Source organism: Mycobacterium sp. AZCC_0083, from assembly GCF_014202335.1.
In the GTDB taxonomy this organism is placed as follows: Bacteria; Actinomycetota; Actinomycetes; order Mycobacteriales; family Mycobacteriaceae; genus Mycobacterium.
The window spans coordinates 225,744-446,842 of record NZ_JACHGP010000002.1 but is presented as its reverse complement, the minus strand read 5'-3'; the positions used below and the strand labels follow the sequence as shown (position 1 = coordinate 446,842).

Sequence of the window (221,099 nt, the reverse complement as noted above, 5' to 3'; positions counted from 1 at the left end):
CGACTTCGCCGCGGCGCCGCCCGGTGTTCCGGATGCCCCCGCGGACGACTGGCCACAGCCCTACGCGCCTCCGCTGACACCGAACCTCGAAGACATGGGTTACTACGACCCGACGTGGGGGCAGCTCTACGGCTATGACCCAACCAACTGGTACAACTACGATCTCAGCGGCTACAACCAGTACGGCTACGACTTCCTAGGCTTCGACCGGTGGGGGTATGACCGATCGGGCTACGACCGGTGGGGCTACGACCACCGGGGCTACAACTGGGCTGGCTATAACTGGGCCGGCTATGACCGCAACGGCTGGGACCGCGACGGCCGTAACGACTTTGGCCAACGCCGTGACCAACCCGGTGATCCACGCGATCAGGACTGGTACAACGGCCACCACCCGTACGAGCAGTACTACCGGTGGAAGTTTCAGAACGACGACCCCGTGTACCACCGCACGCAGTGGAACCAGGCCCACGGATTCAACCCGAACCTCTACCAAAACTGGAACATGAACCGGGATTGGCACGATCCGCGCAATCGCGACTGGGCGCCGCTGTCCACCGCATCGACCGCCCAGTCAGTCAACCACGACAACACCCACCTCTCGGCCCCGGTGGTAAACCTGAACGCTTCACTGGCACAGTTCATCTCCAATGACAATGCGGCAAACTCGGGGCCCTCGGTGAAGGACCTCGCGGACAAATCCGCCCGCGACTTCACTAGGGAACTCGCTCCGCGCGTCACCATGCCCGCCGGATCGCAGCCACTGTCGGCACCTGGGCAGCGACCCGCCACGCAGACGACAGACCACCAAAGGCCTTTTACACCACCAGCTTTGACGGCACCCGCGCCCGCAACGCCGCCGTCAAAGGTGTCACCCGGATTTACCGCACCGAAACTTTCGCCGGTGCCCGTCTACACACCGCCGAAAGTCGACCAACTACAGGGAAAGCCTAAGCCCGCACCGGGCAACATGGCGCCAGGAAGTGGCCCCGATCCTTCGGCGCGACGCGGTGAGATCCCGCCGAAGGCTGATTCGCCGAATCCCGCCGTGCCGCCGCCAGCCGAACCGGCACCAGCGACTCGACCCTCCCCTTCGGTGCCTCGTGCGCCCGAGGACTCGACGCCTCGCCAGGACAATCCAGTTCCGCAGGTGACGAATCCTGAGCCGCAAGACCGCACGCCGAAACCGGCGCAGCAAGAGCCACCGCAGCAGCGGAGCGCGGACAAATCACCCGTGCAAGTCGCTCCGGCTCCCATAGCCCAGGCTCCCGCCCCCGCGATCGAGCCGCCCGCTCCCCAGGCTCCCGCTCCCGGGGCGGCGGCCCGGCAAGCGCCTGTCCACCAAGCACCTGCTCCGCGGGCGCCAGAGGTGGTGCGGGAGCAGCCAGCCCGACAGGCACCGCCAGCACACGAGGCACCGCCTCCTGCCCCGCGACCCGCGCCAGCCCCGCCTCCTGCTCCTGCGCAGCACTCTGCACCAGCGCCAAGAGCGCCCAACTGTCCAATTCCGCTGTGTGGATGAGCTTTCGACGCGGATTTGGCAGGTCGCCGAGTTGTCGGGCATCGGCACGCCGACACCGACCCGGGCTTGCGGTACAAGCGTGTCGTTTCTCCACAAACGAGACGTCGCTAACGCTCCGTGGCAGCGTGCCTACGTGCTTCGTTGACTAACGTGCAGCAATCGAATATGGGGTGCCACCAGTAAGTTTGATCGGCCATGCCTTGCTGCCCAATGATTTTCGACTGCGTCACTCCACGTTCGTGCGCAGTTCCCAGGGCTGCATGCCGAGGAGGCCAGCAAGGTACCCCTGCATGTCGACACCGGCAGGCAGCGGGCGCCACCATATGGTCACCTCGGCGATCTTGCCGTCAGCGTCCAGCAGGATGTAGTCCATCCCGTTGACAACGGTGTCTTCGATCTGCAGCCGGAAGTACGCGGCGTGGTGTGTCCCGCCGCTGAGGACTTCCTTGTAGGTGAGGTCGGCCGCCACCGTGCCGACGGTCCGTATGGCTTCGAGGACTGCCTCGCGGCCGCTGAGTGGCTCATCGCTGAGCGGGCCGTACATCACCACGTCCTCGGCGAGGATTCCGGAAAGAGCGTCTTTGTCTGCGCCGCCGTGCATGCAGTCGACGAAGAATTCCACGGTGTCGCGGTGCAGGGCGAAGGTGGTCATGGTTACTCCTAATATCGTTGTTTGCTTGGGCATTCAGATCACTGTGGTGCCGCCGTCGACAACCAACTCCATGCCATTGACATAGCTCGAGTCGTCCGAGGCGAGGAACAAGGCGGCCGAGGCGATCTCCTCGGGGCGGCCCGACTCTCGGCGCGGGATCACGGACTCGAACTGCGCCTTCTGCTCCTCGGTCATCACCTGTTCCAGGGCCGGCGTGGCGACCTGCCCAGGGGTCAGCACGTTCACCCGGATCTTCATGTCCCTCAACTCCGACACCCACACCCGTGCGTAGGCGGGCAGCACGGCCTTGCTTCCCGCGTACACACTCCAATTGGGATAGCCCCGCAGCGAAGCGTTTGACCCGGTCATGAAGATCGAGCCGCCATCGTTGAACAGCGGCAGCGCCTTCTGGACCGTGAACAGCGTCCCGCGCGCGTTCAACATGAAGGCGGCATCGAAGTCCTCCTCGGTGATCTCGCCGAGCCGGCCTTGTGCGCCCGTCCCGGCGCTTGCCCACAACACGTCGATCGAGCCCTTTCCTGTTTGACCGTGTCGAACAAACGGTCCAGATCGTCGAGGTCGGCCGAATCGCCCTGTACGCCGGTCACATTTCGGCCGATCAGCTTCACGGCTTCATCCACGGCTTGCTGCCGTCGGCCCGAGATGAAGACGTGAGCGCCTTCGTCAACGAACAACTTGGCACCGGCCAGTGCCATACCACTTGTCGCGCCGGTGATCACCGCGACTTTGTTATCTAGTTTTCCCACGATCACTCCCATTGAATTGATGGTTGATGTTTCCGATTCGCGTGCCGGATCCGGCGTCGAACTCAGCCGACGTTGACGCCAAGGGAGAAGTTGAAGTCCCCCACGCCATGGCGGGCCACGCCTCACTCCCCGTTCGTGCGTAATTCCCAGGGCGGTATGCCGATTGCCTCCGCGAGGTTGCGCTGCAGCGCAACGCCGGCCGGCAGCGTGCGGTAGAAGATGCTCACTTCGGCGATCTTGCCGTCGGCGTCGAGCAGGACGAAGAAGATGCCGTTGACCGCGGCGTCTCCGACTTGCAGCCGGAAGTGTGCGGCGTGGTGGGTCTCGCCGCTGAGGACCTCCATGTAGGTGTCGTCGGAGGACAGTTTGTTGACTTTCTTGATGGTCTGCACGGCGGCGTCGCGGCCGACGACTGGGTCATCGCCGAACGGGCCGTATAGCCGCACGTCCTCGGCGAGCAAACCGGTGAGGACGTCGTTGTCGACGCCGCCGTGGATGCAGTCGACGAAGGACTCCAAGGTGTCGCGGTGCGGGGCGAACGTGGTCATGGTTGCTCCTCGTAGTGTGGGGAATTCGGTTGGTGCGCCTAGGCCGTCAGTTGGCGGAGAAGTAGTGTCCGTTGTCCAAATCGGCGAACAGGCCGGGCTCAGCGGGTTCCCAGCCCAGGGCCTCGCGGGTAATGAGGCTGGACGCTGGGAGGTCCATCGTGACCAGATTCGTGAACATGCCGAAATATCCCGGCAGCATCAATGCATCCACGGGAACGCTCACCGCGGGCAGGCCCAGACGGCTTCCAATGGCCTCGGCGATCTCGCGGAACGGGACGCCCCCATCCTGAACCGCGTGCCAATATCTACCAGCCGGACCCTTCTCCAACGCCAGGCGGAACACGGTGGCGACATCGCGGATGTGTACGGCGTCCCATAGGTTTTCGCCGTCTCCGGGGTAGCCGGCGAAGCCCTTCTCCTTCGCGAGCGCGATCAGCCCGGGGAGGAAGCCAGCGTTATCGGTCGTGCCGTGCGCGACGAGCGGAAGCCGCACGATCGAAGACCGCACTCCCCGCTCGGCGAGGCCAATTACAGCCCGTTCCACGACGTTGCGAGCCCGCAGGGTGCCCTTGTGCTCCTCCCCGCTGGGGAGCGCCGGGTCTTCCTCGGTGGCCGGCCGGCCCAGGTTTCCAGGCGAGCCGACACTGCCCGCTGCGACCAGCGGCTTTCCGGTCCCTTCCAGTGCCTCGCCGTAGGCAAGCATGATCGGCAGCTCCGCGGCGGCCACGGCGTCCAGCCCGCCGGACGGAAGCAGATCTTGCCGGTGCGCGACGTGGATGACGCCGTCGGAGTCCGCGGCCGCCTCCCTGAGCCCGTCGAGATCCTCGAGGCTGCCGCGACGCACCGTCGCGCCCAGCGCGGACAGGGTCGCCGCGGCCGTGTCCGACCGGGCCAGACCGGTGACCTGGTGCCCGGCGGCGATGAGCTCGGGGATGATGTACGAACCGGCATGGCCGGTTCCGCCAGTGACGAAAACGTGCATGTGACTGTCCTTATGAGGGAATTGGGGGTGTGCTCAGCCGGAAACGGTGGCGCCGAGTGCGAAGTCGTAGTTCCCCACCCCGTTGCGAGCGAGGCCCATCACCACCAGGCCCGCGCCTTCCAGCCAGTGCGCCATGGTCAAGCCGCCGACGTCCAGCGGGCGCAGATTGAGGCTCTCGACGAACTCCGCGACGCCCGCCTTGGCGCGCGCGTCGTCGCCGCCGATGAAGACGTCGAGCGGCCGGCCCTGGGCCAGGGCGACACCGAAGATGGTGTTGGATGCCTTCACCACGCTGGCGCTGGCCGGCGCGACCTTGTCGACTTCCTGCGCGATCGAAGTGTCCTCGGGGATGGCCAGCCCGTCGGCCGCGGAATTGAAGGGGTTGCTGATGTCGACGATGACCTTGCCCGCCAGGGCATCTCCGTACTGGGCGATGACCGGAACGACATTGGCGTACAGCAGGGCCACGATGACGATGTCCCCGGCAGGGACGGCGCCGAACTCTCCTGTCGTGGCGCTGCCGCCGAGAGTTTTGGCAAGGTCGGCGGCCTTGGACTGATCGCGGCCGATGACCTCGACGGTGTTGCCGCCCGCTACGGCCAGCGTGCCGATGGCGCGGGCCATGTTCCCGGTGCCGATGATGCTGATGCTGCTCATGAGGTATCCCCGTCCTGGTTGACGATCTGAAAAGGTTGACTTCTCAACCATACGCAATTTCGGTGACGCGTCAACCAATGAGGGTTAGCATGGGGGCTGATGGAACCGAACTGGCTGAACGCTCGTGAAGACCGCGCCTGGCGGGCCTTCATCCACGCGCATGATCAGGTCGAGGCTCGCCTGAACCGACGCCTGCAGGAATCGGGTCTGTCCGGGGCGGACTACGAGGTTCTGGCGGTGCTCTCGGCTCTCGATGGAGACCGCATGCCGGCCCACGCCCTATGCATCGCACTGGGCTGGGAGAAGAGTCGTCTCTCCCACCAGGTGCGGCGTATGCAGAAGGACGGGCTGATCAGCCGCGAGCCCAACCCCGACGACGCCCGCAGCACCATGGTCTGTCTGCTGCCGGCTGGCCGCGCCTCCATCGAGAAGGCGGCGCCCAGGCACGTGGAGGACGTCCGCCGGAACTTCATTGACCTGTTCACCCCGGCTGAGCTCGACATGCTCGCCGCCCTCAACGAACGAGTCCTGCACCGCCTGGCCACGAACCACGACTCCCCCGCCGAAGGCGAGCCGTCATAACCTTCACTGGCCGTGAGCATTTCGCCCCACTCAGACTGCGGTACCAGTGGAATTCGTCAGCGCACATAGCCGGTATTGCTTGGTAGCGGAGGTCGATGTGGACGTATCATGTTGCCACATAACGAGATTCGTCTTAGCGTCCGGGACGGAAGCCGGTCCGGCGCAACAACCGAGCTCCCATGCTTCTGCTTCGCGTCACTATCGGCAGGGGCCACGGCGGAATCGAGTACGGAGGTTGACCTGTAAATCACTGCATGTTGCATCGGATGAATTACTGCTCGCGCTCGGGCCGGCCACCGCTCCTACGATCATTTCGCCTGTCTCCCAGGCCTTCCGCTCTCAAAACCTCTGAGCGAGTCGGGACCACTCAGTGGTTGTCCTCGGAAGGTGGAAAGTAGTAGCTGATGCGCGGCACTTCGCGGGTTTCGCTGGAGAAGTAGGGGGGTGCCGAGGGCCGGTGCGGCCTCCTTGTAGCAGTCGATGCGGATCTCGCCGGAGATCCAGTCGATTTCGTCCGCCGCGTCTTCGAGAACGGGGACGACCCAGTCGGCAAGCGTGCCGGTGACGAGGGCCTTGTTCGGCACCTTGTTGAGCGGGTAAGGGCCGAGCGGTTTCCAGCCGGGATTCCGGTCTTCGTTGCACATGGTCTGGTACCAGTACGACTGCCAGTACGGGGCTCATCCGAGTAATCGCTTCTTTCGGCTCTGCTCAAGTCTTGGCGATCAGCCTAGCGACGGCATTTGGTCGGCATCAAACAGTTTTGCAGGCCGCGCGAACGTCGACCTTTCGTTGACAAAGCTGCTCACGTCCACCCAGAACTCGCCGCTCGGGGCAGCCCGGCTGACAACCCGGGCCGCCGACTCACCGGTTCCACGCGAGGCCCTATGCCTCCCCGCAACCAGAAGGCCGTCGGGATGCCGAGGATGGCCGAGTAGCACGCGCCGCGTCCCGATCAAACAAGGATCTGCTCAGACGCGGTTCCGGGCGGGCGAGAATCGTTCCAGTTCGGCGGGCGGACCCTCCGGCGACGGCGGTGGCAGTTCGACTGGCACGCCGTCCATCACCCTGGTCACCGTCGAGTTGGCCCTGTCCCAGTTCAGGGTCCCGTGCTGAAAGTTCTGAACGATCCACTGAGGTTCCTGAATTTCCCCGCTGGTCGGCAGTCCGAGCGCGCCGTACTCGTAGCCAAGGGTGGCCCAGGCGTCGTAGATGCCGCCGGTTACCGGTTGCGCACCGCACGCGGGTGACCAGTAGATCGCCCCCCTGTCGAAGGTGACGTATCGGGCGTCACCGGACCCGGACGCCTCTGGCGACGTCGGCGCGCCGAGTGGACCGCTCATACCACCCATGGCCTGCCAGCGCGCGTAGATCGCTCCGCCTCGTAGTGAGTCGGCGAGATCCTGGGCGTTGCGTGGTTTGTTGAACCGAGCGGCGATGTGCCGTATCTGGTCGAGAGAGGCGTAGCCGAAGGAGCCAGGACAGGCGGTGTCGCCCACGTCGCGATGGCCGAAAATGGTTGCCAGGATGGGTGTATCGCCGCGTGGGTAACGTGTGTACGGACCGCCTGCCGATGTCAGCGCCACGGTGCCGAGCGGTGGGACGGTGTCCATTGCAAGTCGCCATCCGAGCAGTTGGCCCACCGCCTGAAGTTGCACTGTTGTCGGTGGGGCTTCGTCGAAGTTTCCGATCATGGCCACCGCCCAGGTGTTGGCGTTGAACCCGCCGGTGTGGCTGCCCTCGACGGGGCGGGTGATGCCGCCGAATCGTCCTTCGAACACCTGCCCGTACCGGTCGACCAGGGAGTTGTAGGCGATGTCGCCCCAGCCCAGGTCCGTCGTGTGATAGCTGTAGATGCCGCGGACGATGCCCGCCGAGTCGCCCGCCGCATACTCGTTGGGGGTTGCCGTGTGGTGCACTATCCCCGCCCGGATGCCGTTGTCGAACAACGGAGTCCCGCGTCTCATCGCTTCATCGGCACCCCACTGGGCGCGCGTGATGATGCTCGGCGCCGGCCCGAGCCCGCTAGCCGAGGTGGTGAACGGTTCGGCCGCTGTGGGAGCAGGGTCGATCGATGCAGCAACGTTGCTGAGGACTGCGCCAAGGGACGCAGCGGCGAGATACTTAAGGACGCCACGACGGGATGGGTTCAGCGCCGACCCGCACGCGCACCGATCCGACACCGCGACAACATAACTCGCAGTGCGGTGGGCGCCTTGCAGACCCGCCGGTCATTGGACACCATCCAGCAAGAAACGACCTTGCCAACTGCGGCTGGCTGGCCGAGTATGGCCGGCGAGACAACCGGAAACTCCTGACGGCCCATGCGAAAGTGCTGGTATGACAACCTTCGTCATCGATGCACAGTGGCCATTGACCTTGCCGTTGGCGGAGCGACCATTCCGGCCGACTCTCACGTTGCTGCACTCGCAGGCGCTCGCCCCCACTCCCCTTCGCCCTGGGTTCGAGTCCATTGCCCGTTACGGTGACCGCGATTCCGTAAGCGCTGAAGATCCTGCGGTCCTAGTGTGAAACCGTGGACTGGGAGTTTGACGCCGAGGTGTTCCAGTGGCGGGGCCCCGCACCGTACTACTTCGTCGCCACACCGGCGCACGTTGATGACTTCTTGCGCGCCCACCACGGCGAGTTGACATACGGCTGGGGAGTCATCCCAGCGCAGGTGCGCATCGGCAACACCGAAGTCACGACATCACTGATCCCCAAAGCACCGACCCCTGATCACCTTCTAAATAGTGACCCTCATAGATGCGAATGCGGTCAAGGTCTAATTGACGGATAGGCAGCCGGTGGATCCTCGACGGTCGTGACACCTTCTGGTGATGGACCGTCACCGCAGGCTGGCGTGCGGTTCCGGCGGAGCGCCTAAGGTATCGCGGTAGGAAACCGGGACGCTGCCGTCCAAATCGGTGACGCCCAGATGTGCGCCCAGTTCCGCGCCGATCAGCGTGCGCCCGGAAAGCGTCATCAGCTCGGGTGACCTGTCGGCCGGACCGGATTTCACCCGTCCCTGCGGGTCGTTCGACCTGCCGGTGTCAAAAGCGACTGCCAGCCACCACTTCGCCGTGCTCCGCGCCACCGGACTGCTGGAGCAGGTCGACCGGGGCCCCGCGCCGGTTCAACAGGTTGCGGCGCGAGGAGTTCGACGCGCGTTTTCCCGGCCTGCTCGCGCTGGTGCTGGCCGAGCCACGGGCCTGACGTGTCGCACAAAATGACGACCAACACAAACAGCACTTCACGCTGCCCATCAGAAGTCCGCACAAACGACGCATCCGCCAGTACTGCCCTCGTCATCTGTTCCGGACACTCAGTGCCTTGGCAACTGCCGATAGATTCAGGCGCTGCGTCGGGCTCACTGGCCCAAAGGTTTTCGCGTTGATGTCGGCGAGTGCAGGTCTGTTGCTGTTGCTCCATCAGATGAATCAATCAGTGCCCGAACGAATGTGACGTTTAGGTGGTGTCCATCGCCGAGCGGGGCCAACAGTGCCGCCCCCCAGCATGCTGGAGATACTGTCAAGACCTGTGGATGAGCGTTTCAGGCGGCCTCCTCGGTGGTTGGCGGGTCGTCGAGTTTCCCGGGTAGCAGTTCGCCGAACTGCTGGCGGATGTCGAACAGGCCGCCGTGCAACAGCAGTAACGGGGTGCCGCTCGAGTCGTGTACCTCGTAGTGCGTCCACACGCCACCTGGCTGTGCATGTCCGATCAGTCGTGTTTGGCCTCGTAGCGCAGCAGGACCGTGCCGCCCGGGAAGGTGCGGTTCTCCAACAGTCGCAGCGAGATCCACGACGGCAGTGTCGGGAAGAACGGTGTGCCGCCGCCCACGGCGGTGGGCGTAACCACGATCCGGTACTCATCCACCAGTCCGGCCTGCACGATCGGTGCGGCCAGCGTCGCGCCGGCCACCTCCAGCCTGCCGTCGGTTTCGGCTTTCAGCTTCGTTACCACCTCGACTGGGTCGCCGCGTTCCAGGCGGGAGTTCCAGTCGACGGACTCCAGGGTGCGCGAGAACACGACCTTGGGCATGTCGCGCCAGATGTGGGCGAAGTCGACGATCAGTGGGGTGGCGTCCGGGGTCTTGTCGGCGGTCGGCCAGTACGCGGACATCAGTTCGTAGAGCCGCCGCCCGTAGAACGATAGGGCGGTCTCCCGTTCGAAGTCGTTCCAGTACTGGTGCAGTTCTTCGCTCGGATCGGAAAAGTCGATGTTGCCTTGCGCGTCGGCGATGTACCCGTCCACCGACACGTTGAAGCCATAGATGAGTTTGCCCATGCAGATCAGACTGCACCGGAGGGCAAAACTCATCGCGACGGCACACGAGATGCTGTCAAATCCTTGTGGACGGGCGACCAGGTGCGGCGCGTTCATAGCGCGCCAGCGTGCCTCGAGGTAGGGCTGTTCAATACCGAATTCGAGCGGTCCAGCCCGCCCCCTCGACACGCGGCCGAAACAAGCCATGGCTACGTTTGAATCAGGAACGCGTCGAGAGGAGCCGGTCATGAGCACGCCATTACGTGCCACCTACCGCACGATGGCGGAGGGCACCGCGGAAGACTATGGCCTCATCGTTCGCGCTGAGGAGGCAAATAACGCTGGACTGGTGCCCCGCGTCCTCGAACTGGTGGAAGCTCTCGCTGATGGGCAGCAGGCATATCCGGTCAGTCGGCTGGAGCACTCACTGCAGTCGGCAACTCGGGCCTTCGACGACCAACGATCGGTCGAGTACGTCGTCGCGGCACTCCTGCATGACATCGGTGACACGTACGCGCCACATGCGCATGGAGCGTTTGCGGCAGCAGTCATCGCGCCTTACGTGTCGGAACGAGTGGCCTGGATCGTCAAGGTTCACCCCGAATTCCAGCAGTACTACTACGCACCTCACATGGGTGGCGTGCGGGACGCCCGTGAAAAGTATCGCGGCCACCAGTGGTTCGACGATTGCGTGGAGTTCTGCGAGAAGTACGACCAGAACTGTTTCGATACGCAATTCGAGCACCGTCCGCTTGAGTTCTTCCGCCCCATGGTCGAGCAGATCTTCGCCCGCGAACCGTGGACCGTCACGCACTGACCGGAAAGTGATCATCAATCCCGACAGAACGTGCCATCGGGGAACGTCGGCGCGGGCCGGTAATCGCCGCTCCCCCACCGGGGGACGGACGAGCACCACGCAACGACGGACTGTCCATGCCAAGGTACTGGTGTGACAACATTCGTCATCGATGCCCGGGTGGCCATCGACCTCGCCGCTAACGGTGCGACCATTCCATCGGAGCATAGCCTGGCGGCTCCCACGCTGCTGCGCTCGCAGGCGCTCGCCCTCGTGTACGAATCGGTGCACCGCGGCGAGATCGATGAACGGACCGGCCGGAAGGTTCTCGACGATATCCGTGGACTGCGGATCCGGCTCCTCGGTGACCGATCACTGCAGGACCACGCATGGCGAATAGCCGCCGAGCTGAACTGGCCGGACACGTACCAGGCCGAGTACATCGCACTGACCCAGCTGCAGGCGGACGCGCTGGCGACCGCGGACAGGAAACTCGCCGCCGCGGCGCGCGCATTCGTCGAAACTGTGTCCCCCGCAGACATCCTGCGGCCGTAGAGTCGGTTCGAGTTGGGTCGCGAAATGGATTGGTACCCCGGGACACTTGGCGCCTGCGCATCCAACAGATTTTGAGACAACTAAACCGAGGGCAACCGTTCACGCACTCGCGTGGCGATATCCTCCTGCCCCGGCGCAGACTGAGCTGGCACCGGGCTGGCCGCTAGAGTCGCCCTCCCCTGCCGGCGACCGTTCGATACGCCCGGGCGGGAATACGGCGGCGTTCTGAAATGCCGGATGCGGTATGGAATCGTGTGGCGACGTCAGCGCGCCCGGGGTCGCTGGTAACGGTGACCGTGCTCATCGCGCTGCTCTGGGAAGATTGGCTCGGTTGAGGTCGTTGACCTCACTGAGGTGTTGGTGCATGGCGTGTCCTGCCGCCTCGGCGTCGGCCGCCGCGATCGCGTCGAGGATCAGCCGGTGGCCACGGTAGGACACTTCGCGTGCGTGTTGGGTGGCATGTGACAACAGGCGCGTTGTCGTCGTCCAGGAGGTGGCCATGGTATTGATGGCGCTCATCAACGGGTTCTGCGCCGTGTGAGCCACCAGGGTGTGGAACTCGACATCGCGACTTAGGGAATCCTTGGGAGACATTGCGTGACAGCTGAAATCCAACGAGTCTGTCAGGGCGATCAAATTCGCTCGTGTCGCTCGTTGGGCGGCGTACTCGGCGATCCGCGGCTCGATCGTGTCACGCAGCTCGGCGATGTCGCGTAGCTGATGTTGTTCATCGGACAGTGCCGTATACAACGCGGTGACATGGGTTGGCCGCGGCGCCACGATGGTTCCCCGACCCGGGCGGCGCTCGATGAGATGTTTGGCCTCTAGTTCGTGCATCGCCTCGCGCAGGGAGGTCCGCGACACTCCCATGCTGTCGGCCAGATCCCGCTCGGAGGGCAGTCGGTCTCCGGGTTCGATTTCTCCAGTGGCGATTAGGCGTTCGATGCGGGCGGCGATCTCGGCCGACACGCTACGGGTCAGAACGGGCCGGGTGAACTTCGCCGACATCGTTACGGGTGGCATCGAGCGCTCCTAGCTGTGCAGTCAGTGGTCCTCGAGTGCGCACGAGCGCGGTCCGTGCCGCTGCCCTCCAGGCCGGCCCTTGCGGCGGGGCGCAGACGCCGTCGTTGGTTGATCACACTTGGATGAATGGTCCGACCGGAACAGAAATTAGCAGGAGTGGGTCGAGATGTGCAAGGTATTCGGGCCGGATCAGAGATTGAACTCTGCGAAGTATTCTTTGCAACAACAGGTTTCACTCATTGACGTCTGATCTGGCAGACGAATTTGAGGCGATGCTGCCGACCGCACGAGCGGAATTGTTTACTTGGCCGCAACATTCGGTGACCTGCTCGGCACATCCGTGCGGTTATCTTGGGCTTGTTCGGAGGCGGGGAGCATCGCTTCGATTCTGTCGAAGACTCCTCCCACACTCCCCGGTTGCTGATCCATCTGGATCGGCGCAGACGAGGAGAGAATCACATGAACTCACTAACGAATGAAATTCAGCTGCCGTTTGGCCTCATGCATCAAATGTGGGCTGTCCGTGGGCAATCGGATGCTTCTTTGTTGCGGCAAACTGCCGAGGACATCGTGCTTGCCGACGAGTTGGGGTATGACTCGGTGTGGATCGCCGAACATCACTACGTCCGCGACGGAGAGTTCTATTCGAGGCTCCCGGACTCTGAGGTGTTCATTGCATCTTTGATCGCGCGAACCAAGCGGATTCGGCTGGCCACTGGGATCAAGCTCATGGTGCTGGACCGCGCTGAGCGCATTGCCGAGAAGCTGATGCTGCTGCATCTCCTGTCGGACGGCCGCGTCATCTACGGTTTGGGTCAGGGCGGCCCCGAAGAGCTTGGGATTCGGAGCCTTTCCGTTGAGGAGAAGCGTCAACAGTTCCGCGCGGGACTCGAAGAACTCGCGGGGTATTTGCGTGGCACTCAGGTGGACGGACGACTGCAGCTGACCCCGACGGTTCCACTGGCGCCGGAACAGTATTTGTGGGCTGCTGTCCGTGATAGCGAGTCGATCGCTCACGCAGCTCGAGAGGGCGCCAATATCATTGTGGGCGAAGCAGAAATCGCCATACGCCAAGCGCCGATCATCGAGCAGTACCGCCGCGCCGGGGGCACTGGGGAGGCTCGGGGCGCACGGTTGGTGTGCATCGCCGAGACCATCGAAGAAGCCATGGCCGACGTGCGCGAGCCAGCAGAACGACTGCACGCGCAGTTCGCAAAGTTGAAGTACATGCAGGAAGCAGCTGCGTTGGGGCTGTACGACGGCGATCTCGATGGGGCCAACGCCGAGCAAATCCTACGGAACCTCGAGTACGCCGTGGGCACCCCGGAAAAGGTGACCGCCGAACTGCGCGATTACATCGAGACAACGGGGGTCTGTGCCCTCAACATCATGGTGCACGCGCCAGGTCTGTCTCAGACAGCCGCCCAGCGATCCCTGCGCATGTTCATGGCCGAGGTAGCCCCGAGTTTGCTTCCCGCACTGGAGAAGAACGCCCCGTAATCATGGCGTGAGGAGACACGCCCCGTCTCCGAACCTGTGAATGACCCCGAGCCGGCGCCGTCTCACCCATCGACTGACCACTGCTCCGATAGGAATGTGACCTTGATTGATCGACGACAATTCCTGCACCGTTCCGGGCTCGGCCTCCTGGGTGCGGGAGCGGTGGCGGTCGGCGGATCCTCCCTGCTGGCCGCGTGCAGTTCCGCATCGCAAAACAACGCCGGCTCGCTCACAGCGTTGACGCTGCAAGCCGCATGGATCGCCGATGCCGAATTCTCGGGCTACTTCATCGCTGACACCAAAGGCTATTACCGCCAGCACCAGATCAACATCACGATCACCCCCGGTGGCCCCAACGTGACGCCCGAGCAGGTTATCGCCGCTGGCCGTGCGCAGGTGGGCCTGAGCAGCGCTGACACCATCACCGCGGCGAAGAACAACGGTGCGCCGCTGGTGATCATCGGCACCCAGTACCAAAAGAACCCGCTGGGCATTCTGTCCCTGAAGAAGAGCAACATCAACACCCCGAAGGATCTGGTCGGCAAAACCCTCGGGGTGCCGCCCGGCTCGACGGATCAGATCACCGCGTTTCTCACCGTCAACCACATCGACCCCAAGAGCGTCAACACCGTCAGTTACGGCTCTGATCCGACCCCGGTCGCCAACGGCTCTGTCGACGCGGCGGTCGCCTTCGTCACTACAGATCCCTTTCTGCTGCAGGAGAAAGGATTTGAAACCAGCACGTTCCTGCTGGCCGATTACAACTACAACATCTACAACGACTGTGTCTTCGTCACCCAAGACACCCTGAAGAACCAGCGCCCTAACTTGGTCAACTTCCTGCGGGCCTCGATCCTGGGCTGGCAAGACAACCTCGCCGATCCCCACTATGTGGTCCCGCTGATCACCGACAACTACGGCAAGTCGCTGGGGCTGAGTGCAGACAGTCAGAAGTTCCAGAACCTTGCCCAGATCCCCCTCATGCAGAGCCCGGCCACCCACGCCCACGGACTGTTCTGGATGGATGACGCCGGCATCCAAGTCAACATGGACACCCTGACCGCCGGCCACTTCTCGCCCGACAAATCGATCTTCGACGTGTCGGTTCTCCAGGAGGTTTACAACGGTGCCAACCGCCTCTGAACGCCCCCACACCAAGGGGATCACCTTCACGGAGGTCACGCGCCGCTTCACCGTACCCGCAGGCGAAGACGTCCTGGCGGTCGACGATTTCACCTTCGACGTTCCCCTCGGCGGCTTCGTCGCGCTACTCGGGCCCTCCGGCTGCGGAAAATCCACCCTGCTGCGCATGGTCGCCGACCTCGACCACCCCACCTCCGGAACGATCCTGGTCGACGGCGAGTCGCCGCGCCAAGCCCGCCTGGACCGCCACGTCGGCGTGGCGTTCCAGGACTCCGCCCTGTTGCCGTGGCGTTCGGTGGTGGACAACATCGGCTTACCGCTGGAGATCGCCCGCCAGCGCGACCGCTCCCACGTGACCGATCTGGTCAAGCTGGTCGGGCTCAGCGGGTTTGAGAAAGCCAAGCCGGCCCAACTGTCCGGGGGCATGCGTCAGCGGGTCGCGATCGCCCGCGCGCTGGCCAGCTCCCCGTCGGTGTTGCTGCTCGACGAACCGTTCGGCGCTCTCGACGAAATCACTCGCGGACGCCTCAATGGCGAGTTGCTGCGGATCTGGTCAGAACTGCGCCCCACCACACTGCTGGTTACTCACTCGATCTCCGAGGCGGTGTTCCTGGCCGACACCATTGTAGTGCTGTCACCCCGACCCGGCCGGGTGACCAAGGTGATCGACGTCGATTTGCCGCGACCCCGACCGGCCGACGTGTTGCGCTCGCCGGCGTTTCATCACCTCTGCGACATCGCCCTCTCCAGTCTGTCGGCGAGCGAGCACCCCCTGACCGAGGTGAGCTCATCATGAGTGTTGCCCTACAGCAGAAGCCGGTGGCCGCACAGAAGGCACCGGCATCACGGCTGCCGAGTCCACGGACGCGTGAAACCCTGCTAATACTGGTGACCGGTGCGGCGTTGCTGGGCCTGTGGCAGCTGTCAGCCCACTACCAGGTGGCGGGAGCGGGCACGCTCCCCAGCCCGTGGGGTGTGCTGAACCAACTCGTGGCCGACGGCGACATGTACGTTGCCAACATCACCGCGACCCTGTCCGAAGCGGTTCCTGGCTTCGTGCTCGGCTCCCTGACGGCCGTCATCGTCGGTGTCCTCTTCGCCGAATTTAGTTGGCTTGAAAGACTTTTCAGCGGGTCGTGTGTTGCGCTGCTGTGTGCTCCGATGATCGCCCTTGCCCCCATCTTCTACGTCATCTTCACGCCCTACATGGAGAAGATGTTGCTGGCAACCATCGCTGCGTTCTTCCCCGTGCTCGTCGCGACGATGGCTGGCCTGAAATCCGCCGACCCGATGATGATGGATGTCGTGCGTTCATGCGGCGGCCGGACACTGACCGTCATTGCGAAGGTCAAGATCCGCAGCGCCGTCCCCAGCATCGCCTCCGGTGTTCAGATCGCGTTCCCGTCTGCGATACTCGGCGCCATCCTGGGTGAATTCGCCGGCGGCGAAGACGGTTTGGGTGTCTTCATGATGAACTCACTGGCCCAATTCAATCCAGAGCGAACGTGGGGCGCCGGTATCGTCGCCACGATTCTCGGAACCGTGGGATTTGCGCTGTTCGGTGTCATTCAGCGCCGCCTTGCCGCCGGGCAAGCGATCGCATTGAGCAGTGCGCCGCTGTTCAACGACGCCACCGGGCTTGCACGCCGGACCACTCGGCTATTGCTGTGGATGGCGTCAGTGGCCATCCTGATCGGCGGCTGGTGGGCAAGTCTGAAACTCCTCGGCGTGAACAGCTACTTCGGCAAAACACCCGCCGATGTCTTCCGCTTCCTCGTCTTCGACGACGGCAAGGACGGTCAGGCGCGTGCCGAACTGTGGCATGCCCTCGGTCAAACACTGCCCGCCGCAGTGATCGGTGCAGCATTCGGCCTAGCGGTGGCCTACATTGCGGCCGTCGGGTTTCTGCGCAGCCGCACGTTGGCCCGCCTGATCATGCCGCTGGCGATGGTGTTGCAATCGGTTCCCCTGCAGGCGATGACGCCGTTAATCGTGGTGATCCTGGGCCGCGGCATGTTCGCCTCGGTCGTCGTCGCCGTGCTGGTGTGCTTCTTTCCCTCCGTGGTACTGATCACCTTCGGCCTGCGGGATGTGCCACGGTCTGCAGTTGATGTATTTCACAGCATGAACGCCAACGAACTCACCCAAATCGCGAAATTACGGACCCCGGCCGCATTGCCCAAGATCTTCGGTGCGGCGCGGATCGGGCTGCCTGGCGCGTTGATGGGCGTGCTGGTCGCCGAATACCTGGCGACCGGCCAGGGCGTCGGCTTCATGCTGTCCTATTCGGCTGCACAGTCGAAATACACCGGCCTATGGGCCGCCACGGTGATCATCACAGTCATCTCAGTGGCGATGTATACCGGCGTGGCGCGCGCAGAACGGTGGGCCGAGCGCAGATACGGAGGTCACCGATGAGTGGGCCACCCTGGCTGCGCCCGGTGAATCTGGCCCAGGCGTGCGCTGCGATGCGGCAGGGCTACACACCGGTCGGTGGCGGGGTGGCGCTAGCCTCAGCATCGTTTCCCGTCACCATCGGCTCACACGCGTTGGACTTGTCCGGCCTCGGGGTGAACCGTCGGGAGGGTTCCGTCTGTGGGGCGCAGCTCACGTTGGAGGATGCGCTGCAGGACAACGTATTTCGCCAGCAGTGGCCGGCTTTGTGGGAAGCGATCACCGCGACCGGCACACCCGAGGTACGGCGACTCGCCACTTTCGGAGGGACCGTTGGGGCAGCGCTACCGACCAGCGATCTGCTTACCGCACTGTGTGCACACGACGCCGAGCTGGAATGCGCAGACCCCACCGGGTCCCGCCGCCGGATGTCACTACTGGCCTATCTGGCGGATCCACCGGTAGCCCTGGTCCTTGGAATCGACCTTGGCCCTCCCCGCCGGGGGTGCTTCCGCCGATTCGCCGGGCGCGCCGGATTTGCTCCCGCGGTCGCGTCGGTCGCCGCGGTCGGCCATGAGGACGGGATACACCTGTGGGCCGGTGCGGTCGCGGCGATCCCGCTGCGTCTGGGTCACGCTGATCTTCCAGACGAGTCGGCACTACGTCACGACGAGCAGTACTCCGCATGGTTTCGACGGCGCATCCTGGCCAGCCTCCGCGACGAGGCACTAGCGGCACTTCCGGCACCACAAGCACTCACCAACTAACCGAGGAGGTTCCATGTCCACCGCCCCTATCTTGCGACATGTCGACGAGCTCAACGCCTTCCAACTGCGTGACGGCGCAACGAACAAGATGATCGCCCTACTGCTGCCCGGACAAGACGGATCCAAGGCATCGATCAACATGGAGATCTTCGAGGTGGGCGGCAGCCAGAACCCCAACAGTCACTGCGACTCGGCTGAAGTGTTCTACTTCCTGCGCGGCACCGGCATCGCCCACTGCGACGAACACACCGTCGAGGTGCGCGCCGGCGATTTCTTGATCCTGCCGGCCGGCTCGGTGCATTCGATCGTCAACACCGGTGACGAGAAGATGTACGCCCTGGCCACACTGTTGGCTGACGACGGAAGCCACGACGGCTCAACGCGTCCCGCGTTGGCGCTCGACGCCGAGGACGTGAGAGTGATCAGCGGCACGGCCGTCGAGCGAGCTCTATGAGCATGACGTCGGCCGCCACCGTTGAGCACCGCCTCGCGGCGGCGGGAATGATGCTGCCCGAAGTTGCGCCACCAGTCTCCAACTACATCCCCGGCTGCCGTTTCCATGATCTGGTGTTCTGCGCGGGCGTGACATCGGAGGGTGCCACTGGAACCGTCGGCGTCGATGCCACCGTCGAGGATGCGCGCGGCGCGGCACGAGTGGCCGCCCTACGGGCGCTGGCCTACCTGCAGCAGCAGATCGGATCACTCGATCAGGTGCACGGCGTCATGAGACTGACCGGATACGTATCCTGCGGACCCGGCGTCACCGACACACCGCACGTCATTGACGCGGCCTCCGACGTCCTCACCACCGCATTCGGCGAGCGCGGACGCCACGCCCGTTCTGCAGTCGGTGTGAGCAGCCTCCCGGGCGGCGCTCTCGTCGAGGTCGAACTGATCGTCGCGCTGGAAAGCGTTGCCGGCGATGAGCGCTGATGCCGTCCCAGCGACACAGTCGGTGCAGCTGACCGTCAACGGACAGCCCCATACCGTCGAGGTCCGTTACGTCGACGATATGTTGGTCGATTTTCTGCGCGACGAGCTCGGGCTCGTCGACGTCAAGATCGGCTGCCGTGAAGGCGCCTGCGGTGCGTGCGCGGTGCTGGTCGACGGCGTTGCGGTCACTAGTTGTCTGGTCTATCTTGCGCGTGCGGACGGAACCGAAATCGCCACCGCGTCACATCTGCTTGAACAGCCACTGGGCGAACGCATCGGCGCCGCATTCGTCGAGAATCGCGCCATGCAATGCGGCTACTGCACACCCGGAATGGTGGTGTGCGCCTACGGCTATCTGGCCGTACTGCCCTCCGCCGACACGTCGGATCGGGCCGCGCTTGCCGACGCCTTCCGCGGCCACCTGTGCCGATGCACCGGGTACACCCGAATACTTGACGCAGTATCTGAAGTTGCGCAGAACAGCCACCGTGATGCCACGGATTGACGCCTGGCCCAAGGTCAAGGGCCAAGCACACTTTGTGGCCGACGCGGTGCCGCGCCCCTGCTTGTTCGGTGCCTTGCTCGTCACCACGTCCGCGCACTGCCAGGTGTCCGTCGACAAGCAATTCCTCGCAGCCCAACCCGGCATCATTGCTGTCGTCGACCACACCGATGTCACCGAAACACGGTTTTCGACCAACCCGCACGGGGGCCCAGCCGACACCCACATCTTCACCAGCACCGGGCAGCATCCCGGTGACATCGTGGGAGCCATCGCGGCGGCCGACCGCGGAGCCCTCAAACGGGCCCTTTCCCTCAATGGGGCCATCGTCGAACAACCACTGCCCGCTGCGCTGAGCCTCGGCGACGGTCTGCAGGCACAGCTCATCGCCAACGAGCAGTACCCCTTCAACGTGATCAGCGACCAGCGGATTGGGGATCCCCTCGCAAAGGTAACCGCCGCGCTCGACACCGCCCCGATGCACCACGAATCATTCGTCAGCTTCGACGCGGCCCCACACGGGTTCATGGAACCGATCGCCGCCGCCGCCCGATGGGCCCAGGACCGTTGGGAGGTCTGGTCGCCAACCCAGTGCCCGGCCCTGGTCCGCGCCCGCTTGGATCACCTGTTCGCCACCCGCTGCCAGCTGATGCCGGTGTACCTCGGCGGCGGCTTCGGCGGCAAGGAAGAGATCAGCATCGAACCGGCCGCCATCGTGCTCTCGCGGGCTTGCGGCGGCCAGACAGTGCTCATCGAAACCACTCGCCAGCAGATGACCACCGCCTACCGCGCCCGCCACGGCGGCTACATCCGCCTAAACACCGGCTTCGATGACGCCGGTGCGTTCCTCGCCCGCGACATCGACGTCGTCCTCGAAGCCGGCCCCTACAACGGACATAGCTCCGATGTGGCAAGTAACGCCGCCGACACCGCCGCCCGCCTGTACAGTGCCCCAGTCGTTGCTGCCCGGCACCGAGCGATCACGACGAATCGTATGCCAGGCGGCGGCTTTCGCGGGTACGGAGGCATCCAAGCCGCCTACGCCGTGGAAACCCACATCGACGAGATCGCGGAATCACTAGGGCTCGATCCCGTCACCATGCGACTACGCAATGTGCCCCGAGACGGAGACCGTGATCCCGTGAACGGTGCACTCATGCACGGAATGCGCGGAGCGGAATGCCTGCAGTTGCTCCAGGAACGGTGGTTGCAGTCGGGCCCGGCCGCGGCCCGACGCTCTCTGGCGGAAGGGCGATTCAAGACCGGCCGCGGCGTGGCGATGGTGATGGCCGGCAGCGCCGCAGCCGGAACCGGACATCCCGACCGCGCCGAGGTCGCATGCCAGCTCAACCCCGAAACCGGCACGGTCACGATCCAAACCAGCGTCGCCGAAGCCGGCCAAGGAACCTACCCCCTACTCGCGCTGACAGTCTCGCGGGAATTGGCATTGGATCAGTCACGCATCGCCATCGAAAGCGACGCCTCGGAACAAGGTCCCCATGACCCCGGCATGTTCGGCAGCCGCGGCGCCAACGTCACCGGCTCGGCCGCCATGATCGCTGCAATACTGCTGCGGGTCGCGATGATCAAAGAAGCCGCGCTGCTCCTTGCGGTAGACCCCGAGCAGGTCGAGATCGTGCCGGACTGGACCGCGCTTCGCGTTCGCGACGGTCAAGACACCGTGAAGATATCGGAGCTGCCGCCGCTGCGCGTCGTCGGCGCACACGAGACATCCGATCCTGGCCTGGCCTACGGTGTCCAGTGCGCCGACGTCACCGTCGACACACACACCGGAGCAGTCACCGTCGACCGGATCATCGCTATTCACGACATCGGTGTCGTCCAGGATTACGACGGGGCTAAGGCACAAATCGAAGGGGCCGCTGTCCAAGGAATTGGCGCAGCACTAAGCGAACGCGCCACCTTCCGCGGGGACGGATCTGTCGTCGAACGCGGATTCCTCACCCACCTCATCCCTACCTGCGTGGCCATTCCACCCGTGGACGTTGCGTTTCTCGACGCGCCCCCGATGGCCGGTGCGACCGGAGCCAAGGGCCTCGGGGAAGCCGCCATCATCGGAATCCCCGCAGCCATCGGCAACGCTATCGGCGCGGCGATCGGAAGACGACCCCGTGCCCTACCGATCACCCCTGAACGGCTAAGCCGTGCCATCGAAGCCAGCAGCACTCAGCACCATCGAGCCCCCGATCGGCTAGCTGCCCCGCACGTTACCGCCACCGAATCCCGCATCAGCACAACACGCTAGAGGACCGCCCATATGACGAGCACCAAACACGAACTCCACAACGAACTTCGTTGATTCGGCACACTTTCGGTCAGTGCTGGGTAGCTACTGCTCAGGCATCACCGTCGTGACCGCCCACACCGATGATCAGCTGATCGGTATGGCATGCCAGTCTTCAGCGTCTCCCCCGACCCGCCGCTCGAGTACACGATCGGAACTGTCGGGGCGCCGCAGCCGGGAATTACGGTGCGTCGGCGTGCATTCCGTCGATTCTCTGCCGGAGGTACGACGAGAAGTACCCGCGGTACCTGAGCTGCAGGTCGCGTCGCCGCCAGTCGTGCCCGTCGACGATCCGTCGGCAGGAAGCGGTGTTGCAGTGGCAGGGCATTTGTCCGTCGTAGTCGTCGAACAGCCCATAGTCCGTCGTGAGTTCTTCGCCGGCGGTCACGTCGCGCATCGCGACGAGGACGATGTTGCCAGCGAAGCCGACGTTGGGTTCGCAGGAGTGGTTGATGAAAAGCATCACCGGTTCGTACTCCTCCGGCGATACCGCCACGAGGTGCAGCCCGTCCGCGATTTGAATCTCCGAATTCGGTAGCGGGTCCGGCAATTCGAGCAGTTGCTTCGTAGTCACGATGTGGCCGCCCTTGACGGCAACGAGCTCACCAGCGCTGATTTGTTCGGTGGCGAAGAGTCCACGCCCCGCTATGCGGCTGCTGATGCCCTTGCGCGCTTTCGGGCTGATCCACGAAGAAACCACGTCCCCACGTTAACCCGCACCGCGCTGCCAGCACTGTTTACGTGCGACCGGCAAGCACCTGTTCGCGCAGGATGTCAGCGTGCCCGCAGTGGTGAGCCAGCTCGCGCAGGACTTGCAAATAGACCCAATGCAAGGTGCGTGGCCCGGCCCGATGACCGGTCACGACGTCATTCAGCGACATGTCGGCGACCGCCGCGCGAGCCGTCGCGCAGGCGTCACGGTGAGCCGCGATGACCGAGGCAACGGTGTCGTCGTCGCCGAGCCGAAAGGACTCGTCCACGCTCTGCACCAGTCCGAGTTCCCGACGGGAAGCGCCGCCGACGCACTCCTCAAACCACACCCGCTGCATCCACGTGACGTGCTTGAGCAGCCCGAGCAACGTCGTGGCGGACGGGACGAGCCTGCGGCGGGCCTGCTCCTCGGTGAGGCCGTCAAGGGTTAGCTCGACGGCGCTCCGGTACTCCTCGACGAACGCATCGAGCTGTGTGCGTTCATCGTCAAGCGGCACATCGAACGAACCCACCACAATCTCCCATCACGCCGCAGGCCTCCGCGCCACCGCGGCTCGAGGGGCGACAGCCCGGTAAACCTTCACGCCGTATCGTACTGCGCTGCAGGGCTTTCTAATCCGCGGCTTATCTCACCGGGCGACCTCGCAGCGGGCTCTAACCGAATAGCCCTGAGTACGCGTTGAGCGCCGGTTGCCCACCGAGATGGGCGTACAGGACGTTGGAGTCCTTGGCGAGGGTGCCATCGCGCACCATGTCGATGAGGCCCGCCATCGATTTTCCCTCGTAGACGGGGTCGATGATCATGGCTTCGAGGCTGCCCGAGAGTCTGATCGCATCGAGGGTGGACTGCACCGGAATCCCGTACAGATCGCCCGCCCATCCTTCGAGGACGATGATCTCGTCGTCGCGCAGGTCGCGTCCCAAACCGATCAGCTGGGCGGTGTGGCGGGCGATCCGCGCGACCTGGGCCCGTGTTTTGTCGATCGTCGCCGACGCGTCGATGCCGAGCACGGTGCGCGGTCGGTCCTGGCCCGCGAATCCGGCGATCATCCCGGCGTGGGTGGATCCCGTCACGGTGCACACCACGATCGTGTCGAAGAACAGGCCGAGTTCGGCCTCTTGCTGCTGCACTTCGTAGGCCCAGTTCGCGAATCCCAAACCGCCGAGCGGATGTTCGGAGGCACCGGCGGGGATCGGGTACGGTTTGCCGCCTGCGTCACGCACCTCGCGCAGTGCGTCCTCCCACGAGGAGCGGATCCCGATGTCGAATCCCGCGGGGTCCAACCGAACGTCGGCGCCCATGATGCGGGACAGCAGGATGTTGCCCACCTTGTCGTTCACCGCGTCCGGCCAGTCGACCCACTTCTCCTGGACCAAGCGGGCCTTGAGGCCCAGCTTGGCCGCCACGGCCGCGACCTGGCGGGTGTGGTTGCTCTGATACCCGCCGATCGAGACCAATGTGTCGGCCCCCTGAGCCAGGACGTCCGGAACGATGTACTCCAACTTGCGGGTCTTGTTTCCCCCGTACGCCAGCCCGGAATTGCAATCCTCCCGCTTGGCCCACAGACGTGCGCCGCCCAGATGCGCGGTCAGGCGTTCGAGCGGGTGGATCGGGCTCGGCCCGAACGTCAGCGGGTAGCGGTCGAAATCCTCAATGGGCATCCGTGATACTCCTCTGGCGTCTGTACGTCGATGCAATACGCAATATATCGCAGCTCAGTGCTTCTGACCATCGACCTCCCGGTGCTGTTCACGGCGCTACGTCCGGTGATCGTCACTTGACAGTCCGGACCACAGTGAGCGCAAGATATTGCATGCCCGTGCCACGGAAGGCCGCAGCACCCAAGCGACAGCTCCTGCGCGACGACGCCTTCACCGCAATCCGGACGGCGATCGTCGACGGCACCCTCGAGCCAGAGGAACGACTCGTGGACGCGGAACTCAGCGAATGGCTCGGTGTGAGCCGAACGCCGATTCGCGAGGCGCTCGCCAGGCTAGACGCGGCGGGTCTGGTGCAGACCCGGCCGGGTCGCTACACGATCGTCAGCCCGCTGGACGCGCAGAGCATGCGCGATGCCCAGGCAGTCGCCGCGGCAATGCACGAACTTGCCGTGCGCGAGGCGGTGCCCATGATGGGGCCCGAACACCTCGCGGCAATGCGGGATGCCAATGAACGGTTCGCTTCTGCGCTCCGCGCCAACGACGTCGCCATGGCCATCGAGTCCGACGACGAGTTTCACGGCGTGGCCGTCGACGTCTGCGCCAACAAGGCCGTCCGGTCGGTGCTCGATCAGTACACGCCTCTGCTCAGGCGCATGGAGCGCGCACGGTTCTCGTCGTTGAGCGGCCGTTCGTCGGTCGCGCAGCATGCGAAGATCATCGATCTCGCCGAGCACGGCGATGCGGATGCCGCCGCCCGTGAAGCCCGTCTCAATTGGCTTACGCTGCAGTGGTACTCGGCCTCGCAAAACGTTGTGGCATCACCCTAGACCACGGTGGCCTAGCGTTGTGAATAACCCACATGAACGGAGTCGTTCAATGACAGAGGACGCAGCGGAGCGAAGAACCTTCCCCGACATCAGTTCGCGCGCGTGGGAGCATCCCGCGGACCGGACTGCGCTGACAGCGCTACGCAGGCTCAAGGGATTCGATCAGATCCTCAAGGTGCTGTCGGGCATGCTGCGGGAACGCCAGCATCGGCTGCTGTACCTGGCGAGTTCTGCACGCGTGGGGTCGCGCCAGTTCGCTGATCTCGACGCGTTGCTCGACGAGTGTGTTTCGGTGCTCGATGCGCCGGTCAAGCCAGAGTTGTTCGTCGTGCAGTCGCCGATCGTCAACGCGTATGCGATCGGGATGGAGCAGCCGTTTATCGTGCTCACCTCCGGCATGTATGACTTGATGAGCGTCGACGAGATGCGCTTCGTCATCGGCCACGAACTCGGCCACGCCCTCAGCGGCCACGCCGTGTATCGGACCATGCTGATGCACCTCATGCGGCTGGCGTCGACGTTCGGCTTCGTTCCTGTCGGTGGCTGGGCGTTGCGGGCCATCGTCGCCGCACTCATGGAGTGGCAGCGAAAGTCGGAGCTGTCCGGCGACCGCGCAGGCTTGTTGTGCGGGCAGGACTTCGATGCCGCCATCCGGGTGCAACTGAAGCTCGCCGGCGGCGGCCGACTCGACAAGATGGACTCGCAGGCCTTCCTCGCGCAGGCCGCCGAATACGACCGCAGCGGCGACATGCGCGACGGAGTGCTCAAGCTGCTCAATCTCGAGCTCGAGACCCATCCGTTCTCCGTGCTGCGGGCTGCCGCACTGACGAAATGGGTCGATACCGGCGGCTACGGCGCCATCCTCGCCGGGGAATACCCCGTCCGGTCGGATGACGAAAAGCATTCCTGGACTGGCGATGTCGCCGCCGCCGCACGCGAGTACCGCGATGGTTTCGACCAATCCGATGATCCGCTGATTCGCGGTCTGCGGGATGGGGTTTCGGGTGTCGTCGACGGAGTGGGCCGAGCCGCGACGAATGCCGCAGACTCGTTGGGGCGCAAGATCTCGGAGTGGCGCGGTAACAGCAGTCCCGAAGACTGACCCCCCAGCTCCCTATTTGGCAGGTGTTCTACGTGGCTTGGGCGGCGAGACGAGACCGTCGGCAGTTCGCCGTGCCGAGTCGATCACCTCACCCTGGGTAGTGGCGTCGGACATGGCGCGTGAGATCGAGATTGTCCCCACCATCAGCGCGACAATGCTCCATGCCCGGCGCCGCCGATCGGGTCGTGGGCCGTCAAGCAGGTCTTCGATCTGACTGGCCAGCGCAGCGATCTTGCGCTCGTAGGCCTCTCGCGTGGCGGTCCCCGCCCGCGCTACGTCTGCGTTCAGGGCGGGCATTACGCAACCGCCACCTGGGTCCGTCACGTGGGCAGCACTGATGTAGTCGTCGAGAAACTCGTTGAGCTTCACTCGACGTTCGGCTTTGGTGCCCGACTCGGTCTCGGAGAGGAACGGCTCGCCGACCGCAGCATCGACGATCGCCTCGAGCATCGCCTCCTTGTTCGCGAAGTTGGAGTAGAACGCGCCGGAGGTCACGTCCGCCGCTGCGGCGAGTCCGTCCACCCCTATTCCGTTGAAGCCGTCAACCTTCATCGCACGCATTCCGGCGCGTACGAGGGCGGCGCGTGCCTTGGCCTTCTGATCGGGTGGATATCTCATGTCATCCCCGCTGCACATTTCTCAGGATCGGAGTACGCATGCCCATATAGCATAGATATCGCTATCGTATACCAATCCTGTGCACCGGCTGCGAATCTCGGCAATCGCGCCGACCGTACAATCGGCTGCTGATTGGCTGGGAACAGCTTGGGAAGGGAGTCGGAAATCGGGACACGTGGGCGTCCGCAAGACTGACGCAGTAGCCACTGAACTGCGGGGGCACTACTCGCTCCCGGGTGACTCGAAGATGTGAAACATGCTGTTCAAAAGCCACTTTCGTGCGATTCTACTTTGCGGATGTGCCGCGCCAGGCACTTCCCTGGATGCCTCGCCCTGACGGGCGCCGTGCTGATACTGACTCGCGCGCAAGTTTTTATTGCGCCCGCCGGACGACCTTGACCCCGCCCCATCTATCAAATACGTTCGTTACATCACGGTCGTGATTCCATAGAAGTGTTCCGTCGGTAGCAGTCAACTGCCCGGCCGAACGCCGTCGCTACGACGACATCGAAGTCGTCGTACTCAGATCAACGCGGGCGAACCAGGAACTGGCCCAACGAGTTCCGCGTCGACCGGTCAGTGAATACAGGAGCATTGTCAAATGGATTCAAGCACTAAAAGTTTCGCTGACTTCGAATCGTCTTCCGGGCGCACGCCGGAGTTCGATTTCATCGTCTGCGGGTCGGGTTCGTCGGGATCTGTGGTCGCGGGCCGGCTTGCGGAGCACCCCGAGGTCCGCGTGCTGTTGTTGGAGGCCGGCGGAGATGACGAGATACCGCAGGTACGGACAGCTGGTCAATGGCCACTGAACCTGGGGACGGAGCGGGACTGGAACTTCCACGCCGCTCCCGACAACGCCGTGAATGGCCGTGCGGTGCCAATGTCGATGGGGAAGGTCCTTGGCGGCGGGTCAAGCATCAACACGATGATCTGGGCTTGGGGGCACCGCAGCGACTGGGACTACTTTGCCGCTGAGTCCGGCGACCCAGCGTGGGGTTATGACTCGATCCTCGACGTCTACCGCCGCATCGAGGACTGGCACGGCACCCCCGACCCCCGCTACCGGGGAACCGGTGGGCCAGTATTCGTCCAGACGGCGCCCGATCCTCACCCGATCGCCTACGCCGTGGTTGACGGCGCAAAATCATTGGGAATACCCACCTTTGACAGCCACAACGGCGAGATGATGGAGGGTCCCGGCGGTGCGGCGATCATCGACCTGCGCATACGCGACGGCTTCCGCCAGTCCGCCTACCGCTCATATGTCCATCCGCACCGCACGCAGCCCAATCTGACCGTGTTCCCAAATGCGTTGGTCATCAGGCTGGTGATGAACGACTCCACGGTTACCGGTGTGGAGTTCATCCATGGCGGCAAGGTCTACCGAGCAGGAGCAGCCAACGAGGTGGTGCTTTCCCTTGGCGCATTCAACACGCCCAAACTCCTCATGCAATCCGGCATCGGCGACAACGCCCACCTTCAACGTCACGGCATACCAGTCGTTCAGCATCTACCGGGCGTGGGCCAAAACTTCCAGGACCACGTCGGATTCGACTGCCTCTGGGAATGCAAAGAGCCGATCACACCACGCAACAACGGCGTGGAAGCCACTTACTTCTGGCGAAGCGATCCGGGGCTGGACTCCCCTGATCTGCAGACGTGCCAGGCCCAGTTTCCCAAGTCGTCCAGCGCTGAGAACACCAAGCGGTTCGACCCGCCCGAAGCGAGCTGGAATCTGTTCCCCGGTCTCGTGCAGGCCAAGAGCCGCGGGGAGATTCTATTGACCGGACCGAGCCCTCACGACGCGCTCGACATCCGCGCAAGGTTCCTGTCTCATCCGGATGACCTCAAAGCGGCGGTCGCTGCGGTTGAACTGGCAAGGGAAGTCGGCAACTCGGCTGAGTTGAACCCTTTCACCAAGCGCGAAGTGATGCCCGGCCCGCTCAAAGGTGCTGAGTTGGAACGGTTCATCCGCGATGCGGCGTCAACCTACTGGCACCAAAGTGGCACCGCCAAGATGGGCAACGACGCGATGGCCGTCGTCGACGGCAATCTCAAAGTGCACGGAGTCAACCGGCTGCGGGTTGCCGACGCGTCCATCATGCCGCGGATCACTACGGGAAACACACAGGCCCCGTGCGTCGTCATCGGCGAACGCGCCGCTGACATCCTGCGCGCCGACCACAACCTGCCCGTGGCGCCGAGCCTCGCAGGCGGTGAGCGTGGATAGCGCGTTCGCGCCAGTGGGCGTGCACGGTCAGACTGCCTGCGGTGCCACCCAGAACGTGCGCAGGTTGGTGAACTCCCGGACCCCCGCAGCGCCAAGTTCACGACCGTAGCCGCTGCGCTTGATGCCGCCGAAAGGCACTCGGGGATCGGAAGATACGAACGAGTTGACGAAGAGCGCACCCGATCGGATACGGCGGCCCACCGCCAGGGCATGGTCGGTGTCGCGACTCCAGACGCTGGCCGCCAACCCGTACTCGGTGTCGTTGGCGATCGCGACGGCCTCGTCGTCGTCGCTCACGATGATCAACGCCGCCACGGGACCGAAGGTCTCCTCCGCCACCACCGGCATGGCTGCCGTCACGTCAGTCAAGACGGTGGGCGCGAAGAAGTGTTCGTGGCCGGATTCATCTGGGTCGCAGTCGGTGTGGTGATTCTCGAGGTCGTCACGCATGGCTTCACCCGCAAGCCCCCGGTCATGTAGTTCAAGGACGCCGACACGGCTCAGATCGACTGAGCGGCGAGAGGTTCAGCTGGGCTCGTCGATCTGTTCGCGGAGGATGTCCCCGTGACCGGCGTGCCTGGCGAACTCTTGGATCATGAGGAGCAGGGTCCAGCGCATGCTGACCACTCCCTGGCGGGGATTGTCCTTGGTGTCGTCGAGGTCGAAGCGGGATGCGATCTCGCGTGATCGTTGGCTCGCGCGCTCGAACTCGGCGATGACGTCTAGTAGCGACTCGTCGTCGGTGACGGCGAAGGTGCCCTCGTCGCGGCGGGAGTAGCCATCGCATTCGGATTCGTCGAGTCCCGCCCAGAACCGTTGGAACCAAATCCGTTCCGCGCCCGCGGCATGCTTGATCAACGAGATCGGCGTCGTCAGCGACGCGACGAGTCGTCGGCGGGCGTCGGCATCGGAGAGGCCGCGGACGGTCTCGATGAGCGCTTCGCGGTTGAGGTCGAGCATGGCCTCGATGACCTCTCGCTCGGTTCCGTTGGTAATCATGGGCTTTCGCTTCTTTCTGTGGTGTGGTTGATGGCTGTGCGGTGTTCGATCTCGGGGCAGGACGAAACGTCCGGCGTCAGGGAACGACCGGGAAGAATGAGGCATTGGATCCGCTGGCCGCGCGGATAGCGCACGGACCGTGAACGGCGGGCCGGCGTCAACACCGCGGCCCAGACCTGTCGGGAATCGGCCCCAAGTGTATCGCAGGGTGTCAATCCGGCTGCACGTGGGCGCCGTGGATGAATCCCGCCGCCCGGAAGCGTCTAAGAGGAGGACAGCCCATCCCCCATGTCTTCGAGTACGGCGCTCAGAAGGAGAAAAATCATGAGCTTGGACAACATTTCACACCTCGGTAGCGAGGGGCTCGACGAATTGGTCCCGTCGCGCTACGCGCTGCAGGTCGGCGACATCGAGGTGCTGGTGATCAGCGACGGGGTGCTACCCATCACGGCGCCGACGATGGCCACCAACGCCGATTCGACCGACCTGGCGGCCTGGCTCAAGGACATGTTCCTGCCGCCGGACGTGCTCGACTGGCCCTTGAACGTGGCCGTGGCGCGTAGCGGCGACCAGACCGTACTCATCGATTCTGGTCTGGGGCTGGAGTTCCCGGGCTTCCCGCGGGCCGGGCAGTTGGCCATGCGCCTGGAGGCGGCGGGCATTGCTCCATCATCCGTGACCGACGTGGTGCTCACCCATTTGCACATGGACCACGTCGGCGGGCTGCTCACCGACGGTCTGAGGGACCGGTTGCGTCCGGACCTGCGGGTCCACCTGGCAGCCGCCGAAGCCGAGTTCTGGCAGTCGCCCGATTTCTCTCGCACCGTCATGCCGGCGCCGATACCGGAAGTGCTTCGCTCGACGGCCTCGCGGTTCTTGAGCGAGTACGACAGCCTGCTGCGGCCGTTCGATACCGAGTACGAGGTGGCGCCCGGCGTACTCGTCTCTCGCACCGGCGGTCATACCCCCGGACACAGCATCGTCCGCCTGGCGTCAGGCGGCGACCGGCTGACGTTCGCCGGCGACGCCGTGTTCCAGGTCGGGTTCGATAATCCAGAGTGGTACAACGGATTCGAACACGACCCGGAGGAGGCGGCCCGTGTCCGCGTGCGCCTCTTGCAAGAGCTAGCCGCGACGGGCGAGGCTCTGGTGGCCACCCACCTGCCGTTCCCGTCCCTCTGCCGGGTAGCCGCCGCCGGCGATACCTTCCGGTGCGTACCCGCCGTCTGGGATTACTAGACGAACCTCGCGGTCGAAACCCTCTACCCCGCCGCCATGCTCGCCTGTCCGTAGATGCGGTCGCGGCGGCGGGGGAATGGGCTCGCCGAGTCGCACGTGCACGAGCTGGCGCGTGAACGCGAACCCTCGCCGCTCGAGCATCGATGCCGCAGCGGCGTTCTGGCCCGAGCCATCGCCGTCGGTATCCCACGAGCCTCGCCGTGGAACAGTCGCACCGTGTCGTCGTCGACGAATCCCATCTTTCGATAGAGCGCGGCGCCGGTGTCCATCGCGTCGAGCAGCGATGTCCGGCCGCCTCGCGCATCGATCAGTGCCAGCAGCCTGGCCATGATCGCGTGCCCGATCCCGCGTCGCTGAATGTCCTGCAGTACACCGACGAGGCCGATGTAGGCGAACGTGCCGTAGTCGATCGCGCCGCCCAACCCGACGGGCTCGCCGTCATCGAGCGCTAGCAGCCACGTCGTCGGATCGAGCGAGCGGTAGCGGCGTAGACGCCCTAGGCTCGCCGTCGACGGCCCGTCTACTGCCACTGGTGGCCACGCGCCGTCAACATTCGTTGACGTGAGCACCACCGCCACCACAGTGAGGGGTGCCGGAGCAGGGTGGGCAGGATCGCGAGCGGATCGAAGTATGTGACGCGTTCGATCGCTTTGCCCTCATGGAGCACTACCCGGTTAACGTTGCGCCATTCGATGACGTCGCCTCGGACACGAGTGTGGAGGCGGAACTCGATGAACACCAGGTTCCCGTCTCCGCACCACTGGTCGACTTCACCGCGCAAGTCTGGAAGGCAGCACAAGAAACGGCGGAATTCGGCTTGTGCCGCCTGGATCCCGATCATGGGAGCAGCCAGCGGCTGCGTGAGGACGACTTCTGGGGCCAGGAGTTCCGGCAGTCGTTGCGGTGACGGGTTGTTCCAGAAGTCCACGAATTTGGCGACGAACTCTGCGGGGTCGGACGGTGCGTTCACGCCGTCAACGATGGGCGTTGACGCGCTGCCATTCCGAGGCGTCGCACTGCCAACAGCTGCCAGAAGACGGCGATGAGCTTGGTGCTGAGTTGAGGAGAGACGGACTCAGCGTTCGACGGCGCACGCCGAACTCGACTGGTCTTCGCAGAGTGTCTAACCGCCGCCGGTGTTGATGTTCGACGACAGCGTGATGAAGGACCCGTTCTTCCACACGCCCCAACGCCCACCCCACATCGAGGTCCACACGACGGGTTCGCCATCCCAGAAGTCGGCCGTCTTCGGCGGTGCATTGGGAGGCGGTACTTCGCCCAAGGCGGGCGCCGGCGGCGGAGGCGGCTCAGCGATCGCCGGAGCGGCGCCAAGGACGGCCGCAGTGAGCCCGCCCGCGACTGCCAGGGCAGACAGCGTGGTCTTGATCAAGGTCATGAGTATGACTCCAGCGTTGAGACGGCATCCGACTACTTAGTAGACATAACCATGTTACGTGATGGGCGTGCGTTCCGGACGCGCAGTGCCGTACTCCCCCATGTCGACCGTTCCGATGACCTCAATGCGTCAGATGTGAACATTGAGGGGTGACCCGTCGTGGAAGGCAATACCGAATGCCGTAGGCCTGTGCGGCAAGAAGAGGGATTGCAATCGAGCTGTTGGCCGACGACCCGCTCGGCAGCACGCGCGAGGGGACCGATGCCGGCTACGGGCCATACGAGCGCGCCTTCGAAGACATTTCCGCCGATCCCCGCCAGCTCCTCGTCGTCGCTGTCGACGAGGAGGAGATCGTGGGGACGCTGCAGCTGACCGTGATACCCGGGTTGTCCCGGCGCGGTGCACGCCGGGCGCAGATCGAAGGCGTCCGTGTCTCGCGGCGTTATCGCAGCCGCGGTCTCGGTGCGGCAATGATCCAGTGGGCAATCGCCGAATCGGCGGCCCGCCAATGCGCCCTCGTGCAGCTGACCTCCGACAAGTCCCGGGTCGACGCCCACCGCTTCTACGAACGGTTGGGGTTCGCCGCTACCCACGAGGGCTTCAAGATGAGCCTTTGAACGGTCAGGCCACAATTGCCGGACGGCGCTGACCCGCGCCGGTGGCCTGTTCGATGCCGTGCGCGACGGCCAGTGCGCGCAGGTCATCGCGTGGTGGGGCGACCACTTGAACGCCGATCGGCAGTCCATTGCGGGAGAATCCGACCGGTACCGCGGTCGCCGGACATTCGGTGACCGACACGAAGTACGCGGCCCTCATCCACGTCAGGTAGTTCTCCATCGGCACGCCGGCGATGCTGTCCGGGTACTCGAGGTCGGCGTCGAACGGCAGCGCCTGGCATGCCGGTAGCACCAGGGCGTCGTAATCGCCGAAGAACGCAAGGGCACGGTTGTAGATGGCGCCGCGCAACGCGTCGGCGCGGGCCACGTCGGACCCGGTCAACGCGCGCCCGTGCGCGACATTGAATTGAATTGCCTGCTTGACCAACTCCGGCGATTGGTCGACCAGTTGGCCGAAGACCTGTGCGTAGTTGAGTGCCCGGAGCGTGGTGAAGGCCTCGTCTGCGCCGGTGAAGTCCAGGCTGGCGCGGGTCACCGTGGCGCCGAGGTTGGTGAGCGTCGCGATCTGTGCCTCGACCATAGCCGCTACTTCGGGATCGACGACGACCGTGCCGCCCAGGTCGGGCGATACCGCGATCCGCAGGCCGTCGAGCCGGTTGGAAAACGCAGGAGCGAAGGTCGATCCAGGTTCGGGCAACGACACCACCGGTCGCGGATCGGGGCCAGCCTGAACCGACATGAGCAGTGCGGTGTCGGCCACCGTCCGCCCCATCGGCCCCTGAACCGGGACTGTGAACCACGGGTCCTGGGTCGGCCAGGTGGGAACCCGACCTGGTGAGGGCCGGTGGCCAACGACGTTGCAGAACGACGCGGGATTGCGCAGCGAGCCGCCCATGTCGCTGCCGTCGGCCAGCGACACCATCCCGCAGGCCAGCGCCGCGGCGGAGCCGCCGCTGGAGCCACCCGCCGACCGGTCGAGCGCATACGGATTGCGGGTCAGGCCAAAGACCGCGTTGAACGTGTGGGACCCGGCCCCGAACTCTGGAGTGTTCGTCTTGCCGACGATCACCGCACCCGCTGCTCGCATCCTGGCCACTATCAATTCGTCCGCGTCAGGAACGAAGTCGGCCAGCGCGGGTGAACCGTAGGTGGTGCGCATCCCAGCGGTTGCATGCAGGTCCTTCACCCCAAGGGTGAGGCCGTGCAACGGTCCCAGCAGCCGCCCGGCGGCGAACGCCTCGTCGGCGGCGTTCGCGGCCTGCTCGGCAGCCTCGACGTCGAGCGTGACGATGGCGTTCACCTGGCCGTTCGTCTCCTCGATCCGGGCAAGTGACGCCGCGAGCAGCTCCCGCGCCGACAGTTCGCCGCGTTGGATCAACGCCGATTGCTCGGTTGCAGACAGATCGCACAGGCTGGTCATGGTCGCATCGTATCCGGGCGTGTGCCGGGTCTCGTCGTGTTCGGAATCTGCTGCGCGCGAAGGGCCGTCAGTCCGCAGCCGTGTCGGTGGCCCGGCCGAGATGCCGGGGAAAGAACCGGGTGTCGATCCGGCCATCCGTTGGCACCGCGTGATGCCCGCCAGGGAACGCGAGCAGCACCTTGTCCGCCGAAGTGAAGGCGTCGAACAACTCGAAGCCGAATTCGCGTGGAATCTCCTTGTCGTCCAACGGCAGCAGGTACTCGATCGGGATGGTTATGCGTTTCGCTGCCTCGAGCAGCGCGTCGTGTGCGGACGCCCAACCGAAGACCGCGGCGGTGATCCGCGGCTCGCTCGCTGTCAGCGGTATCCCGATCGCACTGGCCAGCGACATGCCGGAGTAGCCGATCGGCGCGTGTGCGCCGATCTCGGGCAGGGTGAGCAAGGCGTCGATGGTCGCCCGCCATTCCGGGACGGCGCGTTCGGCTACGGATGCGCTGTAGTCGGCGAGGATCCGGCCGAACTCGCTACTGCCTGCCTCCCTGGCCTGGCGGAAGTCGGCGATCAAGCGTTGGTCCTGCGCGTTTCGCGGCCGGTCGCCGTGTCCAGGTGCGTCGATGGTGGCGACGTGGAATCCGTGTGTGGTCACCGAGGATTGGGCTCGCGCTACGTGTGGCGGGGCTTTCTTGTCCATGCCGCCGGGGTGACCCGCCAGGATCAGGGGTGCGCCGTTGGCGCCGCATTCCGGTGACCACAGCACACCCGTGACGTCGTCCAGGGTGAAGGTGCGTTCGATGACGCCGTTCGATGACGCCGTTCGATGATGTCGTGGAGGTGAAGTACATGGTGTTGCCTTTCGGGATGGCCTTGTTCAGGCGCTCCCGGCGACACCTACGTCAATCGCCCGACCGTGAACACGAGTGGGAGCACCCACATGGTTACTGCCTTCATGGGTCTCACCTCCTCGCGTGATGTCACGGTCTCGCGCACGCTATCAATGTGGGCCGAATGCCGTCCAACCAATTTCCGGCGATCAGCTGAGATGCAGCGTGACTCCGGCGTCATCGAAGACGTCCAGCACCGCATCGAAGAACGTGCGCTGCCCGCGCTGGTCGTCCTTCAGATGGCGCCGCGACACATCGCTGTGCTGCCATTCGAACTCGTAGGGCCGATCCTCTGGGGTGCCGAATCCGCCCCGAAGGCAGTCGGCCAAGGCGTCGAGATTCTTTCCGAAGTACCCTCCTGGACCGTTGACGGAGCGCCCGATTTCTCGATAGAAGTCCTTGACCGACTTGATCTTTCGTCCGTCGATGCGGAAGGTGACAGGTTCGTCTGAGCCCGTCATCATTGCCTTCCCGCGTCAGGTATCAGACAGAAGGAGTCATAGTGGTCGGCGGTGTAGAAGTACTGGCGCGGTTTGGTCAACGGCGCTCCACCGGTGATGATGCGCTTCGTCGACCGGTTTTTGGCACCCGGGGTGACCACGGTGTACTCGTGGTAGTAGCCCCTGGTCTGGTCGGGCAGGTGACCCTCGCGGTTACCAAACACCACACCGTCGTTGCGAGGAAAGGGAAATGGGCCACCCGCGTGAATGACTCGCACGGTGTCGACCGCTTCCGGCGGCAGGGTGGTCAGTGAGCACGTCGGCGTGCCAGCCACCGGTGCTGCAGGGTCGGATGAATCGGCTGTGGTCGTCCGCAACAGAGCCCATCCGGCGGCGAGGACGATGAGGGCAACGACTACGACGAGCGCGTACCTGCTTCGTCCCATCGATGCTCCTCGCTAGCGGGCTGCTGTCGACTACATCATCGCAGGCCTATGCCGATCGCCCGTCTGCCACGACCTGGTGCGGGAACCGCAATCCAAGTCGCTCCCGCAACGTCGACGCTCGGTGGTCGCGATGGAACAGCCCTCGTTCCCGCAGGATCGGGACGACGAGGGTGGCGAAGTTCTCCAGGTCGACGGGAGTCTCGGCTGGCATGATGGTGAATCCGTCGGCCGTACCCGCTCGGTACCACGACTCGAGGTCGTCAGCGACTTGTTCGGCTGAACCCACGAGCAGTCGATGCCCCGAGCCTCCGGCCCCACTGATGATGAGTTCCCTTGGAGTGCGCGGACTCTCCGCGATCTGAGCTCTCGTCGACCCACTGAACCCCGCCGAAAAGACCTCCGCAGGGATCGCATCGGGAAGGTCCGACAGAGCGATCGGATCGTCCGGTCCGAACGCGCCTTCTGGAAGGCCGAGGTTCGCCAGCAACTCGGTGGTCAGGCGCGCGATCGGCAGCGTCGCATAGAGATGCTCTGCGCGCGCACGGGCCTCGGCCTCCGCCGCGGAGACCAGCACCACGACGCCCAGTGACACCTTGACGCCGTCCGGTTGCCGGCCGGCGGCAGCGGCCCGTTGCCGAATGTCGATGCGGAAGGCCGCCGCTTTCGCCTTGGTCTGAGCGACGGTGAACACGACGTCCGCGAAGTCCCCGGCCAGCCTGAGACCGCCCTCGGAACCGCCGGCCTGGACCAGCACCGGACGTCCCTGCGGGCCGGGTGCTACTGGAAGCGGACCGGCGACGGAGAAGAACTCTCCCTCGTGATTGATGGCGTGCACCTTCGAGGCGTCCGCGTAACGGCCGGATTCCTTGTCCGCGACGAGCCATCCCGGTTCCCAGCTGTCCCACAATCGCGTGACCACGTCGAGGAACTCCCAGGCCCGCCGGTACCGGGTCTCCTTGTCAGGGTGCTCGGGCAGGCCGAAATTCGCTGCGGCGGCGGAGGTCCCGGTGGTCACGATGTTTACTGCGGCGCGGCCCTTGGTGACGTGATCGAGTGTCTGAAATCGTCGGGCCAGGTTGTACGGCGAGTTGTACGTCGTCGAACTGGTGATCACCACTGCGATGTTGTCCGTCTTCGCCGCCAGATGGCCGAGCAGCATTAGCGGATCCAATCCAGTCCCCGGTGCTTCCCCGATCGCGTTACCCAACGCCGGCCCGTCCCCCAGGAACACCGCGTCGATCGCGGCCTCGTCGGCGATCCTCGCGAGTCTGGTGAAGTGGTCGATGTCGACGTAGGCGAGCGGATCGGCGTGCGGCAGCCGCCAGGCGTGGCGGAAGTGTCCCGGCGTCATGAGGGAGACGATCAGGTGAAGGCCGCTCATCGGTTCGATGGCCGCCAGCCGAGACGCGGGGCCAAGTCACGCGCACTGTCCTCGAGTAGCCGGAGGTGTTCGTCGTGGTCGGGTACCCCGGGCACGAAGCTGACGAGCAGGTCGGTGACATTCCGCAGTGCGGGGTCGGCGGTGAGTTTGTCGGCCAGCCTTGCGCTGGGTCCGACCAAGGCGTGATCGGTGGCCAGGTACTGCTCGACGGTGTCGGTGCGCCTGGGGTCGCCATGGGTGCTCCAGCTCTGCCAGCGCCGCACCCCCGGCGTAACGAGCCGGACCGCTTCAGCGTGATCCGGGTGGGGGTACACCGCCCGCGAGACCTGCACTCGCGGTGACGTCAACGCATCCGTCCAGGCGCCGCGGTAAGTGGAGATCGATTCGGCCTGTCGGATCTGCGCCTTCTCGACAGTGCCTCCCTGCCACGCGGTTGCCCGCGAGAGTTGCAGCCCGTCACCGGCTCTCGCCACCCGCTCGGCGGCCTGGCGGGACTGGGCCGGGTCGGCAGAGATCGCTTGCCAGAGACGGCGGCGAACCCCGGCGCCCGGTGGATGCAGCACCTCCCCCACGCCGTTGAGTGGGCGGCCGTCGAGAACGTGGTGCAGCCGGTCGACGGAGTCGTCGAAGATCCGGTGCCTATCCTTCAGATCCCTCCCGAACGCCTCCCACGCGCCGGGGAACGGACCCGAGCCCACGCCCAACTCCAGGCGTCCGCCGCTGATCTCGTCGACCGTCGCCGCATCCTCGGCGACCTTGAGCGGATCCTCGAGCGGCAGCACCAGAACGCCGGTGCCCAACCGGATCCTCGTTGTGTGCTGAGCAATTGACGCCAACACCACCAGCGGAGCGGACACGTGTTCGTTGCCCTGGCGGAAATGGCGATGGATCACCCAACCGGAGTCGTACCCGAGAGCCTCCGCAGCGACGAACAGGTCGACGGCTTCGCGGTACGCCTGAGCGGGCGGCAAGTCCCGATCCAGATGAAGCAGGAAGCCCAGCCTGAACGGGCGCCCGTCCTCGACGCCCGCGCCGATCCGATCAGTGGCGACGCTGGTCATGTCAGAGGTTCAGCCCGGTTCCGTGCACACCGTGCTCGTCGATCAGTGCCAGCTCCTCGTCGGTGAACGGCGGGAACTCGAGCGCCTTTACGTTGTGATCGAGCTGCCATGTCGAGCTCGCGCCCACCAGCGCGGACGTGACTCTGGGATTTCGCAACACCCACTGGAGAGCGAGCTGGGCCAGTGACTGCCCCCGCGATTCGGCGACCTTGTTGAGCTCGGACGTCCGCTGCCGGTAGGTGTCGGTGATGGCGTCGGGCTTGAGGAAGGTGCTGTTGACGGCGCGGGCATCGTCCGGGATGGAGTCCAGGTACTTGTTGGTCAACAAGCCCTGCGCGAGCGGCGAATACACGACGAGCCCGAAGCCATCTTCGGCTGCCAGCTCGGCTAGACCGTTCTGATCGATGCTTCGATCGAAGATCGAGTAGCGCGGCTGGTGCACTAGCAGCGGGACGCCGGCATCGGCCAGGAGCACGGCGGCAGCGTGTGCTCGATCTGGCTGGTAGTTCGAGATGCCGACGTAGAGCGCCTTGCCCTGCTCGACGGCCGAGACCAGCGCACCGACGGTCTCCTCGAGCGGCGTCGAGAGGTCAGGTTTGTGGCTGTAGAAGATGTCGACGTACTCGGTGCCGAGGTCCCGCAGACTGTGCTCGAGCGATGTCAACAACGACTTGCGGGATCCGCCCGTGAGGTAGGGGCTGGGCCCGATGGGACCGCCGGCCTTGGTGGACAGGATGATCTCGTCGCGGTAGGGCGCCAAATCCTTCGAGAACACCCGCCCGAAGTTCTGCTGCGCGGCACGATGCGGTGGGCCGTAACGGTCTGCATTGTCGAAGTGGGTGATACCGAGATCGAAAGCGTGCAAGATGATCTCGCGCTGCGTGTCGAACGGATAGTCGGTGCCGAACTTCTGCCACAATCCGAACGAGAAGGCAGGCAGGTCCAGACCCGACCTTCCAGACCGCCGATATGGAATGTTTTCGTATCGACCGTCGGCCGCGGCGTAGGTGGTCTCGACGGTTCCAAAGGACATGATGGTGTGGCGCCTTTCCGTATGTGTGCGAGTGGTTAGCGGCCGCGGCGCAGCGCAGCGGGCTGCAGCGACGGGGTGTCGCGGCCGGTGTCGCGATCATGGAATTGAGTTCCTGGATCGACGATCTCGTCGATGCGATCGAGGATCTCGTCGGTCAACTGCACGGTCGACGCCTTGAGATAGCCCTCGAGATGTTCCTGTGTGCGCGGTCCGATGATCACGCTGCTGATCGCTGGGTGATTGAGCGCGAACGCGATCGACAAATCGACGAGGGTCAATCCGTTGTCGTCGGCGAGTGCGGCCAGCGCGTCCGCCGCAGCCAGCTTTCGCTGATTTCGCTCGGCGGTGACGTCGAAACGACCCGGAATCAGCTCCGCGCGTGCTGATTCCGGCTGGGTGGCACCGAGCCGATACTTGCCTGACAACCACCCGGCCGCCAGCGGGCCATAGGACAGGACTCCCACACCGTATTGCCGAACGACTGGGAAGACCTCACGCTCGGCGCCCCGAACGAGCAGCGAATACGGCAGTTGTTCGGTGTGCGGGGCGATCAGGCCGTACTTCTCGGCGAGCCAGTGGGCCTCGACCTGGAGGTACGCCGGGAACACCGACGTTCCGTAGTACCGGATCTTGCCTTGGCGGATCAGATCGTTGAGCGTCTGCAGCGTTTCGAGCAGGCTGGTGTGAGGATCGGGTCGATGCGCTTGATAGAGGTCGAGGGCATCGGTGTCGAGCCGACGCAAGCTGTCCTCGACCGCCCGGGTGATCCATCGCCGCGAGTTCCCCGCCGAACGTCGGTCCGTCCCGATCTGACCATGGAACTTGGTCGCCAAGAAGACCTCGTCGCGACGTCTCTTGATGGCCTTGGCGATGATCTCCTCGGAGACGCCTTGGGCGTAAACGTCCGCGGTGTCGACGGAGGTGATGCCGGCATCGAGGGCAGCGCCGATGATCCGCACGCTCTCGGCCTCGTCCTGCCAACGCCCGAAGTTCATGGTGCCCAGCGTCAGTGGAGTGACCCGCACTCCCGTGCGACCGAGCACGCGGTCGGTTTCGATCGTCATCAAAGTCCCTTCTGGAGATGTGTTGGTGCCCCGAAGCTCTCAGAAGAGGCCGGTGGTGGGCGGTTCTTCGCCGGTGAGGTGATAGGCGCCGGCGACGGCGAGTTTCCATTGGCGTGGATTGTGGTTGGCCGCAGTCCTGGCGTTGCGCCAGTGACGGTCGAAGCCAAGATCGCGGTCAGTGATCGACCCGCCCCCGACGTCGAAGAGCAGTTCGGCTGCACGCAGAGCCGACTCGATGGCAGTCACTCCTGCCTGTGCGACGATCACCGCGGACTCGGCACCGACTCGGCGCGCCTCATCGCCACGGAGGCTTCGTTGGTCCTGCAGCGCGTCGGCGGCAAGCAGCACAACGGCTCTCGCGGTCTGGGCGCGAGCCGCGATCTCGCCGACGGTCTCGCGGATGTAGGGGTCCTCGACGCTGCGCGAGGCGGAGCTGTGCTTGATCGGACGCCCCTTCTCTCGGGCGAAGCGCACCGCGTCGTCCAGTGCCCGCGCGGCGATCCCCGCCTGTACCGCCGCGAGATACAGCTGCGCGAAGGAGCCGCGGAACGGGTTGTCTGGCGTGGACTCCCCCGCGATCGTCACCTCGTGCTCGTGGACCCGCACTTCGGTGAGTTCGGTGGAGCCGCTTTGGGTGAGACGCTGCCCGACGGCATCGAAGTCGTCGATCCGCTCCACGCCTGCACGTTCGACGGGCACGGTGAAGTGCACGATGGCGCCGTCGTCGGTGGTGGCTTGCGTCGAGAAGTAGGACGCGTACAGGCCGCCGGTCGAGTAGTACTTGCGGCCGTTGACCACATACCCGCCGTCGACGCGGCGGGCCGTGGTGGACACGCCGCCGCTGGCACCACCGTTGCGCTCGTTGACGGTTCCCGCGAACAATGCACGGTTGCGCAGTCGTTCCAGGTTGACTGTTCGCAAGGGCACATCCGCCCATCCTGCGATCTGGTGAGCCACCAGGAATGTGGGACGAAGTGCCTGAGCGACATTCGAGTCCGCGCGGGCGATTGCGATGACCAGATCGACGACGTCGCGAACGCTGCCGCCCGCGCCACCCTCGTTCCGCGCGATGCCAGTCAGACCGATACCGTGGGCCGCCAGCTCGTGAACGTCATCGTAGGCGTAGTCGCGGGTGTCCTCCCGCGATCGTGCGGTGGCGCCGATTCGTTCCAGCGCTGGACGGATTGCCGCTCGGATGTCACCGACGGTGAGCTCGACTTCTGGCACATCTCCCGTCGCTTCGCTCGCCTCTATGTCCGGCGAGGTCTGCACCACGGTCACGCGTGGACCCTTTCTGGGCCGGGGACTGCGAGTTCGGTACGCAATGTGCCGCGTCGACCTCGTGACGCCTGCGGCGCGAGATCGCGTATGGCACTGAGGATTTCGGATGCACCGCCATCCACGGCGAGGACGATCCCATCGACACCGTGCGCGGCGCTCCACCCGTCGAGACCCGGAACCGCTCGGGTGTCGTTGACGCGGGTCAGCAGTGCGACCTCGTCGCGACGGCGGCCCGCGAACTGGAGTGCTGCCGCCAGTTCCGCAGCGGCGTTGTCGATCTCGCCGTGGGCGACGATCACGGCATCGGCGATGGTGGCGACTCGCGACCACCCGGCCTTGGCCGGTTCGGTCGCGATCAGAACGGGACGGCCTTGCACCGACGACGGTCCGTCCAGTGGTCCGGCGACGCGATAGAAGCGGCCATCGAAGTCGATGGGGCGGATCAAGGCATCGTCGGCGACGAGCGCCTTCTCCTGGTCCCCGAGGAGGGCGGCCGACGGGAACGACTCCCACAGCTGGGTGAGGATGCGCGCGTACTCGATCCATCGATCGGCCGGGTCGGTCGCGTCGCGGTCGGGCGCTGCGGCGTCACTCACCTCGTCACCGACGCCCGCGAGCAGGATGACACCCGCTCGGCCGCCAGTCGCACGATCGAGCGACAGAATGCGGCGCGCCAGGTTGTAGGGCGCGTTGAGGGTTGTCGGAGCGTCGATCACCCACCCGATGTCGGCGTACTTGCCTGCTAAGTAGGCGGCGACCACGGAGGGATCGATCGTCTGGCGCTCGCCGACATGATCGACGAGTCGGATGGCGGTGACGCCCACGTCCTGGGCAACGGCGACGATCGCATCGGCATCGGCAAGGGAAACGTGCGACGGCGCATCCCCGACCGCGATTTCGACGACGACCTTCGCGGCGTCTCCACTCATTTGGCGCTCACGAGGGAAGACTCATCCACTGCCCGTGCCTCGGGCAGGCCGATGCCGAGGTGATCGCGCAGTGTGGTGCCGTCGTAGTCCGTTCTGAACAGACCCCTCCGGCGTAGCTCCGGGACGAGGTGATCGGCGAAGTCGTCGAAGCCCGACGGTAAGACGTCCGGCATGACGTTGAACCCGTCGGCCGCACCGAATCGGAACCACCGCTCGATGTCGTCGGCAACCTGTTCCGGCGTGCCGACGACGATGCGATGTCCCCCGCCGCCGGACAGCTTCTTCAGAAGTTGACGAAGTGTCGGCCGCTCGCGGTCGATGATGTCGCGAACCACCCGATTGAAGGTCTGTGACCCTCCGGCTTCGGCGGGGTCACGCAGCAGATCGGCCGGGATCGGCTCGTCGTCGGCCAGACCGTCGAGGGAGAAGCCGAGTTGCCCGGACAGCCGGTCGCGCGCGTACGCGTCGGGAAGCAGATCGTCGAGGAGTTCGCGTCGTTGCCTCGCTTCGGCCTCGGTGCTGCCGAGCACCGTCGACAATCCGGGCAATACCACGATCTCATCCGGGTTGCGGCCGAAGTCAGCTGCGCCGCTGCGTAGTTCGCTGCGGAATGCCCGCGCCTTCTCGATGTCCTGGTCGGCGGAGAAGATGACCTCCCCCAGCCGTGCCGCGAGTCGTTTGCCGTCGTTCGACCCGCCCGCTTGAACGATGACCGGACGACCCTGCGGGGAACGGAGTTCGGTGCGCCGTTCCCACGTCGCAACCACCTGCGCGACGAAGCTGGCCGCGCGGCGGTACCGCAATCCGTGGTCGGGTTCGTCAGTGCGTCCGAAGTTGCGGGCTGCGACCGGTCCTGCGGTCGTGACCACGTTCCAGCCGAATCGTCCACCGCTGACATAGTCGAGATCGCCGAGGCGACGGGCGATCTCGACTGGATCGTTGTAGGACGACGAGAGGGTGCCGATCAAACCGATGCGTTCGGTCTGTGCAGCTATGCGCGCCAGCACCGTGGTGGGCTCGAGGTTGTTGCCGGTCCGATGACGGATGCTGGGGTCGAGTGACGGCCCGTCGGCGAGGAACACCGCGTCGAGCTTCGCCGCCTCGGCCTTCCTCGCGATCGCGGTGTAGTGCTCGACGCCGTAGCTCGCCAGAGCGTCGGTGCCGGGATATCGCCACGATCCACCGAAGACCCCGGCATTGAGAATGTTTACGTTGAGATGCAGTCGACCGGTCACGATGCTGCCTCCTCCTTGTCTCGCCCGGCGTAGTAACCGGACACCGGACGGTTTCCATTGACGAGGAAGTCGCCAATCACCCTGGGTTTGTATATGACTGGGTTATGGGACGCCAACGTCCTGGCGTTCCGCCAGTGCCGGTCGAGGCGCACGCCGGCGCGCACCGTCGACGACCCTGCCGCGTCGAACGCCGCCGTGGCGGCATCGAGGACTGCCTCGATGAGGGCGACCTGCGCGGTCGAAGTCTCGACGTAGGCGTCCGCAAAGGACTCCTCGTCTCCCGCTGAGTGTGCCGCTTGCAATCGGTGTGCGGCCCGGTCGAGCAACGTCTCGGCGGTCAGCCTGCGCGCGTGAAGCCTTCCGACGACGGCTAGGACGTCTGGGTCGGCCGTGGCGCTTTGGGAGAGCGCGTGCCGCGACGTGCGGGTGCGGGCACGGACGATGTCGACGGTTTCGGCGACGATGCTGCGTGCGATACCCGTCAGGTTCGCCAAGTGCACGATCTGCACGAACGAGTCGAGACCGCGCAGGGAGTCGACGTCTCGGCCCACGTCGCCGTGCGGCTCGACGGGTACATCGGTGAGAATGGTTGTTCCACTGCCAGTTTGACGCTGCCCAATCCCATCCCAGTCGTCGACGTGGTTGACGCCGTCATGTCGCGCCGGGATCACCACGAACCGACGGCGTCCCTCGTCGTCGAGCGCCGAGGCGCGGATGTAATCGGCGAATCGCGAACCGGTCGAATAGAACTTGGTTCCCGAAACGACTCGGCGTCCCTGGCCGTCGGTTCGCACGCGGGTGGTGATGGGACCCCAGTCGTCGTTCGATTCGAGTCCTGCGACGACGGAGGAAGGTTCGGATTGCGTGTTGCCAAACACTGCTCCGGCGGCAATCTTGTCCGACCAGTGTCGCCGGGCCTTAGGATCGTGCTCCCGTCGGAGGATCTCGGTGGTGGTGAAGTGCCCCCGCCAGATCTGGGGAATGTTGGAATCGGCCTGTCCCGCCTCGGCCAAGAGCGCAAACAGCGTCGGAAGGTCGACATCGAAGCCGCCGAATTCGCGTGCCAGGCGCAGACGCCCGAAACCCGCGTCCGCGAGGTCCTGCACCAGTGCGTAGGGGTGTTCGTGCGTCCCATCCCGCTCGCTGGCCCCCTTGGCCAATTCGCCGAGTACCGAACGGATTCGGACGATCGCGTCGTCGAGCGTGGTGGGCTGTGACGATGTCATGAAGCTCCTACGGCGAGATCGTGGCCGGCGATCGCGTCGAGCAGTGCGACGGTGTATGGCTCACGGGGGCTGGAGAACACGTCGTCGGTCGGTCCCTGCTCGACGATGTGGCCTCGCCGCATGACCGCCACCTGGTCGGAGATCGCAGACACCACGGCGAGATCGTGGGAGATGAACACGTACGTGAGCCCGCGGTCGGCCTGGAGACGCTGCAGTAGCTCCAGGATCTGGGCGGCGACCGACACGTCGAGAGCCGAGGTCGGCTCGTCGAGGACCACGATCTCGGGCTCCACCACGAGCGCGCGCGCAATGGCCACCCTTTGCCGCTGCCCGCCGGAAAGCTCCCGTGGATGCCGCCAGGCGAAATCAGCGGGTAGCGCGGCCGCCTCGAGCGCGGCCGCGACGCGGTCGGCATTCTCTCGCCGGCGTCGCCGTCCCGATCCGGGCAGCAGTGACGTCGGCTGGAACGACCTCAGGGGTTCCTCCACGACGTCGAAGACATCGAATCGGGGATCGAACGACGAGTAGGGATTCTGGTAGACGACCTGGATGTGCCGACGCAGCGGCCGGTAGGCGCGACCGCTCAACTCGGTGATGTCGGTGCCGAGCACGTCGACGCGACCCGAGGTCGCCGGGGTCACACCGGTGATCACACGTGCCGTGGTCGACTTTCCGCTACCGGACTCCCCGACCAGGGAGAAGGTCTGGCCGCGCCGTACCCGGAACGAGATCCCGTCCACTGCGGGTATGCCGCCGTAGATCTTGCTCAGGTCGGTCACCTCGATGGCGATCTCGGGATCATTGGCCGTGCGCCCGACGGTCGGTTCGGACCGAATCACCCTTTTCGGCACCGACTTTCGTGGCACGCTGTCCAGCAAGTGCCGCGTGTAGACGTGCTGCGGATCGGCGATGACGTCGGCCGTGGGCCCGAACTCGACGATCTGGCCCTGTCGCATCACACCGATCAGGTCGGAGCGGTCGGCGGCGACGCCGAGGTCGTGGGTGATCAGGACGATGCTCGTGGACGACAACGTGCGCAAGTCGTCGATGAGGTCGAGCACCTGCTTCTGCACCGTGGCGTCCAGTCCCGACGTCGGCTCGTCGGCGACGATCAGATCCGGGTTGCCCGCCACCGCTGCCGCGATCAGGATCCGCTGACGCATCCCGCCCGACAATTCGTGAGGGTACTGCCGGTACAGACGCTCCACGTCGGTGAATCCGACCAGTTCGCAGAGTTCGTGCACCCGTTCACGACGCCCGTCGAAATCGAGATCGGTGTGCAGGCGAAGCACGTCCTCGACCTGATGTCCCACTCGCCGGACCGGATCGAGGGAGATCGTCGGGTCCTGGGGTATCAGAGCCAGTGAGCCACCACGGATTTCGCGCCATGCCTTGGACCCGAGTTTGGTCAGGTCCTGACCGCCGAAGGCGATCCGCCCTGCGAGCACTTCACCGTTGTCGGGCAGCAGCCCGAGAATCGCGTGACCGGTCGTGGTCTTCCCGGAACCGGACTCACCGACGAGCGCCAGCACCTGGCCAGGGCCGAGGTCGAAACTGACGTCGTGCACGACGGGCTGCACGCCGCTGCCAAGTCGATATCCCACCGTCAGATCCCGAACGGACAACACGGGTGGCAGCGTCATCGTGCGCTCCGCTTCGACAGATGACGGGAGATGTTGTTGGTGGCCAGCACCGCCGCGATGATCGCCAGCGCGGGGAACAGGGTGAGCCAACCGCGGGTGGCGATGTACTTGCGCCCGTCGGCGACCAGCAGTCCCCATTCGGGTTCCGGCGGTTGGGCGCCGAGTCCGAGGAAGCTCAGGGACGCGATCCAGATGATCGCGATCCCCAGCTGCACCGCGATCAGCGAGACCGTGGTTGCCAGCGAGTTGGGGATCACATGCCGCCGCAGGATGGTGAACGTCGTCGCCCCGCTGGTGATTGCGGCCTCGACATAGTTGCTCGCCCGCACCCGCAGCACTTCGGATCGGATCAGTCGGGCGAACGTGGCCGACGTCGTCAGGCCCACTGCGATGGCCGCAGGCACCAGACCCGCATGGCCCGTCCTGGCCGTGTACAGCACGACGATGGTGATCGCCAGGAGGAATCCCGGGATGGAGAGCAGGACGTCGATGAGCCGCATCAGCACGGTGTCACCGAACCCGCCGAACCAGCCGGCGATTGCACCAAGCACCGACCCGATGACCACCGCTACTCCCACCGCGATACTCGCTCCGAGCAGCGACGCACGCGCGCCATATACGATGCGCGCGTATAGGTCTCGGCCGAGAAGGTCGGTTCCGAACCAGTGCTCGGCCGACGGCGGGCGAAGCTTGAGACTGTTGTCGATGGCGATCGGGTCGTAGTGCGTGAACGCGCCGGGGATCAGCGCCCAGAGCAGCGCGAGGGTGAAGACGGTCACCGACATCACCAGCACCCAGTGCGAGCGCAGCCAGCGCGCAACCTTACGCAATGACGGTGGTGTTCGCGTTGCCGCGTCGGTGGTCTTCTCGCGGGGTTCCTGATCGGCAGCCGTCTGCTCGGCGACGATGATGCTCATGGCATCGACATCTCGACCGGCAGGCGGCGTGCCACCCGAAGGTTTGGTAGCGCCGCGAGCTCGCGGTCGGCGTCGCTCGCGGTCGCATTCGTGCGGACTCGGCGAGCCATGACCCGCTGTGCCTCCTTCCCATCCACCAGAACCCGGCGATCGATGAACGGGTACGCGATGTCAACGAAGAAGTTCACGGTCACGTAGGCCAGGGCCGCTACCAGCACGACGCCCTGCAGCACCGGCAGGTCCTGTGTGCTGACCGCTCCGACCGTGAGCTGACCGATGCCCGGTCGGGCGAAGACCGACTCGGTCACGACGGCGCCGGCGATCAACTCGCCACACGCCAGCCCCAACAGGGTGAGCACGGGCATCGATGAGTTGCGCAGAACCCCGCGCCGGAAGATGTACGCCTCCCCCGCGCCACGGGCGTGGAGCACGTGGGCGAAGGGTTGCCCTCGCACGGAGCGAATCGATGTGGTGAACACCTGTGCCAGTGGTGCGGCGATCAGGATGCCCAGGGTGATCGCCGGCGCAAGGAGCGCCACGAAGGAGCCGTCATCGGATGCGGGTATCACCCGAAAGCCGAACGAGAAGAACTGCAGCAGCAGGATTCCCACGACGAACGTGGGGATGGAGCCGAACAGGGCCGGAAATGACCCGACCACGTCACGCACCGTCTTCCATGGCGCGTAGTTGGCGACGATCCCGATGAGTACGGAGAACACCACACCGAACACCAGCGCCAATCCGGTGAGTGCGAGGGTGCTCGGCAAAGCGGCGCCGACCAACTCGGTGACGGCTCGGCCGTCGGTCAGCGAGTACCCCAGGTCTCCTCGTAGGGCGGCGGTCAGTGCCGTGCCGTACTGCTCCCACAGCGGCCGATCGAGTCCGTAGTACGCGATCAAGACCTGGGCCTGCTCAGGTGATATCTGTGCTTCCGGGTTTTGGATTCTGTTGTGCACCGCGTCGCCGGGCAACGCGCTCAACAAGAGGAACGAGACAGTGTATGCAGCCCACAGGACGAGAAGCGCCTGCCCGAGCCGCTTGAGGATGTACCTACGCACTCCGACCGCCACCTATCCGTTGATCCAGGTGTCGTAGAACCACGACCGCCCTGTCGATTCAGTGGCGAATCCTTGGACGTTCGATGCCAGCCCGAACACCTGGGTCTCGTCGTAGAGCGGGATCGAGTACCCCTCGGAGAAGACGTAGTCCTCGATCGCCTGGATTGCGGCTTTGCGCTTCGCTGGGTCGAACTCGCTGGACTGCGCCGCGAGCAGGTCGTCTAGCTTCGTGTCCGGCGGCTGCTTCTCGAGAACATTCTGGCGGTCGCTCCCGTAAGAGGTCCGAAGAACGCTCGGCTCCGCGGTAGAGGTCTGCCCCTGGGTGAACAACCAGTCCTTTGCCGTCTGCTCCTGGGACTCGTACTCGGTCAGCGAGGGACTGGTGAGCGTGATCTCGACGCCCGCCTCGCGCCACTGCGACTGCAGTACCTCGAGAACTGATTGCGACACTTGGTAGTACGGCGCCACTCGCTGATGAATGCTGAGCCGCTTGCCATCCTTGACGCGGATACCATCGGGCCCGGGCCGCCAACCTGCTACGTCCAGTATCGACTTCGCCTTTTCGAGGTCGTACGTCAGATAACTGCTGGACTCCCCGCGAAGCGGCGTGCCCTTCACCAATGCACCGGTCGGGATCGGATAGTTCGGCGAGAGCACCGCCTTGTTGATCGCCTGGCGATCGGTTGCGGCCTGCAGGGCCAGCCGAACCTGCTTGTCTTGCAACGGTGAATCCGGATTGTCCAACCGCACGGTGAGATCGTTGGTCTCGCCTTGCACCGGGATGGCCACCAGGGTCCCCCCGCCTGAGGTCACCGTCTCCTCGTCATACGGGGCGACGTTCCTGGCGATCTGCGTCTCCCCCGACTGCAGCGCGCCCACGCGGGTACCTGCCTCTGGCACCGTCTTGAACACGATGCGCTCGAGATACGCCTTGCCCGAATGCTTGGACCCCGTCGGCGGCCAGTTGTAATCGTCGCGCCGCTTGAGGGTGACGCCCGTGGTGCCGGTGACGGATTCCACGACGAACGGTCCAGTGCCCACCCAGTTGCGCAGATCGCCCTGGCCGTTGAGATCCCTCGCGAGCGTGGTCTTGCCCAGTATCGAGCTGGCCCGATAGTTGGACAGGATCTGGATGAAGCCGACGTTTGGTTTCGAGAGCCGGACTTCCACGGTGTGGTCGTCCACGACGTCGGTGCCTGCGTAGTCGGTCCAGAACGGATCCTGAGTGATGCCCAGAGCCTTGTCCCCGAAACCGTGCTGGTCGAAGTTGAGCTTGACCACTTCGGCGTTGAGCGGGCTGCCGTCGCTGAACGTGACGCCGGGCTTCAACTTGAAGGTGTAGGCGAGATGGTCGTCACTGATCTGGTACGACTCCGCGAGCCACGGCTTGTACTCGCCGGTCTCCGGATCCTGCCAGATCAATCGTTCTGCCAAATTGTTGGCGACCTGACTGTTCGACCAGATCGAGTTCGTCGATGCCCAGGCCTGGTACTCGACCGGGTCGTAGAAGGTTAGTGTTCCTCCGGAGACGGGTTCCCCGACGGGTTGTTTGGTGGAGGAGCCCCCGCCGCAGGCCGCGACCATGGTGGCCGCCATGGCCACCGCCGCCGAGGACAGCACGAGACGTCGGAAACGTTTGGGGAACACTGAGGTTCGTCCTTTCCAGCAAAGAACCACAGACCGGTCGACGGTGCTGTGCGGCCAGCACGACGGCGACAGGACACGTCGAGAATCCACACCGGTCGCGCAGATACTCGAAGCAGTCAATCAGCCGGTAGATGGTGCGTCACCGGTTCAGTTCACACTGATCGCAAGCACATCAACAACATTCGGCCGCAGTAGAGTCATTCATGGTCGGGACTCGTGTGCCGCAGGTTCGCGGAGTCCGAAACAGCTTGCCGTCCGCCGTATCCGGCGCTACACGTAGATGGGACATCGAGAAGTGACTGCCTTGGAGGCCACCGCGACGACGCCTGCGGAGGCGGTCACCGCCGCCGACGGTGAACCGTTCATCGCCACGGCCAAGGCGCACGCCGACTCCGTACTGCGCCCCGCCGCGCTCGAGACGGACCGGCGCGGGGTCACCCTAGAGGAAGTATCCGAGCTCGCCGGACTCGGGCTGCTCAACCACACTGCTCCGGCAGAGTTCGGCGGGGCCGCTATCGGGCGCGCTGGCGACCGCAGACTTCACGAGATCATCGCCGGCTCCTGCTTCAACACCTGGTTGGTATGGGCACAACACGCACCGATGGTCGGCCGCCTCGCTCTGGAACACCAAAAGGGTGCCGAACTGTCTGTCTTGTCCCGCGACGTATTGGCCGGACGAGTCCTGCTTGGCGCGGCGATCAGCGACGTCCGACGGTTCCCGCACTCCTTCATCTCGGCCACCCGCACTGGTGACGGTTGGCGATTCTCCGGCACCATCTCCTGGGTCAGCGGATGGGGCCTCAACACAGTGCTGGTGGTCGCCGCCGTCGAGGCTGCGACACAGACCGTGGTCACCGCCTTCGTCCCGATCGGCGATCGGGTCAGAGCGGCCCATCTCGAACTCGGGGCAGTCGGAGGCAGCCGCACCGAACGGGTGACCCTCGACGACGTCTACGTCCCGGGGTTCGACGTCATCCTCATCCAGTCGCTAACCGATTGGCGCAAAGAGGATCTCGGCACGGCCGGCGATGCCCGGCCGCAGTACTTCGGCCTGGCAGCTACCGTCCTCGACGAACTCGAGGCAGGAGATCCTGGCGCCCGGCGCGTAGCCGCGGTCTGGGGGCCGCGCATCGACGAACTGCGTGCCGATGCCTACGGCCTTGCCGACGAGGCGAAGGCCGGCGCGGACGAGCGGCATCGCATCTCGGAGCGGGTGGCCACCAAGGTCGCGGTCGGTGAGGCGCTCTCCACCGTCACTCGCGCACTCGTCGTGGCGAGGTCGGGGCGCGGCATCTCCCTCGATGACACCGCGCAGCTGCACGCGCGCTCAGCGCTGTTCCTGCTCGTCCAGGGACAGAGCTCGGATGTGCGAGACGCCCAGCTCGCCAACCTCGCTCGTTGACCAGGCGAGCCCATCCGTCCCCGTATCGAACAGGAAGACCGATGAGTACCGAATTCCTCTGGTACATACCGAACCAGGTCGAGCCCGGCCATCGCGGTGACACGACTGTCGAAGGACACAACAGCCTGGAGACATTGGTGAGCCATGCGACGGCGCTAGAAGACAACGGATGGGCGGGAGCCCTGATCGGTGCAGGATGGGGCCGACCGGACACCTTCACGGTGGCTGCCGCGCTCGCCGCGCGCACCAGGACATTCGAACCGCTCATCGCGATCCGCCCTGGCTACTGGCGACCTGCCAACTTCGCCGCCGCGGCGGCCACCCTCGACCACCTCAGCGGCGGACGGGTCCGCGTGAACATCGTCTCCGGCAAGGATGATCTGGCCGCCTACGGCGATTCCGATGGTGACCAGTCCGATCGATACGCGAGAACCCGCGAGTTCCTTCAACTCGTTCGCAAACTCTGGACCGAGGAGAACGTGACCTACCGCGGCGAGCACTTCCACGTCGAGAACTCAACAGTGCTGCCCCGCATCGACATCCGCGGCGACCGGCGTCACCCCAAGCTCTACTTCGGCGGCGCGTCGGACGCGGCCGAACGGGTGTCGGCCGCAGAGGCCGACGTCCAACTGTTCTGGGGCGAGACCCTCGACGGCGTCGGAGGGCGGATCGAACGGCTGAAGAAACTCAGCGACGAAGTGGGCCGCGAGCACGCGCCCCTGGAGTTCGGCCTGCGCATCACCACGTTCGTACGCGACACCACCGACCAGGCCTGGGCCGATGCCGAGGCCAAGGTCGCCGAGATGGCTGCCACACAAAAGGATAGCCGATTCGGCGAACACGGAGCGCTACCGCAGAACCCGCACCGACGGACCGCCGTCGGTCAGCGACGCTTGCTCGACCTCGCGGCGCGAGGCGAGGTCCTCGACGACAACCTGTACACGAAGCCGGGCCAGTTCGGCGGTGGCGGCGCTGGCACGACCTGGCTCGTCGGATCCCCCGACGACGTCGCGAAGTCGCTGCGCAAATACCAGGATCTGGGGGTCACCCACTTCGTGCTGTCCGACACTCCCTACATTCGGGAGATCGAACGGCAGGGCAGCCAGCTGTTGCCCCTGCTGCGCGAATGACCGCCGAGACCCAGTCTCCCACTGCTGCTCTCACCGCACCTGTCGTCACCGCCAAACACCGGCGGCTCCTGATCGCCGTGTTCGCGATCAGCAGCTCCATGGGCTACATCGCAATGATCCAGATCATCCCGGTCATCCTCATCCCGATGGCGACCGATCTCGGCACCTCCCGTACCGCCATCGCCGCCGCGTCGACCGTCTCCACACTGACCGGCGCACTAGCTGCCTTCCCGGCCGGGCGTGTCCTCGATCGGTACGGCGGACGCGCGGTGATGACCTCCGGCGCGGCGATCGGCGCGATCGCCGTCGCGCTGTGGGCACAGGCGAACTCACTGCCGACGGTTTACCTCAGTTTCGTGCTCATCGGCTTCTCCATCACGATGTGCACATACGAGGCCGCGTTCGCCGTCCTGGTGTTCGCGACCGATCCCGGTCATCGTGATCGAGCGATCATCACCGTCGCGATGATCGCCGGCCTGGTCACGTACCTCGTCTATCCGGTCCTCGGTTGGATGAACGGCGAGTTCGGTTGGCGGACAACCTTGCTCATCCTCGCGGTAGCGTTCGGTGCGACGGCGGTGCCGGGTCATCTGTGGATCATCCCGTCCGGGGCCGTCCACCGTAGGCAGGTCGCGCATAGGAGCGGCGTGCCTATCGGGACCGCCCTGCGCCGAAGTCGGTTCTGGCTGCTGCTGATTGCGTTCGTCGGGCAGGCGGGCTCGGTGTCGGCATTCCTGCTCCTCGCTGTCGCCTATCTCGTGGACGTCGGTCACTCGATAGCGGCCGCCACGGCAATGCTGGTCGCCATCGGGGTCATGCAAATCCTGTCGCGGCTCGTGCTGACCACGTTCGCCCGACGGATCCGCCTCGTGCCTGCCACATCAGTCGCCTTCGCGATCCAGGCATTGGGACTCCTGCTTCTGCCACTCGCCGGACTGTCCATCCCGCTGTGCGTGCTGTGCGTCGCCGCCGTCGGCGTCGGCCAAGGCATCGGTGTGATCGCGCGTCCGTCGATCCTGGCGGACAGTTTCGGAGTAGCACACTTCGCCAGCGTGCTCGCCGCGATCACGGTGCCGATGGCCATCGCCCGCGCCGGGATGCCCCTGCTCGGCGCATGGCTCGGCGATTGGCGCTTCCTGATGATCTGCGGCGCACTCGCGCTGATCGGCGCACTCGCACTGCTCCCGTTGGTGCGCGTGCCGCCAGTGGAGGCCGCTGCGTTTTAGAACAGGTCCGGCGTCGTCGGTGGCACGTCGTCGAGAAATGCACTAACCATTGGCACCAAGACGTTCGACTCCCCCAAGAGACCGACGTGCGACATCGCAGGCAGAACCACCAAGCGCGCGACAGGAACCTTCTGCAGCACTCCCGTTGCCGCGGCCTCCTCGTCGCCTCCACCCCGCAGCGTGAACATGGCCAGCGCATGTTCGGGTTTCACGCCGTCGGCGTCACCGATGATGACCATCGTCGGTGCGGAGATCGAACGCATCTCCTCGTCGCTGATGTGCTGGTCGTTGACGTTGAGCTCCTTCATCTTTTCGAGGTAGGCGTCGAATGCCTTGGCGTCCGGGGTGTGTGCCATGAACGCCGTCTCGACGGGCGTGCCGCCGAAGGCTTCGGCGCCGAGACCCCCGATGGCCTCGAACACCGCCGGATACCAGCCGTCCTTGCGGAAGGTGGCCGACATCGAGACCAACTTGCCCACCAGTGATGGGTGGCGGATCGCCAGTTGCAGAGCGACCCCGCCGCCCTGCGAGTAGCCCATCACGTCCGCGCGCTCCACCTCCAAGGCGCGGAGCAGCGCTGCGGCATCGTCGGCGAACTGCTCGTACGACATGGCCCGCGAGGTATCCGGGGTGCGGCCGTGCCCCTGTTGGTCGAACACGATCACGGCGCGCTGTGGCGCGAAGGCGTCTGCCCACGCCTTCATCGAGTCGGTGCCCATGAACGCGCCGGGGATCAGCAGCAACGGCGGCGTCGACGTGCCGAGTGCCCCGTGAACCTCGTGGTAGAGGTTCAATCCGTTGATCGGCAGGTACCCACCACCCGAGGGTGTCGTTCCCATGACCTCTTCTCCCTTCCACTGAGTTGGACCGCCAAGTCAGGAGAAACTCATCGTTATGGCAGAAGCTGCGATGAACCCGGTTGCGCACGGCGAGCACTACAGATCATTCGAGTTCGGCGACCTCGTGATCGTCTCGCTACGGGATGGGTATGTCGACATGCCGCCCTCCAGACTTCGCAATGACTCCGGCGAGCCTCTCGATCCGCTGCCCGATGCGGTTCCGCTCGTCGGCGGCAATCTGCGACTCTCCGTCAACGCCTTCCTCGTGATCGACGGCGCGCGAAGCCTTCTCGTCGACACCGGTGCGTCGAACAGCTGGCACCCGACGATGGGCTCGCTGCTCGACGGTTTACACGAAGCCGGAATCGGCCGCGAGACGATAACCGACGTCGCCATCACCCACACCCACGAGGACCACGTCAACGGCCTCATCGCGCCCGACGGTTCCGACGCGTTCCCCAGACTTGAGCAGATCTTCGTCGGCGCGGGCGACGTCTCGACGTTTACCGGCTCCTTGGCGCGCTTTCGGGACCGCGTCGTCGCGCTCCACGACCAACGTGCCGTGAGCGAACGCATCGTGGCACTGCCCTTCGCCGGGCACACCCCCGGTCACACCGTGTACGACGTAACCAGTAGCGTCGGACATCTGCTCGTCTGGGGCGACACCGTTCACGTTCCGACACTTCAATTCACCCAACCGCACGTGACATGGGAATTCGACGGTGACCAGCCGAAGGCGCGCGCGGCGCGAAAGACTCTCCTGGAGAGGCTGACTGGTCCCGGATACTTCGTTGCCGGAGCTCATCTGGATTCGCCGGGCATCGGATACGTGACGCGCAGTGGTGAAGGTTACGACCTCCATTACGTGACGTGACCTGCGAGAGCGCAACAAAGCATATTGCTCACGTGGCATAGATTCGTGCCCATGGCGCAAGGCGACGATGATCTGGATGGGTTGGTGCGCAGACGCATCCGTGCCCTGCGGGTAGCGCGCGGCTTGCGCTGGATCGACTCGTCGATCTTGCACTGGCGCTCGACACCTCGCTCGATCAGTGGGTCGAGACGAACGCCGATGACGTGATCTCCAATCCGATGATCGACGGAACCCACGGGTTGATGTCGACGATTTCTGAAGACTGGCCCGCTGTGGTTTCCGGATTCGCCTGAGCGGCACACCCGGCGTGCGGTCCGGTGCATAGGCGATGATGGCGGCCATGGGTCACCTAGAGGTCGCGCATGTCGACTACTACCTGCCGGATGGGCGGCTGCTACTGGCCGACGCCAGCTTCAGGGTCGAGCAAGGCTCGGTCGTGGCCTTGGTCGGGCCGAACGGGGCCGGGAAATCCACGCTGATGCGCCTGATCGCCGGGGAGCTGCAGCCCGACGAGGGCACGATCACCACCAGCGGCGGCCTCGGCGTCATGCCGCAGTTCATCGGGTCGGTCCGTGACGACCGGACGGTCCGCGACCTACTCGTGGCGGTCGCCCGGCCGGCCGTCACCACGGCGGCGAGGGCGGTCGACGCGGCCGAGCTGGCGATGATGGAACGCGACGACGAGGCCGCGCAGATGACATACGCGCAGGCGCTGAGCGACTGGGGCGACGCAGGCGGATACGAGGCGGAGACCCTCTGGGACGTGTGCACGATGGCCGCCCTCGGCGTGCCCTACGACAAGTGCCAGTGGCGGGATGTGCGGACCCTGTCGGGCGGCGAGCAGAAGCGCCTGGTTCTCGAGGCGCTGCTGCGCGGCCCCGACGAGGTGTTGCTGCTCGACGAGCCGGACAACTACCTGGACGTGCCGGGTAAACGCTGGCTGGAGGAACAGCTGAAGATTACCGCCAAGACGGTGCTGTTCGTCTCGCACGACCGGGAGCTGCTATCGGTGGCCGCCGACATGATCGCCAGTGTCGAGCCCGCACCCAGCGGTTCGGACGTGTGGATGCACGGCGGCGGGTTCGCGTCCTTCCACGAGGCACGCGAGCGGCGGTTCGAGCGATTCGAGGAGCTACGCCGCCGCTGGGACGAGAAGCACGCTCAGCTAAAGAAGCTCGTCCTGGACATGCGCGGGTACGCGGGGCGCAGCGACGCGATGGCATCCCGGTACGCGGCGGCCCAGACCCGGCTGCGGATGTTCGAGGAGGCCGGGCCGCCGCCGGAGCCGCCCCGCAAGCAGGACATCAAAATGCGGCTGCGCGGCGGCCGTACCGGGCTGCGGGCCATCACCTGTCAGGACCTGGGGCTGACCGGGCTGATGGACCCGTTCAGCCTGGAGGTCTTCTACGGCGAGCGGGTCGCGGTGCTCGGCTCCAACGGCTCGGGAAAATCCCATTTCCTGCGTCTGCTGGCGGGCCAGGACGTCCCCCACACCGGCTCCTGGAAGCTCGGCGCGCGGGTTGTCCCCGGGTTCTTCGCCCAGACGCACGCCCACCCCGAGCTGGAGAAACGGACCTTGGTCGACACTCTGTGGGAGGCGCACGCCAGGGACCGCGGTGCGGCGATGAGTGCGCTGCGCCGCTACGAGCTGGAACGCCAGGGCGACCAGCCGTTCGGCAAGCTCTCGGGCGGCCAGCAGGCCCGCTTCCAGATCCTGCTCTTGGAGCTGGAAGGCGCGACCGCGTTGCTGCTCGACGAGCCCACCGACAATCTTGACCTGGAATCCGCCGAGGCCCTGCAGGAAGGCCTGGAGTTCTACGAGGGCACGGTGCTGGCGGTCACCCACGACCGTTGGTTTGCCCGCACCTTCGATCGCTTCCTCGTCTTCGGCACCGACGGCAGCGTCCGCGAGACCACCGGACCCGTCTGGGACGAGGCCCGCGTCAAGCGCGCCCGCTAAAGCATCTCTGCGCGTGCCCTTGCGACCACGATGATGATTGCCTTGGCCGCCTTTCTGGAGCGATTGCCGGCATGGCAATCGCTCGACTAATACCTTGCGTTGTAGGCGAGGTTTAGTGCGTCGTGCGCACGAAGCTCATAGGTTGATCAGCAGGCGTACTGGCTTGATGCACAAACGCTTTCCAGGCAGAGAAGGGAACAGCCCGTGGGTACGGATCCTTGCCTTCACCATCGAAGGCGCCGAATACGTGCTGGCCGTCCTCGAAGACAGTCCCGGCCGGCAATCACTTGCCCATGCGGATCGAGGTGGACGAGCGCGCTTACGTGTACGAGACGCATGGGCAGACTGAAGTGCCTGCCTAGCAGAGGATTTCGCCACAGGATCGTCCCTGGCGCGACCGTGCGCGAGGCACGGCCGCGCCGGGAGACATTCGAATCAGGATTCAGCGAGTGTCGCGTACAGCGACCGCTTTGCCTCGGTGACAGCCGCCAGGAGCTTGGTCCGAGCTTCCTCGAGCTTCTCCTTCTGCTCGTCGGTCCCGGACCACGCGATCGTGCGGGCCAGTCCAGCGAGCTCGAAGAACTCCTTACGCAGCTTGAAAACGCCTGCGAACTTCGAGGCCTGTGCCAAGAAGGCGTGCGCGGTCTCGGTGTTGATGCCCCTCCATGCCAGGAGATTCTCGCCGAACTCCGTCAGGGTCGCTTCGCCGTCCTCGACGGTGGCGAGGCCACGACCCGCGAGTAGGCCGATGCCGATCTCGGCGGCACCTTCTGGCGGGGTGAACGCCCCGTCGGTTGCCTCGGTTGCCCGCCTGGTGATTTCGGCGGCATCGGCAGGACCGTCGAGCAATAACGCAGCCGTGGCTGCGGCTGCAAACTTGCCCCTCCCGCCAAATCCCGGGCCGAAGCCACCGCCGAAACCGCCACCGAACCCCGGCCCGCCACCGAATCCTGGACCGCCGAAGCCGCCACCGAACCCGGGACCGCCGAAGCCGCCGCTGAACGGCCCGAAACCCGCTCCCCCGAACCCAAATCCGCCGGGGAATGCACCGTGGAACATGTCTGTCTCCCTATCGTGAGGTGTCTCGATCATTCGATACGACGCTGTATCGCATCAATATCACGATATATCGACTTCTGATGAGATGGTCTATCTAATCTGAACTCTCAGGGAAGATTCAGGTGCGCTCGGCGGGGCACCGATGGTGGTGCCGCGCGGCCGCCACCACCCGTGAGGCAGCATCAGTGGAGCAACGGCACTGTCCACCGCTACGAATGGGGGCACTTCGAGTTGGACCTGCAATGCCCCCGCTGTGGCATTCCGGACAACGATCCCTACATGGTCACCGACGACCTCTGGGCGAGTTCGGGAAGCCGAGCTAGAACTGCAGTTGGGAGCGTTACTCGGATGGTACGGGGCCAAGTTGCTCGCCGTCGACGCCTCCAACGGCGAGGTGGCCCAGACGATCTCCGACTACCTGAAGGCCCGGGAGGGTGCCGGTCAGCTCATCTTCGAGACGGGCCGCCCGCGACGCGCTTCGGTGAGTACTCGCGGCGCGAACACAGGTAGTCCACTACGCGTTCGCCTCTACGCAAACCCTCCTACCGTGAGTTCGTGTCGGTCCGAGCTCACGAACAAGAGGGTGATCCCATGCCGTACTTTCCTGCCTCACAACGATATGCGCTCCCGTGGCGGGCGATCGAGATGCGTCGCCAACGGGAGATGTTCGCGCACGCGGCGGAGGCGCCGTCGGCCGGCCCCTTGGACCGTCGCATCGACGACCGGCCGCCGGCTTCCCGCCTCAGCCGACCCATAGCAGATCAGAGCAGTTTCGGAGCCCAAGGCGGCGACCCCAGACGCGGCGTCGACATGGACTTGAGCACATGCGTGAATCGCTACGGCCCCGCGCCGGCGGCGATCGCGGCACTGCGATCCATTTCCCCCGCCGAGGTACTGCTCCACCCCTACGACGCCGCGGAGCGCCTCGTCGACCTGTACCGCTGGGCGACCGGCGTACGGAACGGCGCGTATGTCGCAGGACGCGGAGCCAGCGAGTTCATCTGGGCCATGGGGCGCGACGTCGACCCCGCCGAGGTTCACGTGCCGCTGCCTGCTTACACGGATTACCTCAAGGCCTTTCCCGGCCGCGGGTTCAGTCTGGCCGGTGAGCAGTTTCCCTCGGTGGAGCAGGTCGACGCGGCGCTCGACAAGGGTGGGCTGGTCATCATCTCCAACCCGCACAATCCAACCGGCACCGTCCTCGAGCCGAAGGATCTGGTGGCTGCGGCGGACGCCCACCCCGACGCGACGCTCGTCGTCGACGAGTCCTACGTCAACTTCATGGCAGATCCGATCGAATGGTCGGTCCTTGGTTGCGATGTTTCCAATCTCGTCGTGCTGCGATCGACGTCGAAGTTCTACGGCATCGCGGCGATGCGGGCGGGCATTGCCTGGTGCGCCGATCACGAACGGCTCAAGAGGCTCTTCGGCGAGCAGGAGAACTGGGGTCTGTCGGGTGTCGACGTGCATGCTGCGTGTGCGGCGGTACGGGACTTTCACTGGACGGTGCACTCGCGGTCGTGGATGCATGCCGACAACGCCTGGCTGGCCGAGATGCTCTCCGATGTCGAGGGTCTCGAGCCACGGTGCAACACGAACGTCCACTTCCAGTACGCGTTCTGTGCCCGCTCCGACGACGTCGCGACGGTGTTTCAGCGTCACGGCATCGGAGTGCGCGTACTCAGTGCTGCCCACGGCGTCCAGCCCGACGCCTTACGGATCGTCGCGCCCCGCGTTGACGAGCGTGACCGTTTCACGGCGGCCATCGCTGACGTTCGCGAGGAACTTGGAAGCGCAGTGGAGTCATTGCAGCTCACGCGGATCAGCGACCGCCGAGCCGCGGCCCAAACGTCGTCGAGCCGACGACTGCGCCCAGCGGCCTTCTAGCTGAAACCTTTCGGTTTCGCGAACGGGAGCCAGCCCTATCCGAGAAGGTGCTCGGTATGGCCTCGCTACAGAATCAACGCGTCCTCATCCGTGTTTTCGCCGCACTGCGATTCGCTACCGGTGGAAGCGCATGGCTCGCCCCCACCAAGACCGCGCGAATCATGGGATTGGGTTCTGATCACCAACAGCCCCTTACCGCCCAACTGTTCGGATCCCGCGAGCTGACGCTTGCCGCGGCAATCATGGATACGTCCCCGCAATTGCGCACCCGCGCACTTCAGCTGGGGCTTCTCGTCGACGGCCTCGACGTCCTCGCGGCGGTCGGCGGCGTTCGCCGCCACACACTTTCAGTGCCCGGCGCAACCTTCGCCGGCGGCGGCGCGGCACTGTTTGCCGTGCTGGGCGTGATGGCGCTCTCCGGCGAAAAACGCCCAGCCCGGTTACGGCACCCGGTTGAGAATCTTCTTGGCCACGTCGCTGGTGGCGGTCAGTAGCCGCTCGGGGGCGACTTTGGTGCTGAGGTTGGCGAATTCTTCTTCGCACGCGATCAGCGCGCCGGTGAGCGTCGTCGCGGTGAGGCCGACCCGCCATCCGTGCGATCGGCTTGATGCGGGCGAAGTCCAGCTTTCCCTCCGGAGTTAGTACGGAATCATCGATGTGGATCCGCTCCACGGCGCACCGGCGGTAGAGCTAGCCTGCGCCGAGACGGTCAAGGGTTCCCACGACCCGATGGTCACCGCCGCGCACAACGATTACCTCGCCGATGCCATGGCGCCGCTGCAGGGCCTGTCTCGCCGCTTCTGGCTCACCCACGTCCTCGACGCGCATGCTGAAATCGGCCGAGGTGCGGCATTGCACGCCACGATTCTCACCGCGATTCTCGACCGGGATCGCTACGCCGCACGGGCCGCATACGTTGCGCTCAACGACTACCTAGTGGCCTTCGCGGTTGGCGCGCTGCACCAACGCCGTGCCTGATCGGGCGCTCTGCTACAAGGGATTCGGCGGTCCGGCGAGACTTGCAACCTCATCGGCAGACTTGTCGAGTCGAGCCGCGAGATTCTCCCGTGCCGCCGCGATCGATCCGGACACCAACAAGCTCGCGAACGTCTTGTGCTCGGCAAGCTCTGCTGCAACCTCTTCCATCGTCGTTGCCTGGGTGATGACCAACCGAAGCTTCGCCATCAGCTCTGCATGCGCTGCGGAGAGGTGTTGCGAGCCAAGTAGCGAGACCAACGCACAGTGACAACGCATATCAGCTTCCACATATCCCGCGACACCGTTGTTGGCGACGGCCTTCTCGAGATCCTCTACTGCCTCGGTGATGCGTGCGATTTGCTCCGGCGTGGCGGTGGCGGCAGCATCCACGGAACCAAGTTCGAGGAATCGACGGGCGCGGTAGATGTCGTGTACAGCCTCGGCGCTGAGCATTGTCACCTGGAGAACGCGCGTCGCGGGATGGCGGGTCAGCAGCCCCTCCAACATCAACGTGTTGAGAGCCTGACGGATCGTAGACCGCGAGGTGCCGAGTTCGTCGGCCACCGCGACTTCGGTGACGGCGGTGCCGGGACGCACGGTTCCGCTCAGGATGCGATCGCGCAGGACCGCGGCGCACTTATCGGCAACGGTTTCACGTTCGATTCGTGTCATCTGTTCGGCTCGCTTTCTGCACTCATTGAGGCTGAGACTACTGCTGGCCAGGTCTTCGGGCCGGTAGCGGCGCGTGTCCGTCGGCGCCATCAAGCAGCCGATCGGGCCGGAACGCAGTGAGTAGGGCCTGGGGCGTCTCTGCGGCGATCTCCTCTGCGACGAGATTGCCCAGCAACGGAGCGAGAGTGATCCCGCTGTGGGTAGCGATGACATACAGCCAGGGCACGGATGGCAGCGGCCCGGCAACGGCGCGACCGTCAGCCGGAAGGGCCCGTTGGCCGACATGCAGCTCCGTGATGGAGGCGCTCCCCGTGTGGTCGAGTACGCCCGCGAGGCGGTCCAGAAGCTCCTCGGCCACTGGGGAATCGGTTGTTGGTACGGCGTGTGGATCGGCCGTGACGTCGAGGTCGAGCGCTTGGAGCATCAGTCTTCCCCCGCCAGCGGGACGTACATTGAGCTGCGAGGTTGTCACGAGCCGCGACAGCCATACGGGAAGAGGATTGGTGACGGCGAGGTATCCGGCCACCGCGTCGCCGGCGCGTTCGAATCTCGCCATGGGCATGGTGACGCCGAACCGGGTCAGCAGCGTTTCGGTCCAGCGCCCGACGCAGCTCACGACCTGATCGCATCCGATGGCCGACCCGTCGGTGAGCCGCACCGTACGGCGATCGCTCTCGACGTCAATCGTTTTGACCTCTGTCTGGCTGATCACCTGCACACCCAAACCAGCGGCCATATTGAGCAAATGAGCGAGGTATAGCTGGGGATGGCAGTACGCCTCGCGCGGGTAGAACGCGATCGGGTCGGCGTCAGCCGGGACGATCAAGTCCGGCGCGAGTTGCCGAGCCCGGTCAGAGGTGATCATCTCGACGTCGTACCCGTAGTCGCGCAGCCGGTTCAGCCGACGATCAAGCTCCTCGCGATGGGCCGAGTCGGTCGCGAACTCGACATGGCCACCGGTTCCGAACCATCGGCCATCCGTCCTCCGTGCGAGGCGGTGATGTGCCTCCAGGCCCGCCAGGTTGAGCTCGTAGTAGTCGCGCGGTTCCTTCGCATTCGCGTTGACCCATCCGTAGCTCGTAGCCGAGGTGCCTGCACCTGGCGTGTGCTGCTCGACGACAGTGACACGGGCACCTCGCCGGGCTAGTTCGGTTGCGACGGACAGCCCGATGACGCCAGCCCCGATTACGACGATCCGCATGGGCAGCAGCCCCTTCTCTGATGACATTCGGCTCAAAGTACTTTGCTCAGAAACGCTTTGGTTCGCGGATGCTGCGGATTGGTGAGAACCTGGGCAGGTTCGCCACTTTCGACGACGACACCGTCGTCGATGAACACGGCGTGGTCGGCAACTTCACGCGCGAAGCCGATCTCATGGGTGACGACGACCATCGTCATGCCCGATCGGGCGAGGTCCTTCATCACGTCGAGCACCTCCCCTACTAGCTCGGGGTCAAGTGCGGAAGTTGGTTCATCGAAGAGCATCAGCTTCGGTTGCATGGCAAGGGCACGAGCGATGGCCACCCGTTGCTGCTGTCCACCTGACAAGGAGCTGGGATATGACGACGCCTTGTCCCCGAGCCCAACTCGATCGAGCAACTCCAAAGCGCGCTTCTGGACTATGGTGCGCTTCTCTTTTCGGACGCCGACAGGCGCTTCCATGACATTCTCCAAGGCGGTCATGTGACCGAAGAGATTGAAACGCTGGAACACCATCCCTAGGTCAGCTCGCTGTCGCTCGATGGCCGAGGGACGAAGTTCGTGTAGCCGTTCGTTGCGCTCGCTGTAACCAACGAGAGAACCGTCTACGTATAGCCTTCCGGCACTCAAGGGTTCGAGGTGGTTGATCAATCTCAGGAACGTAGACTTTCCCGATCCGGACGGTCCGAGCAGTGTCATCACCTCGCCACGTTGCACCTCGAGATCGATACCCTTCAGTACTGCGATATGGCCAAAGCTCTTGTGAACGTTGACGGCCTTGACCATCGGAACGGAGGCCAGGGGTTGCGCGGCGCCATTCGCGGTCGACTTGCAGGTGTCTCCACTCGCGATGGTCATCGCGCCTCCGCCGGCTGCTGAATTGCATTTCGAGCAGCGATATTTCGGCGAGATGGGCCGCGGTCGCTGCGGCTGAAATGCCGTTCGAGATAGTGCTGCCCAATGGTTAGTACAGAGGTCATCAGCAGGTACCACAGCGAGGCCGTGAGCAGTAGCGGGATGGTTTTGAAATTCTGCGAATAGACGAGTTGTGCCGAGTAGAGGAGTTCTGGAAACGCCAGCACGCTGACCAGTGAGGTGGTCTTGAGCATGGAGATCACCTGGTTCCCGGTCGGCGGAATGATGACGCGCATGGCCTGAGGGACGACGATCCGCCTCAGAGTTCGAAGATGTGACATGCCAAGAGCCTGGGCCGCTTCCGTTTGGCCGCGGTCGACCGAGAGAATCCCTCCGCGCACGATCTCCGCCATGTAGGCACCCTCGTTCAAGCCCAGGCCCAAGATCGCGGCGATGAAGGGTGTGATCAGACTGTTGGTCTCTGCCGACAACAACGTTGGCCCGAATGGGACGCCCAGCCCGAGACGCGGATACAGCGCCGAGGCGTAGCCCCAGAACAGCAGTTGCACGAATACTGGAGTGCCACGAAAGAACCAGATATAGGCCGATGCGAAACTCGCCACGGCCGGGTTGCTCGACAGACGCATGACGGCGAGCAGACCGCCGAGCGCGATGCCGATCACCATGGCGATGACGGTCAGCTCGACGGTCTTGACCAGTCCGGACAGGATTTGTCCGGAAACGATATAATGCCCGACGACGTCCCAGCCGAAGTTCTTGTTGGTCAGAAGTGTGTTCACCAGCATCGCGGCCAGCACTGCGGCGACGGCGTAGGTGATCCAGCGGCCGGGGTGGCGCAGCTTCACAACTGGTTCGACCGAGCGGAGCGCCGCGGTTGTCGCTGTCATGACACCGCGCCGTTGATCTGCGGCCGATCGATCGCGATGCTCTCCAGGTTCCACTTCTTGAGAATCGCCGTATAGGTGCCGTTCTTGAACAAGACATCGAGGGCTTCATGCACCGGGTCGACCAGCTTGCTGCCCTTCGGAAATGCCGCTCCGCCAGGGTTTGGGTTTCGAATCAGCGGCCCAACCGTTTCGAATATCTCAGCCTGCTGTGCCACCACGTCCAGCAATGGAGGGGCGTCTGACATGACGCCGTCAATGCGGCCGCTCTGTAATGCCAGCTGGGCCTGCGGTCCGGTCTGATAGACCTCCGCGATCGGAGCCGGTTTGCCATCGCTCGCGCACTTTGGCGCCTGGGCGGGAAGGAAAGTCGTCTGCTGCAGTGAGCCGCGAATCACCCCGATGTGCGCACCGCACGTCTGGTCGGCCTTGAGCTGCTTCGGGTTTCCCTTCTTCACCAGGACGAGCGTGCCGTTCCAGTAATACGTGACGAAGTCGACCGTGTTCTGTCGCTCCTTGTTGTCGCCGATGGAGGACATGGCCATGTCGACCTTGTTCGCGGCCAAGGACGGGATGATGGCGTCGAATGACGTGTTGGCGAACTCCACCCGAACGCCGAGCACGTCGCCAATCGCCTTGGCCAAGTCCGGTTCAAGCCCAACCACCACGCCGTCTTGGACTGACTCGAACGGCGGATAGGTGGCATCCGAAGCCACGTGGATCACGCCTGCGCTCTGGATGTCTGCGGGCACCTTCGCTGCGAGAGCCGGGTCCTTCGCGACCGACGGGATTACCCCGCCCGGTGGGCTTGAAGTCTGACTAGAGGAGGAATCTGAGCCGCACCCCGCCAAGGCGGTGCATATTGAGAGTGCGCCTGCGGCGATGAGGACCGCCCCACTTGGTTTCATGTCTCTCTCCCTGTTCTCGTGCCCTTGTACTCGTGGAGGCTGATGCTCGATGTAATGGTTAGCCGGCTGACGGGTTGCTCGGGGTTTCGCCAATGATGAACCGCCGCACGGTGTCCCGGTCGAAGTCGTTGATGCGCGCAGCACGCAGCCCAGACACGTCGGCGGGCGACGCTTGCCCCAGCAGGTCGGCCACGATGAGCTCGCCGACGACGGGCGCCAACGCGAACCCATGTCCGGAGAAACCGGTGGCCAACAGCAGTCCTGGCCACCCTGGGACGGGACCAAGGAAGGGAATCGCGTCGATGCTTTCCGCCTCGATGCCAAACCACGTTCTCGCGATCTCATACTGGGCGACTTCGGGCAAGACGCCGCAGGCGTCCGCCCAGTTGCCGCTAATCCGTTCTGAGAGAAGTTGCGCCCGTTCGTTGTCGGCGTCGGTGATGTCCGCGGCCCAACCGCCGCCGATCAGAAACGCCCCATCGGCCAACTGCTTCAATGACAGCGCCCGGCGCACGGCCCCAAGCACTGGCCGCAGGCGCCCGGGTGGAGCGGGATTGCTGCGTAGCATCTGGAGTGCCAGCGGGCGAACCGGCAACCGCAGTCCTGCCGTCTCCGCGAGCGCCGCGCTTCCGACCGACGCTGCCAAGACCACAGTGCCAGCGTGGAGCGTGTCGGTCGCAGTGCGCACGCCCCGGACTCGGTCGCCCTCGACGAGCAGCTCGAGCGCCGTCACCCGGGTGCGGTATTGCGCCCCCAGACGCTGTGCCGCTCTCGCAAGGGCCTGCGTGGTGAGGACTGCGTCGGCTTGACCGTCATTCGACGCAAAGCTCCCCGCTACCACGTCGGGATGCACACCGGGGACCATTTCGGCGATTTCTTGTCTGGTCAACAGCGTGACGTCGGCCAGGCCTTGCGCCTGCTGGTAATCGACGTAGGCCTTGACTTCCACGGCCTGCTCGTCGCTTTCCGCGACCTGCAGGGTTCCGCCCCGGCGGTACTGCAGATCGGCGTCTAGTTCGTCGGCCAGGTTCGCCCACCGATTGATCGCTGCGATCGCCAATGGCGTTTCGGCGGGATCCCGCCCCTGGCTCCGGACTCCACCGGCGCTCGCCCACGATGCTCCGGGCTGCGAAACCAGGTCCCGTCGTTCCAGAACCACGGTGCTCAGGCCGGCGCGCGCAGCGTGGTACGCGATCGCACTACCGATCACTCCGCCCCCGACGATGAGCACGTCGGCGGAGGTCCGTATGTCGTCCACCTACTGTCTCCTTGTACGGTTGTAGCCGTGTAGGTCTGTCTGACAGCAGAGACTATGCCGTGATCCGGGTCATAGGTCAAGGGCTGGGCGCTAGGCCCCGGAGTTGCGCCGTTTGATCGCCTTTGCCGGGGATACCCTGTCCCGCATGAGCAGTGAACGAGTGCCCGGTGGTGTGGTGCACGAGCTGCCCGCCGACCTGCGCAATGCGCTGATCGCCGACGGCGCGGTGCTCGCTGCGTGGAAGGACATCACGCCCTTGGCGCGCAACGAGTTCATCTGTTGGGTCGAGGACGCCAAGCAGGAGACAACCAGGCAGCGTCGCGTTCGCCGGACGCGGGAGGAACTCGAGGAAGGCAAGCGCAGGCCCTGTTGTTGGCCGGGATGCAAGCACCGCGAGACCTCCGGCACCTAAGCGTCCATGATGGATGTCGTGGACGTGACGCGCGTGGATCGCTGGTTGTGGGCGGTGCGGCTGACGAAGACTCGCCCGGATGCTGCTGCGGCGTGCCGAGGTGGACACGTGCGGGTCAACGATCGACCGGCGAAGCCGTCGACGACGGTGGTTCCGGGCGACGAGGTACGCGCACGGGTGGGTGAGACGACGCGGATCGTCGAGGTGGTTCGAACGATCGAGAAGCGGGTCGGCGCGGCCGACGCGGTGACCTGCTACCTGGACCGAACGCCCAAACCTCCACCGACCGTCGCCATCCCGGTGGCGGCTCGCGATCGCGGCGCCGGGCGCCCGACCAAGCGGGACCGTCGGACTCTGGACAAGTGGCGCGCGAGTCAGGGCTAGTACCGAAAAGCCCTGTCAACCAAGCAATACGACCACCACTCGCTTCACGCTACGCGCGAGCGCGTCCTGCGCAACGGCTGCCGCGACGACGTGCGCCAAGGCCAGACCGTCCAAGCACGCGATGAGGTCGGCCGCACACTCCCCCGCGTCGGACACGTGCATCTGTACGACGCGCCGCTCGAGAAGCGCCCGCACATGATCTGTCGCAGGGGATCAGACGGTACTTCGACCGCTCTGTGTCGGCGCCGGCAAGCGCTAATCGACCCTCGGTGTTGACGGTCAGGCGTAGCCGACCCACCCGCGAAACGTGAAGGCCGAGAAGAACTCGGTGACATTGGTGAAGCCGGCCTCTTCGAGAATCGCACGGTCTTGCTCGGGTGTCAGGACCGGAACCTCCGCTGCGATCGAGGTGCGCGCCTTCTCCGCGTCGGCGGGATCGACACCCGACGCGACGAGGTTCGCGACGTGACGCCGCATCCACAGCTGCCGCTCGGCGTCGTCGCGCTGCGGAAAGCTCAGGTGCATAACGACGAACGGCGCGCCGGGCGCTAGCCTTCGCCGCACCTCGGCCGCGGTGCGGCGCCGCTCGTCGTGCTCGACGAAGTGCAGCGTCAACAGGCTCGTTGCCGCGTCGAACGGTCCTGCCGGCGCGTCGTCGATGTACCCCTGGTGCATCCGTACCCGTGATGCATCTGGCCCGAGCGTGCGCACCGCGAGATCCAGCATGGCGGCCGCCGGATCGACGGCGTCGAATGTCCAGCCCGGATGGGCCTGGGCGAACGCCTGCGTCTCGAGGCCCCCGCCAGCGCCCAGCACCAGGACAGTGGCGTCCTGCGGTGCGTGTTCGTCCATGAGGACCGCGGCCATGCGGTGAATCTCCCGGTACACGGGTACGAACCGTGCCGCTCGGTCGGCATAGGCATCGGCGACGGCTGGGTCATCAAATGCGTGCAGAGACTTGGGCATTACGCCATAATCGTGGCGACGATGCAAATGTGGCAAGGAGAATTGCCGAACAGGCAAAAGCTCGGGCGATCGACGCAGCCGTTCAGGATCGGACGTCGTTGGTCGCGCGGTGCTGCTCACCGTCGTGCCAGTTGGCCAGAAGCCTCAGCGAGGTTTCGTCGGCCGATCCCGGTTCGGTGGTGTACACGATGAGCACCTGATCAGGGTCACCGGACGGATTGAGCGCCTGGTAGTCGACGGTGAGATCGCCCACGATCGGGTGGTGATACCCCTTGCGTCCCGTCGTGCGGCGTTCCACGTTGTGCTTCGACCACCACGAACGGAACTCGACCGAGCGGATGGACAACTCGCCGACCAATGCCGAGAGCTTCTCGTCGTCGGGATACCGTCCGGCATCCAGGCGCAACATCGCCACGGTGTCCGCGGCCACCTCGTCCCAGTCCGTGTACAGCTCACGCGCATGCGGATCGAAGAACACGAATCGTGCCTGATTGCGCAGTGGTGCAGGCAGTTCCCGGAACTCGGTGATCAGGGCCCCGGCCAACCGGTTGTGCGCCAACACGTCCAGACGCCTGCCGAGCACGAACGCGGGCGACGACACCTGGTCGAAGAGCTCGAGCAGCCGTAGCGTCGCACGGTCCACCGATTGTGGCCGGGCCCGCCGCTTCCGTTGTGCAGGTTCTGGCTTGGCCAGAAGGTGCAGATGCTGGCGCTCGGCGTCGTTGAGTTGCAGCGCGGCGGCCAGCGCGTCGAGCACATCGGCCGACGCACTGCGGCTGCGGCCCTGCTCCAACCGTGTGTAGTAGTCGACGCTGACGCCTGCGAGCCTGGCGAGTTCCTCTCGCCGCAGGCCCGGAACACGCCGCCGCGCGGCAGGCCCGTCCAGCCCGACGTCCTGTGGGGTGAGCCCGGCGCGCCGCACGCTGAGGAATTCGGCCAGCTCCGAAGACTTTCGGTCGCTCATATCCAGCAGTCTGCCGCGCAGCGAGCCCCGTTGTCGGCGCTTATGGTGGCCCAACTTGTCCCCCGATACTTCGGGCCAGCCTGACCTCGCAAAACCGCCTCTCGGAGCTGTTGTCTCGGATGTACGCATCCACACTCTCGAAGGGAACGAACCCCATGTCCACAATCATCAGCGCGACTCCCCTGGCCGGACGCGTCGCCATCGTCACCGGGGCATCCAGCGGGATCGGTGAGGCCACCGCCTTCCGGCTGGCGACTCTCGGTGCCACCGTCGCCGTCGCGGCCCGCCGTGCCGACAACCTCGAGGCGCTGGCGGAACGCATCACCGCGGCAGGTGCCACGGCGCTCGCCCTGCCCCTCGACGTCACCGACCGGTCGGCAGTCAACGCGGCCGCGAAAGAGGTCAACGACCGATTCGGCCCAGTCGACTTGGTCTTCAACAATGCTGGTGTTCAACTGATCTCACCGATCGAGGACGTCCGGTTCGACGACTGGCAACAGCAGATCGACCTCAACATCACCGGCGTGATGAACGTGATCGGCGCGTTCGTCCCGCAGCTCATCGACTCGGCTGCCGACGGCAAGCCCGCCGACCTGATCACCACTTCCTCCATCGCGGCGACCCGCGTACTGGAGAAGTTCTCCGTGTACTCCGGGACGAAGGCCTACATCAGCCAGCTCACCAGGCTGCTGCGCGTCGAACTCGGCCGAAAGATGGTGCGCGTCGCGACCATCGAACCGGGGATGGTGGATACCGAACTGCCGCTGCACGTCACCGATCCCGATGCCACCCGACTGATGGCGGACCTGATCAACGACATCGACGTGCTCACCGCAGCCGACGTCGCCGAGACCGTCGCCTTCATCGCATCGGTGCCGCGCCACGTCAACCTCACCGAGATCACCATTCTGCCCACCCAGCAAGCCGTTTGACGAAGGAGAGCACCACGATGAACAAGAACCCGAAGGCAGTCCTGATCACCGGCGCCAGCAGTGGAATAGGCGAGGCCGCCGCACTGCGGCTCGCCGAAGACGGCCACCGCCTGTTCCTCGGCGCCCGGCGCACCGAGCGACTCGACGCCCTCGTCGCGCGAATCCGTGCCGCCGGTGGGATCGCGGAGTTTCGCCGCCTGGACGTCACCGACGCCGCCGACGCCCAACGTTTCGTCGCCGACGCCGTCAACGCCTACGGCCGGGTGGACGTCATGATCAACAACGCAGGCGTCATGCCGCTATCCGCCCTTGTCGAAGACAAGGTCGACGAATGGAACCGGATGATCGACGTGAACATCCGCGGTGTGCTCCACGGCATCAGTGCCGCCCTGCCCGTGATGCGGACCCAGGGCGGAGGCCACATCGTCAACCTGGCGTCCATCGGCGCTCACGAGGTGGAACCGACCGCGGCCGTCTACTGCGCCACCAAGTTCGCGGTCTGGGCGATCTCGGAGGGGCTGCGCAAGGAACAAGCCAGCGGCATCAGGGTCAGCGTGATCTCCCCCGGAGTCACCGAATCCGAACTGGCCGAGACGATCTCGGATGATCAGGCCCGCGATGTGATGCGGGGGTACCGGGCGCTTGCCATTCCCGCCTCGGCGATCGCTGACGCGATTGCGTTCGTCATCGGACAACCCCCAGAGGTGGACGTGAACGAGATCATCGTTCGCCCGGCGGCCAGCACGCACTGATCAGCCGTGACTTCAAAGGGTCAGGTTGATCTGCTCTACCCGAGCAAGTTTCGCGTTCGCCGCGCCGATGCTCGCGTCGATCTCTGCCTTGATCGACGGGGTGCGGTCTTTCCGGGATCGTTGCGGCTTCCCACGTTTCGACGCTGTCCGCGAAACCGTGCAGCAAAACAATCGGTGTCCCGCCACCGGCGACGGAAAGGACCCGGGTGCTCACTCCGTCGTAACGTGCCCGGGTTTCGGTGATCATGCGATCAGGCCCGCTCGTTGGAGCTACCTAGCAGGCCCTTCGCGACATGTGTCACCTGGACCTCGTTGCTACCGGCGTAGATCATCAGCGACTTGGCGTCGCGCGCGAGCTGTTCGACGCGGTACTCGGCCATGTAACCGTTGCCACCGAAGAGTTGCACGGCCTCCATCGCGACATCGGTAGCAGCCTCGGAACTGTAGAGCTTGATCGCCGACGCCTCCGCAAGACTGAGCTCTTTGCCTGCCGTACCCATCTCGATCGCGCGGAACACCATGTTCTGCACGTTGATTCGCGCGATCTCCATCTTCGCGAGCTTCAGCTGAATCAGCTGGAAGTCACCGATCGGCTTGCCCCATAAGATGCGCGACTTCGCGTAGTCGATCGAAAGCCGTTGGCATTCCTCGATGATGCCGAGCGACATCGCGCCGACCCCGACGCGTTCGAACGTGAAGTTCGCCCTGGCGCTCGCCCGGCCGTCGCCACCCTTGTTCTCTTCGGTCTCGCCCAGCAGGCGGTCCTTGGCGACGCGCACGTTGTCGAAGGTCAGCTCACCAGTCGGCGACGAACGCATGCCCATCTTCTTGAACGGCTTGGACTGCGTCAGCCCCTCCATACCGCTGTCGAGCACGAACGTCAGGACCGGCTGGCTGCGCCTGTCGAGACGGCTGCCGTCGTCGAGCTTCGCGTACACGACGATGGTGTCGGCGTAGGGCCCGTTGGTGATGAATGTCTTGTGGCCCTTGAGGATGTAGTCGTCACCATCCCGTTTCACGGTCGTCTTCATGCCGCCGAACGCATCCGAACCCGCCTCCGGTTCGGTGATCGCCCACGCGCCGACCTTGTCGAATGTCAGCAGATCCAGCGCCCAGCGTTCCTTCTGCGCAGTCGTACCACGGCTCATGATGGTGGTCGCCGCCATGCCGACGCTGACGCCGGCAGCGGTCGACACGCCCATCGAGACCTTGCAGATCTCGCCGAACGCGATCAAAGCCATCGACATCTGTTGATCGCCACCCCCGCCGGAGCGCTTCTTCTTGACCGGCAACTCTTCGCCGGCAGCCAAAGCTGCGGCCTTCAGCTTCTCGCGTTCGATCGTCTTCTTGAACGTCTCACGCGCCATCGCGTCGAGTCCGAAGGCGGCGAACATCTTTCGGATGATCTCGTACGGCGGGAGATCACCATGCTCGAGCTCGTCGACGTGCGGGCGGAGCTCCTTGTCGATGAATCCCTTGATGCTGTCGCGGATCATCAGGTCGGTTTCGGACCACTCGATCATGGCGTACTCCTTTGTACGGATGGGTAGTTCAGTTGGGTAGGCGGTCGGCGATGTCGTCGATCAACCACGGGCCTTCTGTTTCGATGGTCTTCACGTCGTGCCAGCCGGCGAGCGTCGAGATCGCACCGCCTTGCACCGCGAACACCTGACCGGTCAGCAGACACTTCTCCGTCGCCAAGTACGCGACTACCGGGGAAATGTTGGCGGGGTTGAAGTAGTCGAACTCGCCCTCCCCGACTTCGGCACCGATGATCGCGCCCATCCCGGGAGTCGCGAGCGTGAGGCGGGTGCGTGCGATCGGGGCGATGGCGTTGACCCGGACCCCGTAACGCTCGAGTTCGTCCGCGGCAACCAGGGTCAGCGCTGCGATCCCGGCCTTGGCCGCACCGTAGTTGGTCTGACCTGCCTGCGGCACGGTGACACCTGACGCCGACGCGGTGTTGATGACCGCCGCATTCGGCTGATTCCCGGCCTTCGACTGCGCCTTCCAGTACACGGCGGCGTGATGCAGCACCGCGGCGTGTCCCTTGAGATGCACCGCGAGTACCGAATCCCACTGCGACTCTTCCATCGAGGCGATGAAGTTGTCGCGCAGGATGCCGGCGTTGTTCACGACGACGTCCAGCTGACCGAATTCACCGATCGCCTGGTCGACGAGTGCCTTCGCACCCGCCCAGGTGGCGACGTTGTCGGTGTTGGCGACGGCCTTGCCGCCCGCGGCGACGATCTCGTCCGCTACTTCCTGAGCGGGCCCGACGTCGGTTCCTTCGCCCGAGTTGCTGCCGCCGAGGTCGTTGACCACGACCGAGGCACCTTCGCGTGCGAACAAGAGCGCGTGCTCGCGGCCGATGCCGCGGCCGGCACCGGTAATGACGGCAACCCGCCCATCCAATACACCCATCGAAGTACTCCTAGTCTGCTATCTCGGCAAGACCGTCGGTGAGGACGAAGTCATCGCCGCGTACGGTCTCGAGTGCGTAGGTAGTGATGCCGTTTTCGGAACTGGCCTTCCAGATGCGAGTCTCGATGTCGTCGCCCGGGATCACCATCTTCGAGAACCGGACCGCGAATCGCTTGAGCCGGTTCACATCCGAGTCACCCACCTCGGTGAGCACTGCCCACGACGTGAAGGCCATAGTGCATAGTCCATGCCCGATGATGCCGGGCAGGCCAGCGTCCTTGGCGACTTCCTCGTCCAGGTGGATCGGCATCGGATCGCCGGCCGCCGGTGCGTACCGGAACGTCTGATCCTCGTCGAAGTGCTGCACGACTTTGGCGACCGGAGCGCTGTCCCGCACGGCGGGATCGACCTTGTGGCTCGGGCTCAGCACGCCGATCTTCTTGCCCGCATTGAAGCCTCGCACGAACGTGGTCACGTACTGCTCATTGACGAGCTCGCCGTCCTCGGTACGGCATTCGAGCAGGATGGTTGCCCGGGTGCCGTTCTCGAGGCCTTCGTAGCCAGTCATCTTGCCGCGGGAGACCAGCTTGTCGCCCGGCTTGGTTGCGCGATGGAAGTGGAAATCCTGCTCCCCATGAACAACTCGCGGGATCAGTTCCACCGGCATTACGTCGACGGCGGGCATGAGCAGCGACTCGAAGACCGGAACGATGTTGAACACCGGTGACGCGACATCGCCGTTTAGATGCGCCGCGATCGGATCGTTGGTGGCCTTGGCATACTCGACGAGCCGTTCCCGGGTCACCTCGAATGAGTCCTCGTCCGACCAGACATCCAGTCCGGCGTCGTCGAACTCGAGCACCTCGGTCATGACGCTGCTGCAGCGAGAGATTCGAGCTGCTCGATCGTCTTGGCGAGCTGCTTGAGGCCGTCCTTCTCGACAGCCTTGCCGAGTGCGCCCTTGATCAGTGCGCCTTCGAAATCACCTTCGACGGAGAATTTCGAACCCGTACCCTCGGGCTCGATGGTGAACGCGAAAGTCGTCTTCACACCGGCCATGCCGGCGCCCGCGAGGACGAGCTTGGTCGGCGCCTCGACCGTTTCGACGGTCCACTCGATCTTGTTCGCCATTCCGAGCATCATGATCTTGGCGGTGAGATGCGCACCCTCGGCGACCACGGCGGGCGGCTCTTCGATCCAGCGCTCGTGGACGGTGAACCACTTGTCCCAGGCCTGCGGGTCCGCGATGACGGACCACACAGCGTCGGGGGCAGCGGTCAGTTCCTTGCTGGCTTCGATGTGTCCCATGATGATCTCCTCGTTGAGTGTTGTTGTGGTGGTGGGCGTTACGGATTAGCGCTCTGCGCGCTGGTACGCCGTTACGACGGTAGCGCCGCCGAGTCCGATGTTGTGCTGCAAGGCAGCGGTGACGTTGTCCACCTGACGCTTGTCGGCGGTGCCGCGCAGCTGCCAGGTGAGCTCGGCGCACTGCGCCAAACCCGTTGCGCCCAAAGGGTGTCCCTTGGAGATCAAGCCGCCGGACGGGTTGACGACCCAACGGCCGCCATACGTGGTGTCGCCGGCATCGATCAACTTTCCTGCGTCACCTTCCGGGCAGAGGCCGAGCGCTTCGTAGGTCAACAGTTCGTTGGCCGAGAAGCAGTCGTGCAGCTCGATGACCTGGAAGTCCTCCGGTCCGAGGTCGGACTGCTCGTAGACCGAGCGGGCCGCCTGCACGTTCATGTCGTAGCCGACGAGATTCTTCGCGGTGCCGTTGAAGCTGGACTCGAAGTCGGTGGTCAGCGCCTGGCCGACGATCTCGACCGCCTGGCCTGCGAGTCCATGCTTCTCGACGAATGCTTCCGAGGCCAGGATCGCCGCGCCGGAACCATCCGAGGTCGGCGAGCACTGCAACCGGGTGAGGCTCGACGGCGGGTAGATCATCTTGGCGTCGTTGATCTGGTCGAGCGTGTACTCGGTTTGGAACTGCGCGTAGGGGTTGTTGACCGAGTGCTTGTGGTTCTTGAAGCCGATCTTGGCAAAGTGCTCGGCGGTGGTGCCGTAGGTGTCCATGTGCTCCTTGCCGGCCGCGCCGAACAGCCACGAAGCGGGCGGGAACACGACCTCGGAGATCTCGGCCATCTTGTCGAAGTGAACCGCCATCGGTTGCTCGCGGTCGTCGTACATCGAGCCGAGCGAGCCGGGGTTCATCTTTTCGAAGCCGAGCGCCAACGCGCAGTCGACCAGACCGCCCTTGATGGCTCGGGCCGCGAGATACAACGCCGTCGATCCGGTCGAACAGTTGTTGTTGACGTTGACCACCGGAATGCCGGTCATGCCCAGTTCGTAGACGGCACGCTGGCCCGAGGTCGACTCGCCGTAGACGTACCCGACGTAGGCTTCCTGGATTTCGCGATAGTCGATGCCGGCATCCGCGAGTGCCTTCGTGCCGGATTCGCGGGCCATGTCCGGGTAGTCCCAGTCCTTCGAACCGGGCTTCTCGAACTTCGTCGTTCCGACGCCGATGACATAGACCTTGTTCGCCATTGAACTCTCCCTGGGTGGCTGCCTTGATGGCTGACACAAAGATACGCGCCTGAATGTATCTTTACAATGGTGCCGCCTGTCACACCCAAGATGTGATGGCGGATTGAGGTGGAGTCAGGAAGTCTGCAGCGCTTGCGCGCCCATGGCGAGCAAGCTTGCCGAAGCGCGGTCCCATTGACGCTTGGCACGGGTCGCGTCCGGCTCCACGAAATTCGAGATCAGGATCCCGCGGATCACGTCCATCGCGGTGAAGAAGAAGGACCGCAGCTCTCCACCGGCTTCGGCGCCGGGAAAAACCTGAGCAATACCGGCCACGAGGTTGGCCGTAGCGACCGGCTCGAATTTCGCCATCTCCCGCGCGAGGGTCGGATCCGTGCGCCCTGCCACCCAAAGCTCGACGGTCGCAACGAATATCGGACCCTGGTGCAGATCCCATATCAGGTTGAGAGCAGCCGCTATTGGGTTGTCGCTCGTCGTGACGGTGCCCATCTCCCGGATCGCCGCCTCGGCTCGCTTCGCGGCCAGGTGACGAATGGCAGCGATCACCAGGTCTGTCTTCGACGGGAAGTGATGGACCTGCGCTCCCCTGGTGACGCCGGCCTTCTCCGCAACACGCGGGGTGGTGGTTCCGGCATAGCCGTACTCGACGAGGCACTCGATCGTCGCGTCGAGCAACCGCACACGCATCTCGGCGCTCCGCTGCTCCTGCGTGCGCCTGGCCTTCTTGGCGGTGCTCGTCGTCGTCATGATGGAAATCCCGTCGTTCGGGCGTGCAACTGGCCGGAGGTAAACGCCCACTCTACAGTTTCATGCACAGATGCATGTATCTTAAGTGAGATCGCTCAGCTTTACCTGATCACAATCGGCGCAAATGTCATCACGACGACGGGCATCGGACGGCAACGAACGTCCGCCCTAGCGCGGAAGTCGCCGATCTGCCACGCAGCCCACGTGGCTAGGGCGTCGGAAGAACCGGTGCGCCAGGAGGAACGGGCGCGCCCGGGTCGGCCGGCGGGGGCGCCTCGGAACCGGGCGGGGGCGGGCCGTTCAACGGGTAGTACCCGGGCGGCAGAGCTGGCCCGCCCGCGTAATTCTTGGTTACCGGAGGCCCGTTGGACGCCGGGTCGGTCAATGACACGAATCCGGGAGGCAACTGCGGCGCCGGGCCAGCTCCTGGCGGCGGTGGCGCCCCTTCGAGCGGCTGGTCGGGCGCTCCGCCGATGAATGATTGCGGGTCCTGAGCCTGGTGCCAAAGATCCCTGAGATTCGCGAGCGGGCCGTTTCCTGCGTTGTTACCTCCGCCGTACACGGGGTTGGCGATCTCCGGCACCATGGGCGGCCCGGCGGGTGGCGGCGCGGGCGCTGCCTCAGGGCCAACCCCCGCAGGTTCCACCACGGGCTGGCCGGGCGCCGGGGGCGTCGCGCCAGGAGCCGCAGGCACCGGCGTCGGGTAGGGCACCGGATCCGCTGCGGCCTGTGCTGCCATGGCCAGTGCACCGCCGGCGACCATCGCGCCCGCGATCGCGAACCTGACGGCCTTGGTCTGCTGTCGTTCGGTCATGAATCCTGGCTGTCCTCTCTGGTGGCGCTCACACACACTCCTTTGCAAGAGGCGCGCAAGAGCGCCGGACCCGACCTCGGAGGCAAGGCTAGCGCCTTCACCGATCGGCGTCACCTCGTTCGCGCACCCCGGCCACGAGGGACTGTTCCTGGAATAGGGTCCTGACGTGGACGGATACCTGACCTACGACGCCATGGGACTGGCCGAGCTGGTCCGGTCCGGCGAGGTCAAGCCCGCGGAACTCCTCGAGGCGGCGCGCACGCGGGCGGACGAGGTCAATCCGCGGATCAACGCGATCGTGGTGGACGTCGAACCCACGGCCGCGGCCGAGGGTGCGCCGTTCTCCGGCGTGCCGTTCCTCGTCAAGGATCTTCTTCAACACCTCGCGGGCTATCCCACCAGCGGTGGCTCCCGATCGCTTTCGGCGGTCCCGGCGACCGAAACCGCCACCGTCGTGCAGCGTTGGCTCGACGCGGGGCTGGTCATCTTCGGCAAGACCAACACACCCGAGTTCGGCGCAAACGCCGTCACCGAGCCCGAACTCTTCGGCCCGGCGCTCAACCCGTGGAACACCGACCACACCCCCGGTGGCTCATCCGGAGGCTCGGCCGCCGCGGTGGCCGCCGGCATCGTGCCCTGCGCCGGCGCCAGCGACGGCGGCGGCTCGGTTCGGATCCCGGCATCGGCCTGCGGGCTGTTCGGCCTCAAGGCTTCCCGCGGCCTGGTTCCCGCTGGGCCTGCGCACGGTGAGTACCTCGGCGGTTCCGCGACCGACGGGGTCATCTCGCGTTCGGTGCGCGACAGCGCGGCGATGCTCGACGTGATGGTTGGCCCGACGCCGAACTCGCCCTACCTCGCCGCCCGGTCCCCCGACGCTTACCTCGACGAGGTCGGGCGTGCCCCTGGTCGCCTGCGCATCGGCGCCTGCACCACCAGTTCGATCAACCCGAAACCTCACCAGGAGGCCGTCGCTGCGGTCACCGAGGCGGCCGATCTGCTCACCGACCTCGGACACGACGTCGTGCAGATCGCACGGGCCCCGTACGACGACGGGGTCGTCGCCAGGGAGTTCCTCACCACCTACTTCGCCTATGCCGCCTACACCGTCGACGAGGCCAAGGCCAACAGCGGTGCCGACGACTCGGCATTCGAGCTGAACACCCGGCTCATGGCGGCCATGGGTCGCTCGACCAATCCCGTCGATCTCACCCGCGCACTTGAACGGCGCCACGAACACGTGCGGCGGCTGGCGGACTTCCATCAGCAGTACGACCTGCTGCTCACCCCGACCACCGCGACCCCACCGCCCTGCGTCGGGGCGTTCGCCGTCTCACCGGCGTTGCGGATCGCCGCACGGGGGCTGCTCGCCGCCCGCGTCGCCGGGCAGTTGCGGCGCTTGACGCCGGTTCTCGACCAGATGATCGGCGACTACCTCGGATGGGTGCCGTACACGCAGTTGGCGAACCTCACCGGCCGACCCGCCATGACCGTTCCGCTGCACTGGACCGCCGACGGCCTGCCGATCGGCGTCCAGTTCGTCGGCCGGCTCGGGGCGGAAGGACAGCTGATCCGCCTGGCCTGGCAGCTCGAGCGGGCCCGCCCGTGGGCCGACCGTCGACCGGAGATTTAAGGCTCGGCCCGCGGCCGAAACCACCTCGCGCAAGCTTTCACCGCGCCTACCATCGAGCAGTCCTAATCTAAGGACCCATTGACCTATGCCCATTTCACAAGGGGGCTGATCGCATGACGCGGACACGGAGCGACTCGATCGGGGCAGGCGGCCTCAACTGGGACAGCTTGCCGCTGAAACTGTTCGCAGGCGGCAACGCAAAGTTCTGGAATCCAGCGGACATCGACTTTTCCCGCGACCGAGCCGACTGGCAGTCGCTGACCGAGCTCGAACGCGACTGGGCCACCCGACTGTGCGCCCAATTCATCGCAGGCGAGGAAGCGGTCACGCAGGACATCCAGCCGTTCATGGCCGCGATGCGGGCGGAAGGCCGGCTGGGCGACGAGATGTATCTGACCCAGTTCGCGTTCGAGGAAGCCAAACACACCCAGGTGTTCCGGCTCTGGCTTGACGCCGTCGGAATGACCGACGACTTGAACGGCTACCTCGATGACCTTCCCGCCTACCGCACGATGTTCTACGAGGAACTTCCCAATTCTCTCAATGCTCTTGCTACCGACCCGTCTCCGGCCGCCCAAGTTCGAGCATCGGCCACCTACAACCACGTCATCGAGGGAATGATGGCGCTGACGGGTTACTACGCGTGGCACAAGATATGCGTGAACCGCGGCATCCTTCCCGGCATGCAGGAGTTGGTGCGGCGCATCGGTGACGACGAGCGGCGCCACATGGCGTGGGGCACCTTCACCTGCCGTCGACACGTCGCCGCCGACGATGTCAATTGGACCGTGTTCGAGACCCGGATGAACGAACTCATGCCATTGGCGCTGCAGAACACGGAGGAGGGCTTCGCCCTCTACGACGAGGTCCCCTTCGGATTGGAGAAGGAAGAGTTCGTGCAGTACGCCAGCGAAAAGGGGCTGCGACGATTCGGCACGATCAGCAGCGCGCGTGGACGGCCACTCGCCGAGATCGACGTCGACTACACGCCACTGCAACTCGAAGACGCATTCGCCGACGAAGACGCAGAGGCGCTGGCCTCTGCCTGAGAGACCTAGCCCGCTGGGGTGATGAGCTCGTCGACCACCCAACGGGCGACGCCGACCGGGTAGGGGTTGGCAGCTGGTCGTTGGATAGTGAGCGGTAGTGATTGGTACCGCGCGGGAGTGAGTGGTGCTGTCGTGGAGCGGTGGGTCGGTGGTGGCTGCCAGGATGCGGGTGTGGGTGAGCGTGTGCCGTTGCGTCGGGTCGGTGCGCCGGTGGTGGCTGGGCCGCCGTCGGGCGGATCCGGACCCGGATACAGCTGACCGAGGCTGAAGCGGCGGCGTTGGGTGCGGTCGGGTCGTTCCTGGGTGGGGTGTATGGGGGCGAGTTGGCTGGGCGGGTACGGGCAGGGCATTTGGATCGCTCATCGCAGGCGGGGTGGCGGGCCGGGCGCAAGCAGGTGGTGACCGGGGTGTCGTCGTCGCGGTGGGCGGGAAACGGTTGTGGCGCAACCGCCATCACCTCGATCAGACGGGAATGACCGAGGTGCAGTGGCGGGCCCGGTGGGATGCCGCGCGGATGTTCCTGACCGCCGACGGGGGGTGCCCAGCACTGGGCGACACCCTTGCAGCAGCAGACTTCCGATCCGGTCACTCGGCATCACGCCGCGGCGGCCGCGATCGGCAGGCGTGGTCTCGGGATGGCGATCAGGCGACGGCCGGCAGGACCCCGTAACGGACAGAGGACCGTTTCGGGCACGCCACCGGCCAGGCCCGATCACCCACCGGGCCACGTGGGTAGGCACGGCAGTCCCGGCCCACCGGCACGCACACGATGTGGGCCGGCCCACCGGAGAACCCCCGCCACCCGCGGCCAACACCGTTCGGGCCGCAACCGAGCAAGACTCACTCCTGCTCAGGCAAGAGGAACGGTTCGACAGGCCGAGGACGACGTCGTTGAAGCCGCCGTCGATGGCCCGGCCGATCTCCTCACGCATGACGTCGGGGCGGTCGTAGGAGACCGATAGGTGGATCGACCTCGTGATGATGCGGCGTCGCGACCGATCTCGGCGCAGTAGCGGTCGAGCAGGACGCTGCGACTGATCGCGTCTCTATGTCGTGGCCGGGGATGTTCCACAGAACGGCGTGTTCGGCTACAACTCGAAGTAGAGCGGCCGAGCGCCCGCCGACCAGGATGGGTGGATGGGGCCGCTCGACCGGTTTGGGGCTTCCGAACGCACCGGTGAGCTGGACGTGGGTTCCGGTGAAGTCGAACGGCTCGGTCTCGGTCCACAACCGTCGGCTCACCGTGAGCGCCGCGGCGAGGCTCTCCACGGAGTGCGAGAAGTCGTGGAATGGCGGACGGTGTGCCTCGTACTCGCGTCGCGCCATGAGGAGGCTGGGACGGGAGCCGGCGCCGATGCCGAAGTCGAGCCGCCCTCCGGAGACGACGTCCACAGTCGTGGCGATCGTCGCGAGCATCGCGGGCGGGCGAAACCGGTTGCTCGTCACGAGCAGTCCGATCCCGACTACGACGCGCGTCGCATGGGTGCAGCTCGTCATCTCGCGGCTGCGCCCGTAGCCGTTTGGCAGAATATTTTCTATAGTCGTCATTACTGCCACTGTTATGCGCGCAGCAAACATCGGATAGTCGAATGCATGGCAGATGCATTGACTCTGGTGCTGCTGATCTCGATGATCCTGGCACCCTTTGGACTGCTGGCGGCGCTCGCCAGCCGGTGTGTTCCCAAGACGCCGACTCTCCGGGTACCTGGGCAGGTTTCGGCGAATCACAACTACACCGGGCAGCCCATCCGCTGACCAGTCATCCGGCGATTTCACTGGTAGCTCAACAGGTGTCACCGAGCCGATCGGTTTGCAAGGATCCCTCGCATGGATGCCGACCGGGTGGAAAGCCTCGAGCAAGCCGAACGCCGATTGCAGGCCGCGCAGTTGGCCTCTGACGTCACCGCGCTCGGCGAGCTCCTCGACGAAGACGCGATCTTCACTGGACCGGACGGCAACCTCTACACCCGTGAGGACGACCTACGCGTTCACGGCACCGGGCACCAGGTGATGACCCGGGTCGACGAAGAGGAACTCCGCATCTCGACATTCGGCGATGACGTCGGAGTGACGTTCTTCCTCGGAACGCTGGAAGGCACCGTGGGCGGAGACCCCATCAAGGCGCGGATGCGCTACACGCGGACCTGGAAACACGACAACACACGGTGGCGCATCATCGCGGCCCACGCGTCCTTCCTCACCGAAGAGGCCCAATCCGGGTAACCGTCCGCCGTTTCTTTCGGTGCCTCCGTGAACGTTGTAGTGCAGGATGATGCGCGTGGCAGAGCCAGTCGCCTTCGTGAGCACCACCGGGCCCCGCTTGGCGGGCATCATCGATGTCCCTCAAGGCGAGGTGCGCGGATGGGGCGTGTTCGCCCACGGATTCACCCTCGGCAAGGACTGCCCGGCCGCGAGCCGGATCTGCAAGCAACTCGCCAGCGAGGGCATCGGCATGCTCCGCTTCGACAACCTCGGGCTCGGTGGCTCCGAGGGCGACTGGGGTGACGGATCGTTCTCCCACAAGGTCGCCGACACCGTGCGCGCGGTGGAGTTCATGAACGAGTCGGGCCGGGAGGTGCGACTCCTCGTCGGACACTCCTTCGGGGGCGCGGCCGCGATCGCCGCCGCGCACGAGTGTCCGACCGTGGTGGCGTTGGCGAGCATCGGGGCACCGTACGAACCCGCCCACGTCGAGCTGAACTACGACGCTCTCGTCCATCGGATCGAGGCCGACGGTGAGGCGCCGTTCCTCATCGGCGGCAAGGCGTTCACCCTGAAGCGCCACTTCATCGAGGACGTCCGCACCGCCGATCTGCGGGAGCGGATCAGGACCCTGCGCCGCGCACTGCTCGTCATGCATTCACCGACCGACAACACCGTCGGCATCGCCAACGCGAGTGAAATCTTCCGTACGGCCAGGCATCCCCGCAGCTTCGTCTCCCTCGAAGGTGCCGACCACCTCCTCACCGGGAAGAATCAGGCTGCGCGGGCGGCTCGCATCATCAGTGCGTGGGCCGACCCGTACCTCTGACTCGGGCCGCTCCCCTACCCGGCAAACGCGTACCGACGACTTCCGCTGATCATGGGGATTTCGTGGGTGAATGCACACGACTGTCGATAGATTTTGTCCAACCCTGCCCCCGACCATCGAAGCAGCATGCCAACAGACGTCGACAACGCCCCGTTACTGCTTCTGTCGATCCGCGCCGAGGACGAAGCGGCTGACGACGAGTATCGGGCGATGATGCGCTTCGCCGGGCTCGACGAGAGTGGACTGCACCGGATTCGCCTGACTGACAGGCCTTTAGGGGCGATCGATCTCGCCGAGTGGTCCGGCATGATCCTGGGCGGCGGGCCGTACAACGTCAGCGATGCCCCCGATTCCAAGTCGGCGACGCAACGACGCGTCGAAGCCGAACTCCTGCCTCTGATCCGTCGTGTCGTCGACCGCGACTTTCCCTTTCTCGGATGCTGTTATGGCGTCGGCACGCTCGGTTCGGTCATTGGCGCCACCATCGACCGCACCTACAGCGAGCCGGTTGGTGCCGTCACGGTCACACTCACGCCGCCCGGTTGCGACGACTCGATCTTTGCGGACCTGCCCGAAGTCTTCGACGCGTTTGGCGGGCACAAGGAGGCAGCTACTTCGCTGCCCTCCCACGTCGTCTGTCTCGCGTCCTCCGCCGACTGTCCGGTGCAGGCCTTCCGGGTGGGAAGCAACGTGTATGCCACACAGTTCCACCCCGAACTCGATGCCGACGGCATGTGTACGCGAATCGACGTCTACAAGAACCATGGCTACTTCGCTCCCGAAACGGCTGAGTCGCTGAAATTAGCTGCACGACAACGGAACATCGGACACCCTCCAGGGATCTTGCGCAGGTTCGCCGAGCGGTACGCGCGGTGATGATGAATGCGACCATGAATCATCGCCTGCCAGTACCGTGGGAGCATGGGTGTTCTCGGCAAGATCCAACGATGGCAGTACCGCGGCGGCCGTGCAGGATGGTCGGCGCGCATCGCAAATCGCTTGGGCTCCACCATCTTTGCGGCTGGCATCGGGCCCAGTTCGGCTGCCACCCTCGAACTGCGCGGCCACAAGTCCGGGCGGACGATCACGTTCCCGGTAGTCGTCGCGGACTATCAGGGTGAGCGATACCTAGTGGCCATGCTTGGCCAGACGTCGAATTGGGTGCGAAACCTGCGCAACGGTGACGGCCGCGCGGTGTTGGCGCGACGGCAGCGCGAAGACGTGCACCTCGTGGAGGATCACTCCGACAAGCGTGCGGCGGTCTTGCGCCGCTACCTCGAGCTGGCGCCAGGAGCGCGCCCGTTCTTTCCGATCGATCAGCATGCGCCGATCGAGGACTTCGAGCGCATCGTCGATCAGTACCCGGTGTTTCGAGTGGCCTGATCGGACGCTGCCGTTATCTCCCGTGAGCGTTGAAGAACTGCCACGATGCCTCGGAGGCATCGAATGTGTGGCTGGCCGCGCCGACTTCCTGCACCGGCAGGATTGGCGGAGCGCCTGGCCAGGTATGACCCCCGCCGTCGATGCGCATGAACTCCACGGCACTACCCGCCGCGCACGGTGAGTACGTCAAGCCCGTCGTCGCGGTGCCGTCACCGTTGCCGGGAAGCACGTCTTGTGAAGGCGTGCCAGGACATCGGTCGATCTGTTGCCAGCGCTGCACCATCGCAGGCGCTGCCACGACGTCACTGGCTCCCCCGCGTCCCGTCATGCCGCCTCCGTCATACGGGACGATCGGATCCGCGGTGCCGTGTGTTGCGAGGACCGACACCGGCCGTGACGGACTGCATCCCACGTTCGTGCCGAGCGTCCCCGCCACGGGGGCGATTGCGGCGAACAGGTCAGCACGATCACACGCGAGGCGGTTCGCCATGAATGCTCCCGCCGACAGGCCCGTCGCGAACACGCGGCCAGGGTCGATTCCGTACTCCGCGACCAGCGTGCCCACCAAGGCCGCGATGAATCCGACGTCGTCGACACCCTGCCTGTCCGGCATCGACGCGCCACGGCCGTCGGCCCAACTGAAGTCGATGCCGTCGGGGTGAACCGTGACGAACCCGTGTGCGTCGGCGACCGCGTCGTAATGCGTCAGCGCGGCCTGATCCCGCCCGGTCGCGCCGGCGGCATGCAAGTTCACGACGAGAGCCGACGGATGCTCGACCCCAGCTGGAACGTGCAATTCGTATGTCCGGACCAGTCCCCCGAAGTCGATCTGGGCCGACCGGAATGGGCTGGCCGACGCCACCGCCGCGCCAGGCAGGAGACACGCGACAAGGCAGATCAGGGTCGCCGCCATCGGGACGATACGTGCTTGGGCGAGGCGCATCCGCGCACGGTAGAGACCTCGAGCGAATTCCACGGGAACGGGAGGTGTCATGCTCACATCGTGCCCGACAGGCCCAGACGGGAACCCTGGCTCGACGAAACCCATCAACCGCCGGTACTACCCGCACGGGTGGGCGTGACGTTCTTCTCAGGCGCCTAGCTCTTCGGCGGCGATGCCGAAGATCTCGACCGCCAACCCGACCGCGACGAAGTGACCGGCTCCCTCGACCGCATGCGATACGGCTCCTGGCATCCGGTTTGCCACCGTCTTGTTGATGGAATCGGGCACCAACCGATCGTCCAATCCCTGCCACATCTGGGCCCGACGCTCGATCGTCGTCGCCTCGAATGCCCGACGGCGATAAAGAAGTTCGCTATCCCGGATCAGACCTTCGGAACCGCGGGCGAAGCACTCGGCGGACGTCGCGCAGAACGCGGCTTCGACACCGGGCTGACCCGCGATCTGCCGGTCGTACTCGTTGAGGACCTAGGTCCGCCGTGGTTGTGCAGGACTAGCGGCCCCTTCGGGTCTCCGACTTCGACGTAGGTGAGATTGCGACCATCCGGTGTCCGAACCGACTGCGTCGCACCGGCGGGCGGTAACGCGTTGCCATCCATCGTGTCGTGAAGCGTAGCGCCGGCGTTGGCCAATCTGTGGATTGTGCAAGGAAAGCCCATTGCGCGGACGAATCGCTTCTCCGCCCTGTGGCCGCCCTCACATCATGGTCGGCACCTACAGGCAACGGGAGGCTCAAGACCATGCAGTCGGAACAACGAGTACCAGACGAAGCACCTCGCGCAAGGTCGGTGGCCGGCAACGTGATCCGCGGATCGCTCGGCAATCTGATCGAGTGGTACGACTGGTATGTTTACGCGGCGTTCAGCATCTACTTCGCGAGCGTCTTCTTTCCCTCGTCGAATTCCACGGCGCAGTTGCTGAACACGGCGGGGATCTTCGCCGTCGGGTTCCTGATCCGGCCGCTCGGCGGCTGGTTGCTCGGTTGGTATGCCGACCGAGCCGGACGCCGGGCGGCATTGACCCTCTCGGTGACGATGATGGGTATCGGGTCACTCGGCATCGCCGTCCTGCCCGGGTATGCGCAGATCGGCGCGCTGGCGCCGATCCTGCTGGTGGCTGCCCGGCTGTTGCAGGGCTTGTCGCTGGGTGGCGAGTACGGAACGTCGGCGACGTACCTGAGCGAAGTCGCTACGCCACATCGACGCGGCTTCTACTCGTCATTTCAGTACGTGACGCTGACGAGCGGCCAACTGCTCGCACTGGGTGTTCAGATCATCCTGCAGCAGGTGCTCACCCCGGAGCAGATGCACGACTGGGGCTGGCGGATCGCGTTCGTCATCGGAGCGGTGGCCGCCGTGACCGTCATGTGGCTGCGGCGCACGATGGACGAGTCGGAGAACTACAAGCTGGCCGTCGAGTCCAACTCCGAACGCGGCAGCTTGCGGATCTTGCTCAGCTATCCGCGAGAGTGCCTGACCGTGGTGGGTCTCACCCTCGGCGGCACCATCGCGTTCTACACGTTCACCACGTACATGCAGAAGTTCATGATCAACACGACCGGTCTGCCGAAGGAGCAGGTCACGTGGATCAACTTCGTCGCGCTGGTCATCTTCGTCGGGCTCCAGCCGCTCATCGGCGCGTTCTCGGACAAGATCGGTCGCCGACCGGTTCTCATCGCGTTCGGGGTCGGCGCGACGCTGTGCACCGTCCCGCTGCTGACCGCTGTGTCGCACGCCGGGTCCGCGCTCTCGGCATTCGGCCTGATGCTGATCGGCCTGGTCATCGTGTCGGGTTACACGTCGATCAACGCCGTGGTGAAGGCGGAACTCTTCCCCGCCCGTATCCGGGCACTCGGCGTCGGGCTGCCGTATGCGCTGACCGTCGCGCTCTTCGGCGGCACCACCGAGTACGTGGCGCTCGCGCTGAAGAACAACGGCCACGAGAACTGGTTCTTCTTCTACGTGGCAGGCGCTGCGCTGATCTCGCTGTTGGTGTACGTGTTCATGGGCGAATCCTCGCGTAGCTCGCATCTGGAGCGCGAGACGCGGGAACTCGACGTCGACGAGCGAGACCAGGCCAAAGTCGATGATGTTCTGGCCGAACCTGCTTAGCATCAGCGCCATGCGCGTGCTGCTTGTCGAGGATGACGAGGGGGTCGCGTCGGCGCTGGCCGAACTTCTCGGCCACGCCGGCGCGTCTGTCATCCGAACCGCCCGCGGGTCCGACGCCCTCCATCGGGTCAAGGGCTGCGACCTGGTGCTCCTGGATCTGGGGTTGCCCGACATGGACGGCCTGGACGTGCTACGCACGCTTCGGCGTGCCTCGGCAGTGCCGGTGATCATCATGACGGCCAGGGACAGCGACGGCGCGGTAGTGCTCGGACTTCGCGCCGGGGCTGACGACTACTTGGTCAAGCCGGTTCGAAAAGCAGTGCTGCTGGCGCGCATTGACGCCGTCATGCGACGTCTGCGCCGTGCCGGGGGCGACGCCGCAACCCCGTCCGGCCCGGTGGTCGCCGGACCCGTCACCATCGACCGCGAGTGCCGGGTGGTCACGCTGGCCGATGTCCCTCAAGCACTGACCAAGACCGAGTTCCAGATCCTCGCCACCCTCGCAGCGCGCCAGGGCGAGGCGGTCAGCCGCGAGGAACTCATGCTCGAGGTGTGGGGCACCGCGGTGATCGGCCGGTCCCGGTCGTTGGACTTCTTCATCGGACAGATCAGGGCCAAGCTCGCCGGGCTTCCGCTTCACACCGTGCGCGGGTTCGGTTTTCGGCTGGACACCTGACGTGGGCCTTCGAGTTCGCGTCGTACTCGTCGTTCTATCGCTTCTCGCGATCGCGGCACTCGCAGTCCCCTTGGCGCTCAGTCTTGCGGACCGCAGAACTGCGGCACTCACCGCGGAGCGCGGTCGCCAACTCGCTGCGCTCGCCGATTCGGCTGCCATGACAGACGTCCCCTTGCAACGACTGATCGACCGCTACTTCGAGGTGTACGACGAAGGCGTCGTCGTCGTCGACGCCGACGGTCGAACCCTGGCCGCACGGGGACTCGGCGACTCGGACCGAGCCGTCACCACCGCGGCCAACCGTGCCCTCGCCGACGCTCCTGCGACGCCGTGGACCCGAATCCTGCCCTGGGATCGGCGCACTGAGCTGGTTGCCGCGGGTGTCCGACGCGACGGGGAGCTGGTTGGCGCCGTCGTGATGGCGGTCGATACCTCGGCTGCCGCCCGCGGCGTCGCCATCGGCTGGATGTGGGTGGCGGCGGGGTGTCTGGCCCTGGTGGGACTGGCCGCGCTGATCGGTCGTGCGCTCACCAGGTGGGTACTACGCCCGCTCGACGGGCTGGAGCGCGCCGTCGCCGAGATGACAGAAGGGGTTTCGGGGCCGCCCGCAGACGTGGCTGGGCCGCCGGAACTACGCCATTTCACCTCCGCCTTCAACACGATGGCACAGGTGGTGCGTGCATCCCTGGACCGGCAGCGGCGGCTCGTGGCCGACGCCTCGCACCAACTGCGCAATCCACTGGCCGCAGTGCGGTTGCGCGCGGACAGCCTCGACGACTTCGTGAGCGGGGCGGGGCGGTCGACATACGGGTCGATGACCGCGGAGCTTGACCGTCTGGAGAATCTGCTGCAGCAGCTGCTTCGCCTGGCCCGCGCTGAGGAGGTCAGCAACAGCCGCAGAGTGGGTTTGACCGCCACCGCGGACTCGACGGTCCTCGACGACGTGATCACCGAACGCGTGGCGTTCTGGAAACCCGTCGCCGACGGCCAGCACCAGCGACTCCTCCACCGCGCGGGCCATCCCGGGCTGACGGTGCAGCTCGCCCGACACGATGCAGAGCAGCTGCTCGACGTCGCAGTGGACAACGCGCTGAGGTACGCCGGGCCGGACACCACGGTCACCGTGTCCACCGCGCAGACCGGCGACGTCGTCGAACTGATCGTCAGTGACGACGGCCCTGGCTTGCCCGACGAGGACTTGTCACGGGCCGCTGCACGATTCTGGCGGGGACGAGACGATGGCGCAGGAACCGGCCTCGGGCTCGCGATCGCCGGTGAGATCGCCGCCGGTCATGGCGGGTCGATATCGGTGGAGCGGGCCCCAGAAAGTGGCCTCCTGGTGCGCTTCCGCATGCCGGAGGCGGGTGCGTCGACGTGACTCTTCCGGGATCCGAAATGAGCCGTCGTGCATTCCTTCTCGCGACGACGGCGGTGGTGGCCGCAGGTTGCGTCCGAGGTGCACCCCGCGCACACGTGGGTCTAGCCGCGGGTGAACAAGGCGGGTTGTATCTGGCGTTCGCCGAAATCTTGGCAACGCGTATTCGGGCTCGCCATCCAGACTTTGGCGTCGACGCGGTCCCGACCGAGGGTACCGTCGACAACCTCGCCCGGTTGCGTTCGTCGGAGGTCTCGTTGGGCCTGGCGCTCGCCGACGTCGCCGAGCGGGATCGGGCTACTGGGCCCGGCGAAACCGCACCCCTGGCGATAGCGCGGGTGTATGAGAACTATCTGCAAGTGATCGTGCGCGACTCCGCTTCCGTGCGCCGGCTGGCAGACCTTCAGGGACTGCGGGTCTCCATCGGCCCGGCCGGATCGGGCGCCGCGGCGACAAGCGAGGTGCTGTTCGAGGCGGCCGGTCTCGGCGGTCGGGTCGACATGCGGCGATATCGACTACACGATGGCCTAGGCCGGCTCGCGGACGGCAGCATCGAGGCACTGGTTTGGTCGGGCGGCGTTCCGACTCCAGCCATCTCCGATCTGGACGCCTCACTGCCCGTCCGGATGCTCGACATCGGCGAGCTGGCGGCTCCCATGGCCGACCTCTCCGGCTACCCCTATCTCGCCCGCGGAATGCCTGCCGGCGAGTACGTGCCACCCGGCCTCCGTTCCATCGGAGTGCCGAACCTGCTGCTGTGCCGTCACGACATCGCCGACGACGTGGTCGCTGCCGTGGTGGACGTACTCGCAACCGATGCACCGCAACTCGTACCCCCATTCGTCCGCGGGTTGCAGTACCTCGACCCACCGTCGATGATCCAAACCGGCCTGGTGCCCTTGCACCCGGGGGCCATCCGCCAGTACCGAAAGCTGCACGGATGAGCGTAAATCTGGTGCTGCCCTATCCGGATACGGGCAACCGAGTCGGCCAGAACGTCTTCGTCATCGTGTTCTTCATTGGTGTGCTCAGCGGCCCCGTGATTGGGCTGTACGCGTGGTCGCAGACGTCCGAATGCTGGCCGGTCCTGGTGTGGTTCGGGGGGCTGGGATCCGGGTGCGCCGCCATCTTCGTCCAGGCGATCGTCAACATGATCGTCACGGCGAGTAGACGCGCCCGTGGGGACGGGTGGCTGCACTTGTCGAGCACGGGTTTCGACGTCCACCCGCGAACGGGCCGCCTACGCCAGTATCAATGGTGCGAGATCGACGAGTTCATGCGCGTCGAGTCTCTTGATGGCGAAGGCGGTTTCGTCATCTACGTCGGCTTCCGCCTTGCACCGCAACGACGTCGCACGCCCCAGGGCAGGATCCGATCCGCGGTGGATCCACGCGACCGCCACGGGACGAAATCGGACGGCATCCTCGACGGGGCATGGGACCGCCCGGTCGAGGATGCGGTCGATTTGATGAACGCCTGGCTGGCGGATTGCAGGGCGAATCATCATGCGTGAAGCTGCTTGTGGCGCAAGGCAATTCGGTACTATGCGGTGGTTGCCGTCGTTTGCCCTCCATCACCCTTCGCCGAGCTGCTCCCGCATGGCTTCGAACGTCGGTTGCCGATCCCGCTCGATGTGCGCATATGCCACCGACTCGGCCACCCGATCGTTGCCCGACGCGATCGCGTCCCGCAGTAGCACATGGTCGTGGAACGCCTCCTCAGCCGGCAGACCGCTGGTCAGGTAGAACAACCAAGTGATCCGCCCCGAGATGGTTTGCATCAACCGCACCATCAGGTCGTTAGTCGAGGTCTCGACCACCGCTTCGTGAAATGCCGTGCTGCTCCTGGCGATTGCGTACGCGTCGCCATCCTCGACCATCCGCTGGGCCTCCTTGAGCGCAACGTTCAACGCGTCCATCGACCCGCCGCGCGAGACCTGCCGCGCCGCGTAGCGGGCCGCGCCCACCTCGAGGGACAGTCGCGCGTCGAACAGGTCGTCGATGGCCTTCGCGTCCCAGCGGGCCACCACGGCCCCCCGACGGGGATAGGAATGCACGAACCCGTCGCGCTCCAGCAGCGGCACCGCCTCACGCAACGGCACCCGCGAGACGTCCAGCTCCTCCCCGATGCGTTTCTCGGGAAGCCGGCTGCCCTGCCGGTACTGGCCGAGGATGATCCGCTCCCTGACCGTGGAGTAAATGTGCCGGGACAGCGACAGCCGCGATTCGGCTGCGCCGGTAACGACGGTGTGCGACATGTTCTCACTTTCCCAGGATGGACGGCAGAACCGTTGGGCCGCGCGCCCTTAGGCTCAACCATCTCACTTGGCGATACCGAGCAATGAGAAGTTCAACTCGTTGGCACCGATGTTCTGACTCTCCGGCACGCTGGTGAGCCACTTCTGCGCCACCACCCAGTCTCGGTTGTAGGACAGGTTCAGGAAGCACCCGGTCTGTCCGTACAGGTCGCCGGCCTTGACGAAGGTGGCCAAGTCGCCGGTGCCGAGCGCCTGGTTCAGTAGGCCGTTGACCTCCGGCGACTGGCAACCGAAGTAGTTGATCCCGCCGGACGCATCCCAGAAGACGTGTCCCCACATGTACGGATCGCCGCCATCCGGGCCGTTGTTGCCGTCGATGAATGCGTCCGGCCCGCTCGGCGGGTCGTTGATCCAGCCGAACACGGTCGAGGTGTCGTAGCCCTGAGCCGACGCGTTGAGCCCAACGGTCTGCAGGTTCGCCACCACGATGTTGGCCATCGACTGGGCGTTGACGTTGCCGTTGGCATACCCGATCACCAACGTCTTGTTCGCGTTGGCGGGCAATGCACCGACATACGACTTGAACGCGCCCGCGTCGTAGGAGATCGCTTGCTTGTCGACGACTCCTGGGATGTCACCGGGGATCATCCCCTTGGCGTACATGGTGGTGGCCACCTCAGATCGCTTGCCCAGCACTTGATTCACCAGCGTCGTCTGGTCGATCGACTTCAGGAATGCGACTCTGGCGTCGGCATTCTTGAAGAACTCGTGGCTCGGATTCACCGTCACCAACGCGCCCTGCAGCGTCGGCAGGAAGTAGTTCGATGCGTTGGCCGCGTTCTCGTACTTGCCAAGGCTCGAGGATGGCAGCGCGGCTGCAATCACGTCGACGGTGCCGTTGTCGAACGCCAGCTCGAGCGCGGACTCGTCGGTGTAGACCGGGAGCTCGACCTTCTTGAACGGCGACTTGGGTCCCCAATACCCGTCGTACTGGGTCAGTTCGTACTTGACCCCGGTCTGCGCAGTGGTCAGCGTGTACGGACCGGTGCCCAGATCATGTGAGGACAGATAGGTCTGGGCATCATCGGAACCGGCGTTGGCCTTCAACCCATCTGGCGATTCCATCTTCGGACCGAACGGCGACGCAAGGTAACTCAAGAAGGCGGTGTTCGGCTGCTTGAGCGTGATGACCGCGGTGTAGTCGTCGGGCGTCGCGACGCTCTTGACCACGTCGACCATGTATGCCGCACCGCCTTTCACCGCGATCCGGCGCTTGAACGCGACATCGACGGCAGCAGCGGTGAACGGCGTGCCGTCGTGGAAGGTCACCCCCTTGCGTAGATGAAAGGTGTACACGTCGTGGGTGGGGTTGGCCTCCCACGATTCGGCAAGGCGTGGCGCGATCTCGACCTTGTCGGTGTTGTTCTTGTATTGGACCAACCCCTCGTAGGCGTTGATCATGATCGCTGTGCCGTTGTTGGCGTAATAGATGTCGGGATCGGGTGGCTGCCCGATGTCGCCGAGCAGGCCGACGGTCAGGACGCCGTCGGTCGGTGGACCGGATGACTCACCGCCGCCGCCGGATTGGCTGGGGGTGCCGGAACTACAGGCGCCAAGGCCAAGGGACAGTGTCAGAGTGGCGCAGACGGCGAGGCCGCGCAACAGTCGGATGTGCATGGCAGACTCCCTTTTTCGGTGGACGGGTAGCGGAAAACAAGGTCGGGTTGCGGCGCGTCATTCGGCGGTCACCCGTGGATCGGCGAGCGCCTGCAGCAGGTCGACGACGAGATTGGACACGACGTAGATGGCCCCCAGCACCAGCGTGACTCCGGCGATCGCCGGGAAGTCGGAGACCGGGATCGAGGCGGCCAGGTAGTTGCCGATACCGGGCCAGGAGAAGACCTGTTCCACGACGACGACGCCGGCGAACATGAATCCGAGCTGCAGCCCGGACATCGAAAGGGCGGGCCCGATGGCATTGCGCAGGACGTGGTGGGCGACCACCTGCGGCTCGGTCAGCCCCTTGGACCGGGCCGTTCGCACGTAGTCGACGTCCAGCACGTCCAGCAGAGACGACCGCAGGACCCTGCCCATTGCGACCGCAGGCGCAATGGACAGCACCACCGCGGGAAGCACCAGATGTCGTAGCGCATCGACGAACGCATCAGCCTGGCCGTGCACCAGGGTGTCGACTGCCTGCATGCCAAACGGCCCTGGATCCTCGAAGTTTCCGACGCCACGGGCCGGTAGCCAACCGAGTTGGCCGAAGAAGACGATGATGCCGACCAACGCCAGCAGGAACGGCGGAGCCGTCGCCAGCAGCAGCAGTACGCCCCGCCCGATGCCCGCGCCCGGCCACCGCAGCGCGCCGGACATCGCGTACAGCGCCGCCAGCACCAGCGCGACGCCGAACGCCGCGACGACCAGTTCGACGGTGGCCGGCAGGTACGTGAAGAGGTCGGACGTCACCGGCTGCCGGGTGCGCAGCGACCGGCCGAGATCCCCGGTGAACAGCTCTGCGAGGAAGTGGAGGTACCGCGTGAAGAACGGGTCGTTGAGGCCGAGCCGCTGACGCTCCGCCGCGACCATTGCGTTCGAGGCGTTGGCCCCGACGTATGCGCGGGCCGGGTCGCCGGGTGAGACGTATTGCAACACGAAGATCACCAGCGACAAGGTCAACAGGATGACCACGGCGGCCGCGAGTCGGCGGGTCAGAAAGCCCAGCATGGGCTACCTCCGGACCCGGATGAGGTTGCGGATGGCGTCGCCACCGACGTTGGCGAGCAGGCTCAGCAGCAGCACCGCGACGCCCGGGATGCCGGGCACCCACCACTGACTGAGCAACTGGCTCAAGGCGCGGGCGGTGTCGGCGCCGAGCTCGGGCGCAGGCGCCCGCTGACCGAGGCCCAGGAATGACAGCGCGGCGAGTAGCAGCACGACGTTGCCGATGTCCAGACTGGCGCTGACCACCGCCGTTGGCACCACCCCGGGCAGTAGGTGGCGGGTGACGATCCGCGATCGACCGACCCCGGACAGCCGGGCAGCCTCGACGTGCGGACGGGCGGCGAGCGCCTTGGTCTCGCCGCGCACGATGCGGGCGTAGTACGGCCACCACACCAGTGACACGCCGATCAGGGTGTTGACCAGACCGGACCCCAAGGCGGCGACGATGGCGATCGCAACCAGTGCACCGGGTAGCGCGAGAAACAGATCGGTGAGGCGCATCAGGAGAATCGAGTCGACCCAGCCGCCGGTCGCGCCCGCGATCAACCCGATGGTGCCCCCGATGAGGAGGCCGATCGCCACTACCACCAGCGCGCTCAGCCAACTCGCCTGGATGCCGATCAACGTGCGGGACAACAAGTCTCGACCGATTCCGTCAGTGCCGAGCAGGTGTCCATGACTCAGTGGGGGCAGGTTGATGGGGCCGACCGGCTGGATCGGGTCGTACGGGGCGAGCTGCCGCGCGAACACGGAGACCAACGTCACCAGGGCAAGCAACCCGACCACGACCCATGCCGTCGGCCGGGTTAAGCGCGCCCCGCCGAGCGACACCGGCCGCAGCCTCCCGCGGGGCACCAGGATTGAGGTCACGACACCGCTCCCCCGACGATCTCGGGCACCGCGGCGAGCAGGGTGCGGGTGTAGGGATCGCGGGGTTCGGCGATCACCTGCTCCGCAGGACCCAGCTCGACGACACGGCCGGCTTGCATGACGGCGATGCGATCACCCATCAGCCGGGCGACCGCCAGGTCGTGGGTGACGAACAGCACCGTCATCCCGATCCGCGCCCGCAGATCGCGGATCAGCGCCAACACGCTCTTGGCCAGCGATGCGTCCAGGGCGCTGGTGGGTTCGTCGCACAGCAGCACCGCAGGCGGGATCATAGTGGCGCGGGCCAGCACGACGCGCTGTCGCTGCCCGCCGGACAGCTCACCCGGATGGGCCTTGGCAACCTCCGGCGGCAAGTCGACAGCAGCCAGTGCCGCCGTCACGCGCTCCCTGACCTCGGCCCGTGACAGCTTGAGCGGACGTAATCGCTCGCCCAGTGTTTCGCCGACGGTCATCCAGGGGGTGAGCGACGAGCCGGCGTCCTGAAACACCATCTGCGGCCCGCCGGTGCCTGCGAGCGTGACGGAGCCCGACGTCGGCTTCTCGAGTCCGGCGATGATCCGCAGCAGAGTCGACTTGCCGGAACCGCTTTCCCCGACGATCGCCAACGCCTCGCCCGGCGCGATGTCCAGGTCGACCCCATCGACGGCGTTGATCTCCCGGGAGCGGCCGCGTCCCCACCGAGCGCCCCGGCGCACGAGGAACGTGCGGCGCAGATCGCTGATCGACACTGCCGGCTCGGAGCCGTGGGTGTCCCCGCCGAACCGCTCGTCGCGGGGCATCGTCAGGCTCAGCCGGGATGCCAGCAGCGAGCGGGTGTAGTCGTGCTGCGGGTTGCGCACCACGTCGGACGCCTGGCCGATCTCGACCAGCTCGCCGTGGTGCAAGACGGCCAGCCGGTCGGCGATCTTGTCGGCGACGCCGAGGTCGTGGGTGATCAGCAGCACCGAGCAGCCGAACTCGTCGCGCAGCTCGCGCAGCAGTTCCAGCAGCTGTGCTTGCACCGTCACGTCGAGTGCCGTCGTCGGTTCGTCGGCGACGATCAGACCCGGACGGTTCGATTCCCCGTCGCTTCGCTCGCCCCGGGCGCCGACCGCGATCGCCGCCATCACCCGCTGACGCAGCCCGCCGGAGAGTTCATGCGGGTACACCCGAAGGCGCAGCTGTGCGTCGCGGACCCCGACGGTTTCGAGCAGGCGGACCGATTCGGTCTCGGCGTGGGTGACCTCGCCAATCTGCCTGCCGATTCGCATCGTCGGGTTCAGCGACGTCATCGGGTCCTGGAAGATCGCACCGAGCACCTCGGTCCGCACCCGACGGAGCTCGGCCGCGCTTGCGCGGACCATGTCCACACCGGTGACGGTGACCTGGCCATCGGCCTGCGGGTGTGAGGTGTCGGGAAGCAACCCGAGCAAGCTCAACGCGAGCACGCTCTTACCGGAACCGGATTCCCCGACCAGTCCGAGGATTTCGCCGGGCCAGATCTGGAGGTCGATGTGCTCGAGGACCTGGCTCCGAATGCCGTTGCGCACCAACGATAGCGAGAAGTCGGTGAGCGCGGCCACCGGTTCGGTCACGACGTCACCTCCGCAACCGGAGGGAACAGCACGCGCGACTCCACGACGGCCTGGTGGATCTCGCGCGGCGTCGTAAGCCAGACGCCGTCGCCGCCGACGACACGCTCGAGCGCTCTTCTGACGGCGCGCAATCGGAACGGCGCCCCGGTGATGAACGAGTGCAGCACGATGCTCATCACGAGCGGGCGCTGTGTCGCGGAGAGTTCGGCGAACTCGTCGACGATCATGTCGGCGAATTCGTGGGCGGACGCCTGCCTGCCGATCATCGTCGACGAGTCGTTGATCTCCGCGTTGTACGGAATCGAGAGCAGCGGACCGGATTCCGTGGTCAGCCACACGGGCTGGTCGTCCAGTCGCAGGTCGAGCAGGTAGCGGTAGCCGGTCTCGCCCAACAGGTTCAGGGTGGCCGGGGTGTGGCTGAGCCATGGGCTGGACCAGCCGCCTGGGGCGGTCCCCTCGTGTGCGCGGATGCGGTCGGCGACGTGTGTCAGGTAGGCCCGCTCGGCATCGGGGGTCATCTCCGACAACGAGTCGGAGTTGGAGCGGCCGTGCCCGACGATCTCGGCGCCGGCCTGGCGGGCCGCTTCCAGGACGGCAGGGGCCTCGTCGTAGACGTCGGTGTTCAGCAAGACGGTCGGTGGAATTCCAAGGCCACGAAGCGCTTCGAAGATCCGGAAGGCCCCGACCCGGTTTCCGTAGTCGCGCCAGGCCGTGTTCACCAGGTCCGGGGCGGGCACGTCGGGCAGCACGACCTCGGCGCGACCATCGTCGAACCGGTAGGACTCGACTCCGACGCATACGACGACGGCGAGTCGGGCTCCGTTGGGCCACCTGCCGGTCGGGCGGGCAGGCAGTGGGGTGTAAGGGTATCCGGCGGGGCCCGTCACGAGGCCAACCAGCGGTTGAAGCCGACATCCGTTGCCGCCGCACGGCGCACGATGTGCTGGTAGGCGGGGAAGAGGTGGTCGGCGCTGCTGCGGGCGGCCTGGATCGCTGGCAACTTCGCGGCGAACAGCTCACGGGCCTCGTCGAGCAACGCCGGCTCGTCGACGGTGGTGACGTGCCCGTGTTCGGAGACCACGCGGCCCGCCACCATGGTCAATACGACGTCGCGGCCGTCCTCGCAATGCACCAGTTGCTCCCTCAAGTCGTTGAGTGGTGTGAACGCGATGGCGTGCATGTCGACCAGTGCTAGGTCGGCCAGCATGCCGGGCGCGATCGCCCCGAGGTCGTCGGCGCGCCGGGTTGCGCGTGCACCGCCGCGCCAGAGTGCTTCGAGAACCTCAGCGGCAGTAGGCCATTCATCGTTGTCGAGTCCCGAGACGTTGTGGATGAGGCCCGCGGTCTTGGCGACCGTCCAGACGTTGATGGTGTCGTCGCAGATCGCTTCGTCGGTGCCCAGTGCGATCGGGACGTCGTGATCCAGCATCGCGCGCCATGGCAGCACACCACTGCCGAGCCGCAGGTTGCTGACCGGGTTGTGGACGACCGTCGAACCGGCGTCGGCGATCGCGACGAGGTCGGCTTCGTCCACCCACACCGCGTGAATCACGTTGGTGTGTGGTTTGAGTAGTCCGGCGGCGCCGGTGTAGCCGACCAGGGACCGGCCACCGAACCGCGGCTGCTCGGTCATCAGAGTGCGCTGGACCTTTGTCTCCAGCATGTGCGCGTACAACGGCAGGCCGTGGCGCTCGGCCAGGTCGTCGAGCGCGGCGAAGTAGTCCAGACTGACGCGTTGCGGCGCGGAGATCGAGACGGCCGCCCGGATCCGGTCGTCCGCGGCGCCGTGCCAGGTGCCGATCAGATGGTCGTACGCTTCCAGCAGCCGGGCGGCGGGGGCAGGCGCCGGCTCGTGGAAGGCAGCGACGTCGACTTCGGTTGTGAACGGCAGCTTCTCGGCCTCGGTCAGCTCCGGCTGGTCCAACGCGAGGTACGCGCGAATCCCGCTGTCGCGGTAGGCCGACGCCACCGCGTCGATGATCTCCGGATCGGGGAACGGCATCAGGAAGGCGTCGTCCTGCACGCAGGTGATACCCCGTTGCAGCATCTCGATGGCACCGAGCATGGTCCGCAGGTAGGCCTCACGAGGGCTGGGCGCCAGGGCCGGGTCGGAGGGCGACTCGAACAGCATGAACAGCTCGAGCGGCAGGCTCCGCACCGAGCCCTTGAGGTGGTTGGCCGGCGAATGGAAGTGCGCGTTGATCAGCCCGGGCACCAACAGATGTCGACCGCCGCCGTCGACGATCCGGGCTCCCGGTGAGGCGGGCAGGCCGTCGCCGACGGCGCTGATCCGATCGCCCTCGACCAGAACGTCGGTGGGACCGGTCATTGCGTTGGGGGCTGCGGCGTCGTAGACGAGCACCTGACGGAACAGGACGGTCATGGGAACTCCAGTTCAACGGGTCCGAAGGTGCTGGCGCGCGAAGTGTTGAGTCCCATCGCCACCAGTCCGGCCGCAATGCCGACGCCCGCGGCGATGCCGTCGATGACGGGGACGCCCAACCTGTCGGACAGCGGGTCGATGAGGTCGGCCAGACCGGCGCAGCCGAGGACGACGGCTTCGGCACGGTGGGCCCCGCGCGCGGCTTCGTCGAACGCGTCGAGCAGGTGGGTCGAGCCGGCGACCAAGTCCGCGACCGCCACGTCGACCGCGGTCACGGTGCAGCGGTGCTCGAGCCCCAGCGCGCGGACGACGCGGTCACTGTGGGCAATGGTGCGCGCAGGCAGTGTGATGACGACGAACCGATGCGCCACCAGGCAGGCGGTCTGCAGTGCCGCCTCGGTCATCCCGACGACGGGGCAGGTGGCGACCTCGCGGGCTGCGGGCACCCCGGTATCGCCGAAACAGGCGATGACGAACGCGTCCGTGTCGGCTTGGTGCGCACGGACCTGCTCGATCACTCCGACCGCCGCGATCGCCTCCTCGGCATGGCTTTCGACGCTCGGCACCCCGGTCGCGGGGTGAACCCCGGTGACGCTCACCCCGGCGCCCGCAACCGCTTGGGCTGCCTTGGTGATGGTGGCCGTCAGCTCGGCGGACGTGTTTGGGTTGATCACGGTGATCCGCGTCATCGCACCGCCCCCGTCACGCCGGCGAGCAACCCGTCGACGCCGGGGCCGCCGACTGCGATGCGGGCGGCCCGCGAACCGGCGTCCGCCGCGGCGTACGCGTCCCCGGTGCGCAGATGTTCGGCCGCGAACGCTCCGCAGAACGCGTCGCCGGCGCCGGTGCTGTCCACCGGTTCGACGACATCCGTTGGCACTACGGTGGGTTCGGGGCGCTGCCGCGTCGCGACCAGGCATCCGGCCGCAGCGAGCTTGATCACCACCGCTCGAGGGCCTAGCTGTAGGAAGGTCGTGGCAGCCACGTGCAGATCGGACGTGCCCGCAAGCGCGGTGGCTTCGATCTCGCTGGGCAGGAAGACGTCACAGCTTCGGACGGCGTCTCGTAGAGCGGTTTCGTTTCCGGCGATGTAGTCCTCCTGCGGATCGAAGTAGATTGTCGCCGTTGTGCGGTCGCGCAGCCATGCCGCCAGCTCGAGCTGTGCGTGCAGCGCCATCGCCGACACCAGTACGCCGGGCGCGGCCAGCACGGCGTCGGACACGTCGGCGGGATGCACCGAAAGCGATTCGAAGTGCGCTTCGCCCAGGATCAGATCCCACGCGCGCCCGCCGGTGTCGTCGTAGCGGACGACATTGCGAATCGTGGGCAGATCGCGTCGCGGCAGCGTCGCGGGATCCGTCCCGGTCGAGCGGATTGCGGCGAGCAGGGCCGGGGTCGCATCGGTGCCCAGCGGGGCGAGGACCGTGGGATTGCCACCGGCCAGCTTGGCGGCGAGTGCGGCGAAAAGCGCGTCCCCGCCGACGGATTCGACCCGAGCGCCCGTGGGAGACACGGCCTCGTCGACGGTGAGGTTGCCGATGCAAACCAGGCTGGGTGCAGTGTCAGGCATCGGCTGCCGCCGCGGCGTAGCAGTTGAGGCCAAGGCGGTAACCGACCAGCTGGGCGGGAAGCACGGAGAGCAGAGGCGACAGCGACTCGGGAACCGGCGGCAGCGTGATGACCTGACCCGTGAGGTGATCGAACGCGCGCTCTCCGTCGGTGGTGACGACGTAGAGGCGGCCACCCCAGCGCAGCGCATCCGTGCCGGTATCGACGGCACGCGGCACCGATGGACCCGACGGGGCGATCAGGACGAGCGGCTCGCCGGCCTTCTGCGAGTTGTAGTGGTGGTATTCCTCGGTCTGGATGTCGATCGCATGCAGCGTCGTGCACTCCTTGACCTTGGCCGCGCCCACGATCGCGGATGCCAGACTGGGCCCGGCGCCTGAGAACAGCACCGTCTGCACCCCGGCCTCGACCTCATATCCGGCGATGTCGGCGATCAGCGGGTCGATCCTGCCGAGCGCCTGCGTCATGACATCGGGGAGCTCGTCGAAGGTAGTGCGCAGCGGTGCGGCGTCCGTCGGCACGCGCCGCTCGCCCACCCGGATGGCCAATTCCAGCAGCAATGCCAGCGCGGCGGTGGACGACTGCGTGGGCCAGCCGACCCGGGTTGCCTCGATCTTCAGCGACGTGTCGGCCTCGGACTGCAGGGTTGAATCGGCCGTGTTGGTCAGCGCAACGGTATACGATCCGCGATTTTGAGCCATCAGTAGAGCTTCGACGGTGCGGGTCGTCTCCCCCGAGCTGGACAACGCGACGACGGCTGTACCCGCGTCGACGAGATGCGCATGGTAGTACGCGAACTCCAAGCTCTGCATGGGTTCACAGGGCACCCCGAGCATGCACTCGAGAGCCTGCCGCGCGGCGATCATAACGGCGAGTGAGTCTCCGCAGCCGACCAGCACCACTCGCCGGACGCCGGCGGCGAGCCGGTCGGCGATGACGTCGAGGGTTACGGCGTTGAGCTGCAGTGTTGCTTGTATCGCCGCTGGCTGGCCAAACAGTTCCGGTCCGGTCGCCTCGACGCGAAAGCGGAGCTTCGGGTCGAGTGGGTCATTGCTCGGAAGGGCGAGGATGTGGGCGCGCTCGGCGTCGGAGACCCGTTGGACGACGGCCTGCTGACGGGCATCGAGCGGGCTGGTACCCGGGTCGAGGAGGGGGCTCGCGGGAGCACTCATCGTGGGACGACTTCGCTTTCGTTCCGCAGCCAGGGCGAGCGGTACCCTGCGCTGGCATCGAGGAAAACGGTATACCGGTTCTGTTTCTGTCGTATGACGTTTCGTGGCGTTGCGGTTTCGGAGGTATCGCCGGCAGGGTGTTCAGAGCTTCCAGGAAGTCGGCAGGAATCGCGTGTCCGAGGGCTCGAGGTCCGCCCAGGGCGAATCGATGGTGCGTGAATCTGTGAATCGTGCAAGGAAATTCGGTGTCGGGGGCCAAGCCCATTCCTTGCCTGCCGAGGCGGCCCCATCATGGTCAAACGATCGACACGACGGGGTGTCGAAGGCGAGGATCTCGCCGATCTGAAGGGGGTGTCGTGATGGTCACCTTGATAGTCATTCTGGGGGTCTTTGGATCGGCCATGCTCGCGATCGCGGTGACCAAGTCCCGCGATGGTGACGACGACGAGACCTGGGATGCCGGGAAGGAATCGGGCGAGAGCCGCCGCCGAAGCTGCGGTGGTGGTGGCTGCGGCGGTTGCGGCGGGGGCTGCGGCGGTTGTGGTGGCTGCGGTGGTTGCGGGGGCTGACGACATGTCGTCGCTACTGCGCAGGCGCGAGGACCGCCTCGACCGAGTGGGCACCGCGGTGGCCGACCTCGAGCTACCCCCCGCCGTGTTCAAAACCTGTCCGTGGCAACCACGGTCACTCATCGAGACCGGTTTGCGCCAATGGCTGCGATGCTGCGGGCCGGCGCTGCGCGACGGCAGGGCGATCGGGATGCCGTCGCGGGCGGTTGACGAGGCGTGGCATGGTCTGATCCTCTGCACCGCAAGGTATTCGGAATTCTGCACGACGGCCTACGGCAAGTTTCTGCATCACAATCCGGTTGACGGTGCACCCGCAGGGCTCCTTGAGGTCACCGGTCCCATGGATGAGCAACTTCGCAGGACGGTGATCGCATGGTCACTGGTCGCCAAGCCGGGCGAGCAGTGCGTGCTGTGGGATGTCGACGAACGGGTCGGTGTGGACCACCCCTGGGGACTGCCTCCGTCGCGAGTCGCCGAGATTCAGGCGGCCGTCCGCCGAGTGCGTAACGAGATGCCGCTTGACCACGATTAACCGTGCAAATAGCCCGTTGGGCTAGGCTGTGGTCATCGGACGAGGCGCTTGGGAGTTGTTGATGGTGGTCGTGAAGCGAGGGATCGTCCTCTTCGGATGTGCTGTGGCAGTGGCCGCTGGATCATTGGTCGTGGCCTCCCCGGCCGGGGCCTGCCCCTATGGCACCACTGAGTCCCGATTCGAAGGCGTGTGTGTCGCAGGCGGACCTGGAAACATCGCCGTCAGCCCATCAGGCCCGTCGGGCAACAACATCGTGCAAAATCCCGGCCAAGTTGCCACGGTCAATGGGATTCCCTGCACACCCGAGCACTATGGCACCTGCTTGGCCCTCGGCCAGCAGGGCTGACGCCTCTCCGCCCCAGCTCACAGCGGTTCGGAACTACCTCAAGATTGACGTGTAGTAGACGCTGGCCGGTACCGAAGCGCCGTCCACCGAGAATGGTGCAGGCGACAGTCCATTGACCACCAGCAGATGCTGAATCGTGGCGCCGACTGAGGCCCAACCACGGGCGTCGAGGTAGCTCACGACGTCGCTGCGGTCTTCGTGGTACCAGAGATCCGACAGGTCGACGTCGAGACCGTGATCGCGCCAGCGCTGCGCAAAGTCCTGCATGCTCTGCTCCGCCTTGGCCGGGTCGACGTCTGGAGTGTTCCCGAAGACTTCGGTTGCCAGGCGGCTGCCCGGTGCGCTGAGCGCAGTGATCTCGTCGAACAAGCGGTCCTGGGCATCGGCGGGCAGGAAGGCGAGTAGACCTTCGGCAATCCAGGCGGTCGACTCGGCGGTGTTGAACCCGGCCTTGTGGAGTGCGGCGGGCCAGTCGCTTCGAAGATCGATGGGAACGAACCTCAGATCGGTGGTGGGCAACGCGCCCAGTCCCGTGAGCGTCTTGGCCTTGAATTCGATGACCTCTGGTTGGTCGATCTCGAAGATCGTCGTTCCGTCCGCCCAGTGCAGTCGGTAGCCGCGGGCGTCCAGACCCGATGCCAGGATGACGCCCTGACGGACTCCGGCCCGCGCCGCGTCGTGGAAGAAGTCGTCGAAGTACCGGGTCCGAGCCGACATCATGTCGGTCATCATCTGAAGTCCGAAGCCGGCGCCGCCGTCGACTTCGGCAGGGTCGAGTTCACCGCTGGCCAGTTTGGTGAAGAAGTCGACCCCGACGGCACGGACCAGCGGTTCGGCGAACGGATCGTCGATCAGCGGGTCGTCGAGCTTGGTCGCGATCGCCCTGGCCGCGGCGACCATGGTGGCGGTGGCTCCCACGCTCGTAGCGAGGTCCCATGTGTCGTCGTCCGTCCGCGCCATGTCAAAGTCCTTCCGTCCGCATCATTTGCTTAGCCTGTTTAACCAGCTGATGCCGACAGTACACCTTGATTCTGGAAGCCCTTGTTACGTAGCGAGTTCACCTGCCAATGGGAGATTTAGGGGCTGACCGTCGGGCTGTGCCCGACTACTGACCGCGGCGTCTTGGGGGTGGGCGAGTTCTGTGCGAATCCGGTACAGGTCCCGAGATGTCCAGCGACGCATGGAACGCCGTTCACCGTCGGCACGGGGCCGCCGGAGACCACCGTCGGCGCGCCGTTGTAGGCCGACTCGTCATCCGCGCTCGCGGTCGGTGCGACGGCGATCAGGACCGCGCAACCAGTGGCCACGAACAGCAGCACCGGTCGCACGCGGCCCGCCCGTGTCATCGCACTCGCACGCTCAAGCACGTCACGCAGCCCTCGAGCTTCTCGTACTCCGAGATGTCCACGGTCTCAAGCCGATAGCCCCGCTCGGCGAACAACTCGGCCGTGCGGGGAGCCGCTGAACTCATGAGCAGCAGATCGTCGTCGAGGATGACCACGTGGGCTCCCGGTTCCTCGGGCACGCCGAGGAACGACGGGAACGTGCCCGGGTCGTCGACGACGGGCTCGTACCCGATGACGGTGCCGTCGGGAAGTGCGGTGATCGCGCTCTTCAGATGCAGCGCCTTGGTCAGCGGCACGGCCGTGACGGTGTACCCGCGAGGCGCGAGGATCCGGGCAAGCAAGTCGATCGCCGCCGCGTTGGTGGTGCCGCTGAGCCCGACGTAAACCTGCGAACCCACCTTGAGCACGTCGCCGCCATCCAGCGTGCCCTCGGTGATGGCTGCACTCTCCAGCCCCAAGTCGTCGATCGCTCGTTGAACGGCAACGATTTCCGGGTTGCGCGTCGGTTGGCGCGGATTGGTGATGACCGCGAGGTCGCCGAACATCACCACGGCGTCTTCGACGAACACGCAGTCCGGCATCGCGTCGTCACCGTCGATCGCGATGGTGGGCCATCCACTGCGCTCGAGTGCCGCAACGTAGTCATCCCACTGACGCTTGGCCAGTTCGAGATCCAGAGTCTGGCGCTCGAGGAATGTCACGATGCCGTCGGCCAGTGTCTCTGCAGGCCGGCGGACCAACGCGTACGGGCGGTCAGGCATTGCGGTTCACCGTCTCCTCATCCAATCGGGCCTCATCCAATCGGGCCGCGGGGGTCCCGCGAACGTCCCGTCATCGTCCACGCGGTACAGCGGTGCGTCAATTACGAAGAAACGCCTCGAGCTGATCGCAGACGCCCACCCAACCGTTCGCGAAGCTGTCCAGTTCCTCCGGGGGTATGAGGGAATGCTCGATGGACATGAGCGTCTGATCGTCGCCGAACGGTTCGAAGGCGACGTTGACGACGCTGACCACCGTCGGGTCCGCCCAGTCCGAGTTGGTCCACGTGAAGCGCAGTAGGTGTGGGCGGTCGATGGCGAGGAACTGTCCGGTGATCAGAACGCTGGTACCGGAATGGTCGACGTCGAAGCGCACGGTTCCCCCGATCCGGGGTTCGACCGTGATGGCGACACATCGGTCCGGACGCGGACACATCCAGTCCGCCAACGATTCTGGATCGAGCCATTGGTCGAACACCACGCCTGGGGTCGCGGGCATGACCCGCTGCACGCGTGCCACAGGAGCGTCGGTCATCACGACAATCCCCCGTCGCTTCGCTCGCCCACGATCACTTCCCGTCCCGGCGCGCACGCGACTTGCGGCGCAACCGCGCCTCCAGTGCATCCGCACGCGTCGACCAGAAGTCGGTCTGCTCGCCGATCCACCGCTGGGCCATCGCCAGACCGTCCGGCTGCAGGGAAAGCCAGTGCTCGCGGCCGCGCACCTCGCGCCGCACCAGGCCAGCCGATTCCAGGACGCCGATGTGGCGCGATACGCCGGCGAACGTCATCGGTAGCGGAGCGGCCAAGTCGGTGATGCGGGCGTCGCCGTTGCGCAGTGTCTCCAGCACCCAGCGGCGAGTGGGATCGGCGAGCGCGGAGTACGCCCGATCCAGCACCTGATCTTCAAGCATTCTGTTGACTATAGCGGGTTGTCCGTGGTGAGCTGAACGCGAAGTCATTCAACTGAAATATATAACGTCAGAGCGCGGCCGTTGGCACCAAGTCACCAGAACCGTTGCAGCAGAAGCGGAAGGGAAACGCATGAAGACACCGCCGATCGTGTCGGAGCAGGACTGGCAGGTTGCCTACCAGGAGATGCTCGTCAAGGAGAAGGAGCTGACCCGCGCGCGTGACGCGATGGCCGCGTTGCGAAGGCGCATGCCGTGGACACCGGTCGAGAAGCAGTACCGGTTCGAGGGGCCCGGCGGCCCGGCCAGCCTGGTCGATCTCTTCGACGGACGCCGTCAGCTGATCGTCTACCGCGCCTTCGTCGATCCGGGCGTGCACGGGTGGCCAGAGCACGGCTGCGTCGGCTGCTCGTTGATGGCCGACCACATCCCCAACCTCGCCCATCTGAACGCCAGGGACACCTCGTTCGTGTACGCCTCGCGTGGGTCGCAGGCCGACATCGCACGAATCAAGGCACGGATGGGTTGGACCCATCCCTGGTACACGATGATTCCCAACTCCGACGGTGCCTTCGACGTGGATTTCGGCGTGGACGAATGGCACGGCCACAACGCGTTCATCCGGGACGGAGACCGGGTATTCCGCACCTATTTCAGCGACGGTCGGGGCGACGAGGTGTTCGTCAACACATGGAACTTCCTCGACATGACCGCGCTCGGGCGCCAGGAGACGTGGGAGGACTCGCCTGAGGGCTATCCGCAAACCAAGCCCTACGAATGGTGGAGCTGGCATGACACCTACCGCGAGACTCAACCGTCGCGGTGGTTCGATGAACCCGATCCCGACGACCCCAATGACCAACGGCCGCCGCGCATGCCGGAGGAGTGATCGCCGTGTCGGTCGATGATGCGCGCCTGTCCGCGGGTCTGTATCAGGAGACGAAGGAGCGGATGGTCGGATTGGTGGCGGGACTGGACGACGCAGGGTTGAAGGCGGCCGTTGCGGCCTGCCCTGGCTGGTCGGTCCGCGACGTGGTGGCGCATGTGGTGGCCGTCGCCGAGGACTGGGTGGGCGGGCGTCTGGTGGGGCCGCCGACCGACGAGGAGACGGCAGCTCAGATCGCCCGGTTCGGTGATCATGACCTGGCCGAGCTGCTTGCTGCCTGGACCGACGCCGCCGCAGCGTTGGACCACATGGCCGAGTCCGCCGGGGTGAAACCTCCGCTGGGCGACATCACCAGCCACGAGCACGACGTCCGTGCTGCCATCGGCCGGCCAGGGGCGCGGGACTCCGCGGCGGTATGGAAGTCCTCCGACCAGCTACTGGCCAACCTTCGCACGCCGGTTCCGCTGCTCGTCACGGTGGAGGACGGCCAGTACCTGAGCGGACGAGGCGATCGCGCCGAATTACGGCTCCGCACTACGCGATTCGAAGGTCTGCGATGGCGAACGGGCCGCCGCAGCCGTGCCCAGCTCGCCGCGATGGACTGGTCGGCTGACCCAACGCCGGTTCTCGATCACCTGTTCCTGTTCGGCCCGGCCGACGCGGACCTCGACGAATGACCACCAAAACCGTTGGAGGACAGCCATGAAGGACGAACCAATGCCCACTGCCGTCGACCGCGCCGCCTTCGAAGCCGAGATCGAGACGCTCCGTACTCGGGAGAAGGCACACATCCGTGAAGGTGACGCGATCGCCGCGGCCCGGCGACGGCTGCCCATGGTCGAGGTCGACGCCACCCTCGAGCTGATCGGGCCCGATGGGTCGCTCACCCTGCTCGACGCGTTCGAGGGGCGCAAGCAACTCGTCGCGTACTACTTCATGTGGCACCCCGGCCATCCCGCGCCCGAGCAATGCGAGGGCTGCACGTGGGTGACCACTCAGGTCCAGGAACTGTCCTACCTTCACTCCCGCGACATCACCTACGCGGTCTTCGCCCAGGGGTCCTACGAGGAAGGCATCCGCTACCGCGAGTTCATGGACTGGGACATGCCGTGGTACTCGGCACTCCCCTCCCTCGACACGCTCCTGGTCGGCCGCCACGTCGGCTTGATGCACCTCGTCTGCTACCTGCGCGAGGGTGACCGCGTGTTCGAGACGTACTGGACCACCCGCCGCGGTGTCGAGGCGATGGACTACAGCTACGCGCTCATGGACCTCACGGTCTTCGGGCGCCAGGAGACGTGGGAGGACTCGCCGGACGGCTGGCCGCAAGGGTGGCAGGTCGATGGCTCCAACACCCGGATGAACGGGCGTCCCATCCCCCAGTGGTCGCGGCTCGAGGCAGGACGCTCCGACGACCTCACCGTAGGGCCCTGATCGTCAGAGCACGCTCTGTTGGGCGATCCAGCGTTCCCCGGCCTTGGCGGCTCGTACCAGCGCGCAGTACTCCCCGATGTAGTCGGCGACGGCGCCCACCCCGGGCAGCATGCCAACGACTCGATAGAAGCCCTTCGGATGTGGCCGCTTGGCGAGCTCGTCGGTGATCGCGCGCATCAGACCCGCGAGGCGCCACAGACCCTGGGCCACACCGGCCGGCGTCCGGGGAAGCTCGCTGGAATCAGAGGGCAGCGCCTCTGTTGACCCACCTAGAACGAGGTCGCGTCCCGACAAGACCGCAGCCAGTAGTCGGACCTGTTGCCGGTGATCGAAGATGCCGTGTTCGCGTGCCACCGCGCACAACACGATCGCCTGGTTGGCGTACCCGAAGAGATCCTGAATGGGCAGCCGGTCGGCCACCGCTCCCAAGACTCCGGGGAAGGCGACGATCACCGTGTTCAACGCCCCGACCCGGTGTATCCACCACTCGATGCGATCGTCCATGGGCATGCCTTGCCACGCCAGCGTTCCTGGAACCTTGGCCGTGTTCAGCGCCCACGCGAATGCGTCCTCGACCCTTCCCAGTGCACTCCCGGCGGGACCGCCCAAGTGGTGGGTGCGCTCCCTCAGGCCCAGGGGATCGGCCTCCGCCAGCACGTCGAGGAGTGGGTCGATGACCTGCGCTGCGCGCAACAAGACAGCGGCGACGTCGTCGTCGGTGATCGTGGCGGTGGGCAGCGGAATGAGATTCACGGCTTCCATCCTGCGCGACTCAGCGCAGCCGGGAGTCCTCGAGGTAGGCGACGATGGCGTTGGTAAGCCCCCGCCGCGCCTTGTCGAGGTCGGCGTAGGTGCCGAGCTGGCGTTCCGAGGTGATGCCGCGCATGGCACCAGGAATGAGCTCTGCGACCTCTGCGACGCGATCGGGGTCGACCTCCAGGTCTGCGAATGCGTTCTGGCACGTCGCGAGCCAGCCTCGCCCCCACGACGAGAGTTCGGCCGCGGTGCGCGGGTAGAGCGCTTCGAGTTCGGCGTGGTCGCGTGGCAAGGCCGCACGCAGGTTCTCGATGGCTCGGGAGTCCGTGGACGTCAGCCCGTCGTAGAGCGTGTCGATGATGTCGGCGACGCGCTGGCGCAGCGGCGCCGAGGTGTCGGTGAACGTGAGCATGGTGTCGGCTCGTCGCTCGGCGGTGTGTTGGAGCACTGCGGCCCAGAGTCCGTCGTTGTCGCCGAACTGGTACTTCACCGCACCCCAGGTGGCGCCGATGTCACGGGCGATCTTGTTGGCCGATACCGCACCGGGATCGCCGGAGGCCAACGCCTTGACCGCGGCCTTCAGCATGTTCTCGCGGGTGGCATGGCCGCGCCGGTTGGGGCGGCGTTCGGACACGCCCGCGTCGGTCATGGTTCGGATGGTAGTGGCACTTCTGTATGCGTAGCAGCTGTGATACTTTCACAGTACCTGCTGTGATTCAGCCGTCACGGCAGGGTGATCGACCTGTCCAATGCCGTCCAGAAGAGGACACCGAGATGGCGAAACCGCCGCTATCGATGAAGCCGACGGGGTGGTTCCAGGTCGCATGGTCCGCCGAGATCGGCGTCGGTGACGTCCACCGAATGACCTATTTCGGCCAGGAGATGGTGGCGTGGCGGGCGCAGTCCGGCCGGCTGACCGCCATGGACGCCTACTGCGAGCACCTTGGCGCACACTTGGGTTTTGGCGGTCACGTCGAAGGCGACGTCATCGAGTGCCCCTTCCACGGCTGGCAGTGGAATCACGACGGGCGCAACGTCTGCATTCCGTACGAGGACCGGCCCAACCGGGGCCGTCGCATCCGTACCCATCACGTGGTCGAGCGCAACGAATCGATCTACATCTGGCACGACGCCGAGGGCCGCGACCCCTACTTCGAGGTACCCGACGTGTTCGCCGGATTCGGCGACGGAAGCAGCGTGGCCGACTACTACCCGATGGCCACCCTGCACCGGGAGCAACTGGAACTGCATCCGCAGTACGTGCTCGAAAACGGTGTCGACTTCGCCCATTTCAAGTTCGTGCACGCCACCCCCATCGTGCCGGTGTTCACCAGACACGACTTCGATCGGCCGGTGTCCTACGTCGACTTCACCATCACCTTCGAAGGCGATGAATACCAATCGATCACCGACGTCAAGAGTGGGGTCGAAGCGATCAACGGCGGACTCGGCGTCGCCGTGACCAAGAGTTGGGGCATGGTCGACAACCGGACCATCACGGCGGTGACTCCCGTCGACGACAGCACGTCCGACGTCCGCTTCAGCGTCTACATCGGCCGCACCGCCAGCTCCGATCCGGCGAAGGCAGAGAAGAGGGCGCAAGCGTTCGCGGATGAGATCATTCGCCAGTTCACCCAGGACGTTCACATCTGGCAACACCAGCGCTATTCCGACCCGCCGGCACTGTCGAGTAGCGAGTTCGCCGGCTTCACCGCCATCCGCAACTGGGCCAAGCAGTTCTACCCCGACGGCCGCGGCGGCAGCGCAGCGGAGTTGCGGGCCACCGCCGTCTCCTGATCGCACACCAACTCACACCGACCGAAGGGCTGGACGTCGAATGACCGCATCCACCAGAGCGCCAATCCGGGTATTCCAGGTAGCCACCGGGAACGTCGGATCCGAAATGATCAAACGAATCGGCACCCAAACGGACCTCGAACTCATCGGATTGCATTGCTACACACCGGAAAAGGTCGGACGCGACGCAGGCGAGATCGCCGGTCTTGCACCCATCGGGGTCACCGCCACCGGCTCGGTGGACGACATCATCGCCGCCAAACCCGACGTATTGACGTTCCACGGTGTCTTTCCGGATGAGGACCTCTACGTGAAGGTCCTCGAAGCCGGTATCGACGTCGTCACGACCGCGGACTGGATCACCGGCTGGCACCGCGACACCAACCACCCGCACCCTTCCGGAAAACCGGTGTCGCAACTGCTGGCCGAGGCCTGCAAGAAGGGCGCATCGACCTTCTACGGCACCGGAATGAACCCGGGCCTGAACCAGATTCTCGGCGTGGTGTGCTCCGCCGACGTCGCCGAGATCGAGAACGTCATCACCATCGAGTCCGTCGACGTCTCGTGCCACCACAGCAAGGAAACCTGGATCGAGGTCGGCTACGGCCTGCCGGTGGACGATCCGTCGATTCCGTCGAAGTTGGAGAAGTACACCCGCGTCTTCGCCGACAGCGTGCTGATGATGGCCGACTGCTTCGGCCTGCAACTCGACGAGGTCAAGTTCAGCTACGAGCTAGGCGCGTGCACCAAGGACGTCGACCTGGGCTGGTACCAGATGCCGAAGGGGTCACTCGGCGGCAACTACATCAAGTATCAGGGAATGGTGGACGGCGCTCCCAAGGTCGAGACGCACCTGGAGTGGCAGATGACCCCGCACACCGATCCGCATTGGGACATCAAGGGCTGCTACATCACTCAGATCAAGGGCGATCCGTGCATCTACAACAAGCACATGGTCTTCCCGAAGCCGGGTGTCGATCTGTCCAACCCCGACAACTTCGCCTCGATCGGCATGACCGTGACCGGGCTGCCCGCCCTCAACGCGATCCGTTCCGTGGTCGATGCCCCACCTGGACTGCTGACCAGTGCGGACCTCCCCCTTCGCGGGTTCGCCGGACGGTTCAAGGCATAGGCCTGGCCGGAACAGCCGGGGTGCCCGCTATCCCCCTGTCGTGCAACGGGTTTGTCCCGGACCTGGGACCGTCGGTGGTTCGGTCGTCCACCATGATCGTCGTTGCGGCTTCGCGCGCAGGAACCGGAGATAGACTCGGCGGGTCAGCGGTACCGGGCTCAACGAGGAGCGTAAATCCATGACCACCATCGAAGCGGCGCCACAAGCCGGCACACCCTTCGAGCAAGACGTCGCCGCCACCCAGCAATACTTCGACAGCCCGCGCTTCGAGGGGATCATCCGCCTCTACACGGCCCGCCAGGTCGTCGAGCAGCGCGGCACGATCGCAGCGGACTACATCGTGGCGCGCGAGGCTGCGGCGGCCTTCTTCGACCGCCTCCGCGAGCTCTTCGGCCAGCACAAGAGCATCACGACCTTCGGCCCGTACTCACCGGGGCAGGCCGTGACCATGAAGCGCAACGGCATCGAGGGAATCTACCTGGGTGGTTGGGCGACGTCGGCGAAGGGCTCGATCAGCGAAGATCCTGGCCCCGACCTCGCCAGCTACCCGTTGAGCCAGGTGCCGGACGAAGCCGCCGGTCTGGTGCGTGCCCTTCTGACCGCGGACCGCAATCAGCAGTACCTGCGCCTGCGGATGACCGATGCGCAACGCGCAACGACACCGGAGGTCGACTTCCGGCCGTTCATCATCGCCGACGCCGATACCGGCCACGGCGGCGATCCGCACGTCCGCAACCTCATCCGTCGCTTCGTCGAATCCGGCGTGCCCGGGTACCACATCGAGGACCAACGTCCGGGTACGAAGAAGTGTGGTCACCAGGGTGGCAAGGTGCTCGTGCCGTCGGATGAGCAGATCAAGCGCCTCAACACTGCGCGGTTCCAGCTGGACATCATGCGGGTGCCCGGGATCATCGTGGCCCGCACCGATGCCGAGGCGGCCAACCTCATCGACAGTCGCGCCGACGAGCGGGATCAGCCGTTCCTGCTCGGCGCCACCAACCTCAAGATTCCGTCGTACAAGTCGTGCTTCCTTGCGATGGTGCGCAGCTTCTACGAGGCGGGCGTCACGGATCTCAATGGCCACCTCCTCTACGCACTATCCGAGGGTGAGTACGCCGCCGCCACTGCATGGCTGGAGCGACAGGGCATTCTGGGAGTGATCGCCGAGGCCGCCGCCGGCCGGAAGCAGGACGGGAGCCAGCCGGTCGACACGCTCTTCGACGACGTCGAGTCTCGGTTCGTCGAAGCGTGGCAGGACGACGCCGGGCTGCAGACCTACGGCGAGGCCGTGGCGGAGCTGCTGGAGTTCCGCGGGCGGGAAGGCGAGCCGCTCGAGATGAGCGCCGCGGATTGGCGGCGGTTCGCCGAGCGTGCATCGCTGTACGAGGCGCGGGAGAAGGCGAAGCAACTGGGCGTCGACGCCGGCTGGGACTGCGAGCGGGTGAAGACGCCGGAGGGTTACTACCAGATCCGCGGCGGCATCCCGTATGCGATCGCGAAGTCCCTTGCCGCGGCGCCGTTCGCCGACATCCTCTGGATGGAGACGAAGACTGCTGACCTCGACGACGCACGCCAATTCGCCCGCGCGATTCACAGCGTGTATCCCGAGAAGATGCTGGCCTACAACCTCTCCCCCTCGTTCAACTGGGACACCACCGGCATGAGCGACGACGAGATGCGGGCCTTCCCAGAGGAACTCGCGAAGATGGGTTTCGTCTTCAACTTCATGACCTATGGCGGACACCAGATCGACGGTGTCGCCGCCGAGGAGTTCGCGACCGCACTCAAACAGGACGGCATGCTGTCGCTCGCCCGGCTGCAGCGCAAGATGCGCCTGGTCGAGTCGCCGTACCGCACACCGCAAACCCTGGTGGGTGGACCGCGCAGTGATGCCGCGCTGGCCGCCTCATCCGGGCGTACCGCCACCACCAAGTCCATGGGCGCGGGTTCCACGCAGCATCAGCACCTCGTTCAGACCGAGGTGCCCAAGAAGCTGCTGGAGGACTGGCTGGCCCTGTGGAGTGAGCACTACCAGCTCGGTGAGAAGCTCCGTGTCCAGCTGCGGCCGCTGCGCGCGGGCGGCGAGGTGCTCGAGCTCGGCATCTACGGCGAACGTGACGACGGCGAGGAGAAGCTCGCGAACGTGCTCGTCGACCCGATCAAGGACCGGAACGGCCGCAGCATCCTGACCGTGCGCGATCAGAACACCTTCGCCGAGAAGCTGCGCCAGAAGCGCCTGATGACCCTGGTCCACCTGTGGCTGGTGCACCGCTTCAAGGCCGAGGCGGTCTACTACGTCACGCCGACGGAGGACAACATCTATCAGACCGAGAAGATGAAGTCCCACGGCATCTTCCGCGACGTGCAGAAGGACGTCGGGGAGATCATCGTCGCCGAGGTGAACCAGCCGCGGATCGACGAGTTGCTGGCGCCCGACGGCGCGGCGCTGCAGCGGTTGATCCGCAAGGAGGACTAGAGCGCCGCTTGACGATGCGGATCGTCTGCGGGTAGCCAAGAGTCGTCGTCCATCGCCAACGGACCGACGTCGCCGGCGAGTGCCTCGATCACGGCGAGCACCGTCGCACGTTCTTCGCCACGACGCGAGACCAGCGACCACGTCCAATACGGCGCGGGGTGGGCCACCGGACGTGCCACCAGGTCCGCGGGCACGGGCGTCGTCTGCCCCTTCGGCGAGTTCAGCACGGGCCGGCGCAACCGGCGGACGTGCTCGAAAAACGTTGGGCCAGTGATACCGCCGTCGTCGATGTGCACCAGGCCTGCGCCGCTGTCACGGACGAACTGCTCGCCGAAGCGGTTCCACGACGACCAGCTCGCCGTGTCCGCATCGATCAGCACCAACGTGTCCTTCGCCTCGACCGCGGAGGTGTCGGAGCCGGTGCACACGGCGTACAGACGGTCGGCCCCGATGAGCCTCGCGTCGAGGGCGTGCGCGGCCAGGTCGATGGTCTGAGCCCAGCAGATCGCGACGTCGAGACTGCGCTCGGCGACCCGCGCTGCCTGCGCGTGTGAGGGCATCACCCATGTGTCCATGCGTAGCTGCGCAATTCCCGCCGTTCGTTCCGCCAAGTCGGCGGGCCGCCAATTGACGTAGCCCAACCGGACGGGTTCGGAATCGGAAAGGCCGGCCGCAGACCTGCGCAACGTGTCGGCCTGGTCGAGCAGCGAGCGGGCGCTCGGCAGCAGTGCCGCCCCGGCGACGGTCAAGGCGACGGATCGACGGTCGCGGTCGAACAGGCGCACCTTCAAGTCACGCTCGAGGGCCTTGATCTGTTGGGAGAGCGACGGGCCTGCGATGTGTAGGCGGTCAGCGGCACGGCCGAAGTTCAGCTCCTCGGCGACGACGACGAAATAGCGCAGCTGGCGCAGTTCCACGGGCCAATCGTAGTGCGGTGGAAGTCTGCGCCTACCAGTAGGAAGCAAACCGGTTGTGGCCTACGGGCAGTGGCCGGCCCGACGATGCGTTCAAGAAGGTGCAATGAACACCGAGCTGCACCAACGAAGCGAGGCATCACATGAGTTCAGTCCAGAAGGTAGCCGTCATCACCGGAGCGTCCCAAGGAATCGGCGCCGAACTGGTGACCGCCTATCGCAAGCTTGGCTACGCGGTCGTCGCCAACTCGCGCTCGATCGGCGAGTCGGACGACCCGGACGTGCTGACCGTCGCCGGTGACTTGGCCGAGCCGGGCGTCGGCGCCCGCATCGTGGAGGCGGCTGTGGCACGGTTCGGCCGGATCGACACGTTGATCAACAACGCCGGAATCTTCATCGCCAAACCGTTCACCGAGTACACCGACGAGGACTTCGACAGCGTTACCGGAGTGAATCTGCGTGGCTTCTTCGAGGTTTCGCGCGGTGCCATCGCCGCGATGCTCGACGGGGAACGCGGCGGCCACGTGGTGAACATCTCCACCAGCCTCGTCGATCACGCCAACTCTCAAGTGCCGTCGGCGTTGGCGTCCCTGACGAAGGGCGGTCTGAACGCGGTGACCAAGTCGCTGGCGATCGAGTACGCCGGTCGCGACATCCGGGTCAACACCGTCGCATTGGGCATCATCCGCACGCCGATGCACCCGGAATCGACTCACGATGCCCTCGCCGCGATGCACCCGCTCGGCCGGATGGGTGACGTCGAGGACGTCGTGGATGCCGTCGTCTACCTGGAGAACGCCCCATTCGTGACCGGCGAGATCCTGCACGTCGACGGTGGCCAGAGCGCTGGGCATTGATCATGCGAGAGCCCGAGAGCATTCTGCGTGGCGTGCTCGACCAGTGGAAGGCCGCCGTCGACGCGCACGAACCGCAGCGAGCGGCGGCCCTGTTCACCGAGGACGCGATCTTCCAAGGCCTGCATCCGTACAGCGTGGGGCGCCAAGGCGTCGCCGACTACTACGGCGCCCAGCCGATCGGGTTGGCAGCCGAGTATCGGATTCTTGAAACCAGGCAGCTGGCCGACGATCTGATGCTCGGCTATCTGAGGGTTGCCTTCTCGTTCGTCGACCGGCCCACGCTGAACGTTCACCTCGGCGTTCTGGTGAAGCGCGAGGACGACGACTGGTTCATCACGCACTACCAGGTGTCATGAGTACATCGACAACTGAACGCACCCGCTGCACGGCGGAGGCCCTTGCCGAGTGGGTGGTGAAGTCCGATCAGACGGATCTGGGCGTTTCTGCGCCAATGTTGCTGCGGCGCAACATTCTCGACAGCCTTGGTTGCGCAATCGCCGCGCTCGACGGCGAGACCGTGCAGGTCGTGCGTGACACCATCGCAACGGGCGGAGGGGGTGCGACGCTCATCGGAGGCGGTCGAACGAGCGTCGATCAGGCCACGCTGTTCAACTCGGTTGCGGTGCGATACGTCGATCTGCTCGACACCTACCTGACCCCTGGCGGGCTGTGTCACCCCGCGGACAACTTCGGCGCGATCCTGGCCGTTGCGGAAAGCGCAGGTGCCACCGGCGACGAGTTCGTTCTGGCGCTGGCGGTGGCCTACGAGGTGCAGTGCCGGTTCTCGGCGGCCGTCCCCGTGATGGCGCGTGGCCTCAATCATGCACTGCAGCTGGCGATGTCGGTCGCCGCTGGGGCCGCCAAACTGCTGGACCTGTCGGCGGAGCAAACGACCAACGCCATCGCCATCGCGGCGGCGGACAACGTGTCATTGGCGGCGATCCACTCCGAGCCGGTGTCGAATTGGAAGGGCATCTCCCCCGGCATCACCGCCCAGCGTGCGGTGTCCACTACCGCATTGGCGAAACGCGGAATCACCGGGCCGCTTGGGCTCTTCGAAGGACCCAATGGACTCGAGCAGCTGTTCGGGCAACGCATCGACCTCCGCCTCGGCGACCCCGCGTTGGACGTCGTCAAGCACACCCATCTGAAGAAGTACTGCGCGCTCATCCATGGCCAAGCGCCCATCGAAACCGTCCTGGCCCTTGCGAAGGAGCACTGGATCGATCACGAGGACGTCGAGTCGGTCGACGCCGAGGTGTTTCAGACCGCCTACGACATCGCCGGTGGTGGAAGCTTCGGCGACAAGGATTCGCCATCGACCAAGGAGCAGGCGGACTACAACTTGAAGTACCTGCTGGCCGCGGCCTTGATCGACGGCCAGGTCGGGCCAAAGCAGCTCCTGACCGAGCGGATCGGACGCGTCGACGTGCAACGGTTACTGCGTCGCGTCGACGTGCGGCCCAACGCCACGTTCACCGCAAGCTATCCGCAGTCGACACCCGTCCGCATCGGCGTGACGCTGCGAGGTGGCCAGCGCTTCTCACGCGAGCAGCACGACTTCGAGGGAGCACCCGGTCGGCCCTTGACGTGGGATCGGACCGTCGAGAAATTCCATTGGCTGACCGAGCAATACGCCGAAGTAGCATTACGCGACGAGATCGTGGATCGCGTCGAACACCTTGGCGCCAAACCGGTTTCGGAGTTGACCCGACTTCTGGGGGGCGTCAGCCCCGTGCCGCGGCTGCCCAAGACGCGCCGTCCCGTCTGAAGGTGACCCACCGCCCGTTCGGGGCTACGGCGATCACATGGCTGAGCCCGGCCTCCTCGAATGCGGCGACGAAGTCATCGAGGCCTTCGCTGAAGTGAGCCCAGCTGTCGACGTGGGCCGGGATGACCGACTTCGCACCGAGTAACTCGGCAGCCGCGGCGGCCCGCTGGCCCGTGAACGTCAGTGGGCGCCCGTGCTCCTTCGTCGGCACACGCGCCGCACCGGCGAAGATCACCGCGATGTCGACTTCATCGACGCGCTCGGCGATGGCCTTGACTGCGCCGATCGATGCGTTGTCGCCACTGAGATAGACGGTCGGAATCTCAGGGCCGGACAGCACGAAACCGGTTACCTCGCAGTTGACGTGGCCCGTTTCGTTGCGCTGCCCGTCGGCGGGGCCGTGCACCGCCGGAACCGCCTGCACCGTAAGGGATTCTGCGCCGTCACGGCCAGGCAGATCGATGGCCTGCCACGGTTCGAGACCCTTGGCGTTTGGTCCCAACCGGTCCGCGGCACGTGGATGTGTGAGGACGAGCGGCGCCGCTAGCGCCACCCGACGGCCGTCCGCGTCGAGATTGTCGGGGTGCTCGTCGTGACTGATCAATACGACATCGATGTCGCCCAGCGCTGCCGACGGGACGGCCGGGCTCGCGGTCTTCGTCAGGTATCCCTTTTGTCCAGGCGGTTCGAAGGTCGGGTCGATGACCACCCGGAGCCCGGCAATGTCGATCACGGTGGTCGGCCCACCCAGCACGCTGATGGCCAATCCACGCCGTCGATCGTCTACCAGATCGTCCATGCTGCTCACCTCACTGTTGCTCACATCATTCACCGTCGGTGAGTTTGGCGATGCCGGCGCGTCGAAGATTCTAGAGTCGTTGGGTGGCGCAGACGAGTCCGGCCGGTGACGAGGTCCAGCTGGCCGCTGGCCACGTCGGGGATACCGTGGCGCACCTCGAACGCCGCATCTACGCACGCTTCGGCGAGCGAGGGTTGACCAAGGCGGCACGCGACCTCGGTCACCTGGTCGATCTGGTCCACAGCGAGGCCGCCGAGTCTCGGATGCGACTTCGGCGTGCGACGTTGACTGCCCGCGCAGCGAGCGTCGCGATCGTTGCGGGCGCGTTGATCCTGCTGGTCTTCAGCCTGCGCTCGGCCGTCACCGACGGGCTCGCCAAGACCGTGGACTGGGTGCCCCTGACCGAGAGCGCCATCAACGACATCGTGTTCGCCGCGATTGCGGTGGTGTTCCTCTGGTTCTTGCCCGAGCGCATGGAGCGCCGCGCGTTGCTTCGGCTGCTCCATCGGTTGCGCTCGCTGGCCCATGTCATCGACATGCACCAGCTCTCCAAGGATCCGGAGCAGGTCAGCCCGAACTACACGCCGACCGAGCAGAGCGTCGCGCACGGTCTGGACGCCGAGCAGCTGCGCCATTACCTCGGCTACTGCTCGGAGATGCTGAGCCTCACGGCCAAGACCGCAGCGCTGAGTGCCGAGCACAGCACCGATGGCGTCGTGCTCGAAACCATCTCCGGCATCGAGACCCTGACGACCGAGCTGTCCAGCAAGATCTGGCAGAAGATCTCGCTGCTGCCCTGATTCAGGTTTGTCGGGTCGGCGCGTAAACCTCGATCACGCCGTTGTTTTCGCGTACCTGAATCCGCGGCAGCGGCGCAGGGGCGATCGGCAGCTGATGTGTGACCGTCTCCCCGGCGAGGGAGAACGACGTCGAGTGGCAGGGGCAGCGCAGCCGGTTGTCAGGAGCATCCAGCCACAGCCGGCAGCCCTGGTGGGTGCAGATCCCGGATACCGCCTCGAGCTGGCCGTCGACCCGATGGATGAAGCCGGTGACGGAGCCCAGGTCGAAGGCCAGCGTTGCGCCGTCGGGGACGTCGACGCTCGACCCGACCGGAGCCCAGACGCCGGTGTTCGGCTCCATCACGCCCTGCGCCGACGGTGCCGGTGCGGGTGTCTCGTCGTCCCGCAGCAGGGTGCGATCCACCACCAGCCCGGCCGCCGCCGACGCGGCGGCGATCGAGGTGCCGATGACGACCTGCCTTCGGGTGCCAACGGGGCCGCTCCTGGCAGGACGATCGACCCCTCGTGCGTCATCCTCTGCTTGAGCCAGCCGACGATGGAGGTCGGCGACGAACTCCTCGCGCGGTGCGTCACTGCCCAACCGCGCTGCGCGCAGTTCGATGGCGGTCTTCATCTGCTGGGCTTCGACATCGTCCGGGCGTGCGCGTTCCGTCGGCTGCCCCCGTAACAGGCCTTCGACGAAGCGGCGCACGTTTCGGTCGCTCACGTCGTCTCCTCGTCACTCGATTGCGCCGCCATCCGTAGCGCGCGGTGTTGCAACACCTTCGCATTCGCGACGCTCACACCCATCTGAGTGGCCGCCTCGCGTACCGAAAATGCCTGCAGGAAACGCAGTTCCAAAATCCGTCGATAGTTCTGCGGCAAGCTCGCCAACAATCTGCCGACGCGGTCGGGCGCATTGCTCGCGACGGCTTCGGGCTCAGATGCCTCTGGCACGTCCTCCTCGATCGACGTCACCTCCCTGCCCATCCGATCCGCCCAGTACGACGCGAGAACCGTGCGCGCCGTCATCCGAAGATACTTCCGAACCTCGGGCACGCTGGCCGAAACCCGCAGCGGCCGAAGCGCCGTCGTGAACACTTCGGCGGTCAGGTCCTCGGCGTCGGGCCGATTGCCCACCTTCCCGTACATCAGTCGGTACACCCAGGTCACATTGTCGGAGTACACCGCTTCCCAGTCCGGATACGCCGCACCCGTCACCGACCGCAGACCTCCCTCCGAGCGCGAGGTACGCGTGTCCACGGGTCGAGGACGGCGCACTTCATTCTCGCTCGGCATCACCCACCCCCGTCCCGGAATCGCTCTGAGGGTTCGATCAGGACACCGCCGCGGGCGCCTTGGCCCGGCTCATACGGGCGTCGAGGGAGTACGCGCCCGCTCCGACGATGAACAGAAGGACGCTGCCGCACAGCATCGCGATCTCGACGCGGGACTCGTGGAGGAAGTCCCATATGCCGCCTTCCTTCGGGTACAGCGCAGCCTCACCCCACAGGAGGGGCAGTTTGGTGATCGACAGTGCGCCGATCATGTCGACGATCATCGGCACCGCCGCCAGTCTGGTGAGCAGCCCGACCAGAATCAGCACGCCACAGCCGATCTCGAAGGCTCCGTCCAAATAGGCGAAGAAGGTTGGTGAGGGAATGCCGACCTTGTCGAACCGGCCGGGACCCAGCTGATCTGGCCGGAGGAACTTGAGAATTCCCTCGGAGGCGAAGATCAACCCCACGTAGAAGCGGATCAGGATCACCGCCCCAGATGCCCTGGTGGTGGTCAATTGGTGCAGGGATATCTCCCGCTGGATCATCGCGTGCCTTTCTCGCGCCGATAGTGCCGCCACGGGCGGCTCACTTTCTAGATACGGAGTGGGGTTACACCGGCTGGGCTGAGTACGATCAGGCCAGGTAGTGGTGCCTAGGCGTACCGAGGGGGGCCATGGAGCGCAGCCACGAATTCACCATCAACGTGCCCGGCGAGGGCACCTATGTCATCAAGCTGCTCGAGGGCGTAGAGGTCCAGCAGCAGGGCGGCGTGATCATCGGCCGCTGGCCCGCCTTCGACCTGGATGCGGAGAGTGACAACGAGGCCGGGGTCTACCAGGAGCTGCTTGGCGGTCTGCAGAAGCAGATCAGCGGTGGCCCCGACTCGCCGGCGTATGGACCCTTCGCGGCCTACGTTCTCGAGCACGGCAGGCGGCTGTCCGACGAGGAGGTCGCCGCCCAAGAGTTGGCGCGCGTGCGCGCGGTCACCAGCCGCTGGCACGTCACCGACGACGAGCAGTACTCCGTCCGGCTCTGGCAGGACGCCGAGCTGCAGCGCCACGGAGACACGGTCACCTTGAGTGCCTTCGGGCTGGAAGGCAGCGGCCAGCAGGTTGGCCAGGCCCTGCAGGTGCTGAACGGAGCCGTCAACGAGGTCTGCGGCACGCACGACGCGCCAGGCCCGCGCTTCGACGAACTCACCAGCTGGGTGAGGTCGACGGGAGAGCCGGTGTCAGCCGACGTCCTGGCGCAGGAGGCAAGGGACAAACGGGCCTACGAGGTTGCGCGCGAGACGCTGACCGCGATTGCTCCCGACGACATCGCCGCTGAGAGCTCGACCGGCGTCCCGTTGCTCGTTGATTTCTGGGCCGAGTGGTGCGGGCCGTGCCGCCAGGTGACCCCGGTGCTGGCGGCACTGTCCAAGGAGTGGGCCGGGCGCATCGTCGTGCGCAAGATCGACGTCGACCAGTTCGACGGCATCTGGGAACGATTCAACTTCAAGGGCATCCCAGCCATGGTCTTGTTCAAGGACGGCCAGGAGATCCACCGCGTGATCGGGTTCGGCGGGAAGAAGCACTTGGTGTCCGAGCTCGAGCCCCATCTCGCTTAGGCCGCGCCTCACCTAAAGCGTGTCGGCCGCGAGGCGGGCAAGTGTGCGCCGACCGATCCGACTCATGACCGGGTTGCTGTCGACGTAGTACCAAACCAGGCCCATCGCCTGCTGAAAGGCCCACGCCCTCCCCCGTTCCCACTCCAGATCGTCACAACCGAGGCGAGCGCGCAGCAGCCTGCGCGGACCGGCCTCGAGCACGTGCCACGCACATACCAGATCCAATGCTGGATCGGCAGGCGCCAACCCGCCGACGTCGAGCACTCCGGCGAGGTGGCTACCCGACACCAGCAGATTGCCGGGCAACAGGTCGCCGTGGCTCATCACGTCTGGGCTGCCGCCGCGTGGCAGTTCCCGCAGCGACTCCCACATCCGTTGCAGGACAGCCACGTCCAGCAGGGCGCGGCTGCGGTCGAGGCACGTCCGTATCCAATCGTCGTGCGTCTGCAGATCGCCACCTCGGCCACGCCCGGTGAAAGTCCGACCGTGGGTGTCGATGGTCCGAACGGCGGAGATGAACTCGGCCAAATCGCTTGCGAACGTGGTCGATTCGCAGGGGTCCTGCTCCGTGGCCACGGTGCCAGGGAGTCATGTCTGCACCGCCCATGGCAGCGGGTACCCCTCTCCGGGCTCGCCAAGCACGACCGGTTCTGGTGTGGGGAATCGTGTCCGGCCTGCCAGCTGACGGGCGGCTTCCGCCTCGGCGAGCAGCTGGTTCCGCACGACGTCCGCCCCTTCCTCGGCCTCGAGGGGAAATCGAGCCGCAAACCGCTCCCCGATCCTGAAGATGGCGTTGACCGTCCCGTGACTGCTGACAGCGCTAATCGGCAGTGCCCGCCACTGCGGAAACTGCTCGTCGACGAGCGCGCGCACGGTCATTCCCCCGTCGCTTCGCTCGCCCGAGGTGGCCGCCGAGACGGTCAACTGGCCGGCATGCATGTCCACTGCTGCAGCTTGACTCAACCCGATCGGTCCCTGCAACCGAATTCCGATCGTTCTACCCATCGACTCGTACCAGCGTTGTTCCAGTCGATTCCGAGGACTTCAGCAGCCGCATTGCTTCAATGAAGGGTACTGTGTGCACGCGTTGGAATTCGTGTCGATACCAGCGCGTAATTCGGCGAATGTGCAGTATCCTCAGCATGTTTCGGCCATGAGGCGCAAAGTGTTTGGACTCACATATCGTCCCACCGTATGTCCCAAAACACGTGAACTGCCGACGACCACGGTTCGTCTGCCTAGGTATGACAGATACAACGATTTCCACAACGATTGACTCGCAGGCATTGAACCGAACCGGCGCACCAAGCATCGCCGGCACCGGGGTGGCGTTTACGCCGTACCGATACAACCAGGACGAAGTCACGCGCGAGCTCACCAAGGTCGGTGGGCCGGAGTTCATGCGCTTCGCCCGAACGAGCGGGGTAGATCACCGCAACCTGGCACTGCCCGTCTCGCGCTACCCCAAGATGAGCGGTTTCACCGAAGCCAACGCCGCCTACATCGAGGTCGCCTCCGAGCTGGGTCGGCAGGCAGTGTTGTCGGCGCTCGACTCGGCGAACATCGCGCCCGACGAGGTCGACGTCATCGTGATGGTGTCGAGCACCGGAATTGCGGTGCCGACCATCGATGCGCGCATCGCGTCGAGCATCGGCCTGCGGCCCGACGTAAAGCGGGTGCCGTTGTTCGGGCTTGGCTGTGTTGCGGGTGCGGCAGGGATGGCCCGCGTGCACGATTACCTGCGTGGCTTCCCTGGTCACGTGGCGGTGTTGCTGTCGGTTGAATTGTGTTCTCTCACACTTCAGCACGACGACACGTCGATCCCCGCGCTGATCGGCGTGTGCCTGTTCGGCGACGGTGCGGCTTCGGTGGTCGTCACCGGGGCTGACCGGGTGCCGAACAGCCCAACGACGAAGTCGGGCCCGAAGGTGCTCGACACTCGCAGTCGGCTCATCCCTGAAACCGTCGACGTCATGGGGTGGAATGTCACCTCCAATGGATTCCAGCTCGTAATGTCCAAAGACGTGCCGAAGATGGCGGATTCCTACCTCGGCGAGGAGGTCGACCGGTTCCTCGCCGACCACGGTCTGTCGACCGCGGACATCTCGACGTGGGTGTGCCATCCCGGTGGCCCCAAGGTCATCGAATCCATCACCAATGCGATCGACCTGCCGCCGGGCGCCCTTGACCAGAGCTGGAACTCCATGCGCGATCACGGCAACATGTCGTCGGTATCGGTGCTGGACGTCCTTCGACGGACCATCGCCGAGCCACCGCCAGAAGGTTCACTGGGAGTGATGCTGGCGATGGGGCCGGGCTTCGGCTTCGAACTGCTCCTTCTGAGCTGGTAGGGGCGCCGCCGTGTACTACCTTCTGATCCTTGTCGTCGGCCTCGAAAGGCTGCTGGAGCTCGTCGTCTCCCGACGAAACGCTGCATGGTCAATTGCACACGGAGGCAAGGAGTTCGGTCGCGGTCACTATCCGGTGATGGTGGCGATGCACGTCCTCCTTCTCATCGGATGCGTCGTCGAGGTCGCGACGATGCACCGGCCGTTCATTCCGTGGCTCGGCTGGCCGATGTTGGCAGTCGTGGTGGCCAGCACCGTCATGCGCTGGTGGTGCGCGACGGTGTTGGGCAAACACTGGAATCCACGCGTAATCGTCATCCCTGACGCGCCGCTGGTGCGACGCGGACCGTACCGATGGCTGCATCACCCCAACTACACGGCGGTCGTCGCCGAAGTAGTGGCGCTGCCGCTGGTGCATTCGGCGTGGCTGACCGCGATCACGTTCACCATTGCCAACGCGCTCGTACTGAACGTGCGGATCAGAACGGAAAACAGGGCTTTGGGCTACGCGTAAGGCGGGACGGCGCGGATGCGGTGTATGGGCACGCCCATACACCGCATCCCCATCTCAGCCACCGACCACCCCACTGACGATTCGCAGCATCTCCACAGGAATGACACGTATACAGAATCTGTAGGTGGTATCCAGGGAGGCTGAATGGCATACGCGAGTGCCGCGGCGCGGGTCGCATCCGAGCTACGGTCAGAGATCATGCAGGGCGACATCACGCCGGGCTCGCGACTGTCTCAGCAGAGCACCGCCGAGCGGTTCGGCGTCAGCCGCATTCCCGTACGCGATGCCCTTCAGATCCTCGTCGGAGAAGGACTCGTACATCCGGTGTCGAACGCGACGGCCGTGGTGACCGGGATGTCCATCGCAGAGTTGCAGGAACTCTACGAAATGCGTGAGGCCATCGAACCGCTTGCGACCCAGATCGCCGTTCCGAATGTCGGCCGTGCAGAACACATCACGATGCGCAAGCAGCTCCAGATCATGGAGGAACACGCCGATACCCGCACCTGGCTGGCCGCCAACGGTGCCTTTCACGCCGCGGTGTACGAACGTGCGGGCCGTCCGCGGATGATCGAACTCGTCGAACGGTTGCGCCGGCTCACCGACCGCTACATGTACGTCCACATCGAGGTAATCGGTCAGACCGAGCATCTGGTCTCAGAGCATCTGGCCATCCTTGCCGCGGTCGAGAACGGCGATTCCGCGTTGGCCGCCACGCTCACTCGCGAGCACCTGGCGTCGGCGCACGACTTCATCCTCAGGTATCTGATGGACGGCCAGGACAGCGCCGGCACCGATCACTTCGCGTTGAAAGCCTCGCTGACGTCGTGACCGTGAACGGCGGCGATGGCCGGCGCGCGAACGACAACCCCGTCGATCGCGCACTGGTCAGCGAAGCCTTGAATCGGCTGCAGCCGTTGCACCGAGAGATGATTCGACAGGCCCAGCACCTGGGCTGGACGACTTACCGCATCGCCGCCGATCTGCACATCGCCGAACCGGTGGTGAAGTCCCAGCTGCACTCCGCGCTGCACACCTTGCGGCAGTTCCTGGCCGAGCCACCGAACGGTGAGCCTTACTCCTCGTCGTCGATGACGTGAACGGCCGCCTCTTCGGCGGACGCGGCGCTCCCGTCGATGCCGACGTCGGTCGCCAGCAGGTCCGATTCGTCGTCCACGTTCACGCCCTCGTCGGGCGCGACCAGCCGGCCCGCGCGGTCGTCGCCGACCTCGTCCTCCCCGGAGAAGGCCTCGGAGACGTCGGCGCCGGAATCTTCATCGTCGAGCTGCATCGCCGGGTCGGGTTCCTCCTCGGAGAGAAGCTCGTCCAGGGTCTCGTCGTCGCGGGGTTCCTTCCACTTCTCCGGCGGCGAGTAGCCCTCGTCCAGGATGTCGTCGACGCCACGGTCGATGAGGGTGTCCTCCTGGGAAAGCTGATCGTCGTCATCGGTGCTGTACAGACCTGCCGATTCTTCTGGGTTCTCTGGGCTGCTCATAGTTCACCTCGCATGGGCCCAACGATGTCACACCTACGATGCACTCATGACTGAAGACTTCGCCGTCACCGATGTTCCCTTCACCCACGACCCCTGGGTAGCCGCACGGCACCGCTACGACGGGATGCCCTACCGCCGCGTGGGAACCTCCGGGCTGCTGCTGCCCGCGATCTCGCTGGGCCTTTGGTACAACTTCGGCGACAACCGGCCGTTCGACACTCAACGCGAAGTGCTCCGCTACGCCTTCGACCGCGGCATTACACATTTCGACCTCGCGAACAACTACGGACCGCCGTACGGCTCAGCCGAGGAGAACTTCGGCCGCATGATGCGACGCGACTTCAAGCCGTACCGCAACGAGTTGCTCATCTCCACCAAGGCCGGGTGGGACATGTGGCCAGGCCCCTACGGTCAACTCGGCGGCCGGACGTATCTGTTGTCCAGCCTGGATGAGTCACTCGACCGGCTGGGACTCGACTACGTCGACATCTTCTATTCGCACCGCATCGACGTGAACACGCCACTCGAGGAGACGATCGGTGCTCTCGACACCGCGGTGCGGGCCGGTAAGACCCGCTACGTCGGCATCTCGTCCTACTCGGCCGCCAAGACCGCCGAAGCGGCGGCGATCGCGCGGAAACTCGGCACCCCGCTGGTCATCCACCAGCCGTCGTACTCGTTGCTCAACCGGTGGGTCGAGGGTGATCTCGTCACCGAACTGAACAACGCCGGCATGGGGGCCATCGCCTTCACCGCGCTCGCCCAGGGTCTGCTGACGAACCGCTATCTCGACAAGCCTGCGGCTGACATCGCCCGCGCCACGGAGCGCCCGACCTTCGACGACGACCTGGTCACCGGCGAGGTCAACGAGCGCCTGCGGGGACTCGCCGGAATCGCCGAGCGGCGCGGTCAGTCGCTGGCGCAACTCGCGCTGGCCTGGGTGCTCCGCGACGCGACGGTCGCATCCACTCTGGTCGGTGCGTCCAGCGTCGCGCAGCTCGAGGAGAACCTCGGCGCGCTCGACAATCTGGACTTCGCCGCCGAAGAACTCGCCGAAATCGACCGATACGCTTCGGAATCCGGCATCGACCTGTGGCGGGAGAGCTCTGATCTGTGACGTCACCAGGCTCGCCGTCGACCGGCTCCTGCTTGACTGCGACGGCGTCCTCGTCGACTCACACGGCGCCGCTGCCGTCGCCTGGAATCTGTGGGCCAAGCGCTGGGCCCCTGGCTTCGACTTCCACCGCGACATCGAGCACGGACGACGGATCAGGGACGTGGTCGCCGAATTGATCGGCAACCCAGCCGATGTCGCCGCCGCGGCCGTCGAACTGAAGCGGATCGAGATGGATCACGCAGTCGACGTGGAGGCCATCCCCGGCGCACGTGAACTCCTCGACTCCAGCCCCGAGGGAAGCTGGGCAGTCGTCACCTCCGGCAATCGCGGCATCGCCAAGGCCCGTATGGCGTTGGCCGGACTACCGCCGGCATCCGTACTCATCACGGGTGACGACGTGCAGAACGGCAAGCCGTTCCCCGATCCGTACGTCCTTGCCGCCGAGCGCGTTCAGGCACTCCCCCGATGCTGTGCGGTGTTCGACCTCAGCGGTGTTCGCTTCGACGGACACGAACTACGGATCGACGCCAGCACGATCCTCGACGGGTAGCCATCAGAGCGGCGTCAGCGCCTCTGCCGCGGCGATGGTGACCGGACGGTCGGGGTCGGGCACGCCGAGCAACGTCCCCTCCTGCTCGACGGCGGTGGCGCCGAAGCGCAGGGCGTTGGCCAACGCATCGGCGGGCGGCGCACCGGCATCCAGGGCGGCCAGCCAACCGGCGAGGAACGCGTCGCCCGCTCCGACGGTGTTCACGACACGGCGCGCGGCGGCGTGGCCATGCAGTGGCCGGGGCAGGTCGGCATCGACGAGCAGGGCGCCGTTGTGGCCAAGGCTGATCAGCACGGTGCGCACCCCGCGCGCGAGCAGCACCTGTGCCGCGTCGGCCACGTCGCCGAGCGTGGTCAACCCGCGGCCGGCGAGCTCGGAGAGTTCCTCGGCGTTGGGCTTCACCATGTGCGGCAGTCGATCGCCGTGCTGCGAAATCACCCGCATCAGAGCGGGTCCTGACGAATCGACGGCGACGAGCCGGCCCGCGGCCCTGGTGTCGGCAACGGCGTCGGCGAGCCGCTGCGGCATGAAACCTCCTGGGAGACTGCCCGCCCACAGCACCCACTCGCCAACGTCGCTGCCCGCCAAGGCCGTTGCGCACACCGCATCGACCTCGGAATCCGACAACAATGGGCCCGGCTCGTTCACCTTGGTGCTGCGCCCGTCGGTCTCGACGAGTGAGATGTTGCTGCGCACCGCGCCTGCGATCGGCACGTCGACGTGCGCGAGGCCGAGATCGTCCAGCAGCGAGGCGATCTCGCGCCCGGCGCCGCCCCCGATCGGAATGACGGCGCGTACGTCGACTCCGGCGCCGTGCAGCGCGATGGCGACGTTGACGCCCTTGCCGCTCGGCTCCACCATCGTGTCATTGGCCCTGTTGACGTGGCCAAGCGCGATCTGGGGCAGATGAAGTGTCCGGTCCAGGCTTGGGTTCGGCGTCACTGTGGTGATCATCGGGGGTTCATTCCGCCACCTCGACGGTGACGTCCGCCGCCAGTAGCCGCTCGCGTTGCTCGACGGTGATGGCGTCGTCGGTGACGAGGACGTCGACGTCCTGCAGGGTGGCGTGCCTGGCGTGACTCTCGCGGTCGAACTTGCTCGTGTCGACGAGGAACACGCGTTGCCGAGCGGCGGCGAGCATCTCCTGCTTGACCCGCGCCTCCTCGACGTCCGGCGTGGTGAGGCCGCGGCTGAACGACAGTGCATTGGTGCCGAGGAACGCCACGTCGACGTTGATTCCGGCGAGTGCGCTGACGGTGAGGGGTCCGACGGCAGCCATCGTCTCCGGTCGTACCCGGCCGCCGAGGCTGACGGCGGCGATGCCGCGCTGCAGCAGTGTGGCCAGTACCGGCACGGCGTTGGTGTAGACGACGAGCTCGTGGGTGGTCGGCAACAACTCGGCCAGCCTGGACGTCGTGCTGCCTGCGTCGAGCAGGACCGTGCCGCCGTCGGGCACGAAGCGCAGTGCGTGCCGGGCGATGGCGAGCTTCTGCTCGGCTTGGTCGGTCCGCGAGGCGACGTTTGGTTCGTCCTGCCTGCGCTGACAGGGAACGGCGCCGCCGTGCACGCGCCGCAGAAGTTGACGGGCTTCGAGCTGAGCCAGGTCCTTGCGGACGCTCTCCGCGCTGACGCCGAAAAGGTCTGCCAGTCGGGCGCTTTCGACGCGCTGCTCGGTGCGCAGCAGTCGAAGCACCTCGGCCTGCCGCTCGTCGACGAACCACGTCCGATCCCGGTCACCCGTCGTCATCGAGCGGCCAAGTAATCGTCGGGGCCGATCGCACCGGTGGCGCGCGCTGCGAGTACCGCCGCGCCGAGTGCGCCCGCCTCTTCGACGGCCGAGACCTCCAGATGGTCGAACCGGGCCGCCTTCGCCCGCATCACTTCGGCGCTGTGCCGCCATCCGCCGGTGACGATGACGCGCGTGGCCGGACCGACCACGTCGTCCATCGCGCGGTGCAGCGCGAGCGCTTGGTCGGCGGCGGCGGCGACCACCGACCTCCAGACCGCGCCTGGCCCGTCCGACGCGTACTCGGCGTCGGCGTCGAGTACGGTCAGCCCGTCGGGGCCAACGCCGAGTTTCTCGAGCGCACGCTTCTGCGCCAATCCACCCTCGGTGCCGCCGAGCAGGCTCCAGTAGCCCGGCCGGATGCTTGGGTCGGTCGTGATGCCCACTGCGGCCAGCCGCGCGACGTCGGCACGGTTGGGCACATGGGGCACGGTGCGCACCAACGCCTCCGCGGTGCCAGAAGAATCCAATTCGTCGCCGGACCCGACCGCGCGGGCGCCGAGTGCCGAGGCTTGGTGGTCGTGGCCGGCGAGCACGAGCACCGCCCCGCGCAGCAGCGGACTGACCGTCTCGGACGTCACCGTGCCGACCGGCGTGCCCGCCTGAACCAGCGGCGGCATGAGTTCGCGGCGAGCGCCGGACCAGGCCAGCGCGTCGTCCCACCAATCGCATGTCGCCACGTCGAGCCAGCCGGTGCGACCGGCAAGGGACAGTTCGATCGCGATCTCACCACCGAGACCGCGCACCACCCAGCCACCCACGTCGAAGCGCAACGTGGCGGCGCGGCTGGCCGGCTCGTGATCCAGCAGCCAGCGGTGCTTGGTGAGCGCGAACTGGCCGCGCAGCGGCTTGCCCGCGACGCCGCCGAATGCCTCGGCGCCCAACGCGCTTGCGAGGTCGGCGACCTCGGCGCCGTCGCGGTCGTCATGCCAGGCGATCACCGGCGTCAGCGGCCGCTCGTTGGTGTCGGTGAGCACGCCGGACTCCCCCATGCTGGTGATGCCGACCGCGCGCACGGGCACCCCGGCCGCTTCGGCGGCCGCGCTCAATGCGTCGAAGGCACTGCGCAGCAAGGCATCCGCGTCGATCTCGGTGCCCCGCGGGGTGACGTTCCACGTGGTGGTGGCGCGTCCGGTGCCGAGCTCTTCGCCGTCCTCGGCGTACACCACGGCCTTGCTCGACGTCGTTCCGACGTCGAGCCCAGCGAAGGCGGCCACTGGCCCTCCTGCCCATTTTTCGACGTTATTGCTTGCATTGGGGTTTCGTGGATATGGTTGCGTATTGTTGGAAACGCGTCAACCCCGCATCGAGCGAGCAGGAGCGTCATGTCGCTGGTCACGACCGCCGAACTGATCCACGAGGCGCGCCTGCGCGGTGGCGGCGTAGCGGCGTTCAACGTCATCACGATCGAGCACGCGGAGGGCATCATCGAAGGCAGTCGGCGGTCCGGCCGCCCGGTGATCCTGCAGGTGAGCGAGAACACCGTGAAGTTCCACGGCGGTCAGATCCGTCCGCTGGCGGCCGCGCTGAACGCCCTTGCGTCCGAAGCCGACACCCCGGTAGGCCTGCATCTCGACCACGCCGAGAGCGCGGACCTGTGGCATGGGGCCGCCCGCGCCGGCTACTCCTCCGTAATGGTCGACTGCGGGTCACTACCCCACGACCAGAACGTCACCATCACCGCCGACATCACCAAACTGCTTCACCAGCAAGGCCTCTCGGTCGAGGCCGAACTCGGCTACGTCGGCGGCAAGGACACCCAGGTGACCAGCGCGCATGCGCCGGGTGTCCGCACCGATCCGCAACAGGCCGCCGCATTCGTCGCCGCGACCGGCGTCGACGCGCTCGCCGTCGCCGTCGGCAGCTCGCACGCCATGACGACGCAGACGGCCGAGCTCGACCTCGATCTCGTTGCCGCGCTGCGCGACGCGGTGCCGGTGCCGCTGGTGCTGCACGGTTCCTCCGGCGTGCCCGACGACGCGATGCGGGCCGCCGTCCGGGCGGGCATCGTGAAGGTCAATGTCGGCACCGCGCTCAACGTCGCCTATACCGGTGCGCTGCGCGACGCGCTCGCCGCCACATCCAAGGTCGACCCGCGGGCGCCGCTGGAGGCCGCCCGCGTCGCGGTTGCCGACACCGTCGCCAGGCTGCTCGACGTCATCGCCACCTAGCCGCTCGGCGGGAGAGGGTCGGCGGGTGAGGGCTAGCAGTTCGACTTGTACGCCGCTGCGCCGCCCTCGCCGTCCAGGTTGTCCTTCGTGATGATGGTGAATCCGGTCTGCACGTCCTTGGTGTTCTTGCCTCCGTCGAGCGCAGTCACGGCTTCGTCGATGCCGAATTTGCCGATGAGACTGGGCTCTTGGGCGACGAGCGCCTGGACGGTGCCCTCCTTTAGCGCCTGGATCTGATTCGGCCCTGCGTCGAAGCCGACGATCTTCACCTGGCCGCTCTTGCCTGCCTGCTTGACCCCGGTGGCCGCGCCCTCGGCGGCGAACAGGTTGGCAGCAAAGACACCGACGAGGTCGGGGTCCTTCTGCAGCTGGGCGCCGATGAGCTGGGCCGCGGTGGCCGGGTCGTCGTGGCTGTACTGCACGCCGACATAGGTGAACTTGGAGTCGGCCTTGACGGCGTCCTCGAAGCCCTTGGTGCGGGCATCGGTCGTCGAGATGCCGGGATCGACTCCCATCACCATGACCTTGCCGCCCTCGGGATGCAGCTTCTTGATGGCATCGAACGCCGCCGCGCCGCCACCCACGTTGTCGCTGGCGATCGCGGACACCGCGAAGGACGGGTTATTGGTGGTGGTGTCGACGAGCACCACCTTGATCCCGGCCGCGGCCGCCTGCTCGAGGGGCTGCTGCATGGCCTGCACGTCGGTCGGTGCGACCAGCAATGCGTCGGGCCTGCTGGCGACGATCGAGTCGACGATGGGCTTCTGCAACGTCGGGTCGAACTTCTGCGGGCCCTGGGTGTTGACCGTGACGCCGAGCTTGGCCGCTTCGTCCTGCGCGCCGCACTGCATCGTGATGTAGAACTGATCGCCGGCCACGCCCTGCAGGAACTGAATGTTGTAGTTCTTGCTCGCCTTCGCCGGAGCCGCAACGGTGGTGGCCGCTGCTTCCGAAGTGGCAGGGGCCCCGCTCGACGACTCACCGGCGCCGCTCGACGTCGGCTTCGACGACGTACACGCCGGGAGTGTGAGCACTACCGCTCCCAATGCTCCCGCGACGAGCATTCCGCGCTTACGGTTCACTGGCGTTCCTTTCATTGGGAGCCTCTTCGTTTGAAGAGGTTTCTTGTCCGCGCACTGCGCATGGCCGCGGCGCGCCTGGTTTGGTCGACGTAGACGGCGGCGATGAGCACCGAGCCGACCGCGACGCCCTGCCAGAACGGCTGGACGCCGATGATGACGAACCCGGACTGCAACACGGCCGGGATGAACAGGCCGACGACGGTGCCGAAGATCGTCCCGTAGCCGCCGAAGATGGACGTGCCACCGATCACTACCGCGGCGATGACGTTGAGGTTCGTCAACGACTGCCCGGCGATCGTCGTGGTCCCGTACTGCGCGAGCGAGAGCAGCGCGCCGACGCCTGCCAGGGTTCCGGCCAGCGCGTACACGAACACCAGGTGTCGCGTCACCTTGATGCCGGTGCGCCTTGCGGCCTCCTCGTTGGAACCGATGGCATACGTGTAGAGGCCGAACTTGGTCTTGTGCAGCAGGATTCCGCCGATGATGAGGACGATGAGCGCTACGAAGGGCAGGCCAGGAATGCCCAAGATCTTCGTGTATGCGCTGAAGTCGGTCAGTTCGGCTGGCACCGAACGGATGTCGATGCCGCCGGTGACCACCTGCGCCAGACCCAACGCGATCGAGAGAGTGCCGAGGGTGACGATCAACGCGGGAACCTTGGCCCTGGCCACCAGGAAGCCGTTGAACGTGCCCCACGCCATGCCGCTGATGACTGCGGCGACCAACCCGACGGCGGCCACGCCCAGTCCACTGCCGCCCATCGCCGCCATCGCCTTGGCTGCGACCACGGACGAGAACACCAGCACCGAACCCACCGACAGATCGATGCCCGAGGTGATGATGACGAACGTCATCCCGACGCCGAGCACCGCCCACACCGCGACGTTCTGCGAGATCAGCGAGAAGTTGCCTGCGGACAGGAAGCGATCGCCCGCGATGACGGTGAAGAACAGGCAGATGACGACGAGGACTCCGAGGATCCATACCGCCTGCAGCCCGAGCGCTCTCTTGAGCAGCGACTGCGTCTGGTTGACCTCGTCGCCGCCGCCGCCGCTGACGACGGCCGGTTCGTTGGCTGCGTTGCTCATACCTCGACTCCCGCTCGCTCCGGTCCTCGCTCGTTCCTCGCTGCGATCCTCACTCGCGCTCGTCTTCGGGGTACTCACGCGGCGCCCTCCCTCGTGTCGAGTGCGCCGGTCATGGCGCCCACTAGTTGCTCCACGGACGTGTCGGTTCCTCGATAGGTGGCGACGCGCCTACCGAGGCGCAGCACCTGGATGCGGTCGCACACCTCGAGCACGTGCGGCATCGAGTGGCTGATGAGGACGACCGCAATGCCCTTGTCCCGCACGCGCTTTATCGACTCGAGCACGTTCTTGGTCTGCACAACGCCGAGGGCGGCCGTCGGCTCGTCGAGGATGACGACCTTGTCTGCCCAGGCGATGGCCCGCGCGATCGCGATGCCTTGCCGCTGCCCGCCCGACATCGACCCGACGGGCGAGGTCAGCGATCGCACCGTCGCGCCCAGTTGGTTGAAGGACGCGGCCGCCTGGCGGCGCATCTCCTTGTCGTCCATGAAGCCGAGCTTGCCGAGGATCCCCTTGCGCGCAATCTCCCTGCCGAGGAAGACGTTTTGGACCGGATCGAGATGCGGCGCAAGCGCCAGATCCTGGTACACGACCTCGATGCCGAGGTCGTTGGCCTGCCGGGGGCTGGTCAGCCGCACGGGTTCGCCCTCGAAGCAGATTTCGCCCTCGTCCAGTTCGAGGCTGCCCGACAGTGCCTTGATGAGTGTCGACTTGCCGGCGCCATTGTCGCCGATCAGCCCGACGACCTCACCTGCGCTGACGTCGAAGTCGGCGCTGTCGAGTGCGCGGACGTGGCCGAAGCTGCGCGAAATGCCCCGCGCCTCAAGCAATGCGGTCATGCGGTTGTCCTTCCCTTCGGTGGCCAGGTGGTGCCCGGCCGGCAGACGAGCAGTCGGGCGTCGCCGTCGACGTGCCAATCACCGGAGCCGGCGGGGACGACGAGCGTCTGACCCCTCCTCACGTGGAGTGCCCGGCTGCGCGAACCCGTCAGCGCACCGGTTCCTGACAGCACCACCGCGATGGCGAACCCGGCGGGTACGTCGACGCCCGACGTCAGCAGCTCCATGCGGAAGAACGGCGCGGCCTCCTCGGGCAGCACCTCGACGAGGCCTGCAACGTGAGCGGCCGTGTGCCGGGTCAGCGCGGCGACGTCTTGGAGTGCGGAGGTGTCCGCGACCGACAGCGCTAGGTCCCTTGGCAGGCCGAGGAAGATCTCGTCGTCGGACGCCGTGGTGTTGGTGCGTTCCAACAAGATTGACTGATCGGTGGGCTCCTGGGCCTCGACCAGCAGAATGCCAGCACCGATCGCGTGCGGTGTGCCGCCAGGCACCAGCACGCCGTCGCCCGGTCGCACGGGGATCCGGTGCATGAGCGCCAGCATCGCCTCGGCGTCCTGTGCGTCGACGAGCGCCGACATGCGGTCGGAGTCGACGTCCTCGCGCCAGCCGACCCACACGGCGGCATCGTCGTCTGCCTCGAGGACGAACCACGCCTCGGTCTTGCCGTAGGCGCAGCCAAGGTGCGTCGATGCGAATGAGCGGGTGGGATGTACGTGCACTGGGAGACGCTGCCCGGCGTCGAGCAGCTTCACCAGCACACCCGTGTCACCCGGCTCGCCGTCGTCGCGGCCGAGCCAGTCGCACGGATCGGCGAGGACCGCATCCCGTAGCAGTGTGCCGTCTTCGAGTCGTGCGGGTCCGAGGCTTGGCTCGCCGTAGCGGGCGACGGTGGCGCCCACCCACTCCTCGGGTGAGCGGTCACCGACCGGCGGCAGGCCGCGCCAGGCGGCCAGCGCGGGCCCGCCCGCGTACCAGTGCGGTACGACGTTGGGCGGCAGGACTTGTGGTTGCACGATCACCTCTCCGTATTGGTCCGATGGATCTGGTTCAGGCGACGATGACGACCTTGTGCGCGGTCGGGTCGGCGCGCAAGGCGTCTAGCGCTTTTCCGTAGTCGTCGAGCCCGAATCGGTGGGTGATGATGCCGTCGGTGCGAACCCTGCCGCCGCGGAGCGCGTCGATGGCCGCACCGAATGACGTCATCTCGGCGAAGGATCCCTTGATCGTGATCTCGCGCCGGAACACGTCGAACGGGTGGAACCGAACGAGGTCGCTTTCCCTGGTGACTCCGTAGATCAGTACGGTGCCGCCGCGGCGGGTCAGGGGCACGCAGATGTCGCCGACGGTCGGCGAGCCGGTCGCTTCCACGACCGCGTCGTAGCCGTCACCGTGTGGCGAGACCGCAAGCAGCGCAGCGATGTTGGCGTCCGGCTCGTCCCGCGAGATCTGTACCACCTGGTCCACGCCCAATCGGGATGCGGTGTCGAGTTTGAACTGGCTCGGGCCTGCGACGGTTACCGAGGACGCGCCACCTGACGCGATGAGTTGGGCCAGCAGTAGCCCGGTCGGTCCTGCGCCGAGCACCAATGCGCTGCCGCCTGGACGCATCTGCAGCGTCTCCAGGCCGTGCATCGCGCACGACGTCGGCTCACTGAACACCGCGGTGTCAGCGGGCAACCCCTCCGTCGAGAACACCAACTTGTGATCGGCGACGGTGTATTCGGCGAAGAACCCCTGGAAATTGCTGCCGTACCCCAACATGCCCGCGCACTGTCCGAGCCGGCCCGCCAGGCAGTAGGCGCACTGGCCGCAGTACACGTTCGGATTCACCGTGACCTGCTCGCCGAGCTGGAATCTGTCCACGCCGTCGCCGAGCTGATCGACAACGCCGACCAGCTCGTGGCCGGGTATCAGTGGGAACACCGCGCCGAAGTCACCCTCGTGGATGTGCAGGTCCGTTCCGCAGACGCCGACCTGGCCGACCTTGATGCGCACCTGTCCCGGCGCGGCCTCGGGCGTGGGGACGTCGGTCACCGACCACGTCTTGGGGGCGTCGTAGTGCACGGCCTTCATGTGCCCGGTTCGTCCTCTTCGTCGAGTCCTGGGTTCCTCGAGTGCGCTGTGTTACCTGGGTCACTCTGGACCGGGACAGTACGCCACCTCCGCCCGTATGTCACCGGTGTCAGAAAATTCGACACAAAATCTGACATCGGTGACATACTGGCCGCCGACCGAGGCGAGGAGGAATCGTCGATGGCCACGATGCGCGAAGTCGCACTGCGGGCGGGCGTGAGCGCCAAGACGGTTTCGCGCGTCGTCAACAACGACCGCTACGTCTCCGCGGACGTCCGCGAACGCGTCGAGCGAGCCATCGACGAACTGCAGTACGTGCCCAACATGCTCGCCGTGACGTTCCGTACCGGCCGCGACGCCGCGATCGGTGTTGCAGTGCCCGGCGTCGCAGATCCGTTCTTCGCCAGCATTATTGACGCCGTCGAGCGCGAGGCCAGCCAGCGTGGGGTCGCGGTCATCGTGACGAGTGTCGGCTGGGAGCCGTCGCACGAACAACGGTCCATCGAGGCGGTTCTGCACCGGCGGGTGGCAGGCATGATCATCTGCCCCGTCGGCCCCGACATGTCCTTCCTGCGAACGTGGCAGGCGCGCACGCCGTTGGTGTTCGTCGACCGCGTGCCCGGTCGATTGGCTGCCGACGCCGTCGTGCAGGACGACGTCGGTGGCGGACGCGAGGCGACCAGGCACCTGATCTCGCACGGACACCAGCGCATCGCGTTCGCCGGCGACCAGGCCGTGACCGGAATGCTGCGCCTGCAGGGCTGCCAGCAGGCGCTGGCCGACGCGGGTCTCCCGCAGCGCAGCGATCTCGTGCACCTCGGTGCCGTGGACATCCCGACGGTGACTGCGGCGCTGCGCCGCATGCTCGATGCCCCCGATCCGCCGACCGCGGTGTTCTCGTCGAACGCCCGCTGCACCGTGTCGCTGGTATCGGCACTGCAGACGTTGCGCCGCAAGGACATTGGTGTCGTCGGTTTCGGTGACTTCCCGACGGCCGCCGCACTCAACCCCGCGGTGACGGTGATCCATCAGGACGGTGACGCGATGGGACGCTTCGCCGCAGGCCAACTCTTCACCCGGCTCGACCAGCCAAATAGGCGGCTGCGGCGGCGCACCGTCCTGCCGGTTTCGCTGGTGACGCGCACGTCGTGTGCGATGCCTGGCGAGAAGGTGCGCGCCGGACACGGCGAGGTCGTCGACGGCGTCGGCGCATGACCGCGCGGCCGGTGGTGCTGCTGTCTGGCGCGCCGGCATCTGGCAAGAGCACGCTTGCGCACCTGGTTGCACGCGAGCTGCACGCGGCCGTGATCGACCAGGACGTCGCGACAGGTCCACTCGTCGAGGTCGTGCAAGGGCTGGTGGGCGTCGATGACCTCGACGATCCGCGGCTGGCCGGGCTGACCCGAGATGCGCGCTACCGGGTGGTGCTCGGGCTCGCCGTCGACAACCTCGCGGCGGGCATGCCGGTGGTGCTGGTCGCCCCGTTCACCGCCGAGCGCGCCGAGCCGGCCGCCTGGGCGGAGACACACGACCTGCTGGTGGCCGCGGGCGGTGTGCCCATGCTGGTGTGGCTGCGCCTCGAACCCGCCGAGATGTTGCGGAGGCTTCGCGAACGCGCGTCAGACCGGGACGCCGCGAAACTCGCCGACGAGGCTGCGTACCTCTCCGGAGCGGCGGCGACGGCATGCCAGGCGCCCGTCGTGCCTCATCTCGCTCTCGATGCCACCCTGCACCCCGCTGAACTGGCCCACGCCGTCCTCGACGCGCTGCCCCGGTAGGTCTTGCCATCGATGGCACAATCCGACAGACTGATTGATGCCATCGATGGCACAACGTTGGAACGTGGGAGTGGGTGTGGTGGACAAGAGCATCTTGCGCGACGTCGCGGTGGCGGCCGGGGTGAGCCTGCGCACCGCATCGCGCGTGCTCAACGAGGACCCCAAGGTTGCGGTCGTCACCCGCGCCCGCGTGCAGCAGGTGATGCGCGACCTGAAGTACACCCCCGACTCGATGGCGCGCTCATTGCGCGCAGGCACCGACACCGCCGTGGCCATGGTCGTCGAGTCGATCGCCGACCCGTTCTTCTCCGCGATGGTGGAAGCCGTCGAGCGGGCCCCCTCGAACAGCGGCAAGTCGGTACTCGTCGCCTCCACGCACGGGGACGCCGCCCGCGAGCGCGACGTCGTCGAGCAGATGCTCTCGCGCCGGGTCTCGGGCATGCTGTTGGCCCCCACTGCAGGCGACCACTCGTGGCTGCGCACCGACACACCGCTGGTACTCGTCGATCGCGCTGCGCCAGGACTCGACGCCGACGTCGTCGGGATCGACGACGAGGCCGCAACGGCGGATGCCGTCAACCACCTCGTCGCGCACGGTCACCGGCGGATCGCATACGTCAGCGACCATCCCGTGGTGCCGACGTCGCGCGCTCGACTGGCCGGATACCGGCGCGCCATGGCCGCACACGGGCTCGACCCGGACCCGCGGCTCGTGCACGCCGAGTGCCCCGACCCGTCCTCTGCGGCGGAGGCGACACGAAACCTGTTGGGTGCCAACGTTCCCCCGACGGCGCTGCTGAGCGCGGCGACCCGCTGCTCACTCGGCGTGGTGCCGACGTTGCATGCCCTCGGCCGAACCGACGTCGCGCTGGTCTGCTTCGGCGACTTCGCCATGGCCGACCTCCTGCAACCCGGCGTTACCGTCGTCGACCATTCGGCTGAAGCCGTCGGCGCCGCGGCCGCCACCCGGCTCGCCGAGCGGATCGCCCACCCCGACCTGCCCGTGTCGACACTCCACGTGCCCGTGCGACTGATCCCGCGCGGCTCCGGGGAGCTGCGGCCATGATCACGCGCGACGCGGTCGCGGGTGTCGACTTGGGCACCACGATGTCGAAGGCCTTGTTGCGCACGCCAGATGGCGAGCAGCTGGCATTGGTCGAGGCTCGAACACCGTGGACGACGACGCCGGACGGCGGCACCGAACTCGACGCCGAGTGCTTCGTCGAACTCACCGTCGAACTGCTGCACCGCGCCTACGAACATGCCAGCGCCGTTGCGCCACTTCGGGTATCGGCGATCGCCGTGGCGGGGCTTGCCGAAAGCGGTGTGCTGCTCGACGGTTCCGGTAGTCCGCGGACACCCGTGGTTGCGTGGTTCGACCGCCGCGGTGCTCGCCAGATCGAGTCGATGGCCGTGCGCGACGGGCACTTCGGATCCGCGTTCGTGCGAAGGACGGGGCTTCCGTTGGACTGCCAGGCCAGCGTCGCGAAACTGTTGTGGTTCGTCGACGACGGCATCGAACTGACATCCGCGCACCGCTGGCTCAGCGTGCCCGAGTACGTCGTGCACCGGCTCGGCGGCGAGCTCGTGTACGAGCCGTCGCTGGCCTCCCGAACCGGCCTGCTCGACCAAGCGACCGGCGCACCGTGGACCGAAGGTGCGGCACACCTCGGACTGCCGCCGACACTGCTGCCCGCCCGTCAGCCGTACGGCGAAGGCGTTGGCATGCTGGCGCACAACGGATTACCCGCAGGCCTGCAGAATGCCGCGCTCGTGGTCGGCGGGCACGACCATGCCGTTGCGGCCATCGGTGTCGGTGCGACGGGCCCCGACGAACTGTTCAACTCCACGGGAACCGCCGACGTCGTCGTGCGCTCGTTGCCCGGTGTTCTCACCGACGAGCAGCGCGAACACCTGGTCGGAAACGGTGTCTCGGTCGGCATGCACGTACTACCGGGCACCAGCGCGCTCATCGGCGGGGTCCGCGGCGGTCTGTTGCTGCGCCGGGTGCTCGCGCTGCTGGGCAGGACCACCGCGGCCGAACGAGACATACTCGACCTCGCCGCGTTGGCGGTCGGGGCGCTGCCTGCCGGCCTCGAAGTGTCAGGGGCAGGCCCGACGGGCGACGACGTGGTTTTGCGGGTGCGCGACGGCGCCGATCCAGCCACCATCTGGGCGGCGGCAACCCGCTACACCGCGCGCGAGACCAAGTCCCTGCTCGATCTGATGGAAGCCATCGTTGGCCCTCACTCACGGGCGGTTGCCAGCGGGGGGTGGACCCGAATGGCGAGTGTGCGGGCCGCGAAGTCCGCGGTGATCGACCACCTGACGTTCTCCGAATCAACCGAGCCCGGCGTCGCCGGTGCTGCCATGTTGGCCCAACGGGCCATCGTCCCAAGCCCCGTCTAGAAGGAGCGAAATGTCCACCCAGTCCACCACCCAACCGGTCCGCACACTTGCCGACATCGCGGCGAACGGCGTGTTCTCGATCATCGCGATGGACCAGCGAAACACGTTGCGCCGCATGTTCAGTGCCGTCGGCATCGAGGCCACCGACCAGGACTTGGTGACGTCGAAGACCGACGTCGCCCGCATCCTCACCCCGTTGGCGAGCGGCATCCTGTTCGACCCGACCTACGGTGTCCCCGCGGTCACCGGCACCGGGGCGCTCGCCGAGTCCTGCGGTCTGCTGGTGGCCTCCGAGCCCGCCGAGCGCGGCAAGTTCGGCGTGGAACCGATCACGCGGCGCGACCCGGCGCTGGACTCTCAGTGGGTGCTGTCGCAGGGCGGTGACGCGAACAAGTTCTTCGCCCAGTTGCGCGCCGACCGTCCCGCCCCCGCGGCCGGCGAGCCAGATCTCGTCGAGCAATGCCTGCAGGCCGTGCGCGACGTCGTCGAGGACTGCAAACGGGTCGGCATTCCGTCGGTGATCGAGAACCTGGTGTACCCACTCGATGACGAAGACCTCTCGGGCAAGCGCCGCGAGGACGCCGTCATCGAGGCGGCCCGCGCGCTGAACGAGATCGACTGCGACCTACTGAAGCTCGAGTACCCCGGCTCCCCCGAGGGGTGCCGCCGGCTGGCCGAGGTGCTCGACCGGCCGTGGGCGGTGCTGTCGGCGGGCGTCCCGTTCGACGACTTCACCAAGGTGCTGCAGATCGCCTTCGACGAGGGCGGCGCCTCGGGATTCATCGCGGGCCGGTCGGTGTGGCGCGAGTCGCTGCAACTCGCGGGTTCCGAACGTGAACGATTCCTGGTCGACGTCGCCCGCCCGCGCCTCGAGCGGCTCATCGCGGTGGCCGCCGATCGTGCCCGTCCGTGGACGGAGTTCGCGGGACGTTGATCGCAGCGCTCAGCGCCGGTGGTCTCGCACGGCCGCCGCGCCCGACTCGTCCCCGACCCCCTGCAGTCCCTCGATCACCCCGTCGATGTCGGCGTCCGGGCGGTTCTGGCTGAGCTTGAACTTCGCCTCGATGCTGCTGATGGCGATCTCCACACCAACGATCGCTCGCAGCTGCCCGAGGAAGAACTTCTCCGGTGCGTCGTCGACCGACCACGGCGTCGGCTTGCCCGCCTCGTGCAGATCGGTGAGACGCCGCACCAGGTTGGCGAGCCAGTCCACGTCGTCGTGGATGGACAGCGCGCCGCTGACGTGGGCCGTCATGTAGTTCCAGGTCGGCACCACGCGGCCGTGCTCGGACTTCGATGGATACCAGGACGGGCTGATGTAACTGTCGGGCCCACGGACGATGACGAGGGCGTCACCGAGAACCGGCTGCTTCCAGTGATCGTTGTTGCGGGCGAAGTGCCCGAGCAGGGTGCGCCGCGCGCGGTCGTAGACGAACGGCAGCATCGTGGCCCGCAGCCCGTCCGGGGTGGCGGTGATCAGATCGGCTGCGCCGTTACGGGTGAGCAGCTCGTCGACGGTTGCCTCGTCGGCGGCGAAGTGGGACGGGACGTACATGTGGAGATCCTTGTCGCGGTCGTCCTTGTTGTGGGCAGCGTGTACCGCCAGTATCCCGTAGCCGTGTGGTTCGAGGGCCCCGAGATCTGTGGTTGAGTTCGAGTACGGCAACGAAGCGCCGCTACCAGAGGATTCGAAGCGATGAGCGAGCTCGGTATCGGCGTCATCGGTCTTGGCGGCTTCGGACTGTTCGCGCTGCAGCAATTCGTGCAGGTTCCCGGGGTACGGCTGGCCGGCATGGCAGGCACGGCACGGCCTGCCGCCGTGGCCGCAGCACAGCGCTACGGGCTCGAGGACGTCGTCGACGTCGATCGTCTGCTCGGACTGCCTGCAGTCGATCTGGTCTACATCGCCACGCCACCGTTTCTGCACTACGAGCAGTCGAAGCTCGCACTGTCGGCCGGCAAGCACGTCATCTGCGAGAAGCCGCTTGCCCTCACCGTCGGGCAAGCCGACGAGCTGGTCGGCCTCGCGAAGCGGCAGGACCTATTGCTCGTCGCGAACCTGATGCAGCGCTACAACCCGTTGTTCGACATCGTCGGTGAGGTCATCGATCGCGGGCCGCTTGGCGAACTGCTGCACGGCTACTTCGAGAACTACGCCTCCGACGAGAATCTTCCGCCGGAGCACTGGTTCTGGGATCGCGAGAAGAGCGGCGGAATCTTCGTCGAGCACGGCGTGCACTTCTTCGACATGCTGACGGGCTGGTTGGGCGCCGGTGACGTCGTCTCCGCGCAGGCCAGTCGTAGGTCGGACGGCTGCGAGGACCAGGTGCAATGCACGGTGCGCTCCCCCGGCGGCGCGCATTTCAACTTCTACCACGGCTTTCACCAGCCGGCGCGGCTGGATCGCCAGGAGCTTCGGCTCGTCTTCGAACGTGGCGACTTGGTATTGCACGGCTGGGTGCCGACGAGCGTCCGCATTCACGCGGTGGCCAACGAGTCGCAGACGCGCGAGCTGAGCGACCTGTTTCCCGGTGCGCGGATCGACGTGCTGACGACCTACGGCCCGCGCGATCGCGAGTTCTATTCGCACGGACACCAGCACGACGCCTATCAGCAGTTCGACCTGCACTGGGAAGGCCCGCAGAAGATGCCGTTGTACTGCGACCTGCTGCGTCGCATGATGGCCGATCAGGCGGCGTGGATTGGCGACCGCGGACACCGGCGAAAGGTCGACGAGCACAACGGCCGCGACTCGGTCGCGATGGCCTGCGCGGCCGATGCGCTGGCGCGCGTCAGCCCTTGAGTAGCGGCTGGACTTCGGAGCCGATGAACGCTGCGAAAGACTCGAAGTCGGTTTCGGCGGTGGGTTGCAGCACAACGGTGTCTGCGCCTGCCGACACCCATCGTCGGGCGGTGCGTGCGATGTCGGCGGCGGTGCCGAACGCGGCGACGTCCTGACCCGGGTCGTAATCCCAGTGCTTCAGTTCTCGGAGAGCATCCGCGTGGGCGTCGGGCCCCGTCGTGCACACGACATAGACGGTGACCGAGTGCGGGCCAGGTGCGGCGCGTCGAGCCAGCCCGGAGTTGATGTGTCCCAGCGATTCTCGCAGTGCGTCGGGTGAGGAACCGCTCGAGATGATGGTTCCGGTGGCCAGCTCGCCGCTCAGTTCCAGGGTCCGCGGCCCGCTCGCCGCGGCGAGCAACTCCGTGTTCGACGTCGGTGGCCACTCGAGGCAGACGTCGGTCAGCGATACGTATCTGCCAGCGTAGGTGACGGTTTCGCCGCGCAGAAGTGCACTCAGACAGACGAGATACTCGCGCAGGTAGGTCATCGGTGAGGCAACCTTCACGCCGATCTGGCGCATCCAGTCCTGGACCCCGTGACCGACGCCGATGCGGACCCGGCCGGGAAAGGCGCGTTCCAGGGTGGCGATCTCCATCGCGGTGAGCGCGACATTGCGCATCGGGGCGGGCAACACACCGATGCCGACGGACATCCGATCGCTGTTGGCAAGGGCGATCGCGGCCGTGGAGATCCCGCCGGTCGCGAAACAGTCCTCCCACAGCCACATCTCGTCGAGTCCTGCGGCATCGGCGGCACGTGCGGCAGCGCCGAGTTTCTCGGGCGCGTACTGAGGTCGGAACACACAACCGACCCGGGGACCCGGCACGCTCATCGGCCGGGAAGGCGCTCGACGATTTCCTGCAGGGTCCAGGTGTTGCCGTCAGGGTCACTGAACGAGGCGAACGAGGCGTAACTGCCGCGCTTGGGGTCCGGACCTGGTGCTCGACCGTCGGTTCCCGCGCGGTGGAACACGCCGCCGACGTCGTGGAAGACCTCGCTGATGTCGGCGCCAAGGCCGGCGAGCTCGGCCCTGGCCGCCTCGATGTCGGTGACGACGAGATGCAATCCGTCGACGGAACCCGGTGCGGCCGTGCTGACTCCGGTGCCGAAGATGATCGAGCACGGCGACCCGGGAGGGGTCAGCTGAATCACCCGGAAGTCATCACCGGTGGCGAAGTCGGCATCCAGACGCCACCCCAGCGCCACGTAGAAATCCTTCGCTCGGTCCACGTCGGACACCGGCAGCACGATGACCTCGAGTTTGAGCTCCACGGCCTCGACGCTACGCGATCGCGTAGCCGCAGTGCGAGTGGCTGCAAACCTCGTTCGGAAGCCCTGCTAGCTGGCTAGACTGCGAACCCGCATCCCGCATTCCGCGGACGCAACAGTGGGAGCGCTGATGACCGACGTGGACTACTGCGTGATAGGTGCTGGGTTCGCCGGGCTCACTGCCGCACTGAGATTGAAACAAGCGGGCTACTCCGTGGTGCTGCTGGAGGCCCGCGATCGGGTGGGCGGTCGCACGTTCACCGAAGAGCGGGACGACGGGTCGTGGATCGATCGCGGTGGAGCCTGGATCGGGCCAGGCCAAGATGCCATCTACGGGTTGATGAAGGAGTTCGAGGTCCCGAGCTACAAGCAGTACGTCGACGGCGACGCCATGATGTACGTCGGCGGCAAGAAGTATCGCTACAAGGGCACGATTCCGTTGACGATGAACCCGTGGGTGGTCGCCAACCTCGGTGCGGTTTTCTTCGGGCTGGGCCGCATGTGCAAGTCCATTCCGCTGGACGCCCCGTGGGCGGCGCCGAAGGCGCACAAATGGGATCAGATCACCGTCGCGCAGTGGCTGGACAGGCACACCTTGTCCACGCCAGCTCACCAGCTCCTCGAGGCGGCCATCGCAGGCACCTACACCTCGGCCGCCTCGGAGGTGTCGATGCTGTTCGTGCTCCACCAGATGGCGTCGGCGGGCGGACCGAGCTTCGTGCTCGGCGTCAAGGACGCCGCAGAGGATGCCAGGCCCGTCGGCGGCATGGGCGCCATCTACCGGCCGATCGCCGCCGAACTCGGCGACGCGCTCCACCTGTCGCAACCCGTCCGAAGCATCTCCCAGAATGGCGATGGGGTCACCGTGCGCTCAGACGATTCCGAGGTGCGCGCACGCCGAGCCATCGTCGCCGTGCCCTTGGCGATCGCCGGCCAGATCACCTACGAGCCGATGCTGCCCATGGATCGATCGTTTCTGCACCAGCGCATGCCATTGGGCGCCGTCTTCAAGATCGCGCTGGTGTACGACGAGCCGTTCTGGCGTTCCGACGGCCTGTCCGGCCAGTCGTTCGCGCCAGGGTCGCCTGCGAATCTCACCATCGACTCCTGTACGGACACCGGGCGCCCCGGCGTTCTCACCATCATCACCGAGGGGCCCGTCGCGCGGCGGGTCGCGCGGCTCGGCGCATACGCGCGCAGAGCCGTGGTGCTCGACGCCGTCGCTCAGAGATTCGGCGACAAGGCACGCTCCCCCGTCGACTACGTCGAGCAGGACTGGAGCGCCGAACGCTACTCCGGGGGCGGCATGATCAGCCACGCCCCACCCGGTGTACTCACCGAGTTCGGCCCCGCACTGCGTGAACCATGCGGTCGCATCCACTGGGCCGGGACCGAAAGCTCGGCTGTCATGAGCGGTTTCATCGACGGAGCCATCCGCTCGGGCGAGCGCGCCGCAACCGAAGTGATGGCATCCGAAAGGGCAGGCGCCGCCGGCGGGTAGTCTCACCCACCGCCGGCTGACGGATGAGGCGGCATCGCACACCGAAGTGATCGGACGGAAACACCCGCGGTTGCGCGCGCGAAATCGGTTCGGTCCCCAGCAGGTCGATGCTGTCGGCCGTCCAGCCGGGGCCCTTGAGCAATACCCGATCGAATCGGACCTGCCTGTGCTTGTCCTTGCTGTCCAAGCGCATGAGGTTGATGGACGTGTCTTCGGTGAAGCCGTCATCGTGTGGCCGCAGAGCCGGCCAGACATCGCAATAGGGCGGGCCGATCCGTTCGTTCTCGGTGTCGCGCATGTTGAAATCGCCGAGGACGACAGCGTCGTCGGCGCCGCCCAGTGCACGCAAGACTCTGCCAAGCTGCCGGGCGCGCAATCCCGCTGAGGCCTTACCGCTTTCGAGATGAATCCCGCAGATCACCACTGCGCCACCGTTGATCGTGAACTCCGCTGTGAGAAATCCGCGTGCCAGGCGGGTCGGTAGCCGGGTGTAGGTGGCACGGTTGATCGGGAGCCGCGACAACATCAGCATCCCGTAGTTGCCGAGTTCGGCGCTGGTGACCGCGGCACGACGATAGCAGTCCCGGATCCACGGTTGGGCCAGGAAGACGTCCAGCGCGACCGGGGTCACCTCTTGAAACACCATGACGTCAGGCATGTCTCGGGCCAGCAGCTCTGCGATGGCGAGATAGCGATCGTCGGCGAAGTACTCGTCGAACCAGACGTTGAACGTCGACACGGTCAGCTCATCGCGATCGACGGCACCTGCGGCGTCGACGTCCGTCCACCGATTCGTCGCCGCGTCGAACGTCCCCACGGGAACGCGGTGGTGACGATGCCTCACGCCCGCACTCGGATATCGAAGTGCGCGAAGTGGTATGCGACGGCCATCGAGGCCAGTATGGCCCACGAGGGACGCCGTCAACGCGTCGTCTCGTGTGCATTGACTCGACGTCTTCGCCGACTATCATCGCCGGGCCATGGCCGTTAGTCGGGAGATGTGATGACCACGACAAATCAAAGCGCGACGACGAATCAAAGCGCGACCAGCGAGAACACGACCGCAATCAAGCTGCCAGCTGGCCCACCCATCCCCCGAGCCGTCCAAGGCGTGCTGGCGGTGGCCAACCGCACCGCGGCTCTCGAGGTCGTGCGCCGCCGTTACGGGTCCACCTTCTCGATTCACCTGCCCATCTTCGGGCGCATGGTCGTCCTCAGCGATCCGGACGACATTCGTCAACTCTTCAGGGCCGGCCCCGACGCCGTGGACACGACCGAGGCCAACCTCGGACGTGTCATGGGACCGAATTCGTTGTTCGCGTTGACCGGCGACCGGCATCGCGCACAACGCAAGTTGATGACGCCACCGTTTCACGGACGCCGGCTGACTGCCTTCGAGGCGATCGTCGAGCGCGAAGCGGTCGACGAGTTCGCGACGTGGCCGCAGGGCCGAACCTTCGCGACGATGCCCTCGATGATGCGCATCACCCTCAACGTCATCCTGCGGGCGGTGTTCGGGGCCGAGGGCCAGGAGTTGGAGCGTCTTCGGCAAATGCTGCCACCCGCAATCCAACTAGGCTCGATGCTTGCCTTGGTCCCCGTGCCGCAATGGGATTGGGGCCGCTGGAGTCCTTGGGGCCGGTTCCATCTGTACCGCCGGGAGTACGACGCGATCGTCGACAGGCTGATCGACAAAGCCCAGTCCGATCCGAATCTCGATGCCCGCGAGGACGTACTGTCGTTGTTGCTGCAGAGCCGCTACGAGGACGGTTCGCCGATGACGCGCGCCGAGATCGCGGACGAGTTGATGACCCTGCTTGCGGCGGGCCACGAGACGACCGCCACCACGCTGGCCTGGGCCGTCGAGCGGCTGCAGCGACACCCCGAGCTGCTCGACCGCCTGAACGCGGACCTCGACAACGGATCCGAAGAACTCCTGCACGCCACGATCCTCGAGGTCCAGCGCACCCGCCCGGTCGTCGACCAGACGTTCCGGCAGGTCAAGGCCCCAACCCTGCAGATCGGCCCGTGGACGTTCCCGCAGGGCCAGACGATCGTCGCCAGCATCGGGCTGCTGCACGCCGACGAAACCGTCTTCCCCGACGCCCGTCGCTTCGATCCCGACCGTTTCATCTCCCGGCCGCCCGACCCCGCCGAATGGATCCCGTACGGCGGCGGAGTCCGCCGCTGCATCGGCGCCGCGTTCGCGACCATGGAGATGCGGGTCGTGCTACGAACTCTGTTGCGCGACTACGTCATCAGTCCGACGAGCACCCGCGACGAACGCTGCCAATCCCGTGGAGTGGCCATCGCACCGGGACGTGGGGCACTCGTGCGCGTTCAGCCGCGGCGGGGATCGCCCCAGGTCACTGCGCGATGACCCTGCCCAGGTAGGGAGCCATGTTGTTGGTGCGTACGGGTGAGACCGCCACGGCCGGATTGGTGGCCTCCAACATCTGCCCATTTCCCACGAACAGGGCGACGCTGTCGCTCCCCTCGGGGCCGAAGAAGATCAGATCGCCGGGCAGGGCCTGCGACGGCAGGACCTTCTGCAGTGCGGCGTACTGCTGACCCGAGGAACGCGGCAGCTTGATACCGACGCCTGCGAAGGCGTACAGCACCAGACCGGAAGCGTCGAATCCGACGACGGTGGGGGCCGGGGCCGCCCCGGCGAGGGCGGGGGCCGGGGTCAAGGCACCGAGCGCGGGGGCCGGAGCCAAGCCGATTTGGGGAGTCTGCGTCAAACCACCGACGGCAGGCGCCGGGGCCATGCCGGTGATGCTGGTGTCAGCGACGTCGGCGGCGGGTTTGGCGCCAAGGGTGGGTCCCGACGCATTGCCGCCTCCATAGGTGTACGGCACGCCGCGCTGCGCGAGCGCACGTGAAATCACGTACTGGATGGCCTGTTGCCGACTGACAGGCGCGGTGTAGGGGTCAGCGGTCGCCAGACCGGGCGTCGCCATCAACAAGGCCACGCTGATCGCCAACGCGTAGATGCGTCTCATTTCGAATTCCACCTCTCCGGCATCAACGCGATGTCTTCACGTTTCGGCCGACATTCCATGACTCCCTACCGGGACGTCCCACCCGTGTGGCCAAAACTGCACCGCCCGTAGGCTATCCGCAATTCTTGCCGCAGAGCCGTCACCAGGCCGCTACGGCGCATTCGTTACGCCTTCGTGTAGCAATTGATCCCCTGTAGATGCGGGCCCGAGATCAACCCCCGTCGCTTCGCTCGCCCCGAGACCTTCCGGCGAGGCCGCCGCTATTGTTCATGGCGTGCTCGATCCCCTCTGGTCCGCCGCTACCCGGCATCCGTTTCTCGACGCAGTACGCGACGGCACGATTGCAGACGCGGCGTTCGATCGGTGGTTGGCGCAAGACGCCTTGTTCGTCGCCGACCTGCTTTCCTTCCAGGCCCGCCTGCTGGGACGCGCGCCGCGGCAGGCGCAGGCGGTCCTCGCCGGCGGGTGTGTCGCGCTCGTTGCCGAACTGGACTGGTTCGAGGTGATGGCCGCGCCGCGAGGGATCGACCTGGGAGCGGACGCGCTGCCGGCGACGCTGGCCTACCGCGCGCTGCTGCAGCGACTCGACGCCGCGCCCTTCGACGCCGCCGTGACGGCACTCTGGGTGCTGGAGCGGGTGTACCTGCTCGGCTGGGCCTCCGCCGCGTCGAGTACGTCCCCGTTCGGAGAGTTCGTTGAGCACTGGACTGACCCGGCCTTCGCGGGCTACGTCGACGGGCTCGGCGAGCTGGCCACCCTCGAGGGGCATGACGACCTGGTGGCCGACGTGCTGACGCACGAGGTGGCGTTCTGGGACATGGCCCTGGCATGACTGCGGATGTGACCCTGTCGGCACGATTGTGGGCCGATAACGCCGACCTGGCGGAAAAGGCGCTCGCCGATCCCTTCGTATCGCGCCTCGGGGATGGATCGCTGTCGCGCGAGATCTTCGCGGGTTACGTCGCGCAGGACGCCTTCTTCCTCGAATCCTTCGCCCGCGCATACGCTCTCGCCCTGGCACGCAGTTCCGACACGGCCACATTGCTCGCGCTGGCTGATCTGCTTGCCGGGGTTCGTGAGGAGCTCGGATTGCACGCCTCGTATGCCGCCCGCTGGGGTATCGGCATGGCAGGCGTCGAGCCGTCATCGGCGACCCTGGCATACACCGACTTCCTGCTCGCGACCGCAGCCACCGGCACGTTGGGCATGGTGTTCGCCGCGATGACTCCCTGCATGCGGCTCTATGCATGGCTTGGCGCGGCGCTGGACGCCGACGCGGCGGGACCCTATGGCGAGTGGGTCAGTGCCTACGCCGACCCTGGCTTCGAGGCGTTGGCGTGCCGCCTCGAACAGCTGCTCGACGAACAGGGCGATGACGGCGCCCCGGTGGCCGCGGTCTACCGGCGGGCGATGGGGCTCGAGGTGGCCTTCTTCGCCGCGGCGTTTCACGGCTCGGCCTGAGCCGATCAATCCTTGGGGTTGTCGGCGTCACCTCGACCGTCCCTCGCCGCCCTGCGCTTGATCTCGGCCTGGGTTACTGCCAACGCAATCAGCACCGGGACAACGTATTTGGCCACGTCGGCGATCGAGCCCACCCAGGCGGGCATGGTGATGTCCGGTAGGTCAGGCAACGGTATGGACGGGATCGGCAGATCGGGAAAGCCGATGTCCGGCAACCGCAGGTCGGGCAGCCAAGCCAATACTGCATCGATGATCTCCCCCGCCACGGTCTTGGCGAACACGGTGACGCCGACGATCGTCAGCAGCACGCCACCGACGGCCCCGGCGACATGCCGGTACGCATAGCGGCGCGGATGCCGAGCGGTCACCCCTGTCCACCAAACCCGCAGTCGCTTCACTACTCCATTATTAGATTGATTAGTCGATTAATCAATGGGAGCGACTGCTCGTACCGCCGTGAGGCGCTCGAAACCTAGCTCGCCGCTGCCAGCGCGGCGTCGTAGTTGGGCTCGGTGGCGATCTCGGGCACCAGTTCGGCGTATGCGACGTTTCCGTCCGCGCCGATCACCACGACCGCCCGGCCAAGCAATCCGGCCATCGGACCGTCGGTGATGGTGATGCCGTAGTCCGCGCCGAAGCTGTCGCGGAATGCCGACGCCGTGGTGACGTTCTCGATGCCCTCGGCGCCGCAGAATCGCTTCTGGGCGAACGGCAGGTCGTTGGACACGCAGAGCACCGAGAGGCCGCTTGCCGCAGCGCGCTCGTTGAAGGTCCGCACGCTCAACGCGCACACCGGCGTGTCCACCGAGGGAAAGATGTTCAGCAGCACGGGCTTATCCCGGAACTGGTCGCTGCTGACGGCGCCGAGATCGGTGCCAGTCAGGGTGAAGCCGGGGGCCGGGGCCCCGACGGCGGGCAGCTCACCGACCGTGTTGATGGGATTTCCGCGCAACGTTATCTGTGCCATGCACACAGTCTGTCAAGGCCGCAAGAGCGCCGCGCGCGAGGGTGCCTCAGGGGCGGGAAGCGTATTCCACTTCGTGGAAGGGCCAGTCACTGGCCAGCCAGTCCCGGACCGCGGTGTAGAGGACGGAGTCCAGCTCGGCGTGATCCGCGCGTACCCAGGAACGAACCGCGGCATCGCCTGGGTCGCCGGGCTGAGGCGGATAGACGTACACGCAGCCGATCACCTCTCGACCGTCTGGCCGGCCCGGCGGGAGGACGGTGTAGGTGAATCCGGTGCGCGCCGCGAAGTCGACGGCATGCTGCTCGAGGTCGACCAGGTTCTCAGACTCCGTCATGTCGTGCGGCCAGGGCCGCCCGCCGAAGCCCGGGGTGGCCCGAATGTGCTCCATGCTCGCCGACCACGCGGCAAGGTCGGCGGAGTTGTGCTCTGGCTCAAGCGGAACCAGCCGGAAGCCGGGTCCAACGAGCTCGAGTGGCACGACGAAGTCAGCGGGCACGAATGGCCGTTCGGTCACGATCGCGAGCGTACCCGGCCCGTCATCTGCGTCGACGTCGTCATGGACCGGCATCCACCCAGATCGACAGGCCCACCGTCGCCGCGGAGACAATCGCCAGCAAGCCAGTGTCGAGGATGCGCACCTCAGATGCGTCTGAAGTCAGCAGGCGCATTTCTCGCGCGATCAAGAACAGCGGGAACGTGACGCTGACTGCGATGAGACCTCCGCCCAGAATGTAGGCCCACACGAACGTGACACCGTGCTTCCTGGACTCGATCACCATGAAGATCGCCGCAGCGAGGAAGAAGAACAGAATGTCGACGGTGATCGATCGGGAAGCGGGTGTCACTCGAGTCTCGGCGAAGAAGGAGCCAAGCCCCTGAGGCACACCCGGGGTGCCGTTGAAATACGCAACGTTCTGGCTCCACGTGGCGATCAGCGCGGCGACGGAGATCGCGGCGTACACGGCGCAGAGCACTTTGCGCGACGTGGGCATGGTTGCTGCAGCAGTAGGTGTTTCCATGAGCCGACGCTAGCTGGACCATCAGCGCTGCAACGGGTTTCGCCACACATCATCGACACCGACCCGATCGGCCGAAGCGTGACGTCGAACTGCACTTTGAACGGTTCGCCGATCCTCCAGTGCTCGACGGCAGTGAGTTCGACGTCACCGTCGCGTCGTCGGGAGCGTCGGTGCGGGTCGGCGCCGACGAGACTCTCCTTGGGGCGTTGCGGCGTGAAGGGGTCACCACCCCCTACTCGTGCCAACAGGGATTCTGCGGAACGTGCCGCACCCGGGTGCTGGACGGAGAGGTCGACCACCGCGACACGCTCCTGACGATTCCGGAACGCGACGGCGGCATGATGCTGGTCTGCATCTCCAGAGCGGCGCCGGGTGCGCGATTGACGCTCGATTTGTAGGCGCGGATCGCGGTTCCGGTTCTGACTCCGCCGCGACTACCTGCGCATTCGTGCCTCTTCTGCGGATCGAGCCCAGCTCACAGTTTCAGGGTCCCGCAGGTGTGGGTAGTCCAGACCGCATGGCACTCAAAACGAACACTCTGAAGATCTCCCTGAAGTCGGTTCTGCTCGCTGGTGCCGCGGTCTCCGCCATCGCGGTGGCGCCGCCCGCCTCGGCCGATCCCCCGCCGGGCTGCGTCAACGCCGACGGCACCGTCTGCGCGACCGTTCCTGGTGCTGGCGCGACGGCCGGACCTGAGGGCGCAGGCGCGACTGTCCCTGGTGCTGGTGCGGAGGCCGGACCCGAGGGTGCGAACGCCGCAGTCCCGGGTGCCGAGGCGGTTGCCGGGCCTGAGGGTGCCGGCGCGACCGTCCCGGGTGCCGGCGCGACGGCCGGACCCGAGGGTGCCGGCGCGACTGTCCCCGGTGCTGGCGCGACGGCCGGGCCTGAGGGTGCCGGCGCGACCGTCCCCGGTGCTGGCGCGACGGCCGGGCCCGAGGGTACCGGTGCCTACGTTCCCGGTGCTGGCGCGGAGGCCGGACCCGGTGGCGCGAGCGCCAGCGTTCCCGGTGCAGGCGCCACGGCCGGACCCGGCGGCGCCAGCGCTTGCATCCCCAATGTGGGTTGCCTCTCCGCTGGATAACGTCCCCGCACGATGCTCAATGCAGGCCGTCCAGGACCTTGGCGAAGGCGACGGGGACGTTGACATAGGTCACCTCGCCGCTGCCTGACTTGAGTTCACCCGCAAGGACTTTGAGCGCCGGGCCGCCGTTTTGGGTGATCTCGCTGGCCGCCACCGCACGGAACTGCGGACCGGCGAAGGCGGGGTCGACATCAGCGGGGCAGATGGGCTCGAGTACGTCACACCACGGCGCGGGCAGCACCCAATCGTTGGCGCCACCAGGCGATCCTGTCCGTGTCGGTGATCGCGTACTGCTTGACGAGTTCCGGGTCCGGTGCCGGTGGCATCGGTGCCACCGGCAGGTAACCGCCGACGGGTATCAACGAGCGTGTGCCGGCGACCAGGTCGCCGGACAACAGGGACGTGGCGCCGAACCCGCAGGCGTACCGCAGTTCCGGCAGCGCCCCGGCTAGCGCGAGTCCCGCGGACAACCCGATGCTCGACTTCCCCGTCGAGGTGACGGCGCACGGCAGCCCGCACGCCTCGGCGATCACCAGCGCACGGCGCACGCCGCCAAGCGGTCCGCACCGAAGGACCGCGATGTCCGCGACGCCGACGAGCGACGCCCGGGGCGCATCGTCGGGGCGGATGGGCACGGTGGTGGCGACGGGAACGTCGACTCGGCCGCGGACGGCGGCCAGTTCCTCGGCGGAGCGACACGGCTGCTCGACGTACTCGAGTCCGCCTGCGGCTTTGTCGAGCGCCGCGATCGCCGACACGGCGGTGTCGACGTCCCAGATTCCGTTGGCACAACAGCGAATAACGCCGTCTGCGCCAAGTGCTTCGCGCACCGCCTCCAGCCGGGCGACGTCGTCGGCGAGCGAACCCGCGCCATCCCCGACGGTGACCTCGGCGCTGCGGCAGCCGGCGTTCGCGACGATTTGGTGTGCCCGCCGGGGATCGACCGCAGGCACCGTGACGGCGATCGGGACGCGGCCGCGCACGGGGTCGGGCCACCCCACCGTGCCCGACTCGATCGCCGTGGTCAGCCATCGCGCGGCGACGCGGTCGTCGTCGCCGTCGTGTGGACTGAATTCACCCCAGCCCTGCGGGCCCTCGATCAACATGCCTTCGCGCAGGCCGACCCCATCGACCTCGGGCATGGCGAAGACCGGTGCGACGTCGAAGTCGATCATCGTTTGCATCACACGAACTGCTGGCCACCGTCGATGTCGTACGTCGCTCCGGTGAGAGCCGTGTTGCTCATCAGGTGGACCGCGAGCGCGGCGACGTCGGCAGGTCCGACGACGCGGCCGATCGGAAGCGTTGCCCTGAGTTCGTCGCGGCGTTCCTCGAGTCGATCTCCGAGCAGCGTTGCCGACAATGGGGTGTCGACGAAACCGGCGGCGATGAGGTTGACGCGAACCGGTGCCAGCTCGAGCGCGAGCGCGGCCGTGAACGGAGGCAGCGCAGCAGTGGCTGCCGAGACGATGCCAAGGCCGTGGTCGATGCGCCGTCCGCCGGTGCCGCCCATCAGGACCAGCGAGCCGCCGGGCCTCATCTTGCCGACGACGTTGCGCGCGACCGCGAGCCCCAGCACCACGTGCCCGCTGAGCGCCTCTTGCACCTGGGCCGCGTCCATCTCGAGAAGGGGCCCGTACTGCGGGCCGCCCGCCGTGATCAACACGTGGTCGATCGGCGTCGTCAGCGACTGAAAGAAGGCCTCAAGGGCGGCCGGGTCATTGGCGTCGAAGGCCGCGGTCCGTTGCGCGCCGACGTCGAGCGCCGCTTGTTCGAGCCGGTCGGCATTGCGGCCGGTGAGAATCACCTCGGCGCCTTCGGCCCGTGCGCGTCGCGCGGTCTCGAGCCCGATTCCCGCGGAGCCGCCGATCAAGACGACGGTCTGGCCAGCCAGTTCCGGGTCGCGCTGGGTGGCAACGGGACTCGTTTCACTGGTCATGATTCCTCCGGCGTCCTCGGCGACAGGTCATCGTAGATCGGCCGCGTCGGGGCTACTCCGGCCAGGCCGAGTTCTTGATCACGTCGACGAAGTCGATCCGATGGAAGCCTGGCACGAAGTGTTCCAGCACGTCGGCGTTGACGGTGCCGAACGTGGTCTCGGGTCGGTCCGAGAAACCGTCGGTGAATGCCTGCAGGATCTCGTTCTTGAAGTTCGGCCTCGGATGCACCGCTGTGATCGCGTCGATCTCTGCTGCGTTGATGGCGTCCAGCCGGATGCCGAGAACGTCGGTCTCGACGCCTGCAGTGGTGGCCGCGATCACCGGATCCATCTTGTACGGCACCTCCGGCGTGGTGTGCAGGGCGATCGCCGTCCACACCACGTCGGCCTCCGCTGCCGAGAATCCGTGCGAGGTCAGAAAGCCCCGCGCGGTGTCCGCACCGTCCAACTCGAACCGCTGCTCGGTTCCCCGGTACGGCGCCACCAGGCCCGTATCGTGGAACAGTGCCGCGACGTACTGCAGCTCGGGGTCTGGGGCGATGCCCAACCGCCGCGACTGCAGCGAGCCGAACAGGAACACCCGCCGCGAATGATGAAAGATCAGCTCGTTGGTCGTGTCGCGGATTAGCTGGGTGGCCTCCTGTGCCAATGCGCTGTCAGGGATGCGAACCCCCGCAATGATTTCAGTCATGTCGGTTCCTCTCTCTTCGATGCGTGACGCCGGGTCAGCGCCGTTGATTCGACTATCGCCCTGCAGTAGTCGCTGCGGCCGTGCACGAAGCGCCAGGAAAGGCACACATGTGGACACGCTCGAACGAATGACGTGGTTCTGATGGCAGCTGAGCCACACCTCGTCGTGGTCATGGTGTACGACGGCATCCAGATGCTCGACGTCACGGGACCGGTCGACGCCTTCACCTCGGCCAACGCCCTCGGGGCCCGCTACCGCGTGGTGCACGCGTCGGTCACCGGCAGCGACGTCATCGCCAGTTCTGGTGCCCGCCTTGGTGTCGACACCGCCGCACATCTGGTGTCCGACCGCATCGGCACCCTGCTCGTTCCCGGTGCGCCGGACTGGCAGGCGAGCATCACCAACGCAGAGCTCGTCGCCGCCATTCGCCAACTGGCGCAACACAGCCAGCGCACCGTCTCGATCTGCGCGGGCGCCTTTCCCCTTGCCGCCACAGGACTGCTCGACGGCCGGCGGGCGGCCACCCACTGGAAGCTCGCGCGTCAACTCGCGGCACGATTCCCCGAGGTGAGCGTCGACGCCGCGGCGATCTTCGTCACCGACGGCGCCTACACCACCTCCGCAGGCGTCACCGCGGGAATCGACCTCACCCTGTCGCTGATCGAACAAGACCACGGACCGACGCTGGCGCGCGACGTCGCGAGAGACCTGGTGGTCTTCATGGCCCGGCCCGGCGACCAATCGCAATTCAGCGTCCGCTTGGAAGCCCTGCCCACCAACAACTCCGTCGTACGCGACGTCATGAACACCATCACCGCCGACCCGCGGCCCAACCACACTCTTGGCTCGCTCGCCGCAAGTGCGGGGGTCAGTGCCCGCCACCTTTCGCGGCTCTTTCTCACCGAAACCGGCCACACCCCACAGCATTTCGTCGACCGCACCCGGCTCGAAGCCGCCTGCGCGATCCTCACCAGCGGCCCGGAATCCCTCGAGCACGTCGCCGAACGAACCGGCGTGGGTTCGAGCGAATCTCTTCGGCGGCTGTTTCAACGCGAACTTGGCTTGACTCCCGGCGCCTATCGCAAGCGGTTCAAGACCACCGTCCGCTGACGGCCTACCAGCGTCCCCATCCGCCCTTGGGCCCGTCCCCCGGCGTCGAGGAGTTCCGGTCAGGAGTGCGAGGCGGAGGTGGCGTCGCGCTCAACGGTGCCCGGGTGACCGGGGTGCGGGTCACCCCGATCTCGGGCATGTCCGATCGGGATGGCGCGGATCGACGGGGCGGCGTGTACCCGCGGGTCGGTGCCACGGTGATCTGGTCGGCCGACGGCGCCGGTGGCGGTGGCGGTGGAAGCGGCGGCGGCGCAATCGCGGTGGACAGAACGGGCGCCTGGCTCGAGGGTGCTGGCCCGGCAGTGGTGGGGTTGCTCGGCGACACGGGCGTCGACTCCTCGACGCCTGCGCCTAAACCTCGGGTGAAGAGGATGACGCCGGTCAACACCAGCGCGGCCGCCGCCACTGCGGCGGCTGCGGCCAGCACGCGTTTCGAGCGGTACCACGGGCCGATGGTGGACACCTTGAAGTCCCACGCGCCGCTGTTGGCCAGCGTGGACTCCCACGACCTGGTCGGTGGAACGCCTTGGCGCCCGTTGCGCGGCGCGAGGATGCCGCTCCACTTTGTGTCCTGGGGCTCGGGATCTTCGGGGTCGGGGTCGTCCGGGTCGTACTCCACGGGATATTGCGGATGGTCGCGGGGTGGTGCGTCGAGCTCTGGCGTGGTCAGTGGCTCGGTCGCGTCGACCTGCGCACGACCGAACCAGCCGTCGTCGTCGGCGAGGTCGCTCACCTCGTAATCGAAGTCAAGTTCCCCGAGAATCCTGCGCTCGGTCACACTCCGATGTTAACGCCACTAGCGTGGCGGCCCTTGGCGATCGCTCAGCGGATCTTCTCGCCGTACACGCGCTCGACCGCCAACGTCATCAGCACCCTGCGGTCGGACACCATCACCGACCGGTACTCGTCCCAGTCCGGATGCTCCCCCGCCGCCGCCCGGTAGTAGTCGACGAGTGCCTCGACCTCGGGACCGTGCGGGTCGGTGCCGGGACCGGTGAGGGTGACCGACCCCTCGGCGGTCGCCCACGCCCAGCCGTCGGCACTCGTGACCTCGAGCGCGGCGCGGGGGTCGCGTCGAAGGTTGGCGGTCTTGGCCCGACCGTCGGTCATCGAGACCTGGACGACATCGGCCTGCCGGTCGTAGAACGGTGTCACCGGCGACAGCTGTGGGAGGCCATTCGCCTTGATGGTGGCGAGGACGCCGATTCGGGATTCGGACAGCAGGAGACGAGGATCGAAAGGCGCACTCATGTCTGGCGCAACACGAGGTCCCTGGTGCGCATTCCCGAGCGTCGCAGCCCGGATGGAACGATGGGTCCGGTGATCGAACTGCCCGCCGCAGTGCGTGCGATGGCGGCTCGTGGACCGGAGTGGGCGACGTGGGTCGATGGCCTGCCCAAGCTGGTCCGCAGCCAACTCGACGATTGGAACCTGACACCGGACGGCGACCCGACCCACGGCTACTGCTCGATCGTCTTGCCCGCGCGCACGGCGGACGGCACCCAGGTGATGCTCAAGGTCGCCTTCCCCGACGACGAGTCAGAGCACGAGCATCTAGCGCTTCGGCGCTGGGCCGGCGACGGTGCCGTCCGGCTGCTGAGCGCCGATCCGCACCGTCGCGCCATGCTCCTCGAGCGGTTGTCCTCGCGAAACCTCAACGAGCTCTGGGACATCGAGGCGTGCGAGATCGTCGCGTCGCTCTACCGGCGCATCCACGTCCCCGCGCTGCCTCAGCTGCGCACGCTCACCGGCTTCGTCGAGCAATGGACCGGCGAGCTCTCCGAACTACCACGCAGTGCCCCGGTCCCCCGCAGGCTGGTCGAGCAGGCGATCACGCTGGGCCGCGACTTCATCGCCGATCCGGCCAGCACCGGCACGCTCATCCACGCCGATCTGCATTACGGGAACGTGCTTGCGGCCGATCGCGAACCGTGGTTGGTGATCGACCCCAAGCCGGTCAACGGCGACCCGCACTACGAGATCGCCCCGATGCTCTGGAATCGCTGGGACGAGCTCGACGGCGACACCCGCGGCGGTGTCCGCCGCCGGTTCCATGCGTTGGTCGACGCGGCAAGCCTCGACGATGACCGCGCTCGGGCCTGGGTGGTCGTCCGGATGGTGCACAACGCCATGTGGGAGCTGACCGATGGCGGCGAGCCCGACCGGGACTGGCTCACCACGTGCGTGGCGATCGCCAAGGCCGTGCAGGACTGAGGTCGCCGGTCGGGTGCGGATTCACACCTCGCGTGGCAGCTGCGCGGCGATCAGCGGCGCGATCTTGTCCGCCATGTAGGCGTGCCCCGCGTCGGTGGGATGCACGCCGTCCGCGCCGATCAGATCAGGCCTGCCGACGAACCATCGCTCGGCTATCGGATCGATCCACGTTGCCCCGATCGCTCTGGCCTGGCCGTACAACACGTCACGAACCTGAAGAACGTCCGGGGGGACGTCCGCGGTCGGCCACGGCGGGCCGATGACGAGGAGCCGCGCCGACGGTGCGACCGCACGCGCGAAGAGGAAGCAGTCGAACGCCGAGCCGGCGAGCACCGCGGGATCGACGCCCTTGTCGTTGCGCGATCCGAAGAACAGCACCAGCGCGTCATCGGGGCGGACGACCGCGGGGGTCAAGTCGCGGAACACGCTTCCGCGATTGCCGCGGACGCCGTACCCCGCTCCGCCCTCGGCGGCGACGTCAGGGGTTATTCGAAAACCCTGCCGCGCGAGGGTTTGCCAGGAGCGGACGGTCCAAGCGTTGGGTCCTTGCCCACCCTGATCGCTGCCGGTGGTGTACGAGTCGCCGATCACGGCAACGCGGCTCAGCGGCGTATCCCGGCTCGCCAGCGCCACGGATGCCGTAGGTGCGCCGACGCCACCGACCAGAAGGGCGCACGCGACAACCAACATGGCCAGACGACCCATTGCTACCTCCACTGCCGACGGCCACCGTCAGCTTATTATCCGGATGGCCGAACGTGACCGCGACGCGGTGGTGACTCGCCGCACACAGGTGCGGCCCAACACCATTCACGAAGTGGCTCGCCCAATTAGCTCGCGCGACGATACGTCGATCGCCTGTGCGTTGCCTGTGTCGTGCTCCAGGTTGCTCCGGGCTACGGACGACCGTCGACGCGCTGCGCCATGGTTTTACGCGGCGGGCCTGTCCTGGCGCATGCTGGACGAATTCCAAAGCGGGTGCGTAATGTCCCACAGGAATTGGAACCTGCTCTTGCATCAAATCCCCACGATCTGAACCGCGTCCTGGTGTGCCTTGTCGACTCGCTTACATCATTATTCGCTGCGGCCTTTTCGGTAAGCGAGTCATCTATCGCATCCTCGGGTAGCTCGTGGTGGTTTGCTCAATCAATGGTTGCGATCGCGTCAACCTCGATCAGATAGCCCGGGGACATCGTCGCTATCCCGACGACTACGTTTGCTGGCTTGTGGTCTCCGAACAGCGCTGTCTGGGCCTCTTCGATGATCGGCACGTGTTCGTCGCGGTTGTAATCTACGACGTAGATCGTGATCTTGCAGACTTGCTCAGGCCGGGCACCGGCAGCAGCGAGCGCGCGGCCGAGATTGCCAAACTCCAGCCGCGCCTGAGCCGCAAAATCACCATGGCCAACGAGCTTGCCGTGAATGTCTTCGGGCTGCTGGCCCGAGACGAATACCAACTTGCTTCCCGTCGCGACGACGACCTGGGTATAGATTTCTGGAGTCGGCAGATCCTTGGGATTGATGCATTCGAGCGTCATCGATTTAGTGTCCTGCCAGTGATTGAATTCCAAAAGCTAATTATTCGGGCGGCCGAACGTGGCCGCGACGCGGTGATGACTCGCCGCACACGGGTGCGGCCCAACACCATTCAGGAATTGCCCAATCAGCTCGCGCGCGACGATACGTCGATCGCCTGCACGTTGCCAGTGTCGTGCTCCAGGTTGGCTCGGGATTCGAGCGAGGCTTCCCTGACGTCGACCATTCTGCGCATCCACCGTCGGGCCGGCTCCTCGACCACGTGGTACAGCACTGCCGCACCGAGCATCGCGAGCGCAATGAGGCCCGCGACCGTGAACTTGCCAGCGGTGCCGGTCAGCGCTAGCTCGAACTGTTGCGCCGCCCAGATCCAGGTGGTGTGCACCAACTCGTGCACCATGTACAGGCTGAACGAGATCTGCCCCAGATACACCGCGACCCGGGTGGACAGCAAGGCAGGAAGGGTGCCCGCGCCGATGGCCGTGCAGACCACCAGGGGCAGGAACAGAACGTCGACGAGCCCGCTGCCGTCACGCACCGTGGGCAGCGGATGGGCAGACAGCAGGTAGAGGGCACCGACGATGGCGCCGATCAGAAGCACCGACAGGTAGCCGGCGCCTGCGCGGGTTCGATCGCTCGGGCGCAATTTGCGTACCGCGGCACAGGCCAGCGCGCCCGCGATGAACTGCATCACGATGCGGGGAAGCCAACTCCACGGTGTGTAGAGCGCACCCGAGGCCAGCAACAACACCACCGGGGGCAACGACGCGGCGAAGGCCAGCCACAACAGGCTCCTGGCCCGCGTCGCCCGTGCGACGCGGAAGATCACCAGAATCAGCACGCCGAACATCAGGTAGGCCAGCCACTCCGCGCTGATCGACCAGGCAGGACCATCCCAGCTGGACCCGTCGAAGAAGGGCTGGAACCACAGCTGGACGAGGACGAGCTGGCGAATGTAGCTGGTCGCGTTCAGCGTGCCGACGTTCTCGGACGGGATGTGGCCGACGTTCAGCGTGAAGATGATCCAGAGCGCGGCGAGATGCAGGGTGACCAAGTACACCGGCCACACCCGGGCAAGCCGCAGCCACAGGAAGCGCAGGGTCGCGCGCGTGGACCACGACTTGCCCATCTTGTCGATGTAGTTCCAGGTCAGGACGAAGCCACTGAGAATGAAGAACAGATCTACGCCCTGGGCTCCGCAGTCGAGGATTGGGGCGAGGGCCGAGGCGAAATCGGGGGCCGCCTCCCACAGAAGCGGACGGAAGTGGAACAGCACGACCCACAGCGCAGCGACGATGCGCAGGCCTGTCAGGGCCCTGATCTCTCCGCTGCGCACAACACTCTCTTCGTATGGACTCTTGCGGTTTCGTTCGCGCCACTGCGTTCGCCGACCGGGCGTTCCGCTCAGCGGTCCGACATCCGGCAGCCATCGCAGGGTAGCAAGCTGATCGCGCCGACCGCGCGTTCGCAACGCTGTGTGGTTCCTGTCGGATCCGAGGATCGGGTTTTCGACGTGCGACGACGCGGTACCTAGTCGTCGCCCTTTTTCTTCTTGCCGTTGCCCCGCTTCTCCGGTTTCTGCGGGGGCTGCTCGTCAATCGACGTGGCCGTCGTCGAAGGGGCAGCACTGGATGTGGGAGTAGGCGTGGTGGTAGTGCTGGTGCTGACCGGTTGGGGCGCCCGCTGCGATGACGAATCCAGTGCCACCGCGAGTGCGGTGATGGTGAGAACGATCAATGCCGCGGCGGCCACCAGCATCGTTCGAGTCCGCCGGGAGAACCGATGGCGTGGTGAGATGGGCACGAAGTAGGAGGCCGACGGTGCAAGGTTGATGGCCGACGGTCCGAGCGGATCGGCGAGCACCTTGGTCGCCGGCCGGAATTCACCGGTCAGGGCCGCGCGCATATGCATGGCGTCGCGGAACCGCTGCCGGGGGTCACGTGCCATCGCCCCGTCCACCGCGGTCGCAAGGGACGCCTCGACGTCCGGTCGCGTCGCGGCCAACGGTGGCGGCGGGGTATCCATGATTGCGCGGGCCAGGGCTGCAGGGTTGTCTTGTGGAAACGCCCGGTGCCCGGTGAGAGCCTCGTAGCCCATCACGCCGACGGCATACAGATCGTCGTTGACCGACCCTGCTGCGCCCGCCACCCGTTCCGGGCTCAAGTAGGCCATCGTGCCGACGATCTGACCGGTAGCGGTCTGCGCGGTCCCCGCGGTCTTCGCGATGCCGAAATCGGCGACCTTCATCGTGTCGCCGGTCGCCGAGGCCAGGATGTTTGCGGGTTTGAGATCGCGGTGCAGCACTCCGGCCGCGTGGGCCGCTGTGAGTGCGCTCAACACGTCGTGGAGCACCGCACGCACCCGCGCGGCGTCTAGCGGGCCCCTCGCCATTTGATCGGCGAGGGTGTGGCCGGGAAGGCGCTCCATCACGATGAAGGGCCGTCCGTCATGCTCGCCGTAATCGTGGACCGCGACGATGTTGGGATGGCTGAGAGCGGCCGCTGAGCGGGCCTCGTGCTCGAAGCGCCGCCGTACGTCGGGCTGAGCGTTGAGTGCCGAGTAGAGCAGCTTGATCGCGACCGCACGATTCAGCCGGGTGTCCCAGCCGTCGCAGACCTCCGCCATCCCACCCCGACCGAGGATGCCACGAAGCTCGTAGCGGCCGGCAAGCAGTTCGCGGCCATTCATAGCCATACGGTAGCCCCGCTGCGATGTCGGCAAACGTCGCTGGACAAGGCGATGGATCTCCATGCAACCTCCACGCTTTCTCCATGTAAAGCGACGTCCTGGCGACCATGCTCGTCTCATGGCAAAGAACAGAATTCGCGGTCCGCTGGTGACCCTTGCCGCAGTCGCGGCACTGGGCGGCGGACTGTGGTGGATGAACGTCTCCCAAGAGACCGCAGAACCACCGGCCAAGTCCGTCGCGCAGTCGACCACGACGGCCGCGCCCGCGCCGCCGCCGCCCGCGCCGCCGCCGGTGGCCTTCCCGGCGAAGGCCAACTATGTCGGCAAGATCCCGACGGCGTCAGGCGTGATCACCCTGGAGATCACGGTCAACGGTCCGAAGGCCGTCGCCTACGCCTGCGACGGCAACACATTCGAGGTATGGCTGCGGGGCAGCGCGACCAACGGGGTCCTCTCGCTGGCGAGCAAGGACAAGAAGAGCCGCCTCGCAGGCCGTCCCCAGGGCAACACGGTCGTCGGGAACCTGTCGATCGATGAGAAGAACTGGGACTTCACCACCGCGCAGGTGGCGCCGCCGGCCGGTCTCTACGTCTACGAATTCGACGGCCCGCGGAGCAGCTGGATCGTGGATGCCAACGGCGGGGTCACCGGAGTCCAGCGCCGGGCCGACGGCTCGACGGCGCCGGCACCCGTCCTGTCCACCGACGGCACCGCCGTTCTGGATGGTCGGACGATAACCGCGACGCGGGTGGAAGATGGCGAAGATGTCAAGTGACACACGCACCAACTCGACCGGCGGCCTCGCCGCGCTGACCGCCGTCCTGATCGGCGCGGCGGTCGCCGTCGGCCTCGGGGTGTTCGGCAAGGTGCACGACCCGCAGTACTTCGCGATCAACGTGGCGGGATTCTCCAGCGGTCTGGCTGTCAAGACGTGGTTGGCGACGGTGGCGGTCACCCTGGCGCTGTTTCAGTTCGGGTCGGCCTTCGCGATGTACGGACTTCTCCGCCGCGGCCGCGTGCCGTCGTGGGTTAGCACCGCACACGTCTGGTCCGGTCGGTTGGCCGTTCTGGCCAGCGTCCCCGTGGCGGTGCATTGCCTGTATGCGCTCGGCTTCGAGTCCACGGACACGAGGGTGCTCTTCCACTCGCTGTTCGGGTGCTTCTTCTACGGCGTGTTCGTGACGAAGATGCTGCTGCTCACCCGGAAGGGGATCGCCCCGTGGGTGATTCCGATCGTGGGCGGCATGACCTTCTTCGGCGTGGTGTTCATTTGGCTGACGTCGGCGTTGTGGTTCTTCGAGACCAGTGGAGTCCATTTTTAGAGCCGATCATCAGGTAGGTGGTCCACAATCGCACTACAGCCCCAGCCCTGGTACGGCCCAGCCCCAAGAAAGAGCAGCCATGAATCTCGACGAGATCAAACAGCCCCGCCGAAACGTCATCGCCGGAGCGGGTCTCGGCCTTGCCGCGACCGCACTCGCCGCCTGCAGCACCTACGGCAAGAAACCGGAGGCCACGGCCGCCACCTCGGCGCCGGCCGAAACGTCGGGAGCGCCGGGAGCGCCGACACCCGCTGCGGTGTTGACGAAGACCGCCGACGTCCCGGTCGGCTCAGGTGTGATCGTGGACGGCACCGTGGTGACGCAGCCGACCGCCGGGGTGTTCAAGGGATTCTCCACCGTGTGTCCGCACAAGGGGTGCGACGTGTCGAAGATCGAGAACGGCACCATCGACTGCCCGTGCCACGGCAGCAAGTTCAGCCTCGAAGGCGCCGTCGTCCAGGGCCCGGCAAAGGAGCCGCTGCAAGCGAAAGCCGTTTCCGTGCAGGGCGATTCCATCGTCGCGGGCTAACCTTCCCAGCGACTGCGGCGCGGTTGCAGACGCCGAGCGACCGCAAACGCGCCGAAAACGCGTTGGTCGCGGGGGTGGCCGGGTGGGAGAATCGGCGGCGATGACGACACGCTGGCAGGACGCCGACGCACCGCGCGGTGACGACTACGACGCGCGCTGGCGCTCACTCGCAGCCACCGGGCAGAACGTGCACGGCGAGGCGGACCTCGTCGAAACCCTGCTCCGGGAATCGGGTGGCACGCGCGTCCTCGACGCCGGATGTGGCACCGGCCGGGTGACGATCGAGTTGGCGCAGCGCGGATTCTCCGTCGTCGGCGTGGACGTCGACCCCGACATGTTGTCGGCGGCCCGCACGAAGCGGCCCGAACTCACTTGGGTGGAAGCCGATCTCACCGACCTCGCGAAGACCGTCGACGCGGAGTTCGACGTGGCCTTGCTGGCAGGCAATGTGCTGATCTTCGTTCGACCGGGAACCGAGGGTGACGTGATGGGTGCCGTCGGCGAGCGGGTGGCACCGGGCGGACTCCTGGTGTCCGGGTTCTCGATCCGCCCGAATCGCTTGTCGCTCAGCCACTATGATGAGCTCGCCGAGCGAGCCGGCCTGCAGCCCGTGGCCCGCTGGGCCACGTGGAGCCGCGATCCGTTCACCGGAGGCGACTACGCCGTTTCGGTCCATCGGACGCCGGGACCATGACCCTCCCGACGACCCTCCCGACGCCCGATCCGACACTTCCCCACCTCAGCGACGTGGTGCCCGCGGTGCTCACCGCGATGGGGGCGGCAGGATTCGAGAGCCGAATCAGCCTGCCCGCCAACATCGCCGGCGCCTGTGTTCTCTTGATCGACGGCTTGGGTGCGGAATTACTCGACGCGCACACCGAGGACGCGCCCGTGCTGGCCGGGCTGCGCGGTCAGACGTTGAGCGTCGGGTTCCCGTCCACCACCGCAGCGGGACTGGCCGCCGTCGGCACCGGCCACCGATCCGGCGAGCACGGCATGGTCGGGTACACATTCCGACTTCCCGGTCCCGGAGTCATCAACGCCCTGAGCTGGCGCCCGCACCCATGGGGCGACGACCTTCGCGACACCGTCGAGCCCGAACGGGTGCAGCCCATGCCCACGACGTTCGAGCGGGCTGCGTCGTCGGGGGTCGCGGTGAGCGTGGTCTCCGGCGCGAAGTTCACCGACTCCGGGCTGACCCGCGCCGTGCTGCGCGGCGGTCGTTACGTCGGGGTGCACGCGATCGGTGATCTGGCCGCGTGTGTGCGCACGGCCGTCGCCGACGGCGGGTTCTGCTACGGCTACCACGCGGACCTCGACCTGGTCGGACACCTGTACGGTCCGGGTTCGGAGGCATGGCGCATGCAGTTGCGGCAGGTCGACCGGCTGGTCCAGTCGGTGGTCGAGGGGCTGCCACCCGGCGGCCTGCTCGCGGTGGTGGCCGACCACGGCATGGTGACGACGGGACCGTCGGACGCGGTCGACATCGACGCCGACCCGCTGCTGCTGGAAGGCGTGCAGGCGATCGGCGGGGAGGCCCGGGCACGCCACGTCTACGTCGAGGACGGGGCCGACCACGACGTGCTCGCCGCGTGGCGCGCGACGCTGGCAGACCGGGCCTGGGTGGTGTCCCGCGACGAGGCGATCGCGGCCGGATGGTTCGGTCCGCGGGTCAGCGACGACGTTCGGCCCCGCATCGGCGACGTGGTCGCCGCCGCCCGCGGGTCGGCCTCGATGGTGCGCAGGACGGTGGAGCCGCTGGAGTCGTCACTCATCGGGCACCACGGGTCGCTCACCACCGCCGAACAGCGCGTGCCGCTGCTGCTCGCGTACGGCTGAGACAGCGCTCGATTAGCCTCACGTCCGTGATCGTGCTTCTGCCACCGTCGGAGACCAAGCGCGCCGGAGGCGACGGATCGCCGCTGCGCCTCGATGCGCTGGGTTCCCCCGAACTCGGACCGCTGCGCGCGGAGCTCGTCGACGAATTGGTCGCGCTGTCCGCCGACCGCCCGGCCAGTAGGAAGGCGCTCGGCATCTCTGCGTCGCTGGACGGCGAGATCGACCGCAACGCCGCGATTCGCAGCGCACCGACGATGCCCGCGATCCATCGCTACACCGGCGTGCTGTACGACGCGCTCGACGTCGAATCCCTGCGTGGCGCAACGGCTTCCCGCGCACGCGCACGGCTGGCCGTCGGGTCGGCTCTGTTCGGGTTGCTGCGCGCGGACGACGAAGTGCCCGCCTACCGGTTCTCTGCGACCTCCAAGCTGCCTGGTCGGCCGACGCTGGCCGCTCGTTGGCGGCCGGTGCTCGAACCGGTGCTGGCCGGGTTGGCCGACGAGGAGATGATCGTCGATCTGCGTTCCGGTTCGTACGCCGCGCTGGGACGGGTGCCCGGCGCCGTGGACGTCGACGTCGTATCCGAGCACCCCGACGGACACCGGACGGTGGTCAGTCACTTCAACAAGGCCCACAAGGGCAAGCTGGCGCGGGCGCTGGTCAGTTCGCGGTCAGAACCCACCGACGCCGCAGGGGTGGCGGCCATCGCGCGCCGGGCCGGGCTGCGGGTGGAACGCCACGGCAACGAGCTGACAGTTGTCCTGTCTGCCTAGAGTTCGGGTCGCGAACGCGCGCAAACTGCTGGCAATTTACGGCGTGTCGCCCCGCAGACACGCGCGCTCGCGGGGATCAAACGAGGAACGGCGCGGTCAACACGTCACCACGGTTGAGCTGATCGCGCTTCAAGGACTTGAACAACACTCCGATGTTGTCGCCGGGGCCCGCCTCCGTCAGCGTCTTGCGAAACGACTCGATGCCGTCGACCGAGACCGCCATGGTGTCGTTCACCCGCACCTCGTCACCGACCCGTAGCTGCCCTGATTCCACGCGACCCGTCACGACCGTGCCCCGGCCGCGGATGGTGAACACGTCCTCGATCGTCATGCGGAACATCACAACGTGCCGAACAGCTCGATCGAGTTGCCATCGGGATCGGCGATGAACATCCAGCCCATTCCGGGAACGGGAGCGAACTCGGTGGGCCGCTCGACGATCTCGTAACCCGCGGCCTCGATCTTCGCGGCCGCGTCCCGCAGGTTCTTGATCCCGATCGTGAAGTACCGCAGCCCGGCCTGCGCCCGGCCGCCGCCGGGAGCGGCAGGCTGAGCAGGCGGCGTGTCGTACGTGACGAGTTTGACCACGCTGCCACCAAGTACGTACCGCCGCTGCGAGCCATCGGCGAACGCGATCTCACCCTGCGGCTCGAGCCCGAGGAAGCCCTCGTAGAACTCGACCATCGCCTCCAGGTTCGTGGTCACCAGCCCGATCTCGACGGCGGGGCTCAACAGATCCAGGTTCATCGTCACCTCAGGGTCGGGGTTGGGTTGCGGCGGCCGCAGCCTCGGACACTGGGTGCTGCGAGGCTGGTCACAATATTCTTTACCTCACTGCACGGCGCTGAGACGGGAGATCCGACCTTGTCGACATTCTGGCGTTACCTCCGCGTGCAGGCCTTCGTCTTGCTCTGCGGCATCGTCGGGCCGATCTTCCTCGTCGTTTACTTTGCCGCCCAACCTGATCCGACGCTGAAGTGGATGTACTGGATCGGTCTGTTCATCACGGCCATCGACGTGTTGATCGCGCTGGCGCTGACCAACGCGGCCAACCGTCCCCCTGCAAAGCGCAAGCCGTCCGATTAGGCCGTCGGCGGGCCGGGGTTTCGCCACTGCCTGCCCGTCTGACACACTATTGAGCGAGGGGAGTATTCCTTCGTCGCGGAGTCGTCATCACGTTGTCCATGATTGGGCAGCCGGTTCCGTGGGCCGCATCCTGCGGCGGCAGAGACCTCGGCCGTATCTCTACGTCCGGAGGCTCTTTACATGCAGGTAACCCAGATCGAATGGATCATCACCCTCGGGGTGACGATTGCCGTTCTGCTGTTCGACGTCGTCGTGATCGGGCGTCGACCACACGAACCATCCAAGCGCGAGCTCATAACCGCGCTATCGATCTACATCGGCCTCGCGGTCGCGTTCGGGATCTGGGTGTACCTCTTCCACGGCCCGCAATTCGGGGTGGAGTTCTTCGCAGGCTGGCTCACCGAATACAGCCTGTCCGTCGACAACCTGTTCATCTTCCTGATCATCATGGGCAGCTTCAGCGTGCCCAAGAAGTTCCAACAACAGGCGCTGCTGGTCGGCATCATCCTTGCGCTGATCTTCCGCGGCATCTTCATCGCGCTCGGCGCCGTGGCGATCGACCAGTTCTCCTGGGTCTTCTACATCTTCGGCGCGTTCCTGGTCTACACCGCGATCACACTGGCCCGCGACACCGAACACGACGACGACGCCGACAACTTCGTCGTCAAGTTCGCCCGCAATCACTTGAGCCTCACCGACAAGTGGGACGGCCTCAAGCTGTGGATCAAGGCCGACGGCAAGCGCCTGATGACGCCGATGTTCCTCGTCATCGTCGCGCTCGGCACCACCGACCTGCTCTTCGCGCTGGATTCCATCCCCGCGATCTACGGCCTGACCCAGGAGCCCTACCTGGTGTTCACCGCGAACGTGTTCGCGTTGATGGGCCTGCGGCAGCTGTACTTCCTGCTTGGCGACATGCTCAAGCGTCTGGTCTACCTCTCGCAGGGGCTGGCCTTCATCCTGTTGTTCATCGGCGTGAAGCTGGTGCTGCACGCGCTGCACGAGAACGAGGTGCCGTTCATCAACGGTGGCGAGCCCGTGCACGTGCCCGAGATTCCCACCCTGCTCAGCCTTGGGGTCATCATCGTGACGCTGCTCATCACCACCGTGGCCAGCCTGTACAAGACTCGGGTGCACGACAAGAAGGGTGCCCCGGACGCTCTTGAATCGGACACTGTCGCCGTGCCGCCGGAAGAGCGGTCCGAATCGAACTGACGGCCGAGCGCCCTCGGAATGAAGCCCGCGACTCAATGTGTTGAACGTGCACGTCATCCATTGATGGAGGTGCGCGTCATGGTCGCTTCGTTGGGCTACCACTCAGGTGAACTCGCCGTGCAGCGCCTGGCCGGTGTCACCGGCCAGGCGGCGCGGTTGGCAGGGATGGTCGGGGCGGGTCAACTGAGCGGCGGGCTGGCGCAGTTCCTGGCCGGTCGCACGTTCGCCGCGTTGAGCGCCCGCGACCGCGACGGCATCCCGTGGGTATCCCCATTGATCGGCGACCCGAGATTCCTCGAGGCGGTCGGACCGACGACGCTGCGCGTCCACCACTGGTTCCCGCGGGCTGACCCACTGCATGACGTGGCGCCGGGTCAACCGGTCGGACTGGTCGTGATGGAGTTCGCGAAGCGCCGACGGGCCCGGATCAACGGCACCCTTCTTGCGCGGGACGGTGATGTGCTGACCGTCGAGGTAGAACAGGCGTACGGCAACTGCCCGGAATACATCCAGAGTCGACAGACGGTGCCCACCACATCGCTCGACGACAGTCCGGCGCGGGTGGGCACGACGCTGGACGGAGCCGACATCGCGTTGATCCGCAGCGCGGACACCTTCTTTCTCGGCACCATGCATCCGACCCACGGCAGTGACGCCTCGCACCGCGGTGGGACTCCCGGATTCGTCCGCGTCGAGGACGACGGCACGTTGTGGTGGCCGGACTATCCGGGCAACAACATGTTCAACAGCCTCGGTAATCTCGCCGAGAACGCCGAGGCGGCACTACTTTTCGTCGACTTCATCACTGGCACCGCGCTGCATCTAACCGGGCGGGCGGTGGTTGCGTGGACAGACCACTCGATTCCCGGCGACGACGGGGGAACCGGCCGCCGGGTCCGGTTCACGCCGAACCGAATCGTCGCGCGGGCGGTGCCGGTGCATTCAACCGACGTCGAGGCCTATCGTGACAACCCGCCCCTCACTACGCCGGAGACGTGATTCATGAACCAACCTCGTCCGCCGTTCCCCCCGTTCGACATGGACAGCGCGATCATCAAGTGTCAGGCGGCTGAGGACGCCTGGAACACCAGGGATCCGCACCGGGTCAGCCTTGCGTATACCGAGGACTCGGTCTGGCGCAATCGCGACCAGTTCATCGCGGGGCGCGCTGAGATCGTCGAGTTCCTCACCGCGAAGTGGAAGCGAGAGCTCGACTACGTTCTGCGCAAGAGCCTGTGGGGATTTCGCGAGAACCGCATGGCGGTGCGGTTTCAGTACGAGTGGCACGACGCTGCCGGCCAGTGGTATCGCAGCTACGGCAACGAGTTGTGGGAGTTCGACGAGAACGGCCTGATGCGCCGTCGTGAGGCGAGCATCAACGACACGTTCATCACCGAGGCCGACCGGCGCTACTTCGGCCCGAGGCCGGACGACGAGCGCGGCCAGGGACACGACATCCAGCTGCAGTGACCGCAGGCAGGCGGGCCCGAGTTGCCTGAGTCCCCGACAGCCCGGAAGATCCGTGTCGATGGATCAGAACTCAGCGGTCGAACTCTCGAGGCTCGATGCGATCGGACAGGGCGCGCTCGCCGCGAGCGGTGACGTCACGGCCGTGGAACTCCTCGACGCGGCGATCGTCCGCCTCGAGGCCGGGCGCGCACTCAACGCCGTCATCACCGACCTGTTCGACCGCGGTCGGGCGCAGGCCACCGCCCTCGACGAGTCCGGGGCTCTGCGCGGCGGTGGCGCAGGACCGCTGGCGGGGGTGCCGTTCCTGCTCAAGGATCTCGGTGCGTCGCTCGCGGGGACGCCGGAGGCGATGGGATCACGCGCATTGCGTACCCATGTGGCGTCCGAAACGGCCTGGATCGTCGATCGGTATCTGAGCGCGGGGCTCGTGGTGTTCGGCAAGACCAACACCCCTGAGTGGGGTAATCACTGCACGACCGAACCCTCGCTGTTCGGGCCGACGGTGAACCCGTGGTCACCGGTGATCACGCCAGGTGGCTCGAGCGGCGGTTCGGCAGCGGCGGTGGCGGCAGGCGTCGTACCCGCCGCGTCGGGCGGCGACGGCACCGGTTCGATCCGCGTGCCCGCATCGTGCTGTGGGCTGGTCGGTCTCAAGCCACGGCGCGGTCGCTCCTCCTTCGCGCCCGGCGCGGGTCAAGGGATGGAAGGACTCGTCAACGGGCACGCCCTGACGCGCACCGTTCGCGACAGTGCCGCGCTCCTCGACGCCGTCACCGGATCCGCACAAGGTGACCCCTACACGGCGCCGCTCCCCCAACGCCCGTACCTAGACGCCATCACCGAAGCGCCTGTGGCGCAGCGCATTCTGATGGCGACCGGTTCGCCGTTCCCGGGCACGCCCACTGACGGCGAGGTCAGCGCCGCCGTCGAAGCCGTCTCGGGGGTACTGGCCGGACTCGGGCATCACGTCGACGCAGGCGCACCGAACATCGATCCCGATGAGGTTGCCGATGCGATCGCCGTCCTGCACACCGTCAGCAACGCCGAACTACACGCCTTCGCCACCGAGCACCTCGGCCGCGAGCCCCGCGAGGACGAGTTCGAGCCGAGCACCTGGGTGATGATCCGCGAGGGCTTCAAGACCACCGGCCTTGCGTATGCCGCAGCGATCGGTGCGGCGCACGCCCAGACCCGGCGGTTCGCCGCGGGGATGGCGGGCCACGACGTGCTCCTGGTGCCGACCCTGCTCACACCGCCACCGCCCTACGCGCTGCTGGATCAGCCGCGCGGCACCACCCGCAAGTTCTTCGACGTGGAATTCGCCACGACCGGCTGGACCACGCTCGCGAATGTCACCGGCTGGGCAGCGATCTCGTTGCCGTTGGGCGTCAGTTCGACGGGGCTGCCGATCGGGGTTCAGTTGATGGCGCCCGACGAGACGATCCTGCTGCAACTCGCCCGTCAGCTCGAGGTGGCCACACCGTGGATCGACAGGGTGCCGCCGCACTGGGTCGGCACCTAGGCGCCGAGTAGATCGAGGAACAGCGTCGCGGTGAGCAGGTCGCCGCCGCCGCCCATCGACAGCCCCAGTGCTTCGGCTTCCTCGCACAGCGACTCCAGTCTGTGCCTGCCCTCGGCGGTGCCGCACCCGCCTGCCCGCAGGATGTCCCTGGCACGACGGTGCACCAGACGCTGAGCGGCCGGCCCGCCGCGCCTGGCGACGCACGTGTCGTCCAGTTTGGCCATGATCGCGATCAGTGCGTTGAGTGCTGAGGTGTCGGGTGTGTCGTAGCGGCGCCTACTCGCCCTCAATGCGGGCAACCCGATCCGGATGACGTGCGGGAAGCCGCCTCTCGCCTCGCCGACCGGCCCCCGCACATCGTGCTGCGGCCGGGGCGGAGACAACGGGTCGGGGATGCGGGCCACCAGTGCCGCGAAACTCGCGGCGGAATCGGCGCCTGCGGTGACGGCGGCGCCTGCGGACAGCAGGCCCAGCGTCCAGAGCGCGCCGCGGTGGGTGTTGACGCCGCCGGTGATCTCACGCACTCGGCGTTCGCCTTCCCGCCCGATCTCGCCGAGCTTGGCGCGGAGTTCGGGTCCGAGCGGTAGCGACCGCGCGGCTTCGGCGCACTGCCACAACGGTTCTCGCAAGGCTTCGGCGGACGCGACGAGCAGCGCCACGCTGGTGCCCCTGCCGTCCATCCGGCCGGGATTGGGGGTGAGCCGGGCGTGGATGCCAAGCGCGCAGACGGCCGCATCGGCGATGTGCGTCGCCGCGCTCGGTCGCCGGAATGCGTTCGGCGGAGCGGTGGTCATGGACCTAGACGTTGCCTTCCGGGCCGCCCCGTGTCATTGCCGCTGGCGAGACCTCGCACTACCGGCTACCCGGTAGACGGTCTATTCGGGGTGGACCGGAATTCGCGCGACGACCAAGGTCCCGCCACTGGCAGGGCTGGTGACGTCGAGGGAGCCCGATACCGCCTCGACCCTGTCCTTGAGACCGATCAGGCCCGTACCCCCACCTGGGGCGGCGCCGCCGATTCCGTCGTCGGCGACCTCCAGCTTGAGGTCATCGCCGTCGAATCCGGCCCGAACGGTGACCTCGGATGCCTCGGCATGTTTGGCGGTGTTGGTCAGCGCCTCGGCGATCACGTAATAGGCGGCCGCTTCCGTGGATTCGGGTAGCCGCCGGTCGACGTCGACGTCCAATCGCACAGGAACCACCGAACGCCGGGCGAGGGTCTTGATCGCCGGTCCCAGCCCGCCCTTGGACAGGATCGCCGGGTGGATGCCGCGGGACAGTTCCTGCAGCTCGGTATACAGATCGGCCATGCCGTTGACCAGGTTGTCGAGTTGTCGCCGGACGGTGTGCTGCTCCTCGGGGACCGACGCCTCGAGTGCCCGCAAACCAAGGCCGAGCGACACGATGCGTTGCTGCGCGCCGTCGTGCAGGTTGCGTTCGATCTCCCGGCGGGCCTGATCGGCCGCGGCGACGACGCGGGCCCTTGACGCCTTCAATTCGGCGCGGGTTTCGGCGTTGGCGATCGCAGTGCCCACCAGATCGGCGAAATCGCATATCCGCGCTTCGGTTCCGTCCGGTATCGGCTCGGTGCGCACCGAGCCGATGATCAGTGCGCCTCTGGTGGTCGTCCCGACGGTGACGGGCGCCCCGACTCCCGAGCGCAACCCGAGCGCTCGAATGCGCGATGCGATGGTCCCCTCGACGGCCGCGTGGTCGTCGATCCGTGCGGCAACCCCGGTTCGGCGAATCCGGATCGCAACGCTGTCGCCGTCGAGTGGAAGTCGTTCTCCCGCTTGGAATTTCTTTCGTTCCGGGGAATCGTGGGCGGCCAGCACGGTGCAGTGTTCATCCGACTCGAACTCGAGCAAGGTGACGTGATCGACGTCGAGACCGCGTGCCAGTTCGGTGACCGCGACAGGATAGACGTCGGTCGGGTCGGCTCCCCGCGCGACGAGCGTTGCCACCCGGCGCAGCGCGGCCTGTTGTGTGGCCAGCGCGTCGGCCTCGCGGCGGCGCTGCTCGGATTCGGCGGCGCGCAATCGGGCCTGACCGGCCAGCACGTTGGCCAGCAACGCCAAGGGCAGGAACACGGACAGCGCAGGCGCCAGGCTGTCGCCACCCTCGAGGTGGAAGTACAGGTAGACCAGCGCGCTGACCACCGACGTCGAAATCGCCAGCCCGAAGCTCCAGCCTGCGGAGACGACCAGCACACCGAGCAGGAAGATGGCACCGAATGCGTTCTCGGGCGCGATCTTCTTGAGCAGCAACACCAGGACGGTCTCGCCAGCGATGAAGGCCACCGCGACGACGATGCCCCAGCCCAGCGGCCGGGCGGTCGGCCGCAACACCAGCGCCAGAAGCCGGCTCCGCAGCGGCAGCAGCCCCTGGTCGGCGACGGTTCGGGGGGACTCACTCATCGCACCGGATGGTAGTGGGTCCGCGGTCGCCTGGTTTCCTGCTAGCGGTAATGCCAGCGTGCGGTCGGTCTGCCAAACTCGTTCAATGTGGTGCTCTGGACGCTTACCGTGCGTTGTCTGATCGTCGATGACAGCGCAAACTTTCGCGACGCGGCGAGCAACATGCTCGAGCGCGCGGGGTTCTGCGTCGTCGGGGCGGCCTCGAACAGCGTGGACGCGCTGACCCTCTACCGGGAGCTGCGGCCCGACGTCACTCTGGTGGACGTCGACCTCGGCGCCGAGAGTGGCTTCGATCTGGCCGTGGCGCTGCAGGCCGCGGATTCGCCTGCGCCGTCGGTCATCCTCATCTCGACGCACTCGGAGCAGGACTTCGCCGACATGATCGCCGCGAGTCCCGCGCTTGGCTTCCTGCCCAAGTTCGCCCTATCCCCTGGAGCCATCCTGGACTTGCTCGCAGAGAAGGTCGGACGCGACCTCTAGAGCGAGTCGAGGTACATGATCACCGCACGCACGCGGCGGTGATCGTCGCCCGTCTCTGGCAGGTTCAGTTTCGTCAGGATGCTCCGCACGTGCTTCTCGACGGTGCCCTCGGTGACCCAGATGCGCCGTCCGATACCGGCATTCGACAGGCCCTCCGCCATCAACGTCAACACTTCCCGCTCGCGCGTACTGAGCACGGCGAGCGGATCGTCCCGCCTGCGCGCCGAGACGAGTTCGGCCACCAGTGCGGGGTCGACGACGGACGCGCCGTTGGCGATCCGGCCCACGGTGTCGACGAAGTCCGCGACGTCGGTGACTCGGCTCTTCAACAGGTAACCGATCGAACGGCCACCTGCAAGCAGTTCCATCGCGTGGTCGACGTCCACGTGAGCCGACAGCACCAGGATGGCGATCTCCGGCCACTCCCGCCTGATCGCCTTGGCCGCGTCGAGTCCCTCGGTGCCGTGCGTCGGTGGCATCCGGATGTCGACCACGGCCAGCTCGGGTTGAAGCTCTCGCACGGCGTCGAGTAGCTCGGTGGCGTCGCCGGCCTGGCCGACGACGTCGAAACCCGATCGTCCCAGCAGGCTGGCCAGCCCCTCCCGGAGCAGGACATCGTCATCGGCGACGACCACACGCACGGCATTCATCCCGATGATTCTTGCATCTGGTGCCCAGGACCGGCGGCAAGACTGCTGCGGTCTCGCCACACGGCGGCGGCGAGGTTGCCGAAGTCGTCGTGGCGAGCGAAGCGACGGGAAGTGTGGTCGTGCCAAGCCGATCGGGCCGGCAAACGCCGCGTGCGACACTTTCGGGCATGATCCCCATCGCCCGCCCCAAGCTGGAAGGCAACGTTGCCGTCGGGGACGATCGGCAACTTGGGTTCGCCGAGTTCGGCGATCCGCAGGGCCGTGCCGTGTTCTGGCTGCACGGAACCCCTGGCGCTCGCAGGCAGATTCCCACCGAAGCACGTGTCTACGCGGAGCAGAACCACATCCGGCTGATCGGCGTCGACCGGCCTGGCATCGGCTCGTCCACACCGTTCCAGTACCCCAACGTGCTGGCCTTCGCCGACGATCTGCGCACGATCGCCGACGTTCTCGGCATCGACCAGATGGCCGTCATCGGGCTCTCCGGTGGCGGGCCCTACACGCTGGCCTGTGCCGCGGCGATGCCCGATCGCATCGTCCTTGCCGGCGTGCTCGGTGGCGTCGCCCCTTCGGTCGGACCCGACGCGATCGGCGGCGGTGTGATGGCGCTCGCTTCGACGGTGGCCCCGGTGATCTCGTTCGCAGGCCTCCCCCTGCGGCTGGCGGCGGCCGGGGTGATCCAACTGCTGCGGCCAGTGGCCCCAGCCGCGCTGCAGCTGTACGCCAGGCTTTCTCCCGAGGCCGACCGGCAGCTGCTGGTGCGGCCCGAGTTCAGCGCGATGTTCCTCGATGACCTACTCAACGGCAGCCGCAAACAATTGTCCGCCCCGTTCGCCGACGTCATCGTCTTCGCGAGGGACTGGGGTTTCCGGCTCGACGAGGTCAAGGTGCCGGTGCACTGGTGGCACGGCGACAAGGACCACATCGTGCCGTTCGAGCACGGCCAACACGTCGTCTCCCGGCTGCCCGACGCCGCGCTGTACCACCTGCCCGGCGAGAGCCATCTGGCCGGCCTCGGCCGCGCCGAGGAGATCCTCGGCAACATGATGGATCTGTGGAACGAACTCGACGCGAGGTGACGACGTGACGGTGCCATGGCCGCCCGCGCCAGCCAAGCGGCCGATCTCGACCGCCGACATGACGATCTCCATCATCTCCCTGGTGCTGACGCTGCTACTCGGCGGATCCGCGGCCGTGATGGGGTTCTTCCTGCTGGCGTTCCTCGACTACTGCCCGCCCGAGACCTGCAGCGCCGACGGGGCGGTCACCGCCGTCGGAATCTCGCTGATCGTCGCGGTCGTCGTCGGGCTCGTCGGACTAGTGGTGACGATCATCCAACTGGTGCGGCGCAGCCCCGCCTGGCCGTTCGCCGTCGGCACGCTGCTGCTGTGCGGGGTGATCTGTGCGTTCGGCTTCGCCGGTTACTTCGCGGCCGTCGGCGCAGGGCGGGCTTGACGGGCTTTCGTCAGCGGATCCTGGCGTTCGTCGGGTCGTAGATCGCCTTGAGCGACACGGTGATCGGGTAGAGCGTGCCGCCGACATTGACCTGATAGTCGCCTTCGCGGACCCACTGTGCGTCGACCAGCGCCTGGTCGGCCGACCTCACGTAGGCCAGGCCGACGCACGCCCCCGTCGACTCGCCCCACGCCGCCGAGGTCACCTGGCCGGCGACCACACCGTCGCGCAGCACCAGCTCACCACCCCACAGCATCGGTTCCGGTGACCCGACCGAGAACCCGACCACTCGTCGCCGTGGCCCCTCAGCCTTGGCCTTCTCCACCGCGGCGCGGCCGAGGAAGTCGACGTCGGACTTGAGCTTGCACGCGAACAGCAATCCGGCCTCGACGGGATTGTCGTTGGGGGTGAGCTCGCGGCCGAATGCCCGGTACCCCTTCTCCAGTCGCAACGACTCGATCGCGTAGTAGCCTCCGCGCGCGACACCGAACCGAGCTCCCGCAGCGATCAGGTCGTCGTAGACGCCGACCGCGAACTCGGCAGGGACGTAGAGCTCCCAGCCGAGCTCACCGACGTAGGTGATGCGGGTCGCGCGAACTTGTGCGTAGCCCAACGCGATTGGCTTGCTGGTTCCGAACGGAAAGGCGTCGTCGCTGAGGTCGGTGTCGGTGAGCGTGGCCAGCAGATCACGCGACCGGGGTCCCATCACGCCGAACACCGCGAGCGATGACGTGACGTCGACGAGTTGAGCGTGGTTGCCCCTAGGCAGATTCCTGCGGATGTGGTCCTTGTCGCGCTCGGTGGTGGCCGCGCTGCTGACGATCAGGTACTCGTCGTCGGCGGTGCGCGTCACGGTGACGTCGGACTCGTAGGTACCGCGCTCGTTGAGCATTCCGCTGTAGACCGTCGTGCCGACCTCGACCGCCATGTCCGCGGTGCACAACCACTGCAGCGCCGATTCTGCGTCAGGACCGACCAAGACGAACTTCGAGAACGACGTCTGGTCGAATACCGCGACCGCGGTGCGGGTGGCGATCTGCTCCGCCGCCGACCACGGCAGCCAGTTCTGCTTGCCCCAGGAGTATTCGATCGTCGGCTCCCGGTCGGGCGGGGCGAAGAAGTTGGCCCGCTCCCACCCCATCCGGCTGCCGAAGTTCGCATTGGCAGCGACCAGCAGGTGGTGTACCGGTGAACGGCGGAACGGTCGTGCGGTGGCCATTTCCCGGTTGGGCCATGGCACTTCGTAGTGCAATCCGAGGATTTCGGCGACCCGGTCGTGCAGCCACCGGTTGTTGCCGTTGAACGGTGCGAATCGCCGGATGTCCACACTCGTGAGGTCGGAGGTCGGTGAGCCGTTCACGATCCACTCGGCCAGCGCCCGTCCCGCACCGCCCGCCGACGCGATGCCCACCGAGTTGAACCCGGCAGCCACGAAGAAGTTGGCGCACCCGGGTGCCTCACCGAGGATGAACTGGTTGTCAGGGGTGAAGCTCTCCGGCCCGTTGTAGAACTTCTTGATCCCGGTCTCCTCCAACGCCGGGATCCGCAACAGGGCGTTGTCCATCAGGATCTGGAAGTGATCCCAATCCTCTTCCAGCAGCTGGAATTCGAACGGGTACGGAATCTGGTCGGGGCTCACCCACGGCTTGGCCTCCGGCTCGAACCCGCCGATGACAAGCCCGCCGACCTCTTCCTTGAAGTAGGTGTAGCCATCCGGGTCGCGCAGGATCGGCATGTCGGTGTGCACGCCGTCGATCGACTCGGTGACGACGTAGAAGTGCTCGGCGGAGTGCAATGGAACGTTCATGCCCGCCATCGCCCCCACCTGCTTGCCCCACTGGCCTGCACAGTTGACGACGATCTCGGCATCGATCTTGCCGTTGTCGGCGCGCACGCCGGTGACCGCTCTGCCGTCCGTCAGCACGTCGAGCACGTGCGAGTGTTCGACGATCTTGGCGCCGCGCATCCGCGCCCCCTTGGCGAGGGCCTGGGTCAGATCGGTCGGGTTGGCCTTGCCGTCGGCGGGCAGCCAGATCGCTCCGACCAGGTCGTCGACCCGCATCACCGGGTAGTGCTCGAGAGCCTGTGCCGGCGTGAGCAGTTCGCAGTCGAGGTCGAACGCCGCGGCGTTGGCGGCGGTGCGGCGCAGCTGGATCATCCGGTCTTCGGTACGCGCGACCGTCACACCACCGCACTGCTTGTACCCCGCGGTGAGGCCGGTTTCCTCCTCCAGCGCGGTGTAGAGCTCCGTCGAATACTGCACCAGCCGGGTGCCGCTCTCTGACGCCCGCAGCTGACCGACCAGACCTGCTGCGTGCCAGGTGGTTCCGGACGACAACTGGCCCTGCTCGAGCAGCACGACGTCGGTGTATCCGAGCTTGGTCAGGTGGTAGGCGACGCTGGTCCCGATGACACCGCCGCCGATGATGACGACCTGCGCGCGTGCGGGAAGAGAACCAGTTGACATGCGTATCCTTCGCTAGTCCGATGCCTGCACGTCGTTGAGCAACCCGTTGAAGTCGGGACCCCTGAATTCGGCCACGGCACCCTCGTACCGCTCCATGCCCCATTCCCAGAAGTCGAAGTCCAATGGGCTCGAGCCGTTCTGGATGCAGCCCCACAATGCCCAGCCGTACATCCCGACGATGCCCTGGAGCCGGGCGCGGGCGATCTTGTGCCGCAGTCGGCGTCCGTAGTAAGCGGTGACCAGTTCTTCTCGCTGCTCGGCGGACAACTGACATTCGCACGACGTGTTGCCCAGTTCGAAGCAGGGGTCGTTGTTCCCGGAGTATTCGTAGTCGATCAGCCACATGGTGTCGCCGTCCTCGACGAAGTTGGCCGCCAACAGGTCGTTGTTGCAGGGAACGGTCGTCTGGTCGGTGGCCGCCAGCACCTGCCGCACGCTGTCGAACTGGTCGGCGAAGTCCAGGTAGTCGGCGGGTATCCGGAAACCGTTGTTCTGCACCACTTCCAGGTACCCTGGCTGCTTGACGAACATGTCGAAGGTGCCGCGGAACCGTGGCCCCGAATGCAGCGTGCGCATCGCCGCGGCCGCCTTGGTCAAGATCTCCGGTCGCTGAAAGTCCTTGTTGGACAACGTCGTCCCGTTGAGATATCCCAGGAGCAGAATGCCGAGGTCGGGGCGGTAGTCGATGACGGGTGCGCCGACTCCGGCCTCTGCGGCGGCGCGCGAGTTGTAATGCTCCTGGTCGCGGTCGATGCCGAGCAGTCCCGTGGTGTTGCCGGAACACCGTGCCACATAGGTCGCGTTCGGGGTGATGACCTTGACGTTGCGGTTGGTCAACCCGCCGGACAGATCCTCGAGCCTGCGCTCCTGGCCCGCCAGCACGGGAAACTCGTCGAGGGCCGCGTTGAGCTGGTCGTCGGTGAGTGAGAACGACACTCCAGCTCAATCCGCGTCGCTGCTCAGCGCGCGGCGCAGCAGGTGCATCGCGACGGTCGTCGAGCGTTCCCGGACGTCCGATCGGTTGCCGGGCATGCGCAGGGTCCGGGTGAGCGTCCGGCCGTCGGCGAGCATGACGCTGAAGCAGACCGTTCCGACCGGCTTCTCCGTCGTTCCGCCGCCTGGACCGGCGATCCCGGTGGTCGCTATCGCGGTGTCCGCGCCAAACCGCTTCAGTGCGCCCGCGGCCATGGCCTCCGCGACGGGTTCCGACACCGCCCCGTGCGCCTCGAGCAGTGCCGGGTCGACACCGAGGAGCTCGACCTTGGCCTGGTTCGAGTACGAGACGACGCCACCGGCGACGTAGTCGGACGAACCGGGCCGGTCCGTCAGACGCGCCGCGATCATGCCTGCCGTGCACGACTCTGCCGTGGCGATGGTGCGCCCGGCCAACAGTCCGGCGATCTGGTCGTCGACGAAGGCGCCGTCGGTGGAGAACAACTCACGGCCGTGGCGTTCGCGCAGCAGGCCGACCAGATCCGCATAGACGTCGGCGGCGTCGGGTTCGTACCGGGTGACGATCTCGAGTTCGCCCCTGCGCAGGCACGTCGTGATCTCGAGCCGTTGGAAACCGCTGATGGACTGCTCGCCCTCCCGCAGCGTCTCCGCAAGCCCCGACTCTGGCAGGCCGAACATTCGGACGGTCTCCTGTCGGTACACCGTCCGGCCCGCGATGGCCTGCTGGACGGCCGCGGTCTGCACCGCCGTTTCCCACATCGGCTGCAGCTCGCGCGGCGGGCCTGGCAGCACGACGACCGTCGGCGTGCCAGGCACTCCTGCCGTCTGCGTGCCCGGCACGACGACACCCGGAGCGGTGCCGACCGGGGTGAGTATCTCGGCGCCCACCGGAACCATGGCCTGTTTGCGATTCGCCGCGAGCACGGCCTCGAAGTCAACGCCTGCGCGGCCCTGCACCATCGACTTGAGGATGTCGGAGATCGTCTGCTCGAGCTCGGCGTCCAACGCCACCTCGCGGCCGCAGAAGCGGGCGACCGTGGCGACGGTCATGTCGTCGGCGGTGGGGCCGAGCCCGCCGCTGGTGAGGATCAGGTCGACGCCCTCCGCCGCCAGGAACCGCAGCTGCGCCTCGATGTCGTGCGGGCGGTCACCGCAGATCGTGATGTGGGCGAGTTCGACGCCGAGTTCGAGTAGTCGGTCGGCCAGCCACGGTCCGTTGCGGTCCTGGACCCGTCCGGTCAAAACCTCGGTTCCCGTGACGACGATGCCCGCGCGTGCGCTCACGGGTAAGACACTACGACGCCGACGACCCGGCGGCGCGCAGGCCGTGGTCGGTCTCCGTTCAACGGCTGGCAACGTCGGCACGCTAGGTTCGGCGGCCGTGACGAGCACCATCTTGGCGCTGCCCCAGCTGTGGGACCCGATGTACTGGTTGGGTGCAGGCGGCCCGTTCGCGGCCGCGGTGCTCCCCGGCGTAATGCTCATCGTGTTCATCGAGACCGGGCTGTTGTTCCCCTTCCTGCCCGGCGACACGTTGTTGTTCACCGCCGGACTGATTGCCGCGCAACCGAACGCGCCGGTGGACGTGTGGACGCTCGCCCCGTGCGCGGCGTTGGCCGCGGTGGCCGGCGGACAGCTCGGCTACCTGATCGGGTGGCGGCTGGGGCCCGCGCTGTTCAAGAAGGAGGACGCGCGCTTCTTCAAGAAGCACTACCTGGCCTCGTCGCACCAGTTCTTCGAGAGGCACGGTCGCAAGACCATCGTGATCGGGCACTTCATGGGCGTGGTGCGGACGTTCGCGCCGGTGATCGCCGGAGCATCGGGGATGCGGTATCCCGTCTTCCTCGCCTACGACGTCATCGGCGCGATCGGCTGGGGCGTCGGCCTCACCGTGGTGGGGTACCACCTGGGTGGTGTGCCGTTCGTCGGCGCGCACCTCGAGCTGATGGTCCTGGCCATCGCGATTCTGTCGATCCTGCCCGTCACCGCATCGGTCGTGCGGGCAATGCTCGTGCGCCGGGGCACGGAGCGCGCGGGCTAGGCACGAGAAGCATGTCGCGACGGTAGTCTCGCCTCCCACGATGGGAGTCTCGATAGCTGTCATGACCGCATGCAGTGGCTTCCTGCTCGCGGTGCTGTGGATGGACTTGATGTTCGACGTCCAAGTGCTCGCCCACCGGCACGCGGTGGAACTGCCAGAGGCGACGATGGCGTCCGTCGCCGGCTACTACCACCGGGTCACGACGACGTCGCGTCCGATGAGTCACCTCGTTGCGGGCGTGATGGCGATTTTGTTGATCACCCTTGGACTGCGGGTGGCGGGCGGACAGGACCCGCTGTGGCTGGTCGTGGTCTCGGTCCCGCTGGCCGTCGTGCCGATCCTGCTCGCACTGTTGCGGACGGTGCCGAACGCCGTCCGCCTCGGCCGTCGCGCCGGATCTCTCGACGAGCAGACGCGGTGGGCGCGCGCCATCTGCGTGGACCACCTGTTCTGCATCGGCTGCCTGGTGCTGTTCGTCGGCTTCCGGCTGGGTTACGCAGCTATGCCAGCCATTTCTTGACGGTGTTCAGGTCGCGTGAGTACTGCTCGAGCCCGTCCTCGCCGAACCGCGACCCGCCGCTGATCGCGTCGCCACCGCGCCAGATCACTCGCACCCGGGACTTTCCGCGCAGGTAGATGTCGACGCGTTCGACCTCGCGGCGCTGCCAGCCCGATTCCTCGGTGGCCTTGGCGAGCGCGGCGCGCTCGTCTGATGCGGTCATTGATCTCTCCTCGCCGGGACGTCTGCAGCTGCCATCCTTCCCGGCATCGACCGCGCGGGCGTCGGCAACCCCGACTTTCAGGAACCGTTCAGCCACCGCCCGTACCTTCGCTCGGGTGTTGATGCGCCCGATCTCCGCGGCCCGTGCCTACGGTCCGGCCGTTCTGACCGTTGCCCTCGTCGTGTACGCAGCCGCCTATCTGCGCTGGCCGAACCTGGCAGGACAGGTCGACCTTCTCGTCTACCGTTTCGGTGCCGACCAGGTGCTGGCCGGTCACGATCTCTACGCGACGGGTCTGACCGGGAACCCGCGCACCCTGCTGTTCGACTACAGCCCGTTCGCCGCGTTGTTCTTCCTGCCGTTCGCGCTCGTCACCCCGTTGACGGCGCAGATCCTTGGGTTGGCGGCGAACGCCGCGCTGGTGGCGTACGTGGTGTTGCGACTGCTCCGCGGCCTCGGAATGACGCCCACGACGGGTCTGTGGGGAGTCGGTGCCTTGCTGGTAGGCCTGGTCGCGTGGCTCGAACCCGTCAGATTGTCGCTGCAACTCGGGCAGGTCAACCTGCTGATTCTGGCCGTCGTGGTGGCCGACCTGCTCGGACCCGAGCGGCGCAAGTGGGCCGGTGTGGGAATCGGGCTCGTCGCAGGCATCAAGCTGACCCCTGCGCTGTTCATCGTCTACCTGCTGCTGATCGGTAGGCGGCGTGCCGCGCTGGTGGCGTCCGCGACGTTCGCCGCCACCGTCGCGGTGGGGTTCGCGGTGCTCCCCAGGGACTCCGGCTACTTCTGGTTGCGGCGGGGATTCGACGACATCGTGCGGATCTCGAGTGATCCCGTCGCGAACACGAGCCTGCGTGGCCTGTTCGTGCGTCTGCACTGGCCGGTCGGGGCGGCGACGGTGGTCGCGGTGGTCCTCGGCGCGGCTGCGTTGGCGATCGCGACGCTGGCGTGGCGACGGGGGCACCGCGTGCTCGGCGTTGCGGTCGTCGGCATGGCCTCGAACGCCGTGTCGCCGTTCAGTTGGAGTCATCACTGGGTGTGGGTGGCGCCGTTGGCGGTTCACCTGGGCCACCGTGCGCTGGTCGTCGGCAGCAGGTGGTCGCTCGTCGGGTTGGGCCTGTTGTGGGTGACGTTCGCCGGCTGGTTCATCTCGGTCGCTGGTGACACGCCCGAGATGGGGCTGCTGTCGATCCGCCCCGGCGGCGCGTGGGACGTCTGGTTGCCCGCGGCCTACCTGGTGGCGTTCCTGACATCGTTGGTCGCGACGGTGTGGTGGTTGCGCCGCGAGAGCCCCGAGGACCCCGAGGATTACGCGACGGGCACCGAAACGGCTGGCGTGTTGTACCCCGTGACGCGCACCCAGTTCGCGGTGACGAGCGGGCTGGGCACCACGGCCTCGAGGTCGACGGTCTCACCGGGGAACACGGTGACGTAGTTGTCGGAGTACTCGATCGGCAGGATCTCGTCCCCGTCGCGGGTCGAGGTGACCTCCGCCCGCTCGAAGAAGGCGACCTGGGTCGTGGCGTTGCGCAGCCGGATGTCGACGACGTTCTGCCCGGCACCATTGGTGGTTCGCTTCGCGGACACGTCAAGCGGCACGCGGGCCATGTAGTTGAGCGCGGTCATATCCGCCCAGGTGTCCTGGTTCGCCTGAAAGGCGAAGTCGTCGTTGGGATCTCCGACGTCGTCGTTGCGTTGCGACTGCCAGTAGACGTTCTCGGAGATGACGTTGCCACCGCTGCCGAGCAGCTCGGCACGGACGAAGAACACCGGCGAGTCGCGGGCTTCCCTTGGCAGTGTCATGGCAGGCGTCGCACCTCCGGAGGGCACGGTCAGCGTGGGGCTGGTCTCGTCGTCGCGCATCCGGCCCTGCAGGTCGTAGACGCGGACGCGGACGCGCAGATCGGTTGCGTCGCTCGGAGTCTGGTTCACCACGGATACCGAAGCCTGGCTGTGGTCGCCGGTGGCGTAGGAGTCGAATACCGCCGACAGCGGGCGAAGCCCCTTCTTGGCCCCGTAGTACGCGCCGCCGGGCCGCAGGTAGTAGTCGAAGATGTTGCCGAAGAACGACGGCCAGTGATTGTTCAGCATCCAGTAGATCGTCATCTTGTGACCTGCCCAGCCGAGCGCGGCGAACGACTCGAACTGTGCGCGCGTCGACTCGTAGTGTGCCAGCTGCGCTTTGCGGGTGAACTCCTCTGCGCCCGAGGATGATCCGTAGCGGCGGTTGATCACCCGCTGGATGCTGGCCAGTACGGCGTTGCCGTCGTTGGATCCGGCGTGGAAGTACCAGGCGTCGTTGATCGGCCACAGCTTGTCGGGAGGGATGAACTTGGTCAGGCTCGCGAACGGCGGGATGTGCTCGTTGTCGCCCTGTTCGGCCGACGCGCCGCGCGCGGCCCGATATCGGCCGCTGAACCAGTAGCTCGGCGGCCGCCAGGTGTATGGGCCCGCCATCTGAATGCCGTCCCACAACCGTTCGCCTGCGGAGTTGGTGGTGTAGGAGGACACGGTGTCGACGATCGCGTTCTGCCAGTGCAGTTCTCGCAGGATGTCGTGGTACTTGTCAAGTACGTCGGCTGGCGGCCTGCCGTCGCTGGCGTTCGCCCAGACGAATGCCGAGGCATGCGAGCGCAGCATCGAGACCTGCGAGCGCATACTGGCCTGCGCGACGCCGAGGTCCTCGTCGTTCCACTGGGGCCACTTCTCCCACTGGTTGCAGCACATCCAGCCGACCATGAGCGGGATGCCGAGCTCGTCGGCGTGCTCGACGAACCGCTCCGCCGGGATCTTCGACTCCAGCCGCAGCATGTTGAGTCCGAGATCGCGGGCGTAGGCCAGGATCGCGTCGTCGCGGTCGGGGTCGTAGCGGTACAGCAGGTCGGGCGTGTACGTCGCGCCGCGGACCAGGAAGTCGCGGCCGTTCACCTGCAGATAGAAGCTCCCGCCCGAACCCAGTTCGGGGAACCGGTCGTCGTCGTCGCGGCCCTGCGTGATGGTTCGCACACCGAAGCGCTGGGACTTCGCGTCGGTCGCCTTGCCGTGTTGCAGGAACTCCAGTCGCAGGTCATAGAGGTCCGGCTTGCCCATGGTGTACGGCCACCACAGGTCGGGATGGTTGAGCACCAGCGCCCCGAAATCGGTTGGCGTGAAACCCACCTCGCGTTGCTCGCCCGGCGCGAGGGTGACCGGCTGATCGACCCGCACGTCCGGCTTTCCCGGCCTGCTGATCGTCGCGCGCAGCACGCCGCGGACGCGGTCCGCGGAGAAGTTGCGCAGGTTGCTGTGGATGGTCAGGCGCGCGGTGTCGGTGCTCGGCAGTGGTAGCTCGGAGTTCACTGCCGTGTCGCCGATGGCTACCACGCCCGAGGTGCGCAGGTAGACCGGCTTCCAGATCCCGGCGTTGCGATCGGGCACGAACGAGTTGCCGTTCGACGGATTCTTGTTCGGCCCTTGGTATCCGAGGTAGTTCCAGTTGATCCAGTCGAACCAGCTGTCGGCCAGCTCCACGCCGTTGACGTCCTGCATTGCCCGCTCGGGGATGACCTTCACGGCAAGCGTGTTGGTCCGCCCTGGTTCGATCCACGGGGTCACGTCGAGTTCGTGGTCGACGTACATGCCGACGACCTTGTCGGCGCCTGAGACCAGATGACCGTTGAGCCAGATCTCGGCCCGGTAGTTGATGCCAGGGAAGCTCAACTGGTAGGTGCTGTGGCCCGCCGGTGCGGTGAACGTGGTCCGGTACCACCAGTCCTGTTGGTAGAGGTCCTGTGGCACCTCGTTGAGCAGGTTCGTGCCGTAGTACAGGTTCGGGTACGTGCCGTCGTCCTGCAGCGTCTGCAGCACGGTGGCGGGCATGCGACGCACGTCGTGCCAGCCCGAGCCCTTGAACTCCGGACGGGAGACGTCGGGACCGGCAGCGGCGACGTCCCGCGTCGACGCGAGCCGCCAGCCCGAGGACAACTCGACGAGGCCCGCTGGCGCTTCGGGGCGGACGAGACGCGGGAAGTCACCGGATGCAATCAGGAATAGGAGAAGCGAGACGACCATGCCCAGAACGGCGGTGCGGCGCAGTTCGGGCGCGATGGTGCCACTCCCTCCGGATGGTTGCGGACGCGAGGAGCAGTCGGACCCCTGCGATTGACTTCGAATGACCGTCGAGGGACATTCTGCCTGTCCTCGTGGAAGTCGGCTGTGCCGGTCAGCGACCGCCGGTGATACCGCTGATCACGCGGTCGCACACCTCGTACATCTGTTCCAGCGCCTCGCCTGCGTCGGGCGCCCTCGACACGTACAACGCTGCCTCGTCGAGCGCGCCGAGCAGCACGTGCGCGGTGGGGCGAAGGGGTTGGTCGGGGATCGCCCCGTCGGCCATGGCCTGCGCCAGCATCGCCTCGATCACCCCGAGGCCGTACTTCATGCCGACCGCGCGCCAGCGCTCCCAGCCGAGCACGGCAGGCGCATCGATCAGCGCGATGCGCTGCACGCTCGGAGCCGAGCACTCCTCGAGGAACAGTCGTGCACCGATGCGCATCGCGGCCAGCTGGTCGGCGGGTTCGGCCGCCACGATCTGTCTGCTGATGCGGGTCACCAGGTCGCGTTCGACGTCTTCATACACCTCGGCGAACAACCCCGCCTTATCGCCGAACTGGTGATAGAGCGCGCCGCGCGTGACCCCCGCTGCGTCGACGATGGCCTGGGTCGCCACCGCCGCGTAACCGTCCGTGGCGAACAGGTGCCTGCCCGCTTCGAGCAGCCGCGCCCTGGTGGCGGCGGTGCGTTGCGCCTGGGTCCGGCGCTCCGCCGGTTCGTCCTTCAACGCCATCCGTTGACTTTCATACAGTCTGCACGTAACTTTCATACCGAGTGTTCGTAAGTTCTCATCAGGAGGGTAACCGACATGCCGCAGGCCAAGCTGCAACAAGCCACGATCGAGTACCGCGAGTTGGGTCCCGCCGACTCCGCCCATCCCCCGATCCTGTTCGTGCACGGCATCCTCGTCGACCACAAGCTGTGGCTCAAGGTCGCCGAAGAGCTGGCGCACAACGGGTTTCGCTGCATCCTTCCCGACTGGCCACTCGGATCGCATACCGTGCCGGTGGACCAAGGTGTGGAGCTGACGCCGGCGAGCGTTGCCGAGATGGTCAACGAGTTCATCGGCCTGCTGGACCTGCACGACGTCACGTTGGTCGGCAACGACACTGGCGGCGGGCTGTGTCAGCTTCTCATCGACGCCCACCCGGACAGGGTCGGTCGGCTGGTGCTGACCAACTGCGACGCCTTCGACAAGTTCCCGCCGTTCCCGTTCAACGTCGTCTTCGCGACGATGCGGGGACCCAGGTCGATCCGCTTGTTGTCCAAGCTGATGAAGGTGACCGCGTTGCGGCATTCGCCCCTCGGCTACGGGCTGCTGCTACGACCAGAGGACGGTGCGCTGACCGCGTCGTGGGTGGCACCCATGAGCACCGACCGGCGGATCGCGCAGAACCTCGCCACGTTGTTGCGTGGCGTCGCCGCAACGGATCTGGTGGACGTCGCCACCCGGCTTCCGCGGTTCACCAAGCCCGTGACGATCGTGTGGGGCATGGCGGACCGCAGCTTCACCCCTGCGCTCGGGCGCAGGCTCGCGGCGCTGTTCCCGAACGCCTCGATGGTCGAGGTCCCAGGTGCCCGCACGTTCGTCGCGCTCGACGCACCGCGGGCGGTGGTCGACGCGATCGAGACCGTGGGAGCGCGTGCTTAGAAGAGCCGCTTAAAAGAGGACCTTGTGGGGGACGTCGGTGATCAGACCGCCGTCCACGACGAACTCGGCGCCGGTGGCGAACGACGACTCGTCGCTGGCGAGGAACACCACGAACGTGGCCACTTCGTCGGACTGACCGGGCCTTCCGAGAGGGCTGGTGACCAGGTCGTCGGGGAAGTGCTTGGTCATCGGCGTGCGGATGAAGCCCGGGTGCAACGAGTTGACCCGGATGTTGAACTTGCCCAAGTCCAGCGCCGCGGACTTCGACAGGCCGCGGACAGCCCACTTCGTTGCCACGTACGGATGCACCATCGGCGCGCCGCGGAGCCCCTCGATCGACGAGACGTTGATGATCGATCCGCCGCCTGCGGTCTTCATCGCCTCGACGGAGGCCTGCATGCCGAGGAACGTTCCCGTCAGGTTGACGTCAATGACCTTCTGCCACTTGACCATGTCGAACTTGCCGATCTGGCCAAGCGCCACGATGCCCGCGTTGTTCACCAGCACGTTGAGCTTGCCGAACTCCCCGACCGCAGTCGCGACGGCCGCATCCCACTGGTCGGCGTCGGTGACGTCGAGGTGGACGTAGCGCGCGGCCGCTCCGAGTTCGTCGGCCAGTGCCTTACCGTCCTCATCGAGGATGTCGCTGATGACCACTTTTGCGCCTTCGGCGACCAGCATCCGCGCGTGAGCAGCGCCCATCCCCCGCGCCCCGCCGCTGATCAGTGCAACTTTTTCGTCCACTCGTCCCATGACGAGTCAGGCTACATTACGTAGATCGACAAATTAGAACCTGTTCCAATTTTGAGGCTGAGCACGCATACTCCGATGACATCCGTCGGAGGAGAAACAGCATGGCGATCCGTGTCGCGCTCATCGGCACCGGGAACTGCGGCAGCCTCGCACTGAGGCAGCTCGTCAACGACGCACGCTTCGACCTGACCGGGGTCTGGGTGTCGTCGGAGACCAAGGTCGGCAAGGACGCGGGTGAGCTCGCAGGCCTGGACACCGCGACGGGCATAACCGCCACGAACGACCTCGACGCGGTGCTGGCCGCCGAGCCCGACTGCGTCGTGTACTGCGCCATGGGCGATACCCGCCTTGCCGAGGCGATGGCCGACATCCGTCGCATCCTTGCTCTCGGCATCAACGTGGTCGGCTCGGCGCCCGGCGTGTTGCAATACCCGTGGCAGGTGGTTCCCGACAAGTACATCGGTCGGGTCGAAGACGCTGCGCGCGAAGGTGATTCGACGATCTTCATCACCGGCGTCGACCCTGGGTTCGCGACCGACCTGCTCCCGTTTGCCCTGGCCGGTACCTGCCAGAGCATCCAGCAGGTGCGCACCATGGAGATCGCCGACTACGCCTCCTACGACGGCGTGACGGTGATGTTCGACGTGATGGGCTTCGGGAATGCCATTGGAGACTTCCCGATCCTGTTTCAGCCGGGCGTCCTGAGCATCGCCTGGGGTACGGCGATTCGGCAGCTCGCGGCGGGTCTCGGCATCGAGGTCGACGAGATCAGGGATTCGGTCGAACAGGAGCCTGCGCCGGAGGACTTCGACGTCGCCGCCGGGCACATCGCCAAGGGAACCGTTGCGGCGCTTCGCTTTCAGATCGAGGGCATGGTCGCAGGCAAGCCCGTCATCGTCGTCGAGCACGTTACCCGACTCCGCGACGACCTGCGCCCCGACTGGGCCCAGCCCGCGCAGCCGGGTGGGTCCTACCGCATAGAGATCACCGGCGAGCCCTCGTATGTCGTCGACGTCTGCCCCACCAGCCGCAACGGTGATCACAACTACGCCGCCATCCTTGCCGCTGCGGGCCGGATCGTGAACGCGATTCCCGACGTCGTGGCTGCCGCGCCTGGTATCCGGACCACGCTGGACCTGCCGCTGGTCACCGGCAAGGGCCTATACGTGCCTCAATGAGCTGACTGGGTCCCCAGCACCGCACGCGCGACGTCGGTCCATTCCAGCCTGACGCGGGTGCCGTGGTCCGACGGCTCGATCGACGCCCTATCGGACAGCGCCTCCATCAATGGGATGCCGCGACCCCGGGTGCGGATGGTCGGCACGACGGGCGGCCGCCAGGACCCGCGGTCCGACACCAGGACGGTGATCGTGGATTCGGCAGCGTCGTGCCACGCCAGTACGTCCATGCTGCCCGTGCCCGGGCGCTCGAGGTAGGCGAATTCGGCGCAGTTGGCGAGTGCTTCGTTGATCGCGAGGACGAGGTCGCTCGTACGGATCGGATCCAGGGCGAAGAATTCCCGCAGCCATGCGGCGAACTCGTCGCGGGTCTGGGAAGCGGTCTGCGCGGTCGCCGATATGCCGACGCGCTCGAAGCGCTCAGCGTTGGCGACGTTCGCGGATTGCATCGTATCGATCATGACAGCTCGTGCTTACCCCGTCGGAGCACGGGCTAAGCGTGTCTAACCGCGAAGTGACGCAATCGCTTCCTCGAGCGTGGCGAACAGCGGGACGATGTCGGCGATTCCGACCAGTTTCAGCGGCCGACTGGTGGCTGGCCCCTCCGCGACGACGCACAGGCGGGTGGTCTCACCCGCCTCTTCGTGGGCCGCGACCAGCACACCCATGCCCGCGGACGCGAGGAACTCGACCTCGGTCAGGTCCACGACGAGGCTCGCGGGCGTCTTGTCGAGGGCGGCGCGCAGCGCTTCCTCGAGTTGCGGCGCGGTCAGCATGTCGATCACACCGGATGCGGCCACGATGGCCACCTCGTCGACCGAGCTTTCGCTCACCACGCAGGTCGAACCCGACGGAGTGGCGTCGTCTGCCGTCGCTTCGCGTTGTTCGTCCAATGCCCAACTTCCCTGTTTGGCCACGTCCGCTGGATGCGAGGCGGCACCGCTTTCATGCTCGCGAGGCTCCGAGCTGAACCTGGCAAGAACGAAACTGCCTAGCGCAAACCTATCCGATGGGATCACCTGATGTCGCAATCGGGACACTGCGGGTACCCCGCGGCGGCAGTCGCCGAATGATGCTGAAATGGAGTTCCGAGGCGGGGCCGGGACCGGTGCGCCGCGACCGCAGGAGCGAGATGGACCCCGAGACGCCCTTCGCGCGCCAGCTGGCGGAGATCGCGTCGGATCGGGAGGGGGCCCGGGTCGGCGCATTCTTCGATCTCGACGGCACGCTGGTGTCCGGTTTCACCGCGACCGCGCACGCGGGGCACCGCATCCGGCGTCGCCAGGCGAAGATCGGCGAGGTTCTTGGCGTGATCGAAGCCTCGGTGCGGTACCGGTTGGGGCGGATGGAGTTCGAGCGGCTCAGCGTGAAGGCGGCCAGCTATCTTCGCGGCGAAACGCTGGAGGAGCTGGACGAACTCGGTGAGGTGTTGTTCCGCAGGCACATCGAGTCGCGGGTGTTCTCCGCGATGCGCGACGTCGTCGCCGCCCATCAGGAACGTGGCCACACCGTGGTGCTGAGCTCGTCGGCCCTGACCATCCACGCCGAACCGGTGGCCCGCTACCTGGGCATCGCCGACGTGCTGTGCAACCACTTCGAGGTCGACGGCAACGGGCGGCTGACCGGCGGAATCGTCGAACCGATCATCTGGGGTCCTGGCAAGACCGACGCCGTGCGGCGATTCGGTGCCAACCACGACGTCGACCTGCACCGCAGCTACTTCTACGGCGACGGCGACGAGGAAATCTCATCCATGCGGGCGGTCGGTCGGCCCCGGCCGGTGAACCCGCGATCGGGGCTGGCCGCCGAAGCGGCGCGAAACGGCTGGCCGGTGCTGCTGGCCACTGGCTCGGACCGGCGACGGATGCCTGCGTGGTCACTGCGGAAGCGCCCGTAATCCGTCATCAGGGATGTTCGGCCGCACTCACCCGTTCATCCATATCAGGCGATGTGGATCATCCGCCTGAACCTGCCGACGAAGACCGGCGGATACGGGCCGATGCCCGCCTTCGTCAACCATTCAGCGGCCAGTCCCGAGTACCGCAACCAGTGGCGTGCGTGGCCTTCGTCGTCGACCTGCAACAGCAGCAGCACTTCGCGAGGGTCGTCGAACGCGCTGAAGATCACAACCCTGCGGATCCCCGCGGTGCGGAGATCTTCGACGGTATCGTGAACGTGAGCAACGAGATTCGGCACGTCGTCGACGACGGTCACCAACGACACCATCACCTCGGGCGCGGCGGGGCCCGTTTCGCCGGTGACGGTGAATCGCTCAACCACCTCGCCCGCGAACACCGCCGGGATGTCCTCGACACCTACGGCGTCGAACCACTCGAAGAAGACCCGCGAGCGCAGCAGTTCGAGCACCGGTTCGCGGGCGTGGATGGCGATCAGCACCAGTACCCGTCCGGGCTCCGTAGTGGAGGCGTACACCAGCACGTGGTGCGCCCCGACGCCTGCCAGCGCATCCTTCCTGCGCTCCAGCAGCGGCCACACCCGCTCCGGGTCCGGCACGCGGTAGTCCGACGCGAGGACCAGCGAATGGGTCAGCCAGTGCGTCAACGGTCCTCGCCTTCGCCGTCACGATCGAGGGCTGTCGATCGTGATTGCGAAACGCTATTGCGGTTCTGGCGCGGTGTCGAGCACCGACGCGTATGTCATCGAGGCCGAAGGAGGACTAAACTAGAACACGTTTCAGTTCGCGACGGCCCCATCACGAGGAGCAGGCATGCACACCCCACTCTGCGACCAGCTCGGCATCGACTTGCCGATCTTTGCCTTCACGCACTGCCGCGACGTGGTGGTCGCCGTCAGCAAGGCAGGGGGCTTCGGCGTCCTCGGGGCCGTCGGCTTCACCCCCGAGCAGCTCGAGATCGAGCTCAACTGGATCGACGAGCACATCGGCGACCACACCTATGGCGTCGACATCGTCATCCCCAACAAGTACGAGGGCATGGACTCGAACCTGTCGGCCGACGAACTGGGCAAGATGCTGGCGGACATGGTGCCTCAGGAGCATCTCGACTTCGCCCGCAAGATCCTGACCGATCACGGCGTACCGCTGTCCGAGGAGGACAACGAGAGCACGATGCGACTGCTCGGTTGGACCGAGGCGACCGCCACCCCGCAGGTCGAGGTGGCGCTCAAGCATCCGAAGATGACGCTGATCGCCAACGCGCTGGGCACCCCGCCCGTCGACATGATCGAGCACATCCACGCCGAGGGCAGGAAGGTCGCTGCGCTGTGCGGCTCCCCTTCACAGGCCCGCAAGCATGCGGATGCGGGCGTGGACATCGTCATCGCCCAAGGCGGCGAAGCAGGCGGGCACTCCGGTGAGGTCGGTTCGATCGTGTTGTGGCCGCAGGTGGTCAAAGAGGTCGCCCCCGTCCCGGTGCTCGCAGCCGGTGGCATCGGCAGCGGTCAGCAGATCGCCGCCGCGCTGGCGCTCGGCGCCGCGGGCGCGTGGACGGGCTCGCAGTGGCTCATGGTCGAGGAGGCCGAGAACACGCCCGTTCAGCAGGCCGCCTACGTGAAGGCGAGTAGCCGTGACACGGTGCGGAGCCGTTCGTTCACCGGCAAGCCGGCGCGGATGCTGCGCAACGACTGGACCGATGCATGGGAGAACCCGGACAACCCGAAGCCGCTCGGCATGCCGCTGCAGTTCATGGTGTCCGGTCTTGCGGTCGCCGCAACGCACAAGTACCCGAACGAGACCGTCGACGTCGCCTTCAACCCGGTCGGTCAGGTCGTCGGGCAGTTCAGCAAGGTGGAGAAGACGTCGGCCGTCATCGAGCGGTGGGTTCAGGAGTACCTGGAAGCCACCAACACGCTCAACCAGCTCAACGAGGCCGCTGCCGTCTGACAGCACTCCCCGACCGACCGCGAATCCCGCTGACTCAGGGTCAGCGGGATTCGTGCATTTCGGGGCCGTCGCAGGCTATGTATGATGCTCTACATAACTCTCCCCAGCGGAAGGGAACGACGAGGTGGTCACCCACCGCGACCGGATGGTCGCCTCGGCAGCACTGTTGATCCGTGAGCGTGGCGCCCACTCGACGGCGATCTCCGACGTCCTCGAACACAGCGGCGCGCCTCGGGGTTCGGCCTATCACTACTTCCCTGGCGGGCGCACGCAGCTGCTATGCGAAGCCGTCGATTTCGCCAGCGACCACACGGCGGCCAGGATCTCCTCTGCCGCAACGGGTCTCGACGTGTTGGATGCCGTGGTGTTCTGGTTCCGCAAGCAGTTGACCAAGACCGACTACCGCGCTGGCTGCCCGGTGGTGGCCGTCGCCGTTGAGGCAGGCGACCCGGCCAAGGACGAGAACGCCGAGGTGCTCGAGCGCGCGGGCGCGGCGTTCACCCGCTGGACCGACCTGATCGCGCACCGGCTCGCCGACGACGGTGTCACCCCCGACCGTGCGCGGGAGCTGGCGATGTTCATGACGTCGGCGATCGAAGGCGCCATCGTGATGGCCCGCGCCACCCGCGCCGTCGAACCACTCGATGCGACCCACCGTCAGTTGCGCACGCTTCTGCAGGCCGAGACACCCAAAGAGGATTCGAAATGACCAACGGAGACGTCGCCGCCGAAGCGGCACCGCTTGAATGGCAATCGACGGCCTGCATCCTGTGCGAGTGCAACTGCGGTGTCATCGTGCAGGTCGAGGACCGCAAGTTGGTCAAGATCCGTGGTGACAAGGACCATCCCGCGTCGCAGGGCTACACGTGCAACAAGGCCCTGCGGCTCAACCACTATCAGAACAACGCCAACCGGCTGACCTCTCCGCTGCGCAGGCGTACCGACGGCAGCTACGAGGAAATCGACTGGGACACCGCGATATCTGAGATCGCCGAGGGCTTCGCCAAGGTCCGCGACGAGCACGGCGGCAACAAGATCTTCTACTACGGGGGTGGCGGTCAGGGCAATCACCTCGGTGGCGCGTACAGCGGTGCCTTCCTCAAGGCGATCGGGTCGCGGTACCGGTCGAATGCCTTGGCGCAGGAGAAGACCGGCGAGAACTGGGTCGATCAGCACCTGTACGGCGGTCACACCCGTGGAGAGTTCGAGTACGCCGAGGTCTCGGTCTTCATCGGCAAGAACCCGTGGATGTCGCAGAGCTTTCCGCGCGCCCGCACGGTTCTCAACGAGATCGCCAAGGATCCGGCGCGCTCGATGATCGTCATTGACCCGGTGATCACCGATACCGCCAAACTGGCCGACTTCCACCTGCGCGTGCGTCCTGGCACCGACGCCTGGTGCCTCGCCGCGCTGGCCGCAGTGCTGGTGCAGGAGAGGCTCTGCAACGAGGAATTCCTTGCCGAGCACGTCAACGGCTCCGACGCCGTCCGTACGGTGCTCGCCGACGTGCCGGTCTCCGACTATGCGCAACGCTGCGGGGTCGACGAGGACCTGCTGCGTGCGGCGGCCCGCAGGATCGCGGCTGCGGCCAGCGTGTCCGTCTTCGAGGACCTCGGCATCCAGCAGGCGCCCAACAGCACGCTGTCCTCCTACCTGAACAAGCTGCTCTGGATCCTCACCGGAAACTTCGCCAAACGTGGTGGCCAGCACCTGCATTCGTCGTTCGCGCCGCTCTTCGGCGTGCCCGGTGTCGGTCGTACGCCGGTGACCGGGGCACCGATCATTGCCGGCCTGGTGCCGAGCAACGTGGTGCCTCAGGAGATCCTGACCGACCACCCCGACCGGTTCCGCGCGATGATCGTGGAGAGCAGCAACCCCGCGCACTCGCTCGCCGACTCGGCCTTGGTGCACCAGGCGCTCGAGTCGCTGGAGTTCCTCGTCGTCATCGACGTGGCCATGACCGAGACGGCCCGGCTCGCCCACTACGTTCTGCCGGCGGCCAGCCAGTTCGAGAAGCCCGAGGCGACGTTCTTCAATCTGGAGTTCCCGCACAACACCTTTCATCTCCGCCATCCGGTACTCGAGCCGCTGCCGGGCACGCTCGCAGAACCGGAGATCTGGGCGCGGCTGGTGCGCGCCCTCGGCGTCGTCGACGACGAGGAACTGAAACCACTTCGCCGCGCGGCCGAGCAGGGTCTGGACGCCTACGCGGAGGCATTCCTCGGTGCGGTCAGCGCCAATCCGGCTCTGGGACGGGTGTTGCCGTTCGTCCTGTACGAGACGTTGGGGCCGACGCTGCCCGACGGACTGGCCGGCGCGGCAGCGCTGTGGGGGCTGGCGCAAAAGACCGCGATGAGCTATCCGGACGCGGTACGTCGGGCCGGCCACGCAGACGGTAACGCGCTCTTCGAGGCGATCCTGTCGAGCCGGTCGGGCGTCACGTTCACCGAGCACGAGTACTCCGACGACTTCGCCCTGATCACCCACGCGGACCGCAAGTTCGCGCTCGAGATGCCGGAGATGCTCGACGAGATCCGCGCGTTGCGGACCGCCCGCACCGCGCACACCAGCGCGGAGTTCCCGATGGTGTTGTCGGCAGGGGAACGTCGCGCCTACACGGCCAACGACATCCTGCGCGATCCGACCTGGCGCAAGAAGGACACCGACGGAGCGTTGCGAATCAGTGCCGAGGACGCGGGTGCCATCGGCCTGGTCGACGGCGGCCGCGCGCGGGTGACGACGGCCGCGGGCACCGCGGTAGCGACCGTCGAGGTCAACGACGCCATGCTGCCCGGACACGTATCGCTGCCCAACGGGTACGGCCTCGATCACACCGATGCCGACGGTCGGTCAAGCACTCCCGGGGTGGCGCCGAACGCGTTGACGTCGACGGACTGGCGCGACGCCTACGCGGGCACGCCATGGCACAAGCACGTGCCCGCACGCATCGAGGCCGTCGCGCTTTAGTGCCTCCGGTCGCCTAGCAGATCTCGGCAGGATTTGCAGAATCCATCCACAGGCCGACATTTCATCCACAGCTCGTAATCCCTTGTGTCACTTAGGCTTCAGGCGTCACATTCTTGGCCTGCTTGTCGGTCGTTCGAACTAGTGTTCGGGTATGGGTTTGAGTGCGGTCCCCGACTACGAGGACCACGGAGACCACCTTCGGGTGCTCGATGCCCTCGATGCCGCGGTCGACGCACTCACCTGCCTAGACGTGAGCGCACTGAGCCACCAGCAGCTGTTGGACGTGCTGGACCGCACCGAAACCGCCGTCCGCCGGCTGCCCGTGTCGGGGCATCCGGTGATCAACCGACTCAAGGCCGAAGCCAACCCCATCACCCTGGGCGTCACCACCATCACCAATCTGCTGGCCGACCGGTTGCGGATCAGCCGCACCGAAGCCGGCCGGCGCATCGACTGCGCCACCGACCTCGGTCCGCGGATGTCGTTGCTCGGTGAGCCGCTGGAGCCGCTGTTGCCGCGCACCGCGGCCGCGCAAGCCCGCGGCCATATCGGCGCCGAACACATCACGATCATCCGCGGGTTCTTCAGCCACCTGCCCGATGCGGTCCCCCGCGCCGAGCGCGACAAGGCCGAAGCCTCCCTGGCCCGCGTCGGGAGCACCCTCACACCCGAAGAACTCCGCCAAGCCGCCACACTGCTGCTGGCCTACCTGCACCCCGACGGCGACTTCACCGACGCCGACCGCGCCCGCAAACGCGGCATCACCGTCGGCCCGCAAGGCCCCGACGGCACGAGCCGCATCAGCGGCTACCTGGATCCGCAGGCCCGGGCCATCTGGGATGCCGTGATGACCGGCTGGGCAGCCCCCGGCAAGTGCAACCCCGACGACGACACCCCCGTCATCGACGGCGACCCCGACCAAGCCACCATCGACAAAGATCACCGCACCCCAGCCCAACGCCGCCACGACGCCCTGGCCGCGATGGGCCAAGCCCTGCTGGCCTCCGGTCAACTCGGCACCCACCACGGCCTACCCACCACCATCGTGATCACCACCAGCCTCCACGATTTGGAAGCCGGCACCGGGCACGCCATCACCGCCAGCGGCGTCCTGCTGCCCATGGCCGAGGTGATCCAGATGGCTGCCCACGCACACCCGTATCTCGCGGTGTTCGACAAGGGCACCGACATCCCGCTCAACCTGTTCCGCGCCAAGCGCACCGCCTCCCCCGGACAGTGGCTGATGCTGGCGGCCAAACACCGCGGCTGCACCTACCCCGGCTGCACCGTCACCGCCGACCGCAGCCAAGCCCACCACGCCACCCTGGACTGGGGTGCCGGCGGACTAACCAACATCAACGACCTCACCCTGGCCTGTGGACCGCACAACCGGATCATCAACACCAACGGCTGGGAAACCCGACAACTCCCCGACGGCCGCACCCAATGGATCCGACCACCACACCTGCCCACCAACCGACCAACCACCAACGACTACCACCACCCCGAACGCATGCTCACCGACCCCGACGACGACGAGGACCCGGAGTGTCCCGACTAGCCGACCAGGCGCGAGAACTGGTGACCCGATATCTCAGTCCGGGGCACTGGCATTGACGGCTGCAAGCAGTCCGGAGAGCTCGGCCGAGCGACTGGGATCGCGAAGGGCTGCGGCCGCGTACGCACGAGATGCGGGACCCGACTGAGCGGCGAGTGTCGGACTGTCGGCGTTGACGAGTTCCGCGAGTGCCGCGGCCACTTCCGCCGGCGTCTGCGGAGCGGGACCGGACGTGCCGACCCAGGCGTAGAGGTCCTCGGACAGGCTTGGTCGAGGGTCGCCGCCGTCCGGTATGCGATCACCCCACACCCGTTCAAGCTCCGTCATCACCGGGCCGGGCTGGAAGCACGAAACCGTTACGCCATAAGGCGCAGCTTCGACGGCGGCACTGCAGAACAACGTCTCCAGCGCCGCCTTGGCGGCCAGGTAGTAGCCCATGCCCATCACGGGGAGGCCAGCCACGAAGCACGACGAGACAAGTACCAGGTGACCATGGTTCTGCCGGCGCATGATCGGCAGGGCTTCCTGCACGAGGGCCATGGTGCCCCACACGTTTGTCTCGAAGCTGGTCCTCGCGACGTCGAGTGACACCTGTTCGACGCCACCGATCACGCCATAGCCGGCGTTGTTGATGACGGCATCGAGGCGTCCTTCGGTATCGACGATTTCCGCCAGTAACGGCCCCATGGTGGATCGTTCGAGCAGGTCCAGCGTACGAACTTCGATGCGGCCGGGCTCGGCGTCTCGGGTGAGGTCGTCGGCAGTGGCCCGGTCGCGCATCGTCGCGTACACCGTGTGCCCATCGGCCGCCAGGCGCCGTGCCGTCGCATAGCCGATGCCTTGTCGGGACGAGGTCCCGGTGATCAGTACAACTCGAGGCCGCATGATGTCGAATCCCCATACGTCGTAGAGGCGTTCACCTGGCTCAGTATGAAGAACAGCAGGACTGATCGCTCCGACGGACACGCGGGTTTAGGACAGCAGCCGGTCGGCGGCCCGTCGCAGCACGGCGACCCGATCCCGCGGCCCGTGGTCTGCGGCGATGAAGTGGTTGCCGATCAACAACGAAAATGCCAGCAGGGCAATCGCTTCCACGTCGTCGACGTCGGTGTGCAGTTCGGCGATGAGCGTGCGGAGATAATCCATTCTCCGGTTGTCGACGCGGCGCAGTCGTTCGGCGACGCCCGCATCCCGGCGCGCCCAGTCCCGGACGGCGAGGTCGATCGGCAGCAGTTCGTTGGAGAACGTCAGCATGCCTGCCTTGGTGACCTTGGTGCGCGCGTCGCCACCTTCCCGTTCGACGGTGTCGAGCACCTCGTCGGTGCTCCTGAGCTCCCATGCGTCGAGGACGGCATCGAGCAGCGCCTGCCTGCCATCGAACTGGTGGTAGAAGCCGCCGCGGGTCACCCCGAGTTTCTGCGCGAGCACGTCGACCCGCACGGCGTCTGGTCCCCCTTCGGCCAGTGCCGCCAACCCGGCGTCGACCCAAGCATCGCGGGTGGTCCGCGTCGGTGCCGGCATCGATTCTCCCGAGGTTGTCCATTGACAGTACGAGGCCATGATACATACAGTGATGTATGGTTCCGACAGCGAAGCTTCCCGTCAGTGAACACACCCGTATGCCATGGCGAATCCACGCCATGACGACCGACTTTCGCGTCGAGGACGTCTGGGCGCTGCCGACGGTCGGCGGTCCGGACGACTTCCCGCGGCTGGTCGCGTTGATGGAGTCATTCGACCCTGCCCAGGCGTCGCCCGTCGTCGCCGCGTTGTTTGCGCTCAGGTGGCGCCTTGGCGCCTTGTTCGGCCTCGACCGCGGCGAGACGGGATTGGGCGCCCGTGTGCCGTCGCTACGCGATCGCCTCCCTGCCGACCTCCCCGCTGGCGTCGACACGAACCTGCCCGCCGAGTCGCCTTTCCGCCCCGTCTATGTCACCGATGACGAGGCGGCCCTGGAAATCGCGAACGAGACCATGCACGGGGTGCTGCACCTGAGTTGGGTGCCGGACGGTGACGGTGGCTACCGCGGTCAGATGGCGGTGCTCGTCAAGCCGAACGGATTGCTCGGCCGTGCGTACATGGCGGCGATAGCGCCATTCCGCTACGCGCTGGTCTACCCGCTGATGCTGCGCACCATCGGGCGACTGTGGCGGACAGCAGCCCGACAGATCCCGGTGCCGGACGACGTTCGGGAACTCGGCACCCTGCCCCGGATCGACTACGCCGACGCATTCCTCGTCGATATCAGCGCCCACCCGGACTGGACGGCCGAACGATGGGCCAAGGCAATACTGGAGGAGGCTCCGGCTGCGACGCGAGCTCAGCTGTTGTCCGGCTGGTTGGCGCTCGGGCTGAAGTCGGCCGAGCCAGGCCCGTCGATCCTGGATTGGGCGGTGCGAAGCAGCGCGCCGGACGCGGTGCTACTCGGCAGGGATTCGCGGATCGGGATGCCCGCGGAGTTGCTGTTCACGCTCCGTCCGGAAGGGCTGCTGTTCGGAACCCTCGTTCAGCACCGCACTCCCGCGACTCGAGCGGTGTGGGCAGCGGTCCTCCGCACGCATGTGCGTACGGTTCTGGGACTCCTGGAGCGGGCGGCGTCCTCCGACACTACGGAGTGGGCGGGAGCGGGCTAGCCGGGGGCGGCGGGAGCAATGCAGGGGCCGGTCCCGGTGCGGGAGCCGGCGGCGGAGGCGCGAGCGCGGGATCGACCGGAGAGATCGGCACGTTCGGGCCAGGAGCCTGGTCCGGAATCGGCGTGTCCATGCCGCGCTGCGCGATCCCCATCACCAGCGCTTCCTTACCGCTGATCTCGTGGTTCTGTACGGCCTGCCACAGATCCTTGAGGTAACTGACGTTCGGCGAGTCGCTGTCCTGAGGATCCATCGTCGAACCCGGCGGAAGGGCATCGGGGCTGGCGAGATGCGGAACGCCATCGGGAGGTGTGGGAAGCGCTGGCGCGGGGCCGGGTGCGGGGGCATCGCCTGCCGCTTGCACCGTGGTCGACTCGACCGGAGGTGGTGGCGGCGGTGCAGGTACCAGCGGGTCGGCCGATGCGGCTGCCGCCGCGATGAGAGCGACGGCCGCGCCAGACGCGCAGCAGGTGAAAGCGGACAGAACGGCCCGTGTGCCAAGACTCATCGCGTTGCCTCTCGGTGTTACGCCAGGGACTCATGGTACCCAAGGGTTCTTTCCGTTTTCATTGGAATTCCGTTACAAAACGCGGACGGGAACACGTTCTACTTGGGAGTTTGAGCAACCTGCCGCGGACCTGCGATCACTGGTGTAGCAATGGCTTACGCCACTAGATCACGTCGTCGAAGGAGTGAATGGATGCCGTCACCGAACCTCCCCCCAGGGTTCGACTTCACCGACCCGGACATCTACGCCGAACGATTGCCCATCGCCGAGCTGGCCGAAATGCGCAAGGTCGCGCCAATTTGGTGGAACGAGCAGCCGGAAGGAATCGGTGGCTTCGGCGACGGCGGGTACTGGGTCGTCACGAAGCACAAGGACGTCAAGGAGGTGTCGCGCCGCAGTGACGTGTTCTCCAGCCAGGAGAAGACCGCGCTGCCGCGATACGCCGAGGGTGCGTCGCGCGACCAGATCGACGCCAGTCGGGGCATCGTGCTGCTGAACATGGACGCGCCGCACCACACCCACCTGCGCAAGATCATCTCGCGTGCCTTCACGCCCCGGGCCATCGAACTGCTGCGCGCCGACCTTGCTGAGCGCGCACGCGACATCGCTGCCAAGGCGGCGGCCGAAGGCTCCGGAGACTTCGTCGAACAGGTGTCGTGCGAACTCCCGCTGCAGGCCATCGCGGGCCTGATGGGCGTGCCGCAGGACGAGCGCAAGAAGCTGTTCGACTGGTCCAACCAGCTTGTCGGCGACCAGGATCCGGAGTTCGCCTCCAACGACGGCATGACCGCCTCAGCCGAACTGATGATGTACGGCATGCAGCTGGCGGCCGAGCGGGCCGATAGCCCGGCCGAGGATCTCGTCACCAAGCTGATTCAGGCCGACGTCGAGGGCCATAAGCTCTCCGATGACGAGTTCGGCTTCTTCGTCATCATCTTGGCGGTGGCGGGTAACGAGACGACGAGAAACTCGATCACCCAAGGCATGATGGCCTTTACCGACCACCCCGATCAGTGGGAGCTCTTCAAGAAGGAACGGCCTGCGACGGCCGCAGACGAGATCGTCCGCTGGGCCACTCCGGTGACGTCGTTCCAGCGCACCGCGCTTGAGGACACCGAGCTCGGCGGCGTGTCGATCAAGAAGGGTCAGCGGGTGGTGATGTTCTACCGCTCGGCGAACTTCGACGAGGAAGTCTTCGACAACCCGTACGAGTTCGACATCCTTCGTGATCCCAACCCGCACGTTGGGTTCGGCGGAACGGGCGCCCACTACTGCATCGGTGCCAATCTGGCCAGGATGACCATCGACCTGATGTTCAACGCGATCGCCGACGCCATGCCGGACCTCACCTCGCTGGCCAAGCCCGAGCGGTTGCGGTCCGGCTGGCTCAACGGCATCAAACACTGGCAGGTCGACTACTCCGGAGAGTCGGCCGGGAAGCAGCCTGTGGCGCATTAGGTTTCGGCGCTGACGGGTAGTCGATTATCGAACGCCAGTAGTCCTCAGGGATCTCCCGGTTGGACCGCAGCACAATGGCCAGGCCGGTTGCCATCGCGATGCCGAGCAGACCCAGCCACAGACCGGCCAGTGCGATGACGATCCACATCGCGTTGGTCAATGCCTGCCACGGGGACACGATGGCGAGCGCCGGTGCGAAGAAGAACCCCATGCCGACGTACCAGGCGGAGCCCGCGCGGTCGGACTTCATCACGAAACGCAGCCACCGCGGGATTCCCTGGTCACTGAGCGCCTGCTGACGGGACTTCATCGTCGCCTCCTCGTCGTTGGCCGGCCGTTGCCGGACACCAATCACGCTCCCGCCTGCGGGTAAGCGAAGCAATTACCTGCCAGGTAGTGGATCGCTGCATCGGAACGGGCCAGACTGGGCCGATGACCAGTAGCCCCATTGCTCCTCACGTCCGCACCGTCGGCGTGCAGCACCCCCCGTTCGGGTCGTTGATGAAGCAGTGGCGGCAGCGACGGCGGCTCAGCCAACTCGATCTTTCGATCGAGGCCGACGTGTCATCGCGTCACGTCAGCTTCATCGAGACCGGGCGGTCCGTGCCGAGTCGCGCCATGGTGCTGCGGCTCGCCGAGGTGCTGGAAGTGCCACCGCGCGAACAGAATCAGCTCCTGTTGGCCGCGGGACTCGCGCCCGTTTACGCTGAGCGCTCGCTGGCCGACCCCGACATGTCTGCCGTCCGTGACGGCATCGATCAGGTACTCAAGGCCTACGAGCCCTATCCCTGCCTGGTGGTGGATCGGGCCTGGAACCTGGTGGCCGCCAACGCCGGCGCCGGATTGATGCTCCAGGGCGTCGACCCCAAACTGCTCGACCCGCCCAACGCATTGCGCATCTCCCTGCACCCCGACGGCCTGGCGCCACGCATCCGCAACCTCGGGCAGTGGCGTCACCACGTCATCAGCCGACTGCGCCGCGAGGTCGTGGTCAGCGGGTCCGCCGAACTGTCGGCGCTGCTCGCCGAGATCGACGCATACCCGGGCGGGTTCGACGACACCACCGACCTCGGCGGCGTCGCGGTGCCGCTGGAGATCGACGGTCCCGGAGGCGGAGTCCTGAGGTTCCTGAGCACCGTGACCACCTTCGGCACTGCGCTCGACCTCACTGCCGCCGAGCTCAGCATCGAGGCGTTCCTGCCTGCTGACGAGTCGACCGCCGAGGCGCTGCGCTAAAGCATTCTTCCAGACCACTGGTAAGACCACTTGACCTCTGACCAATGGGATGCCATGGTGGGCGCATGGCGCTACAACCCGTAAACCGTCGATCGGTACCCGAGGACGTCTTCGAACAGATCGTCGCCGAGGTACTCAGCGGCGACATGGCGCCCGGCGCCGCGTTGCCCAGTGAACGGCGTCTGGCCGAGGTGCTCGGCGTGTCGCGCCCCGCGGTGCGGGAGGCGATCAAGCGGCTCACCGAGGCAGGGTTGGTCGAGGTGCGCCAGGGCGACGCCACCACGGTGCGCGACTTCCGCCGACATGCCGGTCTCGACCTGCTCCCCCGCCTGCTGATCCGGGCGGGCGAGGTCGACGTATCGGTGGTGCGCAGCATCCTCGAAACGCGAATGCACAACGGGCCCAAGATCGCCGAACTCGCCGCCCAGCGGCGCAGCCCCGACCTGGCCGACCTGCTCGACGCCACGATCGGCGCGCTCGACGCCGAGGACGACCCCGTCGAGCGCCAACGGCACGCGCTGACGTTCTGGGATCACGTCGTCGACGGAGCCGATTCGATCGCATTCCGCCTGATGTACAACACGCTGCGGGCCACCTACGAGCCTGCCCTGCCTGCATTGGCCACGATGATGGCCGCCGAGGTCGGCCGCCCCAATGCATACCGCGACATCGCGAAGGCGATCCGAGACGGCGACCCGGTCGCAGCCGAAGCAGCTGCGCGGGCCCTGTTGGAACCCGCCACCGTCGCACTGCTCAGTGTGATCGACACCTTGGAGGACGTTTCGTGAACCCCGTCGCCACTGCAGACCGCCGTCCCGAACGCCGTGGTTTCTCGCTGGCCGACGCTTCCAGGGAATTCTGGAAACACCCCTCGCCGTGGATGATCGGCGCCACGTTGCTGGTCGCTCTGACGCTACGGATGATCGTCGGCGACTGGCAGTACACCGACGCGGTCGTTCCCGTGGCGATGCTTGCGGTGTTCCCGTTCTTCGAATGGATCGTGCACGTGTTCGTCCTGCACTGGCGGCCACGGCGCATCGGGCCAGTGACCATCGACTCCCTACTGGCCCGCAAACACCGCGAGCATCACGTCGACCCGCGCGAGGTGCCGCTCATCTTCATCCCGTGGCCCGCACTGCTGTGGGTGCTGCCGGTGGCGGTCGCCATTGCGGTGCTGGCCTTTCCGCGGGCCGGTCTCGGGCTGACCTATCTGGTGTTCGTCTCGGTGATCGGTTTGTGGTACGAGTGGTGCCACTACCTGATCCATAGCGACTACAAGCCGAAAACCGGTGCGTACAGGGCGATTTGGAAGAATCACCGGCAACATCACTTCAAGAACGAGCACTACTGGTTCACCGTGACGAGCTCCGGCACTGCCGACCGAGTGTTGCGCACCTACCCCGACGCCGCGACCGTCGCGACGTCACCGACGGCGAAGAACCTCCACGCGGCTACGCCTGCACGATGATGGGGTCACCGATGTTGACGGTGTCGTAGTACCACGCGGCGTTGTCAGGGCTCAGGTTGATGCAGCCGTGGCTGACATTCGCGTTGCCCTGCGATCCCGTCGACCACGGCGCCCCGTGCACGTAGACGCCGCCCCAGGTGACCCGAACCGCGTCGTACACGGTGAGCTTGTACCCCTCGGGGTCGCTCAGCGGAATGCCGATGGTGCGCGAGTCCATGATGACCGGGGACTGCTTCTCCAGCGCGGTGAACGAGCCGATGGGCGTTGGGTGCTTCGGTTTGCCCATCGATGCGGGCATCGTGCGCACCACCTGGTCGTCGATGCTCACGGTGAACGTGTGCGCGTCGATGTCGGCCACGCCCACCACCGCGGCGTTCGTCCCGAACGTCGTCTTGAATCCGAGTGCCGTGACCGAGATCGTCGAGTGCGCAGGCCAATACCCGGTCGGTGTCCACCGTACGGAGTCTCCTGCGAGCCAGCTGAACGTGCCCGCAGGCGTCTTCGGCGAGGAGATGTCGATGGCACGCTCTGCCGCAGCGCGGTCGGCGACCGGCATGGTGAACGTGATGGTGATCGGCATCGCCACCCCCACGACGTCGCCTGCGGCAGGCGCAACGCTCGCGACGGTGGCCTGAATCGGCACCGCCGCCCCGCTGGTTGCCACCGCTCCCGGCAACAAGGCCGTCGACACCCCGACCATCACCGTCAGCACGTACCGCAGCGCACTACTCAAGATTTCACCCTTCGATTCCCGACACCCTGACTACATGCTAGTTCGCTCAGCGTCGGCTACGCGTTAGCCGACGGCCTGCGCGCCAAGGCCAACAACAGATATCCGAGCATGAGGAATCCGAGCCCGAGAATGCTCGTGTTGACCACCACCGCACCGATTCCCACGCTGTGCGGGTCGAGGAAGTAGTAGGGCGCGCGACGGCCCGCCTGGTTGAGGACGATCAGGGCGAGGGCGGCGTAGGCGGCCGGATAGGCGAGCCACGCGAAGGGCTGCCACCAACGGACCGCGAACTCTCCCCTGCCGATCAGGACCCAATCGGTGACGGCGAGCACCGGCATGACGACGTGCAGAAGGACATTGGCCGGCGTGTAGCCCATGCTGTGCCCGGTCAGGAACAGATTCCAGATCACGCCTGCCACCACCACGTAGAGCACGACGGCGCCGCGCAACCCGGTGCGGGCATCGGCGCGCGGTGACACCAGAGTCCACGCGTAGTACGCCGCAGCCAGCACGTTGGCCTGATAGGTGAAGGTCACCAGACGCCACAGCACGCCGGACCGTGACGACAGTTCGACGGAGACGAGCGCAAGCAGTACGACCAGTACGAGCGTCACACGGAGTGCGACGCGAAGGTTAGCGTTCTGAATGGCCAAGCGTCCCAATGGAACGGGCGCCGATCCGTTACGGAACCGGCGGCGGCACGACCTCCGCCGGGGGTGCGCCGTCGACCGGAGGGTTGTCGTTCCCCGGCGTCAGCCGGTCCTTGATGCGCGTCCAGATGCCGGGCTTCTTCGTCGGCACGGCCGGATCGATCGTCGGCACGGCGTCCAGCGGCGGGGCCAATGCATCCGGCGGCGGCGCCATGGCCGGATCCACCGCAGGCAGGTCGGCAGGCGGGGCCTCTGGGCTGGCTGGATCGGCGATCGGTGCCTCGTCGATGGCCGGCGCCTCGGCCGGGACGTAGGTCTCCGGCGGGGCAGCGTCGACGACCGGCGCCTCCGGCGGCGCGACCGGTTCCACGGCCTGCGGTGGCGGAATCGACACCGGCGGCGGCATGGCGGGCGGGATGGGCTTCACGGCCGCAGGGGTCTGTGGCTCGTTCACGGCGGCGGGCACCGGGTCAGCCGATCGGGCGTCGCGGTGCGGCGCGAACTCGAGACTGACTGCGATCGACACCGAGACGACGAAGGTCACGACCCCGGCGACCAGCATCGTGACGGCGCCGGTGTGGCCCAACGCCGCAGAGCGTCCTTCGGAGGGTTCCACGGAACGGTGCCGGCCCGTCGAGCCGCTCCGGTCGTAGGCGGACTCGTGGGCGTATTCGTCACCAAAGTCGCGACCGAAATCGCTGTCGTAGTCGACCCGCGGCAGCTCGATGGTCTGCGCCGAGGCCAGCGCCGCGCCTCTGGCGAGGGCGAGTTCGGCCTCCGCGGGTGCGAAGACGGGCACCGAGAGCGCGTCCTCGAGCTTGTGCAGGATCGACTCGAAACCGCCTGCCGAGCCGACCACCACCAGTGCCTCGGGCTGCCAGTCCGCCTTGGTGAACACCGTGCTCAACCAGCTGATCAAGCTCTCGTCGGAGTCGATGGAGTGGTTGAACGCGGTCTGGACCGCACCGTCGGACGTGTTGACGACGAGGCTGATCACGGCGTCCGGTTCGATGACGCAGACCGCGGTGGTCTGGTAGCCGATGACGGCCGCCATCCCGCGGGCCAGCGCCTCGGTCGCCTCCGGCAGCCGGATCGCAACGACGTTGTCGAAACCCGAGTCCGACAGTGACTGCATCAGCGCCGATGCCTGCGCATCTGCGTCCTCGCTCCACGTGACCCCGATGGAATTCAGACGCAGGCCGCGGTTGGCGGCGAGCGCTTCGGTACGGAGAACGGCTGCGGTGGCCTGCTCGGAGGACTGGATCGAGCTTTGGTACACGTCGAACGCATCGCGGTCCATGGTGGCGCCGTCGGCGTCCTGACCCTCGACGAGAACAAGGCCAACGGACGTCGGAGTCATAGACAACCCGAGCACCGCGTCCACATGTATCCCTTCAGACCACGAGATGGCCCCAGCCAGCTGGTGGCGCGAACACCGGAACGAATCCAGGCGGCGCCAGCGCGGTGTGGTGAGGATCCACCTTTCGGGGTGACACTACCCGGCGATCGGCCGGAGGGCCCGTCCGCCCGCGGCAACCGGCCCTTGGCCGAGTTGTGACCTGTCGTAAACCGAATCCGGCCTGCAGTGGGGTGATGATGTGACCATTGAGCAGGGTGATGAGGTCGGGGCGAAGGAGCACCACGATGGCAACAGCACTCGCAGTGGATTTCGGGGACTTCGAGTTCAGCCAGCAGGAGGCGCACGGCGTGGTGTCCGTGCACAACCTCGGATTCGGCGACTCGACGGCGGCGTGCTCTTGCGGCTGGGCGGGTCGCCGGCGCCGCTTGAAGGCAGCCGCCACACAGGATGCCTGGGCGCACTGCCTACTCGACAGGTGCTCGGTGTCGTCGCCGCTCGTGGTGGTGTGGTGACTCAGCTCTGTCCGGCGAAGATCTGAGCGAGTAGGTCGGGCTCCACGTTGCCGCCCGACAGGATCGTCACCGTCGGCCCGGGCGGTGTCCGAGCCGTTCGGTAACCCGCAAGTGCCACCGCGCCGCTGGGCTCGCTGACGAGGTGAGCTCGTAGCGCGATCTCGCGCACCGCTTCGCGAATGTCGTTCTCCGACACGGTGATCACGTCGTCGAGGACCCGTTGCAGGTGCGCGAACGTGAGCTCGGAGGGCTGCGAGCGCAGGCCGTCGGCGATGGTGCGGTTGCGGTCCTCGATCGACCAGTCCACTCGGTGTCCTGCGGCCAGCCCCTGCGCCGTGTCGGCCGCGAGCTCGGGCTCGACGCCGATGACGCGTGCACCGGGACACAGCGCCTTGATTGCCGTCCCGATGCCCGACGCAAGGCCACCACCGCTGAGGGGAATCAGCACCGCTGCCACGTCGGGTAGGTCCTCGGCGATTTCAAGGCCGATGGTGCCCTGCCCAGCGATGACGTCCGGGTGGTCGAACGGCGGCACCAGCACGCCACCGGTCCGTGCCACCACCTCGTCGGCCACCTTCTCGCGCTGTCCGGCAGCGCACAACACCACCTCGGCGCCGTGGCTGCGGGTCGCCGCGACCTTCACACCAGGCGTTTCCTCGGGCATGACGATCGTTGCCGCGATGCCGAAGGCGGCGGCCGCGTAGGCGACGGCCTGGGCGTGGTTGCCGCTCGAATAGGCGACCACTCCCCTTGCGCGGCTGGCTTCGTCGAGCCTGCCGATCGCGTTGAAGGCGCCACGGACCTTGAACGCTCCGATCGCCTGCAGGCTCTCGGGTTTGATCCACAGTGGTCGCGCGGGATCGCCCCACGGTGCGGAGAGCAGCGGGGTGCGTATGACGGAGCCCCGAATCCGGTCAGCCGCAGCGCGGATGTCATCGATCGTGACCAGTTGCATGGCTCGAGTCTGTCAGCCCGCGATTCAACGACGACGCGCGGTGAAGCCGCTCTTCGACGTCCACACGGCCAGGCCGAGGAACGCCAGCCAGGCGGCCCAGCACAGGGCGCGCTGCCAGCCGGTGAGACGGCGCTCGGCGGTTTGCTCGGGCTGCTGGGAGCCGCGTGGCGATGCATAGGGTGAGCTACGTGAGCGAACCGTTTTCGATGCCGATCGTGCCGCGCTATGCCGAGATCGACCAGCAGGGCGTGGTCTTCAACGGCCACTACCTCACCTGGTTCGACGAGGCGTGCGGAGCGTTCCTCGACCACGTAGGCGTGACGTATCCCGTGTTGGTCACCCAAGGGCTCGACGTCCAGGTGGTGCATGCCGAGCTCGACTACGTCGCGCCGGTGCGCTGGCGGGACACGGCCGGCGTCGGCGTGACGTGCGTGGCAATCGGGACGACGAGCTTCGCCCTTGCCTTCGAAGTGGTCCGACTCGACGAGTTCGGTGAACGGGCGATCGCGGTGCGCGGCCGCAACGTCTACGTCGTGCTCTCGACGCAGGATTGGACCAAGCAGGTGATACCCGAGCACTTGCGCGTGGCGCTCACTTCCGTTGTGGGTCAAGGCCTTGCCGATTGACGGTACTGTCGGCTCATGAGCCACCAGCACGACCGCGGGCCGCAACGCGAACTCCCACCAGGCATGGCCGAGCAACTCGACCTTGCCTACGCGGGATTGGCGTCCTTCGGGCACCGGCCGTTCCTCACCGAAGTCGAGCAGCTCGATTCGTGGCAGCCCGACGTGGCCATCGTCGGTGCGCCGTTCGACATCGCGACCACGAATCGTCCCGGTGCACGCTTCGGGCCCCGCGCGATCCGGGCCACCGCATACGAACCCGGCACGTATCACATGGATTTGGGACTGGAGATCTTCGACTGGCTCGAGGTGGTCGACTTCGGCGACGCCTACTGTCCGCATGGTCAGACCGAGGTGTCGCACGCCAACATCAAGGAACGGGTGCATGCGGTGGCGTCGCGCGGCATCGTGCCCGTCGTGCTCGGTGGTGACCACTCGATCACGTGGCCGTCGGCGACCGCGGTGGCCGACGTCCACGGCTACGGCAATGTCGGCATCGTGCATTTCGACGCCCACGCCGATACGGCCGACATAATCGAGGGCAACCTAGCCAGCCACGGCACGCCGATGCGTCGCCTCATCGAGTCGGGCGCGGTACCAGGCACCCACTTCGTCCAGGTCGGCCTACGCGGGTACTGGCCGCCGCAGGACACCTTCGAGTGGATGCAGGAACAGGGCATGGTGTGGCACACCATGCAGGAGATCTGGGAGCGCGGCTTCAAGGCCGTGATGGTCGACGCCGTCGGAGAGGCGCTGGCCAAGGCGGACAAGCTGTATCTGTCGGTCGACATCGACGTCCTCGACCCTGCGCACGCTCCTGGCACGGGCACGCCGGAACCCGGTGGCATCACCAGCGTCGACCTGCTCCGCATGGTGCGCCAACTCTGCTACGAGCACGACGTCGCAGGCGTCGACGTCGTGGAGGTGGCTCCGGCCTACGATCACGCCGAGCTGACCGTGAACGCTGCGCACCGCGTCGTGTTCGAGGCTCTCGCCGGCATGGCGGCCCGAAGGCGTGACGCCGCGGGCGCCAAGATGGGCCCGCCAGGCCGTCCCCCGGTGTGATCCTCTGCAGCACAATGGAGGCATGACCGGCGTTCTGTACTTCGACGGGGTCTGCGGGATGTGCACGCGGGCCAGGAACCTATTGGTGCGGTTGGACCGGACCGGCGCCTTGGACACCCGGCCCTTTCGGCAGGAGGGCACTGCGCAGCTGCTTGGGCTCACCGAATCGACGATGGCCGAGTCTTCTTGGTGGCTGGACTCGTCGGGAGCGGTGTACGGCGGCGCAGAAGCGATCAATGCGGCACTGTCCGTGGCGCTGGGCACCACGCTGCCACTGCGCTTCTATCGACTACCCGGCATCCGGGGTCTACAAGAAGTGACCTACCGCTGGGTGGCCACGCACCGGTATCGCTTCCCCGGCGCGACGCCGTACTGCGAATCGCACCCGGTCGCCTGCTGACTCGGTCAGCTCTTGTGCAGGGTCACCTGGCAGACCTCGGAGTAGCCGTCCCGGAACAGATCGGCGCAGCCCGCCAAGTACTTGATGTACCTCTCGTAGACCTCTTCGGACTGAACTTCGATGGCTTCTTCCTTGCGCGCCTCGAGGGCCGCGGCCCAGATCGCCAGAGTGCGGGCGTAGTGCAACCGCAGCGTCTGCACCTGGGTGACGTCGAAGCCGACCTTGACCCCGTTCTTCTCGAGGTCGGCGATGTATGGCAGCTCACCACCGGGGAAGATCTCGTCCATGATGAACTTGAAGAACTTGATCTTCGTCATCGTCAGCGGCAACCCGCGGCCTTCCATCTCCGCGCGGCTGGGCTTGACGATGGTGTGGAGCATCATCCGGCCGTCGGCGGGCAGCACCGAGTAGGCCATCTTGAAGAAGCCGTCCCAACGGTCCTTGCCGAAGTGCTCGAATGCGCCGATCGACACGATCCGGTCGACGGGTTCGTGGAACTGCTCCCAGCCCTCCAGCAGCACTCGCCTGCTGCGGGGACTGTCGGACTTGGCAAGCAGTTCCGTGGCATGGGCCTGTTGGTTCTTGCTCAGCGTGAGGCCGATGACGTTGACGTCGTATTTCTCAAGCGCCCGGTTGAGCGTCGCGCCCCAGCCGCAGCCGACGTCGAGCAACGTCATGCCCGGCTCCAGCCCGAGCTTGCCGAGCGACAGGTCGATCTTGGCGAGCTGCGCCTCTTCGAGCGTCATGTCGTCGCGCTCGAAGTACGCGCAGCTGTAGGTCTGGGTGCGGTCCAGGAACAGCCGGAAGAAGTCATCAGACAGGTCGTAGTGCGCCTGCACGTCTTCGAAGTGCGGCTTCAGGCCTTTGGTATCGCTCTTTGTATCTGGCAAGTCACAGCCTTCGGCGTCTGGAATGAATTTCGTCTGAAGCTCCGCGCTGTCTGGAGAGCCTCGCCCGATGCACTTCTCGGCAACTTACGCACACTACCTGAGTCGCGAAGCCCTCAGCGAATCGGTCGCCGCAAGGTTTGCCGGTGTCACCAACTCGTAATTCCCGTGCTGACCTGGCCGGAGCACCGGTTCCTTTGCGAAGTTGCTGAGCACGCTGTGAATCGTCTGAACAAATGTTTGCTGAGGTCATCGGGTGACTCGGTGTGAGATCAACCACGGACTGGCCGCACGACGATCGTGTAGTCGATGTCGTTCCCGTCCTGGACACACCGGTGGGTACCCGTCTCGACGAACCCGAGTCGCCGCGCCAACGACAGGCTGCGGACGTTCCACGACTGGATGAGCGCCCTGACGGGCTTGGCGGGCAGCTCTTGGCCGACGTCGTCGAGCACGGCCTGCAGAAATGCGTTCCCGCGGCCGGCTCCGACGAAGGCAGGTGCCATCCCGACGCCGAGGTCGACGACGTCGTCGTCGGACTCGACACCGGGTACGAGTGCCTCGCTACCGACGCAGTAGAAGCCGACGATCGTGCCGTCGTCCGCGGCGACGACGGCCCGGTAGCTCTCAGCCGCCGTCACGTCGGCCCCTGTCACGTGGTTGCCGTCACTCTGGTCGTAAATCGACCACCTGCCGGAGTAGCGCCACTCCGCGACGGCCTGATCGTCGGTGGGCGTCCACGGGCGCACGGCGAGTCGGTCGGGCCAGTTGGTCACGTCAGGTCCTCTCTCCCCTGGGCGAGCGAAGCGACGGGGGATCTGTGAGTGCCCGTCTGCGTCGAACCGACCACACTGCCGCACCGAGCAGCAGAACGGCCAGCACCACCAGCCACGGCCACGCGCCGGCCCGGTGAACCCAGCCGGCCAGCGCGCCCTGCAGTCGGCCTGCCGCGGCGATCACGGGGTCTCCTGGGTCGGCACCGGCGAAGAGTCGCAGTTCGAACCAGCCGTAATACGCGACGTAGGCGCCCACGACGACGAGCAGGGCACCGCTGATTCGGTTGACGTAGGGCACGATCCGGCCCAGCCGCACCACCAGACTGGAACCGGCCAGCGCGGCGGCGACGGCGAGCGTGCCGACGACGAGCGTCAGGCCTGCCGTGTACGCCATGAGCGCGGGCAGGCCGCCGCCCGCCGAACCGACGCCGATCCCCGTGATCGCGAGAAACGGCCCGACCGTGCAGGACAAGGATGCGAGCGCATAGCTCACGCCGTACCCGAACATCGACCCGAGCGCGGCCGTGGGTCCCCAGCGGCCGCCCCGCGCCAACGGATCTCGGATCGGGACCTTCACCTCGTGGCCGGTCAGCTGCCAAACGCCCAGTGCGGCAAGCGCAATGCCTATCGCCACGGTCGCGTAGGGCATGTAGCGCTGAGCGGTGTTGGCGACGGACACCGCGAGCAACCCGAACGTTCCGAACACCGCGACGAACCCGAGAGCCATCGCCGCGGTGGCGGCTACCGCCCGGCCAAGCGCAGACATTCCCCCGGTTTCGGCGCCGCGCACCACCAGGGTCAGGTAGGCGGGCAGCATGGCGAACCCGCACGGGTTGAGCGCCGCCACCAATCCGGCCCCGAAGGCAAGGCCGAGACCGTCGGGTCCCACGTGGTTGCCGACCTACCGGGTCAGCGCCGCTACCCGGTCCGCCAACTCGTCTTGCGGCATGGCGGAGGTCGGGTTGTTCACGAACGTCGAGCTGCCGTCGGGGCGGTAGAACACGTAGGCCGGTTGCCACGGCACGTTGTAGCGCGCCCAGATGGAGCCGTCGGCGTCGTTGAGATTGGTGAAACCGAGGTGATATTTGTCGACGAAGTTCTGCATGGCCCCGGTGTCCGAGCGCGCGGCGACCCCGACGAACGTCACGCCGGGGTTGGCGGCGGCCACTGCGCTGACCGAGGGCGCCTCGGCGTTGCAGAACGGGCACCACGGCGTCCAGAACCACAGGACGGCGGGTTTGCCGGCGAGGCTGGAACCATTGAATGGCTGGCCCGCAAGGGTGGTCCCAGTGAACTGTTGGCGGTCGTCGGCAAGGGCGGTCGGCGGACCTCCAAGGACCAGGGCGGCGAATCCGGCAACCATCGCCAGGACCAACCACCCGCGCAGTCGAAACTTCGCAGCGGACACGGCGTCATCTCCTTCGCACCGGGTAACCATCCATGACACGAATGAACGTGCCGTCGGGTTCAAC

General features: G+C 66.2%; 240 protein-coding genes and 6 pseudogenes (1 of these 246 only partly in view). 110 read left to right on the top strand and 136 right to left on the bottom strand.

Annotation, left to right across the window (positions count from 1 at the left end; all coding sequences use genetic code 11):
* Positions 1–1,522, top strand: the 3' portion of a protein-coding gene (locus tag HNP02_RS05890; protein WP_184436049.1) for a hypothetical protein. It extends 611 nt beyond the left edge of the window; 1,522 of the gene's 2,133 nt are visible here — the last part of the coding sequence; its start codon lies off the left edge, out of view; the stop codon is at positions 1,520–1,522.
* 226 nt (positions 1,523–1,748) lie between these two features.
* Here HNP02_RS05890 and HNP02_RS05885 read toward each other — a convergent pair whose 3' ends face one another.
* The 5 genes and pseudogenes from HNP02_RS05885 to HNP02_RS05865 all read right to left on the bottom strand — a co-directional run bounded on the left by HNP02_RS05885 (position 1,749) and on the right by HNP02_RS05865 (position 5,128).
* Positions 1,749–2,174 carry a nuclear transport factor 2 family protein gene (locus HNP02_RS05885; protein WP_184436047.1) on the bottom strand — a complete coding sequence of 142 codons (426 nt, stop codon included), beginning with the start codon at positions 2,172–2,174 and terminating at the stop codon, positions 1,749–1,751.
* A 33-nt stretch (positions 2,175–2,207) separates the two neighbouring features.
* Positions 2,208–2,941 (bottom strand): annotated as a pseudogene (locus tag HNP02_RS05880) (SDR family NAD(P)-dependent oxidoreductase).
* Between the two features lie 122 nt (positions 2,942–3,063).
* Positions 3,064–3,489 carry a hypothetical protein gene (locus HNP02_RS05875; RefSeq protein ID WP_184436045.1) on the bottom strand — a complete coding sequence of 142 codons (426 nt, stop codon included), beginning with the start codon at positions 3,487–3,489 and terminating at the stop codon, positions 3,064–3,066.
* A gap of 46 nt (positions 3,490–3,535) precedes the next feature.
* On the bottom strand, positions 3,536–4,471 hold the full coding sequence (locus tag HNP02_RS05870) for an SDR family oxidoreductase (protein WP_184436043.1): 936 nt from the start codon (positions 4,469–4,471) through the stop codon (positions 3,536–3,538).
* A 33-nt stretch (positions 4,472–4,504) separates the two neighbouring features.
* A complete protein-coding gene (locus tag HNP02_RS05865; protein WP_184436041.1) occupies positions 4,505–5,128 on the bottom strand; it encodes an NADPH-dependent F420 reductase in 624 nt (207 codons plus the stop codon).
* A gap of 99 nt (positions 5,129–5,227) precedes the next feature.
* On the opposite strand from HNP02_RS05865, the gene HNP02_RS05860 reads away from it, so the two are divergent.
* Positions 5,228–5,710 (top strand): MarR family winged helix-turn-helix transcriptional regulator, encoded by a 483-nt coding sequence (locus HNP02_RS05860; protein ID WP_184436039.1) that lies wholly within the window; start codon positions 5,228–5,230, stop codon positions 5,708–5,710.
* A gap of 308 nt (positions 5,711–6,018) precedes the next feature.
* Here HNP02_RS05860 and HNP02_RS05855 read toward each other — a convergent pair whose 3' ends face one another.
* Both HNP02_RS05855 and HNP02_RS05850 read right to left on the bottom strand, forming a co-directional pair.
* Complete coding sequence (locus tag HNP02_RS05855; RefSeq protein ID WP_184436037.1) at positions 6,019–6,354, bottom strand: hypothetical protein; 336 nt, start codon at positions 6,352–6,354, stop codon at positions 6,019–6,021.
* A 324-nt stretch (positions 6,355–6,678) separates the two neighbouring features.
* Positions 6,679–7,812 (bottom strand): annotated as a pseudogene (locus HNP02_RS05850) (N-acetylmuramoyl-L-alanine amidase); the annotation flags it as partial.
* A 431-nt stretch (positions 7,813–8,243) separates the two neighbouring features.
* On the opposite strand from HNP02_RS05850, the gene HNP02_RS05845 reads away from it, so the two are divergent.
* Positions 8,244–8,507, top strand: a complete 264-nt coding sequence (locus HNP02_RS05845; protein WP_184436033.1) for a DUF1905 domain-containing protein — start codon at positions 8,244–8,246, stop codon at positions 8,505–8,507.
* A 48-nt stretch (positions 8,508–8,555) separates the two neighbouring features.
* Here HNP02_RS05845 and HNP02_RS05840 read toward each other — a convergent pair whose 3' ends face one another.
* From HNP02_RS05840 to HNP02_RS05830, 3 genes are all read right to left on the bottom strand, one after another.
* The gene (locus HNP02_RS05840; protein WP_184436031.1) at positions 8,556–8,804 is read right to left on the bottom strand and encodes a hypothetical protein; all 249 of its coding nucleotides are present in this window, start codon (positions 8,802–8,804) and stop codon (positions 8,556–8,558) included.
* Positions 8,805–9,260: 456 nt separating this feature from the next.
* Positions 9,261–9,404 carry a hypothetical protein gene (locus tag HNP02_RS05835; protein WP_184436029.1) on the bottom strand — a complete coding sequence of 48 codons (144 nt, stop codon included), beginning with the start codon at positions 9,402–9,404 and terminating at the stop codon, positions 9,261–9,263.
* A 23-nt stretch (positions 9,405–9,427) separates the two neighbouring features.
* Positions 9,428–9,994, bottom strand: coding sequence for a dihydrofolate reductase family protein (locus HNP02_RS05830; RefSeq protein ID WP_184436557.1), 567 nt, complete (start codon positions 9,992–9,994; stop codon positions 9,428–9,430).
* A 226-nt stretch (positions 9,995–10,220) separates the two neighbouring features.
* On the opposite strand from HNP02_RS05830, the gene HNP02_RS05825 reads away from it, so the two are divergent.
* Together HNP02_RS05825 and HNP02_RS42520 are read left to right on the top strand one after the other, a co-directional pair.
* Positions 10,221–10,790, top strand: coding sequence for an HD domain-containing protein (locus tag HNP02_RS05825; protein WP_184436027.1), 570 nt, complete (start codon positions 10,221–10,223; stop codon positions 10,788–10,790).
* 132 nt (positions 10,791–10,922) lie between these two features.
* A complete protein-coding gene (locus HNP02_RS42520) occupies positions 10,923–11,324 on the top strand; it encodes a type II toxin-antitoxin system VapC family toxin (protein WP_184436025.1) in 402 nt (133 codons plus the stop codon).
* Between the two features lie 300 nt (positions 11,325–11,624).
* Here HNP02_RS42520 and HNP02_RS05815 read toward each other — a convergent pair whose 3' ends face one another.
* Positions 11,625–12,347: a FadR/GntR family transcriptional regulator gene (locus HNP02_RS05815; protein WP_255506219.1), complete on the bottom strand. Its 723-nt coding sequence runs from the start codon at positions 12,345–12,347 to the stop codon at positions 11,625–11,627.
* 459 nt (positions 12,348–12,806) lie between these two features.
* Here HNP02_RS05815 and HNP02_RS05810 point away from each other — a divergent pair, with 459 nt between their 5' ends.
* The 9 genes from HNP02_RS05810 (at position 12,807) to HNP02_RS05770 (ending at position 21,852) form a co-directional block, all read left to right on the top strand.
* Positions 12,807–13,847, top strand: coding sequence for an LLM class flavin-dependent oxidoreductase (locus tag HNP02_RS05810; protein ID WP_184436023.1), 1,041 nt, complete (start codon positions 12,807–12,809; stop codon positions 13,845–13,847).
* A gap of 96 nt (positions 13,848–13,943) precedes the next feature.
* Complete coding sequence (locus tag HNP02_RS05805; RefSeq protein ID WP_184436021.1) at positions 13,944–14,990, top strand: ABC transporter substrate-binding protein; 1,047 nt, start codon at positions 13,944–13,946, stop codon at positions 14,988–14,990.
* Complete coding sequence (locus HNP02_RS05800; RefSeq protein ID WP_184436019.1) at positions 14,974–15,786, top strand: ABC transporter ATP-binding protein; 813 nt, start codon at positions 14,974–14,976, stop codon at positions 15,784–15,786. Before HNP02_RS05805 ends, HNP02_RS05800 begins: the two co-directional genes overlap by 17 nt.
* Positions 15,783–17,408: an ABC transporter permease gene (locus tag HNP02_RS05795; protein WP_184436017.1), complete on the top strand. Its 1,626-nt coding sequence runs from the start codon at positions 15,783–15,785 to the stop codon at positions 17,406–17,408. Before HNP02_RS05800 ends, HNP02_RS05795 begins: the two co-directional genes overlap by 4 nt.
* The gene (locus HNP02_RS05790) at positions 17,405–18,151 is read left to right on the top strand and encodes an FAD binding domain-containing protein (RefSeq protein WP_184436015.1); all 747 of its coding nucleotides are present in this window, start codon (positions 17,405–17,407) and stop codon (positions 18,149–18,151) included. Before HNP02_RS05795 ends, HNP02_RS05790 begins: the two co-directional genes overlap by 4 nt.
* A gap of 13 nt (positions 18,152–18,164) precedes the next feature.
* Positions 18,165–18,605 (top strand): cupin domain-containing protein, encoded by a 441-nt coding sequence (locus tag HNP02_RS05785; RefSeq protein ID WP_184436013.1) that lies wholly within the window; start codon positions 18,165–18,167, stop codon positions 18,603–18,605.
* Complete coding sequence (locus HNP02_RS05780) at positions 18,602–19,084, top strand: RidA family protein (RefSeq protein ID WP_255506218.1); 483 nt, start codon at positions 18,602–18,604, stop codon at positions 19,082–19,084. Before HNP02_RS05785 ends, HNP02_RS05780 begins: the two co-directional genes overlap by 4 nt.
* On the top strand, positions 19,074–19,589 hold the full coding sequence (locus tag HNP02_RS05775) for a (2Fe-2S)-binding protein (RefSeq protein WP_184436011.1): 516 nt from the start codon (positions 19,074–19,076) through the stop codon (positions 19,587–19,589). Before HNP02_RS05780 ends, HNP02_RS05775 begins: the two co-directional genes overlap by 11 nt.
* Positions 19,576–21,852: a xanthine dehydrogenase family protein molybdopterin-binding subunit gene (locus HNP02_RS05770; protein ID WP_184436009.1), complete on the top strand. Its 2,277-nt coding sequence runs from the start codon at positions 19,576–19,578 to the stop codon at positions 21,850–21,852. The genes HNP02_RS05775 and HNP02_RS05770 overlap by 14 nt, the downstream gene beginning before the upstream one ends.
* Before the next feature lie 220 nt (positions 21,853–22,072).
* Here the strand turns inward: HNP02_RS05770 and HNP02_RS05765 are convergent, their stop codons facing one another.
* From HNP02_RS05765 to HNP02_RS05755, 3 genes are all read right to left on the bottom strand, one after another.
* Complete coding sequence (locus HNP02_RS05765; protein WP_184436007.1) at positions 22,073–22,591, bottom strand: SET domain-containing protein; 519 nt, start codon at positions 22,589–22,591, stop codon at positions 22,073–22,075.
* A gap of 37 nt (positions 22,592–22,628) precedes the next feature.
* Positions 22,629–23,114 carry a DinB family protein gene (locus HNP02_RS05760; RefSeq protein WP_184435998.1) on the bottom strand — a complete coding sequence of 162 codons (486 nt, stop codon included), beginning with the start codon at positions 23,112–23,114 and terminating at the stop codon, positions 22,629–22,631.
* A 142-nt stretch (positions 23,115–23,256) separates the two neighbouring features.
* On the bottom strand, positions 23,257–24,264 hold the full coding sequence (locus HNP02_RS05755; RefSeq protein ID WP_184435996.1) for a 1-aminocyclopropane-1-carboxylate deaminase: 1,008 nt from the start codon (positions 24,262–24,264) through the stop codon (positions 23,257–23,259).
* Positions 24,265–24,416: 152 nt separating this feature from the next.
* Between HNP02_RS05755 and HNP02_RS05750 the strand changes: the two genes are divergently transcribed.
* Both HNP02_RS05750 and HNP02_RS05745 read left to right on the top strand, forming a co-directional pair.
* Complete coding sequence (locus HNP02_RS05750; RefSeq protein ID WP_184435994.1) at positions 24,417–25,091, top strand: GntR family transcriptional regulator; 675 nt, start codon at positions 24,417–24,419, stop codon at positions 25,089–25,091.
* 49 nt (positions 25,092–25,140) lie between these two features.
* Positions 25,141–26,193 (top strand): M48 family metallopeptidase, encoded by a 1,053-nt coding sequence (locus HNP02_RS05745; RefSeq protein WP_184435992.1) that lies wholly within the window; start codon positions 25,141–25,143, stop codon positions 26,191–26,193.
* A gap of 12 nt (positions 26,194–26,205) precedes the next feature.
* Here HNP02_RS05745 and HNP02_RS05740 read toward each other — a convergent pair whose 3' ends face one another.
* Positions 26,206–26,811 (bottom strand): TetR/AcrR family transcriptional regulator, encoded by a 606-nt coding sequence (locus tag HNP02_RS05740; RefSeq protein WP_184435990.1) that lies wholly within the window; start codon positions 26,809–26,811, stop codon positions 26,206–26,208.
* 601 nt (positions 26,812–27,412) lie between these two features.
* Between HNP02_RS05740 and HNP02_RS05735 the strand changes: the two genes are divergently transcribed.
* A complete protein-coding gene (locus tag HNP02_RS05735; protein ID WP_184435988.1) occupies positions 27,413–29,041 on the top strand; it encodes a GMC family oxidoreductase in 1,629 nt (542 codons plus the stop codon).
* A gap of 27 nt (positions 29,042–29,068) precedes the next feature.
* On the opposite strand, the gene HNP02_RS05730 is transcribed toward HNP02_RS05735, so the two are convergent.
* Positions 29,069–29,491: an aldehyde dehydrogenase family protein gene (locus tag HNP02_RS05730; protein WP_184435986.1), complete on the bottom strand. Its 423-nt coding sequence runs from the start codon at positions 29,489–29,491 to the stop codon at positions 29,069–29,071.
* Positions 29,492–29,566: 75 nt separating this feature from the next.
* On the bottom strand, positions 29,567–30,040 hold the full coding sequence (locus HNP02_RS05725; protein ID WP_184435984.1) for a DinB family protein: 474 nt from the start codon (positions 30,038–30,040) through the stop codon (positions 29,567–29,569).
* A 324-nt stretch (positions 30,041–30,364) separates the two neighbouring features.
* Here HNP02_RS05725 and HNP02_RS05720 point away from each other — a divergent pair, with 324 nt between their 5' ends.
* Entirely contained in the window at positions 30,365–31,279 is a 915-nt protein-coding gene (locus HNP02_RS05720) for an MBL fold metallo-hydrolase (RefSeq protein ID WP_184435982.1), read from the top strand.
* Between the two features lie 23 nt (positions 31,280–31,302).
* On the opposite strand, the gene HNP02_RS05715 is transcribed toward HNP02_RS05720, so the two are convergent.
* The 3 genes from HNP02_RS05715 to HNP02_RS05705 form a co-directional block, all read right to left on the bottom strand.
* A complete protein-coding gene (locus HNP02_RS05715; RefSeq protein ID WP_221317195.1) occupies positions 31,303–31,848 on the bottom strand; it encodes a GNAT family N-acetyltransferase in 546 nt (181 codons plus the stop codon).
* Complete coding sequence (locus HNP02_RS05710) at positions 31,800–32,207, bottom strand: nuclear transport factor 2 family protein (protein ID WP_309241448.1); 408 nt, start codon at positions 32,205–32,207, stop codon at positions 31,800–31,802. Before HNP02_RS05710 ends, HNP02_RS05715 begins: the two co-directional genes overlap by 49 nt.
* Positions 32,208–32,402: 195 nt before the next feature.
* Positions 32,403–32,675: a hypothetical protein gene (locus tag HNP02_RS05705; RefSeq protein ID WP_184435976.1), complete on the bottom strand. Its 273-nt coding sequence runs from the start codon at positions 32,673–32,675 to the stop codon at positions 32,403–32,405.
* 221 nt (positions 32,676–32,896) lie between these two features.
* Between HNP02_RS05705 and HNP02_RS05700 the strand changes: the two genes are divergently transcribed.
* Positions 32,897–33,292, top strand: coding sequence for a GNAT family N-acetyltransferase (locus tag HNP02_RS05700; RefSeq protein ID WP_255506215.1), 396 nt, complete (start codon positions 32,897–32,899; stop codon positions 33,290–33,292).
* Between the two features lie 4 nt (positions 33,293–33,296).
* Here the strand turns inward: HNP02_RS05700 and HNP02_RS05695 are convergent, their stop codons facing one another.
* The 16 genes from HNP02_RS05695 to HNP02_RS05620 all read right to left on the bottom strand — a co-directional run bounded on the left by HNP02_RS05695 (position 33,297) and on the right by HNP02_RS05620 (position 50,954).
* Positions 33,297–34,712 (bottom strand): amidase, encoded by a 1,416-nt coding sequence (locus tag HNP02_RS05695; protein ID WP_184435974.1) that lies wholly within the window; start codon positions 34,710–34,712, stop codon positions 33,297–33,299.
* Positions 34,713–34,779: 67 nt separating this feature from the next.
* Positions 34,780–35,469 (bottom strand): alpha/beta hydrolase, encoded by a 690-nt coding sequence (locus HNP02_RS05690; RefSeq protein ID WP_309241427.1) that lies wholly within the window; start codon positions 35,467–35,469, stop codon positions 34,780–34,782.
* A gap of 273 nt (positions 35,470–35,742) precedes the next feature.
* A complete protein-coding gene (locus tag HNP02_RS05685; protein ID WP_184435973.1) occupies positions 35,743–36,054 on the bottom strand; it encodes a barstar family protein in 312 nt (103 codons plus the stop codon).
* Positions 36,054–36,479, bottom strand: coding sequence for a ribonuclease domain-containing protein (locus HNP02_RS05680; protein WP_184435971.1), 426 nt, complete (start codon positions 36,477–36,479; stop codon positions 36,054–36,056). The genes HNP02_RS05685 and HNP02_RS05680 overlap by 1 nt, the downstream gene beginning before the upstream one ends.
* A gap of 46 nt (positions 36,480–36,525) precedes the next feature.
* Positions 36,526–37,860: an NtaA/DmoA family FMN-dependent monooxygenase gene (locus tag HNP02_RS05675; protein ID WP_184435969.1), complete on the bottom strand. Its 1,335-nt coding sequence runs from the start codon at positions 37,858–37,860 to the stop codon at positions 36,526–36,528.
* A complete protein-coding gene (locus tag HNP02_RS05670; RefSeq protein WP_184435958.1) occupies positions 37,857–38,921 on the bottom strand; it encodes an LLM class flavin-dependent oxidoreductase in 1,065 nt (354 codons plus the stop codon). The genes HNP02_RS05675 and HNP02_RS05670 overlap by 4 nt, the downstream gene beginning before the upstream one ends.
* A 1-nt stretch (position 38,922) precedes the next feature.
* The gene (locus HNP02_RS05665; RefSeq protein ID WP_184435956.1) at positions 38,923–39,954 is read right to left on the bottom strand and encodes an aldo/keto reductase; all 1,032 of its coding nucleotides are present in this window, start codon (positions 39,952–39,954) and stop codon (positions 38,923–38,925) included.
* Positions 39,955–39,989: 35 nt separating this feature from the next.
* Complete coding sequence (locus HNP02_RS05660; protein ID WP_184435954.1) at positions 39,990–41,018, bottom strand: aldo/keto reductase; 1,029 nt, start codon at positions 41,016–41,018, stop codon at positions 39,990–39,992.
* A 39-nt stretch (positions 41,019–41,057) separates the two neighbouring features.
* Positions 41,058–42,299, bottom strand: a complete 1,242-nt coding sequence (locus HNP02_RS05655) for an acyl-CoA dehydrogenase family protein (RefSeq protein WP_309241426.1) — start codon at positions 42,297–42,299, stop codon at positions 41,058–41,060.
* On the bottom strand, positions 42,296–43,228 hold the full coding sequence (locus tag HNP02_RS05650) for an LLM class flavin-dependent oxidoreductase (protein WP_184435952.1): 933 nt from the start codon (positions 43,226–43,228) through the stop codon (positions 42,296–42,298). Before HNP02_RS05650 ends, HNP02_RS05655 begins: the two co-directional genes overlap by 4 nt.
* Positions 43,225–44,463, bottom strand: a complete 1,239-nt coding sequence (locus HNP02_RS05645; RefSeq protein ID WP_184435950.1) for an LLM class flavin-dependent oxidoreductase — start codon at positions 44,461–44,463, stop codon at positions 43,225–43,227. The genes HNP02_RS05650 and HNP02_RS05645 overlap by 4 nt, the downstream gene beginning before the upstream one ends.
* Positions 44,460–45,689, bottom strand: coding sequence for an acyl-CoA dehydrogenase family protein (locus tag HNP02_RS05640; RefSeq protein WP_184435948.1), 1,230 nt, complete (start codon positions 45,687–45,689; stop codon positions 44,460–44,462). Before HNP02_RS05640 ends, HNP02_RS05645 begins: the two co-directional genes overlap by 4 nt.
* Positions 45,686–47,332, bottom strand: coding sequence for an ABC transporter ATP-binding protein (locus tag HNP02_RS05635; protein ID WP_184435946.1), 1,647 nt, complete (start codon positions 47,330–47,332; stop codon positions 45,686–45,688). The genes HNP02_RS05640 and HNP02_RS05635 overlap by 4 nt, the downstream gene beginning before the upstream one ends.
* Entirely contained in the window at positions 47,329–48,249 is a 921-nt protein-coding gene (locus tag HNP02_RS05630; RefSeq protein ID WP_184435944.1) for an ABC transporter permease, read from the bottom strand. Before HNP02_RS05630 ends, HNP02_RS05635 begins: the two co-directional genes overlap by 4 nt.
* Positions 48,246–49,307 carry an ABC transporter permease gene (locus HNP02_RS05625; RefSeq protein WP_184435942.1) on the bottom strand — a complete coding sequence of 354 codons (1,062 nt, stop codon included), beginning with the start codon at positions 49,305–49,307 and terminating at the stop codon, positions 48,246–48,248. Before HNP02_RS05625 ends, HNP02_RS05630 begins: the two co-directional genes overlap by 4 nt.
* A 12-nt stretch (positions 49,308–49,319) precedes the next feature.
* Positions 49,320–50,954, bottom strand: coding sequence for an ABC transporter substrate-binding protein (locus tag HNP02_RS05620; RefSeq protein WP_184435940.1), 1,635 nt, complete (start codon positions 50,952–50,954; stop codon positions 49,320–49,322).
* Positions 50,955–51,249: 295 nt separating this feature from the next.
* Here HNP02_RS05620 and HNP02_RS05615 point away from each other — a divergent pair, with 295 nt between their 5' ends.
* The 3 genes from HNP02_RS05615 to HNP02_RS05605 are packed head-to-tail and all read left to right on the top strand — an operon-like array spanning position 51,250 to position 54,712.
* Positions 51,250–52,356, top strand: coding sequence for an acyl-CoA dehydrogenase family protein (locus HNP02_RS05615; RefSeq protein WP_184435938.1), 1,107 nt, complete (start codon positions 51,250–51,252; stop codon positions 52,354–52,356).
* Between the two features lie 41 nt (positions 52,357–52,397).
* Complete coding sequence (locus HNP02_RS05610; protein WP_184435936.1) at positions 52,398–53,486, top strand: LLM class flavin-dependent oxidoreductase; 1,089 nt, start codon at positions 52,398–52,400, stop codon at positions 53,484–53,486.
* Positions 53,483–54,712: an MFS transporter gene (locus HNP02_RS05605; RefSeq protein WP_184435934.1), complete on the top strand. Its 1,230-nt coding sequence runs from the start codon at positions 53,483–53,485 to the stop codon at positions 54,710–54,712. Before HNP02_RS05610 ends, HNP02_RS05605 begins: the two co-directional genes overlap by 4 nt.
* Here HNP02_RS05605 and HNP02_RS05600 read toward each other — a convergent pair.
* Positions 54,709–55,551, bottom strand: coding sequence for an alpha/beta fold hydrolase (locus tag HNP02_RS05600; protein ID WP_184435932.1), 843 nt, complete (start codon positions 55,549–55,551; stop codon positions 54,709–54,711). The genes HNP02_RS05605 and HNP02_RS05600 overlap by 4 nt on opposite strands.
* 55 nt (positions 55,552–55,606) lie before the next feature.
* Here HNP02_RS05600 and HNP02_RS05595 point away from each other — a divergent pair, with 55 nt between their 5' ends.
* The gene (locus HNP02_RS05595) at positions 55,607–56,425 is read left to right on the top strand and encodes an MBL fold metallo-hydrolase (RefSeq protein WP_255506211.1); all 819 of its coding nucleotides are present in this window, start codon (positions 55,607–55,609) and stop codon (positions 56,423–56,425) included.
* 340 nt (positions 56,426–56,765) lie between these two features.
* Positions 56,766–58,385 carry an ABC-F family ATP-binding cassette domain-containing protein gene (locus tag HNP02_RS05590; RefSeq protein WP_184435929.1) on the top strand — a complete coding sequence of 540 codons (1,620 nt, stop codon included), beginning with the start codon at positions 56,766–56,768 and terminating at the stop codon, positions 58,383–58,385.
* Positions 58,386–58,820: 435 nt separating this feature from the next.
* On the opposite strand, the gene HNP02_RS05585 is transcribed toward HNP02_RS05590, so the two are convergent.
* Entirely contained in the window at positions 58,821–59,444 is a 624-nt protein-coding gene (locus tag HNP02_RS05585) for a hypothetical protein (protein WP_184435927.1), read from the bottom strand.
* A gap of 555 nt (positions 59,445–59,999) precedes the next feature.
* Here HNP02_RS05585 and HNP02_RS05580 point away from each other — a divergent pair.
* The 3 genes from HNP02_RS05580 (at position 60,000) to HNP02_RS05570 (ending at position 62,309) form a co-directional block, all read left to right on the top strand.
* Positions 60,000–61,331, top strand: a complete 1,332-nt coding sequence (locus tag HNP02_RS05580; protein ID WP_184435925.1) for an aminotransferase class I/II-fold pyridoxal phosphate-dependent enzyme — start codon at positions 60,000–60,002, stop codon at positions 61,329–61,331.
* Between the two features lie 56 nt (positions 61,332–61,387).
* Entirely contained in the window at positions 61,388–61,825 is a 438-nt protein-coding gene (locus tag HNP02_RS05575) for a hypothetical protein (protein WP_184435915.1), read from the top strand.
* 163 nt (positions 61,826–61,988) lie between these two features.
* The gene (locus HNP02_RS05570) at positions 61,989–62,309 is read left to right on the top strand and encodes an FCD domain-containing protein (protein ID WP_221317193.1); all 321 of its coding nucleotides are present in this window, start codon (positions 61,989–61,991) and stop codon (positions 62,307–62,309) included.
* Between the two features lie 12 nt (positions 62,310–62,321).
* Here HNP02_RS05570 and HNP02_RS05565 read toward each other — a convergent pair whose 3' ends face one another.
* The 6 genes from HNP02_RS05565 to HNP02_RS05540 form a co-directional block, all read right to left on the bottom strand.
* The gene (locus HNP02_RS05565; protein ID WP_184435913.1) at positions 62,322–63,071 is read right to left on the bottom strand and encodes a GntR family transcriptional regulator; all 750 of its coding nucleotides are present in this window, start codon (positions 63,069–63,071) and stop codon (positions 62,322–62,324) included.
* Positions 63,019–64,209: an FAD-binding oxidoreductase gene (locus HNP02_RS05560; RefSeq protein WP_184435911.1), complete on the bottom strand. Its 1,191-nt coding sequence runs from the start codon at positions 64,207–64,209 to the stop codon at positions 63,019–63,021. The genes HNP02_RS05565 and HNP02_RS05560 overlap by 53 nt, the downstream gene beginning before the upstream one ends.
* 5 nt (positions 64,210–64,214) lie before the next feature.
* The gene (locus HNP02_RS05555; RefSeq protein ID WP_184436541.1) at positions 64,215–64,967 is read right to left on the bottom strand and encodes an amino acid ABC transporter ATP-binding protein; all 753 of its coding nucleotides are present in this window, start codon (positions 64,965–64,967) and stop codon (positions 64,215–64,217) included.
* A 68-nt stretch (positions 64,968–65,035) separates the two neighbouring features.
* Complete coding sequence (locus tag HNP02_RS05550) at positions 65,036–65,944, bottom strand: amino acid ABC transporter permease (protein WP_184435909.1); 909 nt, start codon at positions 65,942–65,944, stop codon at positions 65,036–65,038.
* Positions 65,941–66,693 carry an ABC transporter substrate-binding protein gene (locus tag HNP02_RS05545; protein ID WP_184435907.1) on the bottom strand — a complete coding sequence of 251 codons (753 nt, stop codon included), beginning with the start codon at positions 66,691–66,693 and terminating at the stop codon, positions 65,941–65,943. Before HNP02_RS05545 ends, HNP02_RS05550 begins: the two co-directional genes overlap by 4 nt.
* Before the next feature lie 214 nt (positions 66,694–66,907).
* On the bottom strand, positions 66,908–68,107 hold the full coding sequence (locus HNP02_RS05540) for an FAD-binding oxidoreductase (protein ID WP_184435905.1): 1,200 nt from the start codon (positions 68,105–68,107) through the stop codon (positions 66,908–66,910).
* A 145-nt stretch (positions 68,108–68,252) separates the two neighbouring features.
* Between HNP02_RS05540 and HNP02_RS05535 the strand changes: the two genes are divergently transcribed.
* Both HNP02_RS05535 and HNP02_RS05530 read left to right on the top strand, forming a co-directional pair.
* Positions 68,253–68,519 (top strand): YdeI/OmpD-associated family protein, encoded by a 267-nt coding sequence (locus HNP02_RS05535; protein ID WP_184435903.1) that lies wholly within the window; start codon positions 68,253–68,255, stop codon positions 68,517–68,519.
* Positions 68,520–68,537: 18 nt separating this feature from the next.
* The gene (locus HNP02_RS05530) at positions 68,538–68,903 is read left to right on the top strand and encodes an RNA-binding S4 domain-containing protein (protein ID WP_184435901.1); all 366 of its coding nucleotides are present in this window, start codon (positions 68,538–68,540) and stop codon (positions 68,901–68,903) included.
* Positions 68,904–68,918: 15 nt separating this feature from the next.
* Here HNP02_RS05530 and HNP02_RS05525 read toward each other — a convergent pair whose 3' ends face one another.
* The 3 genes from HNP02_RS05525 to HNP02_RS05515 all read right to left on the bottom strand — a co-directional run bounded on the left by HNP02_RS05525 (position 68,919) and on the right by HNP02_RS05515 (position 70,833).
* A complete protein-coding gene (locus HNP02_RS05525; protein ID WP_221317191.1) occupies positions 68,919–69,065 on the bottom strand; it encodes a hypothetical protein in 147 nt (48 codons plus the stop codon).
* 117 nt (positions 69,066–69,182) lie between these two features.
* The gene (locus HNP02_RS05520) at positions 69,183–69,869 is read right to left on the bottom strand and encodes a class I SAM-dependent methyltransferase (protein WP_184435897.1); all 687 of its coding nucleotides are present in this window, start codon (positions 69,867–69,869) and stop codon (positions 69,183–69,185) included.
* An 82-nt stretch (positions 69,870–69,951) separates the two neighbouring features.
* Complete coding sequence (locus tag HNP02_RS05515; RefSeq protein ID WP_184435895.1) at positions 69,952–70,833, bottom strand: helix-turn-helix domain-containing protein; 882 nt, start codon at positions 70,831–70,833, stop codon at positions 69,952–69,954.
* A gap of 155 nt (positions 70,834–70,988) precedes the next feature.
* On the opposite strand from HNP02_RS05515, the gene HNP02_RS05510 reads away from it, so the two are divergent.
* Positions 70,989–71,765, top strand: coding sequence for an SDR family oxidoreductase (locus HNP02_RS05510; protein WP_184435893.1), 777 nt, complete (start codon positions 70,989–70,991; stop codon positions 71,763–71,765).
* A gap of 17 nt (positions 71,766–71,782) precedes the next feature.
* Entirely contained in the window at positions 71,783–72,517 is a 735-nt protein-coding gene (locus HNP02_RS05505; RefSeq protein WP_184435891.1) for an SDR family oxidoreductase, read from the top strand.
* 251 nt (positions 72,518–72,768) lie between these two features.
* On the opposite strand, the gene HNP02_RS05500 is transcribed toward HNP02_RS05505, so the two are convergent.
* The 7 genes from HNP02_RS05500 to HNP02_RS05470 form a co-directional block, all read right to left on the bottom strand.
* Positions 72,769–74,040, bottom strand: coding sequence for an acyl-CoA dehydrogenase family protein (locus tag HNP02_RS05500; RefSeq protein WP_184435889.1), 1,272 nt, complete (start codon positions 74,038–74,040; stop codon positions 72,769–72,771).
* 28 nt (positions 74,041–74,068) lie between these two features.
* A complete protein-coding gene (locus HNP02_RS05495) occupies positions 74,069–74,941 on the bottom strand; it encodes an SDR family oxidoreductase (protein ID WP_184435887.1) in 873 nt (290 codons plus the stop codon).
* Between the two features lie 10 nt (positions 74,942–74,951).
* Positions 74,952–75,812: a MaoC/PaaZ C-terminal domain-containing protein gene (locus HNP02_RS05490; RefSeq protein ID WP_184435885.1), complete on the bottom strand. Its 861-nt coding sequence runs from the start codon at positions 75,810–75,812 to the stop codon at positions 74,952–74,954.
* A complete protein-coding gene (locus HNP02_RS05485) occupies positions 75,809–76,249 on the bottom strand; it encodes an SRPBCC family protein (protein ID WP_184435883.1) in 441 nt (146 codons plus the stop codon). Before HNP02_RS05485 ends, HNP02_RS05490 begins: the two co-directional genes overlap by 4 nt.
* A 45-nt stretch (positions 76,250–76,294) precedes the next feature.
* The gene (locus tag HNP02_RS05480) at positions 76,295–77,488 is read right to left on the bottom strand and encodes a lipid-transfer protein (protein WP_184435881.1); all 1,194 of its coding nucleotides are present in this window, start codon (positions 77,486–77,488) and stop codon (positions 76,295–76,297) included.
* 114 nt (positions 77,489–77,602) lie between these two features.
* Positions 77,603–78,235: a TetR/AcrR family transcriptional regulator gene (locus HNP02_RS05475; RefSeq protein ID WP_184435879.1), complete on the bottom strand. Its 633-nt coding sequence runs from the start codon at positions 78,233–78,235 to the stop codon at positions 77,603–77,605.
* Positions 78,236–78,443: 208 nt separating this feature from the next.
* Positions 78,444–79,049 carry a hypothetical protein gene (locus HNP02_RS05470; RefSeq protein WP_184435877.1) on the bottom strand — a complete coding sequence of 202 codons (606 nt, stop codon included), beginning with the start codon at positions 79,047–79,049 and terminating at the stop codon, positions 78,444–78,446.
* 193 nt (positions 79,050–79,242) lie between these two features.
* On the opposite strand from HNP02_RS05470, the gene HNP02_RS05465 reads away from it, so the two are divergent.
* Entirely contained in the window at positions 79,243–80,679 is a 1,437-nt protein-coding gene (locus HNP02_RS05465; RefSeq protein WP_184436539.1) for an amidase, read from the top strand.
* Positions 80,680–80,792: 113 nt separating this feature from the next.
* A complete protein-coding gene (locus HNP02_RS05460) occupies positions 80,793–81,728 on the top strand; it encodes a R2-like ligand-binding oxidase (RefSeq protein WP_184435875.1) in 936 nt (311 codons plus the stop codon).
* 5 nt (positions 81,729–81,733) lie between these two features.
* Here HNP02_RS05460 and HNP02_RS05455 read toward each other — a convergent pair whose 3' ends face one another.
* On the bottom strand, positions 81,734–82,078 hold the full coding sequence (locus HNP02_RS05455) for a hypothetical protein (RefSeq protein WP_184435873.1): 345 nt from the start codon (positions 82,076–82,078) through the stop codon (positions 81,734–81,736).
* A gap of 23 nt (positions 82,079–82,101) precedes the next feature.
* Here HNP02_RS05455 and HNP02_RS42515 point away from each other — a divergent pair, with 23 nt between their 5' ends.
* Positions 82,102–82,398, top strand: coding sequence for a hypothetical protein (locus HNP02_RS42515; RefSeq protein WP_184436616.1), 297 nt, complete (start codon positions 82,102–82,104; stop codon positions 82,396–82,398).
* 254 nt (positions 82,399–82,652) lie between these two features.
* On the opposite strand, the gene HNP02_RS42510 is transcribed toward HNP02_RS42515, so the two are convergent.
* On the bottom strand, positions 82,653–83,276 hold the full coding sequence (locus HNP02_RS42510; RefSeq protein WP_255506208.1) for an LLM class flavin-dependent oxidoreductase: 624 nt from the start codon (positions 83,274–83,276) through the stop codon (positions 82,653–82,655).
* A gap of 45 nt (positions 83,277–83,321) precedes the next feature.
* Between HNP02_RS42510 and HNP02_RS05440 the strand changes: the two genes are divergently transcribed.
* The 5 genes from HNP02_RS05440 (at position 83,322) to HNP02_RS05420 (ending at position 86,142) form a co-directional block, all read left to right on the top strand.
* On the top strand, positions 83,322–83,483 hold the full coding sequence (locus HNP02_RS05440; RefSeq protein WP_184435870.1) for a hypothetical protein: 162 nt from the start codon (positions 83,322–83,324) through the stop codon (positions 83,481–83,483).
* 72 nt (positions 83,484–83,555) lie between these two features.
* Positions 83,556–83,951, top strand: coding sequence for a nuclear transport factor 2 family protein (locus HNP02_RS05435; RefSeq protein ID WP_184435868.1), 396 nt, complete (start codon positions 83,556–83,558; stop codon positions 83,949–83,951).
* A gap of 55 nt (positions 83,952–84,006) precedes the next feature.
* Positions 84,007–84,759, top strand: a complete 753-nt coding sequence (locus HNP02_RS05430) for a S9 family peptidase (RefSeq protein WP_184435866.1) — start codon at positions 84,007–84,009, stop codon at positions 84,757–84,759.
* Between the two features lie 126 nt (positions 84,760–84,885).
* Positions 84,886–85,635 (top strand): glutamine amidotransferase, encoded by a 750-nt coding sequence (locus HNP02_RS05425; RefSeq protein WP_184435864.1) that lies wholly within the window; start codon positions 84,886–84,888, stop codon positions 85,633–85,635.
* A gap of 45 nt (positions 85,636–85,680) precedes the next feature.
* Entirely contained in the window at positions 85,681–86,142 is a 462-nt protein-coding gene (locus HNP02_RS05420; RefSeq protein ID WP_184435862.1) for a hypothetical protein, read from the top strand.
* Positions 86,143–86,155: 13 nt separating this feature from the next.
* On the opposite strand, the gene HNP02_RS05415 is transcribed toward HNP02_RS05420, so the two are convergent.
* The gene (locus HNP02_RS05415; RefSeq protein ID WP_184436537.1) at positions 86,156–87,085 is read right to left on the bottom strand and encodes a PHB depolymerase family esterase; all 930 of its coding nucleotides are present in this window, start codon (positions 87,083–87,085) and stop codon (positions 86,156–86,158) included.
* Positions 87,086–87,232: 147 nt separating this feature from the next.
* The gene (locus tag HNP02_RS05410; protein WP_184435860.1) at positions 87,233–87,373 is read right to left on the bottom strand and encodes a hypothetical protein; all 141 of its coding nucleotides are present in this window, start codon (positions 87,371–87,373) and stop codon (positions 87,233–87,235) included.
* A gap of 470 nt (positions 87,374–87,843) precedes the next feature.
* Between HNP02_RS05410 and HNP02_RS05405 the strand changes: the two genes are divergently transcribed.
* The 5 genes from HNP02_RS05405 to HNP02_RS05385 are packed head-to-tail and all read left to right on the top strand — an operon-like array spanning position 87,844 to position 92,778.
* Complete coding sequence (locus HNP02_RS05405) at positions 87,844–89,214, top strand: MFS transporter (RefSeq protein ID WP_184435858.1); 1,371 nt, start codon at positions 87,844–87,846, stop codon at positions 89,212–89,214.
* Positions 89,215–89,224: 10 nt separating this feature from the next.
* Complete coding sequence (locus HNP02_RS05400; RefSeq protein WP_184435856.1) at positions 89,225–89,890, top strand: response regulator transcription factor; 666 nt, start codon at positions 89,225–89,227, stop codon at positions 89,888–89,890.
* 1 nt (position 89,891) lies between these two features.
* The gene (locus HNP02_RS05395; RefSeq protein ID WP_184435854.1) at positions 89,892–91,268 is read left to right on the top strand and encodes a HAMP domain-containing sensor histidine kinase; all 1,377 of its coding nucleotides are present in this window, start codon (positions 89,892–89,894) and stop codon (positions 91,266–91,268) included.
* A 17-nt stretch (positions 91,269–91,285) separates the two neighbouring features.
* Positions 91,286–92,209 carry a TAXI family TRAP transporter solute-binding subunit gene (locus HNP02_RS05390; protein ID WP_184435852.1) on the top strand — a complete coding sequence of 308 codons (924 nt, stop codon included), beginning with the start codon at positions 91,286–91,288 and terminating at the stop codon, positions 92,207–92,209.
* Positions 92,206–92,778, top strand: a complete 573-nt coding sequence (locus HNP02_RS05385; protein ID WP_184435850.1) for a hypothetical protein — start codon at positions 92,206–92,208, stop codon at positions 92,776–92,778. Before HNP02_RS05390 ends, HNP02_RS05385 begins: the two co-directional genes overlap by 4 nt.
* A gap of 60 nt (positions 92,779–92,838) precedes the next feature.
* Here HNP02_RS05385 and HNP02_RS05380 read toward each other — a convergent pair whose 3' ends face one another.
* From HNP02_RS05380 to HNP02_RS05335, 10 genes are all read right to left on the bottom strand, one after another.
* Positions 92,839–93,522 carry a GntR family transcriptional regulator gene (locus HNP02_RS05380; RefSeq protein ID WP_184435848.1) on the bottom strand — a complete coding sequence of 228 codons (684 nt, stop codon included), beginning with the start codon at positions 93,520–93,522 and terminating at the stop codon, positions 92,839–92,841.
* Positions 93,523–93,585: 63 nt separating this feature from the next.
* On the bottom strand, positions 93,586–95,199 hold the full coding sequence (locus tag HNP02_RS05375; RefSeq protein WP_184435846.1) for an ABC transporter substrate-binding protein: 1,614 nt from the start codon (positions 95,197–95,199) through the stop codon (positions 93,586–93,588).
* A gap of 57 nt (positions 95,200–95,256) precedes the next feature.
* Positions 95,257–96,249 carry an ABC transporter permease gene (locus HNP02_RS05370; protein ID WP_184435844.1) on the bottom strand — a complete coding sequence of 331 codons (993 nt, stop codon included), beginning with the start codon at positions 96,247–96,249 and terminating at the stop codon, positions 95,257–95,259.
* Between the two features lie 3 nt (positions 96,250–96,252).
* Complete coding sequence (locus HNP02_RS05365; RefSeq protein WP_184435842.1) at positions 96,253–97,116, bottom strand: ABC transporter permease; 864 nt, start codon at positions 97,114–97,116, stop codon at positions 96,253–96,255.
* A complete protein-coding gene (locus HNP02_RS05360) occupies positions 97,113–98,711 on the bottom strand; it encodes an ABC transporter ATP-binding protein (protein ID WP_184435839.1) in 1,599 nt (532 codons plus the stop codon). Before HNP02_RS05360 ends, HNP02_RS05365 begins: the two co-directional genes overlap by 4 nt.
* Positions 98,708–99,598, bottom strand: coding sequence for a polysaccharide deacetylase family protein (locus tag HNP02_RS05355; RefSeq protein WP_184435837.1), 891 nt, complete (start codon positions 99,596–99,598; stop codon positions 98,708–98,710). The genes HNP02_RS05360 and HNP02_RS05355 overlap by 4 nt, the downstream gene beginning before the upstream one ends.
* A complete protein-coding gene (locus tag HNP02_RS05350; protein WP_184435835.1) occupies positions 99,595–101,094 on the bottom strand; it encodes an amidohydrolase family protein in 1,500 nt (499 codons plus the stop codon). The genes HNP02_RS05355 and HNP02_RS05350 overlap by 4 nt, the downstream gene beginning before the upstream one ends.
* Positions 101,091–101,783 (bottom strand): aspartate/glutamate racemase family protein, encoded by a 693-nt coding sequence (locus HNP02_RS05345; protein WP_184435827.1) that lies wholly within the window; start codon positions 101,781–101,783, stop codon positions 101,091–101,093. The genes HNP02_RS05350 and HNP02_RS05345 overlap by 4 nt, the downstream gene beginning before the upstream one ends.
* Entirely contained in the window at positions 101,780–102,664 is an 885-nt protein-coding gene (locus HNP02_RS05340) for a carbohydrate kinase family protein (RefSeq protein ID WP_184435826.1), read from the bottom strand. Before HNP02_RS05340 ends, HNP02_RS05345 begins: the two co-directional genes overlap by 4 nt.
* Positions 102,657–103,835 carry an SIS domain-containing protein gene (locus HNP02_RS05335; protein ID WP_184435824.1) on the bottom strand — a complete coding sequence of 393 codons (1,179 nt, stop codon included), beginning with the start codon at positions 103,833–103,835 and terminating at the stop codon, positions 102,657–102,659. The genes HNP02_RS05340 and HNP02_RS05335 overlap by 8 nt, the downstream gene beginning before the upstream one ends.
* A gap of 573 nt (positions 103,836–104,408) precedes the next feature.
* On the opposite strand from HNP02_RS05335, the gene HNP02_RS05330 reads away from it, so the two are divergent.
* Positions 104,409–104,936: a hypothetical protein gene (locus tag HNP02_RS05330; protein WP_184436535.1), complete on the top strand. Its 528-nt coding sequence runs from the start codon at positions 104,409–104,411 to the stop codon at positions 104,934–104,936.
* A 379-nt stretch (positions 104,937–105,315) separates the two neighbouring features.
* On the opposite strand, the gene HNP02_RS05325 is transcribed toward HNP02_RS05330, so the two are convergent.
* The 5 genes from HNP02_RS05325 to HNP02_RS05305 all read right to left on the bottom strand — a co-directional run bounded on the left by HNP02_RS05325 (position 105,316) and on the right by HNP02_RS05305 (position 108,300).
* Entirely contained in the window at positions 105,316–106,242 is a 927-nt protein-coding gene (locus tag HNP02_RS05325) for a class I SAM-dependent methyltransferase (RefSeq protein ID WP_184435822.1), read from the bottom strand.
* A gap of 116 nt (positions 106,243–106,358) precedes the next feature.
* Entirely contained in the window at positions 106,359–106,628 is a 270-nt protein-coding gene (locus tag HNP02_RS05320) for a hypothetical protein (RefSeq protein ID WP_184436614.1), read from the bottom strand.
* Entirely contained in the window at positions 106,625–107,389 is a 765-nt protein-coding gene (gene ddaH / locus HNP02_RS05315) for a dimethylargininase (RefSeq protein WP_184435820.1), read from the bottom strand. Before ddaH ends, HNP02_RS05320 begins: the two co-directional genes overlap by 4 nt.
* 97 nt (positions 107,390–107,486) lie before the next feature.
* The gene (locus HNP02_RS05310; protein ID WP_184435818.1) at positions 107,487–107,921 is read right to left on the bottom strand and encodes an SRPBCC domain-containing protein; all 435 of its coding nucleotides are present in this window, start codon (positions 107,919–107,921) and stop codon (positions 107,487–107,489) included.
* Positions 107,922–107,955: 34 nt separating this feature from the next.
* Entirely contained in the window at positions 107,956–108,300 is a 345-nt protein-coding gene (locus HNP02_RS05305; protein ID WP_184435816.1) for a helix-turn-helix transcriptional regulator, read from the bottom strand.
* A gap of 130 nt (positions 108,301–108,430) precedes the next feature.
* Between HNP02_RS05305 and HNP02_RS05300 the strand changes: the two genes are divergently transcribed.
* From HNP02_RS05300 to HNP02_RS05290, 3 genes are read left to right on the top strand one after another with little or no spacing between them, the layout of a single operon-like run.
* Positions 108,431–109,186, top strand: a complete 756-nt coding sequence (locus HNP02_RS05300; RefSeq protein ID WP_184435814.1) for a DUF899 domain-containing protein — start codon at positions 108,431–108,433, stop codon at positions 109,184–109,186.
* 5 nt (positions 109,187–109,191) lie between these two features.
* A complete protein-coding gene (locus tag HNP02_RS05295) occupies positions 109,192–109,860 on the top strand; it encodes a maleylpyruvate isomerase N-terminal domain-containing protein (RefSeq protein ID WP_309241422.1) in 669 nt (222 codons plus the stop codon).
* 25 nt (positions 109,861–109,885) lie between these two features.
* Entirely contained in the window at positions 109,886–110,617 is a 732-nt protein-coding gene (locus HNP02_RS05290) for a DUF899 family protein (protein WP_184435810.1), read from the top strand.
* Positions 110,618–110,620: 3 nt separating this feature from the next.
* Here the strand turns inward: HNP02_RS05290 and HNP02_RS05285 are convergent, their stop codons facing one another.
* Positions 110,621–111,379, bottom strand: a complete 759-nt coding sequence (locus tag HNP02_RS05285; RefSeq protein WP_184435808.1) for a hypothetical protein — start codon at positions 111,377–111,379, stop codon at positions 110,621–110,623.
* A 10-nt stretch (positions 111,380–111,389) separates the two neighbouring features.
* On the bottom strand, positions 111,390–112,022 hold the full coding sequence (locus HNP02_RS05280) for a TetR/AcrR family transcriptional regulator (RefSeq protein WP_184435806.1): 633 nt from the start codon (positions 112,020–112,022) through the stop codon (positions 111,390–111,392).
* 125 nt (positions 112,023–112,147) lie between these two features.
* Here HNP02_RS05280 and HNP02_RS05275 point away from each other — a divergent pair, with 125 nt between their 5' ends.
* The 3 genes from HNP02_RS05275 (at position 112,148) to aceA (ending at position 116,778) form a co-directional block, all read left to right on the top strand.
* Positions 112,148–113,170, top strand: a complete 1,023-nt coding sequence (locus HNP02_RS05275) for a Rieske 2Fe-2S domain-containing protein (RefSeq protein WP_184435804.1) — start codon at positions 112,148–112,150, stop codon at positions 113,168–113,170.
* Between the two features lie 40 nt (positions 113,171–113,210).
* Positions 113,211–114,302, top strand: a complete 1,092-nt coding sequence (locus HNP02_RS05270; RefSeq protein WP_184435794.1) for a dihydrodipicolinate reductase — start codon at positions 113,211–113,213, stop codon at positions 114,300–114,302.
* Positions 114,303–114,480: 178 nt separating this feature from the next.
* Positions 114,481–116,778 carry an isocitrate lyase ICL2 gene (gene aceA, locus HNP02_RS05265; protein ID WP_184435792.1) on the top strand — a complete coding sequence of 766 codons (2,298 nt, stop codon included), beginning with the start codon at positions 114,481–114,483 and terminating at the stop codon, positions 116,776–116,778.
* Here the strand turns inward: aceA and HNP02_RS05260 are convergent.
* A complete protein-coding gene (locus HNP02_RS05260) occupies positions 116,775–117,695 on the bottom strand; it encodes a LysR family transcriptional regulator (protein ID WP_184435790.1) in 921 nt (306 codons plus the stop codon). The genes aceA and HNP02_RS05260 overlap by 4 nt on opposite strands.
* Positions 117,696–117,835: 140 nt before the next feature.
* Here HNP02_RS05260 and HNP02_RS05255 point away from each other — a divergent pair, with 140 nt between their 5' ends.
* From HNP02_RS05255 to HNP02_RS05245, 3 genes are read left to right on the top strand one after another with little or no spacing between them, the layout of a single operon-like run.
* A complete protein-coding gene (locus HNP02_RS05255; RefSeq protein WP_184435788.1) occupies positions 117,836–118,549 on the top strand; it encodes an SDR family NAD(P)-dependent oxidoreductase in 714 nt (237 codons plus the stop codon).
* 2 nt (positions 118,550–118,551) lie between these two features.
* Positions 118,552–118,905: a hypothetical protein gene (locus HNP02_RS05250; protein WP_184435786.1), complete on the top strand. Its 354-nt coding sequence runs from the start codon at positions 118,552–118,554 to the stop codon at positions 118,903–118,905.
* Complete coding sequence (locus tag HNP02_RS05245; RefSeq protein WP_184435783.1) at positions 118,902–120,320, top strand: MmgE/PrpD family protein; 1,419 nt, start codon at positions 118,902–118,904, stop codon at positions 120,318–120,320. The genes HNP02_RS05250 and HNP02_RS05245 overlap by 4 nt, the downstream gene beginning before the upstream one ends.
* On the opposite strand, the gene HNP02_RS05240 is transcribed toward HNP02_RS05245, so the two are convergent.
* Positions 120,277–121,119 carry an MBL fold metallo-hydrolase gene (locus HNP02_RS05240; RefSeq protein WP_184435781.1) on the bottom strand — a complete coding sequence of 281 codons (843 nt, stop codon included), beginning with the start codon at positions 121,117–121,119 and terminating at the stop codon, positions 120,277–120,279. The two genes, HNP02_RS05245 and HNP02_RS05240, sit on opposite strands and share 44 nt — an antisense overlap.
* An 83-nt stretch (positions 121,120–121,202) precedes the next feature.
* Between HNP02_RS05240 and HNP02_RS05235 the strand changes: the two genes are divergently transcribed.
* Entirely contained in the window at positions 121,203–121,919 is a 717-nt protein-coding gene (locus HNP02_RS05235; RefSeq protein WP_221317189.1) for a hypothetical protein, read from the top strand.
* A gap of 1 nt (position 121,920) precedes the next feature.
* Here HNP02_RS05235 and HNP02_RS05230 read toward each other — a convergent pair whose 3' ends face one another.
* From HNP02_RS05230 to HNP02_RS05220, 3 genes are read right to left on the bottom strand one after another with little or no spacing between them, the layout of a single operon-like run.
* Positions 121,921–122,625: a Rieske (2Fe-2S) protein gene (locus HNP02_RS05230; RefSeq protein WP_184435779.1), complete on the bottom strand. Its 705-nt coding sequence runs from the start codon at positions 122,623–122,625 to the stop codon at positions 121,921–121,923.
* Positions 122,622–123,197 carry an RNA polymerase sigma factor gene (locus HNP02_RS05225; RefSeq protein ID WP_184435777.1) on the bottom strand — a complete coding sequence of 192 codons (576 nt, stop codon included), beginning with the start codon at positions 123,195–123,197 and terminating at the stop codon, positions 122,622–122,624. The genes HNP02_RS05230 and HNP02_RS05225 overlap by 4 nt, the downstream gene beginning before the upstream one ends.
* 37 nt (positions 123,198–123,234) lie before the next feature.
* Positions 123,235–123,723: a DoxX family protein gene (locus HNP02_RS05220; RefSeq protein WP_184436532.1), complete on the bottom strand. Its 489-nt coding sequence runs from the start codon at positions 123,721–123,723 to the stop codon at positions 123,235–123,237.
* Between the two features lie 128 nt (positions 123,724–123,851).
* Here HNP02_RS05220 and HNP02_RS05215 point away from each other — a divergent pair, with 128 nt between their 5' ends.
* A complete protein-coding gene (locus HNP02_RS05215) occupies positions 123,852–124,787 on the top strand; it encodes a co-chaperone YbbN (protein ID WP_184435775.1) in 936 nt (311 codons plus the stop codon).
* Positions 124,788–124,799: 12 nt separating this feature from the next.
* On the opposite strand, the pseudogene HNP02_RS43650 reads toward HNP02_RS05215, so the two are convergent.
* Positions 124,800–125,726: pseudogene (locus tag HNP02_RS43650) on the bottom strand (aminoglycoside phosphotransferase family protein).
* Between the two features lie 305 nt (positions 125,727–126,031).
* On the opposite strand from HNP02_RS43650, the gene HNP02_RS05205 reads away from it, so the two are divergent.
* The 4 genes from HNP02_RS05205 to HNP02_RS05190 all read left to right on the top strand — a co-directional run bounded on the left by HNP02_RS05205 (position 126,032) and on the right by HNP02_RS05190 (position 128,749).
* A complete protein-coding gene (locus tag HNP02_RS05205; RefSeq protein ID WP_184435773.1) occupies positions 126,032–127,138 on the top strand; it encodes a type III polyketide synthase in 1,107 nt (368 codons plus the stop codon).
* Between the two features lie 10 nt (positions 127,139–127,148).
* Entirely contained in the window at positions 127,149–127,649 is a 501-nt protein-coding gene (locus tag HNP02_RS05200) for an isoprenylcysteine carboxyl methyltransferase family protein (RefSeq protein ID WP_184435771.1), read from the top strand.
* A 144-nt stretch (positions 127,650–127,793) separates the two neighbouring features.
* A complete protein-coding gene (locus HNP02_RS05195) occupies positions 127,794–128,480 on the top strand; it encodes a GntR family transcriptional regulator (protein WP_184435769.1) in 687 nt (228 codons plus the stop codon).
* Positions 128,477–128,749, top strand: a complete 273-nt coding sequence (locus HNP02_RS05190; RefSeq protein ID WP_184435767.1) for a hypothetical protein — start codon at positions 128,477–128,479, stop codon at positions 128,747–128,749. The genes HNP02_RS05195 and HNP02_RS05190 overlap by 4 nt, the downstream gene beginning before the upstream one ends.
* Here HNP02_RS05190 and HNP02_RS05185 read toward each other — a convergent pair.
* A complete protein-coding gene (locus HNP02_RS05185) occupies positions 128,725–129,144 on the bottom strand; it encodes a DUF5709 domain-containing protein (protein ID WP_184435765.1) in 420 nt (139 codons plus the stop codon). The two genes, HNP02_RS05190 and HNP02_RS05185, sit on opposite strands and share 25 nt — an antisense overlap.
* 46 nt (positions 129,145–129,190) lie before the next feature.
* Between HNP02_RS05185 and HNP02_RS05180 the strand changes: the two genes are divergently transcribed.
* Together HNP02_RS05180 and HNP02_RS05175 are read left to right on the top strand one after the other, a co-directional pair.
* Positions 129,191–130,261, top strand: coding sequence for an aldo/keto reductase (locus HNP02_RS05180; RefSeq protein WP_184435763.1), 1,071 nt, complete (start codon positions 129,191–129,193; stop codon positions 130,259–130,261).
* A complete protein-coding gene (locus tag HNP02_RS05175; protein WP_309241446.1) occupies positions 130,170–130,811 on the top strand; it encodes an HAD family hydrolase in 642 nt (213 codons plus the stop codon). Before HNP02_RS05180 ends, HNP02_RS05175 begins: the two co-directional genes overlap by 92 nt.
* A gap of 3 nt (positions 130,812–130,814) precedes the next feature.
* On the opposite strand, the gene HNP02_RS05170 is transcribed toward HNP02_RS05175, so the two are convergent.
* From HNP02_RS05170 to HNP02_RS43645, 3 genes are read right to left on the bottom strand one after another with little or no spacing between them, the layout of a single operon-like run.
* Entirely contained in the window at positions 130,815–131,765 is a 951-nt protein-coding gene (locus tag HNP02_RS05170) for a 1-phosphofructokinase family hexose kinase (RefSeq protein ID WP_184435761.1), read from the bottom strand.
* Positions 131,766–131,772: 7 nt separating this feature from the next.
* On the bottom strand, positions 131,773–132,558 hold the full coding sequence (locus HNP02_RS05165; protein ID WP_184435759.1) for a DeoR/GlpR family DNA-binding transcription regulator: 786 nt from the start codon (positions 132,556–132,558) through the stop codon (positions 131,773–131,775).
* On the bottom strand, positions 132,555–133,814 hold the full coding sequence (locus tag HNP02_RS43645) for an L-fuculokinase (protein WP_184435757.1): 1,260 nt from the start codon (positions 133,812–133,814) through the stop codon (positions 132,555–132,557). Before HNP02_RS43645 ends, HNP02_RS05165 begins: the two co-directional genes overlap by 4 nt.
* Before the next feature lie 108 nt (positions 133,815–133,922).
* Between HNP02_RS43645 and HNP02_RS05155 the strand changes: the two genes are divergently transcribed.
* Positions 133,923–134,768, top strand: coding sequence for a class II fructose-bisphosphate aldolase (locus tag HNP02_RS05155; RefSeq protein WP_184435755.1), 846 nt, complete (start codon positions 133,923–133,925; stop codon positions 134,766–134,768).
* A 32-nt stretch (positions 134,769–134,800) separates the two neighbouring features.
* On the opposite strand, the gene HNP02_RS05150 is transcribed toward HNP02_RS05155, so the two are convergent.
* From HNP02_RS05150 to HNP02_RS05130, 5 genes are all read right to left on the bottom strand, one after another.
* Complete coding sequence (locus HNP02_RS05150) at positions 134,801–135,850, bottom strand: ABC transporter substrate-binding protein (protein ID WP_184435753.1); 1,050 nt, start codon at positions 135,848–135,850, stop codon at positions 134,801–134,803.
* A gap of 11 nt (positions 135,851–135,861) precedes the next feature.
* On the bottom strand, positions 135,862–136,938 hold the full coding sequence (locus HNP02_RS05145; RefSeq protein ID WP_184435751.1) for an ABC transporter permease: 1,077 nt from the start codon (positions 136,936–136,938) through the stop codon (positions 135,862–135,864).
* 74 nt (positions 136,939–137,012) lie between these two features.
* Entirely contained in the window at positions 137,013–137,777 is a 765-nt protein-coding gene (locus tag HNP02_RS05140) for an ATP-binding cassette domain-containing protein (RefSeq protein ID WP_184435749.1), read from the bottom strand.
* Positions 137,774–138,790 (bottom strand): class I mannose-6-phosphate isomerase, encoded by a 1,017-nt coding sequence (locus HNP02_RS05135; RefSeq protein WP_184435747.1) that lies wholly within the window; start codon positions 138,788–138,790, stop codon positions 137,774–137,776. Before HNP02_RS05135 ends, HNP02_RS05140 begins: the two co-directional genes overlap by 4 nt.
* A gap of 34 nt (positions 138,791–138,824) precedes the next feature.
* Complete coding sequence (locus HNP02_RS05130) at positions 138,825–139,850, bottom strand: zinc-dependent alcohol dehydrogenase family protein (RefSeq protein WP_184435745.1); 1,026 nt, start codon at positions 139,848–139,850, stop codon at positions 138,825–138,827.
* A 180-nt stretch (positions 139,851–140,030) separates the two neighbouring features.
* Here HNP02_RS05130 and HNP02_RS05125 point away from each other — a divergent pair, with 180 nt between their 5' ends.
* The 5 genes from HNP02_RS05125 to HNP02_RS05105 all read left to right on the top strand — a co-directional run bounded on the left by HNP02_RS05125 (position 140,031) and on the right by HNP02_RS05105 (position 144,971).
* The gene (locus HNP02_RS05125; protein ID WP_184435743.1) at positions 140,031–141,065 is read left to right on the top strand and encodes a LacI family DNA-binding transcriptional regulator; all 1,035 of its coding nucleotides are present in this window, start codon (positions 140,031–140,033) and stop codon (positions 141,063–141,065) included.
* Entirely contained in the window at positions 141,062–141,628 is a 567-nt protein-coding gene (locus tag HNP02_RS05120) for an AAA family ATPase (RefSeq protein ID WP_184435741.1), read from the top strand. Before HNP02_RS05125 ends, HNP02_RS05120 begins: the two co-directional genes overlap by 4 nt.
* 79 nt (positions 141,629–141,707) lie before the next feature.
* On the top strand, positions 141,708–142,694 hold the full coding sequence (locus tag HNP02_RS05115) for a LacI family DNA-binding transcriptional regulator (protein ID WP_184435739.1): 987 nt from the start codon (positions 141,708–141,710) through the stop codon (positions 142,692–142,694).
* Complete coding sequence (locus HNP02_RS05110; protein WP_184435737.1) at positions 142,691–144,037, top strand: L-fuculokinase; 1,347 nt, start codon at positions 142,691–142,693, stop codon at positions 144,035–144,037. The genes HNP02_RS05115 and HNP02_RS05110 overlap by 4 nt, the downstream gene beginning before the upstream one ends.
* 10 nt (positions 144,038–144,047) lie before the next feature.
* Complete coding sequence (locus HNP02_RS05105) at positions 144,048–144,971, top strand: hypothetical protein (protein WP_184435734.1); 924 nt, start codon at positions 144,048–144,050, stop codon at positions 144,969–144,971.
* A 9-nt stretch (positions 144,972–144,980) separates the two neighbouring features.
* Here the strand turns inward: HNP02_RS05105 and HNP02_RS05100 are convergent, their stop codons facing one another.
* The gene (locus tag HNP02_RS05100; RefSeq protein ID WP_184435732.1) at positions 144,981–145,592 is read right to left on the bottom strand and encodes an FMN-binding negative transcriptional regulator; all 612 of its coding nucleotides are present in this window, start codon (positions 145,590–145,592) and stop codon (positions 144,981–144,983) included.
* A gap of 141 nt (positions 145,593–145,733) precedes the next feature.
* Here HNP02_RS05100 and HNP02_RS05095 point away from each other — a divergent pair, with 141 nt between their 5' ends.
* Positions 145,734–146,840: a Gfo/Idh/MocA family protein gene (locus HNP02_RS05095; protein WP_184435730.1), complete on the top strand. Its 1,107-nt coding sequence runs from the start codon at positions 145,734–145,736 to the stop codon at positions 146,838–146,840.
* Here HNP02_RS05095 and HNP02_RS05090 read toward each other — a convergent pair.
* Both HNP02_RS05090 and HNP02_RS05085 read right to left on the bottom strand, forming a co-directional pair.
* A complete protein-coding gene (locus HNP02_RS05090; protein ID WP_309241419.1) occupies positions 146,830–147,684 on the bottom strand; it encodes an LLM class flavin-dependent oxidoreductase in 855 nt (284 codons plus the stop codon). The two genes, HNP02_RS05095 and HNP02_RS05090, sit on opposite strands and share 11 nt — an antisense overlap.
* A 26-nt stretch (positions 147,685–147,710) precedes the next feature.
* On the bottom strand, positions 147,711–148,154 hold the full coding sequence (locus HNP02_RS05085; protein ID WP_184435726.1) for a VOC family protein: 444 nt from the start codon (positions 148,152–148,154) through the stop codon (positions 147,711–147,713).
* A gap of 127 nt (positions 148,155–148,281) precedes the next feature.
* Here HNP02_RS05085 and HNP02_RS05080 point away from each other — a divergent pair, with 127 nt between their 5' ends.
* Complete coding sequence (locus tag HNP02_RS05080) at positions 148,282–149,652, top strand: flavin monoamine oxidase family protein (protein WP_184435724.1); 1,371 nt, start codon at positions 148,282–148,284, stop codon at positions 149,650–149,652.
* Here HNP02_RS05080 and HNP02_RS05075 read toward each other — a convergent pair.
* Positions 149,570–150,469, bottom strand: a complete 900-nt coding sequence (locus tag HNP02_RS05075) for an endonuclease/exonuclease/phosphatase family protein (protein ID WP_184435722.1) — start codon at positions 150,467–150,469, stop codon at positions 149,570–149,572. The two genes, HNP02_RS05080 and HNP02_RS05075, sit on opposite strands and share 83 nt — an antisense overlap.
* Positions 150,470–150,655: 186 nt before the next feature.
* On the opposite strand from HNP02_RS05075, the gene HNP02_RS05070 reads away from it, so the two are divergent.
* Positions 150,656–152,032, top strand: coding sequence for a cytochrome P450 (locus tag HNP02_RS05070; RefSeq protein WP_184435720.1), 1,377 nt, complete (start codon positions 150,656–150,658; stop codon positions 152,030–152,032).
* Here the strand turns inward: HNP02_RS05070 and ripD are convergent.
* The gene (gene ripD / locus HNP02_RS05065) at positions 152,019–152,657 is read right to left on the bottom strand and encodes an NlpC/P60 family peptidoglycan-binding protein RipD (RefSeq protein ID WP_184435718.1); all 639 of its coding nucleotides are present in this window, start codon (positions 152,655–152,657) and stop codon (positions 152,019–152,021) included. The genes HNP02_RS05070 and ripD overlap by 14 nt on opposite strands.
* 274 nt (positions 152,658–152,931) lie before the next feature.
* On the opposite strand from ripD, the gene HNP02_RS05060 reads away from it, so the two are divergent.
* Complete coding sequence (locus HNP02_RS05060; RefSeq protein WP_184435716.1) at positions 152,932–153,489, top strand: TenA family transcriptional regulator; 558 nt, start codon at positions 152,932–152,934, stop codon at positions 153,487–153,489.
* 8 nt (positions 153,490–153,497) lie between these two features.
* The gene (locus tag HNP02_RS05055; RefSeq protein WP_184436530.1) at positions 153,498–154,118 is read left to right on the top strand and encodes a TenA family protein; all 621 of its coding nucleotides are present in this window, start codon (positions 153,498–153,500) and stop codon (positions 154,116–154,118) included.
* A 5-nt stretch (positions 154,119–154,123) separates the two neighbouring features.
* Here the strand turns inward: HNP02_RS05055 and HNP02_RS05050 are convergent, their stop codons facing one another.
* The 4 genes from HNP02_RS05050 to HNP02_RS05035 all read right to left on the bottom strand — a co-directional run bounded on the left by HNP02_RS05050 (position 154,124) and on the right by HNP02_RS05035 (position 156,104).
* A complete protein-coding gene (locus HNP02_RS05050; protein WP_184435714.1) occupies positions 154,124–154,486 on the bottom strand; it encodes a hypothetical protein in 363 nt (120 codons plus the stop codon).
* Positions 154,487–154,590: 104 nt separating this feature from the next.
* Positions 154,591–155,085 carry a thiol peroxidase gene (tpx, locus tag HNP02_RS05045; RefSeq protein WP_184435712.1) on the bottom strand — a complete coding sequence of 165 codons (495 nt, stop codon included), beginning with the start codon at positions 155,083–155,085 and terminating at the stop codon, positions 154,591–154,593.
* Positions 155,086–155,131: 46 nt separating this feature from the next.
* Complete coding sequence (locus HNP02_RS05040; protein ID WP_184435710.1) at positions 155,132–155,599, bottom strand: N-acetyltransferase; 468 nt, start codon at positions 155,597–155,599, stop codon at positions 155,132–155,134.
* 40 nt (positions 155,600–155,639) lie between these two features.
* Positions 155,640–156,104 (bottom strand): DUF2834 domain-containing protein, encoded by a 465-nt coding sequence (locus tag HNP02_RS05035; protein WP_255506205.1) that lies wholly within the window; start codon positions 156,102–156,104, stop codon positions 155,640–155,642.
* An 80-nt stretch (positions 156,105–156,184) separates the two neighbouring features.
* Between HNP02_RS05035 and HNP02_RS05030 the strand changes: the two are divergent.
* Positions 156,185–156,502 (top strand): annotated as a pseudogene (locus tag HNP02_RS05030) (2Fe-2S iron-sulfur cluster-binding protein); the annotation flags it as partial.
* 119 nt (positions 156,503–156,621) lie between these two features.
* Positions 156,622–157,185 carry a hypothetical protein gene (locus HNP02_RS05025; protein WP_184435708.1) on the top strand — a complete coding sequence of 188 codons (564 nt, stop codon included), beginning with the start codon at positions 156,622–156,624 and terminating at the stop codon, positions 157,183–157,185.
* Between the two features lie 16 nt (positions 157,186–157,201).
* On the opposite strand, the gene HNP02_RS05020 is transcribed toward HNP02_RS05025, so the two are convergent.
* From HNP02_RS05020 to HNP02_RS05005, 4 genes are read right to left on the bottom strand one after another with little or no spacing between them, the layout of a single operon-like run.
* Complete coding sequence (locus tag HNP02_RS05020; protein WP_184435706.1) at positions 157,202–157,426, bottom strand: hypothetical protein; 225 nt, start codon at positions 157,424–157,426, stop codon at positions 157,202–157,204.
* Positions 157,404–158,369 carry an o-succinylbenzoate synthase gene (locus HNP02_RS05015; protein WP_184436526.1) on the bottom strand — a complete coding sequence of 322 codons (966 nt, stop codon included), beginning with the start codon at positions 158,367–158,369 and terminating at the stop codon, positions 157,404–157,406. The genes HNP02_RS05020 and HNP02_RS05015 overlap by 23 nt, the downstream gene beginning before the upstream one ends.
* A complete protein-coding gene (locus HNP02_RS05010) occupies positions 158,369–159,124 on the bottom strand; it encodes an SDR family NAD(P)-dependent oxidoreductase (protein WP_184435704.1) in 756 nt (251 codons plus the stop codon). The genes HNP02_RS05015 and HNP02_RS05010 overlap by 1 nt, the downstream gene beginning before the upstream one ends.
* 52 nt (positions 159,125–159,176) lie before the next feature.
* Positions 159,177–159,815: an HD domain-containing protein gene (locus HNP02_RS05005; RefSeq protein ID WP_184435702.1), complete on the bottom strand. Its 639-nt coding sequence runs from the start codon at positions 159,813–159,815 to the stop codon at positions 159,177–159,179.
* Between the two features lie 141 nt (positions 159,816–159,956).
* Between HNP02_RS05005 and HNP02_RS05000 the strand changes: the two genes are divergently transcribed.
* The gene (locus HNP02_RS05000; protein WP_184435700.1) at positions 159,957–160,925 is read left to right on the top strand and encodes a GlxA family transcriptional regulator; all 969 of its coding nucleotides are present in this window, start codon (positions 159,957–159,959) and stop codon (positions 160,923–160,925) included.
* Positions 160,926–160,929: 4 nt separating this feature from the next.
* Here the strand turns inward: HNP02_RS05000 and HNP02_RS04995 are convergent, their stop codons facing one another.
* Both HNP02_RS04995 and HNP02_RS04990 read right to left on the bottom strand, forming a co-directional pair.
* Positions 160,930–161,703 (bottom strand): hypothetical protein, encoded by a 774-nt coding sequence (locus tag HNP02_RS04995; protein ID WP_184435698.1) that lies wholly within the window; start codon positions 161,701–161,703, stop codon positions 160,930–160,932.
* A 44-nt stretch (positions 161,704–161,747) separates the two neighbouring features.
* On the bottom strand, positions 161,748–162,176 hold the full coding sequence (locus HNP02_RS04990; protein WP_184435696.1) for a PPOX class F420-dependent oxidoreductase: 429 nt from the start codon (positions 162,174–162,176) through the stop codon (positions 161,748–161,750).
* A gap of 69 nt (positions 162,177–162,245) precedes the next feature.
* On the opposite strand from HNP02_RS04990, the gene HNP02_RS04985 reads away from it, so the two are divergent.
* Positions 162,246–163,139 (top strand): aminoglycoside phosphotransferase family protein, encoded by an 894-nt coding sequence (locus HNP02_RS04985; RefSeq protein ID WP_375373644.1) that lies wholly within the window; start codon positions 162,246–162,248, stop codon positions 163,137–163,139.
* A gap of 21 nt (positions 163,140–163,160) precedes the next feature.
* Here the strand turns inward: HNP02_RS04985 and HNP02_RS04980 are convergent, their stop codons facing one another.
* The 4 genes from HNP02_RS04980 to HNP02_RS04965 all read right to left on the bottom strand — a co-directional run bounded on the left by HNP02_RS04980 (position 163,161) and on the right by HNP02_RS04965 (position 167,363).
* The gene (locus tag HNP02_RS04980) at positions 163,161–163,844 is read right to left on the bottom strand and encodes an Rv0518 family GDSL lipase (protein ID WP_184435694.1); all 684 of its coding nucleotides are present in this window, start codon (positions 163,842–163,844) and stop codon (positions 163,161–163,163) included.
* 437 nt (positions 163,845–164,281) lie between these two features.
* Positions 164,282–164,677 (bottom strand): RidA family protein, encoded by a 396-nt coding sequence (locus tag HNP02_RS04975; RefSeq protein WP_184435692.1) that lies wholly within the window; start codon positions 164,675–164,677, stop codon positions 164,282–164,284.
* Positions 164,678–164,802: 125 nt separating this feature from the next.
* The gene (locus HNP02_RS04970) at positions 164,803–166,011 is read right to left on the bottom strand and encodes an acyltransferase (protein WP_184435690.1); all 1,209 of its coding nucleotides are present in this window, start codon (positions 166,009–166,011) and stop codon (positions 164,803–164,805) included.
* Positions 166,012–166,205: 194 nt separating this feature from the next.
* Positions 166,206–167,363 carry a serine/threonine-protein kinase gene (locus HNP02_RS04965; protein WP_184435688.1) on the bottom strand — a complete coding sequence of 386 codons (1,158 nt, stop codon included), beginning with the start codon at positions 167,361–167,363 and terminating at the stop codon, positions 166,206–166,208.
* Positions 167,364–167,481: 118 nt separating this feature from the next.
* On the opposite strand from HNP02_RS04965, the gene HNP02_RS04960 reads away from it, so the two are divergent.
* From HNP02_RS04960 to yaaA, 6 genes are all read left to right on the top strand, one after another.
* Positions 167,482–168,138 (top strand): hypothetical protein, encoded by a 657-nt coding sequence (locus HNP02_RS04960; protein ID WP_184435686.1) that lies wholly within the window; start codon positions 167,482–167,484, stop codon positions 168,136–168,138.
* Positions 168,128–168,685, top strand: coding sequence for a DUF6529 family protein (locus tag HNP02_RS04955; RefSeq protein ID WP_184435684.1), 558 nt, complete (start codon positions 168,128–168,130; stop codon positions 168,683–168,685). Before HNP02_RS04960 ends, HNP02_RS04955 begins: the two co-directional genes overlap by 11 nt.
* Positions 168,686–168,764: 79 nt before the next feature.
* On the top strand, positions 168,765–169,214 hold the full coding sequence (locus tag HNP02_RS04950; protein WP_184435682.1) for a ubiquinol-cytochrome c reductase iron-sulfur subunit: 450 nt from the start codon (positions 168,765–168,767) through the stop codon (positions 169,212–169,214).
* A 100-nt stretch (positions 169,215–169,314) separates the two neighbouring features.
* A complete protein-coding gene (locus HNP02_RS04945) occupies positions 169,315–169,908 on the top strand; it encodes a class I SAM-dependent methyltransferase (RefSeq protein WP_184435680.1) in 594 nt (197 codons plus the stop codon).
* Positions 169,905–171,053, top strand: a complete 1,149-nt coding sequence (locus HNP02_RS04940) for an alkaline phosphatase family protein (RefSeq protein ID WP_184435678.1) — start codon at positions 169,905–169,907, stop codon at positions 171,051–171,053. The genes HNP02_RS04945 and HNP02_RS04940 overlap by 4 nt, the downstream gene beginning before the upstream one ends.
* A 26-nt stretch (positions 171,054–171,079) precedes the next feature.
* Positions 171,080–171,826 carry a peroxide stress protein YaaA gene (gene yaaA, locus HNP02_RS04935; RefSeq protein WP_184435676.1) on the top strand — a complete coding sequence of 249 codons (747 nt, stop codon included), beginning with the start codon at positions 171,080–171,082 and terminating at the stop codon, positions 171,824–171,826.
* Positions 171,827–171,902: 76 nt separating this feature from the next.
* On the opposite strand, the gene HNP02_RS04930 is transcribed toward yaaA, so the two are convergent.
* Complete coding sequence (locus tag HNP02_RS04930; RefSeq protein ID WP_184435675.1) at positions 171,903–172,166, bottom strand: EF-Tu/IF-2/RF-3 family GTPase; 264 nt, start codon at positions 172,164–172,166, stop codon at positions 171,903–171,905.
* Positions 172,166–172,579: a VOC family protein gene (locus HNP02_RS04925; RefSeq protein WP_184435672.1), complete on the bottom strand. Its 414-nt coding sequence runs from the start codon at positions 172,577–172,579 to the stop codon at positions 172,166–172,168. The genes HNP02_RS04930 and HNP02_RS04925 overlap by 1 nt, the downstream gene beginning before the upstream one ends.
* Before the next feature lie 111 nt (positions 172,580–172,690).
* Here HNP02_RS04925 and HNP02_RS04920 point away from each other — a divergent pair.
* The 5 genes and pseudogenes from HNP02_RS04920 to HNP02_RS04900 form a co-directional block, all read left to right on the top strand.
* Positions 172,691–172,894 (top strand): annotated as a pseudogene (locus HNP02_RS04920) (SHOCT domain-containing protein); the annotation flags it as partial.
* A gap of 198 nt (positions 172,895–173,092) precedes the next feature.
* Positions 173,093–174,127: a TerC family protein gene (locus HNP02_RS04915; RefSeq protein ID WP_184435670.1), complete on the top strand. Its 1,035-nt coding sequence runs from the start codon at positions 173,093–173,095 to the stop codon at positions 174,125–174,127.
* Positions 174,128–174,205: 78 nt separating this feature from the next.
* Positions 174,206–175,126 carry a pyridoxamine 5'-phosphate oxidase family protein gene (locus HNP02_RS04910; protein ID WP_184435668.1) on the top strand — a complete coding sequence of 307 codons (921 nt, stop codon included), beginning with the start codon at positions 174,206–174,208 and terminating at the stop codon, positions 175,124–175,126.
* 3 nt (positions 175,127–175,129) lie between these two features.
* Positions 175,130–175,597, top strand: coding sequence for a nuclear transport factor 2 family protein (locus HNP02_RS04905; RefSeq protein WP_184435666.1), 468 nt, complete (start codon positions 175,130–175,132; stop codon positions 175,595–175,597).
* Positions 175,598–175,655: 58 nt separating this feature from the next.
* Entirely contained in the window at positions 175,656–177,119 is a 1,464-nt protein-coding gene (locus HNP02_RS04900) for an amidase (protein WP_184435664.1), read from the top strand.
* Here the strand turns inward: HNP02_RS04900 and HNP02_RS04895 are convergent.
* A complete protein-coding gene (locus HNP02_RS04895; protein ID WP_184435662.1) occupies positions 177,116–177,913 on the bottom strand; it encodes a triphosphoribosyl-dephospho-CoA synthase in 798 nt (265 codons plus the stop codon). The genes HNP02_RS04900 and HNP02_RS04895 overlap by 4 nt on opposite strands.
* Before the next feature lie 81 nt (positions 177,914–177,994).
* The gene (locus HNP02_RS04890; RefSeq protein ID WP_184435660.1) at positions 177,995–179,536 is read right to left on the bottom strand and encodes an ATP-binding protein; all 1,542 of its coding nucleotides are present in this window, start codon (positions 179,534–179,536) and stop codon (positions 177,995–177,997) included.
* A gap of 108 nt (positions 179,537–179,644) precedes the next feature.
* On the opposite strand from HNP02_RS04890, the gene HNP02_RS04885 reads away from it, so the two are divergent.
* Positions 179,645–180,016, top strand: coding sequence for a response regulator transcription factor (locus HNP02_RS04885; protein ID WP_184436522.1), 372 nt, complete (start codon positions 179,645–179,647; stop codon positions 180,014–180,016).
* On the opposite strand, the gene HNP02_RS04880 is transcribed toward HNP02_RS04885, so the two are convergent.
* The gene (locus HNP02_RS04880) at positions 180,013–180,666 is read right to left on the bottom strand and encodes a response regulator transcription factor (RefSeq protein WP_184435658.1); all 654 of its coding nucleotides are present in this window, start codon (positions 180,664–180,666) and stop codon (positions 180,013–180,015) included. The two genes, HNP02_RS04885 and HNP02_RS04880, sit on opposite strands and share 4 nt — an antisense overlap.
* Before the next feature lie 167 nt (positions 180,667–180,833).
* Between HNP02_RS04880 and HNP02_RS04875 the strand changes: the two genes are divergently transcribed.
* Positions 180,834–181,745, top strand: a complete 912-nt coding sequence (locus HNP02_RS04875; RefSeq protein WP_184436520.1) for an alpha/beta fold hydrolase — start codon at positions 180,834–180,836, stop codon at positions 181,743–181,745.
* A gap of 4 nt (positions 181,746–181,749) precedes the next feature.
* Positions 181,750–182,121, top strand: a complete 372-nt coding sequence (locus HNP02_RS04870; protein WP_309241418.1) for a hypothetical protein — start codon at positions 181,750–181,752, stop codon at positions 182,119–182,121.
* Between the two features lie 10 nt (positions 182,122–182,131).
* On the opposite strand, the gene HNP02_RS04865 is transcribed toward HNP02_RS04870, so the two are convergent.
* From HNP02_RS04865 to HNP02_RS04855, 3 genes are read right to left on the bottom strand one after another with little or no spacing between them, the layout of a single operon-like run.
* Positions 182,132–184,588, bottom strand: a complete 2,457-nt coding sequence (locus HNP02_RS04865) for an FAD-dependent oxidoreductase (protein WP_184435656.1) — start codon at positions 184,586–184,588, stop codon at positions 182,132–182,134.
* A gap of 12 nt (positions 184,589–184,600) precedes the next feature.
* Positions 184,601–185,524: a choline kinase family protein gene (locus HNP02_RS04860; RefSeq protein WP_184435654.1), complete on the bottom strand. Its 924-nt coding sequence runs from the start codon at positions 185,522–185,524 to the stop codon at positions 184,601–184,603.
* A 6-nt stretch (positions 185,525–185,530) separates the two neighbouring features.
* A complete protein-coding gene (locus tag HNP02_RS04855; RefSeq protein ID WP_309241417.1) occupies positions 185,531–186,826 on the bottom strand; it encodes a competence/damage-inducible protein A in 1,296 nt (431 codons plus the stop codon).
* A 97-nt stretch (positions 186,827–186,923) separates the two neighbouring features.
* Between HNP02_RS04855 and HNP02_RS04850 the strand changes: the two genes are divergently transcribed.
* Positions 186,924–187,583, top strand: a complete 660-nt coding sequence (locus tag HNP02_RS04850; protein WP_375373639.1) for a VTT domain-containing protein — start codon at positions 186,924–186,926, stop codon at positions 187,581–187,583.
* A 61-nt stretch (positions 187,584–187,644) separates the two neighbouring features.
* The gene (locus tag HNP02_RS04845; RefSeq protein WP_255506203.1) at positions 187,645–188,103 is read left to right on the top strand and encodes a hypothetical protein; all 459 of its coding nucleotides are present in this window, start codon (positions 187,645–187,647) and stop codon (positions 188,101–188,103) included.
* Here the strand turns inward: HNP02_RS04845 and HNP02_RS04840 are convergent.
* Positions 188,084–188,305: a hypothetical protein gene (locus HNP02_RS04840; protein WP_184435648.1), complete on the bottom strand. Its 222-nt coding sequence runs from the start codon at positions 188,303–188,305 to the stop codon at positions 188,084–188,086. The two genes, HNP02_RS04845 and HNP02_RS04840, sit on opposite strands and share 20 nt — an antisense overlap.
* Here HNP02_RS04840 and HNP02_RS04835 point away from each other — a divergent pair.
* Positions 188,220–189,308: pseudogene (locus HNP02_RS04835) on the top strand (glycosyltransferase family 87 protein); the annotation flags it as partial. The gene HNP02_RS04840 and the pseudogene HNP02_RS04835 overlap by 86 nt on opposite strands.
* Before the next feature lie 305 nt (positions 189,309–189,613).
* Here HNP02_RS04835 and HNP02_RS04830 read toward each other — a convergent pair.
* Together HNP02_RS04830 and HNP02_RS04825 are read right to left on the bottom strand one after the other, a co-directional pair.
* Positions 189,614–192,355: a sugar-binding domain-containing protein gene (locus HNP02_RS04830; RefSeq protein ID WP_184435646.1), complete on the bottom strand. Its 2,742-nt coding sequence runs from the start codon at positions 192,353–192,355 to the stop codon at positions 189,614–189,616.
* 151 nt (positions 192,356–192,506) lie between these two features.
* Positions 192,507–193,130 carry a TetR/AcrR family transcriptional regulator gene (locus HNP02_RS04825; RefSeq protein WP_184435644.1) on the bottom strand — a complete coding sequence of 208 codons (624 nt, stop codon included), beginning with the start codon at positions 193,128–193,130 and terminating at the stop codon, positions 192,507–192,509.
* Between the two features lie 75 nt (positions 193,131–193,205).
* Between HNP02_RS04825 and HNP02_RS04820 the strand changes: the two genes are divergently transcribed.
* Positions 193,206–194,048, top strand: a complete 843-nt coding sequence (locus tag HNP02_RS04820) for an alpha/beta fold hydrolase (protein WP_184435643.1) — start codon at positions 193,206–193,208, stop codon at positions 194,046–194,048.
* A 9-nt stretch (positions 194,049–194,057) separates the two neighbouring features.
* Here the strand turns inward: HNP02_RS04820 and HNP02_RS04815 are convergent, their stop codons facing one another.
* On the bottom strand, positions 194,058–194,801 hold the full coding sequence (locus tag HNP02_RS04815) for a glucose 1-dehydrogenase (RefSeq protein ID WP_184435641.1): 744 nt from the start codon (positions 194,799–194,801) through the stop codon (positions 194,058–194,060).
* A 101-nt stretch (positions 194,802–194,902) separates the two neighbouring features.
* Between HNP02_RS04815 and HNP02_RS04810 the strand changes: the two genes are divergently transcribed.
* Positions 194,903–195,979, top strand: coding sequence for a diacylglycerol kinase (locus HNP02_RS04810; protein ID WP_184435639.1), 1,077 nt, complete (start codon positions 194,903–194,905; stop codon positions 195,977–195,979).
* Here HNP02_RS04810 and HNP02_RS04805 read toward each other — a convergent pair.
* Together HNP02_RS04805 and HNP02_RS42485 are read right to left on the bottom strand one after the other, a co-directional pair.
* Positions 195,973–196,440 (bottom strand): ATP-binding protein, encoded by a 468-nt coding sequence (locus tag HNP02_RS04805; RefSeq protein WP_184435637.1) that lies wholly within the window; start codon positions 196,438–196,440, stop codon positions 195,973–195,975. The two genes, HNP02_RS04810 and HNP02_RS04805, sit on opposite strands and share 7 nt — an antisense overlap.
* A gap of 42 nt (positions 196,441–196,482) precedes the next feature.
* Entirely contained in the window at positions 196,483–196,872 is a 390-nt protein-coding gene (locus HNP02_RS42485) for an STAS domain-containing protein (RefSeq protein ID WP_255506266.1), read from the bottom strand.
* A 239-nt stretch (positions 196,873–197,111) separates the two neighbouring features.
* On the opposite strand from HNP02_RS42485, the gene HNP02_RS04795 reads away from it, so the two are divergent.
* Complete coding sequence (locus HNP02_RS04795) at positions 197,112–197,876, top strand: HAD family phosphatase (RefSeq protein WP_184435633.1); 765 nt, start codon at positions 197,112–197,114, stop codon at positions 197,874–197,876.
* Positions 197,877–197,920: 44 nt separating this feature from the next.
* Here the strand turns inward: HNP02_RS04795 and HNP02_RS04790 are convergent, their stop codons facing one another.
* Positions 197,921–198,541: a fatty-acid--CoA ligase gene (locus HNP02_RS04790; RefSeq protein ID WP_184435631.1), complete on the bottom strand. Its 621-nt coding sequence runs from the start codon at positions 198,539–198,541 to the stop codon at positions 197,921–197,923.
* Positions 198,542–198,707: 166 nt separating this feature from the next.
* Between HNP02_RS04790 and HNP02_RS04785 the strand changes: the two genes are divergently transcribed.
* The 4 genes from HNP02_RS04785 (at position 198,708) to HNP02_RS04770 (ending at position 204,369) form a co-directional block, all read left to right on the top strand.
* Complete coding sequence (locus HNP02_RS04785; RefSeq protein ID WP_184435629.1) at positions 198,708–199,841, top strand: nitronate monooxygenase; 1,134 nt, start codon at positions 198,708–198,710, stop codon at positions 199,839–199,841.
* A 124-nt stretch (positions 199,842–199,965) separates the two neighbouring features.
* On the top strand, positions 199,966–200,550 hold the full coding sequence (locus HNP02_RS04780) for a TetR/AcrR family transcriptional regulator (protein ID WP_184435627.1): 585 nt from the start codon (positions 199,966–199,968) through the stop codon (positions 200,548–200,550).
* The gene (locus HNP02_RS04775) at positions 200,547–202,808 is read left to right on the top strand and encodes a molybdopterin-dependent oxidoreductase (protein WP_184435625.1); all 2,262 of its coding nucleotides are present in this window, start codon (positions 200,547–200,549) and stop codon (positions 202,806–202,808) included. Before HNP02_RS04780 ends, HNP02_RS04775 begins: the two co-directional genes overlap by 4 nt.
* A 151-nt stretch (positions 202,809–202,959) precedes the next feature.
* Positions 202,960–204,369, top strand: a complete 1,410-nt coding sequence (locus HNP02_RS04770; RefSeq protein ID WP_184435623.1) for an HNH endonuclease signature motif containing protein — start codon at positions 202,960–202,962, stop codon at positions 204,367–204,369.
* Positions 204,370–204,402: 33 nt separating this feature from the next.
* Here the strand turns inward: HNP02_RS04770 and HNP02_RS04765 are convergent, their stop codons facing one another.
* Together HNP02_RS04765 and HNP02_RS04760 are read right to left on the bottom strand one after the other, a co-directional pair.
* Positions 204,403–205,251, bottom strand: coding sequence for an SDR family NAD(P)-dependent oxidoreductase (locus HNP02_RS04765; RefSeq protein ID WP_184435621.1), 849 nt, complete (start codon positions 205,249–205,251; stop codon positions 204,403–204,405).
* A gap of 87 nt (positions 205,252–205,338) precedes the next feature.
* Positions 205,339–205,887, bottom strand: a complete 549-nt coding sequence (locus HNP02_RS04760; protein WP_184435619.1) for a TetR/AcrR family transcriptional regulator — start codon at positions 205,885–205,887, stop codon at positions 205,339–205,341.
* Positions 205,888–206,006: 119 nt separating this feature from the next.
* Here HNP02_RS04760 and HNP02_RS43640 point away from each other — a divergent pair, with 119 nt between their 5' ends.
* A complete protein-coding gene (locus HNP02_RS43640; protein WP_309241416.1) occupies positions 206,007–206,999 on the top strand; it encodes a DUF2867 domain-containing protein in 993 nt (330 codons plus the stop codon).
* On the opposite strand, the gene HNP02_RS04745 is transcribed toward HNP02_RS43640, so the two are convergent.
* Positions 206,974–207,504: a hypothetical protein gene (locus HNP02_RS04745; protein ID WP_184435617.1), complete on the bottom strand. Its 531-nt coding sequence runs from the start codon at positions 207,502–207,504 to the stop codon at positions 206,974–206,976. The two genes, HNP02_RS43640 and HNP02_RS04745, sit on opposite strands and share 26 nt — an antisense overlap.
* A 192-nt stretch (positions 207,505–207,696) precedes the next feature.
* Here HNP02_RS04745 and HNP02_RS04740 point away from each other — a divergent pair, with 192 nt between their 5' ends.
* A complete protein-coding gene (locus HNP02_RS04740; RefSeq protein ID WP_184435615.1) occupies positions 207,697–208,962 on the top strand; it encodes a cytochrome P450 in 1,266 nt (421 codons plus the stop codon).
* On the opposite strand, the gene HNP02_RS04735 is transcribed toward HNP02_RS04740, so the two are convergent.
* On the bottom strand, positions 208,901–209,272 hold the full coding sequence (locus tag HNP02_RS04735; RefSeq protein WP_184435613.1) for a hypothetical protein: 372 nt from the start codon (positions 209,270–209,272) through the stop codon (positions 208,901–208,903). The genes HNP02_RS04740 and HNP02_RS04735 overlap by 62 nt on opposite strands.
* 122 nt (positions 209,273–209,394) lie before the next feature.
* On the opposite strand from HNP02_RS04735, the gene HNP02_RS04730 reads away from it, so the two are divergent.
* The 3 genes from HNP02_RS04730 to HNP02_RS04720 all read left to right on the top strand — a co-directional run bounded on the left by HNP02_RS04730 (position 209,395) and on the right by HNP02_RS04720 (position 211,666).
* Positions 209,395–210,198 carry a helix-turn-helix domain-containing protein gene (locus HNP02_RS04730; RefSeq protein ID WP_184435611.1) on the top strand — a complete coding sequence of 268 codons (804 nt, stop codon included), beginning with the start codon at positions 209,395–209,397 and terminating at the stop codon, positions 210,196–210,198.
* Between the two features lie 65 nt (positions 210,199–210,263).
* Positions 210,264–210,986 carry a FadR/GntR family transcriptional regulator gene (locus HNP02_RS04725; RefSeq protein ID WP_184435609.1) on the top strand — a complete coding sequence of 241 codons (723 nt, stop codon included), beginning with the start codon at positions 210,264–210,266 and terminating at the stop codon, positions 210,984–210,986.
* Positions 210,983–211,666: a sterol desaturase family protein gene (locus HNP02_RS04720; protein ID WP_309241415.1), complete on the top strand. Its 684-nt coding sequence runs from the start codon at positions 210,983–210,985 to the stop codon at positions 211,664–211,666. Before HNP02_RS04725 ends, HNP02_RS04720 begins: the two co-directional genes overlap by 4 nt.
* On the opposite strand, the gene HNP02_RS04715 is transcribed toward HNP02_RS04720, so the two are convergent.
* The 3 genes from HNP02_RS04715 to HNP02_RS04705 all read right to left on the bottom strand — a co-directional run bounded on the left by HNP02_RS04715 (position 211,650) and on the right by HNP02_RS04705 (position 214,409).
* Entirely contained in the window at positions 211,650–212,369 is a 720-nt protein-coding gene (locus tag HNP02_RS04715) for a L,D-transpeptidase (protein ID WP_309241444.1), read from the bottom strand. The two genes, HNP02_RS04720 and HNP02_RS04715, sit on opposite strands and share 17 nt — an antisense overlap.
* An 86-nt stretch (positions 212,370–212,455) precedes the next feature.
* Positions 212,456–213,061 (bottom strand): Pr6Pr family membrane protein, encoded by a 606-nt coding sequence (locus tag HNP02_RS04710; protein ID WP_184435607.1) that lies wholly within the window; start codon positions 213,059–213,061, stop codon positions 212,456–212,458.
* 19 nt (positions 213,062–213,080) lie between these two features.
* The gene (locus tag HNP02_RS04705; protein WP_221317184.1) at positions 213,081–214,409 is read right to left on the bottom strand and encodes a hypothetical protein; all 1,329 of its coding nucleotides are present in this window, start codon (positions 214,407–214,409) and stop codon (positions 213,081–213,083) included.
* Positions 214,410–214,693: 284 nt separating this feature from the next.
* Between HNP02_RS04705 and HNP02_RS04700 the strand changes: the two genes are divergently transcribed.
* A complete protein-coding gene (locus HNP02_RS04700) occupies positions 214,694–214,921 on the top strand; it encodes a hypothetical protein (protein WP_184435603.1) in 228 nt (75 codons plus the stop codon).
* Position 214,922: 1 nt separating this feature from the next.
* Here HNP02_RS04700 and HNP02_RS04695 read toward each other — a convergent pair whose 3' ends face one another.
* Complete coding sequence (locus HNP02_RS04695) at positions 214,923–215,876, bottom strand: threonine/serine dehydratase (protein WP_184435601.1); 954 nt, start codon at positions 215,874–215,876, stop codon at positions 214,923–214,925.
* A gap of 206 nt (positions 215,877–216,082) precedes the next feature.
* Between HNP02_RS04695 and HNP02_RS04690 the strand changes: the two genes are divergently transcribed.
* Genes HNP02_RS04690 through HNP02_RS04680 form a run of 3 tightly spaced genes read left to right on the top strand, consistent with a single transcriptional unit; the run spans position 216,083 to position 217,964 of the window.
* Positions 216,083–216,502: an acyl-CoA thioesterase gene (locus tag HNP02_RS04690; RefSeq protein WP_375373643.1), complete on the top strand. Its 420-nt coding sequence runs from the start codon at positions 216,083–216,085 to the stop codon at positions 216,500–216,502.
* A gap of 15 nt (positions 216,503–216,517) precedes the next feature.
* Positions 216,518–217,564, top strand: a complete 1,047-nt coding sequence (gene speB, locus HNP02_RS04685; protein WP_375373638.1) for an agmatinase — start codon at positions 216,518–216,520, stop codon at positions 217,562–217,564.
* 22 nt (positions 217,565–217,586) lie between these two features.
* Positions 217,587–217,964 carry a thiol-disulfide oxidoreductase DCC family protein gene (locus HNP02_RS04680; protein ID WP_184435599.1) on the top strand — a complete coding sequence of 126 codons (378 nt, stop codon included), beginning with the start codon at positions 217,587–217,589 and terminating at the stop codon, positions 217,962–217,964.
* Between the two features lie 5 nt (positions 217,965–217,969).
* Here HNP02_RS04680 and HNP02_RS04675 read toward each other — a convergent pair whose 3' ends face one another.
* The 4 genes from HNP02_RS04675 to HNP02_RS04660 all read right to left on the bottom strand — a co-directional run bounded on the left by HNP02_RS04675 (position 217,970) and on the right by HNP02_RS04660 (position 220,990).
* Complete coding sequence (locus tag HNP02_RS04675; RefSeq protein WP_184435598.1) at positions 217,970–218,854, bottom strand: cyclopropane mycolic acid synthase family methyltransferase; 885 nt, start codon at positions 218,852–218,854, stop codon at positions 217,970–217,972.
* A 269-nt stretch (positions 218,855–219,123) separates the two neighbouring features.
* The gene (locus HNP02_RS04670) at positions 219,124–219,627 is read right to left on the bottom strand and encodes a GNAT family N-acetyltransferase (protein ID WP_184435597.1); all 504 of its coding nucleotides are present in this window, start codon (positions 219,625–219,627) and stop codon (positions 219,124–219,126) included.
* Position 219,628: 1 nt separating this feature from the next.
* On the bottom strand, positions 219,629–220,516 hold the full coding sequence (locus HNP02_RS04665) for a cytochrome c biogenesis CcdA family protein (protein WP_184435596.1): 888 nt from the start codon (positions 220,514–220,516) through the stop codon (positions 219,629–219,631).
* A 12-nt stretch (positions 220,517–220,528) separates the two neighbouring features.
* Positions 220,529–220,990: a redoxin domain-containing protein gene (locus HNP02_RS04660; protein WP_149373170.1), complete on the bottom strand. Its 462-nt coding sequence runs from the start codon at positions 220,988–220,990 to the stop codon at positions 220,529–220,531.
* Between the last annotated feature and the right edge of the window lie 109 nt (positions 220,991–221,099).

Bases quoted from the DNA above. Each gene is read 5' to 3' on its own strand.
- HNP02_RS05885 (WP_184436047.1), bottom strand. From the start codon at position 2,174: ATGACCACCTTCGCCCTGCACCGCGACACCGTGGAATTCTTCGTCGAC.
- HNP02_RS05875 (WP_184436045.1), bottom strand. From the start codon at position 3,489: ATGACCACGTTCGCCCCGCACCGCGACACCTTGGAGTCCTTCGTCGAC.
- HNP02_RS05870 (WP_184436043.1), bottom strand. From the start codon at position 4,471: ATGCACGTTTTCGTCACTGGCGGAACCGGCCATGCCGGTTCGTACATC.
- HNP02_RS05865 (WP_184436041.1), bottom strand. From the start codon at position 5,128: ATGAGCAGCATCAGCATCATCGGCACCGGGAACATGGCCCGCGCCATC.
- HNP02_RS05860 (WP_184436039.1), top strand. From the start codon at position 5,228: ATGGAACCGAACTGGCTGAACGCTCGTGAAGACCGCGCCTGGCGGGCC.
- HNP02_RS05855 (WP_184436037.1), bottom strand. From the start codon at position 6,354: ATGTGCAACGAAGACCGGAATCCCGGCTGGAAACCGCTCGGCCCTTAC.
- HNP02_RS05830 (WP_184436557.1), bottom strand. From the start codon at position 9,994: ATGGGCAAACTCATCTATGGCTTCAACGTGTCGGTGGACGGGTACATC.
- HNP02_RS05825 (WP_184436027.1), top strand. From the start codon at position 10,221: ATGAGCACGCCATTACGTGCCACCTACCGCACGATGGCGGAGGGCACC.
- HNP02_RS05815 (WP_255506219.1), bottom strand. From the start codon at position 12,347: ATGCCACCCGTAACGATGTCGGCGAAGTTCACCCGGCCCGTTCTGACC.
- HNP02_RS05810 (WP_184436023.1), top strand. From the start codon at position 12,807: ATGAACTCACTAACGAATGAAATTCAGCTGCCGTTTGGCCTCATGCAT.
- HNP02_RS05795 (WP_184436017.1), top strand. From the start codon at position 15,783: ATGAGTGTTGCCCTACAGCAGAAGCCGGTGGCCGCACAGAAGGCACCG.
- HNP02_RS05790 (WP_184436015.1), top strand. From the start codon at position 17,405: ATGAGTGGGCCACCCTGGCTGCGCCCGGTGAATCTGGCCCAGGCGTGC.
- HNP02_RS05785 (WP_184436013.1), top strand. From the start codon at position 18,165: ATGTCCACCGCCCCTATCTTGCGACATGTCGACGAGCTCAACGCCTTC.
- HNP02_RS05780 (WP_255506218.1), top strand. From the start codon at position 18,602: ATGAGCATGACGTCGGCCGCCACCGTTGAGCACCGCCTCGCGGCGGCG.
- HNP02_RS05775 (WP_184436011.1), top strand. From the start codon at position 19,074: ATGAGCGCTGATGCCGTCCCAGCGACACAGTCGGTGCAGCTGACCGTC.
- HNP02_RS05770 (WP_184436009.1), top strand. From the start codon at position 19,576: ATGCCACGGATTGACGCCTGGCCCAAGGTCAAGGGCCAAGCACACTTT.
- HNP02_RS05755 (WP_184435996.1), bottom strand. From the start codon at position 24,264: ATGCCCATTGAGGATTTCGACCGCTACCCGCTGACGTTCGGGCCGAGC.
- HNP02_RS05750 (WP_184435994.1), top strand. From the start codon at position 24,417: ATGCCCGTGCCACGGAAGGCCGCAGCACCCAAGCGACAGCTCCTGCGC.
- HNP02_RS05745 (WP_184435992.1), top strand. From the start codon at position 25,141: ATGACAGAGGACGCAGCGGAGCGAAGAACCTTCCCCGACATCAGTTCG.
- HNP02_RS05740 (WP_184435990.1), bottom strand. From the start codon at position 26,811: ATGAGATATCCACCCGATCAGAAGGCCAAGGCACGCGCCGCCCTCGTA.
- HNP02_RS05735 (WP_184435988.1), top strand. From the start codon at position 27,413: ATGGATTCAAGCACTAAAAGTTTCGCTGACTTCGAATCGTCTTCCGGG.
- HNP02_RS05730 (WP_184435986.1), bottom strand. From the start codon at position 29,491: ATGCGTGACGACCTCGAGAATCACCACACCGACTGCGACCCAGATGAA.
- HNP02_RS05725 (WP_184435984.1), bottom strand. From the start codon at position 30,040: ATGATTACCAACGGAACCGAGCGAGAGGTCATCGAGGCCATGCTCGAC.
- HNP02_RS05720 (WP_184435982.1), top strand. From the start codon at position 30,365: ATGAGCTTGGACAACATTTCACACCTCGGTAGCGAGGGGCTCGACGAA.
- HNP02_RS05705 (WP_184435976.1), bottom strand. From the start codon at position 32,675: ATGACCTTGATCAAGACCACGCTGTCTGCCCTGGCAGTCGCGGGCGGG.
- HNP02_RS05695 (WP_184435974.1), bottom strand. From the start codon at position 34,712: ATGACCAGCCTGTGCGATCTGTCTGCAACCGAGCAATCGGCGTTGATC.
- HNP02_RS05685 (WP_184435973.1), bottom strand. From the start codon at position 36,054: ATGACGGGCTCAGACGAACCTGTCACCTTCCGCATCGACGGACGAAAG.
- HNP02_RS05680 (WP_184435971.1), bottom strand. From the start codon at position 36,479: ATGGGACGAAGCAGGTACGCGCTCGTCGTAGTCGTTGCCCTCATCGTC.
- HNP02_RS05675 (WP_184435969.1), bottom strand. From the start codon at position 37,860: ATGAGCGGCCTTCACCTGATCGTCTCCCTCATGACGCCGGGACACTTC.
- HNP02_RS05670 (WP_184435958.1), bottom strand. From the start codon at position 38,921: ATGACCAGCGTCGCCACTGATCGGATCGGCGCGGGCGTCGAGGACGGG.
- HNP02_RS05665 (WP_184435956.1), bottom strand. From the start codon at position 39,954: ATGTCCTTTGGAACCGTCGAGACCACCTACGCCGCGGCCGACGGTCGA.
- HNP02_RS05660 (WP_184435954.1), bottom strand. From the start codon at position 41,018: ATGACGATCGAAACCGACCGCGTGCTCGGTCGCACGGGAGTGCGGGTC.
- HNP02_RS05650 (WP_184435952.1), bottom strand. From the start codon at position 43,228: ATGAGTGGAGACGCCGCGAAGGTCGTCGTCGAAATCGCGGTCGGGGAT.
- HNP02_RS05640 (WP_184435948.1), bottom strand. From the start codon at position 45,689: ATGACATCGTCACAGCCCACCACGCTCGACGACGCGATCGTCCGAATC.
- HNP02_RS05635 (WP_184435946.1), bottom strand. From the start codon at position 47,332: ATGACGCTGCCACCCGTGTTGTCCGTTCGGGATCTGACGGTGGGATAT.
- HNP02_RS05630 (WP_184435944.1), bottom strand. From the start codon at position 48,249: ATGAGCATCATCGTCGCCGAGCAGACGGCTGCCGATCAGGAACCCCGC.
- HNP02_RS05610 (WP_184435936.1), top strand. From the start codon at position 52,398: ATGAGTACCGAATTCCTCTGGTACATACCGAACCAGGTCGAGCCCGGC.
- HNP02_RS05605 (WP_184435934.1), top strand. From the start codon at position 53,483: ATGACCGCCGAGACCCAGTCTCCCACTGCTGCTCTCACCGCACCTGTC.
- HNP02_RS05600 (WP_184435932.1), bottom strand. From the start codon at position 55,551: ATGGGAACGACACCCTCGGGTGGTGGGTACCTGCCGATCAACGGATTG.
- HNP02_RS05595 (WP_255506211.1), top strand. From the start codon at position 55,607: ATGGCAGAAGCTGCGATGAACCCGGTTGCGCACGGCGAGCACTACAGA.
- HNP02_RS05590 (WP_184435929.1), top strand. From the start codon at position 56,766: ATGGGTCACCTAGAGGTCGCGCATGTCGACTACTACCTGCCGGATGGG.
- HNP02_RS05585 (WP_184435927.1), bottom strand. From the start codon at position 59,444: ATGTTCCACGGTGCATTCCCCGGCGGATTTGGGTTCGGGGGAGCGGGT.
- HNP02_RS05575 (WP_184435915.1), top strand. From the start codon at position 61,388: ATGGCCTCGCTACAGAATCAACGCGTCCTCATCCGTGTTTTCGCCGCA.
- HNP02_RS05565 (WP_184435913.1), bottom strand. From the start codon at position 63,071: ATGGCGCCGACGGACACGCGCCGCTACCGGCCCGAAGACCTGGCCAGC.
- HNP02_RS05560 (WP_184435911.1), bottom strand. From the start codon at position 64,209: ATGTCATCAGAGAAGGGGCTGCTGCCCATGCGGATCGTCGTAATCGGG.
- HNP02_RS05555 (WP_184436541.1), bottom strand. From the start codon at position 64,967: ATGGTCAAGGCCGTCAACGTTCACAAGAGCTTTGGCCATATCGCAGTA.
- HNP02_RS05550 (WP_184435909.1), bottom strand. From the start codon at position 65,944: ATGACAGCGACAACCGCGGCGCTCCGCTCGGTCGAACCAGTTGTGAAG.
- HNP02_RS05535 (WP_184435903.1), top strand. From the start codon at position 68,253: ATGAGCAGTGAACGAGTGCCCGGTGGTGTGGTGCACGAGCTGCCCGCC.
- HNP02_RS05525 (WP_221317191.1), bottom strand. From the start codon at position 69,065: ATGCACGTGTCCGACGCGGGGGAGTGTGCGGCCGACCTCATCGCGTGC.
- HNP02_RS05520 (WP_184435897.1), bottom strand. From the start codon at position 69,869: ATGCCCAAGTCTCTGCACGCATTTGATGACCCAGCCGTCGCCGATGCC.
- HNP02_RS05515 (WP_184435895.1), bottom strand. From the start codon at position 70,833: ATGAGCGACCGAAAGTCTTCGGAGCTGGCCGAATTCCTCAGCGTGCGG.
- HNP02_RS05510 (WP_184435893.1), top strand. From the start codon at position 70,989: ATGTCCACAATCATCAGCGCGACTCCCCTGGCCGGACGCGTCGCCATC.
- HNP02_RS05505 (WP_184435891.1), top strand. From the start codon at position 71,783: ATGAACAAGAACCCGAAGGCAGTCCTGATCACCGGCGCCAGCAGTGGA.
- HNP02_RS05500 (WP_184435889.1), bottom strand. From the start codon at position 74,040: ATGATCGAGTGGTCCGAAACCGACCTGATGATCCGCGACAGCATCAAG.
- HNP02_RS05495 (WP_184435887.1), bottom strand. From the start codon at position 74,941: ATGGGTGTATTGGATGGGCGGGTTGCCGTCATTACCGGTGCCGGCCGC.
- HNP02_RS05490 (WP_184435885.1), bottom strand. From the start codon at position 75,812: ATGACCGAGGTGCTCGAGTTCGACGACGCCGGACTGGATGTCTGGTCG.
- HNP02_RS05485 (WP_184435883.1), bottom strand. From the start codon at position 76,249: ATGGGACACATCGAAGCCAGCAAGGAACTGACCGCTGCCCCCGACGCT.
- HNP02_RS05480 (WP_184435881.1), bottom strand. From the start codon at position 77,488: ATGGCGAACAAGGTCTATGTCATCGGCGTCGGAACGACGAAGTTCGAG.
- HNP02_RS05475 (WP_184435879.1), bottom strand. From the start codon at position 78,235: ATGACGACGACGAGCACCGCCAAGAAGGCCAGGCGCACGCAGGAGCAG.
- HNP02_RS05470 (WP_184435877.1), bottom strand. From the start codon at position 79,049: ATGACCGAACGACAGCAGACCAAGGCCGTCAGGTTCGCGATCGCGGGC.
- HNP02_RS05465 (WP_184436539.1), top strand. From the start codon at position 79,243: ATGGGACTGGCCGAGCTGGTCCGGTCCGGCGAGGTCAAGCCCGCGGAA.
- HNP02_RS05460 (WP_184435875.1), top strand. From the start codon at position 80,793: ATGACGCGGACACGGAGCGACTCGATCGGGGCAGGCGGCCTCAACTGG.
- HNP02_RS05455 (WP_184435873.1), bottom strand. From the start codon at position 82,078: ATGCCCTGCCCGTACCCGCCCAGCCAACTCGCCCCCATACACCCCACC.
- HNP02_RS42510 (WP_255506208.1), bottom strand. From the start codon at position 83,276: ATGACGACTATAGAAAATATTCTGCCAAACGGCTACGGGCGCAGCCGC.
- HNP02_RS05440 (WP_184435870.1), top strand. From the start codon at position 83,322: ATGGCAGATGCATTGACTCTGGTGCTGCTGATCTCGATGATCCTGGCA.
- HNP02_RS05435 (WP_184435868.1), top strand. From the start codon at position 83,556: ATGGATGCCGACCGGGTGGAAAGCCTCGAGCAAGCCGAACGCCGATTG.
- HNP02_RS05425 (WP_184435864.1), top strand. From the start codon at position 84,886: ATGCCAACAGACGTCGACAACGCCCCGTTACTGCTTCTGTCGATCCGC.
- HNP02_RS05420 (WP_184435862.1), top strand. From the start codon at position 85,681: ATGGGTGTTCTCGGCAAGATCCAACGATGGCAGTACCGCGGCGGCCGT.
- HNP02_RS05415 (WP_184436537.1), bottom strand. From the start codon at position 87,085: ATGCGCCTCGCCCAAGCACGTATCGTCCCGATGGCGGCGACCCTGATC.
- HNP02_RS05405 (WP_184435858.1), top strand. From the start codon at position 87,844: ATGCAGTCGGAACAACGAGTACCAGACGAAGCACCTCGCGCAAGGTCG.
- HNP02_RS05400 (WP_184435856.1), top strand. From the start codon at position 89,225: ATGCGCGTGCTGCTTGTCGAGGATGACGAGGGGGTCGCGTCGGCGCTG.
- HNP02_RS05390 (WP_184435852.1), top strand. From the start codon at position 91,286: ATGAGCCGTCGTGCATTCCTTCTCGCGACGACGGCGGTGGTGGCCGCA.
- HNP02_RS05385 (WP_184435850.1), top strand. From the start codon at position 92,206: ATGAGCGTAAATCTGGTGCTGCCCTATCCGGATACGGGCAACCGAGTC.
- HNP02_RS05380 (WP_184435848.1), bottom strand. From the start codon at position 93,522: ATGTCGCACACCGTCGTTACCGGCGCAGCCGAATCGCGGCTGTCGCTG.
- HNP02_RS05375 (WP_184435846.1), bottom strand. From the start codon at position 95,199: ATGCACATCCGACTGTTGCGCGGCCTCGCCGTCTGCGCCACTCTGACA.
- HNP02_RS05370 (WP_184435844.1), bottom strand. From the start codon at position 96,249: ATGCTGGGCTTTCTGACCCGCCGACTCGCGGCCGCCGTGGTCATCCTG.
- HNP02_RS05350 (WP_184435835.1), bottom strand. From the start codon at position 101,094: ATGACCGTCCTGTTCCGTCAGGTGCTCGTCTACGACGCCGCAGCCCCC.
- HNP02_RS05345 (WP_184435827.1), bottom strand. From the start codon at position 101,783: ATGACGCGGATCACCGTGATCAACCCAAACACGTCCGCCGAGCTGACG.
- HNP02_RS05340 (WP_184435826.1), bottom strand. From the start codon at position 102,664: ATGCCTGACACTGCACCCAGCCTGGTTTGCATCGGCAACCTCACCGTC.
- HNP02_RS05335 (WP_184435824.1), bottom strand. From the start codon at position 103,835: ATGAGTGCTCCCGCGAGCCCCCTCCTCGACCCGGGTACCAGCCCGCTC.
- HNP02_RS05330 (WP_184436535.1), top strand. From the start codon at position 104,409: ATGTCGTCGCTACTGCGCAGGCGCGAGGACCGCCTCGACCGAGTGGGC.
- HNP02_RS05325 (WP_184435822.1), bottom strand. From the start codon at position 106,242: ATGGCGCGGACGGACGACGACACATGGGACCTCGCTACGAGCGTGGGA.
- HNP02_RS05320 (WP_184436614.1), bottom strand. From the start codon at position 106,628: ATGACACGGGCGGGCCGCGTGCGACCGGTGCTGCTGTTCGTGGCCACT.
- ddaH (WP_184435820.1), bottom strand. From the start codon at position 107,389: ATGCCTGACCGCCCGTACGCGTTGGTCCGCCGGCCTGCAGAGACACTG.
- HNP02_RS05310 (WP_184435818.1), bottom strand. From the start codon at position 107,921: ATGACCGACGCTCCTGTGGCACGCGTGCAGCGGGTCATGCCCGCGACC.
- HNP02_RS05305 (WP_184435816.1), bottom strand. From the start codon at position 108,300: ATGCTTGAAGATCAGGTGCTGGATCGGGCGTACTCCGCGCTCGCCGAT.
- HNP02_RS05300 (WP_184435814.1), top strand. From the start codon at position 108,431: ATGAAGACACCGCCGATCGTGTCGGAGCAGGACTGGCAGGTTGCCTAC.
- HNP02_RS05290 (WP_184435810.1), top strand. From the start codon at position 109,886: ATGAAGGACGAACCAATGCCCACTGCCGTCGACCGCGCCGCCTTCGAA.
- HNP02_RS05285 (WP_184435808.1), bottom strand. From the start codon at position 111,379: ATGGAAGCCGTGAATCTCATTCCGCTGCCCACCGCCACGATCACCGAC.
- HNP02_RS05280 (WP_184435806.1), bottom strand. From the start codon at position 112,022: ATGACCGACGCGGGCGTGTCCGAACGCCGCCCCAACCGGCGCGGCCAT.
- HNP02_RS05275 (WP_184435804.1), top strand. From the start codon at position 112,148: ATGGCGAAACCGCCGCTATCGATGAAGCCGACGGGGTGGTTCCAGGTC.
- HNP02_RS05270 (WP_184435794.1), top strand. From the start codon at position 113,211: ATGACCGCATCCACCAGAGCGCCAATCCGGGTATTCCAGGTAGCCACC.
- aceA (WP_184435792.1), top strand. From the start codon at position 114,481: ATGACCACCATCGAAGCGGCGCCACAAGCCGGCACACCCTTCGAGCAA.
- HNP02_RS05255 (WP_184435788.1), top strand. From the start codon at position 117,836: ATGAGTTCAGTCCAGAAGGTAGCCGTCATCACCGGAGCGTCCCAAGGA.
- HNP02_RS05250 (WP_184435786.1), top strand. From the start codon at position 118,552: ATGCGAGAGCCCGAGAGCATTCTGCGTGGCGTGCTCGACCAGTGGAAG.
- HNP02_RS05245 (WP_184435783.1), top strand. From the start codon at position 118,902: ATGAGTACATCGACAACTGAACGCACCCGCTGCACGGCGGAGGCCCTT.
- HNP02_RS05240 (WP_184435781.1), bottom strand. From the start codon at position 121,119: ATGGACGATCTGGTAGACGATCGACGGCGTGGATTGGCCATCAGCGTG.
- HNP02_RS05225 (WP_184435777.1), bottom strand. From the start codon at position 123,197: ATGCCGAGCGAGAATGAAGTGCGCCGTCCTCGACCCGTGGACACGCGT.
- HNP02_RS05220 (WP_184436532.1), bottom strand. From the start codon at position 123,723: ATGATCCAGCGGGAGATATCCCTGCACCAATTGACCACCACCAGGGCA.
- HNP02_RS05215 (WP_184435775.1), top strand. From the start codon at position 123,852: ATGGAGCGCAGCCACGAATTCACCATCAACGTGCCCGGCGAGGGCACC.
- HNP02_RS05205 (WP_184435773.1), top strand. From the start codon at position 126,032: ATGACAGATACAACGATTTCCACAACGATTGACTCGCAGGCATTGAAC.
- HNP02_RS05195 (WP_184435769.1), top strand. From the start codon at position 127,794: ATGGCATACGCGAGTGCCGCGGCGCGGGTCGCATCCGAGCTACGGTCA.
- HNP02_RS05185 (WP_184435765.1), bottom strand. From the start codon at position 129,144: ATGAGCAGCCCAGAGAACCCAGAAGAATCGGCAGGTCTGTACAGCACC.
- HNP02_RS05180 (WP_184435763.1), top strand. From the start codon at position 129,191: ATGACTGAAGACTTCGCCGTCACCGATGTTCCCTTCACCCACGACCCC.
- HNP02_RS05170 (WP_184435761.1), bottom strand. From the start codon at position 131,765: ATGATCACCACAGTGACGCCGAACCCAAGCCTGGACCGGACACTTCAT.
- HNP02_RS05165 (WP_184435759.1), bottom strand. From the start codon at position 132,558: ATGACGACGGGTGACCGGGATCGGACGTGGTTCGTCGACGAGCGGCAG.
- HNP02_RS05155 (WP_184435755.1), top strand. From the start codon at position 133,923: ATGTCGCTGGTCACGACCGCCGAACTGATCCACGAGGCGCGCCTGCGC.
- HNP02_RS05145 (WP_184435751.1), bottom strand. From the start codon at position 136,938: ATGAGCAACGCAGCCAACGAACCGGCCGTCGTCAGCGGCGGCGGCGGC.
- HNP02_RS05140 (WP_184435749.1), bottom strand. From the start codon at position 137,777: ATGACCGCATTGCTTGAGGCGCGGGGCATTTCGCGCAGCTTCGGCCAC.
- HNP02_RS05130 (WP_184435745.1), bottom strand. From the start codon at position 139,850: ATGAAGGCCGTGCACTACGACGCCCCCAAGACGTGGTCGGTGACCGAC.
- HNP02_RS05125 (WP_184435743.1), top strand. From the start codon at position 140,031: ATGGCCACGATGCGCGAAGTCGCACTGCGGGCGGGCGTGAGCGCCAAG.
- HNP02_RS05120 (WP_184435741.1), top strand. From the start codon at position 141,062: ATGACCGCGCGGCCGGTGGTGCTGCTGTCTGGCGCGCCGGCATCTGGC.
- HNP02_RS05110 (WP_184435737.1), top strand. From the start codon at position 142,691: ATGATCACGCGCGACGCGGTCGCGGGTGTCGACTTGGGCACCACGATG.
- HNP02_RS05105 (WP_184435734.1), top strand. From the start codon at position 144,048: ATGTCCACCCAGTCCACCACCCAACCGGTCCGCACACTTGCCGACATC.
- HNP02_RS05100 (WP_184435732.1), bottom strand. From the start codon at position 145,592: ATGTACGTCCCGTCCCACTTCGCCGCCGACGAGGCAACCGTCGACGAG.
- HNP02_RS05095 (WP_184435730.1), top strand. From the start codon at position 145,734: ATGAGCGAGCTCGGTATCGGCGTCATCGGTCTTGGCGGCTTCGGACTG.
- HNP02_RS05080 (WP_184435724.1), top strand. From the start codon at position 148,282: ATGACCGACGTGGACTACTGCGTGATAGGTGCTGGGTTCGCCGGGCTC.
- HNP02_RS05070 (WP_184435720.1), top strand. From the start codon at position 150,656: ATGACCACGACAAATCAAAGCGCGACGACGAATCAAAGCGCGACCAGC.
- ripD (WP_184435718.1), bottom strand. From the start codon at position 152,657: ATGAGACGCATCTACGCGTTGGCGATCAGCGTGGCCTTGTTGATGGCG.
- tpx (WP_184435712.1), bottom strand. From the start codon at position 155,085: ATGGCACAGATAACGTTGCGCGGAAATCCCATCAACACGGTCGGTGAG.
- HNP02_RS05035 (WP_255506205.1), bottom strand. From the start codon at position 156,104: ATGGAAACACCTACTGCTGCAGCAACCATGCCCACGTCGCGCAAAGTG.
- HNP02_RS05025 (WP_184435708.1), top strand. From the start codon at position 156,622: ATGGCACTCAAAACGAACACTCTGAAGATCTCCCTGAAGTCGGTTCTG.
- HNP02_RS05015 (WP_184436526.1), bottom strand. From the start codon at position 158,369: ATGCAAACGATGATCGACTTCGACGTCGCACCGGTCTTCGCCATGCCC.
- HNP02_RS05010 (WP_184435704.1), bottom strand. From the start codon at position 159,124: ATGACCAGTGAAACGAGTCCCGTTGCCACCCAGCGCGACCCGGAACTG.
- HNP02_RS05005 (WP_184435702.1), bottom strand. From the start codon at position 159,815: ATGACTGAAATCATTGCGGGGGTTCGCATCCCTGACAGCGCATTGGCA.
- HNP02_RS05000 (WP_184435700.1), top strand. From the start codon at position 159,957: ATGGCAGCTGAGCCACACCTCGTCGTGGTCATGGTGTACGACGGCATC.
- HNP02_RS04990 (WP_184435696.1), bottom strand. From the start codon at position 162,176: ATGAGTGCGCCTTTCGATCCTCGTCTCCTGCTGTCCGAATCCCGAATC.
- HNP02_RS04980 (WP_184435694.1), bottom strand. From the start codon at position 163,844: ATGGGTCGTCTGGCCATGTTGGTTGTCGCGTGCGCCCTTCTGGTCGGT.
- HNP02_RS04975 (WP_184435692.1), bottom strand. From the start codon at position 164,677: ATGACGCTCGAATGCATCAATCCCAAGGATCTGCCGACTCCAGAAATC.
- HNP02_RS04965 (WP_184435688.1), bottom strand. From the start codon at position 167,363: ATGAATGGCCGCGAACTGCTTGCCGGCCGCTACGAGCTTCGTGGCATC.
- HNP02_RS04960 (WP_184435686.1), top strand. From the start codon at position 167,482: ATGGCAAAGAACAGAATTCGCGGTCCGCTGGTGACCCTTGCCGCAGTC.
- HNP02_RS04955 (WP_184435684.1), top strand. From the start codon at position 168,128: ATGTCAAGTGACACACGCACCAACTCGACCGGCGGCCTCGCCGCGCTG.
- HNP02_RS04950 (WP_184435682.1), top strand. From the start codon at position 168,765: ATGAATCTCGACGAGATCAAACAGCCCCGCCGAAACGTCATCGCCGGA.
- HNP02_RS04945 (WP_184435680.1), top strand. From the start codon at position 169,315: ATGACGACACGCTGGCAGGACGCCGACGCACCGCGCGGTGACGACTAC.
- HNP02_RS04940 (WP_184435678.1), top strand. From the start codon at position 169,905: ATGACCCTCCCGACGACCCTCCCGACGCCCGATCCGACACTTCCCCAC.
- HNP02_RS04930 (WP_184435675.1), bottom strand. From the start codon at position 172,166: ATGTTCCGCATGACGATCGAGGACGTGTTCACCATCCGCGGCCGGGGC.
- HNP02_RS04915 (WP_184435670.1), top strand. From the start codon at position 173,093: ATGCAGGTAACCCAGATCGAATGGATCATCACCCTCGGGGTGACGATT.
- HNP02_RS04910 (WP_184435668.1), top strand. From the start codon at position 174,206: ATGGTCGCTTCGTTGGGCTACCACTCAGGTGAACTCGCCGTGCAGCGC.
- HNP02_RS04905 (WP_184435666.1), top strand. From the start codon at position 175,130: ATGAACCAACCTCGTCCGCCGTTCCCCCCGTTCGACATGGACAGCGCG.
- HNP02_RS04900 (WP_184435664.1), top strand. From the start codon at position 175,656: ATGGATCAGAACTCAGCGGTCGAACTCTCGAGGCTCGATGCGATCGGA.
- HNP02_RS04895 (WP_184435662.1), bottom strand. From the start codon at position 177,913: ATGACCACCGCTCCGCCGAACGCATTCCGGCGACCGAGCGCGGCGACG.
- HNP02_RS04890 (WP_184435660.1), bottom strand. From the start codon at position 179,536: ATGAGTGAGTCCCCCCGAACCGTCGCCGACCAGGGGCTGCTGCCGCTG.
- HNP02_RS04880 (WP_184435658.1), bottom strand. From the start codon at position 180,666: ATGAATGCCGTGCGTGTGGTCGTCGCCGATGACGATGTCCTGCTCCGG.
- HNP02_RS04875 (WP_184436520.1), top strand. From the start codon at position 180,834: ATGATCCCCATCGCCCGCCCCAAGCTGGAAGGCAACGTTGCCGTCGGG.
- HNP02_RS04865 (WP_184435656.1), bottom strand. From the start codon at position 184,588: ATGTCAACTGGTTCTCTTCCCGCACGCGCGCAGGTCGTCATCATCGGC.
- HNP02_RS04845 (WP_255506203.1), top strand. From the start codon at position 187,645: ATGACCGCATGCAGTGGCTTCCTGCTCGCGGTGCTGTGGATGGACTTG.
- HNP02_RS04840 (WP_184435648.1), bottom strand. From the start codon at position 188,305: ATGACCGCATCAGACGAGCGCGCCGCGCTCGCCAAGGCCACCGAGGAA.
- HNP02_RS04830 (WP_184435646.1), bottom strand. From the start codon at position 192,355: ATGGTCGTCTCGCTTCTCCTATTCCTGATTGCATCCGGTGACTTCCCG.
- HNP02_RS04825 (WP_184435644.1), bottom strand. From the start codon at position 193,130: ATGGCGTTGAAGGACGAACCGGCGGAGCGCCGGACCCAGGCGCAACGC.
- HNP02_RS04820 (WP_184435643.1), top strand. From the start codon at position 193,206: ATGCCGCAGGCCAAGCTGCAACAAGCCACGATCGAGTACCGCGAGTTG.
- HNP02_RS04815 (WP_184435641.1), bottom strand. From the start codon at position 194,801: ATGGGACGAGTGGACGAAAAAGTTGCACTGATCAGCGGCGGGGCGCGG.
- HNP02_RS04810 (WP_184435639.1), top strand. From the start codon at position 194,903: ATGGCGATCCGTGTCGCGCTCATCGGCACCGGGAACTGCGGCAGCCTC.
- HNP02_RS04805 (WP_184435637.1), bottom strand. From the start codon at position 196,440: ATGATCGATACGATGCAATCCGCGAACGTCGCCAACGCTGAGCGCTTC.
- HNP02_RS04795 (WP_184435633.1), top strand. From the start codon at position 197,112: ATGGACCCCGAGACGCCCTTCGCGCGCCAGCTGGCGGAGATCGCGTCG.
- HNP02_RS04785 (WP_184435629.1), top strand. From the start codon at position 198,708: ATGCACACCCCACTCTGCGACCAGCTCGGCATCGACTTGCCGATCTTT.
- HNP02_RS04775 (WP_184435625.1), top strand. From the start codon at position 200,547: ATGACCAACGGAGACGTCGCCGCCGAAGCGGCACCGCTTGAATGGCAA.
- HNP02_RS04770 (WP_184435623.1), top strand. From the start codon at position 202,960: ATGGGTTTGAGTGCGGTCCCCGACTACGAGGACCACGGAGACCACCTT.
- HNP02_RS04765 (WP_184435621.1), bottom strand. From the start codon at position 205,251: ATGCGGCCTCGAGTTGTACTGATCACCGGGACCTCGTCCCGACAAGGC.
- HNP02_RS04760 (WP_184435619.1), bottom strand. From the start codon at position 205,887: ATGCCGGCACCGACGCGGACCACCCGCGATGCTTGGGTCGACGCCGGG.
- HNP02_RS43640 (WP_309241416.1), top strand. From the start codon at position 206,007: ATGACGACCGACTTTCGCGTCGAGGACGTCTGGGCGCTGCCGACGGTC.
- HNP02_RS04745 (WP_184435617.1), bottom strand. From the start codon at position 207,504: ATGAGTCTTGGCACACGGGCCGTTCTGTCCGCTTTCACCTGCTGCGCG.
- HNP02_RS04740 (WP_184435615.1), top strand. From the start codon at position 207,697: ATGCCGTCACCGAACCTCCCCCCAGGGTTCGACTTCACCGACCCGGAC.
- HNP02_RS04735 (WP_184435613.1), bottom strand. From the start codon at position 209,272: ATGAAGTCCCGTCAGCAGGCGCTCAGTGACCAGGGAATCCCGCGGTGG.
- HNP02_RS04730 (WP_184435611.1), top strand. From the start codon at position 209,395: ATGACCAGTAGCCCCATTGCTCCTCACGTCCGCACCGTCGGCGTGCAG.
- HNP02_RS04725 (WP_184435609.1), top strand. From the start codon at position 210,264: ATGGCGCTACAACCCGTAAACCGTCGATCGGTACCCGAGGACGTCTTC.
- HNP02_RS04705 (WP_221317184.1), bottom strand. From the start codon at position 214,409: ATGACTCCGACGTCCGTTGGCCTTGTTCTCGTCGAGGGTCAGGACGCC.
- HNP02_RS04700 (WP_184435603.1), top strand. From the start codon at position 214,694: ATGGCAACAGCACTCGCAGTGGATTTCGGGGACTTCGAGTTCAGCCAG.
- HNP02_RS04695 (WP_184435601.1), bottom strand. From the start codon at position 215,876: ATGCAACTGGTCACGATCGATGACATCCGCGCTGCGGCTGACCGGATT.
- HNP02_RS04690 (WP_375373643.1), top strand. From the start codon at position 216,083: ATGCCGATCGTGCCGCGCTATGCCGAGATCGACCAGCAGGGCGTGGTC.
- speB (WP_375373638.1), top strand. From the start codon at position 216,518: ATGAGCCACCAGCACGACCGCGGGCCGCAACGCGAACTCCCACCAGGC.
- HNP02_RS04680 (WP_184435599.1), top strand. From the start codon at position 217,587: ATGACCGGCGTTCTGTACTTCGACGGGGTCTGCGGGATGTGCACGCGG.
- HNP02_RS04660 (WP_149373170.1), bottom strand. From the start codon at position 220,990: ATGGTTGCCGGATTCGCCGCCCTGGTCCTTGGAGGTCCGCCGACCGCC.